This is a genomic window from Cetobacterium sp. 2A (genome assembly GCF_014250685.1).
Taxonomy (GTDB): domain Bacteria; phylum Fusobacteriota; class Fusobacteriia; order Fusobacteriales; family Fusobacteriaceae; genus Cetobacterium.
Genome location: NZ_JACFAJ010000006.1, coordinates 288358 through 519043, shown reverse-complemented (window position 1 = coordinate 519043; position 230686 = coordinate 288358). Strand labels below are relative to the sequence as shown.

Annotated in this window: 231 protein-coding genes, 13 tRNA genes, 1 other RNA gene and 2 riboswitches (2 of these 247 running past the window's edge); of the genes, 214 read left to right on the top strand and 31 right to left on the bottom strand. The window is 30.9% G+C overall.

Going from position 1 to position 230686, the window contains the following annotated elements; all coding sequences use genetic code 11:
* The 11 genes from murD to H3N56_RS06340 form a co-directional block, all read left to right on the top strand.
* Positions 1-902 carry the 3' portion of a UDP-N-acetylmuramoyl-L-alanine--D-glutamate ligase gene (gene murD / locus H3N56_RS06390; RefSeq protein ID WP_185880410.1) on the top strand. 415 nt of this gene lie to the left of the window's left edge, so 902 of the gene's 1317 nt are visible here — the last part of the coding sequence; the start codon falls outside the window, past its left edge; it ends in the stop codon at positions 900-902.
* A gap of 4 nt (positions 903-906) precedes the next feature.
* On the top strand, positions 907-1980 hold the full coding sequence (gene murG / locus H3N56_RS06385) for an undecaprenyldiphospho-muramoylpentapeptide beta-N-acetylglucosaminyltransferase (protein WP_185880409.1): 1074 nt from the start codon (positions 907-909) through the stop codon (positions 1978-1980).
* A complete protein-coding gene (gene murC, locus H3N56_RS06380) occupies positions 1980-3344 on the top strand; it encodes a UDP-N-acetylmuramate--L-alanine ligase (RefSeq protein WP_185880408.1) in 1365 nt (454 codons plus the stop codon). Before murG ends, murC begins: the two co-directional genes overlap by 1 nt.
* Positions 3322-4164 (top strand): UDP-N-acetylmuramate dehydrogenase, encoded by an 843-nt coding sequence (gene murB, locus H3N56_RS06375; protein ID WP_185880407.1) that lies wholly within the window; start codon positions 3322-3324, stop codon positions 4162-4164. The genes murC and murB overlap by 23 nt, the downstream gene beginning before the upstream one ends.
* Positions 4165-4172: 8 nt before the next feature.
* Positions 4173-5051: a D-alanine--D-alanine ligase gene (locus H3N56_RS06370; protein ID WP_185880406.1), complete on the top strand. Its 879-nt coding sequence runs from the start codon at positions 4173-4175 to the stop codon at positions 5049-5051.
* Positions 5052-5053: 2 nt separating this feature from the next.
* Entirely contained in the window at positions 5054-5740 is a 687-nt protein-coding gene (locus H3N56_RS06365; RefSeq protein ID WP_185880405.1) for a cell division protein FtsQ/DivIB, read from the top strand.
* Positions 5730-7022, top strand: a complete 1293-nt coding sequence (ftsA, locus tag H3N56_RS06360; protein WP_185880404.1) for a cell division protein FtsA — start codon at positions 5730-5732, stop codon at positions 7020-7022. Before H3N56_RS06365 ends, ftsA begins: the two co-directional genes overlap by 11 nt.
* A 21-nt stretch (positions 7023-7043) precedes the next feature.
* Entirely contained in the window at positions 7044-8120 is a 1077-nt protein-coding gene (ftsZ, locus tag H3N56_RS06355; RefSeq protein ID WP_185880403.1) for a cell division protein FtsZ, read from the top strand.
* A 103-nt stretch (positions 8121-8223) separates the two neighbouring features.
* Positions 8224-8508 (top strand): 30S ribosomal protein S6, encoded by a 285-nt coding sequence (gene rpsF, locus H3N56_RS06350; protein WP_185880402.1) that lies wholly within the window; start codon positions 8224-8226, stop codon positions 8506-8508.
* 50 nt (positions 8509-8558) lie between these two features.
* Complete coding sequence (gene rpsR / locus H3N56_RS06345; protein ID WP_185880401.1) at positions 8559-8777, top strand: 30S ribosomal protein S18; 219 nt, start codon at positions 8559-8561, stop codon at positions 8775-8777.
* A 106-nt stretch (positions 8778-8883) separates the two neighbouring features.
* Positions 8884-12585 carry a glycoside hydrolase family 2 TIM barrel-domain containing protein gene (locus tag H3N56_RS06340; RefSeq protein ID WP_185880400.1) on the top strand — a complete coding sequence of 1234 codons (3702 nt, stop codon included), beginning with the start codon at positions 8884-8886 and terminating at the stop codon, positions 12583-12585.
* Between the two features lie 117 nt (positions 12586-12702).
* On the opposite strand, the gene rpmB is transcribed toward H3N56_RS06340, so the two are convergent.
* A complete protein-coding gene (gene rpmB, locus H3N56_RS06335; protein WP_185880399.1) occupies positions 12703-12960 on the bottom strand; it encodes a 50S ribosomal protein L28 in 258 nt (85 codons plus the stop codon).
* Positions 12961-13116: 156 nt separating this feature from the next.
* Between rpmB and H3N56_RS06330 the strand changes: the two genes are divergently transcribed.
* From H3N56_RS06330 to H3N56_RS06165, 34 genes are all read left to right on the top strand, one after another.
* Positions 13117-15456 (top strand): endonuclease MutS2, encoded by a 2340-nt coding sequence (locus H3N56_RS06330; protein ID WP_185880398.1) that lies wholly within the window; start codon positions 13117-13119, stop codon positions 15454-15456.
* Complete coding sequence (gene ispD, locus H3N56_RS06325) at positions 15432-16127, top strand: 2-C-methyl-D-erythritol 4-phosphate cytidylyltransferase (protein WP_185880397.1); 696 nt, start codon at positions 15432-15434, stop codon at positions 16125-16127. Before H3N56_RS06330 ends, ispD begins: the two co-directional genes overlap by 25 nt.
* 8 nt (positions 16128-16135) lie before the next feature.
* Entirely contained in the window at positions 16136-16966 is an 831-nt protein-coding gene (locus tag H3N56_RS06320; protein WP_185880396.1) for a nitrilase-related carbon-nitrogen hydrolase, read from the top strand.
* A 12-nt stretch (positions 16967-16978) separates the two neighbouring features.
* On the top strand, positions 16979-18070 hold the full coding sequence (locus H3N56_RS06315; RefSeq protein ID WP_185880395.1) for a hypothetical protein: 1092 nt from the start codon (positions 16979-16981) through the stop codon (positions 18068-18070).
* A complete protein-coding gene (gene cysS, locus H3N56_RS06310) occupies positions 18067-19491 on the top strand; it encodes a cysteine--tRNA ligase (RefSeq protein WP_185880394.1) in 1425 nt (474 codons plus the stop codon). The genes H3N56_RS06315 and cysS overlap by 4 nt, the downstream gene beginning before the upstream one ends.
* Complete coding sequence (locus H3N56_RS06305; RefSeq protein ID WP_185880393.1) at positions 19479-19859, top strand: Mini-ribonuclease 3; 381 nt, start codon at positions 19479-19481, stop codon at positions 19857-19859. The genes cysS and H3N56_RS06305 overlap by 13 nt, the downstream gene beginning before the upstream one ends.
* Positions 19860-19873: 14 nt before the next feature.
* Positions 19874-20902 carry a rod shape-determining protein gene (locus H3N56_RS06300; RefSeq protein ID WP_185881091.1) on the top strand — a complete coding sequence of 343 codons (1029 nt, stop codon included), beginning with the start codon at positions 19874-19876 and terminating at the stop codon, positions 20900-20902.
* The gene (locus tag H3N56_RS06295) at positions 20902-21765 is read left to right on the top strand and encodes an ATPase (protein WP_185880392.1); all 864 of its coding nucleotides are present in this window, start codon (positions 20902-20904) and stop codon (positions 21763-21765) included. Before H3N56_RS06300 ends, H3N56_RS06295 begins: the two co-directional genes overlap by 1 nt.
* 134 nt (positions 21766-21899) lie before the next feature.
* A tRNA-Val gene (locus H3N56_RS06290) sits at positions 21900-21975 on the top strand.
* 5 nt (positions 21976-21980) lie between these two features.
* Positions 21981-22057 (top strand) — tRNA-Asp (locus tag H3N56_RS06285).
* 8 nt (positions 22058-22065) lie between these two features.
* A tRNA-Phe gene (locus tag H3N56_RS06280) sits at positions 22066-22141 on the top strand.
* A gap of 14 nt (positions 22142-22155) precedes the next feature.
* Positions 22156-22230 (top strand) — tRNA-Cys (locus H3N56_RS06275).
* Positions 22231-22369: 139 nt separating this feature from the next.
* Entirely contained in the window at positions 22370-24115 is a 1746-nt protein-coding gene (gene ptsP / locus H3N56_RS06270) for a phosphoenolpyruvate--protein phosphotransferase (RefSeq protein WP_185880391.1), read from the top strand.
* Positions 24115-24384, top strand: coding sequence for an HPr family phosphocarrier protein (locus tag H3N56_RS06265; RefSeq protein ID WP_185880390.1), 270 nt, complete (start codon positions 24115-24117; stop codon positions 24382-24384). Before ptsP ends, H3N56_RS06265 begins: the two co-directional genes overlap by 1 nt.
* Positions 24385-24387: 3 nt before the next feature.
* Positions 24388-25254: a 4-hydroxy-3-methylbut-2-enyl diphosphate reductase gene (gene ispH / locus H3N56_RS06260; RefSeq protein WP_332647946.1), complete on the top strand. Its 867-nt coding sequence runs from the start codon at positions 24388-24390 to the stop codon at positions 25252-25254.
* Positions 25247-26869, top strand: coding sequence for a S1 RNA-binding domain-containing protein (locus H3N56_RS06255; RefSeq protein WP_185880389.1), 1623 nt, complete (start codon positions 25247-25249; stop codon positions 26867-26869). The genes ispH and H3N56_RS06255 overlap by 8 nt, the downstream gene beginning before the upstream one ends.
* A 124-nt stretch (positions 26870-26993) precedes the next feature.
* Positions 26994-27590, top strand: a complete 597-nt coding sequence (locus tag H3N56_RS06250) for a DUF445 domain-containing protein (RefSeq protein WP_185881089.1) — start codon at positions 26994-26996, stop codon at positions 27588-27590.
* A gap of 10 nt (positions 27591-27600) precedes the next feature.
* Entirely contained in the window at positions 27601-28590 is a 990-nt protein-coding gene (gene ruvB, locus H3N56_RS06245; protein ID WP_185880388.1) for a Holliday junction branch migration DNA helicase RuvB, read from the top strand.
* A 4-nt stretch (positions 28591-28594) separates the two neighbouring features.
* Positions 28595-29017, top strand: a complete 423-nt coding sequence (locus H3N56_RS06240; RefSeq protein ID WP_185880387.1) for an Rrf2 family transcriptional regulator — start codon at positions 28595-28597, stop codon at positions 29015-29017.
* Between the two features lie 9 nt (positions 29018-29026).
* Positions 29027-29740, top strand: coding sequence for a 16S rRNA (uracil(1498)-N(3))-methyltransferase (locus tag H3N56_RS06235; RefSeq protein ID WP_185880386.1), 714 nt, complete (start codon positions 29027-29029; stop codon positions 29738-29740).
* A complete protein-coding gene (gene mtaB / locus H3N56_RS06230; protein ID WP_185880385.1) occupies positions 29727-31061 on the top strand; it encodes a tRNA (N(6)-L-threonylcarbamoyladenosine(37)-C(2))-methylthiotransferase MtaB in 1335 nt (444 codons plus the stop codon). The genes H3N56_RS06235 and mtaB overlap by 14 nt, the downstream gene beginning before the upstream one ends.
* Positions 31024-32013 carry a LytR family transcriptional regulator gene (locus H3N56_RS06225; RefSeq protein ID WP_185880384.1) on the top strand — a complete coding sequence of 330 codons (990 nt, stop codon included), beginning with the start codon at positions 31024-31026 and terminating at the stop codon, positions 32011-32013. Before mtaB ends, H3N56_RS06225 begins: the two co-directional genes overlap by 38 nt.
* 406 nt (positions 32014-32419) lie before the next feature.
* Positions 32420-34207 carry a penicillin-binding protein 2 gene (gene mrdA / locus H3N56_RS06220; protein WP_185880383.1) on the top strand — a complete coding sequence of 596 codons (1788 nt, stop codon included), beginning with the start codon at positions 32420-32422 and terminating at the stop codon, positions 34205-34207.
* A complete protein-coding gene (locus H3N56_RS06215) occupies positions 34208-36067 on the top strand; it encodes a ribonuclease J (protein ID WP_185880382.1) in 1860 nt (619 codons plus the stop codon). It abuts the gene before it with no gap.
* Between the two features lie 21 nt (positions 36068-36088).
* Positions 36089-36394 carry a ribosome assembly RNA-binding protein YhbY gene (gene yhbY, locus H3N56_RS06210; RefSeq protein WP_185880381.1) on the top strand — a complete coding sequence of 102 codons (306 nt, stop codon included), beginning with the start codon at positions 36089-36091 and terminating at the stop codon, positions 36392-36394.
* Between the two features lie 31 nt (positions 36395-36425).
* On the top strand, positions 36426-36887 hold the full coding sequence (locus H3N56_RS06205; RefSeq protein ID WP_185880380.1) for a divergent PAP2 family protein: 462 nt from the start codon (positions 36426-36428) through the stop codon (positions 36885-36887).
* A 10-nt stretch (positions 36888-36897) separates the two neighbouring features.
* A complete protein-coding gene (gene dxs, locus H3N56_RS06200; RefSeq protein ID WP_185880379.1) occupies positions 36898-38718 on the top strand; it encodes a 1-deoxy-D-xylulose-5-phosphate synthase in 1821 nt (606 codons plus the stop codon).
* Positions 38702-39538 carry an HD domain-containing protein gene (locus tag H3N56_RS06195; protein ID WP_185880378.1) on the top strand — a complete coding sequence of 279 codons (837 nt, stop codon included), beginning with the start codon at positions 38702-38704 and terminating at the stop codon, positions 39536-39538. The genes dxs and H3N56_RS06195 overlap by 17 nt, the downstream gene beginning before the upstream one ends.
* Positions 39538-40344 (top strand): TlyA family RNA methyltransferase, encoded by an 807-nt coding sequence (locus H3N56_RS06190; RefSeq protein WP_185880377.1) that lies wholly within the window; start codon positions 39538-39540, stop codon positions 40342-40344. The genes H3N56_RS06195 and H3N56_RS06190 overlap by 1 nt, the downstream gene beginning before the upstream one ends.
* Positions 40341-41615 (top strand): S41 family peptidase, encoded by a 1275-nt coding sequence (locus tag H3N56_RS06185; protein WP_185880376.1) that lies wholly within the window; start codon positions 40341-40343, stop codon positions 41613-41615. The genes H3N56_RS06190 and H3N56_RS06185 overlap by 4 nt, the downstream gene beginning before the upstream one ends.
* Before the next feature lie 21 nt (positions 41616-41636).
* On the top strand, positions 41637-42302 hold the full coding sequence (rsmI, locus tag H3N56_RS06180; RefSeq protein ID WP_185880375.1) for a 16S rRNA (cytidine(1402)-2'-O)-methyltransferase: 666 nt from the start codon (positions 41637-41639) through the stop codon (positions 42300-42302).
* 12 nt (positions 42303-42314) lie between these two features.
* Entirely contained in the window at positions 42315-43211 is an 897-nt protein-coding gene (gene ylqF, locus H3N56_RS06175) for a ribosome biogenesis GTPase YlqF (protein WP_185880374.1), read from the top strand.
* A gap of 13 nt (positions 43212-43224) precedes the next feature.
* Complete coding sequence (locus tag H3N56_RS06170) at positions 43225-44055, top strand: NAD+ synthase (RefSeq protein ID WP_185880373.1); 831 nt, start codon at positions 43225-43227, stop codon at positions 44053-44055.
* Between the two features lie 22 nt (positions 44056-44077).
* Positions 44078-44473, top strand: a complete 396-nt coding sequence (locus tag H3N56_RS06165; RefSeq protein WP_185880372.1) for a hypothetical protein — start codon at positions 44078-44080, stop codon at positions 44471-44473.
* Between the two features lie 34 nt (positions 44474-44507).
* On the opposite strand, the gene H3N56_RS06160 is transcribed toward H3N56_RS06165, so the two are convergent.
* Positions 44508-45866 carry an OmpP1/FadL family transporter gene (locus H3N56_RS06160; RefSeq protein ID WP_185880371.1) on the bottom strand — a complete coding sequence of 453 codons (1359 nt, stop codon included), beginning with the start codon at positions 45864-45866 and terminating at the stop codon, positions 44508-44510.
* A 255-nt stretch (positions 45867-46121) separates the two neighbouring features.
* Here H3N56_RS06160 and hrcA point away from each other — a divergent pair, with 255 nt between their 5' ends.
* The 10 genes from hrcA (at position 46122) to smpB (ending at position 56063) form a co-directional block, all read left to right on the top strand.
* On the top strand, positions 46122-47105 hold the full coding sequence (gene hrcA / locus H3N56_RS06155) for a heat-inducible transcriptional repressor HrcA (RefSeq protein WP_185880370.1): 984 nt from the start codon (positions 46122-46124) through the stop codon (positions 47103-47105).
* A 1-nt stretch (position 47106) separates the two neighbouring features.
* Complete coding sequence (grpE, locus tag H3N56_RS06150) at positions 47107-47652, top strand: nucleotide exchange factor GrpE (RefSeq protein ID WP_185880369.1); 546 nt, start codon at positions 47107-47109, stop codon at positions 47650-47652.
* A 50-nt stretch (positions 47653-47702) separates the two neighbouring features.
* Positions 47703-49514, top strand: coding sequence for a molecular chaperone DnaK (gene dnaK / locus H3N56_RS06145; protein ID WP_185880368.1), 1812 nt, complete (start codon positions 47703-47705; stop codon positions 49512-49514).
* 113 nt (positions 49515-49627) lie between these two features.
* Complete coding sequence (gene dnaJ / locus H3N56_RS06140; RefSeq protein ID WP_185880367.1) at positions 49628-50824, top strand: molecular chaperone DnaJ; 1197 nt, start codon at positions 49628-49630, stop codon at positions 50822-50824.
* A gap of 66 nt (positions 50825-50890) precedes the next feature.
* Positions 50891-51160, top strand: coding sequence for a preprotein translocase subunit YajC (gene yajC, locus H3N56_RS06135; protein WP_185880366.1), 270 nt, complete (start codon positions 50891-50893; stop codon positions 51158-51160).
* Between the two features lie 70 nt (positions 51161-51230).
* The gene (locus H3N56_RS06130) at positions 51231-52262 is read left to right on the top strand and encodes an N-acetylmuramoyl-L-alanine amidase (protein WP_185880365.1); all 1032 of its coding nucleotides are present in this window, start codon (positions 51231-51233) and stop codon (positions 52260-52262) included.
* Between the two features lie 18 nt (positions 52263-52280).
* Complete coding sequence (locus tag H3N56_RS06125; protein WP_185880364.1) at positions 52281-52823, top strand: GerMN domain-containing protein; 543 nt, start codon at positions 52281-52283, stop codon at positions 52821-52823.
* Positions 52824-52897: 74 nt separating this feature from the next.
* On the top strand, positions 52898-53482 hold the full coding sequence (gene yqeK / locus H3N56_RS06120) for a bis(5'-nucleosyl)-tetraphosphatase (symmetrical) YqeK (protein ID WP_185880363.1): 585 nt from the start codon (positions 52898-52900) through the stop codon (positions 53480-53482).
* Positions 53479-55605, top strand: coding sequence for a ribonuclease R (rnr, locus tag H3N56_RS06115; RefSeq protein WP_185880362.1), 2127 nt, complete (start codon positions 53479-53481; stop codon positions 55603-55605). Before yqeK ends, rnr begins: the two co-directional genes overlap by 4 nt.
* Entirely contained in the window at positions 55602-56063 is a 462-nt protein-coding gene (gene smpB / locus H3N56_RS06110) for an SsrA-binding protein SmpB (protein ID WP_332648073.1), read from the top strand. The genes rnr and smpB overlap by 4 nt, the downstream gene beginning before the upstream one ends.
* 39 nt (positions 56064-56102) lie before the next feature.
* Here the strand turns inward: smpB and H3N56_RS06105 are convergent, their stop codons facing one another.
* Complete coding sequence (locus H3N56_RS06105) at positions 56103-56318, bottom strand: hypothetical protein (protein ID WP_185880360.1); 216 nt, start codon at positions 56316-56318, stop codon at positions 56103-56105.
* A gap of 145 nt (positions 56319-56463) precedes the next feature.
* On the opposite strand from H3N56_RS06105, the gene ssrA reads away from it, so the two are divergent.
* Positions 56464-56810: a transfer-messenger RNA gene (ssrA, locus tag H3N56_RS06100) on the top strand.
* A gap of 96 nt (positions 56811-56906) precedes the next feature.
* Positions 56907-57956: an acyltransferase gene (locus H3N56_RS06095; protein ID WP_185880359.1), complete on the top strand. Its 1050-nt coding sequence runs from the start codon at positions 56907-56909 to the stop codon at positions 57954-57956.
* Here the strand turns inward: H3N56_RS06095 and H3N56_RS06090 are convergent.
* Positions 57934-59259 carry an FAD-dependent oxidoreductase gene (locus H3N56_RS06090; protein ID WP_185880358.1) on the bottom strand — a complete coding sequence of 442 codons (1326 nt, stop codon included), beginning with the start codon at positions 59257-59259 and terminating at the stop codon, positions 57934-57936. The two genes, H3N56_RS06095 and H3N56_RS06090, sit on opposite strands and share 23 nt — an antisense overlap.
* A gap of 154 nt (positions 59260-59413) precedes the next feature.
* Here H3N56_RS06090 and H3N56_RS06085 point away from each other — a divergent pair, with 154 nt between their 5' ends.
* From H3N56_RS06085 to H3N56_RS06070, 4 genes are read left to right on the top strand one after another with little or no spacing between them, the layout of a single operon-like run.
* Positions 59414-59722, top strand: coding sequence for a helix-turn-helix domain-containing protein (locus H3N56_RS06085; protein WP_185881088.1), 309 nt, complete (start codon positions 59414-59416; stop codon positions 59720-59722).
* 19 nt (positions 59723-59741) lie between these two features.
* Positions 59742-60113, top strand: coding sequence for a VOC family protein (locus tag H3N56_RS06080; protein ID WP_185880357.1), 372 nt, complete (start codon positions 59742-59744; stop codon positions 60111-60113).
* Positions 60113-60766 (top strand): MBL fold metallo-hydrolase, encoded by a 654-nt coding sequence (locus H3N56_RS06075; protein ID WP_185880356.1) that lies wholly within the window; start codon positions 60113-60115, stop codon positions 60764-60766. Before H3N56_RS06080 ends, H3N56_RS06075 begins: the two co-directional genes overlap by 1 nt.
* Before the next feature lie 24 nt (positions 60767-60790).
* The gene (locus H3N56_RS06070; protein WP_185880355.1) at positions 60791-62128 is read left to right on the top strand and encodes an MATE family efflux transporter; all 1338 of its coding nucleotides are present in this window, start codon (positions 60791-60793) and stop codon (positions 62126-62128) included.
* A gap of 1 nt (position 62129) precedes the next feature.
* On the opposite strand, the gene H3N56_RS06065 is transcribed toward H3N56_RS06070, so the two are convergent.
* Both H3N56_RS06065 and H3N56_RS06060 read right to left on the bottom strand, forming a co-directional pair.
* Positions 62130-63029 carry a radical SAM/SPASM domain-containing protein gene (locus H3N56_RS06065; RefSeq protein ID WP_185880354.1) on the bottom strand — a complete coding sequence of 300 codons (900 nt, stop codon included), beginning with the start codon at positions 63027-63029 and terminating at the stop codon, positions 62130-62132.
* On the bottom strand, positions 63026-64714 hold the full coding sequence (locus tag H3N56_RS06060) for an FAD-binding protein (protein ID WP_185880353.1): 1689 nt from the start codon (positions 64712-64714) through the stop codon (positions 63026-63028). Before H3N56_RS06060 ends, H3N56_RS06065 begins: the two co-directional genes overlap by 4 nt.
* Positions 64715-64885: 171 nt before the next feature.
* Here H3N56_RS06060 and H3N56_RS06055 point away from each other — a divergent pair, with 171 nt between their 5' ends.
* Positions 64886-65248 (top strand): arsenate reductase family protein, encoded by a 363-nt coding sequence (locus H3N56_RS06055; RefSeq protein WP_185880352.1) that lies wholly within the window; start codon positions 64886-64888, stop codon positions 65246-65248.
* Between the two features lie 59 nt (positions 65249-65307).
* Here H3N56_RS06055 and H3N56_RS06050 read toward each other — a convergent pair whose 3' ends face one another.
* A complete protein-coding gene (locus H3N56_RS06050; protein ID WP_185880351.1) occupies positions 65308-65553 on the bottom strand; it encodes a hypothetical protein in 246 nt (81 codons plus the stop codon).
* A gap of 63 nt (positions 65554-65616) precedes the next feature.
* The gene (locus tag H3N56_RS06045) at positions 65617-65889 is read right to left on the bottom strand and encodes a hypothetical protein (RefSeq protein ID WP_185880350.1); all 273 of its coding nucleotides are present in this window, start codon (positions 65887-65889) and stop codon (positions 65617-65619) included.
* A 160-nt stretch (positions 65890-66049) separates the two neighbouring features.
* Here H3N56_RS06045 and H3N56_RS06040 point away from each other — a divergent pair, with 160 nt between their 5' ends.
* Positions 66050-66268, top strand: coding sequence for a hypothetical protein (locus H3N56_RS06040; protein WP_185880349.1), 219 nt, complete (start codon positions 66050-66052; stop codon positions 66266-66268).
* Positions 66269-66298: 30 nt separating this feature from the next.
* Here H3N56_RS06040 and H3N56_RS06035 read toward each other — a convergent pair whose 3' ends face one another.
* Together H3N56_RS06035 and H3N56_RS06030 are read right to left on the bottom strand one after the other, a co-directional pair.
* Entirely contained in the window at positions 66299-67411 is a 1113-nt protein-coding gene (locus H3N56_RS06035) for an alanine racemase (RefSeq protein ID WP_185880348.1), read from the bottom strand.
* 89 nt (positions 67412-67500) lie between these two features.
* The gene (locus tag H3N56_RS06030) at positions 67501-68073 is read right to left on the bottom strand and encodes a helix-turn-helix domain-containing protein (protein ID WP_221893441.1); all 573 of its coding nucleotides are present in this window, start codon (positions 68071-68073) and stop codon (positions 67501-67503) included.
* A gap of 112 nt (positions 68074-68185) precedes the next feature.
* Here H3N56_RS06030 and H3N56_RS06025 point away from each other — a divergent pair, with 112 nt between their 5' ends.
* Complete coding sequence (locus tag H3N56_RS06025; protein WP_185880347.1) at positions 68186-68869, top strand: pseudouridine synthase; 684 nt, start codon at positions 68186-68188, stop codon at positions 68867-68869.
* A 22-nt stretch (positions 68870-68891) separates the two neighbouring features.
* Complete coding sequence (locus H3N56_RS06020) at positions 68892-69716, top strand: putative RNA methyltransferase (RefSeq protein WP_185880346.1); 825 nt, start codon at positions 68892-68894, stop codon at positions 69714-69716.
* A gap of 146 nt (positions 69717-69862) precedes the next feature.
* Here the strand turns inward: H3N56_RS06020 and H3N56_RS06015 are convergent, their stop codons facing one another.
* The 4 genes from H3N56_RS06015 to H3N56_RS06000 form a co-directional block, all read right to left on the bottom strand.
* Entirely contained in the window at positions 69863-71056 is a 1194-nt protein-coding gene (locus tag H3N56_RS06015; protein WP_185880345.1) for an NAD(P)-dependent oxidoreductase, read from the bottom strand.
* Between the two features lie 77 nt (positions 71057-71133).
* Positions 71134-71385 carry a GlsB/YeaQ/YmgE family stress response membrane protein gene (locus H3N56_RS06010; protein ID WP_185880344.1) on the bottom strand — a complete coding sequence of 84 codons (252 nt, stop codon included), beginning with the start codon at positions 71383-71385 and terminating at the stop codon, positions 71134-71136.
* A gap of 80 nt (positions 71386-71465) precedes the next feature.
* Complete coding sequence (locus H3N56_RS06005) at positions 71466-71855, bottom strand: (deoxy)nucleoside triphosphate pyrophosphohydrolase (RefSeq protein WP_185880343.1); 390 nt, start codon at positions 71853-71855, stop codon at positions 71466-71468.
* A 17-nt stretch (positions 71856-71872) separates the two neighbouring features.
* Positions 71873-74656 carry a DUF3427 domain-containing protein gene (locus H3N56_RS06000; RefSeq protein ID WP_185880342.1) on the bottom strand — a complete coding sequence of 928 codons (2784 nt, stop codon included), beginning with the start codon at positions 74654-74656 and terminating at the stop codon, positions 71873-71875.
* A gap of 99 nt (positions 74657-74755) precedes the next feature.
* On the opposite strand from H3N56_RS06000, the gene H3N56_RS05995 reads away from it, so the two are divergent.
* The 24 genes from H3N56_RS05995 (at position 74756) to H3N56_RS05880 (ending at position 96914) form a co-directional block, all read left to right on the top strand.
* A tRNA-Met gene (locus H3N56_RS05995) sits at positions 74756-74831 on the top strand.
* A gap of 69 nt (positions 74832-74900) precedes the next feature.
* Positions 74901-75716, top strand: a complete 816-nt coding sequence (locus H3N56_RS05990) for an alpha/beta fold hydrolase (RefSeq protein ID WP_221893440.1) — start codon at positions 74901-74903, stop codon at positions 75714-75716.
* 22 nt (positions 75717-75738) lie between these two features.
* Positions 75739-76215 (top strand): methylated-DNA--[protein]-cysteine S-methyltransferase, encoded by a 477-nt coding sequence (locus tag H3N56_RS05985; protein WP_370521058.1) that lies wholly within the window; start codon positions 75739-75741, stop codon positions 76213-76215.
* Positions 76216-76248: 33 nt separating this feature from the next.
* Positions 76249-76323: transfer RNA gene (locus H3N56_RS05980), tRNA-Glu, on the top strand.
* A 2-nt stretch (positions 76324-76325) separates the two neighbouring features.
* A tRNA-Val gene (locus tag H3N56_RS05975) sits at positions 76326-76401 on the top strand.
* Positions 76402-76518: 117 nt separating this feature from the next.
* The gene (locus H3N56_RS05970) at positions 76519-77337 is read left to right on the top strand and encodes a mechanosensitive ion channel family protein (protein WP_185880341.1); all 819 of its coding nucleotides are present in this window, start codon (positions 76519-76521) and stop codon (positions 77335-77337) included.
* 49 nt (positions 77338-77386) lie between these two features.
* Positions 77387-77488: riboswitch (purine riboswitch) on the top strand.
* A gap of 100 nt (positions 77489-77588) precedes the next feature.
* Complete coding sequence (gene purE, locus H3N56_RS05965) at positions 77589-78074, top strand: 5-(carboxyamino)imidazole ribonucleotide mutase (protein ID WP_185880340.1); 486 nt, start codon at positions 77589-77591, stop codon at positions 78072-78074.
* On the top strand, positions 78071-79183 hold the full coding sequence (purK, locus tag H3N56_RS05960) for a 5-(carboxyamino)imidazole ribonucleotide synthase (RefSeq protein ID WP_185880339.1): 1113 nt from the start codon (positions 78071-78073) through the stop codon (positions 79181-79183). The genes purE and purK overlap by 4 nt, the downstream gene beginning before the upstream one ends.
* Entirely contained in the window at positions 79180-82866 is a 3687-nt protein-coding gene (locus tag H3N56_RS05955; protein WP_185880338.1) for a phosphoribosylformylglycinamidine synthase, read from the top strand. The genes purK and H3N56_RS05955 overlap by 4 nt, the downstream gene beginning before the upstream one ends.
* 22 nt (positions 82867-82888) lie before the next feature.
* Positions 82889-83614: a phosphoribosylaminoimidazolesuccinocarboxamide synthase gene (gene purC / locus H3N56_RS05950; RefSeq protein ID WP_185880337.1), complete on the top strand. Its 726-nt coding sequence runs from the start codon at positions 82889-82891 to the stop codon at positions 83612-83614.
* Positions 83611-85023 (top strand): amidophosphoribosyltransferase, encoded by a 1413-nt coding sequence (purF, locus tag H3N56_RS05945; RefSeq protein WP_185880336.1) that lies wholly within the window; start codon positions 83611-83613, stop codon positions 85021-85023. The genes purC and purF overlap by 4 nt, the downstream gene beginning before the upstream one ends.
* Positions 85016-86044, top strand: a complete 1029-nt coding sequence (gene purM, locus H3N56_RS05940; protein ID WP_185880335.1) for a phosphoribosylformylglycinamidine cyclo-ligase — start codon at positions 85016-85018, stop codon at positions 86042-86044. Before purF ends, purM begins: the two co-directional genes overlap by 8 nt.
* Entirely contained in the window at positions 86038-86628 is a 591-nt protein-coding gene (gene purN, locus H3N56_RS05935; protein WP_185880334.1) for a phosphoribosylglycinamide formyltransferase, read from the top strand. The genes purM and purN overlap by 7 nt, the downstream gene beginning before the upstream one ends.
* Positions 86622-88154: a bifunctional phosphoribosylaminoimidazolecarboxamide formyltransferase/IMP cyclohydrolase gene (gene purH, locus H3N56_RS05930; protein ID WP_185881084.1), complete on the top strand. Its 1533-nt coding sequence runs from the start codon at positions 86622-86624 to the stop codon at positions 88152-88154. The genes purN and purH overlap by 7 nt, the downstream gene beginning before the upstream one ends.
* Before the next feature lie 14 nt (positions 88155-88168).
* A complete protein-coding gene (gene purD, locus H3N56_RS05925) occupies positions 88169-89410 on the top strand; it encodes a phosphoribosylamine--glycine ligase (RefSeq protein WP_185880333.1) in 1242 nt (413 codons plus the stop codon).
* Positions 89411-89453: 43 nt separating this feature from the next.
* Complete coding sequence (gene guaB, locus H3N56_RS05920; protein WP_185880332.1) at positions 89454-90911, top strand: IMP dehydrogenase; 1458 nt, start codon at positions 89454-89456, stop codon at positions 90909-90911.
* Between the two features lie 101 nt (positions 90912-91012).
* Complete coding sequence (locus H3N56_RS05915) at positions 91013-91861, top strand: toxin-antitoxin system YwqK family antitoxin (RefSeq protein WP_185880331.1); 849 nt, start codon at positions 91013-91015, stop codon at positions 91859-91861.
* Between the two features lie 19 nt (positions 91862-91880).
* On the top strand, positions 91881-92480 hold the full coding sequence (locus H3N56_RS05910; protein WP_185880330.1) for a thymidine kinase: 600 nt from the start codon (positions 91881-91883) through the stop codon (positions 92478-92480).
* Between the two features lie 21 nt (positions 92481-92501).
* Positions 92502-93353, top strand: coding sequence for a KH domain-containing protein (locus tag H3N56_RS05905; protein WP_185880329.1), 852 nt, complete (start codon positions 92502-92504; stop codon positions 93351-93353).
* A gap of 1 nt (position 93354) precedes the next feature.
* The gene (locus H3N56_RS05900; RefSeq protein ID WP_185880328.1) at positions 93355-93774 is read left to right on the top strand and encodes an HD domain-containing protein; all 420 of its coding nucleotides are present in this window, start codon (positions 93355-93357) and stop codon (positions 93772-93774) included.
* A 15-nt stretch (positions 93775-93789) separates the two neighbouring features.
* Positions 93790-95562: a TIGR03960 family B12-binding radical SAM protein gene (locus tag H3N56_RS05895; protein WP_185880327.1), complete on the top strand. Its 1773-nt coding sequence runs from the start codon at positions 93790-93792 to the stop codon at positions 95560-95562.
* A gap of 15 nt (positions 95563-95577) precedes the next feature.
* Positions 95578-96255 carry a uracil-DNA glycosylase gene (locus tag H3N56_RS05890; protein ID WP_185880326.1) on the top strand — a complete coding sequence of 226 codons (678 nt, stop codon included), beginning with the start codon at positions 95578-95580 and terminating at the stop codon, positions 96253-96255.
* A gap of 10 nt (positions 96256-96265) precedes the next feature.
* The gene (locus tag H3N56_RS05885; protein WP_185880325.1) at positions 96266-96487 is read left to right on the top strand and encodes a TM2 domain-containing protein; all 222 of its coding nucleotides are present in this window, start codon (positions 96266-96268) and stop codon (positions 96485-96487) included.
* Between the two features lie 31 nt (positions 96488-96518).
* The gene (locus H3N56_RS05880) at positions 96519-96914 is read left to right on the top strand and encodes a hypothetical protein (RefSeq protein WP_185880324.1); all 396 of its coding nucleotides are present in this window, start codon (positions 96519-96521) and stop codon (positions 96912-96914) included.
* Positions 96915-96949: 35 nt separating this feature from the next.
* Here H3N56_RS05880 and cysK read toward each other — a convergent pair whose 3' ends face one another.
* Positions 96950-97876, bottom strand: a complete 927-nt coding sequence (gene cysK, locus H3N56_RS05875) for a cysteine synthase A (RefSeq protein WP_185880323.1) — start codon at positions 97874-97876, stop codon at positions 96950-96952.
* Between the two features lie 20 nt (positions 97877-97896).
* A complete protein-coding gene (gene trpS / locus H3N56_RS05870; RefSeq protein WP_185880322.1) occupies positions 97897-98880 on the bottom strand; it encodes a tryptophan--tRNA ligase in 984 nt (327 codons plus the stop codon).
* A gap of 166 nt (positions 98881-99046) precedes the next feature.
* On the opposite strand from trpS, the gene H3N56_RS05865 reads away from it, so the two are divergent.
* The 42 genes from H3N56_RS05865 (at position 99047) to H3N56_RS05660 (ending at position 135326) form a co-directional block, all read left to right on the top strand.
* Positions 99047-99994 carry an ROK family glucokinase gene (locus H3N56_RS05865; RefSeq protein ID WP_185880321.1) on the top strand — a complete coding sequence of 316 codons (948 nt, stop codon included), beginning with the start codon at positions 99047-99049 and terminating at the stop codon, positions 99992-99994.
* A 101-nt stretch (positions 99995-100095) separates the two neighbouring features.
* On the top strand, positions 100096-100707 hold the full coding sequence (locus H3N56_RS05860; RefSeq protein ID WP_185880320.1) for an acetate uptake transporter: 612 nt from the start codon (positions 100096-100098) through the stop codon (positions 100705-100707).
* 121 nt (positions 100708-100828) lie between these two features.
* Positions 100829-102223, top strand: a complete 1395-nt coding sequence (locus tag H3N56_RS05855; protein ID WP_185880319.1) for a UDP-N-acetylmuramoyl-L-alanyl-D-glutamate--2,6-diaminopimelate ligase — start codon at positions 100829-100831, stop codon at positions 102221-102223.
* Between the two features lie 14 nt (positions 102224-102237).
* Complete coding sequence (kdsA, locus tag H3N56_RS05850; RefSeq protein ID WP_185880318.1) at positions 102238-103080, top strand: 3-deoxy-8-phosphooctulonate synthase; 843 nt, start codon at positions 102238-102240, stop codon at positions 103078-103080.
* Between the two features lie 5 nt (positions 103081-103085).
* Complete coding sequence (locus tag H3N56_RS05845; protein ID WP_185880317.1) at positions 103086-104048, top strand: SIS domain-containing protein; 963 nt, start codon at positions 103086-103088, stop codon at positions 104046-104048.
* A gap of 69 nt (positions 104049-104117) precedes the next feature.
* Positions 104118-104324: a DUF1858 domain-containing protein gene (locus tag H3N56_RS05840; RefSeq protein ID WP_185880316.1), complete on the top strand. Its 207-nt coding sequence runs from the start codon at positions 104118-104120 to the stop codon at positions 104322-104324.
* Between the two features lie 108 nt (positions 104325-104432).
* A tRNA-Ser gene (locus H3N56_RS05835) sits at positions 104433-104516 on the top strand.
* Between the two features lie 8 nt (positions 104517-104524).
* Positions 104525-104616 (top strand) — tRNA-Ser (locus H3N56_RS05830).
* Positions 104617-104667: 51 nt separating this feature from the next.
* Positions 104668-104744 (top strand) — tRNA-Arg (locus tag H3N56_RS05825).
* A gap of 227 nt (positions 104745-104971) precedes the next feature.
* Complete coding sequence (infC, locus tag H3N56_RS05820; protein ID WP_332648059.1) at positions 104972-105484, top strand: translation initiation factor IF-3; 513 nt, start codon at positions 104972-104974, stop codon at positions 105482-105484.
* Between the two features lie 30 nt (positions 105485-105514).
* Positions 105515-105721 (top strand): 50S ribosomal protein L35, encoded by a 207-nt coding sequence (gene rpmI, locus H3N56_RS05815; protein ID WP_185880315.1) that lies wholly within the window; start codon positions 105515-105517, stop codon positions 105719-105721.
* A 52-nt stretch (positions 105722-105773) separates the two neighbouring features.
* Positions 105774-106124 (top strand): 50S ribosomal protein L20, encoded by a 351-nt coding sequence (gene rplT / locus H3N56_RS05810; RefSeq protein WP_185880314.1) that lies wholly within the window; start codon positions 105774-105776, stop codon positions 106122-106124.
* Between the two features lie 133 nt (positions 106125-106257).
* The gene (locus H3N56_RS05805; RefSeq protein ID WP_185880313.1) at positions 106258-106830 is read left to right on the top strand and encodes a tetratricopeptide repeat protein; all 573 of its coding nucleotides are present in this window, start codon (positions 106258-106260) and stop codon (positions 106828-106830) included.
* A gap of 91 nt (positions 106831-106921) precedes the next feature.
* Positions 106922-107458: a J domain-containing protein gene (locus H3N56_RS13490; protein ID WP_185880312.1), complete on the top strand. Its 537-nt coding sequence runs from the start codon at positions 106922-106924 to the stop codon at positions 107456-107458.
* A gap of 61 nt (positions 107459-107519) precedes the next feature.
* Positions 107520-108866: a bifunctional UDP-N-acetylglucosamine diphosphorylase/glucosamine-1-phosphate N-acetyltransferase GlmU gene (gene glmU, locus H3N56_RS05795; RefSeq protein ID WP_185880311.1), complete on the top strand. Its 1347-nt coding sequence runs from the start codon at positions 107520-107522 to the stop codon at positions 108864-108866.
* Positions 108867-108871: 5 nt separating this feature from the next.
* A complete protein-coding gene (locus H3N56_RS05790) occupies positions 108872-109825 on the top strand; it encodes a ribose-phosphate diphosphokinase (protein WP_185880310.1) in 954 nt (317 codons plus the stop codon).
* An 88-nt stretch (positions 109826-109913) separates the two neighbouring features.
* The gene (locus H3N56_RS05785; RefSeq protein WP_185880309.1) at positions 109914-110549 is read left to right on the top strand and encodes an L-threonylcarbamoyladenylate synthase; all 636 of its coding nucleotides are present in this window, start codon (positions 109914-109916) and stop codon (positions 110547-110549) included.
* Positions 110550-110563: 14 nt separating this feature from the next.
* A complete protein-coding gene (locus tag H3N56_RS05780; protein ID WP_185880308.1) occupies positions 110564-110998 on the top strand; it encodes a hypothetical protein in 435 nt (144 codons plus the stop codon).
* 217 nt (positions 110999-111215) lie between these two features.
* A tRNA-Thr gene (locus tag H3N56_RS05775) sits at positions 111216-111291 on the top strand.
* A gap of 7 nt (positions 111292-111298) precedes the next feature.
* A tRNA-Glu gene (locus H3N56_RS05770) sits at positions 111299-111373 on the top strand.
* A gap of 14 nt (positions 111374-111387) precedes the next feature.
* A tRNA-Tyr gene (locus tag H3N56_RS05765) sits at positions 111388-111472 on the top strand.
* A gap of 102 nt (positions 111473-111574) precedes the next feature.
* Positions 111575-112759: an elongation factor Tu gene (gene tuf / locus H3N56_RS05760; protein WP_185880307.1), complete on the top strand. Its 1185-nt coding sequence runs from the start codon at positions 111575-111577 to the stop codon at positions 112757-112759.
* 64 nt (positions 112760-112823) lie between these two features.
* Positions 112824-113432, top strand: a complete 609-nt coding sequence (locus tag H3N56_RS05755) for a hypothetical protein (RefSeq protein WP_185880306.1) — start codon at positions 112824-112826, stop codon at positions 113430-113432.
* A gap of 71 nt (positions 113433-113503) precedes the next feature.
* Positions 113504-114331, top strand: a complete 828-nt coding sequence (locus tag H3N56_RS05750) for a transketolase (RefSeq protein ID WP_185880305.1) — start codon at positions 113504-113506, stop codon at positions 114329-114331.
* Between the two features lie 24 nt (positions 114332-114355).
* Positions 114356-115285, top strand: coding sequence for a transketolase family protein (locus tag H3N56_RS05745; protein ID WP_185880304.1), 930 nt, complete (start codon positions 114356-114358; stop codon positions 115283-115285).
* A gap of 77 nt (positions 115286-115362) precedes the next feature.
* On the top strand, positions 115363-116169 hold the full coding sequence (locus tag H3N56_RS05740; protein ID WP_185880303.1) for an ABC transporter permease: 807 nt from the start codon (positions 115363-115365) through the stop codon (positions 116167-116169).
* Positions 116166-117257 carry a murein hydrolase activator EnvC gene (locus H3N56_RS05735; protein ID WP_185880302.1) on the top strand — a complete coding sequence of 364 codons (1092 nt, stop codon included), beginning with the start codon at positions 116166-116168 and terminating at the stop codon, positions 117255-117257. Before H3N56_RS05740 ends, H3N56_RS05735 begins: the two co-directional genes overlap by 4 nt.
* A gap of 14 nt (positions 117258-117271) precedes the next feature.
* On the top strand, positions 117272-118069 hold the full coding sequence (locus H3N56_RS05730) for an NAD(+)/NADH kinase (protein ID WP_185880301.1): 798 nt from the start codon (positions 117272-117274) through the stop codon (positions 118067-118069).
* Positions 118063-119724, top strand: a complete 1662-nt coding sequence (gene recN, locus H3N56_RS05725; protein ID WP_185880300.1) for a DNA repair protein RecN — start codon at positions 118063-118065, stop codon at positions 119722-119724. The genes H3N56_RS05730 and recN overlap by 7 nt, the downstream gene beginning before the upstream one ends.
* 2 nt (positions 119725-119726) lie before the next feature.
* Positions 119727-120539 (top strand): tyrosine-type recombinase/integrase, encoded by an 813-nt coding sequence (locus H3N56_RS05720; RefSeq protein WP_185880299.1) that lies wholly within the window; start codon positions 119727-119729, stop codon positions 120537-120539.
* Entirely contained in the window at positions 120540-121433 is an 894-nt protein-coding gene (gene era, locus H3N56_RS05715; RefSeq protein WP_185880298.1) for a GTPase Era, read from the top strand.
* 136 nt (positions 121434-121569) lie between these two features.
* Positions 121570-124308 (top strand): DEAD/DEAH box helicase, encoded by a 2739-nt coding sequence (locus H3N56_RS05710; protein WP_185880297.1) that lies wholly within the window; start codon positions 121570-121572, stop codon positions 124306-124308.
* Between the two features lie 9 nt (positions 124309-124317).
* Positions 124318-126078 (top strand): hypothetical protein, encoded by a 1761-nt coding sequence (locus tag H3N56_RS05705; RefSeq protein ID WP_185880296.1) that lies wholly within the window; start codon positions 124318-124320, stop codon positions 126076-126078.
* Positions 126079-126134: 56 nt separating this feature from the next.
* Positions 126135-129551 (top strand): DNA polymerase III subunit alpha, encoded by a 3417-nt coding sequence (dnaE, locus tag H3N56_RS05700; protein ID WP_185880295.1) that lies wholly within the window; start codon positions 126135-126137, stop codon positions 129549-129551.
* A gap of 25 nt (positions 129552-129576) precedes the next feature.
* Positions 129577-129993: a biotin/lipoyl-containing protein gene (locus H3N56_RS05695; protein ID WP_185880294.1), complete on the top strand. Its 417-nt coding sequence runs from the start codon at positions 129577-129579 to the stop codon at positions 129991-129993.
* A gap of 28 nt (positions 129994-130021) precedes the next feature.
* Positions 130022-131371, top strand: coding sequence for an acetyl-CoA carboxylase biotin carboxylase subunit (accC, locus tag H3N56_RS05690; protein WP_185880293.1), 1350 nt, complete (start codon positions 130022-130024; stop codon positions 131369-131371).
* A gap of 63 nt (positions 131372-131434) precedes the next feature.
* Positions 131435-131809, top strand: a complete 375-nt coding sequence (locus H3N56_RS05685; RefSeq protein WP_185880292.1) for an Asp23/Gls24 family envelope stress response protein — start codon at positions 131435-131437, stop codon at positions 131807-131809.
* Between the two features lie 60 nt (positions 131810-131869).
* On the top strand, positions 131870-132379 hold the full coding sequence (gene amaP / locus H3N56_RS05680; protein WP_255492161.1) for an alkaline shock response membrane anchor protein AmaP: 510 nt from the start codon (positions 131870-131872) through the stop codon (positions 132377-132379).
* Between the two features lie 11 nt (positions 132380-132390).
* A complete protein-coding gene (locus tag H3N56_RS05675; RefSeq protein WP_185880290.1) occupies positions 132391-132600 on the top strand; it encodes a DUF2273 domain-containing protein in 210 nt (69 codons plus the stop codon).
* Positions 132601-132612: 12 nt separating this feature from the next.
* Positions 132613-133017, top strand: coding sequence for a transcription antitermination factor NusB (gene nusB, locus H3N56_RS05670; protein WP_185880289.1), 405 nt, complete (start codon positions 132613-132615; stop codon positions 133015-133017).
* A gap of 110 nt (positions 133018-133127) precedes the next feature.
* The gene (locus H3N56_RS05665; RefSeq protein ID WP_185880288.1) at positions 133128-134627 is read left to right on the top strand and encodes a YifB family Mg chelatase-like AAA ATPase; all 1500 of its coding nucleotides are present in this window, start codon (positions 133128-133130) and stop codon (positions 134625-134627) included.
* A 147-nt stretch (positions 134628-134774) separates the two neighbouring features.
* Complete coding sequence (locus tag H3N56_RS05660) at positions 134775-135326, top strand: ferritin family protein (RefSeq protein WP_185880287.1); 552 nt, start codon at positions 134775-134777, stop codon at positions 135324-135326.
* Positions 135327-135376: 50 nt separating this feature from the next.
* On the opposite strand, the gene H3N56_RS05655 is transcribed toward H3N56_RS05660, so the two are convergent.
* Together H3N56_RS05655 and H3N56_RS05650 are read right to left on the bottom strand one after the other, a co-directional pair.
* Positions 135377-136552: a M20 family metallopeptidase gene (locus tag H3N56_RS05655; RefSeq protein ID WP_185880286.1), complete on the bottom strand. Its 1176-nt coding sequence runs from the start codon at positions 136550-136552 to the stop codon at positions 135377-135379.
* A 19-nt stretch (positions 136553-136571) separates the two neighbouring features.
* Positions 136572-137993, bottom strand: a complete 1422-nt coding sequence (locus tag H3N56_RS05650) for a YfcC family protein (RefSeq protein ID WP_185880285.1) — start codon at positions 137991-137993, stop codon at positions 136572-136574.
* A gap of 223 nt (positions 137994-138216) precedes the next feature.
* Here H3N56_RS05650 and H3N56_RS05645 point away from each other — a divergent pair, with 223 nt between their 5' ends.
* The 44 genes from H3N56_RS05645 to H3N56_RS05430 all read left to right on the top strand — a co-directional run bounded on the left by H3N56_RS05645 (position 138217) and on the right by H3N56_RS05430 (position 176781).
* A complete protein-coding gene (locus H3N56_RS05645; protein WP_185880284.1) occupies positions 138217-139053 on the top strand; it encodes a MurR/RpiR family transcriptional regulator in 837 nt (278 codons plus the stop codon).
* A 50-nt stretch (positions 139054-139103) separates the two neighbouring features.
* Positions 139104-140063: an RluA family pseudouridine synthase gene (locus tag H3N56_RS05640; protein WP_185880283.1), complete on the top strand. Its 960-nt coding sequence runs from the start codon at positions 139104-139106 to the stop codon at positions 140061-140063.
* Positions 140056-140652, top strand: a complete 597-nt coding sequence (locus H3N56_RS05635; RefSeq protein WP_185880282.1) for a ribonuclease HII — start codon at positions 140056-140058, stop codon at positions 140650-140652. Before H3N56_RS05640 ends, H3N56_RS05635 begins: the two co-directional genes overlap by 8 nt.
* 22 nt (positions 140653-140674) lie before the next feature.
* Positions 140675-141037, top strand: a complete 363-nt coding sequence (locus H3N56_RS05630; RefSeq protein ID WP_221893438.1) for a YraN family protein — start codon at positions 140675-140677, stop codon at positions 141035-141037.
* Positions 141021-141218, top strand: coding sequence for a hypothetical protein (locus H3N56_RS05625; RefSeq protein ID WP_185880281.1), 198 nt, complete (start codon positions 141021-141023; stop codon positions 141216-141218). Before H3N56_RS05630 ends, H3N56_RS05625 begins: the two co-directional genes overlap by 17 nt.
* Positions 141219-141261: 43 nt before the next feature.
* A complete protein-coding gene (locus tag H3N56_RS05620) occupies positions 141262-141852 on the top strand; it encodes a ComF family protein (RefSeq protein WP_255492160.1) in 591 nt (196 codons plus the stop codon).
* Positions 141852-142451, top strand: coding sequence for a hypothetical protein (locus H3N56_RS05615; RefSeq protein ID WP_185880279.1), 600 nt, complete (start codon positions 141852-141854; stop codon positions 142449-142451). Before H3N56_RS05620 ends, H3N56_RS05615 begins: the two co-directional genes overlap by 1 nt.
* A 122-nt stretch (positions 142452-142573) precedes the next feature.
* A complete protein-coding gene (tpiA, locus tag H3N56_RS05610; protein ID WP_185880278.1) occupies positions 142574-143329 on the top strand; it encodes a triose-phosphate isomerase in 756 nt (251 codons plus the stop codon).
* 24 nt (positions 143330-143353) lie between these two features.
* On the top strand, positions 143354-144877 hold the full coding sequence (gene gpmI / locus H3N56_RS05605) for a 2,3-bisphosphoglycerate-independent phosphoglycerate mutase (RefSeq protein WP_185880277.1): 1524 nt from the start codon (positions 143354-143356) through the stop codon (positions 144875-144877).
* Between the two features lie 44 nt (positions 144878-144921).
* Positions 144922-145099: riboswitch (Lysine riboswitch) on the top strand.
* 112 nt (positions 145100-145211) lie between these two features.
* A complete protein-coding gene (locus tag H3N56_RS05600; RefSeq protein ID WP_221893437.1) occupies positions 145212-146702 on the top strand; it encodes a Na+/H+ antiporter NhaC family protein in 1491 nt (496 codons plus the stop codon).
* A 34-nt stretch (positions 146703-146736) separates the two neighbouring features.
* Positions 146737-147831 carry a redox-regulated ATPase YchF gene (gene ychF / locus H3N56_RS05595; RefSeq protein ID WP_185880276.1) on the top strand — a complete coding sequence of 365 codons (1095 nt, stop codon included), beginning with the start codon at positions 146737-146739 and terminating at the stop codon, positions 147829-147831.
* A gap of 94 nt (positions 147832-147925) precedes the next feature.
* Positions 147926-148408 carry a DUF177 domain-containing protein gene (locus tag H3N56_RS05590; RefSeq protein ID WP_255492159.1) on the top strand — a complete coding sequence of 161 codons (483 nt, stop codon included), beginning with the start codon at positions 147926-147928 and terminating at the stop codon, positions 148406-148408.
* 36 nt (positions 148409-148444) lie between these two features.
* The gene (rpmF, locus tag H3N56_RS05585; protein WP_185880275.1) at positions 148445-148627 is read left to right on the top strand and encodes a 50S ribosomal protein L32; all 183 of its coding nucleotides are present in this window, start codon (positions 148445-148447) and stop codon (positions 148625-148627) included.
* Positions 148628-148729: 102 nt separating this feature from the next.
* On the top strand, positions 148730-149746 hold the full coding sequence (gene plsX, locus H3N56_RS05580; RefSeq protein ID WP_185880274.1) for a phosphate acyltransferase PlsX: 1017 nt from the start codon (positions 148730-148732) through the stop codon (positions 149744-149746).
* Complete coding sequence (locus H3N56_RS05575; protein WP_185880273.1) at positions 149736-150728, top strand: beta-ketoacyl-ACP synthase III; 993 nt, start codon at positions 149736-149738, stop codon at positions 150726-150728. The genes plsX and H3N56_RS05575 overlap by 11 nt, the downstream gene beginning before the upstream one ends.
* Positions 150729-150801: 73 nt before the next feature.
* The gene (gene fabD, locus H3N56_RS05570; protein ID WP_185880272.1) at positions 150802-151716 is read left to right on the top strand and encodes an ACP S-malonyltransferase; all 915 of its coding nucleotides are present in this window, start codon (positions 150802-150804) and stop codon (positions 151714-151716) included.
* Between the two features lie 69 nt (positions 151717-151785).
* The gene (gene acpP / locus H3N56_RS05565) at positions 151786-152010 is read left to right on the top strand and encodes an acyl carrier protein (protein ID WP_185880271.1); all 225 of its coding nucleotides are present in this window, start codon (positions 151786-151788) and stop codon (positions 152008-152010) included.
* 72 nt (positions 152011-152082) lie between these two features.
* A complete protein-coding gene (fabF, locus tag H3N56_RS05560; RefSeq protein WP_185880270.1) occupies positions 152083-153324 on the top strand; it encodes a beta-ketoacyl-ACP synthase II in 1242 nt (413 codons plus the stop codon).
* A 25-nt stretch (positions 153325-153349) separates the two neighbouring features.
* Positions 153350-154060 carry a ribonuclease III gene (gene rnc, locus H3N56_RS05555; protein WP_185880269.1) on the top strand — a complete coding sequence of 237 codons (711 nt, stop codon included), beginning with the start codon at positions 153350-153352 and terminating at the stop codon, positions 154058-154060.
* Positions 154047-155096 carry an elongator complex protein 3 gene (locus H3N56_RS05550; RefSeq protein ID WP_185880268.1) on the top strand — a complete coding sequence of 350 codons (1050 nt, stop codon included), beginning with the start codon at positions 154047-154049 and terminating at the stop codon, positions 155094-155096. Before rnc ends, H3N56_RS05550 begins: the two co-directional genes overlap by 14 nt.
* Positions 155068-156534 (top strand): Rne/Rng family ribonuclease, encoded by a 1467-nt coding sequence (locus H3N56_RS05545; protein ID WP_185880267.1) that lies wholly within the window; start codon positions 155068-155070, stop codon positions 156532-156534. Before H3N56_RS05550 ends, H3N56_RS05545 begins: the two co-directional genes overlap by 29 nt.
* Positions 156535-156543: 9 nt before the next feature.
* The gene (gene coaD / locus H3N56_RS05540) at positions 156544-157035 is read left to right on the top strand and encodes a pantetheine-phosphate adenylyltransferase (protein WP_185880266.1); all 492 of its coding nucleotides are present in this window, start codon (positions 156544-156546) and stop codon (positions 157033-157035) included.
* Positions 157036-157047: 12 nt separating this feature from the next.
* Positions 157048-158421 carry a DNA repair protein RadA gene (gene radA / locus H3N56_RS05535; protein WP_185880265.1) on the top strand — a complete coding sequence of 458 codons (1374 nt, stop codon included), beginning with the start codon at positions 157048-157050 and terminating at the stop codon, positions 158419-158421.
* On the top strand, positions 158414-159487 hold the full coding sequence (gene disA / locus H3N56_RS05530; protein ID WP_185880264.1) for a DNA integrity scanning diadenylate cyclase DisA: 1074 nt from the start codon (positions 158414-158416) through the stop codon (positions 159485-159487). Before radA ends, disA begins: the two co-directional genes overlap by 8 nt.
* 13 nt (positions 159488-159500) lie before the next feature.
* Complete coding sequence (locus H3N56_RS05525) at positions 159501-160166, top strand: response regulator transcription factor (protein ID WP_185880263.1); 666 nt, start codon at positions 159501-159503, stop codon at positions 160164-160166.
* Positions 160167-160168: 2 nt separating this feature from the next.
* A complete protein-coding gene (locus H3N56_RS05520) occupies positions 160169-161422 on the top strand; it encodes a sensor histidine kinase KdpD (RefSeq protein WP_255492158.1) in 1254 nt (417 codons plus the stop codon).
* A gap of 64 nt (positions 161423-161486) precedes the next feature.
* Positions 161487-162452, top strand: a complete 966-nt coding sequence (locus H3N56_RS05515) for a BMP family protein (protein WP_185880262.1) — start codon at positions 161487-161489, stop codon at positions 162450-162452.
* Positions 162453-162522: 70 nt separating this feature from the next.
* On the top strand, positions 162523-163701 hold the full coding sequence (locus H3N56_RS05510) for a phosphopentomutase (protein WP_185880261.1): 1179 nt from the start codon (positions 162523-162525) through the stop codon (positions 163699-163701).
* Between the two features lie 24 nt (positions 163702-163725).
* On the top strand, positions 163726-164427 hold the full coding sequence (deoD, locus tag H3N56_RS05505) for a purine-nucleoside phosphorylase (RefSeq protein ID WP_185880260.1): 702 nt from the start codon (positions 163726-163728) through the stop codon (positions 164425-164427).
* A gap of 22 nt (positions 164428-164449) precedes the next feature.
* Entirely contained in the window at positions 164450-164848 is a 399-nt protein-coding gene (gene cdd / locus H3N56_RS05500; protein ID WP_185880259.1) for a cytidine deaminase, read from the top strand.
* A 98-nt stretch (positions 164849-164946) separates the two neighbouring features.
* Positions 164947-165600 carry an N-glycosylase/DNA lyase gene (locus H3N56_RS05495; protein ID WP_185880258.1) on the top strand — a complete coding sequence of 218 codons (654 nt, stop codon included), beginning with the start codon at positions 164947-164949 and terminating at the stop codon, positions 165598-165600.
* A gap of 99 nt (positions 165601-165699) precedes the next feature.
* Positions 165700-167022 carry a tRNA (N6-isopentenyl adenosine(37)-C2)-methylthiotransferase MiaB gene (miaB, locus tag H3N56_RS05490; protein ID WP_185880257.1) on the top strand — a complete coding sequence of 441 codons (1323 nt, stop codon included), beginning with the start codon at positions 165700-165702 and terminating at the stop codon, positions 167020-167022.
* 12 nt (positions 167023-167034) lie between these two features.
* Positions 167035-168285: a transcription termination factor Rho gene (gene rho / locus H3N56_RS05485; protein ID WP_185880256.1), complete on the top strand. Its 1251-nt coding sequence runs from the start codon at positions 167035-167037 to the stop codon at positions 168283-168285.
* Positions 168282-169358 carry a peptidoglycan DD-metalloendopeptidase family protein gene (locus tag H3N56_RS05480; protein ID WP_185880255.1) on the top strand — a complete coding sequence of 359 codons (1077 nt, stop codon included), beginning with the start codon at positions 168282-168284 and terminating at the stop codon, positions 169356-169358. Before rho ends, H3N56_RS05480 begins: the two co-directional genes overlap by 4 nt.
* A 65-nt stretch (positions 169359-169423) precedes the next feature.
* On the top strand, positions 169424-170473 hold the full coding sequence (gene ispG / locus H3N56_RS05475; RefSeq protein ID WP_185881078.1) for a flavodoxin-dependent (E)-4-hydroxy-3-methylbut-2-enyl-diphosphate synthase: 1050 nt from the start codon (positions 169424-169426) through the stop codon (positions 170471-170473).
* A 72-nt stretch (positions 170474-170545) separates the two neighbouring features.
* Entirely contained in the window at positions 170546-170998 is a 453-nt protein-coding gene (locus H3N56_RS05470) for an RNA polymerase sigma factor (RefSeq protein WP_185880254.1), read from the top strand.
* Position 170999: 1 nt separating this feature from the next.
* Complete coding sequence (locus H3N56_RS05465; protein ID WP_185880253.1) at positions 171000-171320, top strand: hypothetical protein; 321 nt, start codon at positions 171000-171002, stop codon at positions 171318-171320.
* A gap of 12 nt (positions 171321-171332) precedes the next feature.
* Positions 171333-171734 (top strand): hypothetical protein, encoded by a 402-nt coding sequence (locus H3N56_RS05460; RefSeq protein WP_185880252.1) that lies wholly within the window; start codon positions 171333-171335, stop codon positions 171732-171734.
* A gap of 126 nt (positions 171735-171860) precedes the next feature.
* Positions 171861-172937 (top strand): peptide chain release factor 1, encoded by a 1077-nt coding sequence (prfA, locus tag H3N56_RS05455; protein ID WP_185880251.1) that lies wholly within the window; start codon positions 171861-171863, stop codon positions 172935-172937.
* A 5-nt stretch (positions 172938-172942) separates the two neighbouring features.
* Positions 172943-174061, top strand: a complete 1119-nt coding sequence (gene prmC, locus H3N56_RS05450; protein ID WP_185880250.1) for a peptide chain release factor N(5)-glutamine methyltransferase — start codon at positions 172943-172945, stop codon at positions 174059-174061.
* Between the two features lie 2 nt (positions 174062-174063).
* The gene (gene queA / locus H3N56_RS05445) at positions 174064-175095 is read left to right on the top strand and encodes a tRNA preQ1(34) S-adenosylmethionine ribosyltransferase-isomerase QueA (protein ID WP_185880249.1); all 1032 of its coding nucleotides are present in this window, start codon (positions 174064-174066) and stop codon (positions 175093-175095) included.
* Between the two features lie 12 nt (positions 175096-175107).
* Complete coding sequence (gene rsmD / locus H3N56_RS05440; RefSeq protein WP_185880248.1) at positions 175108-175656, top strand: 16S rRNA (guanine(966)-N(2))-methyltransferase RsmD; 549 nt, start codon at positions 175108-175110, stop codon at positions 175654-175656.
* A 19-nt stretch (positions 175657-175675) separates the two neighbouring features.
* Positions 175676-175894 carry an exodeoxyribonuclease VII small subunit gene (gene xseB, locus H3N56_RS05435; RefSeq protein WP_185880247.1) on the top strand — a complete coding sequence of 73 codons (219 nt, stop codon included), beginning with the start codon at positions 175676-175678 and terminating at the stop codon, positions 175892-175894.
* On the top strand, positions 175891-176781 hold the full coding sequence (locus tag H3N56_RS05430) for a polyprenyl synthetase family protein (protein ID WP_185880246.1): 891 nt from the start codon (positions 175891-175893) through the stop codon (positions 176779-176781). The genes xseB and H3N56_RS05430 overlap by 4 nt, the downstream gene beginning before the upstream one ends.
* Positions 176782-176819: 38 nt before the next feature.
* Here H3N56_RS05430 and H3N56_RS05425 read toward each other — a convergent pair whose 3' ends face one another.
* The 4 genes from H3N56_RS05425 to pstC are packed head-to-tail and all read right to left on the bottom strand — an operon-like array spanning position 176820 to position 180042.
* Positions 176820-177506, bottom strand: a complete 687-nt coding sequence (locus tag H3N56_RS05425; protein ID WP_185880245.1) for a PhoU domain-containing protein — start codon at positions 177504-177506, stop codon at positions 176820-176822.
* A 19-nt stretch (positions 177507-177525) separates the two neighbouring features.
* Complete coding sequence (pstB, locus tag H3N56_RS05420; protein WP_185880244.1) at positions 177526-178293, bottom strand: phosphate ABC transporter ATP-binding protein PstB; 768 nt, start codon at positions 178291-178293, stop codon at positions 177526-177528.
* Positions 178294-178309: 16 nt separating this feature from the next.
* Entirely contained in the window at positions 178310-179149 is an 840-nt protein-coding gene (gene pstA, locus H3N56_RS05415; protein ID WP_185880243.1) for a phosphate ABC transporter permease PstA, read from the bottom strand.
* 11 nt (positions 179150-179160) lie between these two features.
* The gene (pstC, locus tag H3N56_RS05410) at positions 179161-180042 is read right to left on the bottom strand and encodes a phosphate ABC transporter permease subunit PstC (RefSeq protein ID WP_185880242.1); all 882 of its coding nucleotides are present in this window, start codon (positions 180040-180042) and stop codon (positions 179161-179163) included.
* A 194-nt stretch (positions 180043-180236) separates the two neighbouring features.
* On the opposite strand from pstC, the gene H3N56_RS05405 reads away from it, so the two are divergent.
* From H3N56_RS05405 to H3N56_RS05355, 11 genes are all read left to right on the top strand, one after another.
* Positions 180237-181073 carry a PstS family phosphate ABC transporter substrate-binding protein gene (locus H3N56_RS05405; protein ID WP_185880241.1) on the top strand — a complete coding sequence of 279 codons (837 nt, stop codon included), beginning with the start codon at positions 180237-180239 and terminating at the stop codon, positions 181071-181073.
* A gap of 78 nt (positions 181074-181151) precedes the next feature.
* Positions 181152-181835: a response regulator transcription factor gene (locus H3N56_RS05400; RefSeq protein ID WP_185880240.1), complete on the top strand. Its 684-nt coding sequence runs from the start codon at positions 181152-181154 to the stop codon at positions 181833-181835.
* 50 nt (positions 181836-181885) lie between these two features.
* Positions 181886-183508, top strand: coding sequence for a cell wall metabolism sensor histidine kinase WalK (locus tag H3N56_RS05395; protein WP_221893434.1), 1623 nt, complete (start codon positions 181886-181888; stop codon positions 183506-183508).
* Positions 183509-183557: 49 nt separating this feature from the next.
* A complete protein-coding gene (locus H3N56_RS05390) occupies positions 183558-184247 on the top strand; it encodes a hypothetical protein (protein ID WP_185880239.1) in 690 nt (229 codons plus the stop codon).
* A 117-nt stretch (positions 184248-184364) separates the two neighbouring features.
* The gene (gene rplM, locus H3N56_RS05385) at positions 184365-184799 is read left to right on the top strand and encodes a 50S ribosomal protein L13 (RefSeq protein WP_185880238.1); all 435 of its coding nucleotides are present in this window, start codon (positions 184365-184367) and stop codon (positions 184797-184799) included.
* A gap of 26 nt (positions 184800-184825) precedes the next feature.
* Positions 184826-185215, top strand: a complete 390-nt coding sequence (gene rpsI, locus H3N56_RS05380; protein WP_221893462.1) for a 30S ribosomal protein S9 — start codon at positions 184826-184828, stop codon at positions 185213-185215.
* Between the two features lie 127 nt (positions 185216-185342).
* The gene (locus tag H3N56_RS05375) at positions 185343-185804 is read left to right on the top strand and encodes an acyloxyacyl hydrolase (protein ID WP_185880236.1); all 462 of its coding nucleotides are present in this window, start codon (positions 185343-185345) and stop codon (positions 185802-185804) included.
* A gap of 126 nt (positions 185805-185930) precedes the next feature.
* Positions 185931-187043 carry a hypothetical protein gene (locus H3N56_RS05370; RefSeq protein ID WP_185880235.1) on the top strand — a complete coding sequence of 371 codons (1113 nt, stop codon included), beginning with the start codon at positions 185931-185933 and terminating at the stop codon, positions 187041-187043.
* Positions 187044-187099: 56 nt separating this feature from the next.
* Positions 187100-187591, top strand: a complete 492-nt coding sequence (locus H3N56_RS05365) for a hypothetical protein (protein WP_185880234.1) — start codon at positions 187100-187102, stop codon at positions 187589-187591.
* 49 nt (positions 187592-187640) lie between these two features.
* Positions 187641-188738, top strand: coding sequence for a hypothetical protein (locus tag H3N56_RS05360; protein ID WP_185880233.1), 1098 nt, complete (start codon positions 187641-187643; stop codon positions 188736-188738).
* Positions 188739-188740: 2 nt separating this feature from the next.
* The gene (locus H3N56_RS05355; RefSeq protein WP_185880232.1) at positions 188741-189217 is read left to right on the top strand and encodes a hypothetical protein; all 477 of its coding nucleotides are present in this window, start codon (positions 188741-188743) and stop codon (positions 189215-189217) included.
* A 215-nt stretch (positions 189218-189432) separates the two neighbouring features.
* Here H3N56_RS05355 and H3N56_RS05350 read toward each other — a convergent pair whose 3' ends face one another.
* Genes H3N56_RS05350 through H3N56_RS05330 form a run of 5 tightly spaced genes read right to left on the bottom strand, consistent with a single transcriptional unit; the run spans position 189433 to position 194355 of the window.
* On the bottom strand, positions 189433-190011 hold the full coding sequence (locus H3N56_RS05350) for a YigZ family protein (protein WP_185880231.1): 579 nt from the start codon (positions 190009-190011) through the stop codon (positions 189433-189435).
* 13 nt (positions 190012-190024) lie between these two features.
* Positions 190025-190639 carry a site-2 protease family protein gene (locus H3N56_RS05345; RefSeq protein ID WP_185880230.1) on the bottom strand — a complete coding sequence of 205 codons (615 nt, stop codon included), beginning with the start codon at positions 190637-190639 and terminating at the stop codon, positions 190025-190027.
* A gap of 3 nt (positions 190640-190642) precedes the next feature.
* A complete protein-coding gene (locus H3N56_RS05340) occupies positions 190643-191878 on the bottom strand; it encodes a ComEC/Rec2 family competence protein (RefSeq protein ID WP_185880229.1) in 1236 nt (411 codons plus the stop codon).
* 18 nt (positions 191879-191896) lie between these two features.
* Complete coding sequence (locus H3N56_RS05335; protein WP_185880228.1) at positions 191897-193189, bottom strand: MFS transporter; 1293 nt, start codon at positions 193187-193189, stop codon at positions 191897-191899.
* Positions 193168-194355, bottom strand: coding sequence for a nucleotidyltransferase (locus H3N56_RS05330; RefSeq protein WP_185880227.1), 1188 nt, complete (start codon positions 194353-194355; stop codon positions 193168-193170). The genes H3N56_RS05335 and H3N56_RS05330 overlap by 22 nt, the downstream gene beginning before the upstream one ends.
* Positions 194356-194465: 110 nt before the next feature.
* On the opposite strand from H3N56_RS05330, the gene H3N56_RS05325 reads away from it, so the two are divergent.
* Positions 194466-195251 carry a type III pantothenate kinase gene (locus H3N56_RS05325; protein ID WP_185880226.1) on the top strand — a complete coding sequence of 262 codons (786 nt, stop codon included), beginning with the start codon at positions 194466-194468 and terminating at the stop codon, positions 195249-195251.
* Between the two features lie 20 nt (positions 195252-195271).
* Here H3N56_RS05325 and H3N56_RS05320 read toward each other — a convergent pair whose 3' ends face one another.
* From H3N56_RS05320 to H3N56_RS05310, 3 genes are all read right to left on the bottom strand, one after another.
* On the bottom strand, positions 195272-195988 hold the full coding sequence (locus tag H3N56_RS05320) for a hypothetical protein (RefSeq protein WP_185880225.1): 717 nt from the start codon (positions 195986-195988) through the stop codon (positions 195272-195274).
* Between the two features lie 68 nt (positions 195989-196056).
* Positions 196057-196740: a TIGR02206 family membrane protein gene (locus H3N56_RS05315; protein ID WP_185880224.1), complete on the bottom strand. Its 684-nt coding sequence runs from the start codon at positions 196738-196740 to the stop codon at positions 196057-196059.
* Between the two features lie 11 nt (positions 196741-196751).
* Positions 196752-197372 (bottom strand): ribonuclease H family protein, encoded by a 621-nt coding sequence (locus tag H3N56_RS05310; protein ID WP_185880223.1) that lies wholly within the window; start codon positions 197370-197372, stop codon positions 196752-196754.
* A gap of 146 nt (positions 197373-197518) precedes the next feature.
* Between H3N56_RS05310 and rpmE the strand changes: the two genes are divergently transcribed.
* The 27 genes from rpmE (at position 197519) to H3N56_RS05175 (ending at position 230498) form a co-directional block, all read left to right on the top strand.
* Positions 197519-197731 carry a 50S ribosomal protein L31 gene (gene rpmE, locus H3N56_RS05305; RefSeq protein ID WP_185880222.1) on the top strand — a complete coding sequence of 71 codons (213 nt, stop codon included), beginning with the start codon at positions 197519-197521 and terminating at the stop codon, positions 197729-197731.
* A gap of 60 nt (positions 197732-197791) precedes the next feature.
* Complete coding sequence (gene upp, locus H3N56_RS05300) at positions 197792-198418, top strand: uracil phosphoribosyltransferase (RefSeq protein WP_185880221.1); 627 nt, start codon at positions 197792-197794, stop codon at positions 198416-198418.
* 75 nt (positions 198419-198493) lie between these two features.
* Complete coding sequence (locus H3N56_RS05295; protein WP_185880220.1) at positions 198494-200875, top strand: glycogen/starch/alpha-glucan phosphorylase; 2382 nt, start codon at positions 198494-198496, stop codon at positions 200873-200875.
* Complete coding sequence (locus tag H3N56_RS05290) at positions 200875-201516, top strand: CoA pyrophosphatase (RefSeq protein ID WP_185880219.1); 642 nt, start codon at positions 200875-200877, stop codon at positions 201514-201516. Before H3N56_RS05295 ends, H3N56_RS05290 begins: the two co-directional genes overlap by 1 nt.
* Before the next feature lie 15 nt (positions 201517-201531).
* A complete protein-coding gene (rfaE2, locus tag H3N56_RS05285) occupies positions 201532-201993 on the top strand; it encodes a D-glycero-beta-D-manno-heptose 1-phosphate adenylyltransferase (protein WP_185880218.1) in 462 nt (153 codons plus the stop codon).
* Between the two features lie 11 nt (positions 201994-202004).
* Positions 202005-202469, top strand: coding sequence for a tRNA (adenosine(37)-N6)-threonylcarbamoyltransferase complex ATPase subunit type 1 TsaE (gene tsaE, locus H3N56_RS05280; RefSeq protein ID WP_185880217.1), 465 nt, complete (start codon positions 202005-202007; stop codon positions 202467-202469).
* Entirely contained in the window at positions 202450-203148 is a 699-nt protein-coding gene (tsaB, locus tag H3N56_RS05275) for a tRNA (adenosine(37)-N6)-threonylcarbamoyltransferase complex dimerization subunit type 1 TsaB (RefSeq protein WP_185880216.1), read from the top strand. The genes tsaE and tsaB overlap by 20 nt, the downstream gene beginning before the upstream one ends.
* Positions 203149-203225: 77 nt before the next feature.
* Positions 203226-203546, top strand: a complete 321-nt coding sequence (gene trxA / locus H3N56_RS05270; RefSeq protein ID WP_185880215.1) for a thioredoxin — start codon at positions 203226-203228, stop codon at positions 203544-203546.
* Between the two features lie 87 nt (positions 203547-203633).
* Positions 203634-207389: a hypothetical protein gene (locus H3N56_RS05265; RefSeq protein ID WP_185880214.1), complete on the top strand. Its 3756-nt coding sequence runs from the start codon at positions 203634-203636 to the stop codon at positions 207387-207389.
* Positions 207390-207419: 30 nt separating this feature from the next.
* Entirely contained in the window at positions 207420-209333 is a 1914-nt protein-coding gene (gene thrS, locus H3N56_RS05260) for a threonine--tRNA ligase (protein ID WP_185880213.1), read from the top strand.
* Positions 209334-209456: 123 nt separating this feature from the next.
* The gene (gene dusB, locus H3N56_RS05255) at positions 209457-210389 is read left to right on the top strand and encodes a tRNA dihydrouridine synthase DusB (RefSeq protein WP_255492157.1); all 933 of its coding nucleotides are present in this window, start codon (positions 209457-209459) and stop codon (positions 210387-210389) included.
* Positions 210390-210402: 13 nt separating this feature from the next.
* Entirely contained in the window at positions 210403-213018 is a 2616-nt protein-coding gene (gene mutS, locus H3N56_RS05250) for a DNA mismatch repair protein MutS (protein WP_185880212.1), read from the top strand.
* An 8-nt stretch (positions 213019-213026) separates the two neighbouring features.
* Entirely contained in the window at positions 213027-215723 is a 2697-nt protein-coding gene (locus H3N56_RS05245; RefSeq protein ID WP_185880211.1) for an LptA/OstA family protein, read from the top strand.
* Positions 215724-215746: 23 nt separating this feature from the next.
* Positions 215747-216472 carry an LPS export ABC transporter ATP-binding protein gene (gene lptB, locus H3N56_RS05240; RefSeq protein WP_185880210.1) on the top strand — a complete coding sequence of 242 codons (726 nt, stop codon included), beginning with the start codon at positions 215747-215749 and terminating at the stop codon, positions 216470-216472.
* Between the two features lie 42 nt (positions 216473-216514).
* The gene (alaS, locus tag H3N56_RS05235) at positions 216515-219121 is read left to right on the top strand and encodes an alanine--tRNA ligase (protein WP_185880209.1); all 2607 of its coding nucleotides are present in this window, start codon (positions 216515-216517) and stop codon (positions 219119-219121) included.
* Positions 219122-219147: 26 nt separating this feature from the next.
* Positions 219148-219567 (top strand): Holliday junction resolvase RuvX, encoded by a 420-nt coding sequence (ruvX, locus tag H3N56_RS05230; protein WP_185880208.1) that lies wholly within the window; start codon positions 219148-219150, stop codon positions 219565-219567.
* Positions 219568-219589: 22 nt separating this feature from the next.
* The gene (gene secD, locus H3N56_RS05225) at positions 219590-220807 is read left to right on the top strand and encodes a protein translocase subunit SecD (RefSeq protein ID WP_185880207.1); all 1218 of its coding nucleotides are present in this window, start codon (positions 219590-219592) and stop codon (positions 220805-220807) included.
* A 4-nt stretch (positions 220808-220811) separates the two neighbouring features.
* Entirely contained in the window at positions 220812-221750 is a 939-nt protein-coding gene (gene secF / locus H3N56_RS05220) for a protein translocase subunit SecF (protein WP_185880206.1), read from the top strand.
* Between the two features lie 61 nt (positions 221751-221811).
* Positions 221812-222921, top strand: a complete 1110-nt coding sequence (alr, locus tag H3N56_RS05215; RefSeq protein ID WP_185880205.1) for an alanine racemase — start codon at positions 221812-221814, stop codon at positions 222919-222921.
* Positions 222922-222937: 16 nt separating this feature from the next.
* Positions 222938-224119, top strand: a complete 1182-nt coding sequence (locus tag H3N56_RS05210) for a class I SAM-dependent rRNA methyltransferase (protein WP_185880204.1) — start codon at positions 222938-222940, stop codon at positions 224117-224119.
* Positions 224120-224134: 15 nt separating this feature from the next.
* Entirely contained in the window at positions 224135-224668 is a 534-nt protein-coding gene (locus tag H3N56_RS05205; RefSeq protein WP_185880203.1) for a CvpA family protein, read from the top strand.
* A gap of 9 nt (positions 224669-224677) precedes the next feature.
* Positions 224678-225754, top strand: coding sequence for an LptF/LptG family permease (locus H3N56_RS05200; protein ID WP_185880202.1), 1077 nt, complete (start codon positions 224678-224680; stop codon positions 225752-225754).
* Positions 225755-226831 (top strand): LptF/LptG family permease, encoded by a 1077-nt coding sequence (locus H3N56_RS05195; protein WP_185880201.1) that lies wholly within the window; start codon positions 225755-225757, stop codon positions 226829-226831.
* An 8-nt stretch (positions 226832-226839) separates the two neighbouring features.
* Positions 226840-228063 carry a pitrilysin family protein gene (locus H3N56_RS05190; protein ID WP_185880200.1) on the top strand — a complete coding sequence of 408 codons (1224 nt, stop codon included), beginning with the start codon at positions 226840-226842 and terminating at the stop codon, positions 228061-228063.
* 12 nt (positions 228064-228075) lie between these two features.
* A complete protein-coding gene (gene dut / locus H3N56_RS05185) occupies positions 228076-228516 on the top strand; it encodes a dUTP diphosphatase (RefSeq protein ID WP_185880199.1) in 441 nt (146 codons plus the stop codon).
* Between the two features lie 12 nt (positions 228517-228528).
* Positions 228529-229632 carry a rod shape-determining protein RodA gene (gene rodA, locus H3N56_RS05180; protein WP_185880198.1) on the top strand — a complete coding sequence of 368 codons (1104 nt, stop codon included), beginning with the start codon at positions 228529-228531 and terminating at the stop codon, positions 229630-229632.
* Between the two features lie 8 nt (positions 229633-229640).
* A complete protein-coding gene (locus H3N56_RS05175; protein WP_185880197.1) occupies positions 229641-230498 on the top strand; it encodes an RluA family pseudouridine synthase in 858 nt (285 codons plus the stop codon).
* Here H3N56_RS05175 and citG read toward each other — a convergent pair.
* Positions 230495-230686, bottom strand: the final stretch of a protein-coding gene (citG, locus tag H3N56_RS05170) for a triphosphoribosyl-dephospho-CoA synthase CitG (RefSeq protein ID WP_185880196.1). The gene runs 1161 nt beyond the window's last position; 192 of the gene's 1353 nt are visible here — the last part of the coding sequence; its start codon lies off the right edge, out of view; it ends in the stop codon at positions 230495-230497. The genes H3N56_RS05175 and citG overlap by 4 nt on opposite strands.

Genomic DNA, 230686 nt, shown 5'->3' with positions numbered 1-230686 from the left:
CACTAGATTATATAGTTCTTGAACTTAGTTCATACCAGTTAGAGAATGTAAAAGAATTTAAAGCTGATGTAGCAATAGTTATAAATCTTGCACCTGATCATCTGGATAGATATGAAAAAGTTGAGGATTATTATGATGCTAAGTTTAATATAGCAAATAATCAAGGAAAAGAAGATAATTTTATATTGAATATAGGTTGTGCAGAATCTGTTTTAAGAAAAGATAAGATAAATGCAGAACTTTATAAAGTTTCACTAAATTTATTAGATGAGTTTCAAGATGCTTATGTTAAAAGTGGAAAACTATTCTTTAGAGATGAGTATATTTTAGATGCTAGTAATCTTTCTCTAAAGGGAAGACATAACTTAGAAAACACGCTGTTTATAGTGACTGTTGGAAAAATTTTAGGGATTTCAGCAGATGTAATGAGGGAATTTCTTTATCATACTGGTAGTTTGGAGCATAGAATGGAGAAATTTTTTGATTATGGAGAGGTTATCTTTATAAATGATTCTAAGGGTACAAATGTTGAGTCGACAAGGTTCGCAATAGAAGCATATGACAATCCAATCCTAATCTGTGGGGGAGTAGACAAAAAGCTAGACTTAGCTCCTTTGGCAAGCATTATAAAAGAAAAGGTTAAGTCTGTATATTTGATTGGGCAAATAGCCCCACTCATAGAAAAAGAGCTATTAAAAATAGATTATCCATCTTCAAGTATTTATAATTGTGGAAAATTAGAAGAAGTAGTGAAATTGTTAAAGAAAAATCTTAATAAGGATTTAAAAGAGGTAGTTCTTTTATCTCCAGCTACTGCAAGTTTTGATCAATTTAAAAACTATGAGGAGAGGGGAAAAATTTTCAAAAAATTGATTGTGGAAAACTTTACAGAGGGAGAGTAACCGTTTGAAAAAGATAATATTAACAACAGGGGGAACAGGTGGACATATATATCCAGCTCTGGCTGTTGCTGAAGGACTTAGAAAAAAAAATATGGATATTCTCTTTGTAGGAAGCAGCACTAGAATGGAAAAAGATATAGTTCCAGAAGAGGGATATAGGTTTATTGGACTGGATATTTTTCCACCAAAGTCTATAAAAAATATCTTTAAATCTATAAAAGCTATGTTTAAAGCATTTAAAATTGTTTTAGATGAAAAGCCAGACGTTATTATTGGATTTGGAAATTACATTTCAGTTCCAGTTTTATTAGCAGGAGTAGTTTTAAGAAAGAAAATATACTTACAAGAACAAAACGCGAATTTAGGGATGACAAATAAAATATTTTACAAATTTGCTAAAAAGAGTTTTTTAGCTTTTGATAAAACTTATGATGATATTCCAATGAAATATCAACATAAATTTAGTGTTACAGGAAATCCGTTAAGAGAAGAGATTTACTCTGTACATGAAAGAGAAGAAAGAGAAAGATTAAAACTAAGTGATGATGAGAAGCTACTACTTATCACAGGTGGAAGTCTTGGAGCAAAGGATATAAATGAAGCTGTTCTTCAAAACTGGGAGACTATTTTTGACGATAAGAGAATTAGAGTTTACTGGGCAACTGGAGAATCAAACTTTGATGAAATAAACAAAAGAACAGCAAATAAGAAAATAAAGGTTAGTGATATAATTAAACCTTATTTCAATAATATGATAAATATAATGTCAGCAGCAGATCTAGTTATTTGTAGAGCTGGAGCATTGACAATTTCTGAGATAGTAGAACTAGAAAAACCAGCAATTCTTATTCCTTACAATTCAATAAAAGTGGGACAATATGAAAATGCTAAAATATTGGAAGAGAATAAAGCAGCACTTATATATTCAAATAGTGATGCTGTGTTGGCTATGGAAAGAGCCTTGGAACTTATTAGAGATGAAGACCGTTTGAAAAAGATGAAAGTAAGGGTGAAGGGACTAAAAAAAGCCAATGCTGTGGAGAAGATAATCAGCAATTTGGATATTTGGAGGAATTAATGAAGAAAATTTATTTTATAGGTATAAATGGAATTGGTATGAGTGGACTAGCTAAAATAATGCAGACAAAAGGATATAAAGTGTCAGGTGCAGATTTAGCAAGAAACTATGTGACAGAAGAATTAGAAAGATTAGGAGTAAATGTTTACCCAAGTCATGACAGTAAAAATGTTGAAGGGATGGACTTAGTAATCGCTTCAAGTGCTATAAAAAAAGATAATCCAGAGCTTATGAGAGCTAAAGAGTTAGGAATCGAAATTATTAAACGTGGAGAATTACTAGCTAGACTTATGAATAAGGAAAAGGGTATATCTGTTGCTGGAACACACGGAAAAACAACTACTAGTTCAATGTTATCATCAGTTCTTTTAGGGATAGACCCAACTATCGTTGTTGGAGGAATTTTACCTGAAATAGGTTCAAATGCTAAGGCTGGAAAATCAGGGATATTTGTTGCAGAAGCTGACGAGAGCGATAACTCATTTTTATTCATAAACTCTCATTATGCAATAGTTACTAATATCGAAGCAGACCATTTAGAAAATCATGGTTGTCTCGAAAATATAAAAAAATCTTTTGCTCAATTTATGGATCAGACAAGTAATAAAATTTTATGTTGTATAGATTCTGAATCTGTTAAAGAGGTTATAAAAGGTAGAGAAAATGTTATAACTTATAGTTTAACAAATGAAGATGCTGATATCTATGCTTCTGAAATAAGAATAGAAAACTCTAAAACTATATTCAAAGTATTTGCTTTTGGAAAATGTTTAGGAGAATATAAACTTTCTATTCCTGGAAAACATAATATTCAAAATTCACTACCTGTTATCTATTTAGGACAAACTTTAGGAGTTCCTGATAAAGATATCAAATCAGCTCTAGAGAAATTTAGAGGTGCGAAGAGAAGATATGATATTTTATATGATTCAGAAGTAAAAATAATAGATGATTATGCTCATCACCCAACAGAGATAAAAGCTACTCTTCAAGGTGCAGAAACAATCGAGAGCGATAAAATAGTTGCAATATTTCAACCACATCGTTACAGTAGAGTAAAGTTTCTACTAGATGAATTCAAAGGAAGTTTTGATAAAGTGGATGAAGTTCTTTTACTTCCAATCTACAGTGCTGGAGAAAAAGATGAATTTGGAGTTTCAATTCAAGATTTAAAAGATAGTATAAATCATAAAAATTGTAAAATAGTTGTAGAAGAAGAGAAGATTCAAAAGAGAGTATTAAGTGAAGGGTTGAGAAAAGTTTTCATTTTTATGGGAGCAGGAAGTATCTCTTCAATGGCACACAAAGTTGTAGAAAAGTTGGAAGAGAGGAAAGAAATAGATGAAAATTTTAAAGTCGTTTAATATGAAAGAGCATTCTAACATGAAAATTGGTGGAATTGCTAAAGAGTTTATCGTAATAGAAAACAAAGATGAAATTCAAGAAGCTTTAGAACTTGGACACAACATATTCGTAATTGGAAATGGAACTAATACACTTTTAAATGATGGAGAATTAAATAGAACCTTCATATCATTAAAAAGTATAGATTATATAAAAGATTTCAAAAATGGTCTTGTGGAAGTTGGGGCAGGATTAGATTTCGATAAAGTAATAGAATATATGGAGAAAAATGACTATTCAGGACTAGAAAATTTAGCAGGAATTCCTGGAAGTGTTGGAGGACTTGTATTCATGAATGGTGGAGCCTATGGAACAGAGATTTTTGATTGCATAGAGGAAATCGAAATTGTAGATGAGAACTTTGTTACTAGAAGAATAAAAAAATCAGAAATGAATTTTACATACAGAAAGACAGAGATAAAAGAAAAAGGTTGGATAGTTTTAAGTACAACTTTTAAATTCGAGAAAGGTTACAACAGAGAACTTGTTGAAGAGCATAGAGAACAAAGAAGAACAAGACACCCTTTGACTGAACCAAATCTTGGAAGTACTTTTAAAAATCCAAAAGGTAATTTCTCAGCAAGACTTATAATAGAGGCTGGTCTTCAAGGAGCTACTATTGGGGGAGCACAAGTCTCAACAGTACATCCTAACTTTATAGTGAATAAAGGGACAGCTAAATTTGAAGATATATTAGAACTTATAGACTTAGTAAAAACAAAAGTACAAGAAAAATCAGGAATTCTTTTAGAAGAAGAAATAATAATTGTAAGGGGTTAGGTGAAAGGATGAAAATAGCAGTTTTTATGGGTGGAACATCATCAGAAAGAGAAGTTTCTTTAAGAACGGGAGCGGCTATATTAAATAGTCTTGTTAGACAAGGTTATGACGCTTACAAAGTGGATTTGACAGCAGAAAATTTAGTAACTGCTTTTACAGATAACGATTATGATTTAGCTTACATTGCTCTTCATGGTGAATTTGGTGAAGATGGAAGAGTTCAAGCTCTTTTAGATATGCTTGGAAAAAAATATACAGGATCTGGAGTTACTCCAAGTGCTGTCTCTATGGATAAAGTTTTAACTAAACTTATAGCTGAAGATATTGGAATACTAATACCTAAAACTTACACTAGTGTAGAAGATATTGAAAACTTCCCAGTTGTTGTAAAACCAGCTAAAGAAGGATCAAGTGTTGGAATTTACATCTGTAATAATAAAGAGGAAGCGACAGCTGCAGTGGAAGCTCTAAAAGATAAAAAACTTCTGATAGAGGAGTTTGTAAAAGGTGAAGAACTTACTTGTGGAGTTATGAACGGCGAGGCTATGGGAGTACTGAAAATTACACCTAAGTCAGGAGTTTATGACTATACTTCTAAGTATACGACAGGAATGACAGACTATCAGTTCCCTGCACAAATAGATTCAAAAGTATATGATGCAGTTATGGAAGCTTCTAAGAAAATTCACGAGGAATTAAATCTTGGAGGAATTTCAAGAAGTGATTTTATATTAAAAGATGGGAAAGCTTACTTTTTAGAAGTTAACACTTGCCCTGGAATGACTGAAACTAGCCTTATTCCAAAAATAGCTACTTTAAAAAATTATACTTTTGATGATTTGACAAGAATAATGGTTGAAACTTTTACAAAAATAAAGGATAATTAATCATGTTACTTAAGGCTTTAGGGACTATATTAGTAACTATGGTTTTAATTGAAGTGGAAAGTAACTTTATAAAAAAACCTGTCTTTAATATTAAAAATGTTGAAATCACAAAATTATCTTCAAGTTTAGAACGTGACATGGAGAAATTAAGGAAAGATCTTTTAGGAAAAAATATTTATGATATAAATATTGATTTTTTAAAAGAAATGCTAAGTAATGACGTAAGAATAAAAGAAGTAGCAATAGATAAAAAAGGTTTAAATTCTTTAAGTTTTAATATAGCTGAAAGAGAAGTTAAATACTACGCACAAATAAATAGTAAGTTCTATTTAGTAGATGAAGATGGCGTAGTTTTTGGAAAAATTAATGAACGAGAGAAAAAAGATTTACCAATTTTTCATATAAAAAACTTAGAGGAAACTTCAAATTTTATTAAAATTCTTGAAAAGATGGAACAAGGATACTTAAAAGATATGGTTTCGCAAGTTTATACTAAAGACCAAAACTGCATTCTTATGATACTAACAGATGGGACTTTAGTAAAAACGAACCTAGAAGTTGCAAGAGATAAATATTTCACAGGAGAAATGCTATATCTAGATCTTGTAAAAAATAAGAAAGTTGAGTATATGGATCTCAGATTTCAAGATTTTATAGTCAAGTGTTTGGGGGCAAAAGATGAAAAATAATATAACGAAATTAATATTAGATATTGGAAACTCTAAGGTTAAGTTTTTACTTGGAGAGTTAAATAGCGAAGGCGATAAATTAAGAGTAATAGAGTATGTTGAAAGACCTAGTCGTGGAATTAAAAAATCAGTAATAGAAAATCCTGAAGTTTTAAGTGAAATAATAAGGGATGCTGTGATAGATTTAAAAGCCAAGACTGGTTTAGAAATAGAAAAAGCATCAATAGGAACGAGTGGAAATAATATTCGTTCTAGAACAAAAAATATTAAGATTTTTTTCAACGAAAAAGATATAGAACAAAGCGATTTAGAAAAGCTGTTTTTAAAAGCTGAAGAAGAGCTATTCTTAAGAGGAGAAAGAGTTATTGAAAGAGAGATTTACAATATAAGAGTAAATAATTCTGGAATAATTAAAAACCCTGTTGGAATAACTGGAAATGAGCTTCAAGCTGATGTCCATCTTATAACTTTGGACGAAGCGGAAGTTGAAATGGTAAGTGAAGTAGTAAATAGAGCAGGACTGGTTGTAGAAAATATACTCTTAAATGCATCAGCATCAGCTAAAGCAACTTTAGATGAAGAGGATAGACAGATGGGAGTAGCTCTTATTGATATAGGCGAGGGTTCAACTGACATTATAATATTTAAAAATGACAAGATGATATATTCAAAATCACTCCCACTTGGAGGTATGCACTACGTAAATGATATAAGCTATCTCTTCCAAATAAACAGAGGAGAGGCTGGAGCTGTATTAGAAAAGCTTCGTAAAAAAGAAATTCATAATGATTATATTTTAATAGGTGACACTAAGAAGGTTTCTATAGAAGATATAAAAAATATAATAGATGCTAGAACAGGTGATTTAATAAGTTTTATAACACAGACAATAGAGGAATCAGGATTTAATGGTTATCTAGGAAAAGGACTTGTTTTAACTGGTGGAGCAGTAGTGATAGACGACCTGTTTAATAAAGTTCATAATAAAACTGGGTATGCAGTGAGAAGAGTTAATCCACTTCAACTAAGAGGTTTAGAGGACGTGGAACCAGGAATGTCTACACCGATTGGAATGTTTTTAAAAGTTATGGAAGAAGAGTACAACAGATTAAAAGAAGAAGAAAAAATTAACCAACGTAAGATGAATGAAAAGGAAATTATAGGTCTACCTAATAGCTTTGGGGATGAATTTGAAGAGAATAGTTCAGAGTCAGTTTCTAAATTTAAGATGAACTTTGGGGCTTTAGAGGCTATAAAAAAATGGATTTCGAATTTTATTTAGTGGAATATTGGAGGGAGTACTATGTTAAATAATGAATGTCAAGTTAAGATAAAAGTTATTGGAGCTGGTGGAGCTGGTGGAAATGCTATTAACGACATGATTATATCTGGGGTTAATGGGGTTGAATATATTGCTGCAAATACAGATGCGCAAGATTTAAATAACTCTTTAGCGGATATTAGAATTCAGCTTGGAGAAAAGTTGACAAGAGGACTTGGTGCAGGAGCTGATCCTGAAGTTGGAAGACAAGCAGCAGAAGAGGATATAGAAAAATTAAAGCACCTATTAGAAGAAACAGATATGCTTTTCATAACTGCTGGAATGGGTGGAGGAACTGGAACTGGTTCTGCTCCTGTTATAGCAAAAGTTGCAAAAGAGATGGGTGTACTTACAATTGGTGTTGTAACTAAACCATTTAGTTTTGAAGGAAGAAAGAGAAAAAATAACGCTGATGAGGGAATGGAACATCTGAAGAAATATGTTGATTCACTTGTTATAATACCAAATGACAAGTTATTTGAACTTCCAGAAAAAACAATAACACTTCAAAATGCTTTTAAAGAAGCAAACAATATCTTAATGATAGGTATAAAAGGTGTAGCTGATCTTATGACAAGAAAAGGTTTAATCAACCTTGACTTTGCAGACGTTAGAGCAACTATGTTAAATTCAGGTGTAGCTGTTCTTGGATTTGGAGAAGGAGAAGGAGAAAACAGAGCCGTTAAAGCTACTGAAAAAGCTCTTACATCTCCACTTTTAGAAAAATCAATACTTGGAGCTAGCAAAGTTCTTATAAATATAACTGGTTCAGCAAACTTAACTCTTATGGAATCACAAACAATTGCAAATATAGTTAAAGATGCTGCTGGAAAAACTGCAGATGATATCATGTTTGGTATAGTTGAAGAGGAGTCATTTGGAGATAAAGTTCAAGTAACTATAATTGCAAATAACTTTGTAAATGAATTAGAAAAAGACGAGCCATTTATAAATGTGGACTCTAAAAAGAGCGAAGCTACAAACAATGTTAGAATAGATGATTCAAAGAGAACTGAACTTGATTTACCACCTTGGATTAGAGGCGGAAAGAAAGATTAATCAAAAAAACTCTTGTAAATCTATATAAGTTATGTTAGAATTATTAATGCCCTGCTCAAGGTCAACGTACTTTGGGCCAAAACCATAGGGAGGAGGTAAATAAATGAAAAAATATGAATTAATGTTCATAATCAACCCAACTATATTAGAGGAGGGAAGAGAAGCTGTTATAGAGAAAGTAACTAAAATACTTACAACTGCAGGAGCTACTGTTCTTAAATCTGAGAGATGGGGAGAGAGAAAATTAGCTTATCCTATCGACAAGAAGAAGACTGGATTCTACGTACTAACTACTTTAGAGATGGACGGTACTAAATTAACTGAAGTTGAGTCAAAACTTAACATAACTGAAGAAGTTATCAGATACATCGTAGTTAAGCAAGACTAATCACAATCAATTAAAAAAAACGTTTAATCTAAAGAAGGAGGTAATTCGAAATGGCAGAGTTCAGAAGAAGAAGAGCTAAGTTAAGAGTAAAAGCTGAAGAGATTGATTATAAAAATGTAGATCTTTTAAAAAGATTTATTTCTGATAAAGGAAGAATAAATCCAGCTAGAGTAACTGGAGCTAACGCTAAGTTACAAAGAAAGATAGCTAAAGCTATCAAGAGAGCTAGAAACATAGCACTAGTTCCTTACACAAGAGTAGAGAAGTAAAAATTAATGAGGTCGAACGAAAGTTCGGCCTCTTTTTCATTTTTTGGTAGCAAATTTTTAAATAATAAGGTAATAAATATAAAGATAAAATTCTGGGGGAGGTTTTATGTTTATCAAGAAGTTAAATGTTTTGTTATTTTGTTCTATTTTTTCTGTTTTATCTTTTTCTAATAATTTGGATGGTTCCAATCACGGGAAAGGACACGAGGGGATAAAAGCAGGAACGCATTCTAAGGACAATCCGTTTTGGACAAATAATCCTGAGGTTTTTCAGGATAACCGAGAAAGAGCCCATGTTACTAAAGTATCCTTTAATACAATAGAGGAAGCTTTAAAAAATCCAAATTATAGAGACTATAAGAATTCGAAAAATTTTAAAATTTTAAATGGGGAATGGAAATTTGCTTTAGTAGATCATCCAAATCAGGATATTGTCAATTTTTATAAGACTGATTTTGATACTTCAAACTGGAAAACTTTACCTGTTCCTTCCAGTTGGCAACTGCATGGGTATGATCAAATTCGTTATAACGATACAGCATATCCTTGGGAATATCAAAAGACTCCAATCAATTATCCAGATACACCCAAAGATTACAATCCTATAGGATATTACAAAAGAGAATTTGAAATTGGAAATGAATGGGATGGAAGGGCAACATATATATCTTTCCAAGGGGTAGAATCAGCTTACTATCTATATATCAATGGAAATTATGTTGGATATAGTGAAGATTCATTTGTAGGACATGATTTTGATATAACAAAATATTTAAAAAAGGGGAAAAATGAAGTAGCTGTAAAAGTTTACAGATGGAGCGATGGAAGTTGGCTAGAATCTCAAGATATGATAAAACTTAGTGGAATTTTTAGAGATGTATTTTTATATTCCACACCTAAAACATATATTAGAGATTATACAGTAGTTACTAATTTAGATGATGAGTATAAAAACTCAGATTTAAATGTAAAAGTTGAAATTGCTACAAAAGAAGGTTTTACAAAGGGGAACTATAAGGTTATAGGTAAACTTTTTAATGATAAAAATAAAGAGATTAAATCTTTTAGTAAAACAATTCAAATAAAGGGGGATAATTTAAAAGAGAATTTAACATTTGATGAAAAAATAGATAACCCTAAAAAATGGTCATCTGAAAATCCTAATCTTTATACATTAGTTTTAGCTTTAGAGGATTCAAAAGGTAAAATTATTGAAACTGTTAGTAACAGAATTGGATTTAGAAAAGTAGAAATTAAAGATAATAAAATTATGGTAAATGGGAAAAAACTCATGTTAAGAGGTGTGAATAGACATGAATTTTCTGGTGATACTGGAAGAGTAGTGAGTGAAGAAACTATGATAAAAGATATCATGCTTATGAAACAAAATAACATTAATACTGTTAGATCATCTCATTATCCAAATGATCCTAAATGGTATGATTTATGTGATGAGTATGGACTTTATGTTATGGACGAAGCAAATTTAGAAACTCATGGACGACTAGACGAGATTCCTCAAGATAGAGTTGAGTGGACACCTGCTGTTATAGATAGACAAGAAGGTATGGTTGAACGTAGTAAAAATGAGCCTTCAATTATTATATGGTCGTTGGGAAATGAGTCATCAACGGGTAAAAATTTTGAAATAGCAGCAAAATGGGTAAAAGAGAAAGATCCTACAAGATTAACTCACTATGAGCCACAAAGAGATGTCACAGATATTTACAGTAGAATGTATAGAACAATTGAAGAGATGAAATCATATCTAGTATATCCTGATAATAAAAAACCATATATCCAGTGTGAATTTGCTCATGGAATGGGAAATAGTATCGGGAATTTACAAGACTACTGGGATGTTATGGAAAGTAATGAAATATTCCACGGAGGATATATTTGGGACTGGGTTGATCAAGCTGTTGAAACAATTGATCCAAAGACAGGGAAGAAGTATTTTGCATATGGTGGTGACTGGGGAGATCAGGAGTTTACAGATAAAAACTTCTCCGCAAATGGACTAGTTTTTGCAGATAGAACTGTTCAACCAGAAATGAAGGAAGTAAAAAAAGTATTCCAAAATATTGGGTTAAAAGAAGTTAATTTATCTAAGGGAATAATTGGATTATCTAACAAATATATGTTTACAAACTTAAACGACTATTCAGGGAACTGGGAACTTATAGAGAATGGAAAGGTTATTCAATCTGGAAAATTCAGCATAGATGTTATGCCTATGAGTTCTAAAAGTGTAAAATTACCAATAAAAGAGTTCTCTATGAAATCTGGTAATGAGTACTTTTTAAATGTTAATTTTTCTTTAAAGTCTAATTCAACTTGGGCTAAAAAAGGTTATATAGTTGCTAGTGAACAGTTTAAATATAATAATCCTGTTAGTCATTTCAGTCTGGATTTTGATGATTTTGAGAATTTAAATTATAAGGATTTGAATAATACAATTGAAACGACAGGTGGAAACTTTAAAGTGGTTATTGATAAAACAAATGGAGGAATAAAAAGTTTATCATATAATGAAAAAGAGTTTCTAAAATCTCCTCTTATCTTTAATTTCTGGAGAGCTCCAAATGATAATGATAGAGGAAATGATGCTTTAAAAAGACTTGATACATGGAGACATGCTGGTAAAAATGCAAAGGTACTAAATTATGAAATTTCAAATTTAAATGACAAAATAGTTAAAGTTGAGTTAGAAATTGAAATTCCAACCAAAGAACCTTCAATATTAAATACTAGTTATACTATTACTGCTGATGGAGAAATAATAGTTTCCAATACTCTGCATAGTCCTAAGTCTCTTCCAGAGATTCCAGAGTTTAGTATGATAACTGAGATACCAAATAGCTATGATAGTGTTACGTGGTATGGAAGAGGGCCTGAAGAAAACTATGTGGATAGAAAAACCGGATATGACATTGGAGTTTATAATAAAAATGTAGAAGATTTCTTCATTCCTTATATCAATCCTTCTGAAACTGGAAATAGAAGTGATGTAAGATGGTTTACTCTAACTAATAAAAGTAAAGCTGGACTATTTGTATCAGGGATTAATCCTATAGAATTTAATGCTCTATATTATACTCCTGAAGAACTATCAAGTGGGAAAAGACATCCTTTTGAACTTACTAAAAAAGATGATGTTGTTTTAAGAATTATTGGAAAGCAAATGGGAGTAGGTGGAGATAATTCATGGGGAGCAAAACCACATGATAAATATCAAATCAAAGCTGGAGACGTTCATTCTTTTTCTTTTAAGCTAAAAGGGATAGATAAAAATGATAATCTCATGGCTATTAGTCAAAATAATATAAAAACTGAAGAGGGAAGTATCTTAAAAATCAATAAGTATTTAAGTGATTCAAGTAGAACTTTTGTTTATCTTTCTGATTTAAATTTAAAAAATGATTCTATTTATAAAGATACGACCATTGCTAAAAATAAACCGACACTTAGACTTGAAAATGGCGAGGTAGTAGCTTTTGATAAAGCAATAAGTGTTTTATCTAATTCGAAAGTCAACGTAAAATTAGAAGGGAAAAACTATAAAAGATTCCAATCGTATGTTGGTATGGATAGAGAAGTAGTTGGTTATAGAGGAGCAGCTATTTTTGAAATCTATTTAGATGGAGAAAAGGTTTTTGATAGTGGCGTTATGAAGAGTTCAGCAAAAGCAAAATTTGTAGATTTAGATATTTCAAAAGCCAAAGAAATGACTTTAGTTATGCTAGATGGAGATGGAGATACTAAATACGACCATGGGACATGGGGAAAAAGTAAATTGATATTTTAAAAGTAGTGAGGCTGAACATAAAAGTTCAGCCTCTTTTTCATCTATTTGGCATTTGGCTACAAAAAATAAAAAAAAGACATGCTATGGAAAAGCTGTCTTTTTTTATAGGCCATATAATTACTTACTTAAAATTTTAGAAAGTCTATCACTTAAATTTTCAGCATTAGCCTTAAGAATTTGCATAACTTCAACTTCGTTAGCTCCTTTTAAAGTCTTTAAAGTTTTAGCACAAACTTTAACTTTAACAGTTACACCGTTGATAACGATTTTTGTAGATTGAAGGTTAGGCTTCCATACTCTTCCAGTAACTCTGTGAGAGTGAGAAATTTGATTTCCGAAAATAATTCCTTTTCCTGTAATTTCACATCTTTGCATTCTGTAGCACCTCCTTTTCTTATGAACATGCAAATTATTATATCACTCTAACAGAAAAATATCAAGTCTTTTTTAATTTTATTCGAGCAGGTTTTATAATATTATATATTATGGTATAATATCACAAGAAAATGCAATAGATAGGATGGTAAAAATATGAATAATCATAGTTATAGAGTCCTTGAGTTTAATAAGCTAAGAGAAGAGCTTGCAAACTACATGGTGATAGATGAAAACCAAGAAAAAATATTAACATTAGAACCTTTTAAAGATCAAAATATCTTAAAAAAAGAATTGGAAACTGTAAAAGATTTTATTGATTTTTTAAAGTTTGATGGTGGGTTTGAACCAATTGGAATGAAAGATGTCATTGGAATTGCTAAAAAAACTCAACTTATGGGAACATATTTAGATCCAGAAGATCTTTGGAATATAAATATAAACCTAAGAATTTTTAGAATATTCAAAACTAGATTGGAAGAATTAGAAAAATATAAAGATTTAAGAAATAAATTCATGCCTGTACCCACTCTAAAGTTACTAGAAGACTTAATTGGAAAAGCTATAGACAATGAAAAGAATATAAAAGATGACGCATCAATAGATTTAAGAGATTTAAGATTCCAAAAGAAAACTTTAGCTGGAAATATAAAAAGAAAATTTGATGAGATGTTTACGGATGCAAACTATTCAAAAGCTATCCAAGAAAAGATAGTGACAACTAGAGATGGAAGAAGTGTAATTCCTGTAAAGACTGATTTCAAAGGTTTAATAAAGGGAATAGAGCACGATAGATCATCAAGTGGACAAACAGTATTTATTGAGCCAATTTCAATAGTTGCTCTAAATAATAAAATGAGAGAACTGGATGTAAGAGAAAGAGAAGAAATTAGAAAAATTCTTCTTAGACTTACAGATCAAATTAGACTTAACTTTAAAACTATTGAAGAGATAGGAAAAGCTCTTTTAGAGCTAGATGTACTAAATGGTAAGTCACTTTATGCCATTGAAAAAAAATGCACAGTTCCAGAGATAAATAATAGAGAGGCACTGTCTTTAGTTTCAGCAAGACATCCATTTATAGATAGTAGCGTAGTTGTACCTCTAACATTTGAAATTGGAAGAGAATACAATACACTTCTTATCACAGGACCAAATACTGGAGGAAAAACAGTAGCTTTAAAAACTGCTGGACTTCTTAGTCTGATGGCATTATCTGGTATACCAATTCCTGCTGATGAGAAAACAAGTATTGGATTCTTTAGTGGTATCTATGCAGATATCGGAGATGAGCAAAGTATAGAGCAATCACTTTCTTCTTTCTCTGCACATCTGAAAAATATTCAAGAGATTTTAACTTCAGCAACTAAAGCTTCACTAGTACTTTTAGATGAGCTTGGTTCAGGAACAGATCCTATGGAAGGTTCAGCGTTTGCAATGGCTGTAATAGACTATCTGAAGGATAAGAAGTGTAAGTCAATAATTACCACTCACTACAGTGAGGTAAAGGCTTACGGGTATAATGAAGAGATGATAGAGACTGCTTCAATGGAATTCAACGTTGAGACTCTTTCTCCTACATACAGATTACTGATAGGTATCCCAGGAGAGAGTAATGCATTAACTATTGCTAAAAGACTTGGAGTTTCTGAAGAGATAATAGATAAGGCTCGTTCTTACATAAGTGACGAGGATAAAAAAGTAGAGAAAATGATAAGTAATATCAAAGATAAATCTGATAGCTTAGAAAAGATGCAAGAAGAAGTTAGAGAGCTTAGAGAAAAAGCTGAAAGAGATAAAAACGAATACGAAGAGAAGTTAAGAGTTTTAGAAAAAGAAAAAAATGACATCTTAAAGCAAGCTTATGAGAAAGCTGAAAAGATGATGATAGAGATGCAAAATAAGGCAGCAGCTCTAGTTGATAAACTTCAAAAAGAAGAGAATAAGAAAGAAGATCTTAAAAATGTTCAAAAGAGTTTAAATATGTTAAGAACATCTCTTCAAGAAGAAAAAACACAAAATGTAGAAGCAAAAGCAAAAGTTGCAAGAAAAGTTGATTATACAGTTGGAGATAGAGTATTTGTAAACAGTATAAATCAATATGCAATTGTAAATAAGATAAATAAATCAAAAGAAACTGTACATATTCAAGCTGGAATACTTAAACTTGAAGTTTCTATGGATGATGTTAAAATTGTAATTGAACCTAAGAAAAAAGAGTACAGACCAATAACAGGACATAAAAAGACTGCTGTTAAGTCTCAGATAGATTTAAGAGGAAAACTTGTAGAAGAAGCTATACATGAGCTTGAAACATATATGGATAGAGCACTTATGAATGGATATAATGAGATTTATGTTGTGCATGGAAAAGGGACAGGAGCTCTAAGAGCTGGAATTTTAGATTATTTAAGAACTTGTAGATATGTTAAGGACTATAGAACTGGTGGGCATAATGAAGGAGGACTTGGATGTACGGTGGTGACTCTAAAGTAGAGAATATCTCTCTAGTAGTGGCAGCAGCAGGAGTTGGAAAGAGAATGGGACTTGGATATCCAAAGCAATTTTTGGAATATGAAGGAAAACCACTTTTTATACACTCTCTTCAAGTAGCACAAGAAACTTCATCAGTAAAAGAGATTGTTGTTGTGACTGGAAAAGAAAATATAGATATTGTAAAAGAGCACTGCAAAAACTTTGAAATACATAAAGTTGTAGCAGTTGTAGCTGGAGGAGCAGAGCGTCAAAACTCTGTTCACTCAGCTTTAAAATATTGTGATTCTAAAAATATAATAGCTGTTCAAGATGGGGTTCGTCCATTTTTAAAAGCTAGATATTTTAAAGAGGCATTAGATATTTTAAATAGTGATACATCATTAGCAGGAGTTGTTGTTGGGGTTCCAGTTAAAGATACTATAAAAATTATTGATTCATCTGGACAAATAGTTGATACACCTGTAAGAAGTCATTTAATTGCAGCACAAACTCCTCAAATATTTAGAGGAGAGATTCTGAAAAAGGCTTATGAAGATGCAGAAAACAATGGATTTTTAGGAACAGATGATTCGTCTTTAGTCGAGAGAATACAGGGTAAAATAAAGATTCTTTTGGGAGATTATGACAATATTAAGATAACTACTCAAGAGGACTTGAAATTTTTGAAGTAGGAGGAAAAATGAAGGTTTATTTAGCTCAAATGAAACCACACTTAGGTGTTGTAGAAAAAAATATAGATGAAATGGTTAAGTTTATTGAAAGGGCAATAGAGGATTCAGCGGAGCTGGTATTATTTCCAGAACTTTGCTTAACAGGATATCTTTTAGAAGATTTAGTCTATGATTTAGCTAGTTCAAAGATTCCAAAAGAACTTTTAGAACTGAGCAAAAAGGTTTCAATAATTTTTGGTGGCGTTGAATTATCTAATGATTTTTATGTCTATAACACAGCTTACTATTTAGAAAATGGAGAACTTAAAGGTAAGCATAGAAAGGTGTATCTACCGACTTATGGAATGTTCGATGAAGGTAGATATTTCAAAAGTGGTGACTCTATAAAAGCTTTCGATACTAAATTTGGAAAGATAGGTATGCTTATATGTGAAGATGCCTGGCATCAAAGTTCACATCAGATTTTAGCTCAAGACGGAGCGAACTATATATTTGTTTTAACAAGTAGTCCAGCTAGAGTTGTTAGAGAGAACCTCGAGATAGCACATAGTTGGGATTCTATATTAAAAAGCAGTGCGATTTGTAACTCGGTGTATGTTGCAATGTGTAACAGAGTTGGAGTGGAAGATGGCTGTAGTTTTTGGGGTGGAAGCTCTGTATTTGAACCATCAGGGAAGCAACTTTTAAAGATGAATTACTTTAGTGAGGATATGAAACTAGTAGATTTAAAAGTAGATGCAGTAAAAAGAGCAAGATTTTCTTCGCCGGTGGCAAGAAATGAAAAACTAGACTTGATATTAAGAGAATTTAATAGAATTAACACAACCAGTGATAACTAGAGAGGGTGAAATATGAAAAAGTTGAAAAAGAAGTATATCCTTTTTTTGGCAGGTTTTATATTATTTTGTTTTGGAGCGTTTTCACTATATAAAGTTAGTCCTAGAAATTACATGACTGATAAGGTCATATTAGCATATGTAGATGAAGAGATAACTTCCAAAGATTTAAGAATAGTAGATTCGGTATTAAAAAGAAGTAACATAAAGGGTATAAATCTTGAAAACTTCGGAAAGTATCTAGATGGTGTTTATATAATTTCAAAAGAAAAATATTTAGAAACAAAAAAAAGATTCACAGTAATTTTAGATCCAGGATATATGTTACCTTTCTTTTATATCAGTCGTAATAAGTATTTTAATAAAGATGGTGATATGTACGTATTAAAACCTGAATATAAAGAAAGGTATAAAGATTATTTAGGTTGTGATGATATTTACTTACTGATTCATAGAGGAAATGTTCTCCTTTCTACAAGAGATGGAGAGTTAAGAGATATAGTGGACAATGAGATGTATGTGGATGAGAAATTAAATACAATATTGGATAAAGGTCTAGATAAGAAACTTGGAATATTTTTAATTAATCTCGATAGAACAAGACCACTTGGGTTTAAAGGTATATATTTAACTGGAGATTTGAATAATGAAAACTTTATGGGAGAACTTGTTATAGAGGGAAAAAGTCCAATAATAAGTGCTCTTTCAAAGACAGATGTTAAAAATCAGAAATTGATTGAATTGGATAAAAATAAATTGCATTTTTATGTGAAAAATACAATTGAACTTAAATATTTTCTATCTTTTTCTAAGTACTTTTTACAAAATAATAAACTGGAGAGTTTATTATCAAATATAACTTTAAACGAAAAAGCTTTATCTAGTAAAGAAAACGAAAATAATGAAAAAGTCTTTGTAAAATTTGAAAAGAATCAATTCTTATATGGAAAATTAGCTAGCAACAAATTAAATAGTTCTGATATAGATTTAGGAGAAGTTGAGATAAAAGGATACGGAGATAAAAAACAACTAGTTTTAAAACTTAAAACTACAACAGATGACTTTATAAAAATATTGAATTATATAAAAGTAGGGGGACAAGAATGATAAAAATATACAACACACTGACAAACAAACTAGAAGAATTCAAACCTTTAAAAGAGGGAGAAGTTTCTATGTATGTATGTGGCCCAACTGTTTATAATTATATACATGTTGGTAATGCAAGACCAGCTATCTTCTTCGATACTGTTAGAAGATATTTTGAGTTTAGAGGATTTAAAGTTAAATACGTTCAAAATTTTACGGACGTTGATGATAAAATGATTAAGAAGGCTAATGAAGAAGGAATAACTCTTGAAGATGTAGCTGATAAATATATAAAAGCTTACTTTGAAGATACTTCTAAAGTTAATCTTAAAGAGGAGGGGATGATAAGACCAAAGGCTACTGAAAATATTGGTGAGATGATTAAAATAATAAAAACACTAATATCTAAAGGTTATGCTTATGAATCTCAAGGCGATGTGTATTTTGATGTTGAAAAATACAAAGATGAGTACGGAGTTTTATCAAAACAAAGTGTGGATGATTTAAAAAGTGGAGCTAGAATAGACATTTCTGAAATAAAGAAATCTCCATTAGATTTCGCTCTTTGGAAATCAGCAAAAGAGGGAGAACCAAGTTGGAAATCACCTTGGGGAAATGGAAGACCTGGATGGCATATAGAATGTTCTGCTATGTCAAATAGATACCTTGGACCAACATTTGATATACACGGTGGTGGACAGGACTTAATATTCCCGCATCATGAAAATGAAATAGCTCAATCAAGATGTGGAACAGGTGGCGAGTTCGCAAGATACTGGATCCACAATGGATATATAAATATAAAAGGTGAAAAGATGTCTAAATCTTTAGGAAACTTCTTCCTGTTAAGAGAGATATTGCAAGAGTTTGAAGGAAGAGTTGTAAGATTTTTCATACTAAGTTCACACTACAGAAAGCCAATTGATTTCTCTGAGAATGAATTGACACAAAGTAAAGCTGGACTTGAGAGAATAGATAATGCTGTTTCAAGAATAAAAGAAAGAGTGTTAGCTGGGCCTTCAGAAAACGGAAATAACTTAGAGGAATTAAAATCATTCTTTGAAGCTACAAAAGATAAGTTCATTAAATCTATGGATGATGATTTTAATACTGCACAAGGAATAGGGGCAATATTTGAACTGGTTAAGGATGTAAATAAGAATTTAGACGAAGCTTTAATATCTAATGATGGAATTTCTCTACTAAAAGAGATAGAGGAGTATATTGTAGATGTTATGGAAAATGTTTTAGGAGTTTTATTAAAAGTTGAAGCTCAGGTTGGAAACCTAACTGGAGAACTAGTTGAGTTCATATTAGAGCTTAGAAAAGATGCTAGAGATTCGAAGGATTGGGCAGTTTCAGATAAGATAAGAGACCGTCTGTTAGAGATGGGAATTAAGATAAAAGATGGAAAGGATCGTACTACATGGTCAATCTAAATTTAAAAGAAGCAAATGGACTTGTACTGGCTTACCTTGGGGACGGAGTTTGGGAACTTATGGTGAGAATTTACTTTATAAATAAAGGGTACGGTCTTCAAAAAACAAATAAATTTGTAAAAGATAATGTGAATGCAAAAGCGCAAAGTAAGATTTTAAAAGGGATTATGGAAACTTTAGATGAGAAGTATGTTGGGATTGTAAATAGAGCCAAAAATAGTAATATCAAGACATTTCCTAAATCATGCACAGTTATGGAATACAAGGAAGCCACAGCATTTGAAGCTCTTATAGGAGCTATGTATGTAGATGGAGATATAGAGGGAATAGAGTCTTTAATCAAAATAAATTTAGAGGGTGAAATATAATGAAAATATTGGGAATGAATATTAAAGTTCCAGGATTCAGTAGAAGCATTGGAATTGACTTGGGGACAGCAAACACTCTTGTTTACAGTAAAAGACACGGAAGAATTGTTTTAAATGAACCATCAGTTGTGGCAGTTGAAAGAGAGAGCAGAAAAGTATTAGCAGTTGGAAACGAAGCTAAAGATATGCTTGGAAAAACTCCAGATACAATAGTTGCTGTAAAACCTCTAAGTGAAGGAGTTATAGCAGATTACGATATAACTGAGGCTATGATAAAGTATTTCATTAAAAAGGTATTTGGAAAGTTTAATATATTTATGCCAGAAGTTATGATATGTGTTCCAATAGATGTAACGGGTGTAGAAAAAAGAGCGGTTCTTGAAGCAGCATTATCTGCTGGAGCTAAAAAAGCTTATCTTATTGAAGAGGCAAGAGCAGCTGCTCTTGGTTCAGGTGTAGATATTTCGGCTCCTGAAGGAAATATGATAGTAGATATAGGTGGAGGATCAACAGACGTTGCTGTAATTTCTCTTGGTGGAACAGTTGTAAGCAAAACTATAAGAACTGCTGGAAATAACTTCGATATGGATATTATAAAATATGTTAAAAAGACTCATAATCTTTTAATTGGAGATAGAACAGCTGAAGATATTAAAATAAAAATTGGAACAGCTACTCCTCTAGAGGAAGAAGAAACTATGGTAATAAAGGGAAGAGACTTAATCATGGGACTTCCAAAATCTATAACAGTAACTTCAGAAGAGATAAGAGAGTCTATAATGGATTCACTTATGGAAATTGTTACTTGCGTTAAAGATGTTTTAGAAAAGACACCTCCAGAATTATCAGCTGATATAGTAGATAAAGGAATAGTTATGGCAGGTGGAGGTTCTCTTATTAGAAACTTCCCAGAACTTATAGCTAAACATACATCTCTACAGGTTAAATTAGCAGACAATCCGTTGGAAAGTGTAGTTAGAGGAGCTGGAATGGCCCTTGACCAAATTTCTATTTTAAGAAAGATTGAAAAGGCTGAAAGATAATGTTCAAAAATATAGTTTCCAATAACTTGGTGAAAGAGTTTTTAGAAAATGAGCTTCTTTTTAAAAGAAGCTCTGGAACCTACCTTTTTTACGGAGAAGATAGAGGACTTATGATGCAGTTTGCTTTAGCTTTTGCAAATGGATTAAATTGTAATACTCTTCATGGAGATTTAGAGATACTTGAAGATAGCAATGGAGTAAAGATTGAGGCGATAAGAGAACTTGCTTATAGTGCTTCTGTGAGTTCGTACGAAGGTGGAAATAAAGTCTTTATAATAACAGATGTAGAGAAGATGAAGAAAGAATCAGCAAATGCTATGTTAAAGCTAATAGAGGAACCAAATGTAAATTGTTTCTTTATACTTATGACTTCTAGTTTAAATATTCTACCAACTATAAAATCAAGAAGTATGATTTTAAAATTTGATAAACAGATGCCTAAAGATTTAGATGTAACTCAATTTGAATATGATTTCTTTTTAGGAGATGCCTCTGAAATAGAAAAATATAAGTTGATTAAAGAAACTGAAGATTTAGAGCTAGGTTCAAGTTATGAAGAAATAGGGAGTCATATAAAGAATTGGCTAACTACGGGGGAGTTTATTTATAAAATAAACCTGTATAAATCAATTAGAGACTTCATAAGAAATAAAGATTTTATAGATGATTTAGATAAAATTTATTTTGCAGAAGAAATTTTAAGAGGAGAGGCAACGAGGGATTTAGTAAAAGAAATAGTAAATTATAGTATTCAACTTATGAAAAATCCTAAAAATGCGGAAGAACTTTTGACAATGAAAGGTGTAATGAGATTTCCTGTGAATCAAAAGAACTTACTTCTAACATTTTTTCTGAGAAAATAAAAAAAACTGAAAAAAGTAGAAAACATATAGGATACGGGATTATAGCTCTGTAAATTGATATAATCTCGTATAAACTAGAAAAAACGAAGTTGCATAAAATGAGGATTTCAGTTATACTTATTAAGTCTTCGGATGGAAGCATAGCTCAGTTGGGAGAGCACCTGCCTTACAAGCAGGGGGTCACAGGTTCAAGTCCTGTTGTTTCCACCATAAATGGGGGTGTAGCTCAGTTGGTTAGAGCGCATGCCTGTCACGCATGAGGTCGCGAGTTCGAGCCTCGTCACTCCCGCCATTTAAGACGCCCTGATAGCTCAGTCGGTAGAGCAGGGGATTGAAAATCCCCGTGTCGGTGGTTCGATTCCGCCTCAGGGCACCACAAACTTAATAGAAGGCGACGTCGCCAAGTGGTAAGGCAGAGGTCTGCAAAATCTCTATTCACCAGTTCAAATCTGGTCGTCGCCTCCAACTAAAGAAATCATACCAGTCTATAAACGACTGGTTTTTTTTATTTTTTGTATTTTCTGTTTTAATTGAAAAAAGTGTCAAAATGAGCTATAATTTTCTAGAAGTCCACATTATTTTTTTATAAAAGGAAGTGAATGCGGTGGAAAGTGTGGGAGGAAAAGGAATTTTTCCTGGAATAGTCATAGGGAAACCATATATTGATAGAAAAAAAAGCATCGATGTGGAGAATTATAAAATTCCAGAGGATAAAATTGAAGAAGAGATTGAAAGATTAAAAGGTGCTATTGAATCAGCAAAATTAGAAATAAAACAGCTGAAAGACAATTTAAGAGGTAAAATAAATAAAGAGGATTTACAGATTTTAACAGTTCATTTGATGATGTTAGATGATCCACAATTTACTACCGATATAAAAAAAGGTATAAAGAGGGAAATGGTAAATGCTGAATCCATAGTAAAAAAAGTTTCGAATAGATATATTGAGATGTTTGAGAAAATTGCAGACCCAATATATAAGCAAAGAGCTTTAGATATTAAAGATATTAGTGAAAGAATTATAAATAACTTAGTTTTTTTAAGTGATACATACAAAGAGTTAGATGGAAGAATACTTGTTGTAAAAGAGTTGTTTCCATCGGAGCTTTTAAAAATATATTATAGTGGAGTTAAACTATCTGGAATCATAATGGAGTATATGGGTGAAACATCTCATATAGCTATTTTAGCGAAATCATTAGAACTTCCAACTCTTATGGGAGGGCATAACCTATTTGAGATAGAGTGGGGAGATCTTATAATTTTAGATACATCAACTGTTGATTCTAAAGTTATTACAAACCCTGATGCGTCAACATTAGAGAAATATTTGATTTTAAAAGATAAGTTTGAATCAAAGAAAAAAGAGGTAGAAAGAAATGTTGGGCTTCCAACTGTTACGGTAGATGGAGTGAGAATAAATCTGTCTATAAACATAGGTGGAAGACTAGATATAACAGAGATAGAGAGAAAAAATCCGGATGGAATAGGGCTACTAAGAACTGAGCTAATCTATATGGATACAAATGAATTTCCAAGTGAAGATAAGCAGTTTAAAATCTATGATAATATTGGAAAAGAGTTTGGAGAAGATAGACCAATTATAATTAGAACTCTAGATATTGGAGCCGATAAAAAGCTTCCATATTATGAGATGACTCCAGAAGAAAATCCATCTCTAGGATGTAGAGGGATAAGATTTACTCTGAAAAATAAAAATATATTCAAAGACCAGATAAAAGCTATTTTAAGAGCTGCATATGGGAAAAATATAAAGATGATGTATCCGATGGTTACAACTTTAAAAGAGGTATTTGAAGCCAGAGGGATTTTGGAAGAATGTAAAAGAGAATTGAGAGAAAAAGGAATAAAACATAAAAAAGATTTAGAAGTTGGAGTTATGATAGAGGTTCCATCAGCAGTTATTTTGGCTGATGTTTTCGCTCAGTATGTTGACTTTTTCTCTGTTGGAACGAATGATTTAACTCAGTATATTTTAGCAACAGATAGATTTAGCCAATCTGCAGAAGAACTATATGATTGTTTAGATCCAGCTGTATTAAGAGGTTTGAACCTAGTAGCTAAAGCAGGAAGAGAATACAATAAAAAAGTTTCGATATGTGGGGAAATGGCTGGAGATGAAATTTCAGTTTTAGCACTTTTAAGTTTAGGAATAACAGAGCTTAGTATGACTCCTCCGTCAATTCCTAAAATAAGAGCACTTATTAGAAAAATAAATTTAAAAGAACTTCAAGAGTTGAAAGACAGAGTCTTAAAGAGTTTCAGTTCAGATGAAGTTAGACAAATTTTATTGGAATATATGAATAAAATACAGGGGGAACAAAACTAATGAAAAAGATAGAGGTTGTTGTTAAAAATAAGGCTGGACTTCATGCTAGACCCTCTTCACTATTTGTGCAAGTTGCTAGTAAATTTGATTCTGAAATAACTGTTATTTGCGGTGATGAAGAGATTAATGGAAAAAGTATAATGGGTCTTATGTTGCTTGCAGCAGAACAGGGAAGAACGTTAATTTTAGAAGCTGATGGAGATGACGAAGATGAACTGTTAGCTGAATTAAAAGACCTTGTGGAAGTAAAAAAATTCAACGAGGAGTAAAATGTGGAAATTGTAAGAGCTAAGAAGATGGGATTTTGCTTTGGAGTAGCTGGAGCAATAAACATCTGCCAAAGTGTTGCAAAGGAATGTGAAGATAGAAAATTCATATTGGGAATGGTAGTTCACAATAAAAATGTAGTTTCAAAGATGAGAGATATAGGGTTTGAGATGATTACTGAAGAGGAGTTATTATCTGGTGAAGATACTCTTCGTAAAGGAGACACAGTTGTTGTTAGGGCTCATGGAACAACCAAAGCAATCTATGATATCTTGAATAAAAAAGAGGTTATAGTTAAAGATGCAGCTTGTATTTTTGTAACTAAAATAAGAGATATTTTAATTGAAAGAGAAAGCCTTGGTGAGGATATATTATTCATTGGAGATAAAAACCATCCAGAAGTAAAAGGTATAATTTCATTTGGAGACCATGTAGAGATATTTGGAGATTTAGAGGAGTTAAAGGCTATTTCACTTGATAAAAATAAGAAATATGCGCTTCTAACTCAGACAACTTTAAATAAAAACAAATTGAAAGAGGTTAAAGAATATTTAGAAAAAAACTATTCAAATGTAAATATATTTGATAGGATATGTGGAGCGACTTATGAAAGACAGAAATCTGCCGAGGAGTTAGCTCAAGTGGTAGATTTAGTTTTGATTGTGGGAGACAGGAATAGTTCTAATAGTAGAAAACTATTTGAAATCTCTAAAAAATATAATGAAAAGAGCTATTTAATCCAAGATGAAAGCGAAATAGACTTCAGTTGGTTCGATGGTATAAAATCAGTAGGTATAACAGCAGGAGCATCAACTCCTGAAGAAATAATAGTAAACATAGAAAATAAGATGAGGGGGAACTTTAATGTCTAACTTTGAAAACAACCAAGAGGATTTTGATTTTGAGGCTTTACTAAACGAGTATATGCCAGTTCAAGAGGAGAAGCCAAGAGCTAAAGTAAAAGGAATAATCGCAACTAAAGATAGAAACTTTGCTTACTTAGATGTAGCTGGACAACCAACTAACGTAAGAGTTAGATCTGAAGAATTATCTGACTTCAACGTAGGTGATGAAATTGAAGTTCTAATTATTGGAGAAAATGAAGACGAAGAGATTCTTATTGGATCAAGAAGAAGAGTTGAAATGGAAGAGGGTCTAAGAAAGTTAGAAGTTGCCTTCCAAGAAAAGAAAATAGTTAAAGCTACAATAATCAGAAGAATAAATGGTGGATACATATTAGAAGTTTCTCACCAACAAGGATTCTTACCAAACTCTCTATCTGAAATACCAGCTTCTCAAGGAGATAGCTCTGTTGGAAAAGAAATTGAAGTTATGGTAAAAGAAATTAAAGAAGATAAAAAAGGTAAGAAAGTTCTATTCTCAAGAAAAGATATTTCTCTTGCAAATCAAGAAAAAGAGTTTGCAAAACTTACTTTAGGTGAAGTTGTAGACGCTACAATAGTTGATGTATTAGATTTTGGATTAACTGTAAAAATTGGATCAGTAAGAGGATTTATCCATATTTCTGAAATAGCTTGGAAGAAAACAACTGACCTTTCTAAGTTATTCAAAAAAGGAGAAGTTATAAAAGCTGAAATAGTAGAATTAGATCCAAACAAGAAAAATGTTAAATTATCTATAAAAGCTCTAACAAGAAATCCTTGGGAACTTGCAGCTGAGAAGTTCGCTGTAGATACTGACGTAGTTGGAAAAGTTAGTAAAATACTTCCTTATGGAGTTTTCGTTGAGATTTTAGATGGTGTTGAAGGATTAGTACATACATCTGACTTCACTTGGAATAAGAAGAAGATTAACATAAATGATTTTGTTAAACTTGGAGATGAAATCACAGTAAGAATTACTGAGTTTGCTCCAACTGAGAGAAAATTAAAGTTAGGAATCAAGCAACTTAGCAAAAATCCTTGGAACACAGCAGCAGAAAACTATGCAGTTGGAAAAGTTGTTTCAGGAAAAGTTGTAGAAGTTAAGCCTTTTGGAATCTTCGTACAAATTGAAGAGGGTGTAGATGGATTCATACATACATCTGATTTCTCTTGGTCTGGAGATAAGAAATTTGCTGTTGGAGACATTGTTGAGTTTGAAGTAATCGAACTAAATGTTGAAGAGAACAAAATAAAAGGAAGTGTAAAAGCTCTAACTCAAAGTCCTTGGGATTTAGTAGTAGAAAAGTACAAAGTTGGAGATGTAGTTGAAAAAGAAATCAAAAACATTCAAGATTTTGGAATGTTTATAAAGCTTGAACCTGGTGTAGATGGATTTATACCAACTCAAATGGCTTCAAAAGATTTCATCAAAAATCTTAGAGATAGATTCCAAACTGGACAAAATATCAAAGCTGAAATAGTTGAGATTGATAACGAGAAGAAAAGAGTTAAACTTTCTATAAAAAAAGTTGAATTTGAAAATGAGAAATATGAAAATGAAGAGTTAATAGAGAAATATGGAGTATCTAGTAGCGAAAATTAATATGAGAGAGCCTTTTAGGCTCTCTTTTTTGTTACTATAAAAATCTTTTCAAAAGGTGTTTAAAATGATATAATAGATAATAACTGATAAAAAAGATAAACAATATAGAGGTGGAAAAATGCTTATTAAAGGTGTATTTATTGTAATAATTGGAGCTCTTATTGGATGGATAACAAATTATGTAGCTATAAAAATGCTATTTAGACCTTATAAAGAGATTAATTTAGGACTCTTTAAAATTCAAGGACTTATTCCAAAAAGAAGACATGAGATAGGAATTACAATAGCTGAGACTGTTCAAAATGAACTGATTTCAATGGAAGATATCATCGTAAAGTTAGAAAGTGCTGAGATGGGAAAATCGATTGAAAAAATCATAAATGATATTTTGGATAGAAAGCTAAAGACAGAAATAACAGCAAAATTTCCTATGATGGCAATGTTTTTAAATGATTCTACTCTAGAAAAAATTAAAGAGATTATTAAAGATTCAATCATGAGTCACAAAGATGAGATGATAAGAATGTTTCTTAATACTTTAGAAAAGAATGTAGATTTCAAAGAAATAATAGTTGAAAGAGTAGACAATTTTTCATTGGAGCAATTGGAAGAGATTACTTTTAAATTGGCCAAAAAAGAATTAAAACATATTGAAATTGTAGGGGCTATACTTGGAGGATTAATAGGTGTTGTTCAATTTGCTATTACTTTTATAGTTTAAGGAGAATATGATGGAAAGAGTTACAGTGCCCCAAGAACTTCAGAGTGAAGTAGAAGTACAAAGAAATTTAAGACCCAAAAAACTTAATGAATATATAGGGCAAGAGCCTTTAAAAGAGAAAATGGAAATATTTATAGAGGCTGCAAAAAGAAGAGGCGGATGTATGGATCATATTCTTCTTTACGGACCTCCAGGACTTGGGAAAACAACTTTGGCTGGAGTAATTGCAACTGAAATGGGAGTTAATTTTAAAATAACTTCAGGTCCTGTTCTTGATAAAGCTGGTGATTTAGCAGCTATTTTGACATCTTTAGAAGAGAACGATATTTTATTTATAGATGAAATACATAGACTAAATACTTCTGTTGAAGAGATATTATATCCAGCCATGGAAGATGGAGAGCTAGATATAATAATTGGAAAAGGGCCCTCAGCTCGTTCGATAAGAATAGAGCTTCCACCATTTACTTTAATAGGTGCAACAACTAGAGCAGGTCTTCTTAGTTCGCCTCTAAGAGACAGATTTGGAGTAGTTCATAGAATGGATTATTACCAAGAAAAAGAGTTAGAGGACATCATAAGAAGAGGTGGGAAAATTTTAGGAGTTCAAGTCTTAGATGATGGAGCTTCTGAAATAGCTTTGAGAAGTAGAGGAACTCCAAGAATAGCAAACAGGCTATTAAAAAGAGTTCGTGATTATTGTGAAATTAGAGGAAACGGCGTAATTGATAGAGAGATAGCCATAAAGGCACTAAATATTTTAGGAGTTGATTCTAAAGGACTCGATGAGTTGGATAGAGACATAATAACTTCTATAATAAACAATTATGGTGGTGGCCCAGTTGGTGTAGAGACGCTTTCCCTTATGTTAGGTGAAGATAGACGTACAATTGAAGAGGTTTACGAACCCTACCTAGTTAAAATTGGATATATAAAACGTACCAATAGAGGTAGAATGGTTACTGAAAAAGCCTACGAGCATTTTAAAGTTAAGGAGTAGAAGAATGAAAATAAGTACTAGAGTAAGATACGGAGTAAAAGCTTTAAGTTATATAGCCGAAGCTGGAAAAGAGGGAAGGCTAGTTAGAATTAAAGAGATTTCTGACTCTGAAGATATATCTGTACAATATCTAGAGCAGATTTTATTTAAACTTAAAAATGAGCAGATAATAGAAGGAAAAAGAGGGCCAAATGGAGGTTATAAACTTTCAAAGGAACCAAAGGATATAACTATACATATGCTTTATAAAATATTGGATGAAGAAGTAAAAGTTATAGATTGTAATGAGACAACAAAGAGTAAAACTTGTTGTACAGATGAAGGGTGCAATGACAGTTGTATCTGGAGCAAAATGGACATGGCTATGACTAAGATTTTAGAAGAAACAACATTAGAAGAATTAATAAAAAATAAAGATATAATATAGGAGAATGATGTGATAAGTGTTATAATACCTAAAGGCAATATATCTGACAAGATAGTGACTATTTTAGAAAAAAATGATATTAACCATCTTAAAAACTCTTTTAGAATAAAAGAGGGAGACATTTTTAGAGCTGTTGATGGTGAGTTTGAGTACATTTGTAAGGTTCTTACAGTGGAAAAAAAAGAAATTACAGGTGAGATTCTTGAAAAGAATGAGGATAGATTCTCAACAACAGTTAAGATAGATGCCGGTATCGGTATTTTAAAAAATGATAAGATGGATTTAACTATACAGAAGTTAACAGAGATTGGAATTACAAAAATAATACCTCTTGTGACAGCTAGAGGAGTGGTTAAATTAAATGAAAAGAAAGAGAAATGGGATCTTATCTCGAGAGAAGCTATAAAACAGTGTCAGGCTGTTAAGATGATGGAGATAGAAGAGACAATGAAATTAAAAGACATAGATTTTTCTTCTTATGATTTAATCGTAGTTCCGTATGAGTGTGAAGAGGATAAGACTCTTAGAAATTTACTAAACGGATTAAAAGAGCAACCTAAAAAGATTCTGTACATAGTTGGACCTGAAGGTGGATTTACCACTGAGGAGATTGAATTCTTGAAAAATCAAGGAGCTAATATAGTTACTTTAGGAAGAAGAATACTTAGAGCAGAAACAGCTTCCATCGTTGTAGGAGGAGTACTAATAAATGAGTATCAATAAAAAAGTTGCTTTCCATACTCTAGGGTGTAAAGTAAATCAATATGAGAGCGAGAGCATAAAAAATCAACTGACAAAAATTGGTTATGAAGAGGTTTCTTTTGAAGAAGCTGCTGATATATATATAGTTAACTCTTGTACGGTGACAAGTATCGCCGATAAGAAAACGAGAAATGTACTAAGAAGAGCAAAAAAAATAAATAAAAATGGAACTGTTATTGTAACAGGATGTTATGCTCAAACTAACTCTAAAGAACTTTTAGAGATAGAAGAGATAGATTTTGTTGTAGGAAATAGCAATAAAAGTGGACTTGTATCTTTCATTCAGGATATAGAAAATAAAAAATCTGGAAGAGTTATTTCAGAAAATATTTTTGAAGAGAGAGAGTATGAGGAGTACGAATTTGCTACTTTGAGAGAAATGACAAGGGCATATGTTAAGATTCAAGATGGATGTAATAATTTCTGTTCTTACTGTAAAATTCCTTTTGGAAGAGGAAAAAGCAGATCTAGAAGTATGAACAGTATATTGGGAGAAGTAAAAACTCTTGTTTCAGAAGGATTTAAAGAATTTATCGCAATAGGAATTAACTTAGGTGCTTATGGTGAAGATTTAGAGAGTGGAAAAGATTTAGAAGCTCTAACTTCTGAAATGCTTGCAATACCAGGAGTAGAAAGAGTTAGAATTGGTTCTATGTATCCTGATAAAATAAGCGATAGTTTTATAAATCTTATGAAAACAAATAAAAAATTAGTTCCTCATCTTCATATATCTTTACAATCTTGTGATGACACTGTCTTAACAAGAATGAGAAGAAATTATGGGGCTGATTTAATTGTAGAAAGACTTACAAAACTAAGAGATGCAGTTGAAAATGTTGAATATACAGCTGACGTAATAGTTGGATTCCCTGGGGAAACTGATGAAATGTTTGAAAATACTTATAATATCATAAAATCAATAGGGTTTTCAGATTTACATGTATTCCAATACTCAGATAGAGAAAAAACTCTGGCTAGTACATTTACTGATAAAGTGGATGTTAAAGTTAAAAAAGAGCGTGCTGAAAAGCTAGAAGCTCTTAGAAAAGAGATGGCAACAGAGAGAAAAAACAAATATTTAAATAAAGAATTAGAAATCTTAATTGAAGAGATTAAGGATGACGGAGCTGCTTACGGATATACGGAGAATTATTTAAGAATAAAAGCTCCAAACTTGAAAGCTGGTGTAAATGATTTAGTTAAGTTGACAGTTACAGAGATTGAAAAGGAGTTATTGGTGGGTTATGAGAAAAGGGAAGAGTTTAAAAACGAATGTAAATAAGGGCTTAAAAGCTTTTTTTCTAGGACTTATTATAATAGGATTTCTAGGAGTAATTTTAACTTATAATTTAAAAACATCAAATGAAAATTTAGAAAAATTGGATAGGTATGCAGTAATAGGTAAGGAAAACATATTTGTAATATATGAGAATAAATTAGCTATAAGAATTCCACAGGAAATACAAGTGGATAAAAATATAAGTTTTCAAGAACTTTTAGAGAAGAAAAATTATGAAGAAGTTCTAAATTCATTAAACAGACTTTTACCTGAGAAAATAAACAGCTATAAAGTAGTTAAGTATGGAGAGATGCATTTAGATGTTAAAAATGCTAAAAACATACCAGAAACAGTTATCGATGAGAAGAGATATATTTTGACATCGAGCATGCATTCAATGTTTGACTCGTTATATAGAGAAAACTCAAATCGTGGAACTGGAGAACTTATAATAGATATATTAAATGCCAACGGAAGAGCTGGATATGCTAAAATAACAGGAGAGAAGTTAAAGAAAAAACTCCCGATTACTTACACAGCAGCAAACTACGAGAAAAACAGTGATTATAGTTTACTTATAATCAATGAGGCAGAAAAATCTAAGATGGAAGAACTTATTATGCAAGTTGATGAAAAATACTTTAAAATTGCAGATGCTGGAAGCATTCCAACTTTAGCTAATGCAGTATTAGTTTTAGGGAAAGAACAAGCCAATTTACTTGACATATATGTAATTGGTAATGATTCTTCAGCTTCAGATGCAGTATCTCAATTGAAAAATCATGGATATAAAAATATAAAAACAGATAAAAAGAAAAGTAATGTTGAAGTATCGGTAATTCAATATCATCCAGACGATTATTACATTGCTTATAAAATCGGAAAAAAGCTTAATATTAATAATATGATAGAAAAGAACGATCTTAGAAATAAAATAAATATACTTTTTAACTAGGAAGGGAGTGGGGAATGGTAGATTTTATATCTCTATTACTTGTCTTCTTTGTAGGGAGCTTGCCTATACATGTTTCATATGGAGTACTAGTTATGCCTTACCTTACGTACCTTGCTTTTCGTAAAGATGGAAGAAGTTCAGTTATGCTATTTTTACTAGGCTTGATTTTATCTTTACAAAACAGTGAATTTTTCCAGATTATGTTTTTTTTAGTACTGAGCTTTGGAATTTTTTATCTCTTTTTTATCCATTTAGGATATAACTTGGGAAATATAGTTTTTATTGTCGCAATACAGTGGATATTATGGTATTTATTTAATGAGGTACATTTAAATTTATATCAAATAACAACTTCAATTACGGGATATTTTTTAGTTAACTATATATACATAAAAGGGGTTAGAAGATGAAAAAGAGTGATATTGATATCAAGATAGGTAGTGATTCTAGTTTTAGAAATCTTTTATATAGAATAGTTATATTTTTGATATTCGTACTTCTAGGATTGAGAATGTTTTACCTACAAGTTTTCCAAGAGGAAAAATACAAATATCTCTCAGAAAAAAATAGAGTGAAATTCAGAAGAGTTGACGCTCCAAGAGGAAACGTATATGATTCCGAAGGAGAGTTAATAGTAACTAATGGTGCGGGTTATAGATTAGTATACTTAAATGAAAGAACTATAGACGAGAAAACTTTAAATGAGATAAGTGAACTAACAGGTTACGATAATGAATATATTAAAAAAAGAGTAAAAAATGGAGAGATATTTCCATACACTAGAGAAAATGTTTTACTAGAGGATATGGATACAATGTCAGCTCATAAGATTATGGAAAAACTCCCAGAATATCCGTACCTACAAGTACAGACTTATTCGAAGAGAAAATACCTATTTGATGATTTAGCATCACACATACTAGGATATGTAAAAAAAATATCTTTAAAAGAGTATGAGGTTTTAAAGGAGAAAGGGTATTCTCCTAGAGATATCGTTGGTAAAGAAGGTGTTGAAAAGGTATATGATGAGAAACTTCAGGGTGAAGCTGGATTTGATTATATAGAAGTAAATGCCTTAAATAAAGCTCAAAAACTTATGAAAAATAAGGAACCTGTTCCTGGAGCAGATGTCCATTTATCAATAGACATGAGACTTCAAAGAGATATGGAAGCTATTTTTAGAGATGAGAAACTAACAGGAGCATTAATAGCTATGAATCCTAAAACAGGAGAAATGGTTACGATGGTTAGTTATCCAACATATTCTCTAAATACATTTAGCTCACAAATATCTGTAGAGGAGTGGAATGAGATAATAAAAGATCCAAGAAGACCTTTAAATAACAAGGTAGTTGCAGGAGAGTATCCGCCAGGTTCAACATTTAAACCATTTTCAGCTTTTTCTTTCTTAGAAAAAGGACTAGATCCTAAATTTAAAATCTATGACAATGGATATTATGAGATAGGTGCATGGAGATGGAAGGCATGGAAAGTTGGAGGACACGGATATACAGATATGAGAAAATCTATAATTGAATCAGTAAATCCATATTATTATAGATTTTCAGATCAATTTGGATATGAGGGAATAGTTGATGTTGCTGGGAACTTTGGTTTCGGGAAACGTACTGGGATAGATATTACAGGAGAAAGAGATGGTGTTTTACCAACTCCTACGTGGAAGAAAAAAGCATACAATCAAGGATGGTATAAAGGAGATACAATAAACTTATCAATAGGACAGGGTTATCTTTTGGTAACGCCGTTACAACTTGCTGTATCCTATGCAGGGCTTGCTAATAGAGGAGTTGCATACGTACCTCATGTAGTCAAATATTTAGAGATGAATGGAAAAAAAGAACCAGTAATTCCTGAAGTACTTTACAAAGTTTCTTATCCAAAAGATTATTATAAAGTAATGAATGATGCTCTTGTAGCAACGGTTGATGAATACAACGGAACAACAAAAGCTCTTAGAACAAAAGGATTAAAAGTAGCAGCAAAAAGTGGTTCTGCACAGAACTCACAGTTTAAATTGACTCACGCCTGGGTGGCGGGATATTTCCCAGCTGATGACCCCGAAATAGTTTTCACAGTTCTTTTAGAGGGAGCTGGTGGAGGAGGAGCAATGGCTGGTGGAGTAGCGAAAAAATTTGTGGATAAATATTTGGAATATTATGGTAAGGAGAAATAGATGAATTTAGAAAAAGAAAAAGTTGATACTACAACATCAGCGCCGAAGAAAAAATACAGATATAAAAAACCTAAAGCTGAAGTAGTAGAAAAAACAGAAGCTATAGAAAAAGAAACAAAAGAAATAAAAGAAGTTAAGGAAATAAAAGAGGTTAAAGAAGTTAAAGAGACTAAGGAAGTTAAAGAAGCTAAAGAGGAAAAAATGTATGTAATTCCACTTGGTGGATTGGATGAAGTTGGAAAAAATATGACTGTTATCCAATACAGAGATGAGATTATCATAGTTGACTCTGGAGTTACTTTCCCAGATGACGAGTTATTAGGAATAGATTTAGTTATTCCAGATTTCTCATATATCGAAAATAATAAAGATAAAGTAAAGGGAGTTTTCATAACTCACGGACATGAAGACCATATCGGTTCAATTCCATACCTTTACCAAAAGATAGATAAATCAATTCCAGTGTATGGAGGAAAACTAACTCTTGCTCTTATCAAATCTAAATTTGAAAATGGAGACTTCTCAAAAGAACTTCCTAAAATGAAAGAGGTTAAAGGTAGAAGTAGAGTTAAAGTTGGAAAATACTTTACAGTAGAGTTTGTAAAAGTTACTCACTCGATAGCTGATGCTTATTCAGTTGTAATAACAACTCCAGCAGGAGTAGTTATGTATACTGGAGACTTCAAGATCGATTTAACTCCAATTGATGGAGAGGGTGTTGACTTTGCAAGACTAGCTCAAATTGGTGAACAAGGAGTAGATTTACTACTATCTGACTCAACTAACTCAGAAATTGAAGGATTCACTCCTTCAGAAAGAAGTGTTGGAGAGGCATTTAAAGTTGAATTTGCTAAAGCTAAAGGAAGAATAATAATTGCTGCGTTTGCTTCGCATGTACATAGACTTCAACAAATAGTTAATATAGCTCATGAGTATGGAAGAAGAATTGCTATAGATGGAAGAAGTTTAATCAAAGTATTTGATATTGCTTCTAGACTTGGATATTTAAAACTTCCAGAAAATATAATGGTACCTTTAACTGATGTTGAAAAATTAAAGGATAACAAAGCTGTAATTTTATGTACAGGAACTCAAGGAGAGCCAATGGCTGCTCTTTCTAGAATTGCTAAAAATATGCATAAGCATACTAAGATAAAAGAGGGAGATACAGTAATAATTTCAGCAACACCAATTCCTGGTAATGAAAAAGCTGTTTCTAACAATATCAATAACCTTTTAAAATATGATGCAGAAGTTGTATTTAAAAAAGTTGCTGGAATCCACGTTTCAGGACACGGAAGTAAAGAAGAGCAAAGACTTATGTTAAATCTTATAAGACCTAAGCACTTTATGCCTGTGCACGGAGAATACAAAATGCTAAAGGCTCATAAAGAGACTGCAATTGAAACAGGAATTCCAAAGCAAAATGTTATCATAGCTTTAAATGGAAACAGAATAGAAGTTACAAAATCTAGTGCAAAAATAAAAGGTAAAGTTAATGCAGGAGCTACTCTTGTTGACGGACTTGGAGTTGGAGACATTGGAAATGTAGTTTTAAAAGATAGACAGCAATTATCTCAAGATGGAGTAGTTGTAATAGTATTTACTCTAAATAAAGAGACAGGAAAGCTTATAAGTGGTCCTGATATTGTAACAAGAGGATTTGTTTATTCGAAAGAATCAGAGCAAATATTAAATGAAGCAGCAGAAAGCATCAAAATTAAACTTCTGTCATACGAAGAAGCAGGAGTTAAAGATTGGGCGATATTAAAAAATAGTACTAGAGAAATTGCATCGAAATTTTTCTATAATAAAATAAAGAGAAATCCTGTGATTCTTCCAGTAATAATGGAAGTTTAATTAGGAATAAGAGGAGAAAAAATGAAATTAACAAGTAAGAAAAAAGCGTATTTAAGAAAGGCAGCTCATAATTTAGATCCACTATTTAGAATAGGTAAAGATGGATTTTCAGAAAGTTTAGCTCAAGGAATATTAGAAGCTATAACTCCAAGAGAGCTTATTAAAGTAAAAATACTTCAAAACTCAGAAGTTGAAAAGTATGAAATTGCAGAGCAAATCTGTGAAGCAATAGAAGCAGAAGTTGTTGGAATAATTGGAAGAACAATTATCTTATTCAAAGAAAATAAAGATAAACCTACAATTTCTTTAGAAATTAAAAGAATCTAAGAACTCTTAAAAAAATTGAGTGGGGGAGTTTATGCAAAGCGGAATAATATTTGGAAATAGAATTTTAGATGTTGTATTTGTAGCTTGGTTTATAGCTCAATTCTATAAGGTGGTAAGTTCAATATTTTTAGAACAAAAATTTAATATTAAAAGACTTTGGGAAACAGGAGGAATGCCTAGTTCACATTCCTCTACAGTTTCATCACTGACTACCTCTGTTGGAATAGCTTATGGAATGGAAAGTCCATTATTTGCAATAGCAATAGTATTTTCAGGAATAGTTATGTATGATGCAGCAGGTATAAGAAGAGCAGCAGGAAAACATGCTGGAATTATAAATACACTTTTAGATAAATTTGCATCTAAAATTGGTGAAAGAATTCATGACGAGAGATTGAAAGAACTTCTTGGGCATACTCCATTTGAAGTACTTGCAGGTGCGGCCCTAGGAATTGTAGTATCTCTTATGTTTACGTCATATATACAGGTTTAAGGACGGAAGAATGGTGAATAACAGGACGGATATAGAAAGATTAGAAAAAGAGAGCAAAGAAATAAGAGAGTTTTTAATAGAAAGTATCAGTAGAACTGGAGGCCATTTAGCACCAAACCTTGGTGTAGTTGAGCTGACACAGGTTTTACATGAAGTTTTCGAAAGTCCAAAAGATAAAATACTCTTTGATGTTGGACATCAATCTTATGTTCATAAGATTCTAACAGGAAGAAAAGATAGGTTTAGCACACTTCGTAAAAGAAATGGATTGGGACCTTTCATGGATCCCAAAGAGAGTGAGCATGATCCATTTATAACAGGACATGCCGGTTCTGCATTATCTGCTGGAGCAGGAATAGCTCTAGCCAATCCAGATTCTAAAGTTATAGTAGTCATAGGAGATGCTTCAATTTCTAACGGACACTCATTAGAAGCTTTAAATTATGTTGGGGGAAAGATAAAAAACCTGATAATAGTTTTAAATGATAATGAGATGTCAATTGGAAAAAATGTGGGATCTCTTTCTAGATTTTTTGGAAGACTTATGATAAGTAGTACATATATGAACATCCGTGAGGATATAAGGGTAGTAATTAAAAAAATAAAATTTGGTAAAAAAGTTACAGAAGTTTTGGAAAGAGTGGAGAACTCTCTTAAACAATTCTTTCTGCCTTTAAGTATTTCAGAAGAGTTAGGATATAAATTTTTAGGAGTTATAGATGGACATAATATAGAGGAACTTTTAGAGTGTTTTGAAAAAGCTAACTCAATGGAAGGACCAGTATTTGTGCATATAAAGACTCAAAAAGGAAAAGGATATCAGTTTGCAGAGGAAAATAAAGAAAAGTTTCATGGGATATCACCATTTGATTTGGAAACAGGTTCTGTAGATTCAGGAGATAAGAATTACTCAACAGTTTTCGGAGATAAAATTTTAAAAATGGCTGAAGAAGATAGTGATATTTATGCAATATCAGCTGCAATGGTTAAGGGAACAGGACTTAGCAAATTTTATGAAAAGTATCCGGATAGATGTATAGATGTAGGAATAGCTGAAGGTCACTCTGTAACCTTTGCTGGTGGACTTGCTATATCTGGAAAAAAACCATATGTAGCCATATATTCTACATTTTTGCAAAGGGCATATAGTCAATTGATACATGACATATCTTTGCAAAATTTACCAGTAAGATTTATTGTTGATAGAGCGGGAATAGTCGGTGAGGATGGAAAAACTCATCAAGGAATTTATGACATTGGATTTTTCAATCAAATTCCTAACTATTTGGTTATTGCTCCAACTACAGGTAAAGAGTTAGAAGAAGTTCTGAAATTCTCTAAAGATTATGAAAAGGGACCTATTGCAATTAGATTCCCAAGAGGAAAAGCTTTTGAGATAGATGGAGACACATCGTTTGAACTTGGAAAATGGAGAGTTTTAAAAAACGGAGAAAAAAATCTGTTTATAGCAACAGGATCTATGGTTAAAGAAATTATGAGCATAGAAAAAGGTCTAGAAGAATTAGGAATAGACGGAACTGTTGTTTCAGCAGCTACTATAAAACCTTTAGATGAAAACTTTCTTTTATCTGAGACTAAAAAATATGATAATATTTTTGTCTTAGAGGAAGGGTATGAAAATAATGGATTTGGTTCTGCTGTTCTTGAATTTTTAAATAAAAACAATATTTGTAAAAAAGTAGTTAAAGTTGCACTGGATAGCGGATATATACCGCACGGGACAAGAGAAGAAATTATGGTAGAAAACGGACTTAGAGGAAAAAAATTAATGGATAGAATAGAGGTCAATATTAATGCAGAAAAACAATAACAAGGCGTTAAAATTTATAGAAACGCTTTTAGATCATGAAATGATATTAGATTTAGATATGTATGAAGATCAAGGTGTAAAAGTAACAACACATACATACGATGTACTGAAAATATCTTTTGATGAAATAAAAAGAGACTATAGAGATTTAAATGAAGGTAAAGAAAGAGTAGATTTTTTCTCTATAGTAGTTGGAGTTATAATCCACGATTTGAGTAAAGGAAGTATCAGAAAATCAGAAGAAAAACTTTCGCACTCTCAAATGATGATAAAAAAACCTGAATACATTACTAAAGAAGCTGAAAACGTTTTAGTTGCAGTAGAAGAAGGACTTGGAGTTAGAATAGTTGAAAAAATGAGAAAGAATATTATACATATAGTTATTTCTCACCACGGTAAATGGGGAAAAATTCAACCTAATACAAAAGAGGCTCATATAGTTCATAGAGCCGATATGTACTCAGCAAAATATCATAGAATAAATCCAGTAGGAGCAGATAAAGTTTTAGCTCTAATGGCTATGGGAGTACAAATAGATGATATCGCTAAGAATTTAGGATGTACATCAGGAATTATAAAAGATAGATTAAAAAGAGCAAAACAGGAATTGAGACTTAAAAACACAAAACAGCTGATTAATTACTATAAGAAGAATAAGAAAATCCCTATTGGAGATGATTTCTTCACAAAACGTGTAAGAGAAACTGAAAAACTTATAAGAGCCGTGGATAGAGAAGGTTTTAAAAATCTTGTAATGGAAAATCAATTGCTTGAATATTTAGAAGACAATAAGATTTTTGAGGAGGCTGTTGGAGAATAATGAAAGAACGTTTAGATATATTACTAGTAGAAAAGGGATTCTTTGATACTAGAGAGAAAGCAAAAAGAGCTATTATGGCTGGAAATGTAATTGTAAACGAAAAGAAAATAGATAAAGCTGGAACTCTTATAAAAACAGACGAAGAGCCTGTAATTAGAGTAAAAGGGGATAACTGTAAATATGTAAGTAGAGGTGGATTAAAGTTAGAGAAGGCTTTAACTGCTTTTAATATGGACTTTACAGATAAGGTAGTTTTAGATATCGGAGCTTCAACTGGTGGATTTACTGATTGTGCTCTACAAAACGGAGCTAAATTTGTTTACTCTGTAGATGTTGGAACAAACCAACTTGACTGGAAACTTAGAAACGATCCAAGAGTTAAATCTTTAGAAAATAAACATATAAAAGATTTAACATCAGAAGATTTAGATAATAGCAAAATTGACATAATGGTTATGGATGTATCTTTCATATCAATTACGAAAGTTTTCGAACATTTAAAGAAATTCTTTAACGAAGACACAAAACTTATGGCCCTTATAAAACCACAATTTGAGGTTGGAAAGGAAAATATAGAAAAAGGTGGAATAGTAAGAGATAGTAAAAAACATTTGATGGCAATAGAGATGGTTGTAGAATCTGCAAAACAACATAATTTACAGTTGAAAGCCTTAGATTTTTCACCTATTACTGGAACCAAAGGAAATGTTGAGTATATTTCGATATTTACTCTAGGTGATAAGGAGAGCTCTGTAAACATTGAACATGTTGTCAATCAAGGAAAAAACTTGGGAGGGGCTGTATGATAAAATTTTTAAAAAGCAAGGGGCTTATTCTACTATTATCAGCAACGATTTCAACAGTAGGATTTACACAGGATAACAGTGGATTTTTATCAAATATCAAAGAATTGAAAGAACTCTCGGATATAATGGATATATTAAAAGCTAATCACGTGGGAGAAAAAGAACCAACCAAGCAGACTATGATGCAAGGTGCTTTGAAAGGAATGATGGAATCTTTAGATGATCCACATTCTAATTATTTTACATCGGAAGAACTAGAGAGTTTTAAAGAGGATATTCAAGGGAAATACCCAGGGGTTGGAATGGTTATTCAAAAGAAAACTGACGAACCTTTGGTAGTAGTTTCACCAATAGAAGATACTCCAGCATATATAGCTGGAATAAAAGCTAAGGATAAAATCATAGCTATCGATGGAGTTGGAACATACAACATCACTAGCGAAGAGTGTGTTAAGAAGTTAAAGGGAGAACCTGGTTCAGAAGTTAAACTTACAGTTTATAGAGAATCAGCAAAAGAAACAAAAGAAGTAACACTAAAAAGAGCAATAATCGAATTGAAATATGTTAAGAGCAGAATGCTTGATAAAAATATAGGTTATTTAAGATTAACTCAGTTTGGAGAAAATGTTTATCCAGATGTTAAAGTAGCTCTTGAAAAACTACAAAAAGAAGGAGCTAAAGGAATAGTTTTAGATTTAAGAAGTAATCCAGGTGGAGCTCTAGATCAAGCTATAAAAATAGGTTCTATGTTTATAAAAGATGGAAGAATAGTTAGTACTAAAGGTAAAGTTGGAGAAGAACAGGTTTCAAATAGAGAGGGAAAATATTTTGGTGATTTCCCACTTGTAGTTCTTATAAACGAGGGAAGTGCTTCAGCTTCTGAAATAGTTGCTGGTGCAGTGAAAGACCATAAAAGAGGAAAACTAATCGGAGAAAAGAGTTTTGGAAAGGGAAGTGTGCAAACTCTTATACCTTTACCAGACGGAGATGGAATTAAATTAACTATAGCTAAATATTATACTCCAAGTGGAGTTTCAATCCATGGTGTAGGTATCGAACCTGATATTAAGATAGAAGAAAAAGATGACTTCCTATTCTTTGATGGATTTGTAACTAACGTGAATGAAGACGAAACTAAAGAGAGTAGAAATAAAGTGATTGAGCAAGTTAAAGGTAAGGAAGAAGCAGATAAAATGGCTCATAAAACTGACTTACAACTTGAAACTGCAATTTCAACTATAAAAGCTATGTTAGCAGGAGAGAAAAAATAATAAAGAGAAAGGCAGGAAGCAATGTTATATATTGTAGCAACACCAATAGGTAATTTAGAGGATATAACTCTAAGAGCCATCAGAATATTGAAAGAGGCAAATTTTATATTTGCTGAAGATACAAGAGTAACTAGAAAACTACTAAATCATTTAGAGATAAAAAATACTGTTTATAGATATGATGAGAATACTAAGATGCACCAAATTTCAAACATAATAAATATGTTAGAGAATGGAAACACTGTAGCTATAGTTACAGATGCAGGAACACCATGTATTTCTGATCCAGGTTGGGAACTTGTAGATGAAGCTCATAAAAAAGGAATAAAAGTAGTTCCAATTCCTGGAGCTAGTGCTATGACTGCTGCTGCTTCAGCTGCTGGAATCTCAACTAGAAGGTTTTGTATGGAGGGATTCCTACCTAAGAAAAAAGGAAGACAAACACTATTAAAAAAACTTGCAACAGAAGAAAGAACAATGATAATTTTTGAATCTCCTCATAGAATTGAAAAAACTCTAAAAGATATAGAAACTTTTATAGGCGTTAGAGAAGTTGTTATAGTAAGAGAGATTACTAAAATATACGAAGAGATTTTAAGAGGAACGACTACAGAGCTTATTGAAAAGTTAAGTAAGAATCCTATTAAAGGAGAGATTGTTCTTCTAGTTAAGGGAACAGAAGAATAAGGAGGACATAATATGTCAATGACAAAAATAAACTGGTACCCAGGCCATATGAAAAAAACAAAGGATTTAATAAAGGAGAACCTTCCACTTATAGATATAGTTCTAGAAGTAGTGGATGCTAGAATACCTTTATCAAGTAAGAATCCTGATATAGCAACATTTGCTAAACATAAAAAAAGGGTAATAGTTATAAATAAATCAGATTTAGTTACAAAAGAAGAGATAAATTACTGGAAAAAGTTCTTTAAAGAGAATAATTTTGCTGATGAGGTATTAGAGCTTTCAGCAGAAACTGGATTTAACATAAAAGCACTTTATACTATAATAGATAAAGTTTCAGCAGAGAAAAAAGAAAAAATGCTGAAAAAAGGTCTTAGAAAAGTAAATACAAGACTTATGATAGCTGGAATACCTAACGTTGGAAAATCTAGACTTATCAACAGAATTGTTGGTAAAAACAGTGCTGGGGTTGGAAACAAACCAGGATTTACTAGAGGAAAGCAATGGGTAAGAATCAAAGAGGGACTAGAACTTCTAGATACTCCAGGAATACTATGGCCAAAATTTGAAAATGAAGAGGTTGGAATGAACCTTGCAATAACTGGAGCTATAAGAGATGAAATTCTTCCAATAGATGAAGTTGCTTGCAGACTTATAGATAGAATGATGGAAATGGGAATGAAAAATGTATTGAAAGAAAAGTATAAACTTTTAGATGAGGACTTCGATCAAGTTACTGGAGCAATCATCGAAAGTATAGCTCTTAGAATGAATATGTTACAAAAGGGTAATATTCCAAATGTTCAACAAGCAACTTACACAGTGTTAAGAGATTACAGAGCTTGTAAACTTGGAAAGTTCGGACTGGATAGAGATTTAGCAGAGAGCATAAAAAACGATTACAAATAGAGTGAGGTAAACCATGAAAGACAAAGACAAATTGAATTTGAATTTAGAAATGGTTGAGAATATTCTTGTAGATTTTTTAAGAGAAGAAGTTAATAAGGTAGGATTTGAAAAAGTTGTTTTGGGGCTTTCAGGAGGAATAGACTCAGCAATAGTTGCTTATCTTGCTGCTAGAGCTTTTGGACCAGAAAATGTACTTGGAATAATGATGCCATATAAAACTTCAAGCAAGGAGAGCGTAGAGCACGCTAAACTTGTGGTGGAAGATTTAGGGATTAAAAGTGAACTTATAGAGATTACTCCTATGGTTGAGCCATACTTTGAGATGAATAAAGATATGGACGGACTTAGAAAAGGAAATAGAATGGCAAGAGAGAGAATGTGTATTCTCTTTGATTATTCTGCTAAGGAAAAAGCATTAGTTCTAGGAACTTCTAATAAGACAGAATTACTACTTGGATATAGTACTCAATTTGGAGATGGAGCCTCGGCTATAAATCCAATTGGAGATCTATATAAAACTCAGATATGGGAACTTTCAAGACATATGGGTGTTCCAACACCACTTATTGAGAAAAAACCAAGTGCTGATTTGTGGGAAGGACAAACTGACGAGAGTGAGCTTGGATTTTCATACAAAATGGCAGATGAAATTTTATATAGACTAATAGATGAAAGATATACTAAGGAAGAGATTTTAGAGGAGGGATTTGAATCCAGTATTATAGATAGTATAATAAGAAGGATGAAAATGTCTCAGTATAAAAGGAAACTTCCAGTTATAGCTAAAATTTCTACTAGGACGATTGGAAGAGAGTTTAGGTACCCAAGAGATTGGGGAGTATAATTTAACTTAAAAGGGGGAACTAATGAGAGGAGAGGAACAACTAAGGGAAGAAGTACAAGAGTTTCAAAAAGAAAAAGAAAGAATAAGAAATATTGTTGGGCAAGTAGGTGGAGCTGGAAATAAGCAAAATAAGATTGTAAACCTTTTACTTATAGGGATTATCATTGCTCTTTTAGTAATCGGAGGAATTTTTAGCAGAATAAGTCCGACTCTAACACTGCAACTTGCTATACTGCTTGGAATATTTAAACTTATTTGGATGTTCTATGAATCACAAAGAGCAAGTCACTTTCAATTTTGGATCTTGAATTCTTTAGAGTTTAGAATAAATGAAATTCATAAAAGAATTAAAAAGATAGAAAAAGAGTTAAATGAAGCAAAGGTAAAACAAACAGTAGAATCACAAGAAGGTGAATAGATAAAAAAAGGATGCATTATCGCATCCTTTTTTTTTAATTAAATTTATATATTCCAGCTAAACCAATAGCTTCTACATGCTTTTCATATTTTATTCCTGTTATTGAAGATGTTCCTGAATGGTAGAATACTGATGCAAGAGATGCCATTAAATCTAGATTTTCACTATATTTGTATTTAGCTCCAATTCCATATAAATCAGCATTTAGAGCATAGTCAGTATCTTTGTAAGTTTTACTGTTAGCTCCAGTATCAGTATACTGATAACCAGCCATAAGAGTCCATTTTGGATTTAGGATATAATCTATACCTACACCAATTTCATATCCATTGCTATAGTTATCATATGCTCCAAAATCATCTCCAGCATCTTTTATGAAGTAATAGTTTCCAGAAAGAAGAAGAGTTGTTCTTTCACTATACTTGTAACTGGCTCCTAAACTTGCCATAGCTGGAAGATTTCTTCTTCCTTTCTTATCGTGTGTCCATTCGTATACAGCGGGATTGTTGGCGATATCGTTATATATTCCATCTCCGATAGAAGTATTAGTTCCAGGAATTTTTATTCCTCCCATCCCCATATTTAAATCATTTCTAAAATTATTTAGATTTTTCTCATTAGTTTTGAAATCAAGTTCCATTTCAGATTCGTAACGGAAACCTATATTTAGTTTGCTATTTGGTTGATAGTTAAGACCTAAAAGTCCACTAAATCCTTGAGCAGTTCTTTCTGAATCTATATCAAATGTTGGATAAGTTTTGTTATTTGCAAGATTTAATTCAAAGTTTCCTTTTCCTTTAAGGTTTCTAGTGGCATTTACATAACGAAGTCCAAGAGAGAAACTAAGTTCATCATTTATCTTTTGTGCAATTCCACCTTGTAGGGCAACATAGTATGAAGATCCTTTGACTTTATTTCCATCTAGGAATGTAGCTCCAACTTGGTCACTTAGTCCTAGAGGTGCAAATTTATTTTTTAGTGATGAGTTAATTGTATTTCCCATATATTCAAAAGTTCCAAGTCCACCTTCATATCCAACATTTCCACCACCAGCTAAAGCTCCGATATGGAAAAAGTATGATGTTCCGTTATTAGCATGAACAAGTTGCATACTAGGAACTATAGGAGAGGGCTTATCACTTTCAAATTTTCTATCATTTATTTCCATTTTATAAGTTTTAAAGTGTGTTTGATTATTAATTTGTAAGTAAGTTCCATTTTCTAAAAAAGCTGTTCCAGCGGGATTATAGTATGCTGAAGATGCTCCAATTTTACCAGTTAAGGCTGGATGAGCAAAATATTCAGCGTCTTGTTGTGAAAGATAATCGATACTTCCAGCCATGCTTTCAGTTGAAACAAGTAGAGCAGATGCTATTAGTAATTGTTTTTTCATAAAATTTTATTTCCTCCGTCGATTTAAAATAATAAAAAAGTTGTTATTTTATAAAATCGTAATAACCCACATTATATTATAAAAATCCTTATAAATCAATAATTTTATTATTACACCGATATAATAAAAGGTGTAATATTAAAAATTTTTTCAATAATTTTATTGACATTAAAAAAAAAATAGGTTATATTTTTAATGTAATTGATTAGCACTCGATTGAAGTGAGTGCTAACAAAAAGATAAAGGGTGGTCATTATGCCTGTAACTGAGAGAGAAAAATTAGTTTTAAACGCTATAATAGATTTCTACTTAACTCATGGAGAAACAATTGGGTCTAGAACTCTAGTAAAAAAATATAATATAAATCTTTCTTCAGCAACTATCAGGAACGTAATGGCTGACTTAGAAGATATGGGATACATATCAAAGACTCATACTTCTTCTGGGAGGATCCCAACTGATACGGGCTATAAATATTATTTAGATGAACTTTTAAAAATTGAAAAGTTGTCTAGAGAAGAAAAAGCTAGGATAGATTTAGTATATGAGAATAGAATGAGAGAACTGGACTCAGTTTTACAAAAGACTTCTAGCTTATTATCTAAACTAACAAACTATACTGGGATTGTTATAGAACCGAATCACCATAAAGAGAAAATAAAAAAAATTGAACTTGTTCACATTGACGATTTTATGGCTATGGCAGTCATAGTTATGGAGAACAAAGCTATCAGAACTAAGAAGATATTTTTAGAAGAGAGAGTGACAAGAGAGCATCTCATGGAATTATCAATTTCTTTAAATGAGAGAATTCAAAATGACGATTTAGACAGTCATGAAGTGGATGGAATCATAAAAGGAATATATGAAGAGGTCGAAGGAAAGTTATTCTTAGAAAATACTTCAGTGATGTTCAAAGATAAGCAAGTAAATGAAATTTCAGATGTACTTGAACTTTTCAGTAAACAAAAAGGTATTAAAGAACTATTAGAAGAAGTTATAAAAACAAAGACTCATAAATACGGGACAGTAAATGTATTGATGGGAGAAGAGCTTCCTATAAAGGGGCTTGAAGATTACAGCTTTGTATATTCGGTCTATAAGCTTGGAGATTCTCAAGGAATTATAGGGGTCATGGGACCAAAGCGGATGGCTTATTCAAGGACAATGGGACTTATACAACATGTTACAGAAGAAGTGAATAAAGTTATAAAGGAAATTGGAAAAGAAGGAGAATAAGATGGCAGAAAAGGAAATGAATGAAGAGCTAATGAACGAAGAGCTAGTGAATGAAGAAATAGTAAATGAAGAAGTTTCAACTGAACAAGTTCAAGCTGAGGATATTGCAAAATTAAAAGCAGAACTAGATGATTGGAAGAGTTCATACCTTAGAAAGCAAGCTGAATTCCAAAACTTTACTAAGAGAAAAGAAAAAGAATTTGATGATTTAAAAGCATATGCATCTGAAAAGGTAGTAGTAAAGCTTTTAGACATAATAGATAATCTAGAAAGAGCTATATCTGCATCTGAAGAGAACAAAGATTTTGATTCTCTAGTAAAAGGAGTAGAATTAACTCTATCACAAATGAAAAATACAGTTTCTAGTGAAGGTGTAGAAGCAATTGATGGAAAAGGACAAAAGTTTGATCCACATATGCATATGGCAGTTGCCGTAGAAGAATCACCAGATTTTGAAAATGATGTAATAATAGAAGAGTTTCAAAAAGGCTACAAAATGAAGGGCCGTGTTATCAGACCCTCTATGGTTAAAGTGTGTAAAAAATAAACTTAAAGAGATTTTTATAAATTTAAAGAAATTTTAGGAGGTATATTTAAATGGCTAAAATAATCGGAATTGACTTAGGAACAACAAACTCATGTGTTTCAGTAATGGAAGGAGGATCTCCTACAGTTATACCAAATGCAGAGGGAGCAAGAACTACTCCATCAGTTGTAAGTATAAAAGACAACGGTGAAATAATAGTTGGAGAGATTGCAAAAAGACAATCAATAACAAATCCAGCATCAACTATATCATCAATTAAAACTCATATGGGTACAGACTATAAAGTGACTATTCACGGAAAACAATATACTCCACAAGAAATATCAGCAATGATTCTTAAAAAATTAAAATCAGATGCAGAAGCTTACTTAGGAGAAACTATAACAGAAGCTGTTATAACAGTTCCAGCTTACTTTACAGATGCTCAAAGACAAGCAACTAAAGATGCTGGAGTAATCGCAGGATTAGACGTTAAGAGAATAATAAACGAACCTACAGCAGCGGCTCTAGCTTACGGATTAGAGAAAGTAACAAAAGAGGAAAAAGTATTAGTATTTGACCTTGGTGGAGGAACATTTGACGTTTCAGTTCTAGAAATCGGAGACGGAGTAATCGAAGTTATATCTACTTCTGGAAACAACCATCTTGGAGGAGACAATTTTGACGATGCTATAGTTGAATGGTTAATCGCTGAATTCAAAAAAGAAACAGGAATTGATTTAAGATCAGATAAAATGGCATACCAAAGATTAAAAGATGCTGCTGAAAAAGCTAAAAAAGAGTTATCAACTCTAATGGAAGCTCATATTTCACTTCCATTTATCACTATGGATGCAAGCGGACCAAAACATTTAGATTTAAAATTAACTAGAGCTAAGTTCAATGACTTAACTAAATCACTAGTTGAAGCAACTCAAGGACCAACTAAAGATGCTCTTCAAGCTGCTGGATTAAAGCCATCAGAAATCAATGAAATCTTATTAGTTGGAGGATCTACAAGAATACCAGCTGTTCAAGAGTGGGTAGAAGAGTACTTTGGTAAAAAACCAAACAGAGGAATAAACCCAGATGAGGTTGTTGCTGATGGTGCTGCTATACAAGGTGGAGTATTAATGGGAGACGTTAAAGACGTTCTATTACTAGACGTAACTCCATTATCACTTGGATTAGAAACTCTTGGAGGAGTATTTACAAAAGTAATTGAGAGAAATACAACTATACCAGTTAAAAAATCTCAAGTATTCTCAACAGCTGTTGATAACCAACCAGCAGTTTCAATCAACGTACTTCAAGGTGAAAGAGCAAAAGCTTCTGATAACCATAAATTAGGAGAGTTCAGTCTAGAAGGAATTCCAGCTGCTCCAAGAGGTGTACCTCAAATTGAAGTAACATTTGATATAGATGCCAATGGTATCGTACACGTATCAGCTAAAGATTTAGGAACAGGAAAAGAGAATAAAGTTACAATCTCTGGATCAACTAATCTATCAGCAGATGATATCGAAAGAATGAAAAAAGATGCAGAAGCTAACGAAGCTGAAGATAAGAAATTCAAAGAGTTAGTTGAAACTAGAAACAAAGCAGATATGCTAATTGGTTCTACTGAATCTTCTCTAAAAGATTATGCAGACAAAGTAACTGAAGAGGAAAAAGCAGCTATAGAGAAAGCTGTAGAAGAACTTAAAGCTGTTAAAGATACTGATGATAAAGATGCTATAGAAAAAGCTATAGAAGAGTTATCAAAAGCTGCTCATAAACTAGCTGAAGAAATCTACAAAAATACTCAAGCACAGCATGGTGGAGAACAGCACTCAGAACAAGCAACTAAAGAAGATGTTGCAGATGCAGAGATAGTTGACTAATTCCCCTAAATAATAGATAATGTATAGGAAGACTTAGCCACAATTTACAGGGTAAATTTGTGGCTTGTCTTCATATCTAACATAAAATAACTAGAGAAGGAGAATCCAATATAATGGCAAAACAAGATTTTTATGAGATGTTAGGAGTTTCAAAAGATGCTTCTGAGTCTGAAATAAAGAAAGCCTACAGAAAAGCTGCGATGAAATATCATCCTGATAAATTCAGTAATGCTACTGAAAAAGAGACAAAGGAAGCAGAGGCAAAATTTAAAGAAATTAATGAAGCTTACCAAGTCCTTTCTGACAGTAATAAAAAAGCTCAATATGATAGATTTGGTCACTCTGCTTTTGAACAAGGCGGTGGCGGAGCTGGAGCTGGAGCTGGCGGAGGTTTCGGAGGTTTCAGTGGTGGTTTTGGAAATTTCGATGACATTGGAGACATCTTTAGCTCATTCTTTGGAGGAGGAGCTGGAGGCGGTGGCGGATTTGGTGGCGGTGGCTACGGTGGTGGATCTAGAGCCCCAGAACCCGGTGACGACTTAAGATATAATGTTGAAATAACTTTAGAAGAAGCTGCAAACGGTGTTGAAAAAACAATAAAATACAGAAGACAATCTGAGTGTAAAACATGTCATGGAACAGGAGCCGAAAAAGGTTCTAAGATGAAGACATGTCCAAAATGTGATGGAGCTGGAGCAATCCATGTAACTCAAAGAACTATGTTTGGAAATTTCCAAACTACTCAAGAATGTGATACATGTCATGGAACAGGAGAAATTCCTGAGCACAAGTGTAAAACATGTCATGGAACAGGTATTTCATCAGAAGTTGTAGAAAGAAAAGTTAATATTCCAGCAGGAATAGATGATGGACAAAAGCTTAGACTTTCTGGAATGGGAAATGCAAGTACTGAGGGTGGACCAAACGGAGACTTATACATCTATATTAAAGTAAAACCTCATCCATTCTTTGAAAGAAGAGGAGAGGATATAATATGTGAAGTACCAATCACATATGCAACTGCAACATTAGGTGGAGAAGTTGAAATACCAACGCTAAAAGGTAAGAAAAATATAAAAATACCAGCAGGAACTCAAAATGAAAAGATGTTTAAACTTAAAGGAGAGGGAATTCAAAATCCAAGAAGTCCTTATAAGGGAGATCAGCTTGTAAAAGTTCATATAGAAATTCCAACAAACTTAAATGAAGATCAAATGGACCTACTTAGAAAGTTTGACGAAAGTTTAAAAGACAAAAATTACAAAGCAAACAAGACATTTATCGATAAGTTAAAGGATTTCTTTTCTTAAAATATTGAAAAGATGAGTTTGCTATGCTATACTTAAATTGAATTTTAAAATATGGGGGGTTAAGATATGAACGAATTATTTGCAAAATATGGTGGAATGGTTTTAACATTTGCAATATGGGCAGCAGTATTTTATTTCTTACTAATATTACCAAATAAAAAGAAACAAAAGAAACACCAAGAAATGTTAAGCTCAATGAAGGTAGGTTCTGATGTATTAACAAGTGGTGGGATTAAAGGAACAATTTCTTCTATCGGTCCTGAGTATATTGAAGTTAGAGTTGATAAGGGAGTTAACCTTACAGTTACAAAAAATTCAATAGTAAAAGTATTCTAATATTAAAATAAATAAATGTAAAATGGAAAACGACAATTGCATTGTCGTTTTTTATTTAAATGGAGATAAAATGAGAAAGATAATTAAATTGGTACTATTTTTTTTATTTACAGTAGGAACTTTTTGTAATAGTGTAGGAATTAAAAATGTTAAACTTGGTAGAAATTCTTCAGAACTTATAATTGAACTTAGTGCTAAAGCATCTCCAAAATACTCTTCAAGTTATGATGAGTACAATAGACTTCTATTTATAGAAGTAGAGAAAGGAAAGATGTTAACAAAGTTTGACGGGAAAAAATTTACAGGAAAATATATTGAAAAAATCGATATGATGGATTATGGTGGAACAGTTGGAGTTTTTATAAAATTAAAAAAAGATGTAGGATATAAGATAAAGACATTGAAAAACCCCCATAGAATTGTTGTAGCACTTGATAATGGAGCAGCAAAAAAACAGTTTACTGTGGTTATAGACCCAGGCCATGGTGGAAAAGATCCGGGAGCAATCGGATTTAATAGGTATAAAGAAAAAGATATAGTTCTTGATGTTGGAAGATACTTACAAAATGAACTAGGGAAAGATTTTAAAGTTGTCATGACAAGATCAGATGATAGATTTGTAACTCTTTCAGATAGAAGTAAAGTTGCAAATAGAGTTAAAGCAGATCTGTTTATTAGTTTACATATAAATTCATCTGAAACAAGTTCATCAAATGGAATGGAAATATTTTATTTTTCTAAGAAATCTTCACCGTATGCAAGTAGAGTCGCATCATACGAGAATAGTTTCGGAGAGAAATATGGAGAAAAAACAGGAAGCATAGCTCAAATAATGGGAGAACTTTCTTACAATAAAAATATGGAAAAATCCATTGGATTAGCAAAACCATTAAATGATGCAATGGCAATTAGAATGAGAATGAAAAATAGAGGAATCCACGGAGCTAACTTTGCAGTACTTAGAGGATTTAATGGCCCAGGAATTTTAGTGGAACTTGGATTTATAAATAATAAAAATGATGTTGCGAAATTAAAATCTCCTGTGAATCAGAAGATTATGGCGCAAGAAATAGCTAAAAAAATCAAAGGTTATTTCTATTAGTAAGGAGTGAGTGAATTGATGTCAAAAAAATTAATATTTTTTACAAGTTTATCATGTTTATTGGCAGCCTTTTTAGGATTTACTTGGTATGGAGTTGAAAAGGGAGCTGACGGAATAAAAGAACTAGCACCACTTAGTGGAAAAGAAAATATGTCATCATCAAATAAAGAGGGCATCATATACATATATACTCCTATGGGTGGAAAGCTTCAAAAGGAAGAAATAACAGTTAAGACTACTATGAGTAAGGATGAGATCTTACAAACAGCTATTCAAAATGTTATCAATAATCTTCAAAGTAAGAAAATATTGAAAACGAGTGAGGTATATAAATTTAAAGTATATTTAGAAGATAGAGATGTATATTTAGATTTAAGTTCTAATATTTTATCTCATGTTGGAGATGCCAAAGAGGAACTATTAGTTATCTATTCTTTCGTAAATACAATTTGTAATTTAGGTGGAGTGGATAGAGTAAAATTCCTAATTGATGGTAAATCAGTAGAGAGAGTTAAATATATTAATCTTACAAAGTTTTATGAAAAGAATATGGAAATGTAAAAGAGTTTCTAGTTCCAAAAGGAACTCTTTTTTTTTACAATATAATATATTGAATGGGAAGAGGAGGATGGAATATGGACATAGATTACATTAGAGAAAAATTGAAAGAAAAAGTTTCAAAGAAACGGTATAGACATATATTAGGTGTTGAAGAGACTGCTTTGGAATTAGCTGAAGAATACGGAATATCAAAAGATAAAGTTAGAATGGCAGCTCTTCTACATGACTATGCTAAAGAGATGGATTTAGAAGATATGAAAACTATTTGTATGGAGTTTTTTCCTATAGAATCAGATGGATATTTAGAGCAAAAAGAGATTTTACATGGGTATGTAGGAGCTTTTTTAGCAGAAAAAGAGTTTGGAATAATTGATGAAGATGTTCTAAATGCTATAAAATATCATACGACTGGTAGAAGGGGAATGGGCATTTTAGAAAAGGTGATATATATATCTGATTCTACAGAACCAGGAAGAGATTATCCAGGAGTTGAGAGAATAAGAGACCTAGCTAAAAAAAATTTAGAAGAATCAATGACGTATGAAGCTAATAAAAAAATAAAGTATCTTATGGAGATAGATGCTATAATACATTTAAATACAATAGATATGAGGAACTGGCTTTTAGAAAACGATATCAGAAAGGAAAAGAAATTATGAAATTAGATAAAGATTTAAAAAAATTAAAAGAAGCATTAGTTGGAAGTAAGTCTCTTGGACAAGAAGAGATTACTAAAATTTTAGGTTGGTCATTAAAATTAAAGAAAGAAAATAGAGAGATTCTTCAAAAGTGGGTTACTGATGGAGAACTGATGACAAATAACAGAGGTAAATATAATACTCCTGAAAACTTTGGATTTATAAAAGGAGAATTCTCTCTTATAAAAGGTAAATTTGCTTTTGTGGATACTCCTACAGAGGGAATATTTATTCCAAGATCAGGTTTTGGAACAGCATTAGATGGTGACGTAGTTCTTATAAAAATCACAAAAGGTGCTGATGGAACTGGAAAGAAAGAGGGAGAAGTAGTTAAAGTTCTAAAAAGAGAAAGAGAAACTATAATTGGAATTTTACAAAAGAGAGATAACTTTGGATTTGTAAAACCTACTCACTCTTTTGGTAGAGATATATATATTCCTAAAAAATATCTTTCTATGGCAGAAGATGGAGAACTAGTTATGGTTCACGTAGATTTCTGGGGAGATGAGACTAGAAAACCAGAAGGTAAAATAGTTGAGACTATAGGATCACCATACGATACTGACAATATGATAAAAGCTCTTATTTTAAGAGAGGGTAAATCAGAAGATTTCCCTGATGAAGTTGTTGCTGAAGCAAGAGCTATACCTACAGTTATTTCTGAAGAAGAGATACAAAAGCGTAAAGATTTAAGAAATCTTCCAATTATAACTATAGATGGTGACGATGCAAAAGATTTAGATGATGCTGTTTATGTAGAGAAGTTAAGCAATGGAAACTTTAGATTGGTTGTTGCTATAGCGGACGTTGGTCATTATATAGCTGAAGGATCAGGGCTTGATAAAGAAGCGGAAAAAAGAGGAAACTCAGTATACTTAGTAGATAGAGTTTTACCAATGTTCCCAAGAGAAATTTCAAATGGAATTTGTTCTTTAAATCCAAGAGAAGATAAGCTTGTATTTGTTTGTGATATGCAAATAGATCCTAAAGGTAAAATTATAGATACTGAGACATATAAAGCTGTAATAAAAACTGCACATAGAATGACTTATACAAATGTAAATAAAATTCTAGCTAGAGAACCTGAATTTGTAGAGCAGTATGCAGATATAAAAGATATGGTAGATGATATGTTTGAACTTTCTAAAATAATAAGAGAGGTAAAATATAACAGAGGAAGTATTGACTTTGATCTTCCAGAGATTAAAGTTGTGCTTGGAGAAGATAAAAAAGTTAAGTATCTTAAAAATAGAGAAAGAGGAGAGGCTGAAAGAATTATAGAAGACTTTATGATTTCAGCAAATGAGGCTGTAGCAGAAAAATTATTCTGGTTAGAAATTCCATCTGTTTACAGAACACATGAAAAGCCAGATCCTGAGAGAATAAAAACTCTAAATGAAACACTTGGGAAGTTTGGATATAGACTTCATTCATTTGAGGATATTCATCCTAAGAAATTCCAAAAGATTATAGAGGATTCTGAGGAGAGAGGTATCAATATGATAGTTCATAAGATGATACTTATGTCTTTAAAACAAGCTAGATATGCTATGGAGAATATTGGTCACTTTGGGCTTTCATCTAACTACTATACTCACTTTACATCTCCAATAAGAAGATATTCAGATCTTTTAGTTCATAGAATTTTAGCTATGACATTAGATGGATATCCAAACAAAAAAGAGATTTCAAAATTAAACAGAGAACTTCCAGAAGTTACAGCTCATATCTCTAAAACAGAGAGAGAAGCTATGAAAATGGAAGATGAAAGTATTAAGATAAAAGTTGTAGAATACATGATGGATAAAATAGGTGAAGTATATAAAGCAACTGTTATAGGATTTAGTAACAAGAAGATATTCTTTGAAACAGAAGAGTATGTTGAATGTTTCTGGGATATAACAACTGCTAGAAACTTCTATGAATTTGATGAGGCACTTTATGCTATGGTAGATAAAGATACTGGAAAAATATATAATCTTGGGGATAAGATTGAAATTATGATAGTTAGAGCTGATTTAAATATGTTAGAAGTAGAAGCTATACCAAATGAATTACATGATGAATACTCAGGAAAAAGATAGAAAGGGGAAAAAGAATGATTTTAGCTAATAACAAGAAAGCTTTTTTTGATTTTTTTGTAGAGGATAGATTTGAAGCTGGAATTGAGCTGATAGGAAGTGAAGTTAAATCTATAAAAGCTGGAAAAACAAGTATAAAAGAGGCTTTCGTTAGAATTATAAACGATGAAATATTTATAATGGGAATGTCGGTTGTACCTTGGACTTTTGGAAGTGTTTATAATCCTGAAGAGAAAAGAGTAAGAAAACTTCTTTTACATAAAAAGGAGATTGCAAAACTACATGAAAAGGTTACTCAAAAAGGATATACAATAGTTCCGTTAAATGTACATCTTTCTAAAGGATATGTTAAAGTTGAGATAGCTCTTGCTAGAGGTAAGAAAACTTATGACAAACGTGATAGTATAGCAAAGAAAGACCAACAAAGAAGTATAGATAGAGCATTAAAAGATAGAGATTAAAATGAAGAAGAGGACTGCTAGCAGTCCTCTTCTTTGCTATTATTCTATTTTTAAAATTTCATAAGTTGAGTTCGCTCTTTTGAAAAGTTCTCTTATCTTTGCATCACTAAACACTTCACTAGTTTTTAAAACAACAGTTCTAGCATCATAATCGACAGTTATTGAATCAACCTCTTTGATATCTGTAAAAACAGATTTTATATTGTCTGCATTCTCTCTACTCACAAAATTCTTAATCCAAATTGTTTTCTTCACTAGTATACCTCCCGATAAAAATGTTTGAATTATTATACTGTAAAAAAATAAATTTCATCTATTTTTAGTAATTATTATATAAGATAAAATTATAGTTGAGTTTGTATCTTTGAGTATGGTATAATGAGTATATAATAGAATAAATGGGTGTGCAAAGGTTTCGACGGGGTTGTTATGCTATAGATAGCAGGTCAGGCTGACCGCTGTGAGAGGTCAACTCATCGTTTAGATGAAAACAACAATTACGCTTTAGCAGCATAGTTCTGCTTGCCTCTAGTCTTTCTTTTCTGTAGGAGAGGCTGATAGAGGTATAACCTAAATACAGATTACCTACATTGACTCCTTTAAGGTAGTAGGGACATTCTAAAGGATAGCTGTTGTCAGCCCTGTTTGCGGGAGTGACCATAGCGAAATCAAATAGCAAACTAAACTTGTAGAAGTTTATGGTAGTAGCAGTTTCGGACATGGGTTCGATTCCCATCACATCCACCAAAATTAAAAATAACCAAAATTGATAAAACCTCACTTTCATAGAGTGAGGTTTTTTATATACAAAAATTTAATATTTAATTAAGTTCAGGGGGGAAAATGTACTTAAAATTTTTAAACTATTTTAGAGGGTTTGCAATATTTCTAATAGTCGTTGGTCATTCATTTGAGGTGAGTGGATTCTTTGATAGTAAAATTGGGATATTAAACCCATTTTATAAGAAACTAATCTATGCAATGGTGACAGGGGGGACGTCACTTTTTATTTTTATCTCGGGATTTTTATTTCACCATGTATTTTACACAAGAGGTTTCAATTTCAAAAAGTTTATGGAAAATAAATATAAAAATGTATTTTTGCCATATTCAGTAATTATTTTACCAGCAATAATTATAGAATTTTATAAGACAATATCTTTAAATAACTTTTCAGTAAAATTTGAAGATATTTTAAGAAGTATACTTTTATATTTTTCTGGAACCGCACTTTCATCGACATGGTATATACCGTTTTCTTTACTATTATTTCTAGCTTCACCTATTTTTATTAAATATATTGAACTGGAACAATATAAAAAGAGAATAATCTTTTTAGGGCTTGTGGTAAGTATTATTATACATAGACCAATTCATGATTTAACAATAAATGTTTTTCAATCTTTAATATACTTTTCACCAATCTATTGCTTAGGAATATATTTTTCTCAAAACAAAGAGACTTTAATTCCTAAACTTAATAAAAATATTAATTGGATTGGGATTATATGGTTAGCACTAGCAATTTATCAAGCTAAATTTGATAAATATACAAATTCACATAAACAGATGTTTAATATAAAAGGGATAGATATCATGATAATTCAGAAGTTATTTCTATGTCTATTTCTACTTGGTATATTTTATAAAATCCAAGAAAATGGAAATGTAAAATTTGATAAAACTTTTGATATTTTAGCAAAATATAGTTTTCCAATATTTTTTATCCATAATTATTTTATAGAATATATCTTCCCATTTTTCTTGAAAATATTAAATATTAATTTAAAATTAGATATTTTTGGTCTATTTGTATTAGGAGCTATAGTTTGTATGTCATCAATTCTTGTATCATTTACTTCATCCAATTTTATAAAGAGAATAAATCGTTAAAAGATTCAATCATTGTAGGATGAGTATAGATAAAATCTCTTAAATAGTGATAAGATTTTTTCTCATTGATAGCTGAAGTTATAAAGTTTATAATTTCGCTAGATTCAGCACAAAGAAGTGTAGCTCCAAGTATAAGGTCAGTCTTTGAATCAATAATAACTTTTAATATGCCTCTCTCCTCCTCAAGAATTATAGCTCTTGGAATTGTAGAGGCTTTTATAATTTTTGTTTTGACTTCATATCCATTTTCTAATGCTTCTTTTTCTGTCATACCAACTTTTGACATTGTAGGGGAGATAAATACGGAGTAGGCTACTGCTCCTCTGTTGTCTCTAGATCTATTCCCCTCTTCCTCTAACTGACTTTTTACTATTCTAAAATCATCAAGTGAAAGATAAGTGAATTGTAAACCACCAGTTACATCTCCTAGTGCATAGATATTATCTATATTAGTTTTTAGATATTTATCAACAATGACTCCTTTTTCATCAAAATCTATTCCAGCATTTTCTAAATTTAAGCTTTTAAGATTTGGCTTTCTCCCAGTAGCTAATAAAACTGCATCGGATTTTAAAATCTCTATTTCTCCCTCTTTATTTAGACAGTGGATATGAACCTCATCTTTATTTTGATCAAACTTTATAACTTTTATTTCAGATCTTATCTTTATATTTCTTTCTTGAAATATATTTTTTACTTCTTCTCGAACTTCAGGTTCATCTCTTAAGATGATGTCTTCTTTAGATTCTAATAGAGTGACTTTAGCTCCAAAATTATTATATATTGACGCAAACTCCATTCCTATATATCCAGCACCTACAATAACTAGTCTTTTAGGTAGAACTTTTAAGTTCATAAGAGTTGTGCTAGTGTAAATATTTTTAACTTTATTTATACCAGGAATATCTGGAATTATAGATTCTGATCCTGTATTTATAAATATCTTATCCCCATAAATTGTCTCTTCTTTCTCAGAGTAAGTTATTTTTATCTCATGATTAGAAACAAATGATCCAACTCCATTATAAATTGTTACATTTGGATTATTATTTAACTTATCAAAGTTTTTCTGTCTAAGATTGGAAATAATATTATTCTTCTTTTCAATAACTTCACTATAATCATGATTTTTATTTTCTACTAAAATTTTAGATGGTATACACCCTATATTTATACATGTACCACCGTACATAGTGTTAGATTTTTCAATCAGAGCAACATTTAATCCTTTATCTCCTAAGTAAGACGCAAGAGTCTTTCCACCTTTTCCAAAGCCTATAATAACAGCATCATATTTTTTCATAATTACCTCCCGAAAAATATTCTTTGTATACAAGGTAACATTATTTAATTTGATTATCAATTAGGCACTTTTTAGTTACTAGTAGATTGTAATTTTTTTAAAATTAATATATACTCAACATATAAGAAAAGGAGGAGGGACTAATTTGGAAGAAATGAATGATGAGATAGTAAGTTGTCCAGTTGAATTAGTTGCCACTATTCTTGGGAAAAAATGGATCCCGACTTTAATTTTTATTTTAGAAGAGGGGCCAATGAGGCTTGGAGAGATTCAAAGAAAAATTGATGGATGCAGTAAAAAAATTTTAATCCAACAATTAAATATGTTAATGGATAGTAAGATTGTAGAAAATAGAAAAGTTGTAAAAAATAATTCAATAGAATCATACTACTCATTGACAAGCTATGGTATTAAGTTAATACCTATATTGAATCAAATAAAGCTTATGGGATGTAGAAAATAATTTATAAGGGGGAAATATAATGAAATTTTTGTTCAATCATTTTAATTTTAATGTTTTAAATCTAGAGAAGAGTATAGCTTTCTATAAAGAGGCTCTGGGCCTTGAAGAGGTAAGAAGAAAAGAAGCGAAGGATGGAAGTTTTGTTCTAGTTTATTTAAGTGATGAGAATAAAAACTTTTCTCTTGAACTTACTTGGTTAAGAGATAGAGAAGAAGCTTATGATTTAGGAGATGAAGAGTTCCACTTAGCTTTTGTAACAGATGAATATGAAAAAGCTCATGAGAAACATAAAGCTATGGATTGCATCTGTTATGAGAACACAGATATGGGAATATATTTTATAAATGATCCTGATGGTTACTGGATTGAAATTGTTCCAGAGAAAAGATAATGGAAGAGATAAAAACAACATATATTTATCATAGTGGTTTTCTTGTAGAAATTCTTGATTATATTTTAATTTTCGATTACTATAAGCCACCTAAGGATAGAGCAAAATTTTTAGATGAGATTTTTTCTTTAAAGCAGAATAGAGAGAAAAAGATTATATTTTTTTCATCTCATAGTCATTACGATCATTTTAATCCAGAGATTTTAGAATGGAGTAAAAAAAATAAAAATATATCATATATTTTAAGTTCGGATATTTATGAAGAAAATAAAATAGAGATTAAAGATATTTATTTTTCTATGAAAGAAAATGAAGAGTTAGATTTTAATAAAGATATTAAAGTTTATTCTTTCGGTTCTACTGATTTAGGAGTCTCATTTCTTGTAAAAGTAAAAAATCATGTATTATTTCATGCAGGGGATTTAAATTGGTGGAATTGGGGAGAAGAGGATACAGAAGAAGAAAGCAAAGATATGGAAAATAAATTTAAAAGTATAGTTTCAGATATAAAAAAAGTTTCTGAAAATCTTGGGGGCATTGAAGTTGCATTTTTTCCAGTCGATCCAAGACTTGGAAAATATCAACATGATGGTGCTAATTACTTCTCTCAAATAATTCATCCTAAAGTTCTTATTCCCATGCATTATGAATAATGAATAAAAAAACGGGGGATTAAAATGAGAGATGATGCTTTAAAGTTGGAGTTTGAAAATAGTAGAGTTCTATCTACGATACTTAAATTTAGTATACCATCATCTATTGGATCTATAATTGGAATGCTTTGCGTTTTGACAGATAGATATTTTATAGGGCAAGTAGCTGGTAGAGAGGGAATGAGTGCAATAGCGATAGTATTTCCCTATGCTATGATAATGAACAGTATAACATTTCTTTTCTCAGGAATTGCAATAATAATTGGAGTTAAATTGGGAGAAGATGACAAAGATGGAGCCGAGAAAATATTAGGGACAAGTTTTCTTTGGATAATATTAATAGGTGGAGCTCTGTCAGTTTTTCTTTGGCTTTTTAATAATAAAATACTATTACTACTTGGTGCAACACCAGAAAATATAGTTTATGCTAAGCAGTATACTTACTATATAATTCCAATTGCAGTATTTCAGATATTTCTTGGTCAAAGTACACTGATGAGAGGAATAGGGTATCCTGTCAGTGCTATGGGTGTTAATATCTTTACTGCAGTTGTAAATATAGTTTTAGATTATATCTTCATAATGAAATTTTCTATGGGAATTTTAGGTGCATCTTTAGCTACGTTTATAGCAACTGCTATGAGTGCCATCTATATAGTTGTATATTTCTTTTATTGTCCTGTTATAAAGCTGAGATTTAAGCATATGAGGTTTGATGTAGAAATCTTGAAATCAGTTTTTAAAATTGGGAGTCCAAGATTTTATAATCAGCTTTTACAATCAGCTCTGGTTGTTGTTACAAATAAAAGAGCAGGGATATATGGTGGAGATTTAGCTACTGCTGCCATTGGGATTATCTCAATTATAAGAAATGTTATAAATACAAGTTTACAAGGGTTTAATCAAGGAACTGCTGCGATTATATCTTATAATTATGGAGCTAAAAATTATAAACGTGTAAAAGAAGTTGTTAAAATACAGCTGTGGACAGTCATTGTAATCTCGAGTTTACTAGTATTTTTAATGTTTAAGAACAGTACTGAATTTAGTAAATTCTTTGTAAAAAATGATATTGTTTTAATTGATTTCACATCAAATGCTATGAAAATAAATTTATGTATGATGACTTTTACAGCTATATTTTTAAGTTGTAACAATTTTTTCCAAGCAATAAAAAGCAGTAAGATAGCAACTAATTTTTTTGTCTTTAGAATTCTTGTCTTAAATATACCACTGGTATATATCTTGTCATATTTCTTTGGTGAGATGGGAGTATGGTTAGCTTTCCCAGTTTCTGATACAACAGTTGCAATAGCTATAATGTGTTTAACATATAAGAAGTTGAAAAAAAGAACCTATTGAATTAACATTCAGTAGGTTCTTTTGTTTTATCAAACTTTTCTTTAAATTGACATTTTTTACAAAGCTCTTCAACGGCTTTATGGTTTGTAAAACCGTTATAGATAGCTTGAGTTCTTTCACTATTTAAAATATCCTTAAAACTTGTTTTAAAAATATTTCCTAGATTTACAACCCCTTCACCATCAAGACAACAAGGAACAATAGTTCCATCAACTAGAATGGCTATTTGGTTTCTAAGAGCGTAGCAAAATCCCTCCTCTTCATAATGAGAATCACTAAGTTCAGGCCATTTAAATTCTAAGTCAGAGTTTATATAGAGTTTATCTTTTAGCTTTAATCCTTTTCCAGGAACAAGCATTTCAGCAATCTTATAATCCAATTTAAATTTACTTTCAATTTTATCTAGAATATATCTATTTCCCTTTTGTTGTATAGAATCATGATCATTGGCATTGAAGTTCCAAAGTCTTAAAGATATATAAGTCTTATTTTGCTCTAAAGATGTTTCTACAAAAGTTAGTACATTATCTAAATAGTTATTGTTATCAATTGAATCTAAATTTCCATCAAAACTGTGAAGTGAGAAATTTATTTGTCTAGGTGCATTTTCTCCACAAAGAAGGGAACTTTGATTTGTAACCAAAGTTCCATTTGTAGTGATGTTGACAAAGAATCCTTCCTCTTTACTAATTCTAAGAATCTCTGAGAGATTAGGATGGAAAAGTGGTTCGCCTTTTACATGGAGATAAATATATTTTGAATAGGGCTTAATCTGTTCAAGAATATATTTGAAATTCTCAAGGGACATATATTGAGATTTTCTTTTTGTAACAGGACAAAAACTACATTTCAGATTGCAAATATTAGAAATTTCTATATAGACTTTTTTAAATTGTTTCATTGCTCTATGAATTTAGCAGCAGTTTCTCCGGCAATACGTCCAAAGATAACAGAAGCACTATAAGCAGCACTACTGTTTGCAACTTCTCCAGCAGCATAAAGTCCCTTTACAATTTCTCCACTATTATATAATACTTCAGTATTTTCGTTTGCAACTACTCCACCTTTAGTCATATGAATAGCTGATTCAACTTGAACAGCATAGTATGGTCCTTCAGTTTTGAATTCTCTTTTAAATGGAACTTCTCTATATGGATCAGCCATTTCTCCACGAATTGCTTTATTAAAGTTCTCCATAGTTTCAGTTAATTTCTCAGCAGGAATATTCATTTTAGTAGCTAACTCAGCAAGTGTATCAGCTTTAGTATGGTATCCTTTTTCAGTATGCTTTTGTAGACGGTAGCTTGAGTTATAAAGGTTTTGATCATATACATAGAAAGCAGCGCTATCAGGTTGATCTAAGATTTTTTGTGCAGTTGCAACTCTTTTATCAAAAGTTATCTTCTCACTAGTGAATCTCTCTCCGTTTTTGTTAACTAACATAAATCCATCTCCACCACCAGTAAGGTCTCTAGTGTGACTGATTATGAATGGGAAAATACTTAATACATCAAGGTTAGCTAATCCTATATCATTTTTCTCAAATACAGGCATGAAATCTCCAGTAGCTCCAATTTGGTTTGAAGTTTGGAATATCTCTGAACCAGGAGCATGTTTTGCAAGTAATTCTTTATTTGCAGAGAATCCTCCAGTTGCTAGGATTACAGCTTTTGCATTTATATCATAGAAGTTATTTTTGTTTTGTACTTTAACACCTTTTGCAATACCATTTTCAATTATAAGGTCTAAACCTTTTGTATTAGGACGAATATCTATTCCTAGAGCCTTAGCTTTAGCTTCTAGCCCATCTTGAACATGTGCACCAGCATAAGCATTACTCTCAGCCATATGCCCTCTATTACCATAATAATGGTTAAGGTTTACACCAAAACTTCTTAGCCAAGAATCAAGTTTAAATGAACCTTCAGCTTGTACTCTTGTACGCTCAGGAGTATCCATTGGACTTGCATTGTCTTGTATAAATTTTTCAACTGAATCTTCTATTCCAGCTTTCTTTTGAGCTTCAGAGTTTATTAAATCGTAGAAGTTCATATCATACTTACCATTACCACTTAAAATATCTAATTTTTCTATTAAGATTACATTTTTTAATCCAGCTTCTTTAGCTGATATAGCAGCAGCAAGACCAGCAGGACCTCCACCGATAATAACTAAATCTGTATTAACAGGTTCTAAGTGAGCAACTGGTTGCTCAGGAGCCTTAGTTTTATTTGTAATTTTACCGAAATCTTTTCCAGCAGTTTTAAGGGCTTCATTAACAGCTCTTTTAACTCCAAAAGATGTGTATGTAGCTCCAGAAACGCTATCAATAATTGGTGATTGTGCTTCAAGAATTCTTTCTCTTAAAATTGGGAAAGCTCTTGAGATGATGTGATCAGTTTCATTATGAGAAACAAGTTCAACATCTTTAATTTTATCTCCTAGTGTAGTTACATTTACTTTGATCTCTCCAGAGAATCCTCCAGCCTTCGCGATAAAAGAACGTTCAGTATCTTTTTTTGAATTACAAGATGTGAAAATAATACTTAAACTTAGCAAAGCTAAAAATAGTGCAGACTTTTTCATTGGTTTTTTCTCCCTTTAGGTTATATTCCATTTTATTTTTAAACATTTAGTTCTAATTATAACTTAAAATAGGAAAAAAGTAAACTTTAAATTTAGGGTAAAATAAAAGCAAATATATGGTAAAATTAATACATAGATACAATTAGAGGCTTAATTTAGGAGGGTTTGAAGATGGAAAGATTATTTTTAAATTACAAGAAGTGTAGTACATGTGCCAATGCAAGAAAATGGTTAGAAAGTAGAAATATCGAATTTAAAGATAGACAGATAGTTGAAGATAGACCAACTGTTGAGGAATTAAAGAGATTTATAAAAATAAGTGGTCAACCAATAAAGAAATTTTTTAATACAAGTGGGATACTATATAGAGAAATGAATCTAAAAGATAAAGTAGCGACAGCTTCTGAAGATGAACTCTTAGAAATCTTAGCAAGTAATGGAATGCTTGTGAAAAGACCACTTTTGATAACTGAAAATAAAGTTTTAATTGGATTTAAAGAAAAAGAGTGGGAAGAAGCAGAAAATAGTATATAAAGGTATCTATAAAAATAAAAAACTCCCTTTATAATAACATATAAAGGGAGCATATCATTTTAGTAATTATCGTTATGAAGTTCAGCAAACTCTTGAACACCGTCTAGTCCAACGTAATATTCAGGTTCAGCATAGTCATCATCTCTTTGGTAAATTAAAGTTGGAAATTTGGTTACATTATATTCTTTCAAAAGTTTATCTCCAGAAGACGCCTCAATATATACAACATTTGCAAAACCTTTTAACATATCTTTAGCTTTATCACATTCTTTACAATCTTTCATATGAAATAATATTATTGCCATTTTCCAAAACCTCCTCAATAAAATATAAATTATTTTTCTTTGAGAAGGATAAATTTCCTCTAATTACTTTTTCATAAACTTTTGGAACGGGTGTGATTCAACAGGACCTAAAATTTTGTATTCCTCGTAGAAAATATCATCATCTTTAACATAGATTGTTACTTCTACTAAATCTCCACTTTTAGTTGGAACTTTTGCAAAATCTTTTATATTTGCAATAACATACTCATCTTCTTGTGAAGTATTTAGAACAACTAGTTCCCCTCTCTCTTTTCTTGCAAGCATAAGATGCTTTTCTAAAAACTCAATAAGTTTATCTCTTGTAACATTTTTCATTTAATCATCTCCTTAATAATATTAATAGTCATCTTTTAATATTATAATCTGTTTTCTGTAAAATATCTAAGTAAAATTTTAAATTGAGAGGATAAATTGAAAAAAATAGTATAAGAAGACAAGAAGGTTTATTTTGGTTGTTATGTAGAGGGAGGTAAAAATGAAAATAATGGCAGAGATTAAAGAAAAGATAAATGAATTAGAAGAAAAGTTAAAGTTTTCAAAAAATCCAGAGGAACAATTGAGACTTCATAAATTTTTAGATGAATTAAAAGAAATAGATGTTAAATATGAAAATGAAGATGATAAAATAAAAGCTGTGGAAGAGATGAAAAGAAGAGATCCAAATTACAATTGGAATGATGTGAAACAAGTTTAGGTTGGAAGTTACTTCCAACCTTTTTACTTATTATCCTATCTTTGGTCTTTGAGAGTTTCCTCTGATATCGATTTCGATTACTCTTTCAACTTCTCCATCTCTATGTCCAATTAAGAAACTTGTCATATTTGCTGCCGAACATGAATGGTTAGGGATAATTTGAACTTTATCTCCAACTTTTAGTGTAGTATTACCTTCGATTTTAACTTTTGCAACCTCTTCAGATAAACCAATCACTGAAAGCTCAGAGTGACCTTTAACCATTCCAAATCCATTTATAAGAGAAGAACCATGAGCTCCTTTATCTAATCCTAAGCATTTACTTCCACAGTCTAAAATGAATAGATCATCATAAGGCTTAGAAACAATAGTTGCCATAACAGTAAGAGAACACTCTTCCTCTTTAACAATTCCTAGAGCAACTTGGATAACATCAAAGAAAACATAGTTTCCAGGTCTAGTTACATTAATAACTGGAGATTTTATAGCTTCAGAGAATGTAGGTGTAGTTCCTGTAGCAACAACTTCACATTTGAATCCTGCATTTTCAAGATTTCTAACAGCATCAGTTGTAGTTTTTATTTCTTCTTCGATAACAGCCGGTAAATGAGTAGCATCAGGTACACCATAAACTTGACCTGTATGAGTACAAATTCCTTTGAATTTAAGATTTTTATATTGTGAAATCTCTTTTGCTAAATCAGCTATTTTATCTGAAGAAACTCCAAATCTATGAAGTCCAGAATCTAAAATTAAAAGATAATTAATTTCGTTATCCCCTAAAGCTGCACTTATTTCTTTAGCGCCTTCTATTCCATCAAGTGAAATATATACTTCAGCAAGCTCTTTTAATTCTAAAACTCTGTTTATATTTTCTTTTCCTAAAACTGGATAAGCAAGCATAACTTTTTTTACATTCGATTTTTCTACAACTAAGAAAGCTTCGTCAATAGTTCCAGCTAAGATACCTTCTGCTCCAGCTTCAATTTGCATTCTTGTAATTTCAGTACTCTTATGAGTTTTTAACATAGGCCAAAGAGAACAGTTATTATCATTAGCCATTTTTTGGAAATCATTGATATTTTTTTCTAATTTATTTAAATCAAGTAAAAATGAAGGTGTTGAAAGATTATTTATATTCATTATTATCTCCTAATTTTATTTAATGTCATTAAAGTTATTTAATTATATTTAAAAAAATAGGAATTTTCAAGCTTTTTTTTAATTATTTTTTAAAAAGATGTAGGAGTTACAGCAAAAATAATCTCCGAATCCTCATTGTAGTTGTTTTCCCATCTATGTTTCATATTTGGTAAAATTCTAATGCTATCTCCAGCAGATAAAGATAATTTATTATCGTGAGTATCTAAATATATATCAATATTTCCTTTCATAACATAAGCCATCTCCTCTCCAGTATGACTTATTAAGTTTATTGAAGATGAGTACCCAGGTTCTATCTTCATTAAAGCAAACTCGATTGTTCCTTTTAAATCTGGAGTTAAAAGTTCATAAGATATATTTTCAGATTCTGGAAGAATAATTTTTTTTCTATTTTCTGGTTTAACTACCAAATTATTTTTCTGATCATTTTCTATAAAAAAGTTAAATAAAGATACATCTAATGTTTTAGAGATAAGTTTTAATGTATTTAAAGATGGATTTGCCATTCCTTTTTCAATTTGACTAAGCATTGATACGCTTAAATCAATTTCAGCAGCTAAGGCCGATAGATTCAGATTTTTAGCCTTTCTATATTCAGTTATTTTTTTTCCTAATTCTAAATCTCCAATATTATTTGCCATTTGTTCCTCCGCTTAATAGTTTGTTTCTCATAATTTTACCATATATTTTAATTTCTTTTCTTTAAAAATAATGGTAAAATATTTAGAATCTATAATTTTGGAGGAAAAGAATTTGAGATTAGAGAAATATTTGGTTGAGTGTGGAGTTGGAAGTAGAAAAGTTATAAAAAAAGAAATATTAGATGGAAAAGTTAAAGTTAACGGTGAAATTATATTAGATGAAAGAATAGATGTATATCCTGAAACTGATATAATAACTTTTGAAGATAAAGAATTAAAGTACAAAGAGATGAAATATTATGTTCTATATAAAATTGCTGGGTATATAACGGCAATGAAGGATGAAAGAAAGAAAACCGTTGTTGATCTTTTGCCTGAATGGATGGATACAAGATCGATTTTTCCAATTGGAAGGTTAGATAGAGACACAGAAGGTGTTTTACTATTTACAAATGATGGGGCATTAAATTATTCTATGACACATCCAGATGAGAAATTTGAAAAGGTTTATTATGTTGAATTAAATAGAGAAATTTCAGAAGAGAGTATAAAAAGACTTGAAGATGGAATTATAATTGATGATAGATACCAATGTTTACCCGCAAAAGTTGAATATTTAAATCCTAAAGCGATTCATTTAACAATAACTGAAGGGAAATATCATCAAGTAAAAAAGATGTTAAAAGCTGTGGGAAATAGAGTTGACTATTTAAAGAGAGTAAAGTTTGGAAATATAGAGCTTGGAGATATGGAACCAGGAGAAATTAGAGAACTGAAACTAGAAGAAATAATATAAAAATATTTTAAAAGGAGTTTAAATGATTATTTGTCCTATTTGTAAAGAAAAGTTAGAAAGAGAAGAAAAAAGTTATAGATGTTCTAAAAATCATTCTTTTGATATTTCAAAGTTTGGTCATAGTAACTTATTACTTTCTAATCAAAAGAACAGTAAAATACCAGGAGACAATAAAGAAATGGTTCTTTCTAGAAAGAATTTTTTAGAAAGAAATTATTATAAAGGAATTTCAAATGCAGTTAATGAGGTTGTTTTAAAATATTCTAAAGACATAGAGAATTTAAATATCTTAGATATAGGATGTGGAGAAGGATACTATACTAATCTTTTAAGAGACTCTCTTATTAGTTCTGGAAAAAATCCTGCAATAGTTGGAATAGATATTTCAAAAGAAGCGGTTATTGCAGCAGCAAGAGCTTATAAAGGTATGGATTGGATAGTGGCATCTGCTAGCAACCTTCCTATAGAGGATGAATCATTAGATTTTATAATTTGTATGTTTGCTAAAATTATTCCAGAAGAAGATATGAGAACTTTAAAAAAGGGTGGAAAAATAATAATAGTATCAACTGGAGAAAATCATCTTTTAGAAATGAAAGAAGTAGTTTATGAAAGTGTTAGAAAGGAATTTTATTCTCCGATAGAAGATTTAAAAGATTTTGCATATTTAGAAACAGTAAACTCTTCATACGGAATTGAGATAAAAGAAAATGAAAGTATAATAAATCTTTTTAATATGACACCGTACAGATGGAGAAGTCCTAAAGATGGCATAGATAGGCTATTTGCACTAGATAATTTACAAATGACTGTAGAAGTAAATATAGATATTTTTGAAAAAAAATAAAAATAAATAAAAATTTAAAACTTTTTTGAGGGTAACTGCGTCATATAAGTATCCCCCAAATAAGTGGAAAAAGTTATAAAATTATCCCCCCACCTGAAAAATCCCTCACTCCCCCCGAGGGATTTTTCTTTTTTTTGTTTTATTAGTTAATTTTTAGAGCAATACTCCATAATCGCTTCAGCAACTTTCTTTGTATTAGCTACAGCTTCTACAACTGTTCTAGCTCCAGTAACTACATCTCCAGCTGAGAAAACCCCTTTTTTAGAAGTATGCCCAAATTCATCTGTTACAATAAGACCCCACTGATTAATATTTATATCATTAGCAGTAGAAACTATATTGTTTTTAGGAGCTTGGCTGACAGCAATAATTATAGAGTCACATTCTATTGTAACTTCTGAGTTATCAGTAGTATTGGTAAATTTCATACCATTATCTAATATTTCAACAGGAGAATGATGTGTGATAAAGTTTACACCATCTTCTAAAGCCTCTCTTATCTCAACCTTCGTTGCAGGCATATCTTTAATATCTCTTCTATAAACTATAGTGACATCGCTTCCGGCTCTTTTAGCAACTCTAGCAGCGTCCATAGCAACATTTCCCCCACCTATAACTATAACCTTTTTACCTAGGTTAAAAGAATTTGGAGATTTTAAATAATTTATTGCGTAGTGGACATGACCAAAAGTTTCTCCTTTTATATTTAAACTCTTAGGATTCCAAACACCAGTTCCTATAAAGATTGCAGAGTAACCATCACTGAAAAGTTTATCAATAGTTGTAGTTGGGCCAATTAAATCATTATATCTAATCTTAACTCCAAGTTTAACTAGTTGCATTTCTAAAAGGTCTAAAAGTTCTCTAGATAATCTAAATTCAGGAATTCCATATCTTAAAACTCCACCAAACTTTTCATTTTTTTCAAATATAGTAACTTTATATCCTTTTCTCGATAGGATAAATGCCAGTGTAATTCCAGAAGGTCCAGATCCAATTATTGCAATTCTTTGTTTATCTGTTCCCTCCTCTTTAGATAAATTTATACTCTCTAAAAATTTTGTAGAGATAAATCTTTCGATTTCTGGGAAATTTACAGATTCTCCTTTAATTCCTTTTATACAATGACCAAAGCACTGTTTTTCATGTGGACAAACTATAGAGCATACAACTGAGAGAGGATTATTTTCAAATAAAGTCTCCCCAGCTAGTTCAAGTTCACCAGCTTTGAAAAGATTGATTATATTTGGTATGTCTGTGGATATTGGACAATGTATTTTGCAAAGAGGTTTTTTACAGTTTAAACATCTATTAGCTTCTTCTAAAAGATTATTATTCAAGGTTTATCAACTCCTATATCGGTATTTCAAAAAAAAAGATCGAGTTATTAACTCGACCTATTGTAACATAATTACCTCTATTTCTCTTTAATTTTTTTATAGATATATAGAACTAAAAATGCTCCAAAAGTAGCGGTAAAGATACTACCAAGATTAAGTCCTCTAATAGAACCTATCCCAATGATACTACCAATCCAACCACCAACAAGAGCACCAATTATACCTAAAATCATAGTGTTGAAAAATCCACCACCATCTACACCAGGCATAAGCCATTTACCAAGAGCTCCTGCAATTAAACCAAGAATAATCCAGCTTAAAAATCCCATAATTTTTCCTCCTATTTTAGATGATATATTTTCCATAATATTTAAAATATATTGCAATAATCCTCTAAAAAATAAAAAAATTATGACATTAGTTTTTTTACAGCTGGAATATCAGCTGGAGCCCAAACTAAAGAGCTTAAATTTTCTGTCTTTAGCCATAAAAAAGCTGAATGGTCATTTAGAATTATAGTTCCTTCCAAAACATCACACTCTATCAGAATTAAATTTACAATGACCTCTTTATATTCGTGAGTATTTTTCATATAAGTATTTTTAGCTACAACTTTTAAATTTAATTCTTCATAAATTTCCCTTTCTATGGCTTCAAAAGAAGTTTCATCTTTTTCGATTTTTCCACCTGGGAATTCCCAGAAGTTTCCTAAAGGATTACTATTTTTTCTTAAAGTACAAAGTATTTTACCTGAATGATCTTTTATAATAGCTGCTGCAACATTAATTTCTTTTTTCATAAAATTTACTCCTTAATTTAAAGATGTGTTAAATCCAAATAAATTTTAGGTTCTATTTTAGTATGTAATTTTATTAGTGTATCGATTGGTTTTTCACCACGGTGATTAATTACATCTCCAGTCCCTAAATATACAAAAGGTTGAGTAATATTATCAATTTTACAAAACTTTCTCATAAAGAAATGAAGATTAACGTTTTTTTCACGATTATTAACTAAATTTTGACCTGTTTCAGAAGATAATAAAGTTTTACTCTGTGATTGCCACTGAAAATGAAGAGGATCACAAATTTTATTTCTATAATTTATACTTTCCTTTATTCCTTCTTCTTTATTTAGATTTATGAACATATAGTAATTTTTTTTATCTTCACTTGGATTTACTCCGTTCCTGTATGAACTATGCATTTTTCCATAATTACTAAGAAGGGCAATATCTCTCATACTATAATTTTCATAAAGTTTTAGGAAAGGAGTTCCGTAATCCTCGTTTCCAAATTTCTTTTCATAATCTAAAATACCAAACATTAACATGTCTTTTAAATATTCTTTAAATGTTTCATTTTTTAAAGCTTTTTCAAAGTCTTCAGTTTTTCGTAAAATGTTTTCAGAAAGATTAAAGAGTTTTATTTTTCTTCTCTTCTCACCATCATCTAAGAATTCCCAGTTTAGATATTTGAAGCTATGTTCTACAGTTTCTTTTTCAGTATGTTGCACATATTTTAAAACTTCGCTTTCAGATTGAGCGATATCAAGAGATAAGTTATCAATTAGAAATTTGATATTTGTAAACTCATGAACTCTTTTAATTGGAAGCATCCCTTCTAAATCTTCTAAAATTTTTATCTCATTTTCATTGAAAGAATAGTTCTTTTCATCCATATTTTTTAAAAACTTGGCATAGCTCTTAGATTTTATTAAAAATTTACATATATCTGGTGCAGCTTCATAATTGACATAATCTAAATATTTTGGAACTCTTTTTAGAATATTTTTAAAATTTAAATATTCCTCTTTTAGATACTTCATAGTGTTGAAATTTTCGTTTTCAATCTGTTTTAAAATTTCTTCTTTAGCTATTTCGTCCATGCTCACATGAATTTGGTTTGAGAGCGTTCTAAAGTCTGTTTTGAGAGCTGTTCTCAACGAGTCTTTGTCGTAGGTTGAATTTCCAGTTAAAGCTAAACTGATAAGAAATGCCTTCTTATGATTACCTATAAAATCTAGGACAGTTACAAACTCTTTTTCTTTTGTTTTTCTAAGACCCCTACCAAGTTGTTGAATAAATATTATTGGAGAGTTAGTTGGACGAAGCATAAGAATAGTATTTATATTTGGGATATCCACACCCTCATTAAAAATATCAACAGTAAAGATAACTTTTAATTTTGAGTTTTTATTTTCAAGTTTTTTTATTTGGATGTCTCTTTCTTCCGGAGTATTTTCTCCCGTTAGTGCTACAGCTTCTACCCCCATTTTACAAAATTCTTCGGCCATATATTTAGCATGCTCTATGTTTGCACAAAAGCCAAGAACCCTTTGTTTTTCTCCAGAGTATCCATAAAATGACATCTTTTCAAGAATATAAGTAGTTCTTGAATGAACCATTAGTTTTTTAGCAACCTCTTCTATTTTGCTTATATCTACATCTGATAAATCAATATCTTTTATATCAGTGATACCATAGTAGTGAAAAGGTGAAATGAGCTGTTCATCTAGAGCTTCTTTTAATCTGATTTCCATAACTATATTTCCATCGAACTTCTCATAAATATTTACCCCGTCTGCTCTCTCAGGAGTTGCTGTAAGTCCAAGTAGAAATTTTGGTGTAAAGTATTCAACTATTCTTTGATATGTTTCTCCGGCCATATGATGAGCTTCATCTATTATGATGTAATCAAATTCATCTCTACTAAACTCATAAAGATTTCTAGCCATAGTTTGGACAGTTGCAAAAAGATAGTCCGATTCTATCTCTTTTATAGTTCCAGTATATTTTCCCATAGTTTTATGGTGTATTATGTTTTTAAAACTTTTCAAAGCTGAAGTTAAGATTTCATCTCTATGAACAAGAAATAGCATTTTTCTTGGATTCATTCTTTTGACATCAAAAGCGCCAAGATATGTCTTACCAGTTCCAGTTGTTGCTATTCCAAGAGCTTTTGTAGCATTTCCTCTTCTAATTCTATCTATGTTTTTAAGAGCTATTTCTTGCATATAATTAGGAGTTATTTCAGAACTACTCATAGAGTAACTAGCTAGTTCTTCACCTATTTCATCTACCACAGGAAGTTTTATATAGTTAAATTCTTGATCTAGAAAGTATCTTTCATCATAACTTTGAGATTTGTCCCAGATATATTCAAATTCGTCCATGACATCATTAAAATATTTTGATATGTTACAAACAATTTCTTCGCTACTCCACTCTAAATTGCTTTTAAGTCCACCTTTAGATATATTGGAAGACCCAATTATTATTTTACTTTTCTTCTCATTTTTAAAAATATATCCTTTTGGATGAAATCCTATTTTTCTTGCATCAAAAAATCTCAGTTCAATATTATCAAACTTCAAAAGAGATTCCAAAGCTTTTTTCTCTGTGATGCCCATGTAATTTGTTGTAATTATTCTACCCTTTATACCTCTTTTTTTAGCCTCATTAAGAATATCAAGAAGCATTTGTACCCCACTAAACCTAATGAATGAAACTATGAAATGAAATTCTTCACATTCAATTATAGATTCTTTTAAAACTGAAAAAAACTCTCTATTATTGTTGTTAATTAATTTTTTTCTCATGACTCCCCTCCTATACAAATAGTTTACCAGAAAAATAAAGATTGACAAAGGTTTAAATCTTTGGTATTATCTATATATACAGAACAAACAAATACATGTCGCGGGGTAGAGCAGTTGGCAGCTCGTCGGGCTCATAACCCGAAGGTCATTGGTTCGAATCCAATCCCCGCCACCAAATGAAATTTTAAACACACTAACGTGTGTTTTTTTTTATTTTATTAATCAGCTGAGGGAGTGATTAAATTTGTTAAATATAAAATTATCAAATAATGAAATAATATCATATAGAAAAATTGAGAATGGAAGTAAGGTAATGATAATGATTCATGGAAATATATGTTCAGGGCTCCATTTCAAACCTATAATTCCATATTTACCTAAAGATTATACAGTTTACATCCCAGATTTACGTGGATTTGGACAAAGTAGTTATATAAAAAAAATAAATGAAATAGGTGATTTATCAAAAGATTTACATGAATTTATTAAGAAATTAAAGATTGAATCATTTGTTCTACTTGGATGGTCTGCTGGAGGATGTGTGTGTTTAGATTATGCTTCGAATTATCCGGAGAATATAGATGCACTTATTTTAATAGAGAGTGTAGGGTATAAAGGATGTCCAGTTTATGATCCTGTTCAAGTGATGACTATATCAAATGCTATAAATAGTAAAGATACCAATTTTATGGAAGAACTTTGGGATAAAGCAATCTATGTAAACAAGAAACCTGATGAAAAAGATAACAAGGAATATATCGAGGCATCTTTAAATCAAAGAAACCTGATAGAAATATATAGAGCATTATCTACATTCAATATTTCAAACGAAAATAATGGATGCTCAAATGGAAATAACAATATTAAGAATATAAAAGCTCCAGTTCTCTTGACTTGGGGTGAAAATGATTGTATTGTTAACAAAGACGAAATAGATGAGACTGCAAAAGCACTTAACAGTAAAAGTGAAGTTATTGTCTTAAAAGATTCAGGACACTCTCCATTTTTAGATTGTCCTGAGTATCTTATGAGTAAAATAGAAAGTTTCTTAGCTAATTAATTTGTTATAAGGAGGTAAAATTGTGGAATATTTGGGATATTATACATCACCTTTAGGAATGATTAGAGTTATTAATGATGAGGACTATTTATTAGGATTAGATTTTATAGATGAAGAATTAAAACAAGAGAATAAAAATAAATTGACTGAAAATATTATAAAGCAATTAAGTGAATATTTTATCGGTGAAAGATTGGAGTTTAATATACCTATTTTATTAAATGGGACAGAATTTCAAAAGAATGTTTGGAAAGAACTTATAAAAATTCCATATGGAGAAACTGCAACTTATAAAGATATAGCTGTAAGAATTGGAAATCCAAAAGCTGTTAGAGCAGTTGGTGGAGCAAATAATAAAAACAAAATAGCAGTTGTGATTCCATGCCATAGAGTTATTGGAATGAGTGGAAAACTTGTTGGATATGCCGGTGGAATCAGCAAGAAAGAATGGCTTTTAAATCACGAGAATAAAAATAAAAAACTCATTGACAAAAGATAGCGATTATGATATACTAATTTTGTTATTAGAGTTGCCCCGTTCGTTCAACGGTTAGGACAATAGATTTTCACTCTATAAACAGGGGTTCGATTCCCCTACGGGGTACCATCGGAAGCATAGCTCAGTTGGGAGAGCACCTGCCTTACAAGCAGGGGGTCACAGGTTCAAGTCCTGTTGTTTCCACCATAATAAATAAATCACGACATACTGAAAAGTGTGTCTTTTTTTTTCTTGTGAAAGGAATATAAATATAATACAATATAGTATAAATAATTTAATAAAATATAAAAAAGGAGAGGTTCTATGATAAATGTATTAAATACATTCAAAGACAGTTTTGTAGACGTATTACCTGGAATAGCAATTAGAATAATTCTATTGATAGTGCTATTTTTTATAGCAAGACCATTAATGGATGGAATTCTTAGGGTTACAAGAGCAGCAATGAGAAAGAATAAAGTTGAGGCACTACTTGAAACTTTCACTATATCTTTAATAAAAACATTGATATATGTTGCATATTTATTTTTAGTAATTAGTATAATTGGAGTTCAAGCAACTTCATTAGTAACAATTTTAGGTACTGCAGGTATCGCAGTAGGTTTAGCATTACAGGGAAGTCTTTCGAATTTAGCAGGAGGAGTACTGATTTTAATGTTTAAACAGTTCTCTAAAGGAGACTATATTTCAGATAATGGTAAAGTAGAAGGAACAGTTGATGAGATTCATATTTTATATACAACTCTTAACACAGTAGATAATAAAAGAATAATTGTGCCAAATGGGCAGTTAGCAAATAACCCAATAATCAACTATTCTATTAACGCAGAAAGAAGAGTAGATCTAATATTTTCTGTATCATATGACACTCCAATTGAAAAAGTTATAAAACTTCTTCAAGGAGTTATGGATGAAGATTCTAGAATATTACATGACCATAAAAATATGATAAAACTTGTGAAGCACAACGCAAGTTCATTGGACTTTGTGTTCAGAGCTTGGGTAAAAAAGGACGACTATTGGGACGTATATTTTGGATGTAACGAGAAAGTTAAAAACGTATTTGATGCAAATAATATCGAAATTCCTTATCAGAAAATTGATATTTATTCAAAAAAATAGTTGATAAATAAACATATACATGCTATAGTGCATACATAAACGAAATAAATAATTGAATCAAAATAGAGCTTATATAATAGTCATGATATGGATGACGAGTTTCTACCTGCGAACCTTAAATTTGCGGACTATGAGCATATAGTTTTGTGATACGATATTTTTTGTGTACGCAAAAATTATATGACTTAAGGAAACCCATATCTTGTGGTTTCCTTTTTTTTATACTTAAAACACTTTGGGGGAGGATTTTAATGATAAAAGTCGGTGTCATAATGGGAAGTAAATCCGATTTACCAACTATGTCTGAGGCAATAAAGATGTTAAAGGAGTTTGGGATAGAACATGAAGTGAAAATAGTATCTGCTCACAGAACTCCAGAACTGATGTTTGAATATGCTAAAAGTGCTGAGGAGAGAGGAATTAAAGTTATAATAGCTGGTGCTGGTGGAGCAGCCCATTTACCAGGAATGGTTGCTAGTTTAACAACTCTTCCAGTGATAGGTGTTCCGGTAGAGTCAAAAGCTTTGAAAGGTATGGATTCACTTCTATCGATAGTTCAAATGCCTGGAGGAATTCCAGTTGCAACAGTTGCAATAGGAACAGCCGGAGCTAAGAATGCAGGAATTTTAGCAGCTCAAATAATAGGGCTAGAAGATAGCTTGGTATCTGAGAAGATAAAACAGTTTAGACACTCTATGAAAATGCAAATTCTAGAAAATAGTGAGGTGAATGAGTGAAAATAACAAAGGGAAAAGTTATTGGGATACTCGGTGGTGGTCAGCTAGCTAAGATGTTATGTGAGGCAGCAAAAGAGCTAAACTATAAAACTTTAGTATTAGATCCATCAGAAGATGCGTGTGCAAGATTTTCAGCAGATACTTTCATAATGGCAAATTATGATGATAAAGAAGCACTGAAAACGATGGCAGAGCTTTCATCTGTTATAACTTACGAATTTGAAAATGTTCCAACTTTATCATTAGAGATTTTAAAAGAATTAGATGCCTATATACCCCAAGGAAATAGACCCCTTTATATAAGTCAAAATAGAATTAGAGAAAAAACTGCTGTTGCAAAATTAGGAATAAGAACAGCAAAGTTTAAAGTCGTAAAGAGTCAAGAGGACTTAAAAGATGCCATAACTGAAATAGGTTATCCGGCAATACTTAAAACCACAGCTGGTGGATACGATGGAAAAGGTCAGTGGATAATAAGAGATGAATCAGATTTAAAGGAAATTGAAACGGGCAAAACTGAATGTATTTTAGAAGAGATGATTAATTTTAACTTAGAAGTATCATGTCTGGTAGTTAGAGGAGTTAATGGAGACGTTATAACATTCCCTGTTGGAGAAAATATTCATAAAAATGGGATTCTTCATATGACTATAGTCCCAGCAAGAATAGATGATGAGTTAAAAAAAGAAGTTGAACAGATTTCAAAAAAAATAATAGAAAATTTAGATTTTGTAGGTCCACTAGGAATAGAGTTTTTCATAGGAAAAGCAGGAGAAATATACTTTAATGAAATGGCTCCAAGACCACATAATAGTGCTCATTATACTACTGATGGATGTGATAGTTCACAGTTTCACCTGCATATAAAAAGCATCTGTGGAGAAAAAATGGATTTACCAAAACTTATTAAAAATAGTGTTATGTTAAATGTTTTAGGAGAACATAAAAAATATATAGAAAATTTTAAAGATAACGAAAACGAAATTCTTCATATCTATGGGAAGAAAGAGTGGAAAATAAATAGGAAAATGGGTCATATAAATTTTACAGGTAATCAACTAAATGAAATAATTGAAAGAGCTGAATCACTATATTTGGAGGGGAAATGAATAGACGTGTATTTGTAAAGAAAAAAGAGGGATTTCAAGTTGAAAGCAATTCATTATTAGGAGAGATAAAAGAAAATTTAAAAGAAACTGGACTGTCAAAAATAGAGATTTATAATGTGTATGATATATTTAATGCAAACTCTGAAGATATAACTCTATTAAAAACAAAGGTTTTATCAGAACCAGTTACAGATTTTGTGTATGATGAACTGCATTTATCAAGATTAAATTATTTGGCTTTGGAGTTTTTACCAGGGCAATATGACCAAAGAGCTGATTCGGCTCAGCAATGTTTAACTCTTCTTAGCAATAGAGACGGAGTAGAAATAAAAAGTGGAAAAGTAATCGTTTTTCATGGAGAGATAAAAGATTTTCAAGCAATAAAAAACTATCTAATAAATCCAATTGAAACAATGGAAAAAGATTTGTCTCAATTGTCTAATCAAAAAAATATCGAAATTAATTCAATACCTATCTATAAAGGTTTTAGAGAAATGTCAGAAGATGGTCTAAGAGAATTTTTAGAAATTCATTCTTTAGCTATGACTGAAAAAGATTTAAAGCATATTCAAAACTATTTTAAAAATGAAGAAGCAAGAGACCCAAGTGAAACTGAAATAAAAGTACTAGATACATACTGGTCAGATCACTGTAGACACACTACTTTTGAAACTATTCTAAAAGATGTAACAATTCAAGAAGGAAAATTTAAAGAAACAATTCAAAGAGCATATGAAAAATATTTACAATTAAGAGAGAGCATACACGGAAATAAAAAACCTATGACACTTATGGATATGGCCACAATAGGTGCTAAAACAATAAGAAAAAATGGAAATTTAGAAGATTTGGAAGAATCTGAAGAGATAAATGCGTGTAGTATTGAAGTGGACGTTGATGTAGATGGAGTTATTGAAAAATGGTTATTGATGTTTAAAAATGAAACTCATAACCATCCAACAGAGATTGAACCTTTTGGTGGAGCAAGTACTTGTGTTGGAGGAGCTATAAGAGATCCACTTTCTGGAAGAGCTTATGTATACCAAGCTATGAGAATAACAGGAGCAGGAAATATCTGTGAAGAGATAGAAAATAGTCTTCCTAACAAACTTCCACAAAAGAGAATATCTAAGGGAGCAGCCAATGGATACTCATCTTATGGAAATCAAATTGGACTGGCAACTACTTTTGTAAAAGAGATTTATGACGATGGTTATAGAGCTAAAAGAATGGAAGTTGGAGCAGTTGTTGGAGCAGTGAAGAAAGAGTACGTTAGAAGAGAAACGCCAGTAGCTGGAGATTTAATAGTTCTTTTAGGTGGGAAAACAGGAAGAGATGGTGTTGGAGGAGCAACGGGTTCTTCAAAGGAACATAATGAAACATCACTGATAAAATGTTCATCTGAGGTTCAAAAGGGAAATGCCCCAGTAGAGAGAAGAATTCAAAGATTATTTAGAAATCCTGAAGTAACTAAAATGATTAAAAAATCAAATGATTTTGGAGCTGGTGGAGTGAGCGTTGCAATTGGAGAGATTGCAAGAGGAGTAGAGATAAATCTAGATGTAGTTCCAGTAAAATATTTAGGGCTTAGTGGAACAGAGCTTGCTATATCAGAATCTCAAGAGAGAATGGCAGTAGTTATTGAAGAAAAGGATGCAAAAAGATTTGAAGCTTTAGTAAGAGAAGAAAATCTTGAGTCTGCAATAGTTGCAACGGTAACAGAAGATGAAAGACTTGTTATAAATCATCATGGTAAAAAAATAGTGGATATCTCAAGAGAGTTTCTTGATACAAATGGAGTTAGACAAGAGCAAGAGATTCAAATAAATACACAAGAGGGAAAAAATCCATTTGAATATAAAGAGAAAAGAACAAAACAAGAAATACTAAATATGCTTCAAGATATGAATGTTGCTTCTCAAAGGGGAATGGCTGAGATGTTTGATGCATCAATTGGAAGAAGTAGTGTTCTTATGCCATTTGGAGGAAAGAAACAATTAACAGAAGCAGAAGCTTCCGTTCAAAAGCTTCCAACGTTTGGAATGACTAACAGCTGTTCAGTTCTAACATATGGATATAATCCACTAATAGCAAAGTATTCACCGTACCTTGGAGCTATATATGCAGTTATAGAATCTTTAGGAAGAATAGTAGCAACTGGTGGAGATTATAAAAAAGCTAGACTTAGTTTCCAAGAATATTTTGAGAAGTTGGGAACAAAATCTGAGAGATGGGGAAAACCTTTCTCTGCTCTACTAGGTGCAATAGAAGCTCAGTTAGAGTTTCAAACTCCAGCGATTGGTGGAAAAGACAGTATGAGTGGAACATTTAAAGATTTAGATGTACCTCCAACTCTAATATCATTTGCAGTTTGTACAGAAGATGTTAAAAACATAATATCTCCAGAATTTAAAAAAGCTGGAAACTATATATACTTGATAAAAAACAGTATGCTAGAAAATTACTTGCCAAATTATGAAGAAATAAAAACTAATTATGATGGTGTGATTCAAGCAATAAATGAGAAGAAAATAGTATCAGCTTCAACAATAAAGTTTGGAGGAATAGCTGAATCAGTTATAAAAATGGCACTTGGAAATGAAATCGGTGCTGAGATTGAAACACTAGAAGATGTACTTCAAATTATGCCAGGTTCACTTATAGTTGAGACAACAAAAGAGTTAAAATTTGGAAAATTAATTGGAAAAACAGTAGAAAATAAAGATGTAAACATAAACGGTGAAATTATCAGTTTACAAGAATCTCAAACAGAATGGGAAAAAAGATATAAAAAAATATATCCATATAAAGTTGAAGTGAAAAGTGAGATTATAAATACTACAAATTCAACTAAAGGAAAATTAAAAGCAAAGAAACTTTATGATAAACCAAAAGTTCTGATCCCAGTTTTTCCTGGAAATAACTGTGAATACGATTCAAGAAAAGCCTTTGAATCAGCTGGTGCTGAAACTGAAATATTTGTTTTCAATAACCTAAGTGTAGAAGAGATAAAAGAATCAATTGAAAAACTTTCTCAAAAGATAGAAGAGAGTCAAATATTCATGATTCCTGGTGGATTTAGTGCTGGAGATGAACCAGATGGATCTGGGAAATTTATAGCCAATATTTTACAAAATCCAAAGATAAAAAATAGTGTAAAAAAACTTTTAGAAAACGAAGGATTAATCTTAGGAATATGTAATGGATTCCAAGCTCTTATAAAATCAGGACTGTTACCTCACGGGGATGTAGATATGCTAGATGAAACAGCTCCGACTCTATTTAGAAATGATATAAATCGTCACATTTCAAGAATGGTAAATACAAGAATAACATCTGTAAATTCACCTTGGTTATCATCGTTTGAAATTGGAGAAACTCATAAAGTTCCAGTATCTCATGGAGAGGGAAAATTTGTTGTAAGTAGAGAATTTGCAGAGCAACTATTTGAAAATGGACAAATTGTAACTCAGTATTGTGATGAACTAGGAAATCCAACTATGGATGGAGATTATAACTTAAATGGATCTAATTATGCTATAGAAGGAATGGTTTCAAAGTGTGGACAAATCTTTGGTAAGATGGCTCACTCGGAGCGTTACGAAGATGGACTTTTCAAAAATATAAATGGAAATAAAGAACAAGATATCTTTGCCAATGGAGTTAATTATTTCAAAAAATAAATATAATATAGGGGGCATTAATATGAAAGCATTAGAAGGAAAACAAATGTACGAAGGAAAAGCAAAAAAGGTTTTTTCTACTGATAATCCTGAAGAGGTAATAATTTTTTACAAAGATGATGCTACAGCTTTCAATAATGTTAAAAAAGGTCAAATAGTAAATAAGGGTATCTTGAATAACAGTATAACAACTTTAATTTATGAGCATCTATCAAAACATGGAATAGAAACTCATTTACTAAGAACTCTATCTGATAGATCACAACTTTGTAAAAAAGTTGAAATAGTTCCATTAGAGGTAATCACAAGAAATGTATTAGCTGGTTCTACAGCAAAACTTTTAGGAATTGAAGAAGGGTATAAGTTAGATGTACCAGTTTTAGAAATTTGCTATAAAAAAGATGAATTAAAAGATCCTCTAATCAATGATTTCCATGCAATTGCATTAAAATTAGCAACTAGAGAGGAATTAGATTATATCTATGCAACTACTTTAAAAATTAATGAAGTTTTAAAAGCTTTCTTTGATGAAATAGGAATTGAACTTATAGATTTTAAAATAGAATTTGGAAAAGATTCAACTGGAAAAATAATTTTAGCTGATGAGATATCTCCTGATACTTGTCGTCTTTGGGATAAAAAGAGTCATAAGAAATTGGACAAAGATAGATTTAGAAGAGATTTAGGAAGTGTTGAAGAGGCTTACCAAGAAGTTTTATCTAGAATGAGTGGATTGGGGAAAATATGAAATTAGAAATAGATTATTTTTTAGATGGAAAAATCAACGAAGAGTGTGGAGTGTTTGGAGTATTTGGGGTAGAAGACGCAGCCCACGTTACATACTATGGATTACATTCATTACAACATAGAGGTCAAGAGGGAACGGGAATTGCTACTTCAACAGGTAAAGAAATATTAAGACATAGAGGAGAGGGACTCGTAACTGAGGTCTTCTCTCCTGAAAAACTTGAGAATCTTTCGGGTAAAATGTCTATAGGACATGTGAGATATTCAACAGCTGGAGGAGGAGGGATAGATAACGTACAACCTCTTCTAATACGTTCTCACACTGGAGATTTTGTTATAGCTCATAATGGAAATATAGTGAATGCAAAAGAATTGAAGATGCAACTTGAAGCTATGGGAAGCATTTTTTATTCAACATCTGATAGTGAAATAATTGGGCATCTTATTCAAAGAGAAGCTGGTTCTTTTGAAGAGAAGATTTTAAAGGCACTGCCTAGACTAGAAGGAGCTTTCTCATTTTTAATAATGGATAAAGAGAACCTTTACGTGATTAGAGATAAGAATGGTTTTAGACCACTCTCAATTGCTAAGTTAGAAAATGGATATGTTGTAAGTTCTGAGAGTTCAGCTTTTGAAATAGTTGGTGGAACATACATAAGAGGAATAGAACCTGGAGAGGTTTTGAAAATATCTAAAAATGATTTAAAATCTCAAAAGTATACAGAAAATACACAGGATAAAATGTGTGCCATGGAATATATATATTTCTCAAGACCGGATAGCAGTATAAATGGTTTAAACGTCCATAATTCAAGAAGAGTTTGTGGAAATATTTTAGCAAAAGAAAATCCAGTTGAAGCTGATATAGTAATAGGAGTTCCAGACTCTTCTCTTTCAGCAGCAATGGGATACTCAGATTTTTCTGGTCTTCCATATGAGTTAGGACTTGTAAAAAATAGATATGTAGGACGTACTTTTATAAAGCCTAATCAGCAACAAAGAGAAAGAGGAGTAAAGATGAAACTATCAGCTATGGCAGCCGTAGTTTCAGGAAAAAGAGTAGTCCTAGTTGATGATTCAATAGTTAGAGGAACAACATCAAAACATATAATTAATCTTTTAAAAGAGGCAGGAGCTAAAGAAGTGCATATGAGAATAGCTTCAGCACCAATTATAAGTCCATGTTTTTACGGAGTGGATACATCAAGTTATAGCGAACTAATAAGTACAAGATTGATTGCAGATGAATTGGCAAAATATATCGGTGCAGATTCATTGGCATTTCTTTCTCATGAGGGGATGAGAGAAGGATTAGGAAATAATATATGCTTAGCTTGCTTTACTGGAAAATATCCAACAAGCGTATTTAGTTTATTAGAGAATCTTAAAAAGGGAGAGAATAATGAGTAAAAAATACATGGAATCTGGGGTTAATTTAGAAGCTGGATATGAGTCTGTTAAGAGAATAAAGAGTCACGTAGATAGAACAAAAGTTAGAGGAGCTATGGATAGTTTAGGAGCTTTTGGTGGGATGTTTGACCTTTCAACGCTTGGATTGAAAGAACCTGTATTAGTTAGTGGAACTGATGGGGTTGGAACAAAACTTATGTTGGCATTTGAGATGAATAAGCATGATACGATTGGTCAAGATGCTGTGGCTATGTGTGTAAATGATGTATTAGTCCAAGGAGCTATGCCAGTATTTTTTCTAGACTATGTAGCAGTTGGGAAAAATGATCCAGCTCAAATAGAAGATATAGTTAAAGGTGTTGCAGATGGGTGTGTTCTGTCAGAGTGTGCTCTAGTTGGTGGGGAAACAGCTGAGATGCCAGGGATGTATTCGGAAGGACATTATGATATAGCTGGATTTACAGTTGGAGCTGTTGAGAAATCAAAACTTATAACTGGAGAGAAAGTTAAAGCTGGAGATGTGATAATAGGAATTCCTTCAAGTGGAGTTCACTCAAATGGATTCTCTCTAGTTAGAAAAATTATAAAAGACAATAACTTAGAACTAAATGAGTATTATGATAGATTTGGAAAGACACTAGGAGAACAATTGCTGACTCCAACTAAGATATATGTTAAATGCATAAAATCTCTAATAGAAGAAGTAGAAGTTCACGGAATGTGTCATATAACAGGGGGAGGATTCTTTGAAAATGTTCCTCGTATTCTTCCTAAAGATTTGATGGCAAGATTTAATGTTCAAAATATAGAAACTCCAGAGATATTTAAGTTCCTTGCTGAAAAGGGAAATGTTCCGATGGATGAGATGTATAACATATACAATATGGGAATTGGATTTATGATAGTAGTAGACGAAAAGGATGTTCAGTCAACTATTCAAAACCTTGAAAAAAATGGAGAAAAACCAGTAGTTATAGGTGAGGTGTTAAAAGGATCTGGTGGGGTAGAACTAGTATGGTAAAAATTGCAGTTCTTGCTTCTGGGAGTGGAACAAATTTTGAGAATATAGTTCTTTCTTTAAGGGATGGACGGGCTTCGAATTTTTCTGTTGAATTACTCATAGTTGATAAGATGTCATCTTTTGCAAGAATGAGAGCAGAAAAGCTTGAAGTTCCATGTGTCTATATAAATCCTAAAGGATTTTCTAATAAGCAAGAATTTGAAGAGAAAATTATTAAAGTTTTAAAAGAATATGAAATTGAGCTAATAGCTTTAGCTGGATATATGAGAATAATTTCAGAAACTCTTTTAAATGAATATGGCGGTAAAATAATAAATATTCATCCAGCATATCTTCCAGAATTTCCTGGAAAAGATGGGATTGGAGATGCCTATAGAGCAAATGTAGCTTCAACTGGTGTGACGGTACACTATGTTGATTCAGGAGTAGACACGGGGGAAATAATACATCAAGAAAGAATCGAAATAGATAAAAAATGGAAATTGGATGAGTTAGAAAATGAGATACATAAAATGGAATACAAAATCTATCCATTGGTTCTAACTGAAATCAGTAAAAAACTTTGTAAGGAGAAAAAATTATGAAGCGTGCATTAGTAAGTGTTTCAGATAAAAGGGGATTAGTGGAGTTCGTTCAAGGACTTGTTAGAAATGGATATGAAATAGTATCAACTGGTGGGACTAAAAAAACTTTAGATTTAGCCGGTATTAAAACTTTTGGAATCTCAGAAATAACAAATTTTCCAGAGATAATGGATGGAAGAGTAAAAACTCTACATCCAAATGTACACGGGGGGCTTCTATGTGTTAGAGACAACCCAAGTCATATGAAAGAACTGCTAGAAAATAACATTGAACTTATTGATATGGTAGTTGTAAACTTATATCCATTCAAAGAAACTTTAAAAAAAGAGAATGTGACTCATGAAGAACTGATAGAAAATATAGATATTGGTGGTCCAAGCATGCTTCGTTCAGCAGCTAAGAATCATAAATTTGTAACAGTATGTGTAGATCCTTCTGATTATCCAAATATATTAAATGAGATAGAGCAGAAAAATGATACAACTATTGAAACAAAGAGTAGATTGGCAGCAAAAGTATTTAGACATACGGCAGCTTACGATTCTATGATATCAAACTATTTAACTGAAAAATCAGGAGAAGAGTTCCCAGAAGTAGTAACTTTGACATATGAAAAAGTTCAAGATTTAAGATACGGAGAAAATCCACATCAAAATGCCGCGTTCTATAAAAACAATTTTGTAGGATATTCTTTGGCAAATTCACAACAACTAAATGGAAAGGAACTTTCATACAATAATATACAAGATACAAATGCCGCTCTTGAGATGCTAAAAGAGTTTGAAGAGCCAGCTGTTGTGGCAGTAAAGCATATGAATCCTTGTGGAATAGGTCTGGGAGATAATGTATATATGGCTTGGGAGAAGGCTTATTCTGCTGATCCAATTTCAATATTTGGTGGGATAGTAGCTACAAATAGAACTATTGATGAAAAAGTAGCTGAAGAGATGAGTAAACTATTTTTAGAAATAATAATTGCTCCAAATTATACAGAACCAGCTTTAGAAATTTTAAAAGCTAAAAAGAATTTAAGAGTTCTAAAGTTAGATATGAATCAAGAAATTAAAAATAAAAATAAGTTAGTTACAATTGCTGATGGAGCACTTATACAGAGCATGGATTTAGCAAAAATAGATTTAAAAGACCTTCAGTGCGTAACAGATATAAAACCAACTGAGGAAGAATTAAAAGAACTGTTATTTGCTTGGAAAGTAGTAAAGCATGTTAAATCAAACGCTATAGTTATAAGTAAAAATGGTCAAACTCTAGGAGTTGGAGCAGGACAAATGAATAGAGTTGGGTCAGCTAAGATAGCCTTAGAGCAGGCAGGGAAATTATCTAAAGGAGCAGTTCTTGCATCTGATGCATTTTTCCCAATGGCTGATACAGTGGAGCTTGCAGGTGAGTATGGAATAAAAGCTATAATTCAGCCTGGTGGATCAATAAAAGATAATCTATCTATAGAGGAATGTAATAAGCATGGAATAGCCATGGTTTTCACAGGAACAAGACACTTTAAACATTAATTTTGGAGGGGAAAATGAAAATTCTAATTGTTGGAAAAGGTGGTAGAGAACACGCCTTAGCTTGGAAAGTCAAAGAGAGTGAAATGGTGGCTAAAGTATTTGTTGCTCCTGGAAATCCTGGAATGAAAAGTGTAGCTACTCTTGTTGATATTAAAGATTCTGATGTATTTGAACTTGCAAATTTTGCAGAAAAAGAAAATATAGATTTAACTATAGTTGGACCTGAAACTTCTTTAGCTTTAGGTATAGCTGATGAGTTTGAAAAAAGAGGACTAAAAATATTTGGACCTAAACAAGCTGCAGCTAAAATAGAATCAAGTAAAGATTTTGCAAAAAAAATAATGGCTAAGTATGAGATTCCAACAGCAGAATATAAAACTTTTTATGATTTTGAGAGTGCCAAAGATTATGTGATTACTCAAAATATACCTATCGTTATAAAAGAGGATGGATTAAAAGCTGGAAAAGGTGTGACTGTAGCTACTACTTTAGAAGAGGCTATATCAGCTCTGAATATAGCATTTGATATACCGGATAATAAGGTAGTTATAGAGGAATGCTTAGAAGGATTTGAGTTTTCAATAATAGCTTTAGTGAACGGTGAAGATGTTGTGCCTCTTGAGGTTGCTCAAGACCATAAGAGAGTATTTGACGGAGATAAAGGACCGAATACTGGTGGAATGGGGATATATTCGCCAGTTTCAAAAATAGACTCAGATATAATGAATGAGACTATGGAAAAAATAATGAAACCAATGGCTAAAGCCATGGTGTCTGAAGGGATACCATTTAAAGGATTCCTGTTTGGTGGAATAATGTTGACTGATTCTGGAGTTAAAACAATAGAGTTTAATGCCAGATTTGGAGACCCAGAGGCAGAAGGAATTCTTCCAAGAATGAAAACTGATTTAGTAGATACTATTTTAAAGGTTATGAGTGGGGATAAAGTTGAAATAGAGTGGGACAAAAGATATACTTTAGGTGTAGTTATGGCATCGGAAAATTATCCGGAATCTTCGACTATAAATGCCGAAGTATATATTCCAGAAGATATGGAATCTTTAGTTTTTCACATGGGAACGAAAGAGGAAAATAATAAATTACTGACTGCGGGAGGTCGTGTAATTTCTGTGGTGGCATTTGGGGATAGTTTAGAAGAGGCAAAAGAAAAAGCATATGAAGATATAAAAAGGATAAAATCAAAAAAACTTTTTTATAGAAGTGACATAGGTTCTAAGTTGTGCTATAATAGCTAAAATATATTAAAAAGTTAGTATTTATAGAGGAGAATGATAGGAAATGATGAACGGAAAAATAATCAAAGAAGCTATTACATTTGACGATGTCCTACTTGTACCGGCAAGATCAGAAGTATTACCTCATGAAGTTAGTTTAAAAACAAAACTTACAAAAGATATTACTCTAAATGTACCTATACTGAGTGCCGCTATGGATACTGTTACAGAAGGAGATTTAGCTATAGCTATAGCTAGACAAGGTGGAATAGGATTTATTCATAAGAATATGGATATTGAAGACCAAGCAGCTGAAGTAGACAGAGTAAAGAGAAATGAGAGTGGAATGATAAAGAATCCAGTTACTCTAACTCAAGACCAAACTGTTGGACACGCAGAAGAAATAATGAGAAGATACAAGATATCTGGACTTCCAGTTGTAGAAGCAGATGGGAAATTAATGGGAATAATAACAAACAGAGATTTAAAATATCGTAAAGATATGGCTCAGTTAGTTAAAGATATAATGACTAAAGAAAAATTAGTTACAGCTTCAGTTGGAACTACTTTAGAGGAAGCTAAGGATATTTTATTAGCTAACAGAATAGAAAAACTTCCTATAGTTGATGAATCTGGTTACTTAAAAGGATTAATCACAATAAAAGATATAGACAATTTAGTTGAGTATCCAAATGCTTGTAAAGATGAGCAAGGAAGACTAAGAGTAGGTGGAGCAGTTGGAGTTGGAGCTGATACTTTAGAAAGAGTAGAAGCTTTAGTAAAGGCTGGAGTAGATATAATCACTGTTGACTCAGCTCATGGACATTCAGTTGGAGTTTTAAAAACTATAAAGAGCATCAGAGATAAATACCCAACACTTAATATAATAGGTGGAAATATAGTAACAGCTGAAGCTGCACTAGATTTAATTGATGCTGGTGTAAATGCAGTAAAGGTTGGAGTAGGACCAGGTTCTATTTGTACAACAAGAGTTGTTGCAGGAGTTGGAGTTCCTCAGCTTTCAGCAGTTAACGATGTATACGAAGTTTGTAAAACAAGAGGAATTGGTGTAATAGCTGACGGTGGAATAAAACTTTCAGGAGATTTAGTAAAAGCATTAGCAGCTGGAGCAGATTGTGTTATGCTTGGTGGAATTTTAGCTGGAACAGCTGAAGCTCCAGGAGAAGAGATAATATATGAAGGAAGAAGATATAAGGTATATGTTGGAATGGGATCTATGGCTGCTATGAGAAGAGGGTCTAAAGATAGATATTTCCAAAATGATGCTAAAAAACTTGTTCCAGAAGGAATTGAAGGAAGAGTTGCAGTTAAAGGTGAACTTAAAGATGTAATATTCCAGCTTTGTGGTGGAGTAAGAGCAGGTATGGGATACTGTGGAACTCCTACTGTTGAAGACTTAAAATTAAATGGTAGATTTGTAAAAATAACTGGAGCAGGACTTAAAGAAAGTCATCCTCATGATATTATAATAACAAAAGAAGCACCAAACTACTCGAAATAAAACTAAAAACCCGGTCTATTGAAGGCTGGGTTTTTTATTTGAACTATTGAAAAATTATGTTATAATCTAGTCTACTAATCTGTTGAAGAAAAGGAGAAGACGTGGGAAGAAAAGCTATATTTATATTGACAGTATCTTTACTTGTAACTAGTTGTACTAATCTACAAGAGATGAGAATGGGGAAACAAAAAGACGCAGTAATTGAGATTATTGATACAGAAGAAGAGGATCAGTTTGTAGACGCAGTAATTGAAGTTATAGACGAAGATGGCTATAAAGTTATTACGGAAAGTGAAATAGACATCAAAGATGATGCGAAGAATGACACGATAGTTTCTACTGAAACCTCGACACCAAAACTTCCAGAAACTAATGTATCTGAAGTTGAGGATGGAATCACAGAAATAGTTTTAAATGGAATAGATCAAGTTGATATTCTTGATAAAAAAATTGGAAAAAACAAAATAGCTTATGTTAAAGGTAAAGAAGATAAACCGTTCACAGGAACATTTATTTCATTTATTGGACTTCATAAAAGTTATAGTGAAGAGTACAAAGATGGAAAATTAAATGGAAGAAAAATTTGGTATGCTGAAAATGGATCTGTTGGTGTGGAAGAACCATATGTAAACAATAGAAAACATGGAACTCAAATAACTTATCATTTAAGTAACGCAAAAGTGAGATCTAAAATAAATTATGTAAATGGTTTATTAGAGGGAAATATAGAGTGGTTTGATGAATCTGGAAAACTTATAGACAAAAAGACGATAACGAAAGGAACAGGAACTTATGTATCGTACTGGTCGAATGGTAGACTAAGAGAAAAGGGACAATATAAAGCTCACAGACGTGACGGTAAGTGGGAAAGATATACAGAAACAGGAGTTTTAGAAAAGCTAGATATCTATAATAATGGAAGACTTTCTAGAAGAGAATGGCGTCAATAAAAAATAAGGAGAGAAATTCATGCATTTATTGTTAACAGAGGGAATGGGATGGTTAGAAGTTGTTACTGGAAGTATGTTTTCAGGAAAAAGTGAAGAGCTTATAAGAAGAATGAGAAGGGCGAAATATGCAAATCAAGAAATTGTTGTATTTAAGCATTCGAGTGATAAAAGATATGATGATACAAAAGTTGCATCTCATAGTCAAGCATTTATAGAAGCTGTGCCTGTTGCAACAGTGGAAGAAATGGAAAAAGAATTTTTTGAAAATTATAAAGATGCTAGAGTAATTGGAATAGATGAAGTTCAATTCTTTGGAGAGAGTGTTGTTGAGTTTTGTGAAAAATTAGCAGATATGGGTAAAAGAGTTATAGTTGCAGGTTTAGATCAAGACTTTAAAGGAGCACCATTTAAACCAATGGACCGTCTTATGGCTCAAGCAGAATACGTAGATAAATTCAATGCCATTTGTGCAGTTTGTGGAAATCCAGCTTCAAGAACTCAAAGACTTGTAAATGGAGAACCAGCTTTTTCAGATGATCCGATAGTTTTAGTTGGAGCGAGTGAAGCATACGAAGCTAGATGTAGAAGATGTCACGTAATAAAATATAGAGATAAATAGAGATAAAATAAGGATGTGACTATGGATTTAAGAGTTTTAGAGAAAAGTAGTAAATGGGGATATATGTTTTATGTGTCATACAGAGGAGAGAAATTCTATAGCTTCGATGAAATGATAGGAAAAACAACTGTAAAAGGTGAGTTTAAAAGAGTTATGAACTCTCTAGGATTTACTTGGGCAAAAGGAATACAGCAAGCTGGAAGAACCGACTCTAAAGTAAGTGCAGAAGAAAATATACTATATGTTGTCAGCAATTACTTAGGGGAATTTCAAGAAATAATCTCAAAATTTAATATAGAGATGAAAGATAAAATGTTTATAAAAAAAGTTGAGAAGACTGTTCCTAATTTAGTTTTTCCTGATTTAATAGAGAAAAGAGAATACCTATACTCTCTTCCTAAAAAACAAATAGTTAGAGAAAATAGCGAGATAGAAGAACTTTGTAAAACTCTAAGTGGAACTTATGATGTTAGTAGATTCACTGATAAAAAAGGTTTAGAGTTAAAAGAACATGTAAGAACAGTTGAGATATCTTTCCATAAAAATAAGCTACGTTTCTTAGGAAACTCTTTTATGCCAAAGCAAGTTAGAATTACATCAGGTTATATTTTGGCAGATAAAATGGAAGCACTTCCAGGTAAATATCTTTCTTTAGAAAAAGTATATTTGAAAAAAGAGCTTATGGATTCAGTAATAATTCCTAGAGATGATTTACATGAAGAAAATATAGCTAAAATTGAATCTACTAGAGATGGAAAGATGTATATTTTTTATGTTGAGAAGGATAAAAAAGGTGAAGTGATAGGTAAAAATGGTAAAAATATAAAATCTCTTAGAAAAAATTACAAGACTATTGTAGTTAGGGAGATCTAAAATGATAGGAAGAATTAAGCAGGGATTAACCTGCCTTTTTTCTAAATATGATAAAAATTTAGATGAAGAGGTAAGAAAAGAAATTTCAGAATCAGAATTTTTTATTTTTAATCAAATGGATGACTATGATAAAGTTCATAGTTTTTCGATTCTGGAAAGAGTAAAGAAAGATACCCTTTTAAATGATAAACCTATATACCGTAAACTAGCTCTTCTTCATGATTGTGGAAAGGGTAGAGTCACGGTATTTAGGAGAGTAAAAAAAGTTCTATTTGGAGATGTTAAACTCGAAACTCATCCAGAAATTGGATATAAAATCTTAAGGGATATTAATTTAGAGCTAGCAAAACTTTGTAGAGAGCATCACAATATTTCAAAAGATGAGTGTATGAAAAGATTTCAAAAAATAGATGATATGTAAAAGAGAGGATAAATAATGAAAATAGATTTAGGAAAATATTTGATGTCTGTAGAAAAGCCAGCTCAATATTTAGGAAATGAAATAAATAGTTGTCACAAAAATTTAGAAGAGACAAAAGCCAGAATGTGTCTGTTTTTTCCAGATATATATGAAGTAGGAATGTCAAATCTTGGTATTAGAATATTATATAGTCTTATGAATAGAGTAGAAGGGTTTTATGTGGAGAGAGGATTTTCTCCAATGGAAGATTTAGAAACGTTGATGAGAGAAAATAATGTTCCTATGTTTTCACTAGAAACTAAGAGTGACTTAAAAGATTTTGATCTTTTAGGATTTTCTCTTTCTTATGAAATGTGTTATCCAAATCTTTTAAATGCTCTAGATTTAGCAAAAATACCACTTCATTCAGCTGAAAGAGGAGAGGAATATCCTTTAGTTATGGCTGGTGGAACTTGTATGATGAATCCGGTTCCTATGGAAAAGTTTTTAGATTTCATAGTGATTGGTGATGGAGAAGAAACTATGGTAAAGATAGCAGAAACACTTGTTGCTTTATCAGGAAAAACTAAAAAAGAAAAGTTAGAAGCTATTCAAGATTTCGATGGAGTATATATTCCAAGTATTCATAAAGGAAAAAGAAAGATAAAAAGAGCAATTCTTGAGGATATAAATGACTCTAAGATGTATGAGAACCAAATAGTTCCATATATTCAAATAGTTCATGATAGAGCAACAGTTGAAATCCAAAGAGGATGTACAAGAGGATGTAGATTCTGCCAAGCTGGAATAGTTTATAGACCAGTTAGAGAAAGAACTTTAGAAGGAAACTTAGATTTGATAAATAAAATGCTATATAATACTGGATATTCAGAGATTTCATTATCATCTTTAAGTAGCAGTGATTATACAGAAATAACTCCTTTAATAAAAGGGTTACAAAAAGAATATGAAGGAAAAAATCTAGGAATTTCATTGCCATCGCTTAGAATGAATCCATATTCAGTTCAAGTTGCTGAGGAGATAAGTGGAGGGAAAAGAACAGGATTTACATTCGCTCCGGAAGCTGGATCTCAAAGAATGAGAGATGTAATAAACAAAGGTGTTAATGAGCAAGAGATTTTAGATACGGCAATAGCTGCAGTTAACGCTGGTTGGGATAACTTAAAATTCTACTTCATGATAGGGCTTCCTTTTGAAACAGATGAGGATGTACTTGGGATTTATGAGTTGGCAAAAAAGGTAGCATGGGAATGTAGAACGATAAGAAGAAGAGTAAATATAACTATAAGTGTTTCAAATTTTGTTCCTAAACCACATACTCCTTTCGAGTGGAGTGAGCAAATGGATATGGCAGAAATGGATAGAAAACACAAAATGTTAAAAGATGCTTTTTATGGTCTTAAAGGAACAACTCTTAGAATACATGATTCTAGAAAATCTTACTTAGAAGGATTCTTATCAAGAGGAGATGAAAACATAGGAGATTTAATAGAGTTAGCATTTAGAAATGGTGCTAAATTAGATGACTACAGAGATAACTATAGAATCTGGAAAGAAGCTATTGAAACTTTAAATATAGATGAGAAAAAATATCTTGGAGCAAGAGATATTGATGCAGAAATGCCTTGGGATATTGTAGATATTGGAGTGAGTAAAGGGTTCTTAAAAAGAGAATTGAAGAAAGCAGAAGAGGTTGCTCTAACTCCAGATTGTAGAGAAACATGTGCTGGATGTGGAATGAAGGGAAGAATTCCAGAATGCGGAAGTCTAACTTTAGATAAAAAGTAATTGTAGGAGTTGGATATGGCAGTTACGATAGGTAACGATTGGGATGAGGTTTTAAGAAGTGAATTTGAAAAGGAATATTATAAAAAATTAAAAATGACTTTAGTGGAGGAGTACAAAACTCAAGTTATATATCCACCTAAAGATGAAATTTTTGAAGCTTTTAAACTGACAAGTTATAAGGACTGTAAGGTTGTAATTCTAGGTCAAGATCCATACCATGGTGCTGGGCAAGCTCATGGATTAGCTTTTTCTGTGAATGTTGGAATACCTATTCCACCATCTCTTAGAAATATATATAAAGAGTTAAATCAAGAGCTTGGAACATTTATTCCAAATAATGGGTACTTGGTTTCTTGGGCAAAACAGGGTATACTACTTTTAAATACAGCTTTAACAGTTAGGGCTGGAGATGCAAACTCTCATAGTAAAATAGGTTGGGAAATATTTACAGATGATGTAATAAAAAAATTAAATGAAAAACAGGACTCTGTCATTTTTATTCTTTGGGGAAATAATGCCAAAAGTAAAAAGAAACTGATTACTAATTCTAATCATTATATTTTAGAAGGGGTTCATCCAAGCCCTCTTTCAGCATCTAGAGGATTCTTTGGATGTGATCATTTCAAAAAAACGAATGAGATACTTGAAAGTTTAGGAAAAGATAGAATAGATTGGCAGATTCCTAATAATTAGGAGGCATTTTATGAATAACAGTAACGTTGGAAAAGATTGGGTAGTAACTTTATTGCTGGCTATCTTTTTGGGAATGTTTGGAGTACATAGATTTTATGTTGGGAAAACAGGAACAGGAATTCTTCAGTTGATTTCAGGTGGAGGATTTGGTATTTGGTATCTAATAGATATCTTTATGATTTTGATAGGAAAGTTTACAGATGCGGAAGGAAGACCGCTGGTAAAGAATTAACATATAAAATTATTTAAAGGGGAGATTAATGATGAAAAAACTTATTCTAACACTATCAATTCTAGGAACAGTTGTTGCTTATGCAGCTACTAACAGAAATGGACTTTACAGAGGGACATTTGTATCAGGACAAGAAACACAAGTAGAGGTTCAATTTGATTTAAAAAATGATGTTGTAGAGAATGCAAAATTTAGAACATTAGCTTACAAAGATCAAGATTATTTAAAAAATAAAGAGTTAGAATTAGAAAAAGCAAAGTATGAAGCAGCTTTAAAAGCAACTGATGGAAAAAAATTATCAGAAGCATTAGAATTGTTATATACACCAGCTAATATTGAAAAAGCTGGAGCTTCTGTAAGAGCTACAAAAATAAGAGCAGCTATGCAAAATGCTGTAAACTCAGGAGTTTATGCACCTGCTAAATAATTGAAAAAGGAGAACACTTATGTGCTCTCCTTTTTTTAATTGTCAAAAACTCCACTAGAAAGATATCTCTCTCCTGTATCTGTACAAAGCACCACAATTTTTTTACCGTGGTTTTCTTCTCTTCTAGCAACTTCAAGAGCTGCTGATACAACAGCTCCAGATGATATCCCTAAAAGGACACCTTCTAACCGAGCAAGTTGTCTTGTCATCTCAAATGCATCGTTACAGTCTACAGTTAAAACTTCATCAGCTAGAGTTCCGTCATAAACTATAGGAACAAATCCAGCACTCATTCCCATTCCTTGAATTTTATGTGGTCCAGAATATCCTTTTGTTAAAAGTGGAGAATTTAAAGGTTCCACTGAATAAGTTTTAACCCCTTCAATTTCTTCTTTCAATCTTCTACTTACTCCAGTAAAGCTTCCACCTGTTCCTGTTCCACAAATAAAAATATCTAAATTTTTATCTGTATCATTTATTATTTCCAAAGCTGTGCTGTTATAATGAGCATCAGGATTTGCAAAATTAGTAAATTGATCTGGAATAAAAACATCATTATATAGTTCTTTTAATTCATCAACTTTTTTTAGGCACTCTTTCATACCTTTTTTCCCATCGGTTGTAATAATTGTTGCACCATAAGCTTTTAAGAGTAATTGTCTTTCTACACTCATAGTATCTGGCATAACGATGATGAGATTATATCCTTTAACTGCACAAATCATAGCAAGAGCGATTCCAGTATTTCCACTAGTTGCTTCTATAATAGTTGTATTTTTTGTCAATAAACCTTTTTTTTCAGCAACTTCAATCATATTCATTGCTGCTCTATCTTTTGTACTACCACCGGGATTAAAATTTTCTAATTTTAAATAGATATCTGCTTGAGTATCATTTAATCTGTTCAGTTTAATAAGAGGTGTTTTTCCTATAGTTTCTAAGATTGAATTTTTAATGGCCATGAAATACTCTCCTATGAAATTTATTTGTTATAGGCGTTACCGATAAGACCAACTGCTTGTTTTGCTTTTGTAATTTTTTCTCTAGCTATTGCTCTAGCTTTTCTAGCTCCTAATGCTAAGATTTCCTCAACGTATTCAGGATTCTCAGCAAGTCTTTCTCTCTTAGCTCTAGCTTCGGCAAAGTATTCTAAAATAGCTTCAAGAAGCTCATTTTTAGCATGTCCATATCCATAATTTCCAGCTCTGAATTTATCCATCATCTCTTGAACTTTTTCTTCTGAAACAAAAAGTTTATATAAATCAACAATATTGTTGTTTGGATTTTTAGGTTCTTCTAGTGGAGTAGAATCAGTAACAATACTCATAACCTGTTTTTTAAGTTCTTTTTTTGAAGCAAACATATTGATAGTGTTTCCATAAGACTTACTCATCTTTTGACCGTCAGTTCCAGGAACAACAGCTAGCGATTCCATTATCATAGGTTCAGGAAGAGTGAAAAGTTCAACATTGTATTGCTGATTAAATTTCATAGCGATATCTCTTGCCATTTCTAAATGTTGCTTTTGATCTTTTCCTACTGGAACGATATCGGCATCATACATTAAGATGTCAGCGGCCATAAGAACTGGATATGTTAAAAGACCAGTATTAGCTGTGAAACCTTTTGAAGTTTTATCTTTATAAGAATGCCCTCTCTCTAAAAGCCCAACTGGAGTGACATTTGAAAGTAACCACATAAGTTCAGTATGCTCAGGGACATCAGATTGAAGGAAAATTGTACTTCTCTCAGGGTCTAAACCTAAAGCTAGGTAATCTAATACTATATTGTATGAATTTTCTCTAAGTGAAGCTGGGTCAGTTAAAGATGTAAGAGAGTGATAATCGGCTATGAAATAAAACCCATCATGACTTTCTTGATTTTCAATAAACTGTTTCATTGCTCCAAAATAATTTCCAAGATGAAGAATCCCACTTGGCTGTATTCCAGATAAACTTCTTTTCATAAAAACTCCTCTCAAACTTTGTGATATATTTACTAAATGTTAGCATATTAGTAGAAAAAATTCAATAAAAGGTCAATCATTACTCCAAACATTTACTTGTTAAAAAAAAATAGATTTAATATAATTGAAATAGATTCAGAAAAAAATATGGTGTAGGGGTGATACAGTGAGATATTTTGCTGGAATTGATATGGGGGGAACAAATAGTAAAATTGGAATAATGAATGAAAATGGCGATATTCTTAAAACTGAAAATATAAAAACTCTTTCTGGTGAGGGTGTTGATAAAACTTTAGAAAGAATATGGGAAAAAGTAAAAGAAATGATGTCTAGCTTAAATATTGAGTATAAAAAATTAGAGGGAATAGGAATGGGGATTCCTGGCCCAGTTATAGATCAAAAGATAGTTGGATTTTTTGCTAATTTTCCATGGGGAAATGATATAGATATAAGTGAAAAGATGGAAAAAATATCTGGAGTGAAAACAAGACTTGATAATGATGTGAATGTTATTGCTTTGGGTGAAGCTAGATATGGTTCTGCTAAAGGATATAAAAGCAGTGTAACAATCGCATTGGGGACAGGTATTGGTGGTGGAATATATATAGATGGAAGGCTTCTTTCTGGTGCTACAGGTGCTGGAGGAGAGATAGGACATATGAAAATTGTAAAGGATGGAAATCTTTGTGGATGTGGACAAAAGGGTTGTTTTGAAACTTATGCTTCTGCAACAGGAGTTATAAGGGAGGCAACTTCTAGACTTATGGTTAATAAAACAAATCTTTTATATGAAATGATAGATGGAGATATTTCAAAATTAGAAGCAAAACATGTATTTGACGCAGCTAAACAGGGAGATAAATTTTCTTTAGATATAGTTGAGTATATTTCTGAATATTTATCTATGGGAATAGGAAATATTTTAAATATAATAAATCCAGATGTGATAGTTCTATCTGGTGGAGTAGCATTAGCTGGAGATATATTGTTAGATAGAGTTAAACAAAAACTTCCTAAATATAGCCTTAAAGTAACTTTAGATAATTTGGATATAGTTTTAGGTGTTTTAGGAAACGATGCTGGAATTAAAGGAGCAACAGCTTTAGTATTATAAAAATGAATGGAAATATGATTGACAATTAATGAAATTTTTTATATAATTACTTTTGGTTTCATATAAAAGTATATAAAAAATTTAGGAGGATAAAAAGTAAAATGCATCAAGATAATCATGTAAAAATAACAGTAGCGGATCCATCAGCATTAGGTTTATTAGGACTAGCGATAGTAACTTTAGTTGCTTCAGCTAACAAATTCGGAATTGTAAGTGGAGTATCATTAGTTATACCTTGGGCAATATTCCTAGGAGCATTTGTTCAATTAATAGCTTGTTTAAATGATATCAAACATAACAATGTATTTGGAACTACAGCATTCGGAGGATACGCGTTTTTCTGGTTCGGAATGGCTATGAGCTGGATGGTACAATTAGGAGTATTTGGAGAGGCAATGAAAGCAGCAGCAGATCCAAAAGCTTTCGGTTTCGTATTTATTGGATACTTAATATTCAGTCTATATATGACACTAGCATCAGTAGAAACTAACAAGACTCTATTAATAATCTTCATACTTATAGATTTATTATTCATAGGACTTGCAGGAGCAACTTTTGGAATAGCTTACGAGTTTACTCATACTCTAGCAGCAGTAGCTGAAATTTCAATCGCTATCATGTCATTCTATGGATCAGCAGCAAATGTTTTAAACAAAACATTTGGTAGAGAGTTCTTACCTTTAGGAAAACCTTTAGGAATATTCAAGAAGTAATATTTAGCAGTACTCACAACGGCGTGAGTGCTGCTTTTTTTTTATCTATATCTTCTATGAACTATGAAAAAACTAAAAATTATGCTAGTATTGATATATAATTTTTCTAAGGAGATGAGCTATGGAAAAAATATTTTGTGGGATAGAATTTAAACCATTAAAGATAGTGGACGAAACAATAAATTATAAAGACATGGAATATGATTCAAGAAAAATAAAAGATGGAGATATTTTTGTAGCATTAGAAGGTGCTTTAATAGATGGTCATGAATTTATAGATATGGCAGTTACAAAAGGTGCGAAAGCAATTTTAGTATCTAAGGAAGTAGATTTAAAACACGATGTGAATTATTATCTTGTAAAAGATTTAAGAAAAAATTTAGGACATATAGCTTCTAATTTTTATGGTGCTCCAGAAAAGAAATTAAAAATAGTTGGAGTTACAGGAACGAATGGAAAAACAACGACGACATACATGATAGAAACTCTTTTAGGAGAGGATAAGGTAGCAAGAATAGGAACGGTTGAGTATAAAATTGGAGATGAGATAATAGAAGCCCCAAATACTACTCCAGAATCACTAGATATAATAAAAATGTGTAAAAAAGCAGTAGAAAAGAATTTAGAATATCTTGTAATGGAAGTGAGTTCACATGCACTTAGCATGAAAAGAGTAGATGTTTTAAATTTTGATGTAGCTGTTTTCACAAATTTAACTCCAGAGCATTTAGATTATCATAAAAATATGGAAGAATATTTTAATGCTAAAAAGATTTTATTCGAAAAACTTAAAAGCAAAGGAAATAGTGTGATAAATATTGATGATATCTATGGAGAGAGATTATTTGAAGAGTTTGGTGGAATATCTTATTCTATAGAGAAGAAAGCCGAATTGACTCCTGAAATATTAAAAGGTAGAAAACTTAAAATATTGGGTAAATATAATATGTACAATTTACTAGGAGCTATAGGAGCAGCTAAACTTTTAGGGGTTCCAGAAGATGAGATTTTAGAGCTTATAGAAAAAATACATGGTGCTCCAGGAAGATTTGAACCCGTATATGCAGGACAAGATTTTACAGTTGCAGTAGATTATGCTCACACTGGAGATGCTCTAGAAAATATTCTGAAGAGTATAAATGAAATGAAAAAAGCAAAAGTTATAACTGTTTTTGGTTGTGGTGGAGATAGAGACAGAACTAAAAGACCAATTATGGCAGAAATAGCAGAAAGATATAGTGATATAGTTATAGCAACATCAGATAATCCAAGAACTGAAGATCCTAACTTTATATTGGATGAGGTGAAAGCTGGATTTAAAAAACAAGAATTTATTTTAGAACCAAATAGAGAAAAAGCTATTGAATTAGCAATAAAATTAGCAAATAAAGATGATATAGTTCTAATAGCTGGAAAAGGTCATGAAACTTACCAGATTATTGGAAAAGAAAAACATCATTTTGATGATAAAGAAGAAGCAAGAAAAGCGATAAATAAAAAATTATCTAATAGTTAATTACAGGAGGAAGAATGAAACTTGTAGAAAATGTAAAAAAAATTAAAATAGGAAATAAGTTTGAAATAGGTGGGACAGAGAGATTTACATTAATAGCTGGTCCATGTGTTATTGAATCAGAAGAACTAGTAATGGATATAGCTGGAAAAGTAAAAGAGATTTGTGATAGATTAAACATTAATTATATTTTCAAAGCATCTTTTGATAAAGCAAACAGATCTTCAATTCATTCATTTAGAGGACCAGGTCTTGAAAAGGGATTAGAGATATTAAAGAAAGTAAAAGAAACTTATAATATTCCAGTAGTGACAGATGTACATGAAACTTGGCAGTGTGCTGAAGTAGCTAAAGTTGTAGATTTACTTCAAATACCAGCATTTTTATGTAGACAAACAGATTTACTAATAGCAGCAGCAGAAACTGGATTACCAGTTAATATCAAAAAGGGACAATTTTTAGCTCCTTGGGATATGAAAAACGTTGTAACTAAAATGGAAGAGATGGGAAATCCAAATATCATGTTATGTGAAAGAGGTTCAACTTTTGGATATAACAATATGGTAGTTGATATGAGAGCGTTTATGGAAATGAGGAAATTTGGATATCCAGTGGTATTTGATGTTACTCACGCAGTTCAAAAACCAGGTGGTCTTGGTACGGCAACATCAGGAGATAGAGAGTATGTTTTCCCACTTATGAGAGCAGGACTTGCAATTGGAGTAGATGCAATATTTGCAGAAGTTCATCCAGATCCAGAAAATGCAAAATCAGATGGACCAAACATGTTATATCTTTCAGATTTAGAAGAGATTTTAAAAGTTGCAGTTAAAATAGACGACTTAGTAAAAGGTAGATAAACTATATGGAAATGATAAATTTTGCAAAAGAGATATTCAATATAGAGATTGAAGAGTTAAAAAGAGTTAGAGATAAGATTTCAAATGAGATGATGGTAGCAGTAAAAATGATACTTGAATCAAAAGGGAAAGTTGTTATAACTGGTATCGGAAAATCTGGAATAATTGGAAAAAAAATAGCAGCAACTATGGCTTCAACAGGGACATATGCAGTATTTATGAACTCGGCAGAAGGACTTCATGGAGATTTAGGAATAATAAGTCCAAAAGATGTAGTTATAGCTATATCAAATAGTGGAAACAGTGATGAAGTGATATCTATAATACCTTCAGTTAAAAAAATCGGAGCAAAATTAATTGCTATGACTGGAAATCCTAACTCAAGATTAGGAGTTGCATCAGATGTAGTTTTAAATATAGGAGTAGAAAAAGAAGCGTGTCCTATGAATTTAGCACCGACTTGTTCAACAACAGCAACTTTAGTGATGGGAGATGCTCTTTCTATAATATTGACGAAAGAAAGAGGGTTTAAACCGGAAAACTTTGCAGTGTATCATCCAGGTGGAAGCTTAGGAAGAAGACTGCTTATGAAGGTTAAAGATGTTATGCATAAAGAGTCGGCTCTTCCTATACTACCAATTGGAAGTGATGTAGACAGTATTATCCTAACAATGACTAATAAAAGATTGGGAGTTGTATGTATAGTCCAAGATGATGAGATGGTTGGGATAATTACAGAAGGAGATATTAGAAGAGCTCTTAAAAGAAGAGAGAAATTTTTTGATTTAAAAGCTGAGGATATAATGACAAGAAACTTTATTTTTGTAGGAGAAGAAATTATGGCTATGGACGCCATGGAACTTATGGAAAATAGAGAGAGTCAGATATCTGTTTTACCTGTATTAAAAGGAAGAGAAGTAATAGGTGTAGTTAGAATACATGACCTGTTAAATGTGGTTGGAAAATAGTTGACAAAAAAAGTAAATTTTATTATAATTGGCTTAAGATAAGTCATGTAAAATTAGGAGGAATAAATAATGGTAACTAAAGATATGAATATATTAGAAGCAGTACAAAAATACCCAGTAATTACAAATGTATTTAAGAACCACGGATTAGGATGTGTTGGGTGTATGGTAGCAGCTGGAGAGACTCTTGGAGAGGGAGTATCAGCTCACGGTCTTGATGCAGATGCTATAATAAAAGAAATGAATGAATTAATAGCAGAAGAATCAGCTAAGTAATCTTATTGAAGAGTGTATTCTATGCACTCTTCAAATCTTTTTTTTTAAAATATTTTTTTTAAAAACTGTTGACAGATAAAAAAAAAAATGTTACTATCTATCTTGTATGGAGGATTATCCTAATTGGTAAGGAATCGGTCTTGAAAACCGACGTCGTAAGACTTCAGAGTTCGAGTCTCTGGTCCTCCGCCATACAAAAAGGTGAAGTGGCAGAGTGGCCGAATGCGCTCCCCTGCTAAGGGAGTGTACCGCTAATCCGGTACCGAGAGTTCAAATCTCTCCTTCACCGCCATTTTTGATAATACAAGGTAGTTAATCTACCTTTTTTTTTTAGAAAAAATACGCACTCATGGCTCAATTGGATAGAGCACCTGACTACGGATCAGGGGGTTAGGGGTTCGATTCCTCTTGGGTGCGCCATGAGTTTAAATAAAAAACATTTGACAGATTTTTAACAAAAATGTTATAATCATTATAGATATTAATTAAGGAATTTTTAAAGAAGAAACTCCTGTTTCTCACCTTGTAAGACAAAGAATCTTCATAAGGTTATCAAAATTTTTTCCGGGTTTATACCCTGATGGATAGTTTTGAAGTTTACAGGATGTTTCACGTCCTGTTTTTTTTATTTAAAGAATTCATAGGGGGTGTCTATTATTTCAGACAAAATCAGAATAAATGAGAAAATTAAAGGTAGAGAGATTAGAATAATCTCTGAAGAGGGTGAGCAACTAGGTATAATGTCGGCTCAAGAAGCAATGGAGCTTGCTAGACAAAAAGAGTTAGATCTAGTAGAAATTTCACCAAACTCTAAGCCACCAGTTTGTAAAATTATGGACTACGGAAAGTATAAGTATGAGCAAGCAAGAAAAGCTAAAGAAGCTAAAAAAAATCAGAAGCAGATAATAGTAAAAGAAGTTAAATTCACTGCTAGAATCGATGACAACGATAGAGAGACTAAAATTGCACAAGTTGAAAAATTCCTTGCTAAGGACAACAAAGTAAAAATTACTCTTGTTCAGTATGGAAGAGAGAGAATGTATGCTGAAATTGGAATTGGAATGCTGGACCAAATAGCTGACAGATTTACAGCTATAGCGGAAGTTGATAAAAAATATAGCGATAAGCAAAAGCATTTAATATTATCACCAAAAAAATAGGTTTAAATATTCGAGAGGAGGAACATAACAATGCCAAAAATGAAAACTCATAGAGGTGCTAAAAAAAGAATCAAGGTAACTGGAACAGGTAAGTTCGTAGTTAAACACTCAGGAAAAAGTCATATACTAACAAAGAAAACTAGAAAGAGAAAGAACAACCTTAAGAAAGATATGGTTGTAACATCTACTTTAGAGAAGCACATGAAAGCTTTATTACCATACGGAGCTGGAAGATAATAATAACCCCATTAATTCATATTATCGTTAAATAATTTTAGGAGGAAAAGTAATGAGAGTTAAAACTGGAATAGTTAGAAGAAGAAGACATAAAAAAGTTTTAAAAGCTGCAAAAGGATTTAGAGGTGCATCTGGAGACGCTTTCAAACAAGCGAAACAAGCAACTAATAAAGCTGCAGTTTATTCAACAAGAGATAGATTAGTAAGAAAGAGAAAGATGAGACAATTATGGATCATCAGAATCAACGCTGCTGCAAGAATAAACGGATTAACTTACTCTACTTTAATGAACGGATTAAAGAGAGCAGGAATCGAGTTAGATAGAAAAGTTCTAGCTGACATCGCTTTAAACAATGCAACTGAGTTCGCTAAATTAGCTGAAACTGCAAAAGCAGCTCTTTAATTAGAGTTAAAATATTGATGGGGAATCTTTTGATTCTCCATCTTTTTTTATTGAAAATAGGGACTTAAATATATTTAGAAAGTATGCTATAATTCACCTAGGGTTAATTTAACATAGCTAAGGGGGACCAACTATGCTTAAAACGCAAATATTTAATAAGTATTGTAATAAAGAGATGGATCTCTTTACATACGAGGAACATTTAAGATTTGAACTACTAGAAAATCCAAATGATAAAGCTAAATTAGAGGAGCTTGCTACAATCCTTTATTATAAAAAAGATTGTAAGGGTGCTGTCAAAATTTATGAGAAGCTTTTGAAAATGGATTCTAAAAATGCCCAGTTATGGGGATTTATAGGATATCTAAGTTATGAACTAGAAGATTATAAAAAAGCAATAGAATGCTTTAATAATTATTTAGATTTAGAGCCTGAAGAACCTTTTGTTTATTTTCTCTTAGGAAATGTTTGTTCTAGAGCTGGACTGGTAAGAGAAGCGATAAATAGTTATGATTTTGCGATATTTTTGGATTTGGATATTTATACTGCCCATTTAGATTTTGCTAAAAAGTATGAGGATATGGGTAGAAGAAGAAGAGCTTTAAGAGAGTATATTACAGCTTATGAAATTGATCCTAGAGATTCTCAAATAAAAGAGAAGATCGAATATTTAAAAAATGAAATCGAAGCAGAAAACAAACAATAATTAATTGAAAATAGGGAGAAAGGGAGAAGAGCTGTTTTTGTCCCTGTCTTTCTATTTTTTTTATAATTTATATAGATTCGAAGGAGAAGAAATGATTGAAATAGCGATAGGAATAACTTTTGTAATATTTTTTTTAATAGCAATAATCTTTGGAATGAATAAAGCTATAAGTGCTTTACCAGTACTATTTTTTATGGCATTATTACTTTCTTTCTTTGGGTTTTTTGTTATCAAATTCTTTCCGATACTACTTATAATCGGATTAATATCATACTTTAGAAGAAAGAAAAATCCTCCACAAGGAAAAAGTTATTACTATAAAACTTATAAAACTGAAGATTTTGAAGAGTTTTTTAAACAGGCTGGCGGACAACACTATACTGGTGGGAATGGGTATAGCAACCAAGGAAATCCTTTTGGTGGGCATTTTGAAGACAAGAGTAAATATTATTCTGTTTTAGGAGTTGAAAAAGGATCGTCTAAAGATGAGATAAAAAAAGCATACAGAGATTTAGCTAAAAAGCACCATCCAGACAAATATGTTAACGAAACACAAGAACTTAGAGATTACCATGAAAAAAAGTTTAAGGAAATAAATGAGGCATATGAAAAGTTAAACAAGGAATAATGTTGAAATGAAATATTCTGTATGATATAATTACTTGAATTAAGATGAACGGGGGAATTTAATGAAGTTGAAGACACTTATTTTAGCCGCAGGAAAAGGAACTAGAATGAAGTCAGAATTGCCAAAGGTAATACATAGAGTAAATGGAATTCCCATGATAGAAAAAATAATTACTATATGTAAAAATATTGGAGTAGAAGAAAATATTTTAATACTTGGTCATAAAAAAGAAACGATACTAGAAGTTGTAGGAGATATTCCATATGTAGTTCAAGAAGAACAGTTGGGGACTGGACATGCAATTATGCAAGCATCGGAATTATTGAAGGATTACAACGGAGATATTATGGTTCTTTGTGGAGATACTCCTCTTTTAAAAGAGTCTACTTTAAAAGAGATGTACAAACAACATAAAGATTCGAATGCAACTACAACAATTTTAACAGCTATTTGTGAAAATCCATTTGGATATGGAAGAATAGTTAAAAGCGAAGGAAAAGTAGTTGGAATAGTTGAAGAAAAAGAAGCTAGTGAAGCTGTAAAAAAGATAAGAGAAATAAATGCAGGTGTTTACTGTTTTAAATCAAAAGATCTCTTTGATGCACTTTCTAAAATAGATAATAATAATGAGAAAGGTGAATACTACCTTACTGATGTTATAGGCATAAATGTTAAAGAGGGAAAACTTGTAGAGTGCTATACTCTAGAAGAGAACATAGAAACTTTGGGAGTTAATTCTAAGGTTGAATTAGCTATGGCTAGTGAAACATTAAGAGAAAGAAAAAATACAGCTCTTATGGATGCTGGAGTAATCTTTATTGATCCAAGGAACACTTATATAGAAGAAAGTGTTGAGGTAGGACAAGATACTATTATTTACCCAGGCGTAATTTTACAAGGGAATACAAAGATTGGATCAAACTGTGAAATTATTGGAAATACTAGAATTGTAGATAGTATTATTTCAAACTCTGTGAAAATAGAGAGTTCAGTTATAGAAAGCAGTGTAGTGGAAGATAGAGTTACTATTGGACCATTTGCACATTTAAGACCAAAAGCACACTTGAAAGAGGATGTGCACGTAGGTAACTTCGTTGAAATTAAAAAGTCAACTCTAGAAAAAGGAGTTAAGGCTGGTCATTTAACATACTTAGGCGATGCAACAATCGGAGAAAAAACAAATATAGGGGCAGGGACAATAACTTGTAACTATGATGGAAAAAATAAATTCAAGACTATTATTGGAAAAAACTCTTTTATTGGCAGTGACTCAATGTTAGTTGCCCCAGTAGAAATAGGAGATAACTCCCTGGTGGGAGCTGGATCAGTTATCACTAAAGATGTACCATCTAATGCTTTAGCTGTATCTAGAAGTAAACAAGTTATAAAATTTGATTGGAGGAAATAGATAAGATGTTAAGAACTGATGTAAAAATCTTCGCAGGGACTTCAAATGTAGAATTAGCTAAAAAAATAGGTGAAAAGTACGGACTTCCATTAGGTGAAGTTGAAATTGTAAGATTTAAAGATGGAGAGGTTTATGTAAGAGTAGATGAAACTGTTAGAGGTAGAGATGTATTTATAGTACAATCAACTTCAGAACCAGTAAATGAAAATTTAATGGAACTTTTAATTTTCATTGATGCGTTAAAAAGAGCTTCAGCAAGATCGATAAACGTTATAATTCCATACTATGGATATGCAAGACAGGATAGAAAATCAAGTCCTAGAGAACCAATCACTTCAAAATTAGTAGCAAATCTACTTACTAAAGCGGGTGCTAACAGAATAGTAACTATGGATTTACATGCAGATCAAATTCAAGGATTCTTTGATATCCCAGTTGACCACATGCAAGCGTTACCACTTCTTGCAAAATACTTTATCCAAAAAGGACTTTATGGAGAGGAAATAGTTGTTGTTTCTCCTGATATTGGTGGAGTAAAAAGAGCTAGAAAATTAGCTGAGTGGTTAGATTGTAAAATAGCTATAATTGACAAGAGAAGACCTAAGCCAAATATGTCAGAAGTTATGAACCTAATTGGTGAAGTAGAAGGGAAAACTGCTATCTTCATAGATGATATGATAGATACAGCTGGAACTATCACAAATGGTGCAGAAGCTATAATGGCAAGAGGAGCTAAAGAGGCTTATGCTTGTTGTACTCATGGAGTGTTCTCTGATCCTGCTATAGAAAGATTACAAGCTTCATGCTTAAAAGAGGTTGTTATAACTGATTCAATCGCTTTACCAGAAGCAAAACAAATAGATAAAATAAAAGTTATCTCTGTTGATGAAGTACTAGCAGAAGCTATGAGAAGAATTGTAAATAACCAATCTGTTTCAGAATTGTTCGAAAAGAAATAAAAATAACAAATAAAAGCTAGTGCTATACTAGCTTTTTTTTTTTAGATATGATAAAATTATTAAAAACTATTTGGAAATGGAGTAAGTTGTGGCAGAATTAATCTTTAATGTAGAAAATATAGATTTTAAAAAAATTAAAGAGGAAATTTTCCAAGGGTCGCTTATAATCTATCCGACTGATACTGTTTATGGTGTCGGTGGTAATATTGATTCTTTAGAAAGTATAAAAAAAATATACAGTGCAAAAGAGCGTAATTTTAACTCTCCACTTATAGCTCTTGTAAGCAAAAAAGAGAACGTTGAAAAAATAGCATATATAGAAGAAGAGAATAGAGAAAAAGTTGAAAAATTAATGGAAATATTTTGGCCAGGTGGTTTAACTATAATTCTTAGAAAAAAAGATATAATTCCTGAGATTATGGTATCTAACGGGAAAACTGTTGGAGTTAGAATGCCTGACTATAAAATTTCTTTACAAATAATAGAGGCTGTTGGTGGAATAATGCCAACAACAAGTGCAAATATATCGGGAGAAAAAACTCCTAGAAGTTTTGATGAAGTATCTAAAATTTTTTTAGATAGAGTGGAAATAGCTGTAAATTGTGGTATGACTCCAGTTGGAAATGAGTCTACAATAATTGATATGAGCACCAACAATCCAAAAATCCTTAGAGAAGGAGCAATCTCTAAGATAGAAATAGAGAAAGTTATTGGTAAATTTTAATTCTGGAGGTAAAAATGAAAGCTCAAAGAGTAAATCCAAATAATATGAATCCTATGCAAATGAATAGCATGTCATCTATGATGGGAATGATGAATACTATTCAAAAGATTGGAAAAGGTAAAAGAAAGTATGTGGTTAAGCTAGATAAAAATAGTAAAAAATTCTTATCTAAATTTGTTGATGAAGTAAAAAAACAATTTGGTGCGAACATGAATGGTCAAAATCAAGGATTAGTAGAATTTTTTGATTATATAAAAATGGTAGCGGATGACAAGAATAAGATGGAACTTAGACTATCATTTGAAGAGATGGAATTTTTAAAGAGAATGGTATCAGATTCAATAAAAGGTATGGAAGCTATGCAGTTTAAATGGTATCAAATTATTAGAAAGACTATGATAAAGCTTTTAGTAAAACAATATAGAGAATTATTAACTAGAATAAACTAATAAAAAATTTCTCCAAAAAAAATAAGAAACCTAGGGGGATTCTAGGTTTCTTTGGGGGGAAGTATGTTAAAGGGTGTTAAGGGGGATAACTTTAACACCATCTGAACATATTATACATCTTATGTCTTTCAATTCCTTTTAAAAAAAAATAAAAAAAAATAAAAAAAACTATTGACAATTTTTAGAAATTGTAATATAATTATTATGTAAAAAGGACGCCGCTTTAGCTCACCTGGTAGAGCAACTGACTTGTAATCAGTAGGTAATTGGTTCGACTCCGATAAGCGGCACCATACATTTGCCCCGTTCGTTCAACGGTTAGGACAATAGATTTTCACTCTATAAACAGGGGTTCGATTCCCCTACGGGGTACCAAAACAACAAAATATGGTGAGGTTCCCGAGCGGCCAAAGGGATCAGACTGTAAATCTGACGGCTCTGCCTTCGAAGGTTCGAATCCTTCTCTCACCACCACTTTTACTACACTTAACCTAGGTACATTTAGGAATGTGTGGATTTTTTTTTAATCAAGGCAAAATTAAAATTAATATATAACTCATGAGGAGGAGAATTTAAATGGCAAAAGAAAAATTTGAAAGAAGCAAGCCCCACGTTAACATTGGAACAATAGGGCACGTTGACCATGGAAAAACAACAACTACAGCAGCAATATCTAAAGTTCTAGCAGATATGGGACTAGCTAAAAGAGTAGATTTCGCAAACATCGATGCTGCTCCAGAAGAGAGAGAAAGAGGAATCACAATCAATACTGCTCATATAGAGTATGAAACATTAGAAAGACACTACGCTCACGTAGATTGTCCAGGACATGCTGACTACGTTAAGAACATGATAACAGGAGCAGCACAAATGGATGGAGCTATATTAGTAGTTTCAGCAGCTGATGGTCCAATGCCTCAAACAAGAGAGCATATCTTACTATCAAGACAGGTTGGAGTTCCATACATCATAGTATACCTAAACAAATCAGATATGGTAGACGATGAGGAATTACTAGAGTTAGTAGAAATGGAAGTAAGAGAGTTATTAACAGAGTACGGATTCCCAGGGGACGAAGTACCAGTAATAATGGGATCTTCTTTAGGTGCAATGAACGGAGAAGAGAAATGGGTAGAAAAAATTAAGGATCTAATGAACCAAGTAGATTCTTACATTCCAACACCTGCAAGAGCAGTAGACCAACCATTCCTAATGCCAATCGAGGATGTATTCACGATAACTGGAAGAGGAACAGTAGTTACTGGAAGAGTAGAAAGAGGAATAGTTAAAGTTGGAGAAGAAGTTGAGATAATAGGAATTAAACCAACAATCAAATCAACTTGTACTGGAGTAGAAATGTTTAGAAAACTTCTTGATCAAGGTCAAGCTGGAGATAACGTTGGAGCTCTATTAAGAGGAATCAAGAAAGAAGACGTTGAAAGAGGTCAAGTATTAGCTAAACCTGGATCAATCTTACCACATACAGGATTCAAATCAGAGGTATACGTATTAACTAAGGAAGAGGGAGGAAGACACACTCCATTCTTCTCAGGATACAGACCTCAGTTCTACTTCAGAACTACAGATATAACTGGAGCAATCAATCTACCTGAGGGAGTAGAAATGGTAATGCCAGGAGATAACATAGAGATGACTGTAGAGTTAATCCACCCAATCGCAATGGAACCTGGATTAAGATTCGCAATCAGAGAGGGAGGAAGAACAGTAGCTTCTGGAGTTGTTGCAGAAATTACTAAGTAATTCTTTCTAAAAGGAAAAGAGCAGACTGTGTCTGCTCTTTTTTTTATTCTAAAGGAGAGAAAATATGGAACTATTGCTAAAAATTTTAGATGAAATGAGCATGGCAGGGATTTTAGTTTCTTTGACAGCATATATAGTTGGAATAAAGTTTCCTGATTGGGATTTTAAAATGGGATTGAAACATAGAAATATATTAACTCATAGCCCTCTTGTAATATTTATACTTATGAAATTGTATGAAGGTGAAAAAAGCCACACTTTTAGATATTTCATAATGGGATTTTCTTTGGCTATGGCAATTCATTTTATTTTTGATCTATTTCCAAAGGGATGGGGTGGAGGAGCACTTTTAAAGGTACCTATAATGGGATTGTCTCTTTCTCCTAAATTAACGAAAAGTTTATTTGTAATATTTATAATTGGAACTCTTTTTATAGTTGTTAGCTATACAGAGGGTGTTATGGAATTTATATATTTATTTTGCTTGGGAGTTTTTTCTTTGATGAAAAATTTAAAAAAAGAGAATAAATTCTTTAGGCCATTCATAGCATATAGTCTAATATTTATAATTTTTGGGGCTATAAAATATGATTCTGTATCAACTTATCTGCAAACAGGGGCTAAAAACGCAACAGAATTAGGAATGAAGTATTATAAAACATTAAAAAAATAGCTTTTCTTGACAATATAGCAAATAAAATAATATAATTTAGGCAGACTACTAAGCATCGAAAGGAGAAAATAATGAAAGATATCAATCTTCTAGAAAAAAAAGCCAACACAATAAGAAAAGACATAGTTCAGATGATCTGTACTTCAAAATCAGGACATCCAGGAGGATCTTTATCAGCGGCAGATATAGTTACTGCACTTTATTTCAGTGAAATGAATATTGATCCTAAAAATCCTAAAATGGTAGGAAGAGATAGATTCGTATTATCGAAAGGACATGCAGCACCTGTATTATATGCAGCGTTAGCAGAAAGAGGTTATTTTGACAGAGAGCTTTTAAAAACTCTTAGACAATATGGTTCACCATTACAAGGGCATCCAGATATGAGAAAACTTCCAGGAATAGAGATTTCAACAGGATCTTTAGGACAAGGTTTATCGGTAGCTAATGGAATGGCTTTATCAGCAAGAATGTCTGGAGAATCATATAGAACTTATGTTCTTATGGGAGATGGAGAAATGCAAGAAGGTCAAATATGGGAAGCAGCTATGACAGCAGCTCATCATAAACTTGATAGTGTTTGTGCATTTATTGATTCAAATAATCTTCAAATAGATGGAAATGTAGACCTAGTTAAAGGAGTAGAACCTTTAGATAAAAAATGGGAAGCTTTCGGATGGAATGTATTAGTTATAGATGGACATAACCTTGAAGAAATTTTATCTGCTTTAGACAAGGCTAAGAAAGTTAAGGGACAACCAACTGTTATAATTGCAAAAACAGTAAAAGGAAAAGGAGTTTCATTTATGGAAAACGTATGTGGATTCCACGGTGTTGCACCAACAGCTGAAGAGACAGAAAGAGCTATAAAAGAATTAGAAAAGGTATCTGAAATATAATAATTCCTGGAGGTAACGGACAAAATGGCTAAGAAATCAACGAGACAAGCTTACGGAGAAGCTCTAGTAGAGCTTGGACTAATTAATGAGAATATAGTAGTATTAGATGCAGATTTAACAAAATCTACAAAAACAAACTTATTTCAAGAAAAATTTCCAAATAGACATATAAATGTAGGAATAGCTGAAGCTGATTTAGTTGGAACAGCAGCAGGGCTTGCTACATGTGGAAAAATTCCATTTGCTTCTACTTTTGCAATGTTTGCAGCAGGAAGAGCATTTGAGCAAATCAGAAATACAGTTGCTTATCCTAAATTAAATGTAAAAATAGCTCCAACTCATGCAGGAATATCTGTAGGAGAAGACGGAGGATCACACCAATCAATCGAAGATATCTCACTTATGAGAAGTATTCCAGGAATGGTTGTTTTATCTCCAGCTGATGCTGTTGAAACTAAAAAGATGGTATTTGCAGCAGCAGAATATGAGGGACCAGTATATTTAAGAATGGGAAGACTAGATGTGCCTGTATTATTTGATGAGAAAGATTATGATTTCCAAATTGGAATAATAAACACAGTTAAAGAGGGAACAGACGTTACTATAGCTGCAACAGGACTTATGGTTGCAAAGGCTATAGAAGCAGCTGAGAAGCTAGCTCTTGAAGGAATTTCAGCAAGAGTTTTAAATGTTGGAACTATTAAGCCATTAGATGGAGAAACTATCTTAAATGCAGCAAAAGAAACTAAATTTATAGTTACAGCTGAAGAGCACTCTGTAATAGGTGGACTTGGATCAGCAGTATCTGAATTTTTATCAGAAGTTCATCCAACTTTAGTTAAGAAAATTGGAATTTATGATAAATTTGGTCAAAGTGGAAAAGCTGAAGAGCTTTTAGAGAAATATGAATTAACTAGTGAGAAAATAATCTCTGTTGTAAAAGAAAATCTTTAATTACTTTGTATAGAGGCGAAGGATACTTCAGCCTCTATATTTATATTTTAAATATTTAAAATTTAGGAGGAGATATAATGCGTAATATAGGTGTAAAAAAATCCTTTATAACATTGTTAATCTCCTTTTTTCTTCTAAATTTTTTAACAGCAATCATTCTCAATAGCTCTTTTATAGCTTCTAAATTGAAAGATAATTATTTTTTTACAGTAGAATTGAAAAATGATTTATCAGAAGAAAATATTAATAAACTAGAAAATAAATTACTTTTACAACCAGAAGTAAAAGCAGTTAGATTTATTACTAAAGAAGAGGCTTTCAGAAATCTTCAAAAGGAACTAGGGATAGTTATTTCAAATAGAGATAACCCTCTTCCTAATTCTTTGCTAGTATCTTTCAATGACACTGATGACATTGAAAAGATCCAGGAATTATTAGATAATGAAAATGGAGTAAAAGAAATATTTTTAGATAGTAATCATATTGAGAATACTAAAAGAAGAATAAAGGGAATTAATACATTTTCTATATTTATTTTAGGAACAGATATAGCAGTGGTTTTAATGATATATTTAATATTTAGTGGTGGAACTATAACTGATTACTTAAGACTTACGATAACAAATCCTGGGAATGCTAGAAATTATAAGAGAGCTCAAAATATAAATCTTTTTCCATTTATGGGAGCATCGATAATGGGAAGTTTATTATTTTTTAATTTATATATTATTTTTAGAAAAGCCTTATTAGATCTTGTTCCAAATTTAAGTTTAATGAGTTTTCATCAAATGGTATTTATTATATCTATCATAATTATATTTTTTAATATTTTTGTTTGGTTATCTCCCTCTATTATACAAAAAAATAGAGAGGGAAAATTATGAAAAAAATTGTATTATTTATGCTGGTTTTTAGCAGTTTAGCATATTCAACCTCTATAGATACATTGAAAAATAAAATGAAAAAGATAGATTCTCAAATAGAGAAAAAAAACACTAGAATACTAACAATAGATTCAGAAAAAGTAAAAATTTCAAAACAGATATCTTCGATAGAAAATGATATAAAAGAAATAGAAAAAGATATAGAAAGAATAAAAGACGAGATAAGAATAGTAAATAGAAATATAGACTATGGAAGTAGTAATTTAAAAGTAAGTTCAAAAGAATTAGAAAGAAAGCAAATGGAATATCAGGCTAAAATTTTAGCTTGGAATAGAAAAATAGATTTAGATGTAACTTTAGAAAGAGAATCAATAATGAAAAGAGAGTTCTCTAGAATGCTCTATGGTGATTTAGAAAAAATGGAGCATATAAAAGTAGTCACAAAAGATATCCAAAAAGTAAAAGGAGATATAGAAAAAGAAAGACAAAAGCTTAGAAATCTTCAGAATAAAATGGATACCAATAAAAGATCTATAGAAAGAAAAGTCTCAGAAAAAAATTCACTTATAAAGAGATTAAACAATGAAAAAGTAACTCATGTTAAAACAATAGGTAAATTACAACTAGAGAAGAAAAGAACGGAACAAGAGATAGAGAAGATAATTAAAGCAAGGGCAAAATCAGTTAGTAATGTAAAATTAGACGCTGCTCTTTTAAAAATTGGAAGATTAAAAAGACCTGTTGATGGAAAAGTAGTTGTAAAGTTTAAACAAAAAAAACAGGGTGAAGTTATAAGTAATGGTATAGAGATTTTAGCAAGAATGGGTTCAAAAGTATGTGCAGCGACAAATGGAAAAGTTATTTATGCTGATAGATTTCAAGGGCTTAATAATGTTGTTATGATAGATTATGGATATAATACTATTGGAGTATATGGAAACTTAATCTCTACAGATGTAAGATTAAATCAAGAGGTTAAAAAAGGCCAAAATATAGGAGTTTTAGGACTCACAACAGATGGAGAACCAAAATTATACTATGAAGTTAGATTTAAGCTAAAACCTATAAATCCAGAGCAGTTGTTTTAATGATTGGAGGAGTTATGAAAATAGGTTGCATAATACACAATGAAGATAAAGTAGGAGCAGTTGCAATTTACAAAAATACTTTAAAATATTTTGAAGCTAAAGCAGTTAAGATTGTGGATGTTTCAGAAATTTCTAAAGCTGATTTTGTAGTTGTAATAGGAGGGGACGGAACTCTTTTAAGAGCTTCTAAAAAAATAATACATAGCAATGCAGTGGTAATGGCAATAAATGCTGGAGCTTTAGGATTTTTAACTGAAATTAAAGCCAGTGAAGCCTTTGAAACTTTTGATATGTATCTAAAAGGTGAATATAAAATAGAAGAGAGATCTTTTTTAAAAGTAGTTTACCAAGGGAAATCCTACGATGCTCTAAATGAAGTTATGATATCAAAAGGAGGAGTTATGGAAAAGATTCTTAAGGTATCAGTTGATTCTGAAAATGGATATATAAATGATTATAAGGCTGATGGCTTAATAGTTTCAACTCCAACTGGATCAACAGCTTATTCTTTATCAGCAGGTGGACCAATAGTTATGCCAACCTTAAAAGCAATGATTCTAACTCCCATAGCACCACATAACTTAACAAATAGACCAATAGTACTAGATGGAAACGAGAAAATTTATATTGAGCTAAAAGACAATAGAGAAGGTTATTTAGTGATAGATGGAGAAGGGTCTGGAAAGTTAAGTGTTGGAGATAAAGTAGAAATAAGTTATTCAGATTTTAAATTAAAATTAATTTTGCCTAAAGGAAGAAACTACTATAATATTTTAAGAGAAAAGTTAAAGTGGGGAGATAATTTATGTTAAAAGAACTTAAAATAGAAAATCTAGCTATTATAAAAAGTTTAGATTTAGAGTTTGATGGTGGGCTTGTGGTTCTTACTGGAGAAACTGGAGCGGGAAAATCAATTATTTTAAGTGGAATAAATCTTTTGATTGGAGAGAAATCTAGTTCAGAGATGGTAAGAGACGGAGAAGTAACTCTTCTAGCTCAAGGAGTTTTTGGAATTAATCAGGAACAAGAAAATGAGTTAAAAAAACTAGGGATTGAAACAACGGACAATGAAGTTATTGTTAGAAGATATTTGGATAAAAATGGTAAAGGAAAAGCCTTTGTAAATAACGTGAGAGTTCCTATTTCTAGTTTAAAAGAGATTATGGGAACCTTGGTTGATATAGTGGGACAACACTCTCATCAAATGCTTTTAAATAAGAATAATCATATAAAACTTTTAGATAAGTTTTTGGGAGAATCTGGGAACGAATTAAAAGAAAAATTAGCGACAGTTTATAAAAAGTATTTTGATATTAATAAAAAAATAAAAAATATTGAAAAAGAAAGAAAAGAAACTCTTCAAAAAAAAGAGTTTTATGAATTTCAATTGGATGAGTTAGAAAAGGTAAATCCAATTTTAAAAGAGGATGAAAAGTTAGAAGAGGAGTATAAGAAACTTTTTAATGCTGGAAAAATTAAGGAAAAACTTATATCTACAGAATCATTTTTGAAAGACGGAGAGATAAATGCTTTATCGATTATATATAATAGTCGTAAAAATTTAGAAGTTATTTCAAAATATGGAAAAGAATTTCAAGAAATTTCTGAAAAACTAGATAAAATATATTATGATTTACAGGAATGTTCAGATTCAATATCAGAGTTAAATGATGATATTGATGTGGATGAAAAGAAATTAGAATCTGTAATATCAAGACTAGATTCAATAAATAGACTGAAGGTAAAGTATGGATCAGATATATCAGATATTTTAGATTATAAAAATGATATATCAGAAAAAATAAAATTTTTAGACGAGAACAATTTTGAGATAAAAAAATTGATTAAGGAAAAAATTGACTTAGAACAACTATACTGGTCATTTGCAGATGAGTTGACAAAGTTTAGAAAAATTAAAAGTTTAGAAATTGAAAAAAACTTAGAAAATGAGTTGAAACTTTTAAATATGAACGATGTTAAATTTAAAATAAAATTTTTACCTTTAGAAACTATGGGAGCTGAAGGGTCAGATAATGTTGAATTCTTAATTTCAACAAATATTGGTCAGGATTTAAAATCGCTTTCAAAAATAGCATCTGGAGGAGAGGTTAGTAGAATAATGCTGGCCTTGAAAGTAATATTTTCGAAAGTAGATAATATACCTATATTGATATTTGATGAAATAGATACTGGTGTTGGTGGAGAAACAGTGAGAAAAATTGCTACTAAATTGAGAGAGATAGGAAACACAACTCAAGTTATGAGTATAACTCATTCACCAGCAATAGCGTCTAAAGCTCATGAACAGTTTTATATTGAAAAAAATATAGTAGATGGAAGAACAGAAACTACTGTAAAAAAACTTAATTCAGAGGAGAGAGTTCAAGAGATAGCTCGTATGATGGCAGGGAAAAATATTTCACCAGCTGTATTAAAACATGCTAAAGAACTCTTAAATGAGGAGTGAATATGAATTTTTTTAATGAATTTCTAGAAAAATCAAAAGCTTCAGGGATTATCTCTTCTGCCACTGAAGAAATGTATAGAGTGGATTTAGAAGATTTTAAAAATTTTTTAAATGGAAAAGAAGAGGAGAATGTACAAGAAGATGATATATTAGAGTATATAAAATTTTTAAGAACTAAGTATCAAGAAAATTCTGTATTTAGAAAATATAGCTCAGTGAAAGGATTTTATAAATATTTACTAAAGAAAAATATAATAGATGTTTTACCTATGGAGAGAATCACACTTGTTAGAAGTGGAGAAAAAATTCCAGAAGTTTTAGAATTTGGAGAAATAAAAGCTATTTCAGATGCATGTGAAAAAAATTCAAAAGGTAGAAGAGATAAATTAATAATTAAAATTTTGACAGATATAGGTGTCCAGATTGCCGAAGTTTTAGAAATGAAAATTTCTGATTTAGAAAAATATAACTACGAGTATTTTTCTATAATAAAAAATGGGAAAATGGTACTGATGGAGTTATCTGAAGAGTTATCGGGAGAAATAAATAAATTTATAGAAGAAGATAGAGAAAATTTAATATCTGGAAGCAGTGACTATATTTTTTATGGACTTTCAAGACAAAATTTTAGAGCAAGATTTTTAGTAGCTGGGAAAAAGGCAGGAATAGAGAGAGAGATTTCACCTAACATGCTAAGGAATACATCAATCAAAGAGAGAGAAAAATACGAATATTTAGATGAAAATGGTGACGCATTAACTCTCTTAAATAGGATTAAAGAAGAATACATAAGAATAGGTATAGGAGATGATTAAATGAAAGCAGGATTTATTGCCGTAGTAGGAAGACCAAATGTAGGAAAATCAACACTTATAAACAAATTAGTTAATGAGAAAGTTGCAATAGTTTCAGATAAAGCGGGAACAACAAGAGATACAATAAAGGGAATATTAAACTTTAATGAGAATCAGTATGTATTTATAGATACTCCAGGAATTCATAAACCTAAGCATCTTTTAGGAGAGCACATGACAAATAGTGCTATTAGAATCTTAAGAGAAGTTGACGCAATAATGTTTTTAATTGACGCTTCACAAGAGATCAGTACTGGTGATATGTTTGTAATGGATAAAATAAAAGAAGCTAAGAAAACTCCTAGAGTTTTAGTAGTAAATAAAATAGATAAAATAAATGATGAACAATTAATTGAAAAAAGAAAAGAAATTGCTGAGAAATTAGGAGAATTTGATGCGATAGTTGAGATGTCAGGTCAATATGCTATAGGAATTCCAAAGTTACTTTCAGCTCTTGATCCATTCTTGGAAGATGGAATAAAATTCTATCCAGATGATATGTATACAGATATGCCTATATATAGAATAATTACAGAAGTTGTAAGAGAAAAAATATTAGAAAGAACAAGAGAAGAGATTCCTCATTCAATCGCAGTTGAGATTATAAATGTTGAGAGAAGACCAAACGGAAAAGATAAGTTTGACATAAATATATATGTTGAAAGAGATTCTCAAAAAGGGATAGTAATAGGGAAACAAGGAAAGCTTTTAAAAGAGATTGGAACAGAGGCTAGAAAAGATATAGAGAACCTTTTAGGGGTTCAAATTTACTTAGAGCTTTGGGTAAAAGTTAAAGATGACTGGAGAAAGAAAAAACCTTTCTTGAAAGAACTTGGGTATACTCAGGAGAGTTAAAGAGAGAAAAAGGAGTGCTTAGAAAGCACTCCTTTTTTAACTTGTTGATAAAATGTATAATATTTGATATAATATATTTCAGAAAAAATTTATTATTTATATAATTTTATCATAAAAAATATTAAAGGGATAGGGTATGGATAAGAGCATTAAATTATTAGAAGATAAAATCTATTTTATGTTAAAAATGGATGAAAAAGGTGGTTATATAACTGCAGTGGATAGTAGTGGAGAAGCAACTACAGAAATAGACGACAATAATCTTGATGAGAATTCAAAAGCAATATTTTCTTTTATAAAAGAGATAAAAGAGGATAGTTTTTTCGTAGATTGGGGAAATGTAGCGGTAAAAGAATTATACATAGATGAAAATAAATCTATTTTAAATCTCTTGAAAGAAAGCAATAATTTTATCAATGAAAAATTAGAAAAAATAATTTGGAAAACTGAAGATAATACAGTTACTCTAAATATTTCAGAGCATGTTGAAAGTGATAAACTTTATACAGCAAGTTTAATTTTAAACGCAAAGTATGAAAAGTTTGATATTTTAACAGATGAGGTTTTTTATAGAGATGGAATTATTTATACTGTTGAAGAGCAAGAAGATATAATTCATTCTATAAACGATTTAGTTTCAGATTTTAAAAGAGAGGAATTAGAAAAGTTTATAACGCTAGCTCACTCATATTTTAAAAACTTAGAGATTCAATGTTTGGGATATAAAATTGAAAGAGGAGAGGCTAAAACTCCTGTTCCTCATATAATGATTGAAAAAATATCTCAGGACAACAGTCTTTATTTAAAAATCGGAATTATGGTTTCAACTATAGATTATGAATTTTTAAAAGAACATAGTTTAAAAAGTGTTTTAACTGTTAATCATTTAGAAAAAAGAGTTACAATTTCAGAAGTTATAACAGATGCACTAAAAGAAGTTGTAGATGAGATTGTAAAAATCTTATCAAAACATCAAAGAAATGTAAAAATAAAAGCTGGATATTATTTAGATGAAGAAAATTATCTTATTCTTCAGGAAAAATTAGCTAAAGAGTTCATAACTAGAGAACTTCTTCAACTGGCTAGTAGATATAAGGTAATTGGAGCAGAAAAATTAAGAAAGTATAATATAAAAGCGGTAAAGCCAAAAGTGATTGGAAGTTTCAAACATTCTATAGATTTCCTTGAGGGAGAGGTGCAACTTGAAATAGAGGGAGAAAAATTCTCTATTTTAGATGTTTTAAATTCTTTTAAAAAAGATTCTTATATCGTTTTAAGTGATGGAACTAATGCTCTTATAAATAGAAAATATATAGAGAAGTTGGAAAGAGTTTTTAAAAATAATGATGAATCAAAAGTCAAGATTTCATTCTTTGATTTACCTATAATAGATGACTTAATAGAAGATAAAGTATTAACTCAAGAATTAAATAAGAGTAGAGAGTTCTTTACTGGAATTAATGATATAAAAGATAATCCAAAGATGATTCCAAAAATAAATGCCAATTTAAGAGAATATCAAGAGTACGGATATAGATGGCTTTCATATTTAGTGGAAAATAATCTAGGTGGATGTCTAGCAGACGATATGGGGTTAGGAAAAACACTTCAAGCTATAGCTCTAATAACTGATTTACATCAGGTAAAGGGCAGAAAAACTTTAGTTATAATGCCTAAGAGTTTAATTTATAACTGGGAAGCAGAGATTAGAAAATTCAGTCCTGGATTAGTTTCTGGAATTTATTATGGAAACTTTAGAAATGAAGAGGTGTTAAGAAATTGTGATGTTTTACTAACAACTTATGGAACTGTAAGAAATGATATAGAAACTTTAAGAGATAATCATTTTGATTTAATTATTTTAGATGAATCTCAAAATATAAAAAATGTTAATGCACAGACAACAAAAGCGGTAATGCTTTTAAATTCTAAGCATAGAATAGCTCTTAGTGGAACGCCCATTGAAAATAATTTAGGAGAACTATACTCTCTATTTAGATTTTTAAATCCTTCAATGTTTGGAACATTAGAAGAGTTTAATAGCTATTATGCAAATCCAATTCAAAGAGATAACGATCCTGAAGCAATAGATGAACTAAAGAGAAAGATATATCCATTTATTCTAAGAAGAGTAAAAAAAGAAGTTCTAAAAGATTTACCTGATAAGATTGAAAAAACTCTATTTATAGAAATGAACATAGAACAAAAAAGACTATATGAAGAGAGAAGAAGCTATTACTATAAAATGATAAATAGTCAGATTAAAGAGCAAGGTATTGGGAAAACACAATTCTTTATACTTCAGGCTTTAAATGAATTAAGACAAATAACAAGTTGTCCAGAAGTTAAGAGTAATTTAGTAACTTCTAGTAAGAGAGAAGTACTTATAAATAATATTTGTGACGCAGTAGAAAATGATCATAAAGTTCTTGTTTTTACAAACTATATAAGCTCAATAGAGAATATATGTGAGGATTTAAAAAAACATGGAATACCTCATTTATCAATGACGGGAGCAACAAAAGACAGACAAGGACTTGTAGATAAATTCCAAAATGAAAAGAAATACAAAGTTTTTGTAATGACTCTAAAAACTGGTGGAGTAGGACTTAACTTGACTGCAGCAGATACAATATTCATATATGATCCTTGGTGGAATAAAACAGTTGAAAATCAAGCTGTAGATAGAGCATATAGACTTGGTCAAGATAGAACTGTATTCTCTTATAAATTGATATTGAAGGATACTATTGAAGAAAAAATATTGAAACTTCAAGAGAGTAAAAGCCAACTTTTAGATAATTTAATAGCTGATGATGGAGCGTCAATTAAAACTCTTACTGAAAAGGATATAGAGTTTATATTAGGGGAATAGGAGATGAAAATGGCAATTAGTAAGGAAAGATTTAGAAAAGCTTTAAACGAGTATTATAGCAAAGAAGTGCTTTTTGAAATATTTAAAAGATATATTTTGGATTGGATAGCAGATGGCTATATCGGAAGTAATTTAGGTCTTTTTGAAATCTCTTTAATATCGGCAACTACGAATAAACAGACTTTTATCGAACTGATGGAGCAAATGTTTTCAAAAGATGAAGTTTTTAAAAATATTTATGATTCTTTACCACAGGACGTAAGAGAAGTTTTCGAAGAGATAGCTTGGAATGGAAGGTTCTTAATAAAGGATAGAACAAAATATCTTAAGGGAAAGAAGAATTATGATTTAAATAGTGATTTAAAAGAAGAATTCTTATTCTTTAAAATAGAAGGAGATATTAAAAAGGGTGAATATTTATATCTTCATAACGATATAGTTAGAATAATGAGACAGTTTTTACCTAAACCAAGAGATTATTATATCCACGCAACTGGAAAAATAGAAACTGAATTTAAAAGTAATAACGAAGAAAGTATAATAGAAAACTTTAAGAAATATTATGATTTCTATCAACAAGGTGGAATGCAACTTTCTTCAAGTGGAAAATTATTGAAGGAATCTAAGAGCAATATGAAGAAATATTGTGATATAGATGAGTTTTATGAAGAAGCAAAAGATTTAGATTATTTAAAAACTGAAACGATAGCACTATTCTTTTTCTTATTAAAAGATGAGTATTTAAATCAAGAGTTTTTAAATATAAATAATATAAAAGAAATTATTCATAAATTTTTAGATGGAGAGATTATAAAGGGAGAGAATTCTCATTATATAACATTATTCCTAAATTATTTAAAAGGAATAAAAAACATTTCAAAATCTAAAGATGAAATAAAAAGAGGACTTCAAACTATCAAAAAAATTATAGAAGAGTTTCCAGATGATAGTCCTGTATCTATAAAAAATATTGTAAATAGCATATTATTTAGAGATGAGTTTATTGAAATAATTGATATAGAGGATGCTTATAATAGCATCTATATAAATGAAGCAAATTATGAAAGAACAAGAATAGGTAACTATAATAAATATCTTTCATATGTAGTTACACCTTTTGTTAAGTCGGTATTCTTTGTATTAGCATCACTAGGTGTTGTTGAAGTATACTATGAGCAACCATCTATCAATAATTCGCTTTATTTAAAAAATGGATATTTGAGTAAATATGATGGGTTAAAATTTGTAAAACTTACAGAATTAGGGAAATATATCTTTAATAAGGTGTTGGATTATGACTTTAAAATAGTCTTAGATGATGCTGAGGTCCATATGGAAGAGGATAGACTTATTGCTACTATAATTGGTGATTCACCAATTAAGACGATGTTCCTAGAGAAGATTGGGCATAGAATATCTCCAAATAAATTTAAACTTTCAAAAGAAACATTCCTAAGAGGTGTGGAAGACTCATCTGAAATATCACTTAGAATATCTGAGTTTAAAACTAAGATTGGAGAAACTGTACCTGATATATGGAATGGCTTTCTAAATGAGATAGAAAAGAAAGGTAAATCAGTAGTTCATATTCCAGAGTATAAGGTTTTAAAACTAGAAAATGAAAAAGATTTGATTTCAGTAATTACTAAAGATGAAAGATTTAAAAAGTTAATTTTAAAGGGTGAAGATTTCCATATTATTGTAAAAAATGAAAATATTTCAAAAGTTTCAGAAATATTTAAAGAATATGGATATTATATAAATATCTAAAACTAAATGGTTGAGAGAAAATATCTTTCAGCCATTTTTTCAAAAGGAGAGATGTTATGGGAAAAAATTTTGTTCATTTACATTTACATACTGAGTATAGTCTCCTTGATGGAGTTGGTAAAATAGATGAATATTTAGAAAGAGCTCAAAAGCTTGGAATGAAAGCAATAGCCATAACTGACCACGGAAATATGTTTGGCGCAATTGAATTTTATAAAAAAGCTATCTCCAAAGGTATAAAGCCTATTATTGGCTTAGAAGCCTATATTTCCGAGTTTGAAATGGAAAAAAGAGAGGGTAGAAATTATCATCTTATCCTTCTTGCAAAAAATGAAACAGGATATAAGAATCTTTTAAAACTTAGTTCTCTAGGTTTTTTAAACGGATTCTATTACAGACCAAGAATAGACAAAAAACTTTTAAAGGATCATAGTGAAGGAATAATTGTACTCTCAGCATGTATGCAGGGGGAAATATCAAGACTGATTTTAGATGGAGAACCAGATACAAAAGTTGATGAAGTTGCAAAAGAGTATATTGAAATATTTGGAAAAGATAACTTTTATATAGAGATACAAGGTAACGGAGTAACAGGACAAAAAGAACTAAATAAAAAACTTTATGGTTTGTCAAAAAGATTGGGAGTTAAGACTGTAGCAACAAATGATACCCATTACGTCTATGAAGGAGATCATGTTCTACAAGATATACTTTTATGTATTCAAACTGGAAGTAAATTGGAAGATACGAATAGAATGAAAATTGAAACAGAGGAACTGTTTTTAAAAAGTAGAGAAGAAATTATAGAAAGTATCGGAGAAGAGTATATAGAGTCCGTAAACAATAGTGAAGAGATTGCTGAAAAATGTAATCTAAAAATAGATTTTGGAGGGTTTAAATTTCCAAAGTACGAAGTGACGGACGGGTCTGCATCTATTGAAGAGTTTCTAAGAAAGATAGTTTATAAAGGACTAAAAGAAAGATATCCAAATGGTCTTACAGAAGAAATAGTAGAAAGAATAGAGTACGAGCTAGATACTATAGAAAAAATGGGGTATGCTGGTTATTTTGTAGTTGTATGGGATTTTATAGATTATGCAAAAAAGAATAAAATACCTATTGGACCTGGAAGAGGTTCAGCTGCTGGGAGTTTAGTTGCATATTCATTAAAAATAACTGATTTGAATCCTTTGACATATGGTTTGATTTTTGAAAGATTTTTAAATCCAGAAAGAATATCAATGCCAGATATCGATATAGATATATGTCAAGAAAGAAGAGGAGAGGTTATAGAATACGTTACAAAGAAATATGGGGCGGATAAAGTAGCTCAAATTATAACGTTTGGAACGATGAAAGCAAGAGCTGCAATAAGAGATGTTGGAAGAGTTATGAATGTCAATTTGGGAAAAATTGATAAAATAGCAAAACTTATTCCAGGAAACTACAATTTAAAAAAAGCTTTGAAAGATATTCCAGAATTGAGAGAAATTTATAGCAAAGATAGTGAAATAGAAAAAGTTATAACACTATCTAGTAGATTGGAGAATAAAGTTAGACATGCTTCTATACATGCTGCAGGAGTTGTTATAACAGAGGACTCGCTAACAGATATAGTTCCTTTATACAGCGACAATAAAGATAAAGTTATTTCAACCCAATACCAGATGAAAGAATTAGAAGAGTTAGGTCTTTTAAAAATGGACTTTTTAGGACTTAGAAATCTGACAAATATCCAAAGAGCTATAGATAATATAAAAGAAGATTTGGAAAAAGATTTAATATTAGAAGATATCCCTTTAAATGTTAAAGAGGTATATGAGATGTTATCCAAAGGAGATAGTCTAGGAGTATTTCAGTTAGAATCTCAAGGGATAAGAAAGATTTTAATGAAATTAAAACCAAATAGATTTGAAGATTTAATAGCTCTTTTAGCTCTTTATAGACCTGGGCCTTTAGGGTCTGGAATGGTAGAAAGTTTTGTGAGATGTAAAAATGGACTGGAAGAGATAAAATATCCACACGAGTCTTTAGAAGAGGTTTTAAAAGAAACTTACGGTGTTATTTTATATCAAGAGCAGGTAATGAAAATAGCAAATATTATGGCTAATTATTCTCTGGGTGAAGCTGATTTATTAAGAAGAGCAATGGGAAAAAAACAAGCCGATATAATGGATGAAAATCGTGAAAAATTTGTAGAAAGATCTGTGAAAAATGGATATACAAAAGAAAAAGCTATAGAAGTTTTTAATTTGATAGATAAGTTTGCGGGATACGGATTTAATAAATCCCATTCGGCAGCCTATGCACTGATTGCATATTGGACAGCATATCTAAAAGCTCTTTATCCAAAGCAGTATTATGCTTCAGTACTTACATCTGAAAAAAACAATGTAGAAAACGTTGCATTCTATATAGAGGATGCTAAAAATCATAAAATTTCTTTAAAATTACCAGACATAAATAATGCAGTTTCTAAATTTATAGTTGATGGAGAGGGAATAAGATTTGCACTCTCAGCTATAAAAAATGTAGGGCAGGCATTAGTTGAAGGAATCAGGAAAGAACAGTTAGAGAATGGTTTTTATACGTCATTTGAAGACTTTGTATTTAGAACAAAATCTTTTGGACTTAACAAAAAATCTATTGAGGCACTGGTACTCTCAGGAGCGTTAGACTCACTAAATGGAAATAGAAGACAAAAATATGAATCAATAGAAAAAGTAATAGAGTACTCAGTAAAAAGAAGCAAAGAGGATGAAATTCAACAGATGAATTTATTTGGAGAAGCTAAATCTAAACTGATTAGTTTTAGTTTTCCAGCGGTTCCAGATTATTCTTTAGAAGAGAGGTTGGAAAAGGAAAAAGAGTTCTTAGGATTTTACTATAGTGCTCATCCTTTGGATAAATATAAGGACATTATAAAGGTATTTAGGATGGAATCTATACCAGAGGTGAAGGATGAAAAAGAGATGCACATAGTTAAAACCTATGGTATACTTAGAGAAATCCGTAAAATAATGACAAAAAAAAATAATGAGGTTATGGCACTCTTCCAATTGGAAGATTATTATGATAGAATTGGGGTAATAGCCTTTCCAAAAGATTATCAAAAATATGAACATGCATTTTTAGAAGGAAGAGCTGTATATCTTGAGGGAACAGTTCAGACAGATTATTTTAAGGGTATAGAAAATAAGAAAATAATTCTAAGAAATATTGGATTTTTAGATAATGTAGAGGTTACAAAACAGGATAAAGTTTTTATTCTGCTAGAGGAAGAAAATAAGGATAAATTTAATATGTTAAAAGAGATTATATTAGAAAATTTAGGTGATACTCCGCTTAGATTTGCAATAAAAATGGAGGATTCTAAGGAAGTAAAAGCTTCTAAATATAAAGTGAATCCATCAAAACTTTTTATAAAAAAAGTAATATCTCTTTTAGGAGAAGAAAGTATCATGATAAAGTAAAAAACTTGACTATCGGAGGGGTTTTGTGAAAAAAGAGAGCTTTAATATTGAAGATTTAATAAAAATTCTGGACAAAAATAAATTGACAGAGATAAACTATGAAGAGCCTAATTTTAAAATAACTATAAAAAAACCATTAGAAGTGGCATCACAGAAGTCTGTTGAAAAGATAATGCCAAAGATAGAGAAAGAAGTAAAGGTAAACACTAAAGAAATACTTTCAAATAGTATTGGAAGATTCTTCTATAAGACATCATCAGGGGATGATATTATATCTGTTGGAGATCAAATAAAGGTAGGACAAGATATTGGTTATATTACCACTATTGGAGTTAAAAATCATGTAAAAGCAACAGTATCTGGAGAAATCGAAGAGATTTGTTTAGAAAATGGTGGGATAGCTGACTACGGAAAAGTTTTATTAAAAGTTAAATCTAACTAAAATATTAGATGAACTGGGAGGAAGATTAATGTTTAAAAAGATACTTATTGCCAATAGAGGAGAGATAGCTGTAAGAATAATAAGAGCGGCTCGTGAGCTTGGAATTCAAACGGTTGCTGTTTACTCTGAGGCAGATAAAGATAGTTTACATGTTAAGCTGGCAGATGAAGCAATTTGTATTGGAGGACCACTAAGTACTGATTCGTACTTAAAGATACCTAATATAATAGCAGCAGCAGAAGTTACTGGTGCAAATGCTATACATCCAGGGTATGGTTTTTTATCAGAAAATGCTAGATTTGCAAGAATCTGTGAGACTCACAATATAACTTTTATAGGTCCAAGACCAGAAGCTATTGAGAAGATGGGAGATAAAGCTACAGCTAGAAAAACAGCTATAGAGAATAATGTTCCTCTTACAAATGGAACAGGAATTGTAACAAGTATAGAAAAAGCTAAAGAAGAAGTTGAAGAAAGAATTGGATATCCTGTTATGATTAAAGCAACCGCTGGTGGCGGTGGAAAAGGTATGAGATTGGCTAGAACTGTAGACGAGTTGGAAAGTGGTATAATTGCTGCTCAAAACGAAGCCGATGCTGCTTTTGGAAATCCAGATGTATATATAGAGAAGTTTGTTGAAAATCCAAGACACGTTGAAGTTCAAATCCTTGGAGATAAATATGGAAATGTAATTCATTTAGGAGAAAGAGATTGCTCTATCCAACGTAGACATCAAAAGCTTATAGAAGAGGCTCCATCTTTTGGACTTCCATCGAAAGTTAGAAAAGCTATGGGGGAAGCAGCAGTTAAATTAGCAAAAGCTATTAATTATGATTCTGCTGGAACTCTTGAGTTTTTAGTTGATAGTAGTAATAATTTCTATTTCATGGAAATGAACACTAGAGTGCAAGTTGAGCATACAGTTACTGAAATGGTAACAGGTGTTGATATAATAAAACTTCAGATAAAAATAGCTGAAGGTGAAAAATTAAATATAACTCAGGATGACATAATGTTATTTGGTCATGCTATCGAGTGTAGAATAAATGCTGAAGATCCAAATAATAACTTCTTACCATCACCAGGAGTTTTAACGACTTATATAACATCAGGTGGAAATGGAGTTAGAATAGATTCTCATTCATATCAAGGATATGAAATCTCTCCATATTATGATTCTATGATTGGAAAATTAATAGTACATGGTGTAAATAGAGAAGAAGCAATTGCTAGAATGAAAAGAGCATTAAAAGACTTTATAATTGAAGGTATAGATACTACAATACCATTCCATTTAGAAGTTTTAGATAATCCAGTTTACAAAGCTGGTAAGGTAACTACTAAATTTATTGAGGATAACTTTTCTCAAAAAAAATAAATTTAACAGGAAAATTGATAAAAATTTGATATAACCTTATAAATAAATCAGGGGGTGTATTTTATGAACGAATTAGGAAATATAAAAATATCTGATGATGTGGTAAAAACAATTGCGGCTAAAACAGCAGCTGATGTAGAAGGAGTTTACAAACTTGCAGGTGGAGTAGCAGACGAATTTAGCAAAATATTAGGAAAAAGAAGACCTACTAACGGAGTTAAAGTAGAAGTAGGAGAAAAAGAATGTAGCATAGAAATCTTTGTAATAGTTGAGTATGGATATCCAATATCACAGATAGCTCAAAATGTTCAAAAGGCTGTTTTAAATTCAGTTACACAAATGACTGGATTAAAAGTAGTGGAAGTAAATGTATATGTTCAAGATGTTAAAATAGTAACAGAAGTTGAGGATCATCAAGAAGATATAGAGATTATGTAGTTTGAATATTAAAAGAGGCGTTTTAAACGCCTCTAATATTTTCATTTAGAGGGTGATAGTATGTGGAAAAAAGTTGTTTTTTTTCTAGCGTGGGTGGGAATATTTCTCTTGTCTATTATAGGAATAAGTTATATAATAATGCCTAGTTATTTTGTGCAGGTAGATACAACAAGTTTAATCTTTAAATTTACAGCTCTTAATATATGTTTAGTTTATTTCTTCATATCTCTTTTAAAATTGCTTTCAAATTTTTCTAAAAAAGATGGGTATACAATAAAAAACGAAAACGGGATTATTAACATATCTTCGGATTCAGTAAGAAATTTATTAAAAGAAGTTTTATCTCGTGATCACGATGTAAAGGCTATGAAAATAGAGAGTGGAAAAAGAGGAAGCAAGTTTTATGTTTCGGTAACTCTTGAAATTTTATCAAATGCTAATATAGCTGATAAGACAGTAGCTATACAAAATAGCATAAAAGAGGAGTTACGTAACAAGCTAGATTTAAATGTTGATATAGTAGAAGTTAAGATATCTAAACTTTCGATAAGAAAAGACTCAATGGTTTAGAGGGTGATGGTATGTTGGAGGAGTTAATAGAAAGATTTATATATAACTTAAAAAAATTTTTAGGTTGTGTAATTGGCCTTGTAGTTGCTATACTATTAGTTGAGTATGGTTTTTTGAAGACTCTGTTTATAGTTGTTGTTAGCTTTATCGGATACAATTTAGGCGATGTAAGTGTGACAAAAAAAATAAAGAAGAAAATAATTGATAGATTAAAAGATTAGAAAGGAAGTAAGATGAGTAGAAGATTAGCAAGAGAAGAACTGTTTAAATTAGTATTTGAGGTTGAGGTAAATGAAGATTCTTTAGGAGATGTATTAGAGAATTATTTATCTAGAGAAGAAGTTCAATTAAATGAAAATGAAAGATCATTTATAGTTAAATATGCCAAAGGAATGGCAGAAAATAATGATGAAGTGATGGCTGTACTTGAGGATAACATCAGTGGATGGACTTTTGAAAGAGTTGGAAATATAGAGAAGGCTTTATTAAAAGTCTCTACATATGAAATACTATTTGAAGATACACCGGCAGAGATTATAATTAATGAAGCCGTTGAATTAGCAAAGAAATATGGAGATGAGAAATCTCATGAGTTCGTGAATGGTGTACTAGCTAAAGTATTATCTAGTAGAAACTAAATTTTTAAAAGATAGGATATAGGTTTTAATATTGTATAATCCCTTTGAAATGACAAATTGTTGTTTCGAGGGGATTTTTTTTATTTCTCTTATTTTAGGAGGTGTAGTAGATGTTAGTTAAAGTTCTAAGCTCTAGTTATTTAGGAATTGAACCTTTTTTAGTTGAAGTCGAAGTAGATATTACCAATGGATTACCAATTTTTACTATAGTCGGATTAGGTGATACTGTGATATCTGAGAGTAGAGACAGAATAAGATCTGCAATAAAAAACATGGGATATAACTTAGAGCCTAAAAGAATAGTGGTTAACTTGACACCTGCAAATATGAGAAAAGTAGGATCTCATTTTGATTTGCCTATAGCAGTTGGGGTTATGGTTGGAATGAGACTTGTAAAAGATTATACTGGAATATTAAACAGATATATGTTTATAGGAGAACTATCTTTAACTGGAAAAATAAGAAGAAGTCATGGTGTTATAAGTGGTGTTTTACTAGCTAAAGAACTGGGATATGAAGGAATTGTTATCCCAACTGAAAATTTAAAAGAAGCTTCTATAATAGAAGGAATAAAAATAATTCCAGCAGATAATTTACGAGATGTTATGAATTTTTTACAAAATGAAAAAGTTAAAGAATATAAAGTTCCTAAAATGGAAGAAAATTTTGTATTTGATATAGATATGTCTGATGTAAAAGGACAAGAAAAGGCTAAAAGAGCAATAGAAATATCAGCAGCAGGTGGTCATAATTTAATAATGGTTGGTGCACCAGGATGTGGAAAATCAATGCTAGCAAAAAGAATAAGTACGATACTTCCTGAAATGAATGAAAAAGAAATTATAGAAACAACTAAAATTTATAGTATATCTGGTGGATTAAATGAATCAAAACCAATAATAAATAAAAGACCATTTAGAATGCCACATCACACAACAACATCTGCAGCTGTAATAGGTGGTGGAAAGGTTCCAAGACCCGGAGAAATAAGTTTAGCCAATAATGGGGTATTATTTATGGATGAGTTTGTAGAGTTCCCAAAAGATGTCATAGAGAGTCTGAGAGAGCCTTTGGAGGAGAGGAAGGTTTCAATAACTAGAAGTATGGGAAAAGTTGAATTTCCAGCTAATTTTATTTTTGTTGCAGCATGTAATCCATGTCCGTGCGGTTTTTCATTTGATGATGATAAGTGTAACTGTAGTTCTTTTGAGATAAGAAGATATGCGAAAAAATTATCAGGACCAATTATAGATAGAATAGATTTATATATTGAAATTAGAAGGCTCTCAGAAGAAGAGATGATTAATTTATCAAATGGAGAAAAATCTTTGGATATAAAAGAAAGAGTTAAAAAAGCAAGAGATATTCAAATAGAAAGATTTGGTGATGAAAAGCTAAATGGATATATGAGTAATAAAGATTTAGAAAAATATTGCCATTTAGATTCAGAGTCTGAAAAGATAATGAGAGGAGCTATTAGAAGTTTGAATCTTTCTATGAGAGCTTTTAATAAAGTTTTAAAGGTAGCTAGAACTATAGCTGATTTAGAGAATTGTAAAATTATAAATAAGATTCACTTGATGGAAGCTTTAGCTTTTAGAAAAAATTAAAAAAACTTGAAAAAAATTATTGACATAATAGAATAAATGCTGTATATTAATATTATAACAGATTTGTAATTATTACAAATTGATGAAAACCAAAAATCAAACCAAAAATCAATAATAAAAAATTAAGAATTTACGGAGGAAGAAAAAATGGCAAAAGTAAAATGTATTGTTTGTGGAGAAATATTAGATGCTTCAGCAGAAATCTGTCCAGTTTGTAAAGTAGGAAAAGATAAATTCGTAGCTTACGAAGAATCAGCAGAAAGAGTATGGGCTTCTGAGCATAAAGTTGGAGAAGGATTAGCTTGTGGAGATGAAGAGATCATCGAAGGATTAAGAGCTAACTTTAACGGAGAATGTATGGAAGTTGGAATGTACTTAGCTATGGCAAGAGTTGCAGATAGAGAAGGATATCCAGAAGTAGCAGAAGCTTACACAAGAATAGCTTTTGAAGAAGCTAACCATGCTGCAAGATTTGCTGAATTATTAGGAGAATGTGTAACTGATTCAACAGCAGAAAACCTAAGAAGAAGAGTAGAAGCTGAATACGGAGCAACTTCAGGGAAATTTGAAATTGCAAAGAGAGCTAAAATGTTAGGATTTGATGCAATACACGATACAGTACATGAAATGGCTAAAGATGAAGCTAGACATGGAAGATCATTCTTAGGATTATTAGAAAGACACTTCGAAAAAAAATAATAAATAGATATTAAAAAGGTGATAATCTCAAAAGAGATTACCACCTTTTTTTATATCTTAAAAGATTTAGATTTATTTACTTTGAACTCTTCTTTTATATTTTTAAGATTGTCAGAGTTAGTTATTAAATCATAAGATGAACCTGCTAATATTTTAGCAGCCATAACTACAGCGTTATGAGCATCAGAAGATTTTCCAGCATTTAAAAACTCATCTGAATGTGACGATGCATTTTCTGGAACAAAAGCTATCCTGATACAAGAACCAGGAACTTGATACATAACATTTCCAAAATCACTAGAACCAGTTTTTTCTCTAGGTGGTGATAATTTTGGAGCTCCAATAAGTGAAGCGTTTTCCATCAGTAAATCATTTAATTTGATTACTGGAATTTTGTTATCAAGAGATTTAGTTTCTTTTATCTCATAATCTGTTTCAGTCATTAAAGAAGCTCCATGAACAACTTTTTTAAATCTTTCAATAACGTGATTTAAATAAGCTCTATCATATGAACGAATACTAAATTTAGCTTCTGCTAGTTTTGGAACAACATTTGCAGGACCGCCAGCATTGCTAATTGTATAGTGTATTCTAGTGTCTTCTTTTATATGTTCTCTCATAAATTCTATACCTTGGAATAAAAGTAAAACACCATCTAAGGCACTTCTTCCTTTTTCTGGAGCCAGTGCAGCATGTGCACTAGTCCCATGGAAAGTCACTGTAAAGTTAGACATTGCCAGTGATTTTATATCAGTTGTAGTTGTTGGAGATCCATGCATCATAAGAGCTACATCGATATCTTTAAAACAACCATTTTCAATCATTTTTATTTTACCACCTATAGTTTCCTCTGCAGGTGTTCCATAAACTACAAGTTTATAAGGTGTGTTGTTGATAGTATTTTTTATTGCTAAGGCAGCACCAACAATTGAAGGACCTTGCATATGATGGCCACAAGCGTGACCCATATTTTCTATTGCATCATATTCGCAAAGTAGTCCGATTGAAGGACCATTTTCCCCGCATTCAAAAGTTGCTTTGAACGCAGTTTCGTATCCCCCTATTCCTTTTTCAATCTGAAAACCATTTTCTGATAAATATGAAGTTAATAACTCTGAACTTTTGTATTCCTCTAAACCAATTTCAGGATTATCAAATATATAATCAGAATGTGTTGTCAGAATTTTACTTATTGAATCGATATAATTAAAAATTTGTTTTTTCATTGAAAGCTCCTTTTGTTTTTTAGAAAGGACCGTATCCTATCATGTTTGCGATTATGATTAATATGGCACCTGTTACTACCCATATTCCAAATAGTTTCCCCATATACTTCATCCAATCTTCATATGAGATATTTGCTATGGCAAGGAATCCCATAAGTGCAGATGAAGTTGGAAGGACATAGTTACTTAATCCATCTCCGAAGTTGAATGCAAGAACAGCAGTTTGTCTAGTCATACCAATCATATCAGCAACAGGAAGCATGATAGGCATAGTTACAGCAGCTTGACCACTTCCAGAAGTAACAAGTCCGTTTATAAATAGTTGCATTAAGAACATACCTATTGATTGTAAAACTTGAGGTAGAGCAGCAAGACCATTTCCTAGGTAGTAAACAGCTGTATCTAAAATCTTACCATCATCTAATATGATAGAGATAGTTCTTGCAAGACCTATTATTAGAGCACCGAAGATAAGTCCTTTAGCACCTGAAACAAACTCTTTAGCAATTGTGCTTGGAGTAAATCCATAAGCAAGTCCACCTAAAATTCCCATCCAAATGAAGACAGCAGCACTTTCATTAAGCCCCCAATGCCAGTTGGCTCCTCCGTAAACTAGAAGTCCAAATAGAACTAAAACGATTGCAAGAACAAGATAATGTTTCTTTTGTATTTCAGGGAAAGCGTTTTCATCTTTTTTGAAATCGTTTTCCTGTTGTTCTAATTCATAAACAACACTTAATTCAGGATTCTTTTTAACTTTTTTTGCATATTTTATTATATAGATATTTGTAACTATTAAATAAACTGCAAAACAGAATATTCTATATCCTAATCCTGAGAATAGTGGTAATCCAGCAAGAGCTTGTGCAACACCGGTTGTGAAGGGATTAAAAGTTCCAGTACTAAATCCAATGGCACCACCAAGAATAACCATAGAAACACCGACGATGGCGTCATATCCCATTGATCTCGCTAGCATAATAGCTACAGGAGCAAAACCTATAAAAGTATTAACCCCCATAGTCATACATGCCAGTGCGAAAATAGAAGTGAAGGCAGGAATTATTAGTTCCTCTTTATTAGCAAAGAATTTGGTAACTTTAGTTGTTAAAGCCTGGAACATTCCAGTTTTTAAAATTACATGGAAAGCTCCCCCAACGATTAAAATAAGAAAAATAATACTGCTAGACTTATTTAAACCACTAACGACTTTTAATGGTACATCCATTATACTAACTGGAGTATTTTTAATAAAGCTAAATTGATCAGCTACTATTACAGTTTTTCCAGTAACAGCATCCTTAATTCTTGGAAAACTTCCAGCTGGAACAATCCATGTTAATAATGTAGCAAATAATATTAAACCAAAAATGATTACATAGGTATGTGGAAAATCGAATTTTTTCTTTGATACAACTTTGATTTTTTCTGTAGTTTGCATAATTCCCCCTTAAATTTTATTTCTTAATAAACATTTTCGAAATAAAATGTTTATTAATATTCTTTACAGAATAAAATATACATGACCTATAATAAATTGTCAAGCTCTTTTTCGGTAAAAAATGTTCTATAAAAAACAGAGGTCATAATAATTGTTTATATTTATTGTAGAAAAACGGCTAAACATGATAAGCTATAGCTAATAAAAATTAGGGGGAATAGATATGTTAGAGTCTTTAAAAAATAGAATAAAGACTAGTAAATTAACCAAAACAGAAAAGTTAATAGCTGATTATTTTCAAGAAAAAGAAAGCAAATTATATTTTATGACATCAAGAGATATTGCCGCTGAATTAAAAGTTAGTGATACATCAATAATAAGATTTGTAAAATCGTTAGGATTTGAAAACTTTACAGAATTTAAAGATTCTTTGAAAGAAAATATAAGCAATAAAATTATAACGCCAAATGAAAAATTAAATAGAAATAAGCTTTTACTGGAATCGGAAAAGATGATGGATATTTTTTTGGATAATATAGAGAGTAATATATCAGAAACTTTTTCAAAGAATTCAATAGAGAGCTTAAATACAGTTTCAGAAGTTTTATTGCAATCTCAAAAGAAGTATGTCATAGGTTTTAAAAGTACTTCTGGATTTGCAGCATTTTTTGGATTGAGACTAGGGTTTGTGATGGAAGGAGTGAAAACTTACTCTAGAAATAGTTCTGAATTACTAAAAGATATAGTGGATATTAAAGAAGGTGATTGTCTATTTATTGTCGCTTATCCAAAATACTCTAAAACTTATAATTTACTTATAAAAATAGCTAAAAAAGCTAAAGCTAAAATAATAGTTTTAACAGATAAAGCGACATCACCCGTAATAAAAGATTCGGATATAACTTTATTTATTAATATATCAGGAATCAGTTATTTTAACTCCATGGTTGCAACTCAAGCTCTTCTAGAATATTTTCTAACTGATTTAAGTCGTAAAATTGGAAACAAAGGGAATGAGAGATTGGCCTTGATTAATAGCTATTTAGATGAAAATTTATAAAAATAATGTTATAATTATAAAAAATAGATTTTTAAATAAAGAGGTTGTTAATGGAAAAATTTAAAGAGATTATATCTCTAAAAACAGAAGGTTCAAATAAGGGACAAAGATTGGATGCATATATAAGTGAAGTTTTAGACGATGCAACTAGAACATACATTCAAAAATTGATAGATAATGGAAATATTGAAATAGTAGGAAAAGATAAAATAAAGAGTGGAAATAAGTTAAAAGGTAATGAAGAGATTATAATTAAAATTCCAGAAGATGAAATTTTAGAGCTTCTACCAGAAGATATTCCACTGAATATAGTTTATCAAGATTCGGATATGGTTATAATTAACAAAACACATAATATAATAGTTCATCCTGCTCAAGGATTTTATACAGGGACTTTAGTGAATGCAGTTTTATATCATATAAAAGACCTCTCAGGAATAAATGGAGTTATAAGACCAGGAATAGTTCATAGACTTGATAAAGATACTAGTGGACTTATCATAGTTGCAAAAAATGATGACGCTCACGTTAAACTTACTAATATGTTTAAAGATAAAACTATTGAGAAAAGATATGTATGTATTTGTAAAGGAATCTTTAAAGATAGAAATGGAAGAGTTGAAACACTAATTGGAAGAGATCCAAAAGATAGAAAAAAAATGGCAGTTGTAGATATGAATGGAAAAAACGCAATTACAAATTATACTGTAGTGGATGAATTTAATAACTTCTCACTGGTAGAAGTTAGAATAGAGACTGGAAGAACACATCAAATTAGGGTTCATATGAAATATTTAAATCATCCTATTTTAGGCGATTCAGTTTATGGAAATGGAACGGATATAGCAAAAAGACAGATGCTTCATTCTTACTATTTAAAATTTAATCATCCGAGAACTGGAGAAGAAATGCAAATTGTGGGTGAGTTACCAGAAGATTTTATTGCGGTAGCAAAAAAACTGAAATTAGATACTAGCAAAATAGAGAAAATAGGAGTTGTAAATGAGTAGTTTATATGATTTTGATTTAATGATAGGAGATATAGCTGGAGTAGATGAAGCAGGAAGAGGACCTCTTGCAGGACCAGTTGTGGCAGCGGCGGTAAAAATAAGAAAATATGATGAAAGATTTGAAAAAATAAATGATTCAAAAAAATTAAGTGAAAAATTAAGAGAAGAGTTATTCGACGTTATACTTACTAATTGTTATGTAGGTGTAGGAATTGCAACAGTTGAAGAGATTGATAATATCAATATTTTAAATGCAACTTTTTTAGCTATGAGAAGAGCTGTTTCTGAATTAAAAGAAGATGTTAGTTTTGAAAAACTATTGGTAGATGGAAATCACAAGATAAGAGAGTATGATGATGAGCAAGAACCTATAATAAAAGGTGATGGGAAAAGTCTAGCAATAGCAGCAGCTTCTATAATAGCTAAAGTTACAAGAGATAGACTGATGGAAAAAACAGCAGAGCTATATCCTGGATATGAATTTGCAAAACATAAAGGATATGGAACTAAAAAACATAGAGAATTAATCTTAGAAAAAGGACCAATAGAGGCACATAGAAAAACATTCTTAAAAAAAATAATAAAATAGTGTATAACTTAGAGGTGGGCTAATGATAAGTAATAAGAGTAAAGGTTATATTCACGAAGAGAAAGCTGGAAAGTTTTTAGAAGAATCTGGTTTTTTAATACTTCAAAAGAATTATTTTGCCTCTTTTGGTGAAATAGATTTGATAGTCAAAAAAGATAAAATGATTGTTTTTGTAGAAGTGAAATATAGAAAAAACTCAAATTATGGATACGGATCAGAAGCTATAGATAGAAATAAAAGTAGAAGAATATATTTTAGTGCTATGGAGTATTTAAGAAAATATAAGTATCAAGATTATATGGTTAGGTTTGATGCTATAATTTTTTTAGGGGAAAAAATGGAATGGATTGAAAATGTATTGTGGGGTGATGAGATTGGATTTTAAATGTTTGAAATGTGGAAGTGATAAATATATTGTAAAAACAGCTATAATTCCTGAAAAAAGTCCTGGTTTAAAGTTAGAAATTAGTAATTATTATCTTAAAATTTGCTTGAATTGTGGACATACTGAAATGTACTCAGCAAAGATTATAGATAGAGATGAAGAACTTAAGCCTCAATATTAAAAAGTTTATTTTTTCAAGAAAATGCTGTATTTGCAATGAAGTTATGAAAAAAGATTCAGAGGAGTACATTTGTAGTAAGTGTTCTTTTAAGTTAGAAACTTTAGGGAAATTAAAAAGCCGAAAAGGAGTTTATTTTTCTTTTCATTATGAAGAAATAAAATCTTTGATTTGGGATTTTAAATTTTCTAATAGAAAATATATTTCAAAAGAGATAGCGAAATTTATAAAAGAACCATTAAATGAACTCATAAAAGAATTGGGGATAGATGTTGTGATACCAGTTCCAATAAGCGATACAAGAATGAGGGAACGTGGATTTAATCAAGTTGAAGAATTTTTAAAAGAGTGTAATATAAAGTACGAAACTATTGAGAGAGCTAAAAATACTAAGCACATGTATGAGATTGATAGTATTGAAAAACGAAAAGAAAATTTAGTTTCAGTATTTAAAGGTAACTTAAACCTACATGATAAAAAAATACTTTTAGTTGATGATATAGTAACAACTGGATCAACTATTGAAGAAATTAAAAAAGAACTTAAGAGTTACAATAAAACTATCGAAATATTTATATTTTCTTTATCGGTTGTCAGAAGTTATCTAAAAAATAAAACAAATGATGGAGTAAAATGATGGAAATATATATTGATAATACAAGGTATGAAATTCTCGAGAAAAATTTTAATTTTTCAAGAGCTATGAATGAAATAAATAAAATATTAAAAAAACAAGATAAGGTTTTATTAACATTACATGTAAATGGTTCAAATATTGAAGAAAATAGTGTTGTAAGTTCTGAAAATGTAAAATTGATAGAGGTATCAACAAGAAGTCACAGAGAGATTATACTTGAATCATTTGGTTTTTTCAGTGATTACTTAGATCATTATTTTGATTTGACAGATGACATAATATCAGGAGAGTCAGCTTTTATAGATGCTCAAAAATTATACGATGTTATGCAATTTATAGCTTGGACTTATAGTTTGCTTTTAGCAATAAAGGATAGTACTGCTATAGATTTGAATTATTATGATTATGATGAGTTTGTACAAAGTTTTAAAATGAGTTTTGAAGCAGCCCAAAAAGCATATGAAAACCAAGATATTGAAGTGCTATTTGATATATTGGAAATAGAGTTAGGAGAATTCTTAATAGATATAGAAAATAATCTTGAAGGATACGAAGAACAGATTACGAAAGAAGAGGTTATGAAAAATTTGTTAAATTAGAGAAAAAAATACCCAAAGAAAGATGAAAATATCTTCTGTTTGAGATTTTGTAAAAACATTTTCAATATGTTATATTATTAATAAGTAATAATAAAATAAAATTATTAGGGGGTATTAAAATTATGAGAAAGAAAATAATTGCAGGTAACTGGAAAATGAATAAAACTGTTGGAGAAACTAGAGCGATGCTTTCAGAGCTTAAGGAACTAGTTTCAGATGTTAACAGTGTTGAGATTGTAGTAGGAGTTCCATTCACAGCTTTAGAAGCAGCAGTTGAGACAGTAAAAGGATCTAATATTGATATAGCAGCACAAAATATGTATCCAAAAGATTCAGGAGCATATACTGGTGAAATATCTCCAGTTATGTTAAAAGACCTTGGAGTTAAATACGTAATTTTAGGACACTCTGAAAGAAGAGAATATTTTAAAGAATCAAATAAATTTATTAATGAAAAAGTTAAATCTGCATTAGCGCATGATTTAATCCCTATACTTTGCATTGGTGAAAAATTAGAAGATAGAGAGTCTGGAAAAACAAACGAAGTTAATGAAAAGCAACTAAGAGAAGGTTTAGAGGATTTAACATCAGAAGAAGCGGCAAAAGTTGTAGTAGCTTACGAGCCAGTATGGGCAATTGGAACTGGTAAAACAGCAACTCCAGAAATGGCTGAAGAAACACATGCAGAAATTAGAGCTGTCTTAGCTGATATGTTTGGAAGACCTACAGCAGAAAAAATTACTATTCAGTATGGTGGATCAATGAATCCAGGAAATGCAAAATCTTTAATGAAGCAACCTGATATTGATGGTGGATTAGTTGGTGGAGCCTCTTTAGAAGCTAAATCATTTAATGATGTTATAAAAGCAGGACTATAATTATAAAAAATGGAGAGGTGTAAAATGGATAAAAAACCTTTAATGCTTATGATATTAGATGGTTGGGGAATTAATCCTCACTCACAAGAAAAAAATTCAATACTTGAAGCTAATCCAAAGAATTTTTTAGAATTGGTTGCTAAATACCCTCATTCACAACTAAAAGCTTCAGGAGAAGCTGTTGGACTTCCAGAAGGACAAATGGGGAATTCTGAAGTAGGACATTTAAATATAGGAACTGGTAGAATTATATATCAACCATTAGTTGAAATAACTAAAGATATAAGAGATGGAGATTTTTTTAAAAAGCCAGAGTTAGTACAAGCTTTCCAATATGCTAAAGATAGCGGAAAATCAATTCACTTCGGTGGATTACTATCAGATGGTGGAGTTCATTCACATATCAATCATTTATTTGGACTTTTAGAAATGGCTAAAAAATATGAATTAGAAAATGTTTATGTTCACGCTTTCATGGATGGTAGAGATACACCTCCAACTTCAGGACTTGGATTTATGGAAGAGTTAAAAGAAGAGATGGAAAAATTAGGTGTTGGAAAAATTGCAACTGTTTCTGGAAGATACTATGCAATGGATAGAGATCACAACTGGGATAGAACTCAAAAAGCTTATGATGTAATGGTTGGAAAAAATGTTACAAGCATGGCAGTAACTGGACTTGAAGCGGTAGCTCAGTCGTATGAACAGAAAAAAACCGATGAGTTTATAGAGCCTACTCTTGTAGATTGTTTTGGAACTATAAAAGAAGGAGATGTATTTATAAACTTCAACTTTAGACCAGACAGAGCAAGACAGATAACTAGAGCGATAAATGATAAAGACTTTACTGGATTTAAAAGAGATTATGTAGGAGCTAAAGTTTATTGTATGAGACAATATGATGTAACAATAGATGCACCTGTAATCTATAAAGATAAAGCAATAACTAATACTTTAGGTGAAGTTTTATCAAAGCATAACTTAACTCAGTTAAGAACTGCAGAAACTGAAAAATATGCTCATGTTACATTCTTCTTCAACGGTGGAAAAGAAGAACCTTTCCCAGGTGAAGATAGAGAACTGGTAGCATCTCCAAAAGTAGCTACATATGATTTACAACCTGAAATGTCATCTTTAGAGCTTACAAATAGAACTTTAACAGCATTAGACTATAAACACTATGATGTTATAGTTATAAACTTTGCTAATCCTGATATGGTTGGGCACACTGGAAACTTTGATGCTACAGTAAAAGCTATAAAAGCGGTAGATGACGCATTAGGAAAAATAGCTACTAAAATTTTAGATAAAGATGGAATACTTCTAGTAACAGCAGATCATGGAAATGCTGAAAAGATGGTGGACCCTGAAACTAATGAGATGTTTACTGCTCATACGACAAATGATGTTCCATTTATAATGGTTTCTAATAATTATACTGGTAAATTAGCTAATGGAAAGTTGTCAGATATAGCTCCAACAATATTAGAAATATTAGGAATTGATAAACCTGAAGAAATGACAGGAATGTCTTTATTGACAAAATAGTTTTTGAATGCTATTATTAAATACAATTAAGTTTCAAAATAATATTTTTAGGTAGAGGTTGCAAGTAGAAAAAGTATTTTAACAGAGCTGGACAAAGCTGTGAAGTTAAAAGAAAGGTTTATTTGCCGAAGCACTAGGAGTTTGTCAGAACCTATTGCTGGGTATGTAGAGAATATCTATATAACTGTCATTGAATTTATTCAATGTTGAGCTATCAAAGTAATTACTATATATTTTATATTGTACTTACACTACCGTGATTTGTTTTTCTCACGGTAGTTTTTTTTTACCTAAAAATACCTGGAGCTAATAAAATAACTTGGAGGTATTTCTTATGCAAAATATTATTTCTTTACTAAAACTTAGTCCTGTTGCCTTGTTGGCAATGCTTATGATTCTAGGCGTAGATGCACTTGTAGCTGCACCTATTGCAACAATTTATGCAGCACTTGTAGCTGTTGTATGTGAGAAAAGAACCATGAATGAAATTATGGACTCTGCTATCAATAATGCAAGAGAGATGCAATTAGTATTTTTTATACTAATGATGGCATATGCAATGGCTGAAGTTTTCATGGCAACTGGAGTTGGAGCTTCTATTATAAATCTATCATTAAATGTTGGACTTACAGGTAGAACAATAGCTGTCGTTGGAATAATAGTTACATCTATATTATCTATTGCGACAGGGACTAGCTGGGGAACATTTGCAGCTTGTGCACCAATTTTCTTATGGCTTAATCATATAGTTGGAGGAGATGTACTTTTAACTACAGCTGCAATTGCTGGTGGCGCTTGTTTTGGAGACAATATAGGTCTTATTTCTGATACAACTATAGTTAGTTCAGGAATACAAGGGGTAGAAGTTGTTAAAAGAATAAAGCATCAAGGTTACTGGTCAGGACTTGTGCTTATAATAGGAGTAGTATCTTTTTATGTAGCAGGAGTTGTTATGGGATTACCAACTATGGTTGGAGACGCAGCATCAGCTATAGATAAAATTCCTCAAGAAGTTTGGACAAAACTTGCAGAGGAGAGAGAATCAGCAGTAATTTTATTAAATCAGGTAAAAACTGGAGTTCCAAAATATATGATAATTCCATTAGTTTTAGTATTGATAGCTGCCTTTAGAGGTGTTTCAACTTTGGCTTGTTTATTCGTTGGAATATTATCAGCTTTTATCTTAGGGATTTTTGCAGGAACGGTAAAAAATGTAATAGACTTTTTAAATCTTTTAATGTCAGGGTTTTCAGGAGCAGGTTCTTGGGTAATAGTTATGATGATGTGGGTAGCTGCATTTGGTGGAATAATGAAACTTATGAATGCGTTTAAACCTTTATCGGATTTAGTTGTAAAAATTTCTAAAAATGTTAGACAACTTATGTTTTATAATGGAATTCTTTCTATCTTGGGAAATGCAGGACTTGCAGATGAGATGGCTCAGATAGTTACTATAGGACCAATTATAAGAAACGTTGTAGAAAATAATGTAATTGCTTCACCAGAAGATATGGAAACTTTAAAATTAAGAAATGCTACATTTAGTGACGCGTTAGGAGTATTTGGATCTCAATTAATTCCTTGGCATGTATATATAGGGTTTTATGTAGGGATAGCTAATGCAGTTTACCCTCTTCATCACTTTGTAGCTATGGATATAATAAAATATAATTTCATGGCATTTGGAGCTGTGTCGAGTATTTTAATTTTAACAATCACAGGACTTGATAGACTTGTACCTAATTTTGCTATACCAAGTGAACCACGTGTAAAATTAAGAGGGACCGCGCAAGAGAGTGTTTACAAAAATTCTCATATATGTTAAAATTTAGAGTAAAATAAATTTTAGGAGGAACCCCATGATAGGTATAGGAATTGTAGGACTTCCAAATGTTGGTAAATCTACTTTGTTTAATGCAATAACTAAAGCAGGAGCTGCTGAAGCTGCTAACTACCCATTTTGTACAATAGAACCAAACGTTGGAATGGTAACTGTTCCAGATTCAAGACTTGAAGCACTTTCAAAGATAATAAATCCAGAGAGAGTTGTACATTCTACTGTTGAATTTGTGGATATTGCAGGACTTGTAGAAGGAGCTGCAAAAGGAGAAGGGTTAGGAAATAAATTTCTTTCTAACATAAGAAACACAGCCGCTTTATGTCAAGTTGTTAGATGTTTTGAGGATGAGAACATAATACACGTAAGTGGTTCTGTTAATCCAATAAGAGATATTGAAATAATCAATGGAGAACTTATCTTGTCGGATATAGAGACAGTTGAGAAAGCTCTAGAAAAACAATCAAAATTATTTAAAGCAAAACAAAAAGAGGCTATGCAAATAGTTCCTGTTTTAGAAAAGTGTAAAGTTCACTTGGAAGAATATAAGCTTCTTAAAACGTTACAATTAACTCCAGATGAATTTGAGCAAATTAGAGTTTATCAGTTATTAACTCTTAAACCTATGATATTTGCTGCTAATGTATCAGAAGATGATTTAGCAACTGGAAATGAGTACGTTGAGAAAGTTAGAGAATATGCTAAAGATCTTGGATCTGAAGTTGTAGTTGTTTCTGCAAGAGTTGAATCTGAACTTCAAGAGATGGAAGATGAAGATAAAAAAGAATTTTTAGAATCATTAGGAGTTGACGAACCAGGACTTAACAGACTTATTAGAGCTGGATTTAATTTACTAGGACTTCAAACGTATTTTACTGCTGGAGTTAAAGAAGTTAGATCGTGGACAATAAGAATTGGAGATACAGCACCAAAGGCAGCTGGAGAGATTCATACTGACTTTGAAAGAGGGTTTATTAGAGCTAAAGTTGTTTCATATGAGGACTTTATAAAGTACTCTGGTTGGAAGGGTTCTCAAGAGGCTGGATCTCTAAGACTTGAAGGAAAAGATTATATTGTTAAAGATGGAGATTTAATGGAGTTCCTATTTAATGTATAGTTTTATTCAAAAATTTTGTTAAGAAAATTTACTTGACAACATCTAAAAAAACTAGTAAAATAACTAGGTATTGTATTTATGAAGGAGGTTATCTTTGAAGATAAAAATTAATGAATTAATGGGACATTCAAAGATAGAGTTCGACTTTACTGCTGACAGTATCGATGGAATTGATCTTAAAGGTGATGTTCATGTAACTGGAATAGCTTATAACAATGGAACACAGTACATTGTGACTGGAGAATACAAAACAACAGTAACAACTCAATGTGTAAAATGTTTAGAGAATATTTTGGAAACGATGGAAGGAAGCTTTGAAGGAAAGTTTTTAGATTCTAAAAGCTATAAAGAGTACCTGAAATCTTTGGCTTCTGATAGTGAATTGGGAGAAGAATCTCTCGATGAAGCTGTAAATGGAGAAATAGACATTTTAGAGTTGGTTAGACAGTATATAATACTTGATTTGCCTCTATATCCTGCTTGTGTACCTATGTGTAAAGATGCTTCGGCTCTTGAAAAGTATAGTGACGACGGGATAGATCCTAGATGGCAGCAATTATTACAGATAAAAAATTAAAAATTAAAATATTTATGTAGTAGGAGGGAAACTAAGATGGCAGTACCTAAGAAAAAGACTTCAAAAGCTAAAAAAAATATGAGAAGATCTCATGACGCAATAACTGCTTCGGCTCTTGCAACTTGTGACAAGTGTGGAGCTCCAAGAAGACCACACAGAATTTGTCTTGCATGTGGAGATTACAACGGTAAGCAAGTTTTAGCTGTAGCAGCTGAGTAATAGTTATTAAAAAAAAGCAAGATGATAAAATCTTGCTTTTTTTTATTTCAAGATTATTGTATAATATTAACTAGAAGTGTATACAATAAAGAGGTGAATTTTTTGAAAATAGCTTTAGATGTTATGGGTGGAGACAATGCACCTAGGGAAACTATAAGTGGAGCAGTCTTAGCTCTTAAAGAAATAAAAGGCTTATCACTTATACTTGTTGGTGATAAAGATGCCATAGAAAAAGAGTTAGCAGAACACACTTACAATAAAGAAAATGTCGAAATAAGAGAAGCTTATGATGTGGTTGGAATGGATGAAGATCCAATTCAAGCTGTTAGAAATAAACCTAAATCATCTATGAGTATAACTTTGGATCTAGTAAAGAATGGAGAAGCAGATGCGTCTGTTTCAGCAGGAAATACTGGAGCTCTTATAACTGCAAGTCAACTTAAGTTAAAAAGAATAAAAGGGGTTTTAAGACCTGCTATTGCAACAATATTTCCTGCTAAAGGAAAACATATAGTACTTATGGATGTTGGAGCAAATTCAGATTGTAGACCAGAATTTATAGAGCAATTTGCTGTAATGGGAACTATATATGCAGAGTCACTACTAGATGTTACTAAACCAAAAGTTGGATTATTAAACATTGGAACAGAAGAAGGAAAAGGAAATGAAATTACAAGAAATTCATATGAACTTTTAAAAGAAAATAAAATGATAGATTTTATTGGAAATATAGAGAGTAGAGAAATGATGGATGGAAGTGTAGATGTAGTTGTCACGGATGGATTTACAGGAAATATGGTTTTAAAAACAGCAGAAGGAGTTGTTAAGTTTATTTTCGATACTTTGAAAGAGGAAATTTCTAAGACAAATTTTGGAAAAATTGGAGCTATGCTTCTTAAACCAGTTTTTAAAAAATTGAAAAATGAAATGGATTCTTCTGAATATGGAGGAGCAATATTTTTAGGACTTAATGGAATATCTATAAAAGCACATGGAAACTCTGACGCAAAAGGTATAAAAAATGCTATCAGAGTTGCAAATAAATTTGTTGAGAATGGTTTCTTAGAGAAATTAAAAGAGGCTGTAGATGTTAGTAAGGAGGAAAAAAATGAACTTTAAAAACGTAGGAATTGTAGGTCTTGGATCGTATGTTCCAGAAAGAATTGTAACTAATTTTGATCTTGAAAAGATGGTGGACACATCAGATGAATGGATAAAGTCAAGAACAGGAATAGAAGAGAGAAGATTTGCTGCTGAAGATCAAGCGACATCTGATCTTGCTGTTGAAGCATCTAAAAAAGCTTTAGAAAAAGCGGGACTTACTGCTGAAGATATAGACTTTATAATTTTAGCTACAGGAACACCAGATTATTTAATTCAAAGTACTGCTTGTATAGTTCAAGAAAAACTAGGAGCTAAAAATGCAGCGGCTTTTGATTTAAATGCTGCATGCAGTGGATTCGTATACGCGTTAACAATGGGTACGGCGCTTATAAAGAGTAATATGTACAAAAGAGTTCTTGTAATAGGTACAGAGGTTCTGTCAAGAGTTGTAGACATGCAAGATAGAAATACTTGTGTTCTATTTGGAGATGGAGCAGCTGCAGCAGTTCTTGCGGAAGTTGAACCTGGATATGGTATAATCTCACAATATTTAGGAGCAGAAGGGGAAGACCAAGAGACTCTAAGAGTCCCAGCGGGTGGAACTAGAAAGCCAATTACACCAGAAGTTTTAGAAGAAAGAAGTAACTTCTTAAAAATGAAGGGACCAGAAGTATTTAAGTTTGCAGTAAAAGCACTTCCTAAAGCAACAATTTCTGCGATGGAATCAGGAAATGTATCTGTAGAAGATATTTCTATGGTATTTCCTCATCAGGCAAATCTAAGAATAATTGAAGCAGCTTCAAAAAGAATTGGAATTCCTGTAGAAAAATTTTATATGAACTTAAATAAATTTGGAAATACATCATCTGCTTCAATAGGGTTAGCTCTAGGAGAGGCATTAGATAAAGGTCTTGTAAAAAAAGGAGACGTAATTGCACTTACAGGTTTTGGTGCTGGATTAACTTACGGATCTATGATAATAAAGTGGGCATATTAATATAGTTATTGACATAAAAAAAAGTTCATGATATATTAAAAAACACATGTAATTAATAAAAGGAGGCATTTTAATGTCTAAAATAGCTTTTGTTTTTCCTGGACAGGGAACACAGTATGTGGGAATGGGAAAAGAACTCTATGAAAATAGCGAATTAGCTAAAAAAGAGTTTGATAATATTTTTGAAAATATAAATTTCGATTTAAAAGACATTATGTTTAATGGACCAGAATCTGCTTTAAAAGAAACTAAAAATACTCAACCAGCAATAGTTGCTATGAGTTTAGTACTTGAAAAACTATTGAAATCAAAGGGAATTAAAGCTGATTATGTTGCTGGACATTCTGTTGGAGAGTACGCTGCTATAGGAGCTGCAGGATTTTTAACAACTGATGAAGTGGTTAAACTTACTTCGGCTAGAGGACAATTTATGAATGAAGTTGCTGTATCTATCGATGGTGGAATGGCAGCTATAATAGGTTTAGATTCAGAAAAAATAAAAGAAGTTTTATTAGATGTAGATGGAATTGTAGAGGCTGTAAATTTCAATGAACCTAATCAGACTGTAATCGCTGGAGAAAAATCTTCTATCGATTTAGCTTGCTCAGCTTTAAAAGATGCTGGAGCTAGAAGAGCTATGCCTCTTGCTGTATCAGGACCTTTTCATTCATCGCTTATGAAACCAGCTGGTGAAAAATTAAAAGAAGAAGCTGAAAAGTATAACTTTAAAAATTCAGAAATTGGATTAGTAGCCAATACAACAGCTGAAGTAATAACTACTCCAGAAGAAATTAAAAATGAGATATATTCTCAGAGCTTCGGACCAGTTAAATGGGTTGAAACTATAAAGAAATTAAAAGATTTAGGAGTTACTGAAATATACGAAATTGGGCCAGGAAAAGTTCTTTCAGGTCTTATAAAAAAAATAGATAAAGATATAGTTGTTAGAAACATAGAGAAGTTGGAAGATTTAGAGAATCTAAATTAATAAAGCTTGAAAAGAGTTAGTAAATTTGTTAATATTATATATATAACACAGAATTTAAGGAGGAAAAAAATGTTAGATAAAATAAGAGAAATAGTAGTAGAGCAATTAGGTGTAGACGCGGATCAAGTTACTTTAGAAGCAAACTTTGTTGAGGATTTAGGAGCAGATTCACTAGATACAGTTGAGTTAATAATGGCTTTCGAAGAAGAATTTGACGTAGAAATTCCTGATACAGATGCAGAAAAAATTAAAACTGTACAAGATGTTGTAAATTATATCGATTCACATAAATAAGAACTTAAAGGGGTATGATTTAATACCCCTTAATTATATTTTTTGAAAAATTAATTCAGAGGTGAAAAATAAGTGAGAAGAGTAGTCGTAACAGGGTTAGGAATGATAACTTCCCTAGGAACAGGTGTTGAGAAATCTTGGAAAGCAATAAAAGAGGGAAAAACAGGAATAAAATTGATTGAATCTTTTGATACTACTGATAATCCTGTTAAAATAGCAGGAGAAGTTAGAGATTTTGAACCTACAGAATTTGGAATGGAAAAAAAGGAACTTAAAAAATTAGCGAGAAATACTCAGTTTGCTATAGCAGCTACTAAAATGGCTATAGAAGATTCAGGTTTAGTTATAGATGAGAAAAATGAAAATAAAGTTGGAGTTATAGTTTCATCAGGTATCGGAGGAATAGAAGTTTTCGAAGATCAACATGCGACTATGATTGAAAAGGGAGTAAGAAGAATATCTCCATTTACAATACCAGCTATGATATGTAATATGGCTTCTGGAAATGTAGGAATATATTTTGGAGCTAAAGGACCAAACAAAGCTGTTGTTACAGCTTGTGCTGCAGGAACTCACTCAATAGGAGATTCTTATGAGATGATAAAATCAGGAAGAACAGATGCAATGATTACAGGTGGAACAGAAGCTTGTATAACTAAATTTGCTATCAATTCATTTGCAAATATGAAAGCTCTTTCTACAAGAAATGATGAGCCTGGAAAATCTTCTAGACCATTTACTGCTGATAGAGATGGATTTGTAATGGGTGAAGGTGCTGGAATTTTAATTTTAGAAGAGTTAGAATCAGCAAAAGCAAGAGGAGCAAAAATTTATGCTGAGGTAGTTGGATATGGAGAAACTTGTGATGCTTATCATATAACTTCACCATCAGAAGGTGGAGAAGGAGCTGTAAGAGCTTTTAGAATGGCATTAGAAGAAGGAAATATCACTTTAGATGAAGTTGATTATATCAATGCTCATGGAACATCAACTCCTGCAAATGATAGAAATGAAACTGCTGCTATAAAAGAAGTATTTGGAGAGCACGCTTATAACTTAAATGTTAGTTCTACAAAAGGTGCAACAGGACATGGTCTTGGAGCAGCTGGTGGAATAGAAGGAGCAATATTAGCATTATCAATAGCTGAAGGAGTTATACCTCCAACAATAAACTATGATATGCCTGATCCAGATTTAGATTTAAATTACACTCCAAATGAAATGGTTAAAAAAGATATTAGAGTAGCTATGTCAAGTTCTTTAGGATTTGGTGGGCATAACGCTGTAATAGCTATGAAGAAGTTCAAGGACTAATAAAATTAAAAAAGAGGTAGATGAAGTGAAAAAAAACTTTTTAGAGCTTGAAGAGAAGTTAGGATATAATTTTAAAAATAAAGAGCTCCTAAAAAATTCACTTGTACATAGATCCTTTGGAAATGAAAATCGTAAGTATAAAAAGATAAACAATGAGAGACTAGAACTGCTGGGAGATGCAGTTCTAGATCTTGTTGTTACAGAATATTTATATAAAAATTTTCGTAATTCAACAGAGGGAGATTTAGCAAAAATTAAATCTATGGTTGTAAGTGAACCGATTCTTGCAAAAATATCAAAGGAATTAGATTTTGGAAACTATCTTCTTTTAAGTAAGGGAGAAGAGATAACTGGTGGTAGAGAGCGTAGTTCAATATTAGGAGACGTATTTGAAGCTATACTTGGTGCCATATACATGGATTCAGATTTTGAAACAGCAAAAGAGGTTGCATTAAAACAGATAAAACATTCAATTGACCATATAAATGAAAATGAGGATATTTTAGATTTTAAAACGATTCTTCAAGAATATAGTCAAAAAGAATATAGAGCAATACCTATATATGAAGTTGCAAAAGAAGTTGGACCAGATCATCAAAAGATATTTGAAATATTTGTAAAGATAGGAGATAATATTTTTGGTCATGGAACTGGTAGAAATAAGAAAAGTGCAGAACAAGCAGCAGCAAAAGAACTCTGCAAAAAGTTAGGAGTAAAATTAAATGAAACATTATAATATTCCAGTTTTTATAAGTCACTTCGGGTGTCCTAATGATTGCGTATTTTGTAATCAAAAGAAGATAAACGGGAGAGAAACAGATGTTAGTTTAGATGACTTGAAGGATATTATAGAGTCCTATTTAAAAACTCTTCCAAAAAAATCCAAAAAAGAGGTGGCTTTTTTTGGTGGAACTTTTACTGGAATCTCTTTAGCACTACAAAAAGAATATTTGGAAGTAGTTCAAGATTATATAAAAAATGGAGATGTAGAAGGAATAAGAATATCTACAAGACCAGATTATATAACTAAAGAGATAGTAGATATGTTGAAAGAGTATGGAGTAACTACAGTAGAATTAGGAGTTCAATCTATAGATCCCAAAGTTTTAAAAGCAACGGCAAGATATTATCCCGTTGAAAAAGTTGAATATGCGTCTAAACTTATAAAAGAAGCTGGAATAGAATTAGGCATTCAAGTTATGATTGGACTTCCTGAATCAACTTTCGAGAGTGATTTTGAAACAGCTAAAAAAGTTGTGAGTTTAAAGCCTGAAATAGCAAGAATATATCCAACACTAGTAATTAAAGAAACAGAGATGGCAGATATGTATCGTAGAGGTACTTATAAGGCTCTAAGCTTGGATGAAGCTGTTGAGAGATGTAGGAAAATATATTCTTTATTTGAAATAGAGGGCATAAATGTCATAAGGGTTGGTCTTCAACCTTCGGATGATTTGAGAGAAGATGGTAATGTAATCGCAGGACCTTTTCATCCAGCTTTTAGAGAAATTATAGAAGGAGAAATTTACTATAGTTTCCTAAAGAGAATATTAGAATCAGAAGGAAAATTAGAAGTTAGAGTCAATGAAAAAAATGTGTCTAGAATAGTTGGAATAAATAAGATAAATAGAGTTAGGCTGGGTAGAATTTTTGAGATTAAAATAGATAACTCTTTTGAATTGAATGAAATTCAAGTAAATGAAAAGACCTATTTTAGAAAAGAGATTCTTGAAGGGGAGTTAAATGAACCAGATAATAATAAACATAGATAAATTTCAAACTCGTGCTGCTATTTTAGAAAACGGTAAAGTTTTGGAATTTTTTATAGAAAGATATGGGGAAGGAACCATAAATGGAAATATTTATAAGGGAAAAGTTGCTAATGTTCTTCCGGGAATGGAGTCAGCTTTTGTAAATATTGGACTTGAAAAAAATGGATTTCTTTACGTAAATGATCTAAGAGAATTTGAAGAAAAATATTTAGATGGAATTGAAAATAGTAATAGACCTATTGAAGATATACTAACTGTTGGTGATGATGTAGTTGTTCAGGTTTTAAGCGAGCCAAGAGGAAGTAAAGGAGCTAGAGTTACAACACATTTTACTGTTCCTGGAAAATACTTAGTGCTTATGCCAAATAATGATCACATAGCTATTTCTAAAAAAATAAAAAATGAAAAAGAAAGAGCTAGACTTGAGGAATTATTCAAAGAGATAAAACCTGATGGAATGGGAGTAATTATTAGAACTGCTGCGGAAGGAAAATCTATTTACCATTTTGAAAGAGAGATTCAGTATCTTTCAAAAAAATGGGAAGAGACAGACAGAAAAATTTCAAAAGCAAAAATTGGAGATACTCTTTACAGAGATAATGATATAGTTACAAAAATATTGAGAGATATTTTCAGTAATCAAATAGATGAGTTAATTGTAGATAATGAGGAAGCTTATTGGGAAATAATAGATTATATCAATGCATTTAGTGAAAATAATCTGAAGACAAAAATTAAACTTTATAGAGATAGCAAAGATATATTTGAAGTATATAACATCAATAAGGAAATAGAAAATGCCTTAAAAGAAGTAGTTTGGCTTGAATGCGGAGGATATTTAGTTATCCAAAAAACAGAAGCCTTAATAAGTATAGATGTAAATACTGGAAAAAATACTGGAACTTTAAATTTAGAAGAAACGGTTGTGAATACAAACGTTGAGGCTGCAGTTGAGATTGCAAGACAGCTAAGACTTAGAAATTTGAGCGGAATAATAATAATAGATTTTATTGATATGAAACTTGAAGCAGATAAGATTAAAGTGACAGAAGCTTTAGAAAAAAGTTTAAGCAAAGATAGAATAAAAAATAATATAATTCATTTCACAGATTTAGGTCTTGTAGAGATGACTAGAAAAAGAACTGGAAATCCATTATTTTATTATTTCCAAGAGGAATGTCCAAAATGTAATGGAACAGGAAGAATAAAATCTAAAAAATCTATTGTAGAATCTATAATAAAAGAAATTAAAGAACTATCTACAGAAGAGGATATAAGAAAAATTAAAGTAGTTACTACTAAGGATATCTGCCATAAGTTAGAGGAAATTTATCTAGATTTTATAAATTCATATTTAGCAAAAAAAGGAAAAATTTTAGAACTTGTAGAAAGTATTCATGGTGAGAAAAATGATTATAATATTCTTCTAGAGAAGTAGGAGGAGAACATGAAAGTTGCAGTTTATGCTGGAAGTTTTGATCCAATAACAAAAGGACATCAGGACATAATTAGAAGAGCTTCAAAGATTTGTGATAAATTGATAGTGGCTGTTTTAAACAATAGTTCAAAAAAATACTGGTTTAATTTGGAAGAAAGAAAAACTATGGTAAAGAAACTTTTAGCAGATTTACCAAACATAGAAGTAGTTGATTTTAGTGGATTACTTGTAGATTTTATGGTAGAAAATTCAATCGAAGTTATAATAAGAGGGTTAAGAGCTGTTTCAGATTATGAATATGAACTGACACTAGCTTACGGAAATTATGACATTTCAGATGGTGAAATAGAAACGATTCTTATTCCAGCAGCAAAAGAATATTTATATTTAAGTTCAAGTGTAGTTAGGGAAATTGCTACATATAACGGTAAATTGGATAAATTTATTGATGAGAGAATAATCGATGATATTAGAAAACGTGCGGGAGAGTTGAAAGGCTAAGAAGGAGAAAGAATGTCGAAAAATGGATTTTATATATGTAATGAATGTGGTTTTAAGTCGATAAAATGGGTAGGTAAATGTAGCAACTGTGGAGAATGGGGAACTTTTGATGAAGAGATAAGTTCAACTTCTAAAAATGCTGTAAAAAATAATTTATCCATGGTAGAGCTTTCAAATAAAGTGGTATCTTTTTCAGATATTCAATTGGAAAAGGACTTTAGATATAAAACTACAATTTCTGAATTTGATAGAATCCTTGGTGGTGGATTGGTTAAAGGACAAGTAGTTCTAATAACTGGAAATCCAGGTATTGGAAAATCGACACTTCTTCTTCAAACTGCAAAAGAATATACAAAATATGGAGACGTACTTTATATATCTGGGGAAGAATCTCCAGCACAAATAAAGTCAAGAGGAGAGAGATTAGGAATAAACAGTTCTAATCTTTACCTTATGTCTGAAACAGATATTCAAAATATATATGAATATGTGACTATAAAAAAACCAAAGGTAGTTATAGTTGATTCAATACAAACTCTTTACAACTCAGCTTTTGATTCTATTCCAGGAACACCAACTCAGATAAGAGAGTGTACTTTAAAAATAGTTGAAATGGCAAAAAAGCAAGATGTGTCTTTTTTTATAGTAGGTCATATAACTAAAGATGGAAAAGTGGCTGGACCAAAGCTTTTGGAACATATGGTAGATGCAGTTTTTCAATTTGAAGGTGAAGAGGGACTATTTTATAGAATATTAAGAAGTCAAAAAAATAGATATGGGTCAACAAATGAATTAGCAGTTTTCAGTATGGAAGAAGATGGAATAAAAGAGATAATAAATTCTTCGGAGTTTTTCCTTTGTGAAAGAGAGGAAAAAAATATTGGAAGCATGGTAGTACCAGTTCTTGAAGGAACAAAAGTATTCCTATTAGAAATACAGACTTTAATTACAGACGTAACAATTGGAATTCCAAAGAGGATAGTACAAGGATTTGATAGAAATAGAGTTCAAATTTTAATATCTATTGCAGAAAAAAGAATGGGAATGCAACTTGGAATGAAAGATGTTTTCATAAATGTACCAGGTGGACTTTCTATAAATGATCCAGCGGCAGACTTAGGAGTACTTATATCTATAGTTTCAATTTATAAAAATGTAGAGATAAGTCAAAAGATTGCGGCAATTGGAGAGTTAGGACTTAGAGGAGAAATAAGAAAGGTTTTCTTTATAGACAGAAGATTAAGAGAGCTTGAAAAATTAGGATTCAAAGGTGTTTACATACCTGAAGCAAATAGAAAAGAAGTAGAAAAAAATAGTTACAAATTAAAGCTGATATTTTTAAAAAATTTAGATGAATTTCTAGAGAGGGTGAGTAAAGATGGATAATAACGATTTATTAAGCATTCTTTCCCAAGTTACTCCAGGAACTAGATTAAGAGAGGGAATATATAATATTCTAGATGCAGGTATGGGTGCTCTTATAGTTGTAGGTATGGGTGAAGAGGTTAGCAAAATGATTGATGGGGGATTTCAAATAAATTGTAGCTATACCCCTGAAAAAATATATGAGTTAGGGAAAATGGATGGAGCAATAATAGTTGATAATAAAATAGAAAATATTTTATATGCTAATGTTCATCTTCAACCCGGAATGGAATATACTACAAATGAGAGTGGGACTAGACATAGAACAGCTCAAAGAGTTGCAAAACAAAGTGATTTATTAGTTATAGCTATATCTGAGAGAAAAAAAGTAGTAACTTTGTATAAAGGTGAAATGAGATATAGACTTAAAAATATGTATGAAGTCATGACTGAGGCTTCACAAGCTCTAAAAACTTTAGAAAGATACAGATATGTTCTTGATAAATCTTTAGGAAATCTTACTATACTTGAACTTGATGATTTAGTTACTCTTTATGAGGTGACTTCTGTACTTCAAAGATTTGAAATGGTAAGAAGAATAATGAGAGAACTAGAAAATTATGTTATAGAATTAGGAACAGAAGGAAGACTTATAAATCTTCAAGTTGAAGATTTAATACAAGGAGTAAAAGAAGAAAAACATAATTTTATAAGGGATTATTACAACGGAGATAGTAATGGAGAAAAAGGAGAATTAGAAATCTCTATTATAAATGACGAATTAGAAAAATTAAGTGATAGCGAATTATTGGAGTTAGAGAAACTTTCATATATTTTGGGATATGGAAAAACATATTCTGTTCTAGATAAAAGAGTATCTCCTAAAGGGTATAGAGTTTTAGATAAGATTACAAAACTTAATAAGAAAGATATAGAAAAATTGATATCTATTTATAAAGATCTTTCAACTATCCAAGTAACTTCTATGGAGGATTTGATAGAAGTAAAAGGAATAAGTAAATTTAAAGTTAAAGCTATTCAGACTGGTCTGAAGAGATTGAAATTAACTGTTGAATTAGAAAAATAGAATAGTGGTGATTATGAAAAAGATTTTGATTGTTGAAGATGAATGGAAAATTAGAAGGCTTATGAAGGATTATTTAGTAAAAGAGGAATATGAAGTTGATGAAGCGTCAAACGGTGAAGAGGGGCTTGTTAAATTTTCTCAAAAAGAATTTGATCTCATATTATTAGATGTAATGATGCCAGTAAAAGATGGCTGGGAAGTAGCTAAGGAAATCAGAGAAAGATCTAATATACCTATAATAATGTTAACAGCAAGATCTGAAGAAAGTGACCAGTTATTTGGATATGAATTAGGAATAGATGAATATATGATTAAACCATTTAATCCTAAACTTTTAGTGGCAAAAATAAAGGCAATTTTAAGAAGAGATTCAAGTGGAAATGATGGAAAAGATGGGGAAGTCATACTTGGAAGTATATCTATAAATATGGATAAACGTGAGGTCAAGTTAGATGGTGTATTGATTGAATTGACACCGAAAGAGCTGGATCTTTTAAACTTTTTTATAGAAAATAATAAAAATCCTCTGTCTAGAGAAAAGATTTTAAATAGTGTTTGGGGTTGGGATTATTTTGGAGATGAAAGAACCGTAGATACTCATGTTAAAAGACTCAGAAAAAAAATTGGAGAAAATTATATTCAAACTGTAAGAGGTTTTGGATATAAAATGGAAGTGTAATTATGAAAATGAAGATAAAAGGGAAAGTAATTTTACTGATATTTTTAGTCGTATTTATAATGATTTCAGGACTTCTAGTGACGAACAAATTTTTTCTTGAGAAATTTTATCTGGAAAATAAAGAGGACACTCTTTTAGAAATAGGAGCTAAAGTTGTAGATCCTAATACAACTATTGATTTTCAACAGCTAGAGAGAGAATATAATGTTTTGATAAGTATAGAAAAATTTCAAAATTTAAATAGCTTTTCTTCAGAGGGAAGTTTAACTAAAGAACAAGTTGAGCATATAAGAGAAGTTTTAGAATCTGGAAATAAAATATTTATGAATATAAATATGAAAGACTACAGAGGAGAGAGTATATATCTTTTCTATCCATATTTGAGAGGGAAATATATAGAAATTTCAACTCCTTTAAGTTTTATTCAAGAGGGAATGAAAATATCAACTGAGTATCATTTAAAGTTATTAGCTTTAACACTTGTTTTAGGAATATTTCTGGCATTTAGTTTGGAAAGAGGAATAGAAGAATTAAATGAAACGAATGAAAGATTAAAAGAAGAAATAGAAAGAGAAAGACAAATAGAAACTCTTAGAAAAGAATTTATTGCAAATGTAAGTCATGAATTAAAAACGCCAATTGCTATTATCCAAGGATATGCCCAAGGATTATTTGAAAATATAGCCAGTGATGAAGATAAAGAATTTTATGCTGAGACTATAATAGAAGAAAGTAAAAAAATGGATGGATTAGTTCGTGAACTTTTATTAATTTCACATATAGAAAGTGGACAGTTAAAACTTACAACTGAAAGATTTGATATAATCCTCCTAATTGAAGAAATTGTGGAAAGAATTATTGTGAAATATCATGATTTTAAAGTTGAACTTCCAAGTGGAGAAGCTTATGTATATGGTGATGAAACCTATATAAGTAGAGTTTTACAAAATTTAATAGAGAATGCTTTTAAGTATTCGGAGGAATCAAAATCTATAAAAATTGGTGTGGAAGAAAAAAGTGATGTATATCAGATATATATAGAAAATAGGACAACTCAAGTGAAAAAAGAGGATCTTAAAAATATATGGACACCGTTTTATAGGATGAATAAAAATAGAAATAGAGAAGGTCATGGGTTGGGTCTTGCTATAGTGAAGGGAATTTTGCAACAGCACAAAAGTAAATTTGGTGTAGATATAGCGAAGGAAAAGTTGAGAATATGGTTTGAATTACCAAAAAAAACTTTTTTTTACTAAAAATATATGGTAAAATTCTACAGGATTAACTTTGTTAATATAATCGAATTGAGGGGGGAATGAAATGAAAAAATTAGTAACTCTTACTTTAGGTTTAATGCTTGCCATAAATGCATTTGCAGCAAACCCGTTAAAAGTTGGAATAGTTCTTTCAACAGGAGGATTAGGAGATAAATCTTTCAACGATTCAGCTTACAGAGGATTGGAAAAAGCTAAGAAAGATTTAGGAATTGAGTTCAAATACGTTGAACCAGCTTCTCCAGCAGAAGATGAAGAATTTTTAAGAGAATATGCTGAAGCAGATTATGATTTGATAATTGCTACAGGATTCCAAATGACGGAATCGGCAAAAGCAGTTGCAGCAGATTATCCAAATTCAAAATTTGCAATAATTGATGATGTAATTGATTTACCAAACGTAAAATCTTTAACTTTTAAAGAAGAGGAAGGATCATTCTTAGTTGGAGCTTTAGCAGCTATGATGTCTAAGACAGGAACAATTGGATTTGTTGGAGGAGTAGAAAATCCTTTAATTAAAAAATTCGAAATTGGATATGAGGATGGAGCAAAATATGTAAATCCAGCTATCAAAGTTCTTTCAGTTTACACAACTGGACCAAATCCTTTTAACGACCCAGTTAGAGGTAAAGAAAATGCAATTTCTGAAATAAACCAAGGTGCAGATGTAGTTTATCATGCAGCTGGTGGAACAGGAATGGGTGTTATTGATGCAGCTAAAGAAAAAGGAGTTTACGCAATTGGTGTAGATTCAAACCAAGATGGAGTTGCACCAGGAACAGTATTAACTTCAATGATAAAAAATGTTGATGTAGCAGTATTTGATACTGTAAAAGCTGTAAAAGATGGAGAATTCAAAACTGGAGTAACAATTTACGGTGTTGCTGAAAACGGTGTTGGAGTTACAGATCTAGAGTTTACAAAAGATAAAATCGGAGCAGAAAAAATTACTAAGTTAAAAGAAATTGCTGATAAAATTAAAAACAAGGAAATTATTGTTAAAAGCAAATAATGAATAAATAGGGGGCTGGTTTAGTATTCTAAATCGGCCCTTTATTGTCCATGTAAAGGAGATGATATTAGTGAATAAAATAGAAAGAGCAACAATAATAGTTTTAGATAGTGCTGGTGTTGGATTTATGCCTGATGCAGCAGAATTTGGAGATGTTGGATCTAATACTTTAGGAAATATTGCCTTGGCTTGTGGAGGATTAAATGTAAGCAATATGGAAGATTTAGGTCTTGGAAACATAACTGAGATATTAGGAGTTAGTAGAGTAGAAAAATCTCTTGGAGCTTACGGAAAAGCAAACGAGCAATCAAAAGGAAAAGATACAACTACTGGACACTGGGAAATAGCAGGAATAGTTCCAGAAAAACCATTTCCAACATATCCAAATGGATTCCCTGAAGAAACTTTAAAAGAGATTGAAAAAAGAACAGGTAGAAAAATATTATGTAATCTTCCGTATTCTGGAACTGCTGTTTTAGACGACTATGGAGATGAGCAGATGAAAACGGGAGATTGGATAGTTTATACTTCAGCTGATCCAGTTTTACAAATAGCAGCTCATGAGGATATAATATCTTTAGACGAACTTTATAAAGCTTGTAAAATAGCACTTGAAGTTTGTAAAGAATATTCACCAGTTGCAAGAGTTATAGCAAGACCATATGTTGGAAGTGGAAAAGGTCATTTTGTAAGAACCGCCCACAGACATGATTACTCAGTATTACCTCCTAAAGATACTATGTTAAATAGAATTGAAGAGGCGGGATTATCGGTAATCGGAATAGGAAAAACTTCTGATATATTTGCAGGGGTAGGAGTAACTGATGATAGGGGAACTAATAAAGATAATTTAGATGGAATTTTAAAAACTATCAAAGCTTTGCAAGAGAAATCAAAAGGATTAATTTTTACAAATTTAGTTGATTTTGATATGAAGTATGGACATAGAAGAGATCCAAAAGGTTACAAGTTAGCACTTGAAGAGTTTGATGAGTATCTTCCACAAATAATGGAAAATATGGGAGATAATGAGATTTTAATAATAACTGCAGATCATGGGTGTGATCCAACTTTTTCTGGAACTGACCATACAAGAGAATATATACCAATCATGGTATATGGAAAAACTATGAAATCTGGGGTAAATTTAGGAACAAGAACCAGCTTTACAGATATAGCTGCCACAGTTGAAGAATTACTTCTTGGAAAGACAGATTTAAAAACTAGTTTTGCTAAAGAGATATTTTAATAAATATAAATTAGGGAGGAATATATGAGCGTACATATTGGAGCAAAAAAAGGAGATATAGCGGAAACAGTATTATTACCAGGAGATCCTTTAAGAGCAAAATGGATAGCAGAAACATTTTTAGAAGATGTAGTATGTTATAATCAAGTAAGAGGTATGTATGGATATACTGGAACTTATAAAGGGAAAAAAGTTTCTGTTCAAGGAACAGGAATGGGAATTCCATCAATTTCAATATATGCTAATGAGTTAATTAGAGATTATGGAGCTAAAAATTTAATAAGAGTTGGAACTGCAGGTTCATATAGAGAAGATGTAAAAATAAGAGACGTAATATTAGCTATGTCTGCATCAACAACTTCTGGAATAAATAATTTAAGATTTGGTGGAGCAGATTATGCACCAACAGCTTCATTTGATTTATTTATGAAAGCAGCTAATCTAGCAGCTCAAAAAGGTATAGCTTTAAAAGGTGGAAATGTATTAACCGCTGATGAATTTTATGGTGATAACTTTGATTCATATAAAAAATGGGCAGAGTTTGGAGTTCTTTGCGTTGAGATGGAAACTGCAGCTCTTTACACAGTTGCAGCAAAATACAATGTAAATGCTTTGAGTATTTTAACTATATCTGACTCTTTAGTTACTGGAGAAGAAACAACTTCGGAAGAAAGACAGACAACATTAAAGGAAATGATAGAGATAGCTTTAGAAACAGCTCTATAGTCCAATAAGATTTGGAGGAACAATGAACTTAACAGAAAAAGAGATATTAGAGCTACTAGACGAGTCAATAAAAGCCAGAGAGAATGCTTATGTTAAATATTCTGGATTTAAAGTTGGAGCAGTAGTAGTAGATGAAAATGGGAAACACTATGCTGGAGCAAATGTTGAAAATGCTTCGTACGGTCTTTCAAATTGTGCTGAACGTAGTGCAATATTTTCAGCAGTGAGTCAAGGTATGAAAAAAATAAAAATAATTGTTATTGTGGCAGATACTACAGGACCAGTAAGTCCTTGTGGAGCTTGTAGACAAGTTATAAGTGAATTCGCAGACAATGAAACAGTTATAATACTAGGGAATCTAAAGAAAGATTACCTTATTAAAACAATGGAAGAAATACTTCCTTATGGATTTGTATTATAAAATTTGGAGGGTTGTAACTAAAAAAAGTTACAACTCTCTCTTTTTTTATACAGAGTTTTGAGTTAAAATCATAGAGAGGATAATTTAAGGAGGAAAAAATGAAAAATGAGTATTTTTATGAAATAGAAAAAGTTTATATAAAAATGAAAAAAGATATCCAAAAGAGATTGAAAGAATTTAAGGATACTTGGACGAATGGTGACAATTTAAGCATTCATGCAGAATTGTCATTTTGTATATTAACTCCGCAATCAAAAGCTAAAAATGCTTGGAGAGCTATAACTGAATTAAGAGATAATGGACTTTTATTTAATGGGACAGTAGAGGAGATAACTCCATATTTAAATATTGTGAGATTTAAGAATAATAAGGCCAAGTATTTGGTAGAGTTAAGAGAACAGATGACAAATGTAGATCATCATATTATAACAAAAGATTTTTTTAGTAGTTTTCCCAATACTCAAGAGAGGAGAGAGTGGATAGTAAAAAATATAAAAGGGATGTCTTATAAAGAAGCTGGACACTTCCTAAGAAACGTAGGATTTGGAGAAGAAGTAGCTATTTTAGATAGACATATTTTGAGAAATTTAGTTAGATTAGAAATTATACATGAGATACCTAAAACAATTACTCCGAGATTATATTTGGAGATTGAAGAGAAACTAAAGAAATATTGTTCCGAGGTAGGAATTCCAATGGATGAAATAGACTTACTCCTATGGTATTTAGAGGCTGGGGAGATATTTAAATAGAGAAACAATTTATTTGATAAATAAAATATGCCATGGTATAATTTTCATAATTATTGATGAAAAAATAATCACTTATATATATAGTTATGAGGAGGAAAAATGGCTAAAAAAGCAGCAGTAGTTACTTACGGATGCCAGATGAATGTTAATGAGAGTGCAAAAATAAAAAAAATATTTCAAAATATGGGATATGAGGTAACTGAAGATATACATGAATCGGATATAATATTTTTAAATACATGTACAGTAAGAGAAGGCGCAGCGACTCAAATATATGGAAAAATGGGAGAGTTGAAACAAATAAAAGAGCAAAGAGGAAGTATTATTGGTATAACTGGATGTTTTGCTCAAGAACAAGGAGAGAAATTAGCCAAAAAATTCCCAATAATTGATTTAGTAATGGGAAATCAAAATATAGGAAAAATACCTTCTGCTATTGAAAAAATTGAATTGGGAGAAGAAGAATATATAGTTTATACAGGTGATGAAGATGAGGTTCCGCCGAGACTGGATGCTGATTTTGAATCACCAAGGACAGCTTCAATCCCAATAACTTATGGATGTAATAATTTCTGCACTTACTGTATAGTTCCTTATGTTAGAGGAAGAGAAAGATCAGTTCCATTAGAACAGATATTAGATGAGATCAGAGTGTTTGTTGAAAAGGGATACAAGGAGATAATTCTTCTTGGGCAAAATGTTAATTCATACGGTAAAGATTTTAAAAATGAAGATACGTTTGCAAAATTATTAGGAGAAATTTGTAAGATTGAGGGAGAATTTATAGTAAGGTTTGTATCTCCACATCCTAGAGATTTTACTGAAGATGTAATTGAAGTAATATCTAAAAACCAAAAGATTTCAAGATGGCTACATATGCCTATCCAATCAGGATCTTCTAGAATTTTAAAACTTATGAATAGAGGTTATGATAAGGAAAATTATATAGAACTTGCAAAAAAAATTAAAAATAAAATTCCAGATGTATGTTTAACAACTGATATAATAGTCGGTTTTCCAGGTGAAACAGAAGAGGACTTCCTAGAAACTTTAGATGTTGTTAGAAAAGTTGAATTTGGGACAGCATTTACATATATGTATTCCCAAAGATCTGGAACAGTTGCAGCTAAGATGGATGGGCAAATTTCAGATGAGCTAAAAAAAGAAAGACTTTTAAGACTTATGGAGATACAGGATGAAATTGCAAAGCAATTCAGCCGTTCTTTTATAGGTAAAGTTGAAAGAGTGTTAGTTGAAGGACCAAGTAAAAAAAATAAGGATATTTTAAGTGCTAGAACATCTAGCAATAAAATTGTTTTATTTGATGGAGCCGATGATTTAGCCGGGACTTTCCAAGATGTAAAGATAACAGACACTTTATCGTGGTCATTATCAGGAGAAATGGTTAAAGAAAAAAAATAACTTGGGGGCGAGATGGAGAAACTGGAGAAATTTTTGTTAAAGGAACTACAAGAAATTGCAAAACAATTAGGTATAGATTATTCAAGCAGAACAAAAAAATCGGAAGTAATTCAGTTGATAGAGGAGTATTTGGAGAGTAAAGAATTAACAGATATTGCTTGGGGTAGTTTAGATGTCCTAGCAGATGGATATGGATTTTTAAGAGGAACAAACGTTGAAAAAGACGTGTATGTTTCAGCATCCCAAATTAGAAGATTTAAATTAAGAACAGAGGATTTTGTTGTTGGAGAAGTTAGAGAGCCAGCTCCTGAAGAAAAGAACTATGCTTTGAAAAAAGTATTACTTGTAAATGGTGGAACTATTCAAAAAGCTGAATCAAGAGTGCCGTTCGATGAGTTAACACCTTCATATCCAACAGAACATATTAAGTTAGAGAGCGATCCTAAAAATATAGGTGGAAGAATAATTGACCTAATTGCTCCTATTGGAAAAGGGCAAAGAGGACTTATTGTAGCACCTCCAAAAGCAGGAAAAACTATCTTAATTAGTAATATTGCAAATTCAATTATTGAAAATCATAAAGAAGTAGAGGTTTGGATTCTGCTAATAGATGAAAGACCAGAAGAAGTAACGGATATCAAAGAGTCAGTTAAAGGAGCACAAGTATTTTCATCAACATTTGATGAGGATCCTAAAAATCATATAAAAGTTACAGAGATGGTTCTGGAAAGAGCTAAAAGAAAACTTGAAAACGGAGAAGATATAGTAATTTTAATGGATTCTTTAACAAGACTTGCAAGAGCTTATAATATAGTTATTCCATCAAGTGGAAAGTTGATTTCCGGAGGAATAGATCCAACAGCTCTATATTATCCTAAAAAATTCTTTGGTTCAGCTAGAAATATCAAAGATGGTGGAAGTTTAACAATAATAGCTACTGCACTAATTGATACTGGAAGTAAAATGGATGATGTAATATATGAAGAGTTCAAGGGAACTGGAAATATGGATATTCATTTAGATAGAAATTTAGCAGAACTTAGAATATATCCAGCCATAGATATTCAAAAGTCTGGAACAAGAAAAGAAGAGTTATTGATATCGAAAAAAGATTTGGATGCTATTTGGAAAATCAGAAGATATTTAGCACAGTTTGATAGAGCTACTGGGGCTAAAAAATTGATAGATTCAATATCAACAACACCAAGTAATGAAAAACTCCTTGAGATTTATGAGAAGTCGGTTGAGAGGGGGAAATCATGAAGTTTTTTCTAAAGAGCTTAATTGGGGTAGGATGTCTTTCATTAGCTATTTTCAAATTTTATCCCTCTCTTATAGGAGAACCCATCGATGTTGAAAAATTTTCAGATTTTTATGTTTCAGAGACTGTAGAATCAGAAGAAGAAAACGGTGGTATAGAGTTATTAACTAGTAATTTCTATAGTGTTGAAAGAGAGTATAAAATAATTAAAGAAGAAGAAAAAACCACTGAAATAGTTGAAAAAACAGAAGTTGAAGAGTTTAAAACACCTCAAAAAGAGATTTATACTGTTAAAAGTGGTGATACTTTAAGTGGTATAGCTGAAAAGTATAATATAGATTTAGAAATACTTCAAGCCAACAATCCAAAATTATCTAAAACACTAAAAATTGGTGATGAGATAAATATAATAACTGAGAATGGAATTTTTTATGAGGTTAAAAAAGGAGATTCTCTCTATAGAATTGCATCAAAATATAAAGTTAAAATAGACGAACTGAAAAAATATAATAATGAATATGCGAACAATTTAAAGCCAGGTCAGGAAATTTTTATAAAAGATCCAGATCTATCGGTTGTAAATAGAGTTATATTGGCTAAAAAAACAAGACCAGTTGAAACAACAGTAAAAACTGCGAAAGTTAGTCAATCTAAGACTAAAAAATCTGTTACAAGTAGTTTAGCTAAATATTCATTTAATATGCCTGTGAAGTGGACTGGAGTATCAAGTCCTTTTGGAAATAGATTCCATCCAGTATTAAAAAGATATATTCAACATACGGGTGTAGATTTAAAGGCCAGATATATTCCTCTTCAAGCAGCAAAAGATGGACATGTTAGTTTTGTTGGATACATGTCAGGATATGGTAAAATAATAATAATAAAACATAATGATGGGTTTGAAACTAGATCAGCTCATTTAAATGATATATATGTAAAAAAGGGAACAAGAGTTAAAGCTGGTGATGTAATAGGTAAAACAGGTATGAGCGGAAGAGTAACAGGACCTCATTTACACTTTGAAATCAGAAAAAATAATAAACCTTATGATCCAATGAAATACCTAGCAAGATAGTCCTGGACCCGGATGGGATCTAGGACTTCTTTACTAATATAAAGAAGGAGTGGAAAAGTTTGAGCATAAGTAGAGTTGTTAAAGTTGGAAATATTGAACTAGGAGGAGAAAATAGAGTTATCATACAATCGATGACTAATACTCCTACTGATAATGTAGAAAAGACAGTACTTCAAATAAAAGAGTTAGAAGCTGCAGGATGTGAGATGGTAAGAGTTACCGTTAATAGTGAGGCAGCAGCTTTAGCGATATCAGAAATAAAAAAACAAATAAATATTCCATTGGTTGCTGATATTCATTTTGATTATAGACTTGCTCTTAAAGCTATGGAAAATGGAATAGACAAACTTAGAATAAATCCAGGAAATATAGGTGGAGATGACAAGGTAAAAATAGTTGTTGAAATGGCAAAAGAAAAGAATATACCAATAAGAATTGGAGTTAATTCAGGATCAATAGAAAAAGAGATATTAGAAAAATATGGACGTCCAACAGCTGATGCGATGGTTGAAAGTGCTATTTATCATGTAAATCTTTTGGAAAAGTATAACTTTCATAATATAATAATCTCTTTAAAATCAAGTAATGTGAAAATGATGGTTGAAGCATACAGAAAAATTTCGAAAAAGTTTAATTATCCACTACATTTAGGAGTTACTGAGGCGGGAACGGCGTTTCAAGGATCAATAAAATCTGCAATTGGAATTGGGTCTTTACTAGTAGATGGAATTGGAAGTACAATAAGGGTATCTCTAACAGAAAATCCTGTTGAGGAAATAAAAGTGGCAAGAGAAATATTAAAAGTTTTAGGACTTAGGGATGAAGGTGTTGAGATTATATCTTGTCCTACTTGTGGTAGAACAGAAATAGATTTGATTGGATTAACTAAAGAAGTAGAAAAAGAATTTGGTGGATTATCTAATAAAATAAAAATAGCTGTTATGGGCTGTGTGGTAAATGGACCTGGGGAAGCCAAAGAAGCAGATTACGGAGTTGCTGGTGGAAAAGGTGTTGGAGTTTTATTTAAAAAAGGAAAAATCTTCAAAAAGGTGAATGAAGAAGATATAATAGAGGAACTAAAAAAAATGATAAAAGAAGACCTTGATATAAAATAAAAAAATAAAACTTTTTAATAAGTTTTAGAGTCTAATTTATGTTAAGAGTATCTTTTTACTGTGAGGGATTAAATGGACTTTGAGGAAATCTACGACACATATTTTGATAGAGTGTATTATAAAATTCTCAGTGTTGTAAAAAATCCTGAGGATGCCGAAGATATCGCTCAAGAAGTTTTTATCAGTGTATATAAAAATTTGAAGAGCTTTAGAAAGGACAGCAATCTCTACACTTGGATTTATAGGATAGCTATAAATAAAACTTATGACTTCTTTAGGAAAAGAAAATTGAATATGGAGTTAAATGATGAGATATTAAATTTAGAATCTTATACAGATGTTCATGGGCCAATTTTATTAGAAGAAAATCTTAAAAAACTTAGTTTTCAAGAGAGGGAGATAGTGGTACTAAAAGATATTTATGGTTATAAGTTAAGAGAGATAGCAGATATGAAAGATTTGAATCTATCGACGATAAAAACAATATACTACAAGGCGATTAAGGATATGGGAGGTGCAATTTAGTATGACTCCAAAAGAAAGAGTTAGAGCCAATATATACAAAAATTTACTTGAGGAAGAAAAGAAAAAAAATAAGAAAGTATCTATTCTTTCAGTTTCACTTTTTGTAATGGGCATCTTTACAGGAACATCATATGACCTTATTTTTAAAGGACCAGATATTTTACAAAAAAATACAGCTTTCAACAAAGAGGAGAGAGTTGATAAAAAAACTCAAAAATCAATAGAGTGGAATATAGAGCATTTCTTTGAGCAGAGTGATTTTAAAAAAGTTACAGAGGACTTTAGTACAGAAAAACTTTTTGTTTCAGAATTACAAATTTAGTGGAGGAAGTTTATGAGTAAGATATTTACAAGCATATTTTTCTTGATTTTAACATTATCTTCATTTGGAAACGAAGGTTTGGGGATTATAGCAGATGATGATTTTAAAAATGTTGGAGTACCTCAAGAAAATATAAATCAAGTTAAACAGATAATCAGCGAGGCAAGTAGTAAATATAAGCTTTTAATCTTAGATAGAAAGTCTTTAGAGATTGAAGTAAATAAATGTATATTGGATAATCCAAAGAAGAATTTAGATAAGTTAGATGAATTGGCGGATCAGCTAGGAGCTATTGAAGCTTCAATTATTAAGGATAAGTTTAGATATCAAATAGCTGTTCAAGAATATATTTCAACTGAACAATATATAAAGGCAAGAGAAATAGCTCTTAAAAGATTACAAAGTAAAAATTAAAAAGAATAAATGGTATTAGTGGAAAGTCTTCTCTTAGGTCTGTGGGGAAGATTTTTTGATTTTTATATGTAAGTATGATATAATTTATAAGTTAAAGTATAGAAAAAAAAGGGAGTTGGTTTAGTAGTGTACGCTAAATTAGAAGAAGTAATAGTAAAGCATGATGAACTTTTAGAAGCATTAGGTTCACCAGAAGTTTTAGCTGATCCTAAGAAAATGATGGAGCTAAACAAAGCTTTAAATGATATGACAGAAATCGTTGAAAAGTATAGGGAATACAAGAGATACCAAGAAGATTTAGATTTTATAAAAACTAACATAAGAGCAGAAAAAGATCCAGATATGAAAGATATGATGCAAGAAGAAATGAGAGAAATAGAAGATATCTTACCTGAGATTGAAAATCAAATGAAAGTTCTTCTACTTCCAAAAGATCCTAATGATGATAGAAGTGTTATCATAGAGATAAGAGGAGGAGCTGGAGGAGACGAGGCTGCTCTATTTGCTGGAAACTTATTTAGAATGTACTGTAGATATGCTGAGAGAAGAAAATGGAAAATTGACGTTATCGAAAAGCAAGAGATTGGTGTAGGTGGAATGAAAGAGGTTGTATTTACAATCAATGGACAAGGAGCTTACTCAAGACTTAAATTTGAGTCTGGAGTTCACAGAGTTCAAAGAGTTCCTGAGACAGAATCTTCTGGAAGAATCCATACATCAACTGCAACTGTAGCTGTTTTACCAGAAATTGATGAAGTTCAACAAATTGTTAAAATCAATCCATCTGAGTTAAAAATAGATACATATAGAGCTGGAGGAGCTGGAGGTCAGCACGTAAACATGACTGACTCTGCTGTTAGAATAACTCACTTACCAACTGGAGTAGTAGTTCAGTGTCAAGATGAGAGATCACAGTTAAAAAATAGAGAAAAAGCTATGAAACATTTACTTTCTAAACTTTATGAGATGGAATTAGAAACTCAAAGACTTGCTGTTGAAGGAGAAAGAAGACTTCAAGTTGGAACTGGAGATAGATCTGAGAAAATCAGAACTTATAACTATCCTCAAGGAAGAGTAACTGACCACAGAATTAAATATACAGTTCACCAATTAGATGCGTTTATGGATGGAGATTTAGAAGACATGATAGATGCTCTAACAACATTCTCACAAGCAGAAATGTTAACAAGCGCAGGAGAGTAATTTTTATGAAGTTACTTGATATACTTAATTTTTCTGAGGAGTATTTGAAAAAATACTCCTTTTCAAAATCACGTTTAGAAAGTCAAAAGATAGTTGCCCATGTTTTAAAACTAGATAGAATAAGTTTATATGTTTACTCTGACATGGAGCTAAGTTTAGATCAGAAAGAAAAAGTTAAAAATTTTTTAAAAGAGATGGCAAGAAAAAGATTATCTTTTGATGAAATTTTAAAAACTGTTACTCCAGAAGAAAAAGATACTATTAGTTATCAAGATGAAAATAGAGAACTTTTAAATAAGAGTATAGAGTATTTGAAGACCAATGGTGTAAATGACGCTAGACTGGATGCAGAATATATATTTGCACATATTCTAGGAGTAACTAGAGGAACTTTAACACTTAATTTTCATAAGAAAATAAGTGAAGAAGACAGAATAAAAATAAAAGATACATTGATTCAAAGGGCTAAAAATAAAAGACCACTTCAGTATTTAATTGGAGAATGGGAATTTTATGGATACCCATTTAAAGTGGATGAGAGGGTTCTTATTCCAAGACCTGATACAGAGATACTTGTAGAACAATGTAAATTTTTATTACAAGATATGGAAAATCCAAAAGTTCTAGATATTGGAACTGGAAGTGGAGCAATAGCCATAACTTTAGCTAAAGAGGTACCAACTTCAAGTGTATTAGGGCTTGATATAAGTTCGGATGCATTAGAAGTTGCTAAGATAAATAGAGAATTAAATAATGTATCAAACTTAAAATTACAAAAATCAGATATTTTCTCGAGTGTAAAAGATAAAGATTACTCTCTTATCGTTTCTAACCCACCTTATATTCCACAAACAGAATATGAAACATTACAGCCAGAAGTAAGAATACATGAACCAGCAGGAGCACTGACTGATAAAGGCGATGGATATTATTTTTATAAAACAATATCTAAAGAAGCTAAAAACTATTTAAAAGTTGGAGGATATTTAGCTTTTGAAGTTGGATATAACCAAGCTGATAAAGTTCAAGGATTTATGGAAGAAAATGGATTTGTAATAGTTGCTAGAGTTTGTGACTATGGAGGAATAGAAAGAGTAGTTATAGGAAGAAAGAATGGTGAATAATAGTGTCAACAAAATTAAATGATTATGATTATCACTTACCAGATGAGTTAATTGGTCAAAAGCCTAGAGAGCCTAGAGATCATTCTAAACTTATGGTGATAAATAAAGAAACTCAAAAGATAGAAGATAAACATTTTTATGATATTATAGATTATTTAAATCCAGGAGATGTCCTTGTTAGAAATTCAACAAAAGTAATTCCAGCAAGACTCTTTGGACAAAAAGACACAGGTGGAATATTAGAGATTCTTTTAATAAAAAGAATTGATTTAAATACTTGGGAATGTCTTTTAAAACCAGCTAAAAAATTAAAAATAGGACAAAAATTAACTATCGGAGATAACGAAGAGTTAGTTGGAGAACTTATTGAGATAAAAGAGGATGGAAATAGAGTTTTAAAATTCTCTTATGAGGGAGCTTTTGAAGAAGTTTTAGATAAGCTTGGAAAAATGCCACTTCCTCCATATATAGTTGAAGCTCTATCTCAAAAAGAGAGATACCAAACAGTATATGCAATAAAAGGTGAATCAGTTGCAGCTCCTACTGCTGGATTACATTTTACAAAAGAATTATTACAAAGAATAGAGCAAAAAGGAATTCAAGTTGTAGATGTATTTTTAGAGGTTGGGCTTGGGACATTTAGACCTGTTCAAACTGAAGATGTTTTAGATCATAAAATGCATGAGGAAAGATTTGAAATACCTGCTTCAGCAGTGGAAATTATAAATTTAGCAAAAAAAGAAAAAAGAAGAGTGGTAGCAGTTGGAACAACGACTGTAAGGGCTTTAGAGTCAGCGGTAGATGAGAACGGAGAGTTAAAAAACATATCGGATTCTACTTCAATTTTTATCTATCCAGGATATAAATTTAAAGTAGTAGATGCGTTAATAACAAATTTCCATTTACCAAAATCAACTTTATTAATGCTTATTTCAGCTTTTTCTAATCGTGAATTTATGATGGAAGTATATAAAGAAGCAGTACAAAAGGAGTACCATTTCTTTAGTTTTGGAGATGGAATGTTCATTTACTAAGGAAGGTGAAAAATGAGAATAATTGCTGGAGAATCAAAAGGAAAAAGAATAAAAAGTAGAAAAGGTATGGAAACAAGACCAACACTTGATAGTGTTAAAGAATCTTTATTTTCTATAATAGCTCCGTATGTTCCAGAATCAAGATTTTTAGATTTATTTAGTGGAACTGGAAATATAGCCTTAGAAGCTTTAAGTAGAGGATCAAAAAGGGCTGTTATGATAGAACAAGATCCAGAGGCTTTAAAGGTTATAATAGATAATATAAACTCTCTAGGATATGAAGGGAAATCAAGAGCTTATAAGAATGACGTTTTAAGAGCAACTGATATTCTTGGAAGAAAAGGAGAGAAGTTTGACATAATATTTATGGATCCTCCTTACAAGAATGAGATGTGTATAAAAGTTTTAAATTCTATCCAAAAGAATGAACTTCTTGCAGATGGAGGTCTAATTATATGTGAGCATCACGTATTTGAAGATTTACCAGAAGAAATAGATGGATTTAAAAAAGCAGATGAAAGAAAATATGGTAAAAAATGTATGACTTTCTATACTAGATAATTAAAAAACGGGGTGGAGTATGGCAAAGGAAAATTTTGAAGAAAATTTAGTATTGGTTGATGAAGTAATAGAAAAGCTTGAAAATGGAGAGTTATCTCTAGCAGATTCAATAAAAGAATATGAAAAAGCTATGAAACTTTTAAAAAAATCTTCAGATATTTTAAATAAGGCAGAAGGTAAAATAATAAAAGTTACACAAGATGAGAGCGGAGAACTTGACTTGGAGGAGATTGAATGATATTGCTAAAAGATTATTTAAATAGCAAAAGAGAAGCAATCGACTCGGTACTTGAAAAGTTTTTAGATGAGCTGATTGCTCCAAAAGTTATAACTGAAGGAATGAAATATTCAGTTTTAAATGGTGGAAAAAGAATTAGACCTATTTTAGTACTTATGACATTGGAGTTATTAAATAAAGATTCAAGACTTGGACTTGCCACAGGAGCAGCTATCGAGATGATACACTCTTACTCCCTAGTTCATGATGATTTACCGGCTTTAGATAATGATGATTATAGAAGAGGTAAATTAACAACTCATAAAAAATTTGGTGAAGCTGAAGGGATATTGATTGGAGATTCTCTTTTAACAGAAGCTTTTAAAATTATATCTGAAAAGAATGAAAAAATTTCTTTTGAAAAAATTGTGAAGATAATTGCTTTGACCTCTGATTACTCTGGAGCAAGAGGAATGATTGGTGGTCAAATGATAGATATAGAAAGTGAAGGAAAAAAGGTAGATATCGAAATTCTTAGATATATCCATTCCAATAAAACAGGGAAATTAATAAAGTTGCCTGTGGAAGTTGGAGCTATAATTGGAGATGCAAAACCAGAGGAAAAAGAAGCTCTTATTAGATATGCTGAACTAATTGGTTTAGCTTTTCAGATTCAAGACGATATCTTAGATATCGAAGGGGATTTTGAAAAAACAGGAAAGAAAATTGGAAGTGACGTAGCTCTTGAAAAATCTACTTATCCAGCTTTAATTGGACTTGCAAAAAGTAAAGAACTTTTAAATAAAACAACAGTTGAAGCAAAGAAAATTTTAATTGAATGTTTTGGAGGAAAAAGATCTGAAAAATTTATAGAACTTACAGATTATATAGCATGTAGAGAAAGTTAAAAAAGGTCTTTATCACTCAGGTGATAAAGACCTTTTTTTTAATCTTCTGTTCTAGAAATTAATTCCATTTTTCTCATATTTTCACCTTTTAAAATATATATTAAATCTGTCACTAGGTGAACTATGTGATCAGAAAGTCTTTCGAATTTTTTATCTAAAAGAATAAGTAAAGAACCACCGTCTATATTATCTGGAGTTAATTTCATAAGCTCTAAGAATTTAATATCATTATTTTTCATTATTGTATCAATTTCTTCATCTAAGTAAAGTATATCATAAAGAGTAGAAGTATCGTTTTCAATGAATGATTTAACATATAGATCATAAATATCTTTTATTTTCTTTGCAACTGGATAAACCATATTTGTAAGTTCGATAGCAAGAGTTGGAGATTTTTTTTCAATATCTCTAATAATTTTTAGGTTTGCTTTTAATAAATCTCCCATTCTTTCTATAACTCTCACACTGTTTATTATCATAACAAGTTTTCTAAGGTTTTTAGCAGCAGGCTGAAATCTAGCAATAGTTATAATACAATCTTCTTTTATTTTTACTTCAAAAGCATTGATAGAATCTTCCATAATTTTAGACTCTCCGTAAAGAGTTGAGTCAAATTTAGCATTTTCTAACATAGCTAAGTTAGCATCAAAATTTCTACTTAAATATTTTAGCATTTCTATGTAGTGATGATCTAATCCCTTTAAGCTATCTTCTAAATTTCTCATATATTTATCTCTCCTTATTTTATCCAAATTTTCCTGTTATATAATCTTCTGTTTTCTTAACAGATGGAGTTGTAAAGATTTTTTCTGTTTTGTCAAACTCTTCTAAAACTCCTTGGTAGAAGAAACCAGTGTAATCTGATATTCTAGATGCTTGTTGCATATTATGAGTTACTATAACTATACTATATTTTTCTTCTAATTCTCTAATTAATTCTTCTATTTTTCCAGTAGAGATTGGATCAAGTGCAGAAGTTGGTTCATCCATTAAAAGAATTTCAGGATTTATTGAAATTGCTCTAGCTATACATAATCTTTGTTGTTGACCACCGGAAATACCAAGAGCTGATTGGTGAAGCTTATCTTTAACTTCGTCCCAAAGAGCTACCGACTTTAGAGAGTTTTCAACTATTTCATCCAATCTATCTTTGTTTTTCTCACCATGAAGTTTAGGAGCATAAACTAAATTTTCATAAATGGTTTTAGGAAATGGATTTGGCTTTTGAAAAACCATTCCAACTTTTTTTCTTAGCTCTACTATATCAAATTTTTTATCGAATATATTAAGGCCATCCAGTAGGATTTCACCATCATATTTTATATCTGTAATAAGATCATTCATTCTATTTATAGAACGAAGAAATGTAGATTTTCCACATCCAGAAGGACCAATAAGTGCAGTAACTTTGTTACTCTTTATATCCATATTTATATTTTTTAAAGCTTTAAATTGTCCATAATAAAAATCGAAATTTTTAACTGAAATTCTTATATCATCTATTTTATTCATAAAATTTTCCTCCAAATTATTTATCGAATCTGCTTCTTATAAAAGCACCTATTAAGTTAAAACCTACAGTTATAAAAACTAAAACAAATAACGTACCGTACATATTATTAGGCGGCATATTTGGAACTTGTGTAGAAATTACATATAGGTGGTAAGGTAACGCCATAGCTTGGTCAAAGATTGATTCTGGTAAAAATGGTAGATAGAAAGCTGCTGCTGTAAATAATATCGGTGCAGTTTCTCCCGCTGCTCTAGAAATACTTAAAATAATTCCAGTAATAATTCCAGAAGATGCAGCTGGTAAAACCACTTTAGCCGTTGTTTCCCACTTAGTAGCACCAAGTGCTAGTGAAGCTTCCCTTAAACTGTTTGGAACAGCTAGGAGAGATTCTCTTGTAGCTGTTATAATAACTGGCAGACACATAATACCAAGAGTTAAAGACCCTGACAAGATAGACACACCAAATTTAAAGAAAATAACAAAGGTAGCCATTCCGAATAACCCATAAATGATACTAGGAATTCCAGCCAAATTAATTATTGTAAGATTTATAATTCTAGTTATTATATTATCTTTAGCATATTCAATTAAATAAACACCAGTTAAAATACCAAAAGGAACTGAAACTAAAATTGTTCCGATTGTTAAATAAATTGTTCCAACTATTGCTGGGAAAATTCCACCAGCTCTCATACCTTTTCTAGGAATTTCTGTTAAAAACTCCCAACTAATTGCAGGAACTCCTTTAATTATTATGTAACCCATAATTATAAAAACAGGAAGAATCGCAAGAAGTCCTACAAATTTTATTAAAATTTCAATAAATTTTCCACTATTTCCTTTTAAAATGCTCAATTGTATTCCTCCTATTTCCCCATTAATTTTCTTGATTTACGTATATATTTATCAGCGATACTATTTGTTAAGAAACTTATAGTGAAAAGAACAAGTCCGATAGCAAATAGAGCATGATAATGAACACTTCCCTGAACTACTTCTCCCATCTCGGCGGCTATTGTAGCAGTTAAAGTTCTAACTGGAGATAGTGGGGATGTAGCCATTATTGGGGCGTTACCTGTAATCATAAGAACTGCCATTGTCTCTCCAATAATTCTTCCAAACCCTAGCATAATTCCAGCAAAGATACCTGGAAATGCAGCCGGTAAAAGAATCTTAAAAATAGTTTCTAGTTTATTTGCTCCAAGAGCTAAAGAGGCTTCTTTATATGAATGATCAAGAGCTTTTAGTGCGTCATCTGATAAACTAACAATTGTTGGAATAGCCATAAAAGAAAGCATTATTCCACCAGTTAAGGCATTTAGTCCACTTTGTAGATTAAAAAGCTCTTTTATTGGACCAGAAAGTGCATAAAGTCCAATGAAACCTAAAACAACAGATGGCAGAGCAGACATAGTTTCTATTAAAATTTTAAAATAATTTCTAGTTTTTTTACTTGCATATTCTGAAAGATATAGTGCTGAAAATACACCAATTGGAACAGATATAACAAGAGCAACAGCTGTAACCCAAAATGAACCAACAAGTAGAGGTAAAATCCCATATTTATCTGATAGTGAAATCCATTGAGTTCCAAAGAAAAATTTGCTCATTGGATACTCTTCAAAAAACTTAATACTGTTTAGAAAAATAAAGATAAAAATTAAAAGAACGATTACTATATTAAAAATTCCAATAACGGAATGGAAAATTCTCATTAAAGTATCTTTCAATTTCCGAAGAAATAACATATGTACCTCCTAAAAAAAATTTTACTACTATTTACAGTAGTATATTATAAGTTGTATGTTAAAAGTAGATTAATTCCTTGTTAAAAACGTGTAAAAAAAATTTTACATATTTTTTACATTGGATTAATATTGTTTTAACAGTCTTTATTTATAATGGTTTCAAGAGTTAAATATAAAAATTAGGAGGAGTAATAATGACGAAGAAAATTTTAATGGCAGCATTATTAGTTTTGGGTGGGATTGGATTATCAAAGGATACTCTAGCATCAAAAGTTGTACAGATAAAAGGTTCGGATACGATAGTTAATGCCTCGCAAGTTATAGCAGAAGAATATATGGGAAAAACTAAAGGTGCAAGAATTGCAGTTACAGGTGGAGGGTCTGGAGTAGGAATTTCATCTCTAATAAATGGAACAGCAGATATTGGAATGGCATCAAGAGATATAAAAGCTTCTGAAAAAGAAGCGGCAACAGCAAAAGGATTGAAACTAGAAGAAGTAGTTATTGGATTTGATGGAATCACAGTTATATCTAATCCAAATAATCCAGTTAAGAATTTAAGTTCAAAAGATTTAGGAAGAATATTTAGAGGAGAGGCGAAAAATTGGAAAGAATTTGGAGGGAATGACGCAGAGATTGTAATTCTTTCAAGAGATTCATCTTCGGGAACTCATGAATTCTTTAAAGAACATGTAGTGAGAGAAGGGAATAGTAAAGGGACACAAGAATACGCAGAGAAAACTCTTTATATGCCTTCGAATGAATCTATAAAGCAAGAGATAAGAGCAAACAAAAATGCTATAGGTTATATAGGAATGGGATATATGGATGATACTGTTAATGGAATAACTGTTGATGAAATTTCACCATCATTAGAGAATGTATCAGAAAAAAAATACCCGATAGCAAGAGCTATTTATTGGTATGTGGGAGATATGAATAATCCCGATATAAAAGGAATAGTGGATTATGCAGTCTCACCTGAAGGACAAAAGATAATCAAGGAAGAAGGATTTGTTCCTGTAAAATAATAAACTGTAAAAGAAGCCACTAATTTCTGTATGTTAGTGGCTTTTATGTTATAATTAAAAAAAACTCTGGAGGAAAAAATGAAAGTTTTAATAGTAGAAGATGATGTTGAAATAAATACTCTTATAGCCTATTATTTTAAAAAAGAAGGGTATGAAGTTTCAGTAGCTATTGATGGATTAGAAGGATTGAAATTTTTGAAAAGAGATAATTATGACCTTGTAATATTGGATTTAATGCTTCCAAATTTAGATGGTAAAAATTTTACAAAACTTGTAAAAGATATGCCAGAAGATTATGGGAACCCATATATTATAATGTTGACTGCTAAGACTGAGATAGAAGATGTACTGGAAGGGCTTGCACTTGGTGCAGATGATTATATGAAAAAACCATTTGATCCTAGAGAGCTAATTCTAAGAGGTAAAAAATTACTAGAGAAAAATAAAAGTAATCAAAGGGATAATGAAAAGAATAGATTTAAGACTTTAACTATAAATGAAGATAGACATGAGGTTATAAATGAAGGCTCTATAGTAGAATTGTCAAAAAAAGAATACGATCTTTTACTTTTACTTGTTAAAAATGTAAATTTAGTTGTAACTAGAGAGAAAATTTTAGATAAGGTATGGGGAAGTAATTATTACACTGGAGATAGAACAGTGGATGTCTATATATCAAAGATAAGAGAAAAAATCCCGTTTTTATCAGATAGTATAAAAACAGTAAAAGGAGTTGGATACAGATTAGAAGAAAAGAGATAATCACAATATTTTTTATAATCATATTTGAAATACTTTTTGTAGGTTTAAATATGAAAAACTTATCATATTTATATAAAGATCAGGCTAAACAAATTTTAAAAGAAGATGCACTTTTAGTAGAGCAAATTGCTAGAAATTATCCGATAGACGATTATCAAAAAGTTTTCAAAGATTCAAAAACAAGATTTAACATAATTAGAACAGACGGAAAAGTTTTGTATGATTCTAAAAAATATTTAGATGAAGGAAGTATGGAGAATCACTCGGAAAGAGAAGAAATTAAAGAAACCATGGAGACTGGAGCTGGATTTGCAGTAAGAGATAGTGCCACATTAGGAAGTGTGATGGCGTATTACTCAAAGATTTTTAAAGCTAAGGATGGAGAAGAATTTATAGTAAGAGTTTCTAAAAGTTATTCAAAAAGTCTTTCAGATTTAAGAGAAGTACTTTTATATCAACTTGGATTTTTTATTTTATTAAATCTAATAATTCATTTATTTTATAAAAATTACTTAAAAAGAGATATGTATAGAAAAATAGAAACAATTGAAAAGTTTTTAGAAAGTGGAGAGAGTGACAAAGGATTTTATTTAGGCGGAGACCAATGGCTCTTAAGATTTTGGAGTGTTGTAAAAGAGTGGCAAAAGGAAAACATAAAAAATATAAAGAAATTGGGAATTGAAAAAAGAATACTTAACCAAGTTATATCTTCAGTAGATATTTCTATTATTCTTATGGATAAAAAATTAAATTTTATATTGAAAAATGAAAGACTTGAATATCTCTTTGAAAATACAAAGAAAAACTATATTGAGGGGATTAAACATATTGAAATTATAAAGCTTATAAAAACAGCAATAGAAAGCGGAAAAGATTTAAAGGAGGATATATATATTCCAAGTTTGAATAAGCATTTTTTTGTTAACATAAAAAAATTAGAAGAGAACGAACAGTACCTTTTAACTATAAAAGATACAACTGGAAATAAGGAACTACTAGATATTCAAAGAAAGTTTATAAGTAATATCAGTCATGAATTAAAAACACCTCTCACTAATATAAAGGGTTATACAATAGCTTTAGAGGATGCACCAGAAAGTCTTAGAGCTAATTTTTCAAAAACAATAATGAATAACATAGAGAAATTAGAAAATATAATTGGAGATTTTTTAAATATTTCAAAAATAGAAAGTTCAAATATAGTAAATCTAAATTTAGTACATATTGATAAAATACAAAAAAATATTTCGGAGAGTTTATCTGGAATTGTTAAAAAAAAGAATGCTTTAATAGAATATAAAATAAATGTTTTAGATCCAAATGGGTATATGAATATAGATCTTGAAAAATTTACAACAATTTTAAAAAATTTAATTGAAAATGCAATTATATATAATAAATCTTTGGTGCCTCGCATTGAAGTCACTATCTATGAGATAGTTGGGAAATATAAAGTAGTGGTAAAAGACAATGGAATAGGAATAGCTTCTCCAGATTTAGAAAAAATATTTGAAAGATTTTATAGAGTTGATAAGGCAAGAACTAGTAATATAGCTGGAACAGGACTTGGACTAGCTATAGTTAATGAACTTGTTAAAAAGTGTGGTGGCAAGGTCTCAGTAACCTCTAAAGAGGGAGAGGGGACTAGTTTTGTATTTACATTGCTAAAATAATACGTTATAATACGACCAACAAAATGCTGAAAAGTTATAAGGGGGAAGTATGCCAAATTTAAGAAATGTAATAGTAGCACACAAAGCACAAATTAATTCTCAAGTTGGGGGAGCAGTCGATATATACGGGGCTTTCGATAACTTAATTCAACCAATGTTTCCATTTCCAATGATGAATCTTTCAATAGTTTTAACTTTTGAAGGTATAACAGAGCCAACTACTTTTGAAGTTAGACTAAATGGTCCAGAAGATGATTTAATAACTAAAGGAGAATTTCAGCCTATGGTAGATCCATTTGGTGTTGGAAAAAAAATAATTGATATAGAAAAATTCCTTATAAAAGATAGAGGAAGATATACTATAGATATATTTGAGAAAAAAGGTGACGAAATTAAATTTATTAAAACAGAAACTCTTTTCATAGCTGACTATCCTCCGCAAAGAAGAATTTCGGAAGATATGATTGAAGAAATATTAAAAAATGACGAAGTAATTAAAAGTGTAAAAACAGAATTTAGACCTTTTGGGGCAGAAAATTCTATAAAATTACAACATAATGTTTCAAAAGATATGCCAATAGAAGAAGGATATATCGCAATACCTGAAACAGATAGAATAGAAATAGACGGACAAGTTTACATAGCGACAGGAGTTAGAAGACAGATAGAATGGATGTTTGGAAATCCTATTCCTAAAACTGAGCAAACTGAAGAGGTAAAAGAAGAAGTTAATAAATAATTATATTGACATAAAACCGAAAATTATATATAATTATTAGGTATAATAATCCTTTCCCACAAGGACAACCGTTGCGTTATATTATAAAAAATATAACCATTTTCGAGGAGGAAAAACGTGAAAAAATACACTGCAATGCAAAGAAACGAAGACGTTGTAAGAAACTGGAACCACTACGACGCAGAAGGTAAAATATTAGGTAGATTAGCTGCTGAAATAGCTAAAAGATTAATGGGTAAAGATAAAGTATCTTATACTCCACATATTGACGGAGGAGACTTCGTAATAGTTACAAACATCGAGAAAGTAGCAGTAACTGGTAAGAAATTAACTGACAAGATTTACTACAACCATTCAGGATTCCCTGGAGGATTAAGAGAAAGAAGATTAGAAGAAATTCTAGCTAAGAATCCTAAAGAAGCTCTTATGCTTGCTGTTAAGAGAATGCTTCCAAAGAATAAGTTAGGAAGTGAGCAATTAACAAGATTAAGAATATTTGTTGGCGCTGAGCATGCTCATACAGCACAAAAACCAACAACTATAGAATTATAATTTAGGAGGGATTGAAAGTGGCAGAAATGATTCAATATAGAGGAACTGGAAGAAGAAAAACTTCAGTAGCAAGAGTAAGACTTATCCCTGGTGGAAAAGGTATTGAAATAAATGGAAAGACTATGGCTGAGTATTTTGGTGGAAGAGAACTTCTTTCTAAAATAGTTGAGCAACCTTTAGCTTTAACTGAAACTTTAGATAAGTTTGAGCTTAAAGTTACAGTACATGGTGGAGGAAATGCAGGACAAGCTGGAGCTATCAGACATGGTGTTGCAAGAGCTTTACTTCTTTCAGATGAGACTTTAAAGAAAGCTTTAAGAGAAGCTGGATTCTTAACAAGAGACTCAAGAATGGTAGAAAGAAAGAAATACGGAAAAAGAAAAGCAAGAAGATCTCCTCAATTCTCAAAGAGATAATTATTGCATTTGGAAAGACAAGTATATTTTATACTTGTCTTTTTTTTATTTTTTGGAATATCGTAAAGGAAGGAAGTAGTAAGATTAGAATAGTTTTTAATAGGAAATTATTCTAGGAGGAGATTTTATGAGGAAATTTTTTTTAATTATATTTTATATATTTTTTATTAAAATGACATTTTCATCATACGATTTAGGGATTCTCAGTAGTGATTTTAGAAATTCAAAACATCCTATAGGAATAACACTAGGGTGGGAACAAGAAAATAAAGATTATCCATGGTTGGGGAGTTTGAATTATATGAGTTCCTACAATTTAAAAGGCGAAAAGTTAGATAATCATGGTTCAATTTTGTTCGGTAAAAGGATTTTAAAATTACCTTTATATTCAAAATTAAACATTTTTTTTAATTTTGGAGGAGCAGTTTTTACAAAAATAAGTAGAGCGAACTCCTCACATATAACATTTTTTGAAGAAATTGGCTTCAACTATTCAAAATATAAATTATTTTACCGTCATACATCTAATGCTGGAATAAAAGGAAGCAATTTAGGGGAAAATAGTATTGTTTTTTCAGTAATTTTTTAAAAAGATACAAAAAATCTAAAAAAAGTTATTTACAAAGCCTCCAAAATGTTGTATAAATTTATTATTGGGAGAAATAAATAGAATTTCAGATTAAATGAAATACAAAATGAACTGGAGGGAAACAGTATGAAAAAGTTAGCACTTTTAGTAGGATCTCTTATGATGGTTGGAGCAGTAGCTCAAGCTAAAGAGGTTGTAGCAGCACCAGTAGTTATTGAAGAATCAAAGGAAGTTATTGTAGCTCCTATCGTAATAGTAGAGGAAGCTCCTGTTTTTAGACCAAATGGTTGGTTAAAATTCGAAACAAAATATTATGGGGAAACTGATAGAAAAGACGTAGCTGAATACGGAAGAGTACATACAGAAGGATTAGTAAACTTTACTGAGCAAGATACATTTGAGTTCAGAGTAAGAAACTATGTAGGACTAGAGTCATTCGCAAAACAACTTGACCCAAATCAAGTTGTAGGATCTGACTACACTGGAACTAGACTTAGATACTACCGTAACCACGGAACTATCGGAGATACAAAAGTAGGATTCAAATCAAGAATTCAATATGAAAACAGTGATGGAAGAGGAAGAGCAACAATAGTTTCTCCTGAGTCACCATTTACATACGGAGCTGGAAAAAATAATCAATCAGTTGAATATAGAGCTAAGTTAGATGTAACTGAATACGTTAAATTTGATACATCTCTAGTTTCACTATACAGATTAAGCGTAGAGCCTAGATATGAGTATACTTGGTTACAAAATAACTCAGCATACGACAATCAATTTGGAGCACAATTCTTAGCTGGATTCGAATTACCATTAGGTCTTGATCTTAACTTAGAGATAGATGCTTACCAAAACTGGTTAGGAAATGGAAAGTTAGCTACAAACAAGAAAACTGGAGAGAAAGAAGACAAATACTTCCAAATAGACGTTCTTGCTGAACTTACTAGAGGATTTGGATTATATCAAAACGGTGCTTTCTCAACAAACCTTAACTTCATGGTTGCAGTAGATACTTGGACTTGGAAGAGTAAAGAAGTTATTTACAACGATGATCAAGTTCAATACTCAGCATTCTTCGAAGCTGATTTAAAGAACAACTACAAGTACTCAGATACTTTAAACTTATTCGCAGGAGTAATTGCAAGATACGAGAACTTTACTTATACAAACGAGTCAACTGCTAAAGACTGGTCTTGGCAGCCACAAGTTTACGCTGGATTTAAAACAACATTCTAATATAAAAAAGAAGTGCCTGAAATTCAGGCACTTTTATTATTTTTCTGGAGGATAAAATGAAAAAATTAATAATTACGTTACTATTACTATCTATAAATCTTATGGCATCTATTGATAAAAATGTAGAAAATAAAATAGAATCTGATGCAAGAACAATTTATCAAAAATCGAGAGATCAAAAAGATTATATACAGGAGCAAACAGAAGCATATAAAAATATTTTACAAAAGTTAAACAATTCTAAACTTTCTGATAAAGATCAAAAGGAAATTATATATAGACTTTCAAAAATGTATGGTGGGAATTATGTAAAACAAAATTCGGTAGTTCAAGATGAGATTTTTAGTTACAATAAAGTTGAACAGAAATCAAGTGAAATATTTTCTAAACTAGATAGTGAAAATGTTCCGTTAGAACTTTTAAATGGTTTTAAACTACAAGCTAAAAAACTATATCCAGATAACTCTTTAAATCAGAAAAAATATATTGATGGTTCAATTGAGAACTATAGCTTGATTATAAAATATTTAAAGGAAAACAAAAAATAAGTCGTATATAATACTCCGTTGGAATTTTTAAAATCGGAGGGGAAATATTATGAAAAAGTTAGCACTTTTAATTGGGTCACTTATGGTGATTGGAACAGCAGTTCAAGCAAAGGAAACTATTGTGACTCCTATAATTATCGAGGAGATACCTACTTTTAGACCAAGTGGAACTTTCATGCAAGAGTTAGAGTACTTTGGAAATGGAGAAGGGCAAACAAATTCAGATTCAGTAAGATTTAGAGCAGCCGAAGGATTTATACAGATGACAGAGAGATTGTCTGGGGATTTCAGATTAAGATATAACTTTAATGTTCATGATAATAATGAAACAGGATCAGATGGATCAGATTTTAGAACTAGATGGTACTATGATGCGGGTTACTTAGGAGATACTAAAGTTAATCTAACTCATAGAATAAGATTTGAAAAAACAACAAAATTTCTGGCGGGAGATGCAGTTGATCCTGAGCAGGATAACCTGTTAGCAAGTAATGGAATAGGTCTTGATTTACTTCTTTCGTATCAACCAAGATTTAATTTTAAAGAATATTTCACAGAAACTGAATATGTAAAAGTTACTAATTTTACATTAGCACCTTTCTATGGATACCAGTGGGAAAATAAGAATACTTCAAATTCAGCTAATTTATTTGGGGTAGATTTATATACAAATTATAACTTTCCAGCAGATTTCACATTTGAACTTAATTTCTATGCTTTCAATACTTGGCAAAATGCTAATATTGCAGACTCCGCAACGTCGACAACTGATAAAACTTTTACAATAGCGATGGAAGCTCTTCTTTATTATAACCATGAAATATATAGATTTAATGAAGATACAAAGCTTAGTCTTGCGTTTGAAGGAGGATATGACCCTTATATCTGGAAGAATAAAGATATATTTAGAACAAGAGGAAATACAAATCTTGAAGGTGCAGAAAGATTAAGAAGTAGAGGATTTAGTGATTATCAATACTATCTAAAAGCTATCCCTGAATTGAGAATAGATTATCAAGCAACTGAGTCATTTAATACTTATTTAAGAGTTAAAGGTGTCTATGCAAATAGATATACAACTGGTTCTGATGCTCAAGAGTGGAGATGGAATCCAGAGGTTGTAATTGGTTGGGAGACTAAGTTTTAATTATGATAAAAAAAATTTTATGTCTCATGATTGTAATAGGAAATATATCACATTCTCAAATAAGTGAAAAAGCTATGGATAAACTAAGAGATAGAGCGCAAAGACAGTATGATTCGTATTCGAGTCAACAAAATTATATAGAATCAGAAATTAAAGCATATAATAAATTAGAAAAATTGGGGGAAGAACTTTCGCCAGAAGAGTATGATTACTTTTTAAAAAGGGTAGAAAGCATGTATCCGTATAATTATTCTATGCAGTTAAAGAAAATGAGAGAAGAGATTAAATTTAGTAAAGAACTACAAAATAGAGTAGTAGTAAAAGTTGATAAGTTAGCAGTTCCTAAAGAGATAGTGGAAAGATTTAAAGCTGAGGGGGAAAGACTTTACCCTAAAAATACTGCGGAACAAAAGAGATATTTTGATAGTTCTATAGAAAATTATAAATTTATTATAAACTTTTTAAAAAAAAATAAATAATTTTAAAACTTTTTTGGGAGAGTTGTCGTCTTATTATGTAAAGATGCTAAAAAAAATTCATAAATTTCTCTCCCAAGAGTTAGGAGAAGGCTGGCCGCTAACCTGGCCTTCTCCGAGAATTTAAAAAAAGTGTGCTAATAAAATTTTTCATAAATTTCTCTCCCAAGAAATAGAAGTAGCCGGCTAACAAGTCGGCTACTTTGATTTTTTGAAAATTAGATTTCAATAATTATAATATCTTTCATTTCTTCTAGAAGTGAAAGAGTAGGGTTTGAAATTGTAACTCTATATGTAACTCTTTCATTATACTCTTTATCTAAAACTAATTCTTTTTTTGATTCTAATAAACTGTCAATCTCTCCGATTTTTTCATATGAAAAATCTAAAAGATAATTTTTCTTTTCAATATATTCGATTACATTTCCTTCAAGAACAGCTAATTTAGCTGTTTTAGCATAATTTCTAACTAATCCGCCAGCTCCAAGTTTAATTCCACCGTAATATCTAGTAGCAACAACAACAATGTTATGAACGTCCATGTATGTCAAAATCTCTCCCATAGGCTTTCCAGCCGTTCCGCTTGGTTCACCGTCATCATCGGCTTTAAAATACTCTTGACCACTGTCTATGACTCTATAAACGCTGCAATTGTGACTTGCATCTGCATGTTTCATTTTAATCATATCTATAAATTCTTCTGCTTCATATTTTGTTGTAATTGGTTTTGCATATCCTATGAATTTTGATTTTTTTTCTTCAAATTCAATTACAACATTTTTTTCTATTGTATTCATAAAAATATCCTTTCTACATTACTATATAATAATTTAATAAATTTAAAATTGTATCGATGATAGGACTAATAATTTTTCCTAAAATTCCAAAATATGCCAATATTATAATTAGAATCATTCCGTAGTTATCGTAACGAAATATAAATTCTCTATTTTTATTGCTTAAAAAGCTACTAACAGCTCTTGAACCATCTAGTGGAGGAATTGGTAGTAAATTAAATATTGCTAGTGTTAAATTGATTATGATTGTATAAGAGATTATTGTAGCAGTAAAAGCATCTAAAGAACTTCTGAAATATCTAAATAAAATAGTAGCGACTATAACAAGTATAAAATTTCCAGTAACACCAGCTATGGATACTAAAAATTCTCCTATTCTTCCATTTTTAAGATTATAATAATTTATAGGGACTGGTTTTGCCCAACCTATTATAAAAGATGATCCTGATAGAATCATAAATATTGGAAATAGAGTTCCAGCAATATCTAAATGTTTAATCGGATTTAGAGATAGTCTTCCATATTTTTTTGCAGTGGTATCACCACAAAAATAAGCCATGTAACCATGTGCAATTTCATGAAAAACTAATGAAAAAATTAGAATTATTATTTTAGAAATTAAAAGCATAAGCTAGACCTCCAAAGTTAAATAGGGAATGATTGAAAAAAAATCTACTGTAAATATTAAAAATTCATAACAAATATTCGTAAGTGGCATTAGAGCTCCTCCTAAATATATATTAGATAAAAGAAGAGAGACAAACGCTAGTATTATGAAAATTGTTCCAATAGGTATTATAACAAGATTTGCTAAAAAAGCTAATAAAGGTAAAGAGTTAAAATAGTAAATAAAAATAGGGGTCATAGATAATTGAATAGTTATAATAAGAGAAATATTATTATAAAATTTTAAAAACCACTTATTTTTAATTTTTTTTGGTTTTGGAATATAAGGGTAAATAAATAATATAGTTCCAACTGCCCAATATGACAAAATAAAAGAGACAGAGGTCAGCCAATATGGAAAAATCAATAAAGAAGTAGAAAAGGCTAATGCCAATGATTTTCTTGGATCTACTTTTTCATATATTATATTACCTAATATAAAGATTACTCCCATAATGTAAGCTCTTGTAACAGATGGATAAAAACCTATAGAAATGATATAACCTGTTAAAAATATTAGAGTTAAAACATACTGAATCTCTTTTGATAGAGGAGAAAATTTTAATAAATAGATAATTAAACTGATGATAACAGAGATATGTAAGCCTGAAATAACTAAAAGATGAGCAGTTCCAGTATATCTAAAGTTTTTAATTACATCCCATTCTAATCTATTTCCTTCTCCTAATAGAATTGCTCTATAAAAATTCTTAAGTGAATGACTATAATTTTCGGTTAAATTTTCAATTTTATTTTGAAAGTAAACTTTTAATAGTGATGGATTTTTTTGAGTATGAATAATTTTATCCAACTTATAATAAATATTGTTATCCTTAATATTTAGAGAAGTAATAACTCCAGTAATATTTGAGATACCATTAGGAATTTTATCAACATAAACATATTGTTGGTTAATAACATATTTACCATCAATTTTATTAATCTTACCTTTTCCGGTTTTAACTAAAGCTTCAATATTTATTTTATCTCCTAAATGATAGGTGACATTATTTACAGTACTATTTAGTCTTAGAATGAAAATTAAAGGTAAGATTGATAAAAGTTTTAAAAGTTTTCGTTCGAAAATAATAATAAATCCAGAGCAAGTTAAAGCAACAAGTAACACAAAATAAAATGGAAAGATATGGAAACAATATCCTAAAATTAAAAATTGTAATGATATCACAAATATTGTCTCCATAAATATCCTCCTATATTTTTAATCTCTATATTTATAAAAAAATATAAATGAGATTAAAAATGACATTGCTGAAAATAAAGCGACACAATAAATTCCATATTTTGTAACTTCGCCAAATCCTTTTAGAACCAGCATAATTGGAAGAACAGCTATGGAAATCAGAAAAGCCATTTTTAGGAAAAATCCCTGGATTCCAAAGCAAACACCCTCTATTCTATTTCCAGTTTCAATAGTTAATCTATTGCTAATATCAGCCATCATAGCTGGTGGAAATATAAAAGCTGCACCAGATATTGGGATACCAAGCAGTCCAAATATTAAAAATCCATAATCAACGGGGATAAATTTACCTAGACCAAATAGTCCTATTGTTAATAAAAATAGAGCTATTAAAGAAATTAGCATAATTTTTCTATATCCATACTTTTTAGAAAGTTTATTAGTTGGATAAAAACATAAAGCAGAAGTTCCAAAGAGTATAGCTGAAGCAACTGTAATCATCTCTTTGCTATGTCCCATAACATCTTCAATATAGTAGTTCATCATAGCTCTTAAACAATTGAAACCTACAAAGAAGAAAAGAAGACCAAAGAGATAGTTTTGAAAGGGTTTGTCTCTCATTATATCTTTAAAAACTTCTCTAATCTTTGGAGATGATTCTACTGGAGTGGCAAGTTTTTTTTCAGGAACTTTAAATACAGTAACAAAAGCTCCTAAAGCCGAAATAACGCTTAGAAAAATAACCATATATCTAAGACCTTTTAATGTGTCACCATTACCAAAATACTGAATAAGAGCGCCTGGTAAAATCATAGCCATAGCAGTATAGAGCAATCTAAAAACTGATTGCCAAGTTGATAGGTCTAGTCTCTCATCTGAAGTTTGACCAATCTCAGGAATTAGGGCGTTATAAGGAGCACTAACTATTGTGTAGAATGTGAAAAATATTGTACCTGTGATTGCAAGATATATAAATGTAGCTGTATTACTATTTGTAGGCGGATAAAAGAAAGCCACAGTGGAGAGCGATAGAGGAATTGCACCTACAGCTATAAAAGGGATTCTTCTTCCCCACTTACTACTAAATTTATCAGATAAAAATCCAACTACGGGATCTGAGATCATATCTGTAATTCTAGAAAATGCTAGAGCCAATGAGATTAGAACAGGGGCCATAATTGGTTTTAGTCCTGAACTTTCAGGTGGAAGATAAAAGTATAAAATCCATTGGGCAAAAATTTGATCTACAATGGCATAACTTACTCCTATTCCATAGAAAATTTGGATATTTAAAGGGATTCTTTTTGACATTTTTCCTCCTGTATCATGATTGGTATTTTATTATTTGTATAAGGATTTATAATGTTATATATATTACTGCTTTTTTCATTAAACTCCAATAACTTTCTATTTTTTTCAGAAAGATTTTTTTTAATATTTTTAAGACTTGTAAGTATTGGAACATCTGAATTTATAGATTTTAAGTATTCTCTACCTTTTGAGTTAAATCCCATAATTCTGATATATGGAACCTCTTGTTTCACTTCTTCTGTCATAGATTTTGTAATTCCAAGTAAGGTGTGAATAAGGATTCGTTGAGTTCTTCCAATAGTCATCCTTTTGCTAATTATACTATCAAAGAATTCTAAATATGAGTCAGATTTTAATGCTGATTCAAAAAGTCTATTTTCAAAACCTACTTCCATATCTTGAATATTTTTTAATTCCATTTTATCTCTTAGGATTATGTATTTAATAAGAGGATAAAAATTTTCCATATAAGTAGTGGAATTTTTGTCCTGTTCTTTTCTTATTATAGAGTAAGAGAATTCGGGGACAAATTTTTCAAATTCACAATTTTCTTTAATAAATTTTCTGATTCCAGTAGCGCTGGCGATATTTTCAACAGCAAGAGTTGAATGATATCCAGCTTTTTCTCTTTTAATAGGAACTGGTATTATATTTGACTTCCAATATTTTATAGCCTTTATATATTCAAGTCCTAATATATCGTTTGAATTTAATTTTAAATTACTTCCACTTATAATATCCAAAGATTTGGAGTAAGCTGTAGGATATGAATCGCCATTATCCAGAAATTTTTTTAATAATTCAGAAAACTCATTGTTTTCTTCAATCGAAGATATGGCTTCTAAAGTTTCTAAATTGGCTGTTTCAGAACCAAAGACTATATTTTTTACTGCAAGTTTATCAAGGATACCAATCGCTCCTCTAGCAAAAATTTCAGCACTTTGAGTTGAATAAAAAACAGGAAGTTCAACAACTATATCAACTCCATTTTCTAAAGCCATTTCAGCTCTTTTCCATCTATTTATAATGGCTACCTCTCCTCTTTGGACAAAATCTCCACTCATAACAGCTATAACTAAATCACCGTTGGATTTAGCCTTGTCTAAATGATATTTATGCCCATTATGAAAAGGATTATATTCAACAATTATACCTGTAGCATTCATTTTAAAATCACCTCTAAAACATTGTACACACTATAGGACTTTTTTTCAAGTTGATTGAAGTTAGAATATAGGTTATAATAGCCTAAGAATTTTAATAGAGGTGGTAAATTATGCTGTTGGCGTTTGATATAGGGAACACACATATAGTAACTGGAATCATGGATGAGAGCGGTAAAGTGCTTCTTACTTTCAGAGCTTCATCAAATGATAAGCTTACAGAAGATGAATTTTTTTCGTACTTAAAAAATATTAGTGAATTTAATGGAATAGAGATTAAGAATGTGAGTGGAATAATAATTTCATCAGTAGTTCCCAACCTTATTACAATATTTCAATTTTTAGGGAGAAAATATTTTAAAATTGAACCTTTGGTTGTGGATATGAGTCTTAAATTACCATTTAAATTTCATAGTTCTATTTCAAACTACACAGGATTTGGACCTGATAGAATAATTGATATATCTCAAGCTGTGATGGAATATCCAAATAAAAATTTGGTTATATTTGATTTTGGAACGGCAACTACGTATGAAGTATTAGAAAATGCAGTCTATATAGGGGGAGGAATACTTCCTGGAATTGAGATGTCTATAAATGCACTATTTGGAAATACAGCAAGATTACCAAAAGTTAAATTTAGTACACCAGAAAATATTTTAGGTAAAAATACAGGAGAGCAAATTCAAGCTGGAATATTTTATGGATATGCGGGACAAATAAAACATATTATAAAAAAAATTAAAGAAGAGATTAAAGATCCATTTGTTATAGCTACGGGTGGATTAGGAAAAATTTTATCAGCTGAAATAGAAGAGATTGATGAATATTTACCAGAACTAAGTATAAAAGGACTTTATACTGTTTATAAAATAAACAAAAACTCCAATCAAGGTTAAATTATGATTGGAGTTTTTATTTATTTGGATACTTTTACAAAATCTAAATTATATTCAATTTTAAGAGTGTTTTTATTTAAAAATGTAAAATATTCTACTAATGGTTTTTTTTGTCCCTTGATATCAATTTTTAATTCTGTAAGTGCGTCCAAAAATTCTTCAAGATCACTTTTTCCAAGTTCAAGCAATTGACCAAGGGAGTTTTGTGTAAATATAATCTCGCCATTCCTATCTAAGGAGCTATATAAGCACCAAAAAAACTTATATAGGACAGGGGCATAAATAAGGTCATTAGATCCACTTTCTAATTTTAGTAGATTATCCAAAGAGTGCTTGTCTAGTTTATTAATTATTGCATTTTTTTCTAATTCATCCCTTTCAACCGCGTTTATAGCTTTGCAAATATACTTTATTCTTTTTTCATCTTCTGAAGTTTCAGATAATTTTTCTACTATTATATTATCAGAAATTCCGACTTTTTTTAGTTCTTCTATTATCTGTTTTTCTGAATCAACAAGACTTCCATAAAGATTATCGGAAAAAGATTTTATTGCATTTTTTAAGATTTCATATTTAATGACCTCTATTTTATTTTTTGAGTTAGCCTCTTCAATTATAGCGTCAAACACAGACATAAATTCATCAGTTAAAAAATTACTTAAAATTCTAAGATTATTTAGATTTGTTTTTATACTTATATCAATATTTTTATTTAAAATCTGATTTAAATTATTCATTTTGTAATTCCTCCTGAAAAAGTTTTCATTAGGGTTTTTCAAGAGAGGCTTTGAATTTCCTTTTCTGATTAGTTTATTTTGATTTTATATGAACGTTGTCTAAAAGGAAGATATAGTAGTAGAGATATAAATAAGTAGATTGCCTCAATAATAAAAATATAGTATGGCCAATCTCCAAAATAATCTAATGGGGAATTAAAGTTAGGCTTGTAATTAATATATAAATAGTTAGTTCCAAGACGTGAGTTAATAAAATAAACAAATAGAGCAATAATATTTATAAGTATAAAAGAATTTATAAATCCAGCTTTAGTTGGTTTAAATTTAAAATAAATTAATTCATATAAAACAGAAAAGATAAGATAAAAATGAGTTATAAAAAATGAAATATTTAAAAAATTAGGGAAACTATATCGTACTTCTGGTGTTAAAAGTGCAAAGATTGCTCCAGCAGACCAAAAATAAACAAATTGAAATAAAAATTTTTTTTGAAAAATCATAGAGATTATTGCAACAAGCAGAGCTAAATTACAAAGATGGAGTGGAAGTAAGGAACTCATTTGTTCTCCATGAATATAATGTCTGTAACTTAACTCGGCTATTTTAAGGACAGCAATTAAAATAGATATATTACGTGCAAGTCTTTTTTTACTATCAGCAAAAGATGAGAGAAATAAAATGATAATCATAAAAATAAAATATCCTAGTAAAGTATAAAGATGTTCTGTACCAAAAAGACTAAAAGTTTTCATGGAATAACCCCCTATTTATGAAAACCAAGGTCAGCAGGATTTATATCTCCTGAAACATGTTCGATAGAGCCCCCCAGTTTTTCAAATATTTTTCTTTTTTCAGATACTTTCTCAATTAATGATATTGTTTTTTCGTTTAAATTATTTTTGTTAAAGAGACCTTTAGACCAGTATTGAATAACTAAATTACTATCCCCAAATATTTTATAAATATTTTTCTTTAAAGATATATCGATTGCAAGATAAAGTCCAATTAGTTCACCATAGTTATTTGTACTTCCTGTAGGAGCCGAATAGTTTTCGTGTGGATTAACTAGATGAGGAGGCATAAATTCTGGAAGTAATGATTTTCCAGTTATATCGGTAACTCTAACTTCAACTCCAATTCCACGACCAGTTCCAGCATCAAAATATATTCCCTCTTGTAAGTTTAGTTTCATAAGTTTTTTTTTAGCTACTTTATCTTCGTAAATACCACCGTTATTTAGCCATTCTTTTGCTTCTTTTTCTGTTTTGAATGATTTGTATCTAGCTTTTTTTCCAGCTATCCTATTTTTACATAACTCCCATGTAGTAACAATTTCAGTAGTATTTTCATTTTCTAAAATATAAGCGTAGTATTTATTAGACATTTTCCCTCCTAAGATTCTAATATTAATTATAAAACAAAAAAATATAAAAGTAAAACTTTAAATGCTTAAAAAATAGTTGCAAAAATTAATCATATATGGTAAAATTTCTTGTAAAATTAAAGAACTATTTTAGGAAGGTGAAAATAATGAAAAAAGGAATACATCCTAATTACAAGGTAATCACTGTAGAGTGTACTTGTGGAGAAAAATACGAAACTAGATCTACTTTATTAAAGGGAGATGAGCTTAAAATAGCTATCTGTTCTAAGTGTCACCCATTCTACACAGGAAAAGCTAGATTCTCTGATCAAGCTGGAAGAGTAGAGCAATTCAATAAGAAATTTGGAATGAAAAAATAAAGAAACGGGACTCTGTCCTGTTTTTTTTCTATAAAAAATTATAAATAATCAGGAGGGAAAATGGCAGTTATAGAAATCAATCATCCATTAATACAACATAAAATGACTTACCTAAGAAATAAGGATACAGATACTAAAACATTTAGAGAAAATTTAAATGAAATAGCGAAGCTTATGACTTATGAAGTAACTAAAAATTTACCAGTTACGGAAGTAACAGTAGAAACTCCACTAATGAAAACAGTTGGGTATGTACTTGAGGATAAAGCAGTAGCAGTTGTTCCTATTTTAAGAGCAGGACTTGGAATGGTAGATGGAATAGTTTCTCTTATACCTACAGCAAAGATAGGTCATATCGGTGTTTATAGAGATGAAGAAACATTTGAGCCAGTATATTACTACTGTAAACTTCCTGTAGATATTAAAGATAGAAAAGTAATATTAGTAGATCCAATGCTTGCTACAGGTGGATCAGCAATTTATGCTATTGATTACTTAAAAAATGCTGGAGTAAAAGACATTGTATTTATGTGTTTAGTTGCAGCTCCTGAAGGAATTCAGAAAGTTTTACAAACTCATCCAGATGTTTCAATATACACAGCAAAGATAGATCAAGGGCTAGATGAGCATGGATATATTTATCCAGGACTTGGAGATTGTGGAGATAGAATATTCGGAACAAAATAATTAATTACAAAAGCTAGAGGAAACTCTAGCTTTTTTTTATATAAACCTTTTATACAAAAATAAAGGGGGAGTCTTATGATTATGATGAGAGAAAAGATGATAGGAGGAATATTAAAAAATTTGAAAGTTGATTTTGCTAAAAGATTAAATGAAGCAGATAACTTTGAAATATATCAAGCTGCATCAAAAACAGTTTTAGAATATTTTTCAGAAAACTGGACTAGAAGTAATGAAATGTATGAAAAGGGAAAAAATATGTATTACTTTTCGGCAGAATTTTTGATGGGGAGATCTCTTGGAAGTAATCTTGTAAATTTAGGTCTTTTTAATGAAGTCGAAGAATTATTTAAAGATATTGGGCTAGATTACAATTTGGTTGAGAGCATCGAAGAAGACGGGGGATTAGGAAATGGTGGTTTAGGTAGACTTGCTGCTTGTTTTTTAGATTCTTTGGCAACTTTAAATTTACCTGGACATGGATATGGTATTAGATATAGAAACGGAATATTCAAACAAAGTATAGATGACGGATTTCAAGTAGAACACCCTATAAACTGGATAAAATTTCAAGCAGCTTGGTCAATACCAAGATATTCAGATCAAGTTATAGTTCATTTTCAAGATATGGATGTAAAAGCTATTCCTTATGATACGCCAATAATAGGTTATGGAACTGATAATATAAATACTTTACGTCTTTGGGAAGCTCATCCGATAGAGGATTTGGATATTCAGGCTTTCAATGATCAAAAATATGATGAGTCTGTAAGAGTTAGAAATAGAGTTAAAGATATATCGAGAATACTTTATCCCAATGATTCAACAACTGAAGGAAAAAAATTAAGATTGAGACAACAATATTTCTTTGTATCAGCCTCTCTTCAAGATATAGTAAGAAAATACAAGAAGAATATTAGTAGTAATTTTGATAAATTTCCAGATTTTGTAACAATACAACTAAATGATACTCATCCAGTTGTAGCTATTCCAGAACTTATGAGAATTCTTATGGATGAAGAATCGTTGAGCTGGAAAAAAGCTTTTAATATATGTAGTAAAGTATTTGCCTATACAAATCATACTATATTAGCGGAAGCATTAGAGAAATGGTGGATAAACTTTTATAAAGAATTGACCCCAAGAGTTGCTGAAATAATGATTGAGATGGATAAAAAATGGAAAGAAGAACTTGCGAAATTATATCCAGATGATGTGGAAAAACAAAATAGAATGATGATTATTCAAAATGATCTTGTAAATATGGCTTGGATAGCAATCTGTGTATGTCATGCTGTAAATGGAGTTGCAGAACTGCATACAGAGATTTTAAAATATAAGGAATTAAAAGATTGGCAAGAAATTTTTCCAAGTAAAATTCAAAATAAAACTAACGGAATAACTCAAAGAAGATGGGTGGCTGTTTCCAATAAACCACTGACTAAACTTATAAATAATTTAATAGGAAATAAATGGATAGTTCATTGTGATGAATTAAAAAAATTGGAGCATTTTCAAAATGACTTAGATGTATTGAATAGATTTTTATCTATAAAAAGAGAGAAAAAACAAGAGTTAGCAGATTTTATTGAGGAAACACAAGGGATTGAGATAAATCCAAATTCAATTTTTGATGTACATGTAAAAAGAATACATGAATATAAAAGACAGGTTATGAATGTTTTACATATTTTAGACCTTTATTACAGAATGAAAGATGGGAAGTGTGGAGATTTTTATCCTACGACATTCATTTTTGCAGGAAAAGCAGCTCCTGGATATTTTAGAGCTAAAGGAATTATAAAACTTATAAATGAGGTAGCAAGACTTGTAAATAATGATGGAGATGTAAATGATAAAATAAAAGTTGTATTTATCGAAGATTTTAAAGTATCTGTTGGAGAAAAAATTTATCCGGCTACCGATGTTTCAGTTCAGATATCCACAGCAGGAAAAGAGGCATCAGGAACAGGAAATATGAAATTTATGATGAACGGAGCTTTAACTTTAGGAACTTATGATGGTGCAAATGTAGAGATAATTAAAGAGGCTGGAGAAGAAAATGCTTATATCTTTGGATTAAGAGTTGAAGAGATAGACAATCTTAAAAAAAATGGGTATGATCCAAAGTATTATTATGAGAATACTCCAGGATTGAAAAAAGCATTGGATTCTTTAATTGATGGAACGCTCTCAGATGGCGGAACAGGGATGTTTAGTGAACTTTATAATTCAATTCTTTATGGAACTTACTGGCATACCTCTGATCAGTATTTTATTTTAAAAGATTTTGAAGAGTTTAGAAAAATAAGAGAAGTTCAAAATAGAGATTATCTAAATCAGTTAAATTGGGCAAAAAAAGCTTGGATAAATATAGCAAATAGTGGTAAATTTTCATCAGATAGAACAATTTTAGAATATTCAAAAGATATTTGGAAAATAGAACCAAAGAGGGTGTAATGGATTTTTATAAATTGAAAGAGAAATTATTAAATAAAGATAATATAATATCAAGAGAGAAATATAAAAGCGCTGGAGTTATGGTTTTGATTGCAGAATTAAATGGTAAAGATTATTTTGTTTTGCAAAAAAGAGCTAAGAATATTACTCAAGGTGGAGAAATTTCATTTCCTGGTGGACGTTATGATGAAAGTGACAAATCATATTTGGAAACTAGTTTAAGAGAAGTTGAAGAAGAGATGGGAATTTCTAGAGAAAGAATAAAAGTGGTTGGGAAATTAGGGACTTTAATAGTACCTACAGGAATAATTGTAGAATCTTATGTTGGAATGATAGATTTAAAATCTAAAAATGAGTTTAAAGTTCAAGATGATGAAGTAGAAAGGGTAATATATTTTCCACTTGAAGAAGCGTTGAATCAAAAACCAAGAATTGAAATGTTAACAACAGAGACACATCCATATTATGAAAAAGATGGAAAAGTTTATGAGTTTCCTGCCGAGGCATTGAACCTTCCAGAAAAATATCATAAATCTTGGAAAAGTCCACCCAGAAAAGTATATATCTATTCTTATAAAAATGATATAATATGGGGGATAACAGCAGATTTGATATTTGAAACCTTAAAGATGTTAGAATAATTTTGGAGGGAAAAAATGATTTTAAGCAGACAATTGGCAACAAAAGTTATAGAGGAACTAAAAGAACAGGGAAAAAAAGTAGTATTTACAAATGGATGTTTTGATATACTTCATGTGGGTCATTTAACTTATTTAAATGAAGCGAAAAGACAAGGGGATATTTTAATTGTTGGAGTAAATTCAGATAGTTCTGTAAAAAGATTAAAAGGAGAGAGTAGACCAATCAATAATGAAATCGATAGATCAGAGATGCTTTGTGGATTAAAAGCTGTAGATTATACAGTTATATTTGAAGAGGATACTCCTATGGAAATAATAGATGATCTTAAACCTTCAATTCATGTGAAGGGTGGAGATTATAAAAAAGAAGATTTACCGGAAACTAAAATTGTTGAAAAGAATGGTGGAGAAGTTAGAATTTTGGGATTTGTTCACGGAAAGTCAACAACAAATATAGTTAAGAAAATTCAAGGATAGGAAGTAATGACATGGAAAAAATTTTAACTTTTAATCAGTTGGATATACTCGCTGAAAAAATGGCATCTTATGTAGAAAAAAACAGTGTGATTGCATTAATTGGAGATTTGGGAACAGGAAAAACAACTTTTGTTAAAAAATTTGCAAAAGCTTTCGGAATAGATGAGATTTTAAAAAGTCCTACGTTTAACTATGTACTTGAATATCTAACTGGAAAATATCCTCTTTATCATTTTGATGTTTATAGATTATCAAGTGGTGACGAGATATATGAAATTGGATATGAAGATTATATAAATAACGATGGAGTTTGTTTAATAGAATGGGCTAATATTATAGAGACTGAATTGCCTAAAGAATTTATAAAAATAGAGTTTCAATATGATGGAGATGAAACTAGAAAAGTTTCATTGAGTTATATTGGAAATGCTGAGAAAGAAAGGGAGATGTTAGAGTATGTTGGTTTTAGCAATTGATACCTCAACTAAAATAGGAACAGTAGCTTTATATGATTCTACTGAAGGAGTAATAGGAGAAATAAATTTAAATGTAAAGCAAAATCATTCAGATACTATTATGGTTGTAATTGATACTCTTTTTAAACTTTCTAAAAAAGAAATAAAAGATATTGATAAAATTGCTGTTAGCTCAGGACCTGGATCGTTTACTGGGATAAGAATAGGTGTTGCTGTTGCAAAAGGACTTGCTTATTCTCTAGAAAAACCAATAGTTGGAATTAATGAACTAGATATTTTAGCAGAGCTGGCAGGTAAAAGAACTGGGAAAATTATAGCCATGTTAGACGCGAGGAAAGAAAGAGTATTTTATGCAATCTATAGATATTTTGATTCTAATTTAGTTAGAGAGTCGGAATATTTAGATGGAGAAATTAGAGATATAGTAAAAGATAGCTCTGAAGAGATCTTATTTTTAGGTGACGGAGCAGAAGCTAATAAAACTTTAATAACTGAACTTATGGGAGAAAAAGCTATTTTTAATTTAAAATCAAATAATATCCCAAGATCCTCAATACTAGCTGAGTTGAGCTTAAATAAAGAGGACAATTTATTCACATTGGAACCATTTTATGTAAATAAGACTCAAGCTGAAAGAGAAAAAGAAAATCAAGAAAAATTAAAAAATACTTATATTTGACAAAGGATATTTCCTTATGTTAAAGTAAGATACAATAGGAAATTATTTTAATTTGTCCATACAAGGAGGAATATATAATGAGTAAAATAATGAGTTTAGATACTTCAAACTTTCAAAAAGAGGTTATAGCTTCAAAAGGATTAATATTAGTTGACTTTTGGGCTGACTGGTGTGGTCCTTGTAAGATGTTAGCTCCAATATTAGAAGAGCTTGCAGTTGAAATGGGAGAAGTTGTAAAAATAGCAAAAGTAAATGTAGATGATAGTGGAGATTTAGCAGTAGAGTACGGAATTAGAAGTATCCCTACTATGATAATCTTTAAAGATGGAAAAAAAGTAGAGCAATTAGTTGGTCTAAGACAGAAAGCAGAATTAGTAGAAAAATTAATGTCATTCTAATTAAAATAAAAAGGGTTGCTATTGGCAACCTTTTTTATTTTATGTTATAATTGATAAAAGTGTAGAAAATCTTGGGGAGGAGTTTCGATGAAAAAAAGATACTATTTAGTAGCTTCTTTTATACTCTTAGGGCTGGGAGCAAAGGCTAATGAGAATAGTCAAAGGACAGAGCTAAAAAATACATTTAACTCAATAGCGGAGGCAGGAAAAAATGCCACTGATATTCAAGTTGATGATAGTACTCCTGTTAGCGCATACGATGATAATGAAGTTGAGATAGACTTAAATAATGATACATTAATTTCTAAAGATGGAGTTAATTTAAAATATGGAACTTTAAAAATGAAAGCCTTCAATGCCAGGAGAGATAGAGTTGCAAATAGAGCATATTTGACAGGACCTTTTTTTATGGAAGCTGATGAACCAACGGGAAAACTTAAAATAGATGCCAGAGATGGAGAATTTAATTTAGATGGAACAGAAGGAAGTTTTGGAAAAAGTTTTGGATATTTAGAAGTAGGTCAAGTAACTGGAGCCGAAAAACCGAATGACAGATTGTATTTTGGTGGAGAAAAATCAGAATATTTGAATGGTAAAGTATTTATTAGAAATGCTTGGTTTACAACAGATCCAGCAATAATAGCTAATGCTAATCCATTTGAAACAGGATACCATTTAGCTTCAGATTTGATAACAATTGAACCTGATAAACAAGTGACATTTCACAATTCAGATTTATTCATAGGGGAAAGTGATATTATTCCTTTCAAATTACCTTGGTATAGATTTAATATAAGACAAGGATCAACAGTTCCACTATTTCCAATGTGGGGAAGTGATGACGACTACGGATGGTACACAAGTTGGGGAGCTCTTTATGGTGATAGAGATAGTAAACTAAAGGGAGGATTTGCTCCAAAGTTTGCCGATAGAATGGGACTTCTAGTTGGGAAAAGTGAAACATGGTATAAAACTGAAAAATATGGAGAATCAAGACTTAATATTACAGATTGGTTAGTTCAAAAAAAAGCTGATTCAAGCGATGTAATCAGAAGTTTTGATAGATGGGATGGAGAGTATTCTCATAATTATGATGGAGAGTATGGAAAGCTAAACTTTAATTATAGAAATGCTACATATAATATGATTCCATCTTTAAAAGATGCTATAGAAGATTATAGTAGAATAGGACTATTAAATGAAAGTAACTGGAAATTCTATAAAAATAATAATGATTCTGATGATCCTATTCCAGAACTTGGAGATAGCATAGGATTTTATTCTTTAGATACTAAACTTACAGGTCTTGGTGAAAGTAAGGATATTACAATTGAGGCTAAAACTAAATTAATATCTGATAAAAAAGCTTATGGAGTTTTAATAGCTGATCAATTAGATGACCTGGGTTATGGTTCAGCAGTAGATTTTGATTTGTTTGCCGATGTATCTTTAAAACAAGAGAATGATAGATATTTAGCAAATGGATATTATAAATATTTATACGATATGGATCCTGGTTCAACGCCAGAAGATTTAGAATCAAAATCTGAGGCATTTGGATTTAATTTTGTAGATAAAAAATATACTTACTCTATAAAATATGATGATAAATCTGGAGATAAATATAGAAAGTTAAATTCTTGGGAAAGAGATCCTAATTTAAAAAATTTATCAGAACAAACTATTTCAGGAATTCCACTAAATTATACACCGTGGACTGTATCACAGTACTCTATATATGATAACAGAGACTTAAGTTTAGTAGCTGGAGAGTATGATTTTATTGGAGATTCAAAATATAAAGTTGGATTTGATTACAAATTTATAGAACAAAAATTAGATTTAGAAAATGATCCTTTTAGAGAAGATGTAATTTTTAATAATGAAAGAGATAAACAGTTTAATAGATATGAAAATATTATATATAATAAATACGATGAACAAAGAGGATTCGTAGAATTTAGAAAAAATTATACCAGACTTACATTAGCTGGTGGACAAACTCATGAAGAAATTTGGGATAGAAAAGGAATTTATAATTATCCTAACAGTGACGATGACAGTAACAATGATGCTTATAAAAAATATATAAATGATTCAAGTTTCTATGAAATAGGTTTAGCCCAAGATAGATTTAGAATGGGAGTTTTAGGAACTTTAGCAGTAGAGGGAAATTTGAGATTTGATGAATATAGTAAAGGATACACATATTCAGATACAGATTTTAAATATGGAGATAATGGTAAAAAAGTTTCAACAGGAGATTCTTCAACTAGAAGCCAAATCGGCGTTACATACGAGGTTCCTCTATATGATAATACTTGGAATAGAAATAGATTTGCAGATATAGGCGTTACAAATAAATTTAAATATTTTAATCAAAATTACGATTATAGCTCTTCAGATGAAGGGAATATGACGGAAACAATTAGACTATATCACAAAGAAAATAAAAATGAATTTTTTGATACTGTTACTTTTGATTTTGGAAATACAGAGACTATTTATAATGTAAATTATACAGAGTTAAAAAGAGCTTACGATGATGAAAAATCTGGAGAAATTATAGAACATAAAATTGATTTTAAAATTGACGAAGAGAATATCTTAAGCTTAGATTACAAAGAAAATAAAAGATATACAGATGAAAATACAAATAGAGAAAATTATAATGATTTGACATTTAGAAATTATGGTGTAAATTATACATACAATACAAATAATTTTTACTATAGAAATCAGCAAATAAAATCTAATATTTTTGATATTTTACCTTATAACAATGACTATAATTATTCAACTGACAACTCGAGAGAGAAAATCAATGAAGATATTTATGGATATATTAAGAATTTTGGAGAAAATAAACTTAATTTAGAATATACTGAAGGTAGTGATAAGAGATATAATATTACCGAAGATAAATCTGAAATAAATCTTAAAAATAAAATATACTCAGTATCGTATTTAGATGGCGGAGATGTAGAGCATTTCTATAAGGCCAGCTACGAGGAGTATAAACGTACAGATGAAAATCCAGATGTTGAACGTTGGAATTCGGATGTACTATATTTGAGATATGATTACAGAGATAAAAGATTCACAGATCAAGAATTGGTTGGATACGCAGCGTCTGAGTATAAAAAATCTCCTAATGAGCTCTCACAAGTGGAGTTGGATAGAGTTAGAAATATACTAAAAGATAGAGCCAATGATAGAGAATCTACAAGATTTAATTTGAATAGCATCATGGATGATAGAATATATTTTGGAGATTATAAGCAAAGTCTATCAACATCTATAATGCTTCAAAAAAATGAGAAAAGATATGATATGACTGGAGATTATTGGAAATCGTTAGAAGAAGTTGAAGGAAGATTATTCTATTCATATAACAGATATGGAATTGGATATATATATAATCAAAAATCTTTCTGGAATGGTGGAGATATTTGGCAAGATTCTGAAAAAGAACATGAAGTTAGTTTACATGCTAAAATAGGAAAACCAAGTGAAGGTTGGAGAGTAAAAACTTACGTTAAATTCTTAGATGGATTAAATGGAGTACAAAATACTGATACTACAGATTACGGAAAGAAAACGCTAGATGGTGTAGGTGTTGAAATAGGGAAAGAATTTGGATACTATGAATGGGCTATAGCATATGTAAGAGAATATGACTATGGAACAAGAGGTCATGAATGGCAAGTTGCACTTCAATTTAAACTTCTTACTTTCCCAGAAACTCCAATTTTTGGTCTTGGTGCAAAATCAGATACAAGTAATAACGTCTCTCCAAATACATATCTATTTGATGGAATTAGTATTGACGAGATTGAATAAAAAATAATGATAAAATTTAGAGGTGAAAAGATGAAAGTAATATTACCAAGTGGAGATATAAAAGAGTTTGAAAACTCTGTAAATATGTTTGAAATAGCGAAAAGTATAAGCAACTCTTTAGCTAAAAAGGCGTTAGGAGCAAAAGTTGATGGAGAGCTTGTTGATATGAGTTACAAGCTTGATAGAGATGCAAAAGTTGAACTGATTACTGCTGATTCAGAAGAGGGAGAAGAGATAATAAGACACTCAACAGCTCACCTTATGGCGCAAGCTGTAACTAGATTATTCCCAGGAACAAAAGTTGCTATAGGTCCAGCTATTGAAAATGGATTCTATTATGACTTTGATCCTAATCTTCAATTTACTGATGAAGATTTAGATAAAATAGAAGCTGAAATGAAAAAAATTGTTAAAGAAAATATAAAAATAGATAAAGAAATAATGAGTAGAGAAGCTGCTATTGAGCATTTTAGAAATCTTGGAGAAAATTATAAAGTTGAGATAATAGAATCTATTCCTGAAGGAGAAATGTTAAGTTTCTATAAGCAAGGAAACTTCATGGACTTATGCAGAGGACCTCATGTACCTTCAACATCATATTTAAAAGCTTTTAAATTAAAATCAGTAGCTGGAGCATATTGGAGAGGAGACTCAAACAATAAAATGCTTCAAAGAATTTATGGATTTGCTTTTTCAGATGAAACTAAACTAAAAGCTCATCTGAAATTCTTAGAAGAGGCAGAAAAAAGAGATCATAGAAGATTAGGAAAAGAATTAGAACTATTCTTTACAAGTGATTTTGGACCAGGATTCCCATTCTTCTTACCAAAAGGAATGAATATGAGAAATGTTCTAACTGATTTATGGAGAAAAGAACATGAGAGAGCTGGATACGAAATGATAAGTACTCCAATCATGCTAAATAAAGAGCTTTGGGAAACTTCAGGACATTGGATGAACTACAGAGAAAATATGTACACTTCAGAAATTGATAATGTAGAATTTGCTGTAAAACCTATGAACTGTCCAGGAGGAGTTTTAGTTTACAAAAATGGACTTCACTCATATAAAGATTTACCAATAAGAGCTGGAGAATTAGGAATAGTTCACAGACATGAATTCTCAGGAGCCTTACATGGACTTATGAGAGTTAGAAACTTTACTCAAGATGATGCTCATATATTTATGACTCCAGATCAAATTGAATCAGAAATAATCGGAGTTATAAACTTAATAGATAAGTTCTACAGAGGACTATTTGGATTTGAATACCATATTGAACTTTCAACTAAACCTGAAAAAGCTATCGGTGCTCCAGAAATTTGGGAGAAGGCTGAAGCAGCTTTAGAAGGAGCTCTTAAAAATATAGGTATGGATTATAAATTAAATCCGGGAGATGGAGCATTCTATGGTCCTAAACTTGACTTTAAAATAAAAGATGCGATTGGAAGAACTTGGCAGTGTGGAACTATCCAATTAGACTTTAACTTACCAGAAAGATTCGATATGAGTTATATAGGAGAAGATGGAGAAAAGCATAGACCTGTTATGATTCATAGAGTTGTTTATGGTTCTCTTGAGAGATTTATGGGAATCTTAATTGAACACTATGCAGGAGCATTCCCAACTTGGTTAGCACCAACTCAGGTTAAGCTTCTTACAATAAATGATGATGTTGTTCCATATGCTAAAGAGGTTATGTCTATTCTAAAAGATAACGGAATAAGAGTTGAACTTGATAGCAGAGCTGAATCTATTGGATATAAAATTAGAGAAGCTAATGGAAAATATAAAGTACCAGTTCAAATAATAATTGGTAAAAATGAAGTTGAAAATAGAGAAGTAAATGTTAGAAGATTTGGTTCTCAAGAGCAGATATCAATGAGTTTAGATGATTTCTTAACTATGATATTAGATGAATCACAACCAAAATTTAATAAATAAAATAAATCCTAAACAAAATGGCCTAAGTTCTTGATTTAATAGAACTTAGGCCATTTTATTTGAAAAAACTTTGTAAATGTGGTAAAATTTTTTGATAGATATGTTAAAAATATGGAGGAAAGAATGAAAATATTTATAGCTCCTATGGCTGGAGTTACTGACTATACATTTAGAGGAATTTTACATGAATATAAACCAGATTTAATATTTACTGAAATGGTAAGTGTAAATGCTCTAGAAATGGAAAATGATAAAACTTTAAATCAAATACTGAGAATAAGAGACGGAGAAGCTGTTCAAATATTTGGAAGAGATATAGATAAAATGGTTCATAGTGCAAAATATATTGAAAGTTTAGGAGTTAAACATATAGATATAAATGCTGGATGTCCAGTAAATAAAATAATAAAAAATGGATATGGAGCTGCACTTTTAGAAGATCCAGAGCATATAAGAAAGATTCTATTTGAGGTTAGATCAGCCCTAAAGGATGAAACGGCTCTTTCTATAAAGACAAGAACAGGATATAAAGGTGTAAAGCAACATATAAATATTGCAAAAATGGCAGAGGAAGCTGGATGTACTCATATAACTCTTCATGGAAGAACTCGTGAACAGATGTATAGTGGGAAAGCTGACTGGCAATATATAAAAGAGGTAAAGGAAGCTGTTTCTATAGATGTAATAGGAAATGGAGATATTTTTACTGCTGAAGATGCTGTTGAAAGAATAAATCTGTCTGGAGTAGATGGAGTTATGTTAGCGCGTGGAGTTTGTGGAAATCCTTGGTTAATTAGAGAAGTGAGAGAAATGTTAGAATTTGGAGAAATAAAAACGGTAGTTTCTCCAAAGGAGAGATTAGATTTAGCTATGCAACATGTTCTTTTAGCTAAAATTGATAGCCCAGGAAAACCATTTCAATTTGAATTAAGAAAACATCTTTGTTGGTATTTAAAAGGATTAAAGCACGCTACAACTTTAAAAAATGCTATAAATTCTATAGATAATTATGATGAGTTGATTGCTCTTTTAGAAAAAGCAAAAGAAAATATTTAGGGAGTGGATTTTTTTGTCAGCAGATACACCTTTAATGACACAATATAAAGAAATAAAAAGTCAAAATAAAGATAGTGTTCTTTTCTTTAGATTAGGAGATTTTTATGAGATGTTTTTTGAGGATGCAGTAATAGCATCAAAAGAACTAGGTCTTACTTTGACTAGTAGAAATAAAGAAAAAGGACAAGAAGTACCTTTAGCTGGGATACCTTACCACTCTTCAGCTTCATATATAGCAAAACTTGTCAACAAAGGATATAAAGTTGCGATTTGTGAGCAGGTAGAAGATCCAAAAGAGGCAAAGGGAATAGTGAAAAGAGAGGTAGTTAGAATAATAACTCCTGGAACTGTTATTGATACAGAATATTTAGATGAAAAGAGCAATAACTATTTGATGGGACTTGTTATAAAGGATAAAACTGCTGGAATTTCTTATATGGATATAACTACTGGAGAATTCAAAGTTCTTGAAATAACTGGAGAAAGTATAAATTATAAAATTTTGGGGGAGATAAATAAGATAGCTCCAAAAGAGATAATTTTAGATAGTGAAAGTTATGAAATAATAAAAAATGAACTAATTCAATTTTCTGAAAGTAATTCAATTAATATTCACCAGTATCCTAAAGTTAAAAATAGTGAGTTATTTTTAAAAAATTATTTCAATGTAGTTTCTTTAGAAAGTTTTTCACTTGATAAAAAAGAGTTGGCAATAGAAGTTTCAAGTATGGTTTTAAATTATGTTGTTGATCTGCAAAAGGGGAAAGACCTTCCTGTAAATAAATTAGTTTATACAAGCAGTGATTCTGTAATGGAATTAAATTTAACTACTCAAAAGAATTTAGATATTATCTCTGGAAATAAAGAAAATGGAATAGCTGGAACTCTTCTTTGGGTATTGGATCATTGTAAAAGTTCTATGGGAAGTCGTTTACTTAAAAAGTTTTTAAAAAATCCATTGTTAGACCTTGAAGCTATTGGAAATCGTCAAAATGATATTGAGTTTTTTCTAAATGAAGTTTTATTAAGAGAAGAGCTAAGAGAAAATCTTAAGAACGTATATGATATTGAAAGAATCATTGGAAAACTAGTATTAGGTAATGAAAATGGAAGGGATTTAGTAGCACTTAAAGTATCTATAAAGAATGCTTTAGAAATTTACAAGTTACTGGAAGGAAATCCAATATTTGATATAAATTTAGAGTCTTTAGTTGAAATATATAATGTAATAGAGGAGACAATAGTTGATGAACCACCATTTTCTATAAGAGAGGGTGGAGTTATAAAATCTGGATATAATAAAGACTTGGATGAACTTCATGGTCTTTCAAAAACAGGAAAAGATTATATTTTAGAAATTGAAAACAGGGAAAAAGAAAGAACTGGTATCAAAACTTTAAAAATAAAATATAATAAAATTTTTGGATATTTTATAGAGATTACTAAATCAAATGTATCGATGGTTCCTGATGACTATATCAGAAGACAAACTTTAGCAAATGCAGAGAGATATATAGTTGCTGATTTAAAAGAATATGAAGAAAAGGTTTTAAACGCTAAAGAAAGAATAGAATCTTTAGAGTATCATCTATTTAAAGAAGTTTCTGAAAACATTAAAAGTTATCGTAATGAGTTACAAGATTTAGCTTATAAATTATCATATCTTGATGTAATGACTAATTTTGCTCATATTTCTACAAAAAATGGCTATGTTAAACCTAGTATATCTGACAGTTATGATTTAGAAATTATAGGTGGAAGACATCCGATAGTTGAAAAACTTATTCCCAATGGTGAATTTGTAAAAAATAATATTATTTTAAATGAAAATAAAAGTCTTATCATTTTAACTGGTCCTAATATGTCTGGAAAATCAACATATATGAAACAAGTAGCTCTTATAATAGTAATGGCTCATATTGGTTGCTACGTGCCTGCAGACTATGCAAAAATTGGATTGGTAGATAGAGTTTTCACAAGAATAGGTGCCAGTGATGATTTATTTTCAGGACAATCAACTTTTATGTTGGAAATGAGCGAAGTTGCGAGTATAGTAAATAGTGCTACAAAAAGATCTTTTATAATTTTAGATGAGATTGGAAGAGGAACTTCAACTTTTGATGGGATTTCACTTGCTACATCAATAACTGAATATATTCATGATAATATTTCAGCTAAAACAATTTTTGCAACTCATTATCATGAGCTAACTCAACTTGAATCAAAACTTCAAAATTCTGAAAATTTTAGAATTGAAGTAAAAGAAACAGATAATGAAATTATTTTTTTAAGAGAAATTGTAAAAGGTGGAGCAGACAAATCTTATGGATTAGAGGTTGCGAGGTTAGCAGGGCTACCAAAAGAGATTTTATTAAGAGCTAAAGATATGCTAAAAATTTTAGAAAATAGAAAAATGATAGTTGAAAAGAAAATGAAAGGAGAGCAGTTAATGCTCTTTGGAGAAGTATCGGAACCTATAGCAGAAATTAATGAGATTGTGGAAGTTAAAAATGGAAGAGCTAAAGAAGAAGATGTAGCTATACGTCTACTAAGAGAGGTGGATTTGAATACGTTGACTCCTTTAGACGCTCTGATGAAACTAAATGAACTGAAACGGATTTTAAAATAGGAGGGGTTATGAATAGGAAGAAGCTACTTTATATTGGGGCGGTTATAGTAGTTCTAGCTCTAGGATACTTAAATTATTTTGGTGATGAAAAAGAAATTAAACCTAAAGAACAAATTATAGAAACGACTGATGTAATCTATGATAGTGAAGGATACCATATAGAGGCTCAAAAGCAAAAAGATATAGTTAAGACAGATGAGACGACATTTGAATCAGCAAAAGCTCTTGTAAAAGATATGATTATATCTGGAGATAATGTTTTATTAGATGCAGCTAAAAACTTAGTACTTAAAACTAATATCTTGGGTAAAAGTATGAATGGATGGGAATTTAAAACAGATTCAGCTAAATATGTAAAGGAGCTAGATCAAGTTGTATCAGATTCAGGAGTAGTGGCAATAAATAAAGAAAAAAATATAGAAATTTCAGGTAAAAATTTTAAAACTGATACTAAAATGTCATATGTTGATGTGACTGAGGGAGTAGTTTTAAAAAGTGGAAATTATATATTAAAATCAGACTCAGCTAATTATAGTGACAAGTCTAAAGAAGTAAACTTAAGTGGAAATATAACAATTGAAGGAAAAGAACTAGGAGAGGAAAAGGGGACTCTTTCAGGGCAGTTCTCAAATGGAAAATATAACATTGAAACTAAAATTTTAGAGGCGTTTGGACCATTTAACCTAGATTATAATAATATAAAATTATTTGGAGAAAAGTTTTGGTTTGATGAAAATACAGGTGCATTTAAAATAACTGAAAATGTTTATATTTTAGCTGATGGATATAAGATAGATGTTAAGGAAATTTCTAGAAAGAGTGCACAAGATTCGATAGAGTTTACTGGGAAAGTTTCAGGGACAAACGGTGTTTATTCATTTGTAGCAGATAACGGAATATACGATACTAAGAACAAGACATTAGATATGATAGGAAATATTTTTGGAAAATCTAAAGAGGGACAAGAACTTGTTGCCCAACTTGTTAAATACAATAGAGAGTCGGGAATACTTCAATTATTTGGAGGAAAAGAAGACGTTGTATATACTCAAAAGGATGAAAGTATAAAATCAAAAGATATGATTTATAATACAAAGACAAAAGAAATTTCATTACTTAATGGATACTATTATAAAAGTTCAAAATATGAGAGTAAAGGAAAAGAATTTTTCTTAAATAACGAAACAGGAATTGGATATGTTGTTTCTGGGTACGTAAAAGACTTTATAGATAATCAATATGCATCGGGAGATAGAGTTGATTTTAATAGAAATTTAAAAAATTACTATATCAAAGGAAATGGATATTTTAAAACTCCAAAATATACCCTAAAAAGTCAAGAGGTTGACTATAGAGGAACAGATGGATTTGCATATTTACCTCTACCTTACGAGTTTTTACAAAATGGGAAAAATGACTTCTTTAAAGGAAACTCAGCAGAATATAATTTAAAGAGTTTCGAATTTAAAACTCCGGGAGAATTTGTGTACGAAAGTGGAGATAATATTTTAAAGGGAGAAAATCTTTTATATAATACAGAAACCGAAGTAGGAAATATAGAAAAAAATGTTTCGATATTATCTAAAAAGGATAATACACTTGTAACTGGAGATAAGGGTGAATTTAAGAAAGAAGATTATGCAAACATTATAGGAAATTTAGTAATAGAGAATTCAAAAGCTGATTTCTTTGCTACTGATGGTAAGTATAAATTAAAAGAAGAGAAAATTTATATTCCGGGAGAAATTACTATAAAGGGTAAAGAAAATCCAATGGATGGAAATATGTTTGATGGTGTTTACAATATTAAAACTAATAAATTTTCAGCTAAAAATTTCCATGGAAAAGATGTGAATAATACCTTAAAAAGTGATATAATAAACTACTATGTAAACGAAGATAGAGTAGAGTTACAGGGAAGTGCTAAGATAACTAAAGATACAACAGTTTTAACAGGACAACTTTTAGATTATAAACTTAAAACAGAAGTTGCAAACTCACCAAAACCTTTCCAAATCGAATATGGAACTTTTATAATAAATGGAACTAAAGGAATGGCAAATTTAGCTAACGAAAACTTAGATATTGATGATATTAGAGCAAAATCTAAAGATGGAGATAATTTTAGTGCGAATAAAGGTATTGGAAATATGACAGAAATGAAGATGGACTTTGTTGGGAATGCTAAAGGTACTGTGTATCAAAATGGAGTTCCAATAAAATTTGATGGAAAACTTGCAAGAGTTTATTTCAAAAAAGAAGGTTCTGGTTATAAAGCTCAAAGAGCCGAAATTAAAGATGATGCAGTTATTACAAAAGAAGATATGACTCTTTACTCTAAATATTTAGAAATGGATATTCCAAGAGACTTAGTATTTGGAAGAGAAGATACTAGAATTAAAATTAAGAATGAAAATGGAGTTACTGATATAACTTCAAGAGTCATGGATGCAAATATAAAAACAGAAGTTGCTAATTTAATTGGAGATGTTGTTATTGTAAATAAAGATAACAAAGGAAAGATAACAAGAACAACTTCAGATAAGGCCATTGTAAAAAATAAAGATAGTATAGTAGAACTTATAGGAAAAGTATTTACAGAAAATGAAGAGTCGACAGTTGAAGCTGATAAAGCTATTTATAATATGAAGACTAATAAGTTAAAAGCCATAGGGAATGTTTTTGTAGAATATAAGACAAAATGATGAAATAAGGAGACTAACACTAGATGATAAGTATAGTAGCCCAAAATTTGTGTAAAAGTTACAAGAAAAGACAGGTAGTAAAAAATGTTAGTTTAGAGGTTAAAAAAGGAGAAATAGTTGGATTGTTGGGGCCAAATGGTGCTGGAAAAACAACGACTTTTTATATGATTACTGGAATTGTAAAACCTGAAAGTGGTTCAGTTTATTGTAACGAAGAAGAGATTACTGATTTTCCGATGTATAAGAGAGCAAATCTTGGAATTGGATATCTAGCTCAAGAACCGTCAATTTTTAGAAACTTAACTGTTGAAGAAAATATATTGGCAATATTAGAGATGAAGAAATTATCTAAAGAGGAACAAGTTCAAAAAATGGAGAGTTTGTTGGAAGAGTTTAAACTGACTCATGTGGCGAAATCAATGGGATATTCGCTTTCTGGAGGAGAAAGAAGAAGAGTTGAGATAGCAAGAACTATCGCCAATGACCCTGATTTTATACTGCTAGATGAACCATTTGCTGGAGTTGACCCAATTGCCGTAGAAGATATTCAACAGATAATAAGATACTTAAAAGAAAGAGGGCTTGGGATTTTAATAACAGATCACTCTGTTAGAGAAACTCTTAAAATAACTGAAAAAGCTTATATAATGGCTAACGGTGAGGTTTTAATAAGTGGTACTCCAGAAGAGATTGCAAATAATGAGTTAGCTAAAAAAGTTTATCTAGGAGAAAATTTTAAACTAGATTGATAAAAATATAGAAATAATTTAAAAGTTACGGAGGAAAATTTTATGATTACAGGAAATGAGATCAGAAGGAAATTTATTGAATTTTTTGAGGAGAAGAAACATAAGCATTTTGAAAGTGCCTCACTTATCCCTGATGATCCTACATTATTACTTACGGTTGCTGGAATGGTACCGTTTAAGCCATATTTCTTAGGACAAAAGGAAGCACCGTACCCAAGAGTTACAACTTATCAGAAATGTATAAGAACAAATGATTTAGAAAATGTTGGAAGAACAGCAAGACACCACACATTCTTTGAAATGTTAGGAAATTTCTCTTTTGGAGATTATTTTAGAGAAGAAGCTATCATTTGGTCTTGGGAATTCATAACTGAAGTTTTAAAGTTAGATAAAGAAAAACTTTGGATATCAGTATTTGAAACAGATGATGAAGCTGAAAGACTTTGGATTGAAAAATGTAACTTCCCAATAGAGAGAATAGTTAGAATGGGAGAATCTGAAAACTGGTGGGCAGCGGGACCTACAGGTTCTTGTGGACCATCTTCAGAGATACACGTAGATTTAGGGCCAGCATATGGTGGAGATGAAAATTCTAAACTTGGAGATCCTGGAACAGACAATCGTTTCATCGAAATTTGGAATCTAGTATTTACAGAATGGAATAGAATGGAGGACGGATCTCTTCAACCTCTTCCAAAGAAAAATATAGATACAGGAGCTGGACTTGAGAGGATAGCTGCTATGGTTCAAGGAAAATCAAATAACTTTGAAACAGATTTACTATTTCCTTTAGTGGAAAAAGCTGGAGAACTTACTTCTACAGTTTATGGTACGAACTCTGAGAAGGATTTCTCTTTAAAAGTTATAACAGACCATGCAAGAGCAGTAACGTTTTTAATAAACGATGGAGTTATACCATCTAATGAAGGTAGAGGGTATGTACTTAGAAGAATTTTAAGAAGAGCAGTAAGACATGGAAGACTTCTTGGAACAACAGATTTATTTATGTATAAAATGGTAGATAAAGTTGTTGAAATGATGTCTGAAGCTTATCCAGATTTAAAGAAAAATATCGAACATATAAAGAAAGTTGTTAAGATTGAAGAAGAGAAGTTCTCAAATACTCTAGATCAAGGTATTCAGTTAGTTAATAATGAAATAACTGCTGCAAAATCTAGAGGAGAGAGCAAACTTTCTGGAGATGTTACATTTAAACTTTATGATACTTATGGATTCCCATACGAGCTGACAGAAGAGATTTGTGAAGAGAATGGAATGGAAACTTCAAAAGAAGAATTTGTTACTAAAATGAATGAACAAAGAGAAAAAGCAAGATCAGCAAGATCAATTGTTATGGAAAAAGGACAGGATAGTTTCATTGAGGAGTTCTATGATAAGCATGGAAAAACTCAATTTGATGGATACGAAACTCTAAATGAAACAGTAAAACTTCTTCATGTAAGAAATATAGAAGATGATAAATATGCTATGATATTTGATAGAACACCTTTCTACGCTGAATCGGGAGGACAAGAATCTGACCACGGTACTGTAATGGCTGAAGGAGTTTTTGGAAAAGTAATAGATGTTCAAAAGCAAAAGGAAATATTTACACATACAGTTATTCTTGAAAATGGAGAAGCTAATTTAGTTGAAGGAATGGAAATGAATGTATCAGTTGATGCAACAAGAAGAGCAGAAATTGGAAAAAACCATACTGCAACACATCTTCTTCATAAAGCTCTAAAGGATGTTTTAGGTGCTCATGTTCAACAAGCAGGTTCAGCTGTAGGTGCAGATAGATTAAGATTTGACTTCAATCATTACGAAGGATTAACAGAAATGGAATTAGATTCTGTAGAAAGACTAGTAAATGAAAAAATTGCTGAAGCACTTCCTGTTATGGTAGAAAATATGTCTATGGATGCAGCTAAAGAAAAAGGAGCAACAGCTCTATTCGGAGATAAATACGGAAGTTCTGTAAGAGTAGTAGAAATCGGAGATTTCTCAATGGAACTTTGTGGAGGAACTCATATAGAAAATATTTCTAGAATTGGAATATTTAAAATAGTTTCAGAAGCGGGAGTAGCAGCTGGAGTAAGAAGAATAGAAGCACAAACTGGATTCAAAGCTTATGAAACAATAAATGGAATCGAAAAACAACTGAAAAAAGTTGCTAAAACTTTAAAAACTGATACAGCTAAGCTAGAAGAAAGAGCAGAAAAAGTAGTAGAAGAAATGAGAGATTTATCTAAAGAGTTAGAACAATTAAAATCAAAAGTTGCTACTTTTGAAGCAAATTCTTTATTTGAAAATGTTGAAGAAATAAATGGAATAAAAGTTTTAATAAAAGGATTTAAAGATAAAGATGCTGATTCTTTAAGAGATATCGTTGATAAAGCTAAGGATAAATTAGGAACAGCAGTAATAGCTCTAGGATCGGATAATGATAAAGCTATATTTGCAATTGGAGTAACTAAAGATATTATTTCAAAAGTAAAAGCAGGAGATCTAGTTAGAGAGGCTGCAAAAATAGCTGGTGGAAATGGTGGAGGAAGACCTGATTTTGCACAAGCTGGTGGAAAAGATGGAGCAAAAGTTGAGGAAGCTCTAAAAGCAGTAAAAGAGATATTAAAAAACAACTTATAATTAAAGTTGGGAAAAAGAGGTAATTAATGTTAAAAAAGTATCTTGCACTGGATGTAGGAGATGTAAGGATAGGAGTAGCTCGTTCAGATATAATGGGGATGTTAGCTACTCCCCTTGAAGTTATTGATAGAAAAAAAACAAAAGCAGTAAAAAGAATAGCTGAATTATGTGCTCAAGAAAACACTAAATCTCTGGTTGTTGGTATTCCGAAAAGTTTAGATGGAACAGAAAAAAGACAGGCAGAAAAAGTAAGAGAATTTATAGAAAAGTTACATAAGGCAATAGAAGGATTAGAAATAATAGAAATTGATGAAAGATTATCAACTGTTGCAGCTGATAGAATGTTAAACGAATCTTCTTTAAAGGGTGCTAAAGAAAAAAGAAAAGTTGTAGATAAGGTTGCAGCAGCAATAATTTTACAAAATTTTCTAGATATGAAAAAATAAAGTGAAAGATTTGGGAGGGACAATGAAGTCAAAGTTACTAATCAAGCTATTTTTTATAGCTATTATACTTTTTGGAGCTGGATGGCTGACATTTTTTAAACCGACGAAACTTGGATTGGATTTAAAAGGTGGAGTATATGTTGTTTTAGAGGCAAAACCAGATGCGGGGATAAAACTTGATGATGGAGCAATGAATAGGTTAATTGAAGTTTTAGACAGAAGAATCAACGGACTAGGGGTAGCAGAATCAGTTGTTCAAAGAGCTGGTTCAGACAGAGTAATTATAGAGTTACCAGGAATTAGTAATACTGAAGACGCTATAAATATGATTGGAAAAACTGCTTTAATGGAATTTAAAATTATGAACGAAGATGGAACTTTAGGAGAAACTCTTTTAACTGGAGGAGCTTTAAAAAAGGCTGATGTATCGTATGATAATTTAGGAAGACCTCAAATTCAGTTTGAAATGACAGGTGAAGGAGCACAGACTTTTGCTAAAATAACAAGAGAGAACATAGGTAAAAGACTTGCTATAACTCTTGATGGAACTGTTCAAACTGCTCCATCTATAAATAGTGAAATACCTTCTGGAAACGGAGTAATAACAGGAAACTATACAGTAGAAGAAGCAAAAGCAACATCAACATTGTTAAATGCTGGAGCACTTCCTGTAAAAGCTGAAATAATTGAAACAAGAACAGTTGGTGCATCTCTTGGTGATGAATCAATTGCTCAGAGTGAAAAAGCAGCGTTAGTTGCAATGGCTTTAATTGGAATATTCATGATTATATTTTACAGATTGCCAGGAGTTATTGCTGACTTAGCACTTCTTAGCTTTGGTCTTATTACTTTTGGAACTTTAAACTTTATAGATGCAACTTTAACTCTTCCAGGTATTGCAGGATTGATTCTTTCTGCAGGTATGGCAGTAGATGCCAATGTTATAATATTTGAAAGAATTAAGGAAGAATTAAGATTAGGAAATAGCGTTAGAGGTTCAATAGATGCTGGATTTAGTAAAGGATTTGCATCAATATTTGACTCAAACGTAACTACTCTTATTATCACTACAATTTTATTTGTTTTTGGAACAGGTTCAGTGAAAGGATTTGCAGTAACTCTAACAATAGGGGTTATCGCATCTATGTTTACAGCTATAACAATTACAAAAGCATTTTTACAATTATTTGTAACAATCTTTAAATTAGAAAAACCTGAACTGTTCGGGGTTAGGGGGTAATAGGATGTATATAAATGTAATTAAACACGCTAAGAAGTGGGTAGCTTTATCTGCGACAGTAGCACTTCTATCTGTTGGGATGCTGTTTGTAAAAGGGCTAAATTATGGTATAGATTTTACAGGTGGAAACTTATTTCAAGTTAAATTTGAAAATGCTCTTCCTTTAGGAGAAGTAAATGGATTTTTGGATAAATTATCTGTAAATATTCCTCAACTTAACTCAACAAGTAGAAAAGTTCAAATATCTGAAGATAATAACATTATTATAAGAACTCAAGAAATGAGTGAAGAACAAAAAAATAGCTTCTTAAAAGACTTAGAAAGTTTAGGAACTTATAAAATAGAAAAAACAGAAAAAGTTGGAGCAAGTATAGGACAAGAATTAAAATCATCAGCAGTGTATTCTTTAGTTATAGGTGCAGTATTAATAACTTTATATATTACTATGAGATTTGAATTTAAATTCGCTATAGCAGCTGTAATAACTCTTATTCATGATGTAGTTATAGCAGTTGGAGGAATTTCAATGTTAGGATATGAAGTAAACACTCCATTTATAGCAGCTGTTCTAACAATATTAGGATATTCTATAAACGATACCATAGTTGTATTTGATAGAATAAGAGAAAGCTTAAAGAAAAAATCAGATTTAACTTTCGGAGAACTATTAGATAAGAGTATGAATCAAGTTATGATAAGATCTTTAAATACATCAATAACAACTCTGCTTGCAGTTGTTGCAATACTTGTATTTGGTGGAGATAGTTTAAGAACATTTATAGGAACTCTTTTAATAGGAATACTGGCAGGAACGTATTCTTCTATTTTCTTGGCGACACCTCTAGTTTATTTCTTTGAAAAAAATAGAGATGATAAATACGAACCAAAGAAGGAAGAACATCATGAACATCACGGAGATGCTAAAGAAAAGATAGTTGTATAAAGTTTGAAAAAGCCATTCCGATTGGAATGGCTTCATCTGCTTTAGTAGAATGGAGGAAAAAATGAGAACTTGGGCTGAGATAGATTTAGATAGTTTAGCATACAATATAAAAAAGATAAAAAAACTGTCTCATAATAAAGAGATTATGGCTATAATAAAAGCTGATGCATATGGTATGGGTGCAGTAACAATAGCTAGAGAGCTATCTAATTTAGGAATAAATATATTTGGAGTTTCCTCTTTAGAAGAAGCGATAGAATTGAGAAACTATTCTGTTACAGATGATATTTTAATATTAGCTGGGATGTATGAAGAAGAGTTAGAATTAGCTAAAAGATATAATCTGCAGATTACAGTTACTAATTTTGATCAATTAGAACAGGTTGCACAAAAAGATTTGGATATACCAATTCACATAAAAGTTGATACTGGAATGGGAAGAGTTGGCTTCAATCCTGGAGATGTAAAATCTGCTCTTAAATTTGCTAAAGAAAAAAATCTAAATATCATAGGAATCTATTCTCATCTCTCTGTTGCAGATGAATCTAATGAAGAATCAATAGAATATACAAAAAAACAGTTAGAAAAATTTAAAGAGTTTGAAAAAATTGAAAATATAAAGTATATTCATATATTAAATAGTGGTGGTATTTTAAAATTTGGAGAAAATAGAAAAGATAACCTGGTAAGATCAGGAATTATATTGTATGGAGTTTATGGAGAAGGGCTTATTGAGGGACTAAAAAGAGTATTCACATTGAAAAGTAAAGTTTTATTTATAAAAACTTTAGAAGAAGATAGTGATATATCTTATGGAAGAACAGCAAAAGCTAAAAAAGGTGAGATGATAGCAACAATATCAGTAGGTTATGCAGATGGATTTAGAAGAGAATTTTCAAATGTGGGAGATGTTGAGATTCACGGAATAAAATGTCCTATAGTTGGAAAAGTCTGTATGGATATGTTGATGGTAAAAATTCCTAAAGAAATAAAAGAAAAGATAGAAATAGGAGACGAAGTGATAGTTATGGGAGAGGATATATTTGAGAAATCAAAACTTATTAATATATCAATCTATGAATTGTTTACTGGTCTTAGTAGAAGAGTGGGTAGAGTATATCTAAAACATGGAGTACCCCACATAGTTAATAACCTTATTGGAAAAATTTAAAGGACGTGAAAATATAATGGCAAGAGTAGTTTTAGAGAGTGGAAAAGAAAAGAAAATAAGAAATTTTTATCCAAATGTATTTAAAGATGAAATATTAAATATACAGGGCGAAGTTAAAAATGGAGATATTGTAGATGTATGTGCAAAAGATGGTGAGTTCATAGCTAGAGGATATGTAACAGAGGGAACAAACGCTTTTGTTAGAGTACTTACAACTAAAGATATACCTGTAGATAAGGCTTTAATTCAAGATAAAATAAAAAGAGCTTACGACAAAAGAAAACATTTAGCTAACGAGACAAATTGCGTAAGAGCTTTTTACTCAGAAGCTGATGGAATACCAGGTCTTATAATTGATAAATTTGATAAATATATCTCAGTACAGTTTAGAAACTCAGGAGTAGAAGTTTTTAGACAAGAGATTATAAATGCTATAAAAAAAGTTATGAAACCAAAAGGAATCTATGAGAGAAGTGACGTAGAAAATAGAACTCATGAGGGTGTAGAGCAAAAGACTGGAGTAATTTATGGTGAAATTCCAGATAGAATTGTAATGGAAGATAACGGACTTAAGTACTATATAGATATAGTTGATGGACAAAAAACAGGATTTTTCTTAGATCAAAGAGATTCTAGAAAATTTATAAGACCATATTTAAATCAAAATACAAGATTCTTAGATGTATTTTCAAGTAGTGGAGGATTCTCAATAGCAGCTTTAAAAGAGGGATGTAAAAAAGTTGTTGCTGTTGATAAAGAACCTCATGCTTTAGAACTTTGTAAAGAAAACTATGAGTTAAATGGATTTGAAAATGAGTTTGAAACGGCTGAAGGAGATGCATTCTTACTTCTAAAAATAATGGCTAATAGAGGAGAGAAATTCGACGTTATAACTCTTGATCCACCATCACTTATTAAAAAGAAAATAGATATTCATAGAGGAAGAGATTTATTCTTTGACCTTTGTGATGAAAGCTTCAAACTTATAACAGATGGTGGAATCGTTGGAATAATAACTTGTGCTTATCATATGGGATTACAAGATTTAATTGAAGTTACTAGAATGGCAGCTTCAAAGAATGGAAAGTTACTACAAGTAATTGGAGTTAATTATCAACCAGAAGATCATCCGTGGATACTTCATGTACCTGAAACTCTTTACCTAAAAGCTCTTTGGGTTAGAGTTGTGGAAAACTAAAAATAGGGAGGAAAAATGTATTTAGATATAGTTGTTGCTGCAATACTATTTTTAACTGTAATATTTGGATTAAAAAATGGGTTTTTTATAGAGTTTTTTTCAATATTTGGAATAGTAATCAACTTCATATTAGCAAAAAAAGCTACTCCTTTAATAATGGAAAGAGTTGGAATCTTAAATGATAATAGTAATTATATCATGGTATATATAGGTACATTTTGGGCATTATATTTAGTTTTAGGAATACTGATGTATCTTACAACAATTATTTTTAGAACTCAGCGTAAAAGCCCTGCAAATAGAGTATTAGGAGCAGTGTTAGGATTTGGAAAAGGCCTAATCCTAACAATAGCTCTTTTATTTGTTTTTAATTTCTTTTCATCAAGATATACAAACTTGGAAAAATATTCAAATGGAAGTAAAACAAATAAAGTATTTTTAGAAAATATTACTCATATAGAAAGTTATGTACCTGAAGAATTTAAAGAAAAAATTAAAGAGATGAAGGACAACGAATTGATAAATAGATATTTTAATAAACTTATATAGGAGAAGCATATGAAAATAATAGAAAGGTATATTTTAGAGGATACTAAAATGCCTATAATTTTTGGAGTTTCACTTTTTACGTTTATATTTCTTATAGAAATAATAGTTTCTCTTATGGAAAATATAATAGTTAAAGGAATTTCAATAATAGATGTTGTTAGGATACTTTCATTTTATTTGCCTCCAATACTTTCTCAAACAATACCTATGGGTGTATTTTTAGGGGTAATGATAACCTTTTCTAAATTTACTAGAACGAGTGAAGCAACAGCAATGAGTTCGATGGGAATGGATCTTAAAAGCATTCTTAAACCTATATTTTTAATGGCTTGTGGAATAACTCTCTTTATTTTCTTTTTACAAGAGAGTATTATTCCTAGGTCGTTTAAGAAATTGGAAGAATTAACTTTGAAAATAGCTTACGAAAATCCAATATTTCAACTAAAAGAAAGAATTCTAATAGATGAAATGGATGGATATAGTCTTTATATAGATAAGATAGATAATTCTACAAAAGATGCAGAGAATATTTTGATTTTTCAAAAAAGTAAAAATGAGGATTACCCTACAATATTGGTTGGAAAAAAAGCTTATTGGAGAAATGTTTCAATGATACTTGAAAATTCAGAATTTTACACTTTCTCAAACGATGGGAAAGAGAAATTAAAAGGAGAATTTAAAACTAAAAAAATTCCCTTAAGTTCATATTTTCAAGATATTAATTTAAAAGTAAAGGATATTGAAGCTCAGGATATTCCAACTCTTTTAAAAGAAATAAAAGAAAAAAATTCGAAAGAAAAAGTTCCATATTTAGTTGAAATAAATAGAAAAATTGCCATACCACTTTCAACTATAATTTTAGCAATATTGGGTTCTGTTTTATCTTTAGGACATCATAGAAGTGGAAAAGGTACAAGTTTTGGAATAAGTTTAGCAGTTATATTTATCTATATTGTTTGCTTAAATATTGGGATGGTAATGGCATATAAAGAACAGGTATCTCCATTTGTAGGAGTGTGGACTCCAAACTTAGTTTTAGGAGTTTTAACTGCCTATCTTTACCAAAAAAAGGCAAGGAGGATATAGATGAAAAGAATTGATATCTATGTCAGTAAAAATTTTATAAAATCTTTTTTAATAAGTTTAATTGCCTTTATAAATATATTTATACTTAGTCAACTATTTAAAATTATAAGATATATAGGTGAAGGGAAAATGACTCCAGGAGAGGCAGTATATTATATAATATACCTAATCCCCAAGATTCTTATAGAGGTAACACCTTTAGCTATTTTACTAGGGTCACTTATGGCAATAAATAAAATGGCCAGTAATTTAGAAATTATTTCTTTGAAAACTTCTGGGATTAGTTTTAAAAGAATTGTAATGTTTCCTATAATAATAGCTTTTTTTATTTCTCTAGCAGTGTTTCAGATAAATGATAAAGTATACCCAAAGACTTTAAAATTAAGTAGAGATATCAGAAGAGGAACATCTGAAAAAATAGCAGTTTCCAAAACAAAAGAAAATGCATTCTTGAGAGCTGATAATAATATTGTTTATTTTTTAGGTAAGATTGATAGAATAACAGGTGAAGCGAATAGAGTACAAATAATTAAAATGAATAAAGATTTTAATGAAGTTGAAAAAATTGTAGTTGCAAAAAAAGCAAAATACAATATGGAAAAATCTGAATGGGAATTCTTTGATGTAGTTATAAATGACGTCTTAAATAAAAATGAGAAGGAATTAAAAACTTATTCAAGTTCTGAATATAATGAAAAACCTGAAAAATTTATAACTATAGAAGTAGATCCAGATCTTTTAACTAATAAAGAATTAAAAAATGTTATTAGAGAAATAAAGACAACTGGTGGAGATGTAAGGGGATATTTAGTAACACTAGGTCAAAGATATTCATTTCCTTTTGCAAGTTTTATAGTGGTATTTTTAGGGTTAGCACTTGGAAGTAGATATGTTAGGGGAGCTTCAGCGATAAGCATAGCTCTTAGTGTTGGATTAGGATACGGATATTATATTGTTCAGGCATCCTTTGAAGCACTAGGGAACAATGGAATATTAAATCCCTTCGTAAGCGGATGGATTCCAAATATTATATTTTTTATAATGGGAATGTATTTTATGAATAGAGCTGAATATTAGGAGGAAAAATGACTGTAGACGTTAGACATTTAAAAAATGGAATACCGGTATTGATGGAGAATATAGATAGTATAAAGACAGTTAGTTTGGGGTATTTTGTAAGTACTGGAGCAAAACATGAGTTAGAGCACGAACATGGAGTTTCACATTTTCTTGAGCATATGATGTTTAAAGGGACTGAAACAAGAAGTGCTAAAGCTATATCTGAAGAAATAGACAATGTAGGTGGAATGGTTAATGCCTATACTGGAAGAGAATCAACAGCTTATTATGTTCAGATGATTTCAGACAAAGTATCAATAGGTATAGATATTTTATCTGATATGTTTTTAAACTCTACTTTTACAGTTGATAATATCAATAAAGAGAGAAATGTAATAATTGAAGAAATCAGAATGTATGATGATATTCCAGAAGAAAAAGTTCATGAAGAGAATGTTAGATTTGCAATTGAAGGAATTCAAGGTAAAAATGTTCTTGGAAGCATTGAAAGTTTAAAAGGGATAGATAGAAAAGTTCTAACAAGTTATTTCAACCAAAGATATATTCCTGAGAATATAGTTATATCAGTGGCGGGAAATATTGATGCAGATGCAGTATTTAATCAATTAAACGAAACAATTGGAAACTTAGAAAAAGAAAAAGTTCATAGAGAATATGATGGAGCTATGGTAGTAAAAAATGGAAAAAATATTATCAAACAAGAAACTAATCAAGTTCATTTATGTTTTAATACTTTAGGAGTTTCAAATAGTGATAAGGATAGATACTCAGTTGGGATAATATCTAGCGTAATTGGTGGAAATATGAGTTCTAGACTTTTCCAAAAGATTAGAGAAGAAAGAGGATTAGCATATTCAATATATGCTTATTCATCGTCATTTGAAGAGGGTGGGTTATTCACTGTCTATGCAGGAACAACTCATGAAGACTATAAAGAAGTTTTAGAACTTATACAAGAAGAGTTCAAAGATATAAGAGAAAATGGAATAACTGAGTACGAATTACAAAAATCTAAAAATCAATTCTTGAGTATGTTTATTTTTGGATTGGAGAGCAGTAAAGGGAAAATGACTAGAATGGCAAATTCATACATGCTTTATGGAAGAATTAAACCAATTGAAGAAGCGATAAAAGAGATAGAGGGTATAACAGTAGAGGATATAAAATTAGCAGCTAGAAAAATATTTGATGAAAAATATTATTCTTATACAGTACTAGGAAATGTGTAGAAAGGAAGAGAAATGGAAAAAATAATAGTAAAAGTAATAATAGAAAATGGAGTAAATAAACCTGAATATATGACTGAAGGTGCGGCAGGTATGGATGTAAAAGCATTTATATCAGAGCCAATAGTATTAAAAAGTTTAGAAAGGGTTCTGGTTCCAACTGGAATAAAGATGGAAATACCAATGGGATATGAAGTTCAAGTTAGACCAAGAAGTGGACTAGCAATAAAACATGGAATATCTCTTGTAAATACACCTGGAACTATAGATTCGGATTATAGAGGAGAGGTTAAAATCATTCTTATAAATCTGAGTAATGAAGAATATACTGTTCAACCTGATGAGAGAATAGGACAATTTGTTTTACAAAAAGTTTATAGAATGGAATTAGAAGAAGTAGAAACTTTAGAAGATAGTCAAAGATCAAGTGGTGGTTTCGGCTCAACTGGGAAATAGGAGTGATGCTTAATGGGTAAAAATAGAGACACTACTTTGGTACTTAAAAAAATAAAAAAAATGAAGTTAGGAATATTGATAACTGCATTAGCGATAGTTTTTCTAAGTATGATGACGGTATATAGCGCTACTTCTCACAAAACAATTAGTTATTTTTATAAAGAGTTAGTTTGGTCAGGTTTAGGAGTTGTAGTTTATTTTATATTTTCATTTATAGATTATAGAGTCTATGGGAAGTATTATAAGGTAATATATATATTTAATATTATATTACTTTTATCTGTCTACGTCATTGGAGATAAAAGGTTGGGTGCTCAGAGATGGATTGAAATAGGTCCATTTACAATCCAACCTTCTGAATTTGCAAAACTGTTTGTAGTTTTAACATTATCAGAGCTTTTGGCAACTAAATATAGAGATAGATTTACTGGCTTAAAAGAGATGATAATGACAGGGTTGTATGTCCTTCCTATATTTATTCTAATAGCAAAACAGCCAGATTTAGGAACCGCTATGGTTCTAACATTTGTATATATCACTTTAATATTTGTAAATGGAATAGATTGGGTGACAATTGGAGTGACCCTTCTTTCGGGAGTTTCAATGATTCCAGTAGCTTATTTCTTTTTTTTAAAGGAATATCAAAGAAAAAGAATTCAAACATTTTTAAATCCTGAGGCAGATATGTTAGGAAGTGGTTGGAATGTTACACAATCTATGATAGCAATAGGTTCAGGTGGGTTCTATGGAAGAGGATTTTTACAAGGAACTCAAAGTAAACTACGTTTTTTACCAGAATCACATACAGATTTTATAGGGTCAGTATTTCTGGAGGAGAGAGGATTTGTGGGTGGTGTTATACTACTAGTTCTATATTTCCTTTTGGTTATGCAGATTTTAAAAATAGGTGATGGAGCAGATAGATATGGAAAGTTAGTTTGTTACGGAATTGCAGCAATATTTTTCTTTCACGTTGTAGTAAACGTTGGAATGATAATGGGAGTTATGCCAGTGACTGGATTGCCACTTCTTCTTATGAGCTACGGAGGAACATCTTTCATGTTTTGTTTTATGATGTTAGGAATTGTACAAAGCGTAAGAATATATAAGGAGTAGGAGAAGTTATGGAGTATAAAATAGATAGTAGTTATGTTGATGTAAGATTAGATAAGTTTTTGAGAAAAAAATATGAAAATACACCTTTGACAGAAATATTCAAGGGGATAAGAGTTGGAAAAGTAAAGATAAATGGAAAAAAGAGTAAAGAAAACTATAGACTTAAGTTAGATGATATAGTTAAAGTTCTTTTTGCTGAGGAAGCAACAAAAGCAGAAGAATTTATAAAGTTAAAAGACTCGGAACTAAATACTATAAAGCAAGGAATAGTTTATGAGGATGATAACATAATCATTTTTAACAAGGTAGGAAATTTAGTTATGCACAAAGGAAGTGGACATGACTATGGAATATCTGAAATGTTAAAAAGTTATTATAAGACAGATGAATTTAATTTTGTAAATAGAATTGATAAATCTACTTCTGGACTTGTAATTGGAGCTAAAAATTTAGTTGCAACAAGGGAAATTTCAGAAGAGATAAGAGAAGGTAGAGTAGAAAAAAGATACTATATCTTAGTTAAAGGAATAGTTGCAAAAGATAAGTTTATGGTTAAAAGTTATTTGAAAAAAATTGAAGATAAGGTAATTGAAACTGATTCTTACGAAGAGGGATCAAAAGAGAGTATAAGCTATTTCAAAGTTATAAAAAGAAATAGAAATACTACTCTTTTAGAAGCTCTTTTAGGAAGTGGAAGAACTCATCAATTAAGAGTTCAACTGGCAAATATGCATCATCCAATAGTAGGAGATTTAAAATATGGATCTGGTAAAGAGAATAAAATGTATCTTTACTCATATCTATGTAGAATTCCTAAATATGGGATTGAAGTAGAAATGCCAATTCCAGAAGATTTTAAGAATTAAAAAAAGTTATCTCTACATTCTTTTAAAAAGAGTGTAACTGCTAAAGAGTCAGCTGAACCACCTGGGCTGATTCTTTTTTTTATATATTCTTTTTCTAAATCATTTACAGCTTTTAATCCATTCTCAGAATAAACTCCGCCGATATCTAAAATATTTTTAGCATCATTTTTTACTTTTTCAAGAGTTTT

Bases quoted from the DNA above. Each gene is read 5' to 3' on its own strand.
- murC (WP_185880408.1), top strand. From the start codon at position 1,980: ATGAAGAAAATTTATTTTATAGGTATAAATGGAATTGGTATGAGTGGA.
- murB (WP_185880407.1), top strand. From the start codon at position 3,322: ATGAAAATTTTAAAGTCGTTTAATATGAAAGAGCATTCTAACATGAAA.
- H3N56_RS06370 (WP_185880406.1), top strand. From the start codon at position 4,173: ATGAAAATAGCAGTTTTTATGGGTGGAACATCATCAGAAAGAGAAGTT.
- H3N56_RS06365 (WP_185880405.1), top strand. From the start codon at position 5,054: ATGTTACTTAAGGCTTTAGGGACTATATTAGTAACTATGGTTTTAATT.
- ftsA (WP_185880404.1), top strand. From the start codon at position 5,730: ATGAAAAATAATATAACGAAATTAATATTAGATATTGGAAACTCTAAG.
- ftsZ (WP_185880403.1), top strand. From the start codon at position 7,044: ATGTTAAATAATGAATGTCAAGTTAAGATAAAAGTTATTGGAGCTGGT.
- rpsF (WP_185880402.1), top strand. From the start codon at position 8,224: ATGAAAAAATATGAATTAATGTTCATAATCAACCCAACTATATTAGAG.
- rpsR (WP_185880401.1), top strand. From the start codon at position 8,559: ATGGCAGAGTTCAGAAGAAGAAGAGCTAAGTTAAGAGTAAAAGCTGAA.
- H3N56_RS06340 (WP_185880400.1), top strand. From the start codon at position 8,884: ATGTTTATCAAGAAGTTAAATGTTTTGTTATTTTGTTCTATTTTTTCT.
- rpmB (WP_185880399.1), bottom strand. From the start codon at position 12,960: ATGCAAAGATGTGAAATTACAGGAAAAGGAATTATTTTCGGAAATCAA.
- H3N56_RS06330 (WP_185880398.1), top strand. From the start codon at position 13,117: ATGAATAATCATAGTTATAGAGTCCTTGAGTTTAATAAGCTAAGAGAA.
- ispD (WP_185880397.1), top strand. From the start codon at position 15,432: ATGTACGGTGGTGACTCTAAAGTAGAGAATATCTCTCTAGTAGTGGCA.
- H3N56_RS06320 (WP_185880396.1), top strand. From the start codon at position 16,136: ATGAAGGTTTATTTAGCTCAAATGAAACCACACTTAGGTGTTGTAGAA.
- H3N56_RS06315 (WP_185880395.1), top strand. From the start codon at position 16,979: ATGAAAAAGTTGAAAAAGAAGTATATCCTTTTTTTGGCAGGTTTTATA.
- cysS (WP_185880394.1), top strand. From the start codon at position 18,067: ATGATAAAAATATACAACACACTGACAAACAAACTAGAAGAATTCAAA.
- H3N56_RS06305 (WP_185880393.1), top strand. From the start codon at position 19,479: ATGGTCAATCTAAATTTAAAAGAAGCAAATGGACTTGTACTGGCTTAC.
- H3N56_RS06300 (WP_185881091.1), top strand. From the start codon at position 19,874: ATGAATATTAAAGTTCCAGGATTCAGTAGAAGCATTGGAATTGACTTG.
- H3N56_RS06295 (WP_185880392.1), top strand. From the start codon at position 20,902: ATGTTCAAAAATATAGTTTCCAATAACTTGGTGAAAGAGTTTTTAGAA.
- H3N56_RS06265 (WP_185880390.1), top strand. From the start codon at position 24,115: ATGAAAAAGATAGAGGTTGTTGTTAAAAATAAGGCTGGACTTCATGCT.
- H3N56_RS06255 (WP_185880389.1), top strand. From the start codon at position 25,247: ATGTCTAACTTTGAAAACAACCAAGAGGATTTTGATTTTGAGGCTTTA.
- ruvB (WP_185880388.1), top strand. From the start codon at position 27,601: ATGGAAAGAGTTACAGTGCCCCAAGAACTTCAGAGTGAAGTAGAAGTA.
- H3N56_RS06240 (WP_185880387.1), top strand. From the start codon at position 28,595: ATGAAAATAAGTACTAGAGTAAGATACGGAGTAAAAGCTTTAAGTTAT.
- mtaB (WP_185880385.1), top strand. From the start codon at position 29,727: ATGAGTATCAATAAAAAAGTTGCTTTCCATACTCTAGGGTGTAAAGTA.
- H3N56_RS06225 (WP_185880384.1), top strand. From the start codon at position 31,024: ATGAGAAAAGGGAAGAGTTTAAAAACGAATGTAAATAAGGGCTTAAAA.
- mrdA (WP_185880383.1), top strand. From the start codon at position 32,420: ATGAAAAAGAGTGATATTGATATCAAGATAGGTAGTGATTCTAGTTTT.
- H3N56_RS06215 (WP_185880382.1), top strand. From the start codon at position 34,208: ATGAATTTAGAAAAAGAAAAAGTTGATACTACAACATCAGCGCCGAAG.
- yhbY (WP_185880381.1), top strand. From the start codon at position 36,089: ATGAAATTAACAAGTAAGAAAAAAGCGTATTTAAGAAAGGCAGCTCAT.
- H3N56_RS06205 (WP_185880380.1), top strand. From the start codon at position 36,426: ATGCAAAGCGGAATAATATTTGGAAATAGAATTTTAGATGTTGTATTT.
- dxs (WP_185880379.1), top strand. From the start codon at position 36,898: ATGGTGAATAACAGGACGGATATAGAAAGATTAGAAAAAGAGAGCAAA.
- H3N56_RS06195 (WP_185880378.1), top strand. From the start codon at position 38,702: ATGCAGAAAAACAATAACAAGGCGTTAAAATTTATAGAAACGCTTTTA.
- H3N56_RS06190 (WP_185880377.1), top strand. From the start codon at position 39,538: ATGAAAGAACGTTTAGATATATTACTAGTAGAAAAGGGATTCTTTGAT.
- H3N56_RS06185 (WP_185880376.1), top strand. From the start codon at position 40,341: ATGATAAAATTTTTAAAAAGCAAGGGGCTTATTCTACTATTATCAGCA.
- rsmI (WP_185880375.1), top strand. From the start codon at position 41,637: ATGTTATATATTGTAGCAACACCAATAGGTAATTTAGAGGATATAACT.
- ylqF (WP_185880374.1), top strand. From the start codon at position 42,315: ATGTCAATGACAAAAATAAACTGGTACCCAGGCCATATGAAAAAAACA.
- H3N56_RS06170 (WP_185880373.1), top strand. From the start codon at position 43,225: ATGAAAGACAAAGACAAATTGAATTTGAATTTAGAAATGGTTGAGAAT.
- H3N56_RS06165 (WP_185880372.1), top strand. From the start codon at position 44,078: ATGAGAGGAGAGGAACAACTAAGGGAAGAAGTACAAGAGTTTCAAAAA.
- H3N56_RS06160 (WP_185880371.1), bottom strand. From the start codon at position 45,866: ATGAAAAAACAATTACTAATAGCATCTGCTCTACTTGTTTCAACTGAA.
- hrcA (WP_185880370.1), top strand. From the start codon at position 46,122: ATGCCTGTAACTGAGAGAGAAAAATTAGTTTTAAACGCTATAATAGAT.
- grpE (WP_185880369.1), top strand. From the start codon at position 47,107: ATGGCAGAAAAGGAAATGAATGAAGAGCTAATGAACGAAGAGCTAGTG.
- dnaK (WP_185880368.1), top strand. From the start codon at position 47,703: ATGGCTAAAATAATCGGAATTGACTTAGGAACAACAAACTCATGTGTT.
- dnaJ (WP_185880367.1), top strand. From the start codon at position 49,628: ATGGCAAAACAAGATTTTTATGAGATGTTAGGAGTTTCAAAAGATGCT.
- yajC (WP_185880366.1), top strand. From the start codon at position 50,891: ATGAACGAATTATTTGCAAAATATGGTGGAATGGTTTTAACATTTGCA.
- H3N56_RS06130 (WP_185880365.1), top strand. From the start codon at position 51,231: ATGAGAAAGATAATTAAATTGGTACTATTTTTTTTATTTACAGTAGGA.
- H3N56_RS06125 (WP_185880364.1), top strand. From the start codon at position 52,281: ATGTCAAAAAAATTAATATTTTTTACAAGTTTATCATGTTTATTGGCA.
- yqeK (WP_185880363.1), top strand. From the start codon at position 52,898: ATGGACATAGATTACATTAGAGAAAAATTGAAAGAAAAAGTTTCAAAG.
- rnr (WP_185880362.1), top strand. From the start codon at position 53,479: ATGAAATTAGATAAAGATTTAAAAAAATTAAAAGAAGCATTAGTTGGA.
- H3N56_RS06095 (WP_185880359.1), top strand. From the start codon at position 56,907: ATGTACTTAAAATTTTTAAACTATTTTAGAGGGTTTGCAATATTTCTA.
- H3N56_RS06090 (WP_185880358.1), bottom strand. From the start codon at position 59,259: ATGAAAAAATATGATGCTGTTATTATAGGCTTTGGAAAAGGTGGAAAG.
- H3N56_RS06085 (WP_185881088.1), top strand. From the start codon at position 59,414: ATGAATGATGAGATAGTAAGTTGTCCAGTTGAATTAGTTGCCACTATT.
- H3N56_RS06080 (WP_185880357.1), top strand. From the start codon at position 59,742: ATGAAATTTTTGTTCAATCATTTTAATTTTAATGTTTTAAATCTAGAG.
- H3N56_RS06075 (WP_185880356.1), top strand. From the start codon at position 60,113: ATGGAAGAGATAAAAACAACATATATTTATCATAGTGGTTTTCTTGTA.
- H3N56_RS06070 (WP_185880355.1), top strand. From the start codon at position 60,791: ATGAGAGATGATGCTTTAAAGTTGGAGTTTGAAAATAGTAGAGTTCTA.
- H3N56_RS06065 (WP_185880354.1), bottom strand. From the start codon at position 63,029: ATGAAACAATTTAAAAAAGTCTATATAGAAATTTCTAATATTTGCAAT.
- H3N56_RS06060 (WP_185880353.1), bottom strand. From the start codon at position 64,714: ATGAAAAAGTCTGCACTATTTTTAGCTTTGCTAAGTTTAAGTATTATT.
- H3N56_RS06055 (WP_185880352.1), top strand. From the start codon at position 64,886: ATGGAAAGATTATTTTTAAATTACAAGAAGTGTAGTACATGTGCCAAT.
- H3N56_RS06050 (WP_185880351.1), bottom strand. From the start codon at position 65,553: ATGGCAATAATATTATTTCATATGAAAGATTGTAAAGAATGTGATAAA.
- H3N56_RS06045 (WP_185880350.1), bottom strand. From the start codon at position 65,889: ATGAAAAATGTTACAAGAGATAAACTTATTGAGTTTTTAGAAAAGCAT.
- H3N56_RS06040 (WP_185880349.1), top strand. From the start codon at position 66,050: ATGAAAATAATGGCAGAGATTAAAGAAAAGATAAATGAATTAGAAGAA.
- H3N56_RS06035 (WP_185880348.1), bottom strand. From the start codon at position 67,411: ATGAATATAAATAATCTTTCAACACCTTCATTTTTACTTGATTTAAAT.
- H3N56_RS06030 (WP_221893441.1), bottom strand. From the start codon at position 68,073: ATGGCAAATAATATTGGAGATTTAGAATTAGGAAAAAAAATAACTGAA.
- H3N56_RS06020 (WP_185880346.1), top strand. From the start codon at position 68,892: ATGATTATTTGTCCTATTTGTAAAGAAAAGTTAGAAAGAGAAGAAAAA.
- H3N56_RS06010 (WP_185880344.1), bottom strand. From the start codon at position 71,385: ATGGGATTTTTAAGCTGGATTATTCTTGGTTTAATTGCAGGAGCTCTT.
- H3N56_RS06005 (WP_185880343.1), bottom strand. From the start codon at position 71,855: ATGAAAAAAGAAATTAATGTTGCAGCAGCTATTATAAAAGATCATTCA.
- H3N56_RS06000 (WP_185880342.1), bottom strand. From the start codon at position 74,656: ATGAGAAAAAAATTAATTAACAACAATAATAGAGAGTTTTTTTCAGTT.
- H3N56_RS05970 (WP_185880341.1), top strand. From the start codon at position 76,519: ATGATAAATGTATTAAATACATTCAAAGACAGTTTTGTAGACGTATTA.
- purE (WP_185880340.1), top strand. From the start codon at position 77,589: ATGATAAAAGTCGGTGTCATAATGGGAAGTAAATCCGATTTACCAACT.
- H3N56_RS05955 (WP_185880338.1), top strand. From the start codon at position 79,180: ATGAATAGACGTGTATTTGTAAAGAAAAAAGAGGGATTTCAAGTTGAA.
- purC (WP_185880337.1), top strand. From the start codon at position 82,889: ATGAAAGCATTAGAAGGAAAACAAATGTACGAAGGAAAAGCAAAAAAG.
- purF (WP_185880336.1), top strand. From the start codon at position 83,611: ATGAAATTAGAAATAGATTATTTTTTAGATGGAAAAATCAACGAAGAG.
- purM (WP_185880335.1), top strand. From the start codon at position 85,016: ATGAGTAAAAAATACATGGAATCTGGGGTTAATTTAGAAGCTGGATAT.
- purN (WP_185880334.1), top strand. From the start codon at position 86,038: ATGGTAAAAATTGCAGTTCTTGCTTCTGGGAGTGGAACAAATTTTGAG.
- purD (WP_185880333.1), top strand. From the start codon at position 88,169: ATGAAAATTCTAATTGTTGGAAAAGGTGGTAGAGAACACGCCTTAGCT.
- guaB (WP_185880332.1), top strand. From the start codon at position 89,454: ATGATGAACGGAAAAATAATCAAAGAAGCTATTACATTTGACGATGTC.
- H3N56_RS05910 (WP_185880330.1), top strand. From the start codon at position 91,881: ATGCATTTATTGTTAACAGAGGGAATGGGATGGTTAGAAGTTGTTACT.
- H3N56_RS05905 (WP_185880329.1), top strand. From the start codon at position 92,502: ATGGATTTAAGAGTTTTAGAGAAAAGTAGTAAATGGGGATATATGTTT.
- H3N56_RS05900 (WP_185880328.1), top strand. From the start codon at position 93,355: ATGATAGGAAGAATTAAGCAGGGATTAACCTGCCTTTTTTCTAAATAT.
- H3N56_RS05895 (WP_185880327.1), top strand. From the start codon at position 93,790: ATGAAAATAGATTTAGGAAAATATTTGATGTCTGTAGAAAAGCCAGCT.
- H3N56_RS05890 (WP_185880326.1), top strand. From the start codon at position 95,578: ATGGCAGTTACGATAGGTAACGATTGGGATGAGGTTTTAAGAAGTGAA.
- H3N56_RS05885 (WP_185880325.1), top strand. From the start codon at position 96,266: ATGAATAACAGTAACGTTGGAAAAGATTGGGTAGTAACTTTATTGCTG.
- H3N56_RS05880 (WP_185880324.1), top strand. From the start codon at position 96,519: ATGAAAAAACTTATTCTAACACTATCAATTCTAGGAACAGTTGTTGCT.
- cysK (WP_185880323.1), bottom strand. From the start codon at position 97,876: ATGGCCATTAAAAATTCAATCTTAGAAACTATAGGAAAAACACCTCTT.
- trpS (WP_185880322.1), bottom strand. From the start codon at position 98,880: ATGAAAAGAAGTTTATCTGGAATACAGCCAAGTGGGATTCTTCATCTT.
- H3N56_RS05860 (WP_185880320.1), top strand. From the start codon at position 100,096: ATGCATCAAGATAATCATGTAAAAATAACAGTAGCGGATCCATCAGCA.
- H3N56_RS05855 (WP_185880319.1), top strand. From the start codon at position 100,829: ATGGAAAAAATATTTTGTGGGATAGAATTTAAACCATTAAAGATAGTG.
- kdsA (WP_185880318.1), top strand. From the start codon at position 102,238: ATGAAACTTGTAGAAAATGTAAAAAAAATTAAAATAGGAAATAAGTTT.
- H3N56_RS05845 (WP_185880317.1), top strand. From the start codon at position 103,086: ATGGAAATGATAAATTTTGCAAAAGAGATATTCAATATAGAGATTGAA.
- H3N56_RS05840 (WP_185880316.1), top strand. From the start codon at position 104,118: ATGGTAACTAAAGATATGAATATATTAGAAGCAGTACAAAAATACCCA.
- rpmI (WP_185880315.1), top strand. From the start codon at position 105,515: ATGCCAAAAATGAAAACTCATAGAGGTGCTAAAAAAAGAATCAAGGTA.
- rplT (WP_185880314.1), top strand. From the start codon at position 105,774: ATGAGAGTTAAAACTGGAATAGTTAGAAGAAGAAGACATAAAAAAGTT.
- H3N56_RS05805 (WP_185880313.1), top strand. From the start codon at position 106,258: ATGCTTAAAACGCAAATATTTAATAAGTATTGTAATAAAGAGATGGAT.
- H3N56_RS13490 (WP_185880312.1), top strand. From the start codon at position 106,922: ATGATTGAAATAGCGATAGGAATAACTTTTGTAATATTTTTTTTAATA.
- glmU (WP_185880311.1), top strand. From the start codon at position 107,520: ATGAAGTTGAAGACACTTATTTTAGCCGCAGGAAAAGGAACTAGAATG.
- H3N56_RS05790 (WP_185880310.1), top strand. From the start codon at position 108,872: ATGTTAAGAACTGATGTAAAAATCTTCGCAGGGACTTCAAATGTAGAA.
- H3N56_RS05780 (WP_185880308.1), top strand. From the start codon at position 110,564: ATGAAAGCTCAAAGAGTAAATCCAAATAATATGAATCCTATGCAAATG.
- tuf (WP_185880307.1), top strand. From the start codon at position 111,575: ATGGCAAAAGAAAAATTTGAAAGAAGCAAGCCCCACGTTAACATTGGA.
- H3N56_RS05755 (WP_185880306.1), top strand. From the start codon at position 112,824: ATGGAACTATTGCTAAAAATTTTAGATGAAATGAGCATGGCAGGGATT.
- H3N56_RS05750 (WP_185880305.1), top strand. From the start codon at position 113,504: ATGAAAGATATCAATCTTCTAGAAAAAAAAGCCAACACAATAAGAAAA.
- H3N56_RS05745 (WP_185880304.1), top strand. From the start codon at position 114,356: ATGGCTAAGAAATCAACGAGACAAGCTTACGGAGAAGCTCTAGTAGAG.
- H3N56_RS05740 (WP_185880303.1), top strand. From the start codon at position 115,363: ATGCGTAATATAGGTGTAAAAAAATCCTTTATAACATTGTTAATCTCC.
- H3N56_RS05735 (WP_185880302.1), top strand. From the start codon at position 116,166: ATGAAAAAAATTGTATTATTTATGCTGGTTTTTAGCAGTTTAGCATAT.
- H3N56_RS05730 (WP_185880301.1), top strand. From the start codon at position 117,272: ATGAAAATAGGTTGCATAATACACAATGAAGATAAAGTAGGAGCAGTT.
- recN (WP_185880300.1), top strand. From the start codon at position 118,063: ATGTTAAAAGAACTTAAAATAGAAAATCTAGCTATTATAAAAAGTTTA.
- H3N56_RS05720 (WP_185880299.1), top strand. From the start codon at position 119,727: ATGAATTTTTTTAATGAATTTCTAGAAAAATCAAAAGCTTCAGGGATT.
- era (WP_185880298.1), top strand. From the start codon at position 120,540: ATGAAAGCAGGATTTATTGCCGTAGTAGGAAGACCAAATGTAGGAAAA.
- H3N56_RS05710 (WP_185880297.1), top strand. From the start codon at position 121,570: ATGGATAAGAGCATTAAATTATTAGAAGATAAAATCTATTTTATGTTA.
- H3N56_RS05705 (WP_185880296.1), top strand. From the start codon at position 124,318: ATGGCAATTAGTAAGGAAAGATTTAGAAAAGCTTTAAACGAGTATTAT.
- dnaE (WP_185880295.1), top strand. From the start codon at position 126,135: ATGGGAAAAAATTTTGTTCATTTACATTTACATACTGAGTATAGTCTC.
- accC (WP_185880293.1), top strand. From the start codon at position 130,022: ATGTTTAAAAAGATACTTATTGCCAATAGAGGAGAGATAGCTGTAAGA.
- H3N56_RS05685 (WP_185880292.1), top strand. From the start codon at position 131,435: ATGAACGAATTAGGAAATATAAAAATATCTGATGATGTGGTAAAAACA.
- amaP (WP_255492161.1), top strand. From the start codon at position 131,870: ATGTGGAAAAAAGTTGTTTTTTTTCTAGCGTGGGTGGGAATATTTCTC.
- H3N56_RS05675 (WP_185880290.1), top strand. From the start codon at position 132,391: ATGTTGGAGGAGTTAATAGAAAGATTTATATATAACTTAAAAAAATTT.
- nusB (WP_185880289.1), top strand. From the start codon at position 132,613: ATGAGTAGAAGATTAGCAAGAGAAGAACTGTTTAAATTAGTATTTGAG.
- H3N56_RS05665 (WP_185880288.1), top strand. From the start codon at position 133,128: ATGTTAGTTAAAGTTCTAAGCTCTAGTTATTTAGGAATTGAACCTTTT.
- H3N56_RS05660 (WP_185880287.1), top strand. From the start codon at position 134,775: ATGGCAAAAGTAAAATGTATTGTTTGTGGAGAAATATTAGATGCTTCA.
- H3N56_RS05655 (WP_185880286.1), bottom strand. From the start codon at position 136,552: ATGAAAAAACAAATTTTTAATTATATCGATTCAATAAGTAAAATTCTG.
- H3N56_RS05650 (WP_185880285.1), bottom strand. From the start codon at position 137,993: ATGCAAACTACAGAAAAAATCAAAGTTGTATCAAAGAAAAAATTCGAT.
- H3N56_RS05645 (WP_185880284.1), top strand. From the start codon at position 138,217: ATGTTAGAGTCTTTAAAAAATAGAATAAAGACTAGTAAATTAACCAAA.
- H3N56_RS05640 (WP_185880283.1), top strand. From the start codon at position 139,104: ATGGAAAAATTTAAAGAGATTATATCTCTAAAAACAGAAGGTTCAAAT.
- H3N56_RS05635 (WP_185880282.1), top strand. From the start codon at position 140,056: ATGAGTAGTTTATATGATTTTGATTTAATGATAGGAGATATAGCTGGA.
- H3N56_RS05630 (WP_221893438.1), top strand. From the start codon at position 140,675: ATGATAAGTAATAAGAGTAAAGGTTATATTCACGAAGAGAAAGCTGGA.
- H3N56_RS05625 (WP_185880281.1), top strand. From the start codon at position 141,021: ATGAGATTGGATTTTAAATGTTTGAAATGTGGAAGTGATAAATATATT.
- H3N56_RS05620 (WP_255492160.1), top strand. From the start codon at position 141,262: ATGAAAAAAGATTCAGAGGAGTACATTTGTAGTAAGTGTTCTTTTAAG.
- H3N56_RS05615 (WP_185880279.1), top strand. From the start codon at position 141,852: ATGGAAATATATATTGATAATACAAGGTATGAAATTCTCGAGAAAAAT.
- tpiA (WP_185880278.1), top strand. From the start codon at position 142,574: ATGAGAAAGAAAATAATTGCAGGTAACTGGAAAATGAATAAAACTGTT.
- gpmI (WP_185880277.1), top strand. From the start codon at position 143,354: ATGGATAAAAAACCTTTAATGCTTATGATATTAGATGGTTGGGGAATT.
- H3N56_RS05600 (WP_221893437.1), top strand. From the start codon at position 145,212: ATGCAAAATATTATTTCTTTACTAAAACTTAGTCCTGTTGCCTTGTTG.
- ychF (WP_185880276.1), top strand. From the start codon at position 146,737: ATGATAGGTATAGGAATTGTAGGACTTCCAAATGTTGGTAAATCTACT.
- rpmF (WP_185880275.1), top strand. From the start codon at position 148,445: ATGGCAGTACCTAAGAAAAAGACTTCAAAAGCTAAAAAAAATATGAGA.
- H3N56_RS05575 (WP_185880273.1), top strand. From the start codon at position 149,736: ATGAACTTTAAAAACGTAGGAATTGTAGGTCTTGGATCGTATGTTCCA.
- fabD (WP_185880272.1), top strand. From the start codon at position 150,802: ATGTCTAAAATAGCTTTTGTTTTTCCTGGACAGGGAACACAGTATGTG.
- acpP (WP_185880271.1), top strand. From the start codon at position 151,786: ATGTTAGATAAAATAAGAGAAATAGTAGTAGAGCAATTAGGTGTAGAC.
- H3N56_RS05550 (WP_185880268.1), top strand. From the start codon at position 154,047: ATGAAACATTATAATATTCCAGTTTTTATAAGTCACTTCGGGTGTCCT.
- H3N56_RS05545 (WP_185880267.1), top strand. From the start codon at position 155,068: ATGAACCAGATAATAATAAACATAGATAAATTTCAAACTCGTGCTGCT.
- coaD (WP_185880266.1), top strand. From the start codon at position 156,544: ATGAAAGTTGCAGTTTATGCTGGAAGTTTTGATCCAATAACAAAAGGA.
- radA (WP_185880265.1), top strand. From the start codon at position 157,048: ATGTCGAAAAATGGATTTTATATATGTAATGAATGTGGTTTTAAGTCG.
- disA (WP_185880264.1), top strand. From the start codon at position 158,414: ATGGATAATAACGATTTATTAAGCATTCTTTCCCAAGTTACTCCAGGA.
- H3N56_RS05525 (WP_185880263.1), top strand. From the start codon at position 159,501: ATGAAAAAGATTTTGATTGTTGAAGATGAATGGAAAATTAGAAGGCTT.
- H3N56_RS05520 (WP_255492158.1), top strand. From the start codon at position 160,169: ATGAAAATGAAGATAAAAGGGAAAGTAATTTTACTGATATTTTTAGTC.
- H3N56_RS05515 (WP_185880262.1), top strand. From the start codon at position 161,487: ATGAAAAAATTAGTAACTCTTACTTTAGGTTTAATGCTTGCCATAAAT.
- deoD (WP_185880260.1), top strand. From the start codon at position 163,726: ATGAGCGTACATATTGGAGCAAAAAAAGGAGATATAGCGGAAACAGTA.
- cdd (WP_185880259.1), top strand. From the start codon at position 164,450: ATGAACTTAACAGAAAAAGAGATATTAGAGCTACTAGACGAGTCAATA.
- H3N56_RS05495 (WP_185880258.1), top strand. From the start codon at position 164,947: ATGAAAAATGAGTATTTTTATGAAATAGAAAAAGTTTATATAAAAATG.
- miaB (WP_185880257.1), top strand. From the start codon at position 165,700: ATGGCTAAAAAAGCAGCAGTAGTTACTTACGGATGCCAGATGAATGTT.
- rho (WP_185880256.1), top strand. From the start codon at position 167,035: ATGGAGAAACTGGAGAAATTTTTGTTAAAGGAACTACAAGAAATTGCA.
- H3N56_RS05480 (WP_185880255.1), top strand. From the start codon at position 168,282: ATGAAGTTTTTTCTAAAGAGCTTAATTGGGGTAGGATGTCTTTCATTA.
- H3N56_RS05470 (WP_185880254.1), top strand. From the start codon at position 170,546: ATGGACTTTGAGGAAATCTACGACACATATTTTGATAGAGTGTATTAT.
- H3N56_RS05465 (WP_185880253.1), top strand. From the start codon at position 171,000: ATGACTCCAAAAGAAAGAGTTAGAGCCAATATATACAAAAATTTACTT.
- H3N56_RS05460 (WP_185880252.1), top strand. From the start codon at position 171,333: ATGAGTAAGATATTTACAAGCATATTTTTCTTGATTTTAACATTATCT.
- prmC (WP_185880250.1), top strand. From the start codon at position 172,943: ATGAAGTTACTTGATATACTTAATTTTTCTGAGGAGTATTTGAAAAAA.
- rsmD (WP_185880248.1), top strand. From the start codon at position 175,108: ATGAGAATAATTGCTGGAGAATCAAAAGGAAAAAGAATAAAAAGTAGA.
- xseB (WP_185880247.1), top strand. From the start codon at position 175,676: ATGGCAAAGGAAAATTTTGAAGAAAATTTAGTATTGGTTGATGAAGTA.
- H3N56_RS05430 (WP_185880246.1), top strand. From the start codon at position 175,891: ATGATATTGCTAAAAGATTATTTAAATAGCAAAAGAGAAGCAATCGAC.
- H3N56_RS05425 (WP_185880245.1), bottom strand. From the start codon at position 177,506: ATGAGAAATTTAGAAGATAGCTTAAAGGGATTAGATCATCACTACATA.
- pstB (WP_185880244.1), bottom strand. From the start codon at position 178,293: ATGAATAAAATAGATGATATAAGAATTTCAGTTAAAAATTTCGATTTT.
- pstC (WP_185880242.1), bottom strand. From the start codon at position 180,042: ATGTTATTTCTTCGGAAATTGAAAGATACTTTAATGAGAATTTTCCAT.
- H3N56_RS05405 (WP_185880241.1), top strand. From the start codon at position 180,237: ATGACGAAGAAAATTTTAATGGCAGCATTATTAGTTTTGGGTGGGATT.
- H3N56_RS05400 (WP_185880240.1), top strand. From the start codon at position 181,152: ATGAAAGTTTTAATAGTAGAAGATGATGTTGAAATAAATACTCTTATA.
- H3N56_RS05395 (WP_221893434.1), top strand. From the start codon at position 181,886: ATGAAAAACTTATCATATTTATATAAAGATCAGGCTAAACAAATTTTA.
- H3N56_RS05390 (WP_185880239.1), top strand. From the start codon at position 183,558: ATGCCAAATTTAAGAAATGTAATAGTAGCACACAAAGCACAAATTAAT.
- rpsI (WP_221893462.1), top strand. From the start codon at position 184,826: ATGATTCAATATAGAGGAACTGGAAGAAGAAAAACTTCAGTAGCAAGA.
- H3N56_RS05375 (WP_185880236.1), top strand. From the start codon at position 185,343: ATGAGGAAATTTTTTTTAATTATATTTTATATATTTTTTATTAAAATG.
- H3N56_RS05370 (WP_185880235.1), top strand. From the start codon at position 185,931: ATGAAAAAGTTAGCACTTTTAGTAGGATCTCTTATGATGGTTGGAGCA.
- H3N56_RS05365 (WP_185880234.1), top strand. From the start codon at position 187,100: ATGAAAAAATTAATAATTACGTTACTATTACTATCTATAAATCTTATG.
- H3N56_RS05360 (WP_185880233.1), top strand. From the start codon at position 187,641: ATGAAAAAGTTAGCACTTTTAATTGGGTCACTTATGGTGATTGGAACA.
- H3N56_RS05355 (WP_185880232.1), top strand. From the start codon at position 188,741: ATGATAAAAAAAATTTTATGTCTCATGATTGTAATAGGAAATATATCA.
- H3N56_RS05350 (WP_185880231.1), bottom strand. From the start codon at position 190,011: ATGAATACAATAGAAAAAAATGTTGTAATTGAATTTGAAGAAAAAAAA.
- H3N56_RS05345 (WP_185880230.1), bottom strand. From the start codon at position 190,639: ATGCTTTTAATTTCTAAAATAATAATTCTAATTTTTTCATTAGTTTTT.
- H3N56_RS05340 (WP_185880229.1), bottom strand. From the start codon at position 191,878: ATGGAGACAATATTTGTGATATCATTACAATTTTTAATTTTAGGATAT.
- H3N56_RS05335 (WP_185880228.1), bottom strand. From the start codon at position 193,189: ATGTCAAAAAGAATCCCTTTAAATATCCAAATTTTCTATGGAATAGGA.
- H3N56_RS05330 (WP_185880227.1), bottom strand. From the start codon at position 194,355: ATGAATGCTACAGGTATAATTGTTGAATATAATCCTTTTCATAATGGG.
- H3N56_RS05325 (WP_185880226.1), top strand. From the start codon at position 194,466: ATGCTGTTGGCGTTTGATATAGGGAACACACATATAGTAACTGGAATC.
- H3N56_RS05320 (WP_185880225.1), bottom strand. From the start codon at position 195,988: ATGAATAATTTAAATCAGATTTTAAATAAAAATATTGATATAAGTATA.
- H3N56_RS05315 (WP_185880224.1), bottom strand. From the start codon at position 196,740: ATGAAAACTTTTAGTCTTTTTGGTACAGAACATCTTTATACTTTACTA.
- H3N56_RS05310 (WP_185880223.1), bottom strand. From the start codon at position 197,372: ATGTCTAATAAATACTACGCTTATATTTTAGAAAATGAAAATACTACT.
- rpmE (WP_185880222.1), top strand. From the start codon at position 197,519: ATGAAAAAAGGAATACATCCTAATTACAAGGTAATCACTGTAGAGTGT.
- upp (WP_185880221.1), top strand. From the start codon at position 197,792: ATGGCAGTTATAGAAATCAATCATCCATTAATACAACATAAAATGACT.
- H3N56_RS05295 (WP_185880220.1), top strand. From the start codon at position 198,494: ATGATTATGATGAGAGAAAAGATGATAGGAGGAATATTAAAAAATTTG.
- H3N56_RS05290 (WP_185880219.1), top strand. From the start codon at position 200,875: ATGGATTTTTATAAATTGAAAGAGAAATTATTAAATAAAGATAATATA.
- rfaE2 (WP_185880218.1), top strand. From the start codon at position 201,532: ATGATTTTAAGCAGACAATTGGCAACAAAAGTTATAGAGGAACTAAAA.
- tsaE (WP_185880217.1), top strand. From the start codon at position 202,005: ATGGAAAAAATTTTAACTTTTAATCAGTTGGATATACTCGCTGAAAAA.
- tsaB (WP_185880216.1), top strand. From the start codon at position 202,450: ATGTTGGTTTTAGCAATTGATACCTCAACTAAAATAGGAACAGTAGCT.
- trxA (WP_185880215.1), top strand. From the start codon at position 203,226: ATGAGTAAAATAATGAGTTTAGATACTTCAAACTTTCAAAAAGAGGTT.
- H3N56_RS05265 (WP_185880214.1), top strand. From the start codon at position 203,634: ATGAAAAAAAGATACTATTTAGTAGCTTCTTTTATACTCTTAGGGCTG.
- thrS (WP_185880213.1), top strand. From the start codon at position 207,420: ATGAAAGTAATATTACCAAGTGGAGATATAAAAGAGTTTGAAAACTCT.
- dusB (WP_255492157.1), top strand. From the start codon at position 209,457: ATGAAAATATTTATAGCTCCTATGGCTGGAGTTACTGACTATACATTT.
- H3N56_RS05245 (WP_185880211.1), top strand. From the start codon at position 213,027: ATGAATAGGAAGAAGCTACTTTATATTGGGGCGGTTATAGTAGTTCTA.
- lptB (WP_185880210.1), top strand. From the start codon at position 215,747: ATGATAAGTATAGTAGCCCAAAATTTGTGTAAAAGTTACAAGAAAAGA.
- alaS (WP_185880209.1), top strand. From the start codon at position 216,515: ATGATTACAGGAAATGAGATCAGAAGGAAATTTATTGAATTTTTTGAG.
- ruvX (WP_185880208.1), top strand. From the start codon at position 219,148: ATGTTAAAAAAGTATCTTGCACTGGATGTAGGAGATGTAAGGATAGGA.
- secD (WP_185880207.1), top strand. From the start codon at position 219,590: ATGAAGTCAAAGTTACTAATCAAGCTATTTTTTATAGCTATTATACTT.
- secF (WP_185880206.1), top strand. From the start codon at position 220,812: ATGTATATAAATGTAATTAAACACGCTAAGAAGTGGGTAGCTTTATCT.
- alr (WP_185880205.1), top strand. From the start codon at position 221,812: ATGAGAACTTGGGCTGAGATAGATTTAGATAGTTTAGCATACAATATA.
- H3N56_RS05210 (WP_185880204.1), top strand. From the start codon at position 222,938: ATGGCAAGAGTAGTTTTAGAGAGTGGAAAAGAAAAGAAAATAAGAAAT.
- H3N56_RS05205 (WP_185880203.1), top strand. From the start codon at position 224,135: ATGTATTTAGATATAGTTGTTGCTGCAATACTATTTTTAACTGTAATA.
- H3N56_RS05200 (WP_185880202.1), top strand. From the start codon at position 224,678: ATGAAAATAATAGAAAGGTATATTTTAGAGGATACTAAAATGCCTATA.
- H3N56_RS05195 (WP_185880201.1), top strand. From the start codon at position 225,755: ATGAAAAGAATTGATATCTATGTCAGTAAAAATTTTATAAAATCTTTT.
- H3N56_RS05190 (WP_185880200.1), top strand. From the start codon at position 226,840: ATGACTGTAGACGTTAGACATTTAAAAAATGGAATACCGGTATTGATG.
- dut (WP_185880199.1), top strand. From the start codon at position 228,076: ATGGAAAAAATAATAGTAAAAGTAATAATAGAAAATGGAGTAAATAAA.
- rodA (WP_185880198.1), top strand. From the start codon at position 228,529: ATGGGTAAAAATAGAGACACTACTTTGGTACTTAAAAAAATAAAAAAA.
- H3N56_RS05175 (WP_185880197.1), top strand. From the start codon at position 229,641: ATGGAGTATAAAATAGATAGTAGTTATGTTGATGTAAGATTAGATAAG.